The sequence below is a fragment of the Pseudarthrobacter phenanthrenivorans Sphe3 genome (assembly GCF_000189535.1).
In the GTDB taxonomy this organism is placed as follows: domain Bacteria; phylum Actinomycetota; class Actinomycetes; order Actinomycetales; family Micrococcaceae; genus Arthrobacter; species Arthrobacter phenanthrenivorans.
The window spans coordinates 2,664,504-2,895,189 of sequence record NC_015145.1 but is presented as its reverse complement, the minus strand read 5'-3'; the positions used below and the strand labels follow the sequence as shown (position 1 = coordinate 2,895,189).

The window sequence follows — 230,686 nt, the reverse complement described above, 5'->3', positions numbered from 1 at the left end:
CCCTCTTCAAGGACGAGGTCCGTGCCGTCGGTGCCCAGCTTGGTCTCCCGCAGGAGATTGTGGGCCGCCAGCCGTTCCCCGGCCCCGGCCTGGGCATCCGGATCGTCGGCGAGGTCACCAAGGAGCGGCTGGACCTGCTGCGGAAGGCGGACGCCATCGCGCGCGCCGAACTGACCGCCGCCGGCCTGGACAACGAGGTCTGGCAGATGCCGGTAGTCCTGTTGGCAGACGTCCGCAGCGTCGGCGTCATGGGTGACGGCCGTACTTACGGCCACCCCATCGTGCTCCGCCCGGTCTCCTCCGAGGACGCGATGACGGCTGACTGGTCGCGGCTTCCCTACGACCTGCTGGCCCGGATCTCGAACCGCATCACCAACGAGGTGGAAGGCGTCAACCGGGTGGTGCTGGACGTCACCAGCAAGCCGCCGGGAACCATCGAGTGGGAATAGCATCCTGAGTGGCCGGCCTCCGTTGCGGGGGCCGGCCACTGCTGTTCCCGGGCGAAATCCTCCGCAAATTAGGGCACCGCAGTGTTGCGGTCTCTCAAGTCGGGCGCCGGAGCGGCTACGCTCGAATCTATGCCGGTATGGTCCAGGTCGTCACGTGCAAGCGCAGAAAAGAAGGCAGTAGTGTCAGTTGGTCAAGGCCACCCGGAGGGCTCCGAGGAGCTCCGCAAATGGCTGTCCGGGCTCAAACCCGTCACCGGGGCGGACACGATGCTGCGCTTCACCAAGACCCCCGAAGGTTCCATCGACCTGACCCACGCCCACCCGTCCGGCCTGGCCCAGCTGATGGCCGGGCGGAAGACCCGGCTCTCCACCCTGATCCGGGACCGCCAGCAGTACGTGGTGGCGGCCAGGGCCTCCCGGAACATCCGGTCCAAGATCTTTGAACTCGCCAATGACCGCGGCATCGACGCCGGCTACCTCTCAGCCGGCACCGTGGTGTGGACGTCCGCCGTCGGGGGCAAGCCCCAGCGCATCTCGGCACCGGTCATGCTCACCGCGATCTCCCTGACCGTTCGGCCGGGGGAGGACGACTACGAACTCCAGCTGACAGAGCAGGCTCACATCAACCCTGCCCTGGTGCGGCACCTGAAAAACATCCACGGCATCGTCTTTGACGTCAACGCCGTCACCCGGCTTGCCTACAGCACGGCCCGTTTCGACCCGCAGCCCGTCCTGGACCGGCTGGGGACGCTGATCCGGCCCATCCATGGCGCGGAAGCCCAGCACAACCTGCTGGTGTCCACTTTCGCGGACCTTTCCGGAAACCTGGATGACCCGTGGATCAACGATTCAAACCCGCTCATCTCCGCCCTGGCCACGGCAGCGGGCGGCGAGGTGGTGGATGTCGAGCAGCCTGATCCGGCCCGCTTCCCGTCCCTGGACAGCCGGCACCCCAAGGACGAACTGCTTCTCCTGGACGCGGACACAGACCAGCAGTACGTCATTGACGCTGCCCGGGCCGGCGATTCCCTGGTGGTCAGCAGCCCTCCCGGCACCGGCCAGACCCAGACCGCCATCAATACCATCGGTGCCCTTGTGGACGCCGGTAAGACCGTCCTGGTGGTGGGCGACCGCCGGGCGAGCCTGAACGAAGTATCAGGCCAACTGGAGGGCCTGGGCCTGGAGTCCATCCTGTTCCAGCTCTCCGGTAACGTCACCGCGCAGCAGCTGAAGGCCCAGCTGGTCCGCGCCATTGTCCGCAACGAAAAATCGCTTGAACCCCAGCTGGGGAACCTCCACAGCACCCTCACCGAGCACCGCCACGCCCTGATGGACCATGTGGCGTCCCTCCACAACGTCCGCCAGCGCTGGGGATGCTCCCCGTACCAGGCAATGCAGTCGTTGGCGGAGCTGACTTCCATCCACCCTGCCCCGTCCACCACCGTGCGCTTGAAGCGGAGCGTCCTGGACAGTATCCGGGACCGCGACGAGCTCGCGGGCAGGCTGCGCCGGGCGGCGGAACTGGGCAGTTTCAGCAAGGCGTCCACCACCAGCCCCTGGCACGGCGCCCGGCTGCTCACACGCAAGGAAACCGAGGAAGCCCAGGAGCTGGTCCGCTCCGTGGAGAAGAGCCTGCCCCTGCTCCGCGACCGCATGAAGGCAGTGGCGGAGCATGCGGAAATCCGGCTCGGCGCGTCCTTTGCCGAGTGGGGCGAACAGCTTGAGCTTCTGGTGGCAGTGCGCGGAAGCCTGGACAAATTCACCCCGGACATCTTCGACCGGCCGGTCACGGACCTCATCTCGGCCACTGCGCCCTCTGCGTGGCGCAAGGAACGCGGCATCGAGATGACCTCCATGCAGCGCTCCCGGCTGCGCAGGGTCGCCAAGGAATACGTCCGGCCCGGTGTCCATATCGCGGATCTTCACACGTCCCTGCTGCTGGTCCAGGAGCAGCGCGCCCTCTGGGCGGGCTATGCCACCACGCAGCGGCACCCGGCCGTCCCGTCGGGCCTGGCCGAGATGAACGCGATGTACCGGTCGCTGGACGGCGACCTGGCCAGGCTGGGCGAGGCCCTGAGGCATACGGAAGCCGGCGGGTCCCTCTCCACAGCCCGGTATGAAGAGCTGATGGAGCGCCTGGAGCGGCTGGTCGCGGACACGGACACGCTCAAGACCCTGCCCGAGCGCACCCTCCTGGTGGAGAACATGCGCGAACACGGGCTCGGGGAGCTCCTGGCCGACCTCGCGGAGCGCGAAGTTCCGGCCGCCTCCGTGGCCGCCGAACTTGAGCTGGCCTGGTGGCAGTCCGCACTCGAGGCGATGATCAGCGGCGATGACTACCTCGCCATGTCGGACGGCGACGCGCTGCGGAAGCTGGAAGCCGAGTACCGGCTTGCCGACAACGCCCATATCGCCAGCGGCGCCGCCCGGCTTCGCTGGGACCTGGCGGAGCGGTGGCGCAGCGCCATCGCCGCCCATCCCCGACAGGCCGACCTGCTGCGCAGCCTGCTCAAGGATGGCAGGGTGTCCCTGCCGTCGCTCACCGCGCAGGCACCCGAACTGATCGGCACCCTCGTTCCGGTCTGGTCCGTGAGCCCCTACCTCATGACCGGTCTGCTGCCGGCGGAACAGCACTTTGATGCGGTGGTCATCCTGGACGCGGAAGCAACGTCCCTGCAGGCCGTCCTGCCGTCGATCGCCCGTGCCGGCCAGGTCATCGCTTTCGGTGATGCAAGGATTGCCAGCCCGCGTACCTTTACCGTGGGCGTGGAACGGCTCGCCCCGGGGGAATCGGCGCACCAGCGGGTGGAGAGTGCCTTCAACGCCCTGTCGCAGGTCCTGCCCGTGTGGCGGCTCAACTTCGTCTACCGTGCCGTGGATGAGGACCTTGTCCTGCAGTTGAGCAAGAACTTTTACGACGGCGGGCTCCGCCGGCTCCCGGAGGGGCAGTCCGCTACGGGCCTGGACCGGGCGCTGCTGGTGGAATACCTTCCGGACGGTACCGGGCTGCCCAGCGCCGATCATGAAGGCGTGGAGTCCGTGGTGGCGGAAGTCAACCGCGTGGTCCAGCTCGTCTTCGACCATGCACGCCTGCGCCCCCGCACGTCCCTGGCTGTGGTGACCGCGAGCCTTCGCCACGCGGCCCGGATCGGGGAGTCCATCCGGCTGCAGCTGCCCAACTACCCTGGGCTTGCGGGCTTCTTCGGTGCTGGCCCCGAGTCCTTCCGCGTTGTTGATCTTGAACGGGCCCAGGGGCTGGTGCGCGACCATGTCATCTTCTCGCCGGGCTTTGGCCGCACGCCGCACGGACGCGCCCTGCACAACTTCGGGCCCCTCTCTGCCGAGGGTGGCCGGGAGAAGTTCGCCCTGGCCATGACCCGTGCCCGCAGGTCCATGCACGTTCTTACGTGCTTCCGGCCCGAGGACCTTGACCAGACCAGGCTGACGCACGGCGCCGTGGACCTGTACACGCTCCTTGACCGTGAAATCGCAGGAAACACGGACCTCGGAACTCCGGCTTCGAGGGCCGCAGCCAGCGAGCAGGCACTGGGCGCCGATCCCTTGGTGGCTGACCTCGGGGACCGGCTGCGCGCCCGGGGTGCGCGGGTGTGGCACCAGTATGACGGCGCCATCGATGTGGTGGCCGCCGCTGATCCGCTCAGCACCATGGGCCAGGAGGACACCGACCTCCCGTGGCCCGTAGCCATTGAATCGGACGGCACCGAGCAGTACCGCACCATGAGTGTCCGGGAGCGGAGCAGGCTCCGCCCGCAGCTGCTGGAACGCCTGGGCTGGCGCTACATGCCGCTGTGGACCATCGAGGTGTTTACCGACCCCTCAGCCTGCGCCGACCGGATTGCCGGCTACCTGGGCCTTGAAAAAATGGCCCTCACAGGGCGGACTTCAACCTCCGTTGCCTTCCTGGACGACGATGTTGACCAGGCGCTCAACGGCATCGACGCCGCGAGCCGGGCATCGATGGAGCGGACGTCAGCGGCTCCGCGCGAAGGGCGCCGCGCGGCACCCAGGGACGAACCAGCACCGGCCGGACGTACGGACAGCAAGGAGGCGGGCGTGATGACCGCGGAGCACGACAACAACAACCCTTCGGACACCGGGTCCTCCGGTGAATCCACCCCGGAGACGGCCCTGGGGGATAAAGAAGCGCTGACTGACAAGCCGGCCGTGGGGGACAAGGGCGTACTGCGTGATGGGGCAGCCCTGCCCAACAAAGCGGCTGAAGACGAACCCCGGGCCTGGGGGGAGCGCGAGGACGATGACCACGACGCCTGGCTGAAGGAGCAGAAGCCCCCGCACTGGGGCTAAGCCCGGTCGTCTCCGGGGCGGCGTCCTGCTCCTCAGGTCCCGGCGGCGGGGCATTGAGCGGCTGGGGCATGGAGCGGCGCTGGGGCGTGCGCGGACGGGGCACACCTAAGGTCCCACCAGGACGAAGAACAGCTTGCCTTGGGTGGACGCGCCCGCTAGCCGCGCGGCCTGATCCCCGTTCGCAGCCACGACTATGAGTCCTTCCGTCTCCGATGTCCCCAGCCACTGCCCGCTTTGCCCGCCCTGGGTGGAGGTCCACAGGACCGGTACGCCTTCGGCCAGGACTTCCGGCGGCTCCTGCTGGTCGAAGCCGTTCCCGGCCGTGAGAACCACGTTGACCAGCTGCCCCGGCGAGACGAGCTGGATGGAGGACGGATCTGCCATCCGAAGGGGAACGGCGGCCGACCCCGGGGGAGTTCCGGCCAGGAGACCTGGCCCGAGGAGCTGGGCATCGGTCAGCAGCTGCCCTTTGCGCAGGGGCGCAGCGAGTTGTTTCCCTGCGGCGTCGCCTGCATTCTGGAGGAATCCGTCGGCCATCATGCCGGGCGGTACACGGACAGCGGATACGTCAGCCGGAGAGATTGCAGCGCCTGCGGACAAATCCCGGGCAGCGGCGAGGGCGGTCACGGTGGAAACAGGTGCCGGGGTGAGTTGGTGGACCGTGATGGCCGCTGCGGCACAGAGCAGCAAGGCGACCGCAAGCCGTCGGTTGCGGTTGAGCCAGCCTGCGAACCGGGCGCGGGGGCGCTTGCTTGAGCCTCGGCCGGTTCCGCGGTTGGTGCCGCCAGGGGTTCTTCCCCGCCTCGGGGGCGCCGGGAACAACACGTGCTGGTCTGGAGCGTTTTTCGAGGTCCGGCCGAGGCGGCGGTTTACAGGCATGTGCCCACGCTAGGGCAGCCGCCTCAGCGGGGGCAGCACGGCGCCCTTCTATGTGGATAACGTCCGCAGTAACAGCCTGGGGCTGGGGAGATGCCGGATCAGCTGGCGGCGGGAGCCGAAGCAGCTGGTGCAGGGGCAGGCGCTGCGGCAGCAGGTGCCGCGGGGGCGGCCGAGACCGTGCTGCCCTTCGAATCCCGGGAGTCCGTGCGGTAGAAGCCGGAGCCCTTGAAAACCACGCCCACGCTGTTGAACTTCTTGCGCAGGGCACCCTGGCATTCCGGGCAGGACGTCAGGGAGCTGTCCGAAAACGACTGGACGATGTCGAAGGCATGGCCGCAATCCTTGCAGGCGTAAGCATATGTAGGCACTGGTGCTCCTCCTCTTGGGCAAACGAGAGGTCCCGGACTGCCGGGTGTTATCCCTTAGCAGTCACAGGGCCTGAGTGCTAATTCTAGCATCCTCCTGCACGCGGGGTGCCCGCCCCGGGTCAGGCGCCGACCGCCAGCTTCCGGAACCCCGAGGGGAGGACCACGCCCGGAACGGGGCGGTCAAACTCCTCGACCGGAATGCTGCCGGCGGGCAGCAGTTCTTCGTCGTAGATAACGGCGGCCAGGGGGATATTCTTCCCGGCGGAGGCGAGGTGGCCCAGGAACTTGTCGTAGTACCCGCCGCCCTGGCCCACCCGGCTGCCCGCAAGGTCAACTGCAGTGGCAGGGATGAAGAGGGCGCCCGCCTGCCCGGCCACCTCGATTTCCTGGCGTGTTCCCACCGGCTCCAAAATGGGCGCGAACCTGCTGGTCACGAGGTCCGTCCCGGGAGCCCAGAAGACCCATTTCAGTTCCCGTCCCGGCTCGCAGACGGGAAGCAGGGCCCTGCGCCCGCCGTCGTACAGCGCCCTGATGAGCGGCAGCGTGGGCGGCTCAGCGCCGACACCCAGGTAGACGCATACTGTTGCGGCACTTCCGTCCATGACGGAGTCCGCCCATGCCAACCCGTGGCTGGCCAGTGCTGCGCCCGCCTCCTCCCGTTCCTTCGCCGACAGCGAGGCCCGGCGGTGGCGGTGGGCAGCGCGGATGCGGTCCTTCACTGCCTTCGTTTCCTCGAACGTCATATCTTCCCTTCGTCGTCAGCCGCCTGCGTGGGCGGCCCGCCGTCGTCTGCTCTTCCCAGGGCGGCAGGCGAGGCCGTCCGGTCATTCCGATGATTACGGAATGCTTGACGCTGACGTTAGATTAGTCCGGTGAGTACCAGTAACCCGAGAGTTCGCAAAGCCGTCATTCCAGCAGCCGGACTCGGCACCAGGTTCCTGCCTGCAACCAAGGCGATGCCCAAGGAAATGCTTCCCGTCGTGGACAAGCCTGCCATCCAGTACGTGGTTGAGGAAGCGGTAAACGTCGGCCTTAATGATGTCCTGATGATCACCGGGCGGAACAAGCGGGCGCTGGAAGACCACTTCGACCGCGTGCCCTCCCTTGAATCCACCCTTCAGGGCAAAGGCGACACGGAGAAACTCGCATCCATCCAGGCGGCCAGCAACCTGGGAGACATCCACTACGTCCGGCAGGGAGACCCGCACGGACTGGGCCACGCCGTGCTGCGGGCAAAGCAGCACGTCGGCGATGAAGCCTTTGCCGTGCTGCTGGGGGATGACCTCATCGACGCGCGAGATGAGCTCCTCAGCACCATGATTGAGGTGCAGGCCAAGACGGGCGGCTCGGTGATTGCGCTGATTGAAGTGGAACCTTCCCAGATCAGCGCCTACGGCTGCGCGGACATTGAGCAGGTCGACGGCGAATCGTACGTTCGCGTCAAGAGGCTGGTGGAGAAGCCGAATGTTGAGGAAGCCCCCTCCAACCTGGCCGTCATTGGCAGGTACGTCCTCCACCCCGCCGTGTTTGATGTCCTGGAGCGCACCGGTCCCGGGCGGGGCGGGGAAATCCAGCTGACCGATGCCCTGCAGGAACTGGCCTCCGCAGACGGCGAGGGAAGCGGGGTCTACGGCGTTGTTTTCCGTGGCCGCCGGTACGACACCGGAGACAAGCTCAGCTACCTTAAGGCCTGCGTCCAGCTGGCAATCGACAGCGAGGACCTTGGGCCCGGCCTGCGGGAATGGCTGCCCGGCTTCACAGCCGGCCTGTCCAAGTAGCGCAATGCGCCCTGGTCCCATCTGGCCCGTGACACTGGAGTGCGGGAATCTGGTCCTGCGGCCCATCCGGTACCGGGACAAAAAGGAATGGACGGAAGTCCGGTCCCGAAACAGCCAATGGCTGGCGCCGTGGGAGGCGTCCAACCCGGACCCTGCCGGCGGCCTGCCGGACTACCGGCAGATGGTCCGGTCCCTGAAAGCCCAGGCGGCCCAGGCAACGGCGTTGCCTTTTGTCATAACCGAACGGCTTCCCGGGGGCGGTAACCCTGCCATTGTGGGGCAGTTAACTGTGTCGTCGATCGTCTGGGGATCGGCAATGATGGCAACCCTGGGGTATTGGGTGGACCAGGCCCGCGCGGGGCACGGCATTGCACCCACTGCCGTGGCCATGGTGACCGACCATTGCTTCGGGGCCCTCGGCCTGCACCGGATGGAAATCAACATCAGGCCCGAGAATGGACCGAGCCTCCGTGTGGTGGAGAAGCTGGGATTCCGGGACGAGGGCTACCGGCCGCGCTACCTGCACATCAACGGTGCCTGGGCCGACCATCGCTCGTTCGCGTTGACGTCCGAAGAGGTCCCGGAAGGCCTGCTCAAGCCCTGGCTCGCTTCGCGGCCGTCATAAATCCACTGATTTGCCGGCTGTGCCACGACACACCGCAGCCAATGCTGCCGCAGCGGACAGGATGCTCATACGGTTTTGAGTGTGGACTTCCCCCTTAGCAGCTCAGTGATCCTTGTGGTTGCCGTTGTGCTCTGGATTGTATGGGTTGCCCCTTACGTCCTCAGGAACGGCAGGCACCAGTTCCAGCCCGCCGGTGACTTCCTGTCGGACGTCGCAGCAGATGAAACACCTGAACCGCCAGCCGGTTTGGTATTGAACGTCGCCGCCCAGCAGGAGAAAGCCATGGACACCAGGAAGAGTGCCGGACCTTCGACCGCCGCTGCCGGTTCCCCGGCTGCAGGTGCATTCCGCATCCGATACGGCCGGACCGCCATCGCACTGGTTGGGTTGGTTTCCCTGGTAACGGCCTTCGTTTCCGCGGTACTGCTGCTCTTCGGGCTGGGTGCTCCGTTCCTGCCGCTGGTATCTTTGGCGGTTACCTTTGGATCCGTAGTCCTCCTTCGCTGGTTGGCCGTGCGGGACCGGCGGGCCAAAGTGAACGCAGCCTTTCGCTCAGCCATGACTGCGCCGGCCCGTAAGCCGGACTATTCGGCCAGCATCCCGCCGAAACCTGAAGCGGCTCCGGCCAAGCGCGAGAGCCCCCTTTTCGATGCAGAAGCACACGAACAGAAGATTAAGCCGCTGACAGCTATGGAACTGCGCGAGGCGGCCCTGGCGGTCGCTGTTGCCGCCGGTGATCCAAGTGCCGCGGCCGCCAGCGCGTCGGCTTCCGCCACCTGGGAACCCGTGGAGGTTCCCAAGCCCGTTTATGTTGAAGCTGCGAAGGCCGAACGTCCGGCACCGGAGCCGCTGGAGCTGCCCGAGGCGCCGAAGGCTGTAGGCAAGCCGTCCCTCAAGCAGGGTGTTGCCGCTGCTCCTCCGGCTGCACCTGCCGAAGGTGTTCAGCTTTCCAAGGCGCAGAGCGCCCTCAGCAATCTCGACGACGTCCTGCAGCGCCGCCGCGCCTGACAGCTTTGGTGCCGCTCCTGGCTGTCCGCGCGGACATGTTGCACCTCTCGATGACCCGGGCTTCCGGGGGAGCGGGCCGCGTCCATCCCCGCGGTTTGGATTCCACCCGGAAAATTTGTAGCCTAGGGTCACCGGTGCCGCACTCGCCAGGGCGGATGGTTCCGGGGCTATAGCTCAGTTGGTAGAGCGCTTCGTTCGCATCGAAGAGGTCAGGGGTTCGAATCCCCTTAGCTCCACACAATGAAGCGTACTGACCTGCCGCCCCGGCAGCGGGCAGCAGTGGGTGAGGACGGCCCAGACGCCTGGTTACCGTTACGCACCAGTGACCACCCGCATTCCATCTCCACCACCGTCAGCCACGTCCATCGACCCACCGTCCGGGCAGTCCAGTGGGGCGCCAGCAGGAGTCCGTCACGGTTACTGACATCGAGCGGAAGGAAGACGTCCTGGTGGAAATCTTCGGACTGACTGGCGACATGGCTGTCGGACTCCGCGCCGGGCCCACAGTTCCGGCGGCGAAGTAGGCCGATGGCGCAGTGGCCGGGCCGCCGGCTGAACTTCCTGCCTGACTCCTCCGGTCCTGGTGCGATGCCCTATAGCCAGTCCTTTTTCTTGAAGATTCCGTACATCAGGCATGCCATTGCGAGCATGAGGCCAAGGGACATGGGATAGCCCAGTTCCCACTGGAGTTCGGGCATGTGTTCGAAGTTCATCCCGTAAACCCCTGCGACGAATGACGGAGCGAAGAAGATTGCCGCCCAGGAGGAGATTTTCTTGACCTGTTCGTTTTGCTCTGCGCTGGCCTCGTTCTGGCGGTTGGCCGTCAGGGTGCCGTCCAGTGTCAGGGCGTTCTGGAGCAGGTCGCGGAAGGAGTCGGCACGGGAAATAACACGTTCCACGTGGTCCTCCACGTCGCGCAGGTTGTGGCGCAGGTCGGTTTCCACGCCGTACTTTTCGAATCCCCGCTTCAGCTGGTGCATCATGTCCGGAAGCGGATGGATGGCGCGCTGGAACTGGATCACTTCCCGGGCAAGCTCGTAAATCCGGCGGGACACCGTGGTGTCTCCGCTGAAGAGCTGGTCCTCGATCTCGTCAATGTCGTTCTCAAGGCCCGCCACCACGGGGGCGTAGTCATCCACCACCCGGTCCAGCAGGGCGTAGAGAACTGCTTCCGGCCCGTGGCGCAGGAGATCGGGCCGGGCTTCCATCCTCCGGCGTACGCGGGCAACCCCGGCCATCTCGGCATGGCGTACCGTGACCACGTAGTTCTTCCCCGTAAAGATGTGCAGTTCGCCGAACTCCACGCTCTCTGTCTCGTCCAGGTACCTGGCAGGCCGGAGGACTGTGAAGAGGCTGTCCTCGTAGCGTTCCAGCTTGGGCCGCTGGTGGGCGGAGATCGCGTCCTCCACGGCCAGCGAATGCAGCCCGAACTCGCTGGCCACTGCGGCCATCTCCTCAGCTGTGGGACGGTACAGGCCGATCCACGCCATTCCGCCGTGCTGCGCCAGGGTTTCGAACGTCTGCTCCAGGCTTTCCGGCTCGATATGGCGTACGCCGTTCACGTAGACGGCATTGTCGATGATTGTCACGCCGGGCAACCTTCCGTGACAAGGGCTGCCGGCATCAGGACATCCCGCCGATGATTGCGCCTGCCACGGTCATGGCCACCAGGTCATGGCCCGAGTCGATCAGCGTAACGGCGGCGGGGCGTCCGGCAAAACCGTTGTGGATGACGTGGCCACCGGCCCGGAAGACCAGCCCCACAACGAAGGCAAACACGGCACCTGCCAGCGCGCTGCCCAACCCAAGCCTGCCGATCAGGACGGCCAGCAGGATGGCCGTCAGTGCCGCCGCCATCATCATGGGAAGCCATATGCCGGCTCCGCCGCTGATGTCCTTGAGGTCGTCCTCCGTCTTCCCGATAGCGGCCATCCACCGGTTGCCCAGCACCGCCGGCATGTACCAGACAAATCCGATGGCCATGCTTGCCACGAAGGCCAGCAGTACGGCGAGCCAGTTGATCTGTGAAACGTAAGAGAGCCAGTCCATTCTGGAAATCCTAGTCGCCTGCCGCCTCCCTCAAGCGCCCGACGCTTTGGCGAGGCCGCTGATGAGCGGCTCGGTCCGGTAGGGGATGTGGGTGTGCAGGGCCAGCACTGTTTCGGTGCGTATAACACCCTTGATCCTCAGGACCTGCCGGAGTGAGGACTGGAGGTTGTGCGTGTCCGTGGCAACCACCCGGCACCAGACGTCCCCGCGCCCCGAAATCTCATGGACCTCCAGCACCTGGGGTATCAGCCTCAGTGCGGCTATTACCCCATCCAGTTCCCGGTGCGAGACCTCGATGGTCACGAAGGCCACCACGTCATATCCCACCGCGTCCAGATCCACTTCCCGGCCCCCGGGCCGCAGCACTCCGGCCCGGATCAGCCGCCGGACCCTGGTCTGCGCCGTGTTCCGGGCGATGCCAAGGGCCTCGCTGAGCTCGCCGATCTGGCTCCTGGGGTCCCGGATGAGTTCCAGCAGGATCTTCAGGTCGGTGGCATCCAAGGTCTTCATATGGTCATTCTCCACCACACCCAGAGCGCAGAGTTGATGATTTTGCTCAAATTCAGTGGCGTTTACACACCATAGGAGCAGAAGTGCCGCACTCTTGTGCCATCGGATATCCACCCCGCGAAGGCCTCCCACAAGGATCAGCTGCCGCGGTAGAACCAAAGGCGGCACCTTATGACGGTCTTCAGCGAGCTTCGCATGCGCCCTGCGCCGGCAGCTGCACGCGCAGGCTGGGATGCTTCCACCACCGCACGGCTGGTGATGGCGGGCGCGGTCATCTTCGTGCTGCTGGTTGGCGCCAACCTGGCAACACCGCTGTATCCCCTGCTGCAGGCGGAGCTCGGGTTGTCCACGCTGGGAGTAACGGCCGCATTCGCCAGCTACGTTCTGTCGCTGGTGGCCACGCTCATGCTCGCCGGGCACTGGTCGGACCACATCGGCCGCCGGGCAGCCCTCATCCTCGCTGTCGCCATCGGCCTGGCAGGCGGCTGGCTCTTTGCCGAGGCAAGGACCCTTGTTGAATTGTGCGCCGGACGGGCCCTGCAGGGCGCAGCCGTGGCGATGGCCACCGGTGCCAGCGCCGCAGCACTGCGCGAGCTCCTCCCGTCCCGCCCCGAGTGGGCGTCCCGGTTCACCCTGTTGGCATCCTCCGGGGGTGTGGCGGCCGGACCCGTCATTGGCGGGCTGCTGTCCCTCCTGCCGGACGCCACCGCGGCTCCGTACTACATCCACTCACTGGTCCTGGCCAGCCTTCTGGTGCCGCTGTACCTCCTGCGCGCCCGGCCTGCTATCACGCCGCCTGCCCCGTCACGGCCGCTGCTGGCACTCGCACCCCGCCGTCCCTCCGTGTCACGGGAAGCGAGGGGTGCATTCTGGCTTGCTGCCGGCGTCGGATTCCTTAGCTTCGCGGTCTTTGGCTTCTGCCTCTCGCTGGCCCCGGGCTACTTTGCGCAGGTCCTGCAGACGGACTCCCGTCCCCTTGTGGGGGTGCTTGCAGGCCTGGCACTCGGTTCCTCGGCGCTGAGCCAGCTCCTGACCCTGCGGGGGCGCTTCGTCGTCCCCGCAGGGCTGGCGGTGCTCGGCGGGTCCGTCCTGCTCCTCGGGGCAGCCGGAACCTGGCAGAATCCGCTGTTGCTGGTGGCAGCCGCCACCGCCGCCGGGGTGGGCCAGGGCATCGCCTTCCGCACGGTCTTCAACCAGGTGGCCACCAGGGTGGAGGCATCCCGGCACGCCCAGATCGTCAGCACCGTCTACGTCATCACCTACCTCGGCAGCGCAGTTCCCGTCCTTGGGTTGGGCTGGGCGGCGGGAATCTTCGGCGTGCCGGCAGCGGTCATGGGCTTCGTGGTGGCCTGCGGGGCGGCAGCCCTGGTCCTTTCGGCAGTGACGCTACGTCTCGCGATAATCGATGGCCGGGTGGCTGCCGGCCCGGCCGGCTGTGGCCGCTAGTCGGGCAGGGGCCCGTGGTTGCCTTGGATGTGCTCAAACACCAGGGTGGTCTCGGTGTGGCCCACCACGGGGTCCGTGGCGAGGTTGTCCAGCACCCAGTCCCTGAGGTCCTCGGTGGTGGCGACGGCGATGTGCAGCAGGTAGTCCACCGAGCCTGAAGTGTGGAACGTGGAGAGCACCGCCGGCAGGTGCGGCACGCGGGCAGTGAAACGGTCAATCTGGTCGCGGTCATGGGCGCGCAGGCGCACCGCCACCAGGGCCTGTACGGAGCGTCCGATCGCCGAGAGGTTGAGCTTTGCCTCGTAGCCTTTGACGATTCCCCGCTCGGACAGGGCGCGGGTCCTCATCAGGGCAGTGGAAGGGGCGATTCCCACCAGTTCGGCGAGCTGTTTGTTGGAGATCCGGGCGTCCGCCACCAGGGCCGCCAGCAGACGTTCGTCAATCGCATCCAGCGGTTCCGGGTGCGCACCCGGCCTGGGATTCGTGCTCACTGCAGCTCCTCAAAATCGTCCTGGCTTCATCCTAGACCTGCAAATGCGCGCGATCATGTCCCCTCATTGCCACTCTTCCGAATTTTCGGGCTGCGTGTTCCGCTTGCGGGCCAGATAATTTCGTGCGGGGTTGCCGGGGATGCGGCGGTCTATGCCGCCGTGCGTTCCGTCCGGGGATGGACGACGGCGACGGCGGCCGCGGTGAGGCAGGCCAGGATCATCACTGCCGCAGCAAGGGCATTCCAGCCGAGGGACTGGAATGCCAGGCCGCCTGCCCAGCCGATAATGCTGGACCCCAGGTAGTAGGCCAGGTTGTACAGCGACGCGGCCTGCGCCCGACCGGTGCTGGCCAGTGCGCCCGTCCAGCCCGCCCCGATGCTATGGGCAGCGAAGAAGCCGCCCGTGAACACCACCAGCCCCGCCAGGATGAGGGCGAGTGACTGTGTCAGCGTCAAGGCAAGGCCCGCCGTCGAAAGCGCCAGTCCGGCAAGCAGGACGGCGCGCCGGCCGAAGCGGAGCGTGAGCCCTGCAGACCAGCGCGAGGTGACCGTTCCGGACAGGTACGCAAGGAAGATGAGGCTGATGAGCGTTGCTGCCAGGCCAAAGGGCTCGGCTGAGAGCCGGAAGCCCAGGTAGTTGTACACCGCCACGAACCCGCCCATCATCAGGAACGCCTGGCCGTACAGGACCAGCAGGCGGACATTCCGCAGGTGGCCGGCGAGTGTGCGGAGTGCACCGCGGATGCCGGCGGCCGGAGCGGCCACGAAGCCGCGGGCACGCGGCACCAAGAGCAGGAAAGCCACGGCGGCAACCGTGGCGAGGACGGATACAGCCAGCGCTGCCGCCCGCCAGCCCCAGAGTTCGCCTGCCGGTCCGGCCACGAGGCGGCCCGCAAGGCCGCCCAGCGTGGTGCCGGCAACGTAGCTTCCGGCCGCGAGTGCTGCATGCGCCTTGCTGACTTCCTCATTGAGGTACGCAATGGCGATCGCGGGGATGCCGCCCAGCGCCATGCCTTCCAGTAACCGCAGGGCCAGCAGCATGCCGAAGCTGGTGGACAGCGGCACCAGCAGGCCCAGGACGGTAGCCACGGAAATCCCCCAGGCCATCGCCCTCACCCGGCCGATCCTGTCTGCCAGGAAGGACCAGGGGATAACCGTCAGTGCAAGGCCAACGGTGGCAAGGGAAATGGTGAGCGCTGCCTCGGCCGCACTCACTTGCAGGTCCCTGGCAAGGATCGGCAGCACGGCCTGGGTGGAGTAGAGCTGCGCAAAGGTGGCCACGCCCGCAAATGAGAGGCCGGCGAGGATCCTGGCGTACGCCGTCGAGCCCTTGGCGTGCCCGGCCCAACCGGGGGAGGGGCTGGTGCCGGCGGAACGAACGGGGTGTGCCATTCCGCCAGACTAGCTCCCATCGGATAGATGCCTCCAATGCATGTTTCGTGTAAAACTGATAGCCATTCCGCATGCTTCAGGCAAGGCAATAGAAGTAGGAGACCAGGGTGGAACCGGACCAGAAGCAGCTGGCGCAGCTGCTTCCGCTCCTGCCCGTACTCGCAGAGTTGGGCAGGACGGAGCACGTGACGGAAACCGCGGAACTACTGGGCGTGCCGCAGTCGACGGTCAGCCGCGCGCTGGCCCGCGCGAGCGCTGTTGTAGGTACCGAACTCCTGGTCCGGGAGGGCAGGGGAGTGCGGCTCACTCCTGCCGCCCGCACCCTTCTGCCTTACATTGAGCAGGCACTGGCCGCGTTCCAGACGGGGCTCGACGTGGTCCGTGACGAGTCGGACGTGGTGCGCGGCAGGATCTCACTTTCGTTCCAGCACACCTTCGGCGAGGCGGCCCTTCCGCTCCTGATCAGCGCCTTCCGCAGCCGCCACCCCGGCGCCGCCTTTACCTTGAGCCAGGGCGCACGCAGTACCTGCCTCGAGGAACTGGCCTCCGGTGAGTCCGACATGGCGCTGACGGCACCGGTCGCGCCGCCTGGCCGCAACCTGTCCTCGGCACCGCTGTACCGCGAACCGCTGCGGCTGGTGGTGCATCACAGCCACCCCCTGGCGGGCAGGAGCACGGCCGCGCTGGCCGATATCAGGTCCGAACCTTTCGTTGCCCTCGGGCCCGGCTACGGGATGCGCTCCCTGACGGATGCACTTTTCCGCGAGGCCGGCTACCGGCCACGCATCGCCTTCGAAAGCCAGGACTCGCACACAGTCCGAGGCCTGGTATCCGCAGGCCTCGGCGTGAGTATCCTGCCCCCGGGCGGCGATGCTCCGGGCCGCACCGTAAGCCCCGGCACCGGGAACCTGGGCTGGGTTGAAGTTCCCCTGGAGTCCGCCCTGGCCTTCCGCGAGGTAGGCCTTTCCTGGCGGCGGCGGAAGCCGGGCTCCGAGCCCGTGCCCGTCAGGTTGTTCCGGGACATGGTGGTCACGGAGGGGCCGGGGCTGTTGGCCGGCATGGTCCGGCAGCGGTCCCACTGAAAGGCATCCGAGCCCACTGGAAGGCATCCAGGCCCACTGACAGGCGCCCAGTACAGCGTGGCAGGTGGGTCAGATGTTGCTCCAGCACCATTACCCTTGTGACGTGACTAATGCTGAAAACTCCTCCACAACCGCGCCGCTACCGGGCGGTCCGGCCTCTAGTCCGCTCCGCGGCGTGATCATCGGGCTCGATATCGGCGGGACCAAGACGCACGGGGTCCGTTTCGAGGACGGGGTTCCGGTAGCGGACGAGTCAGCAGGCAGCTCGAACGTGCAGAACGTGAGCCGGGATGAGGCAGCAGCCAACCTCGCCGACCTCTTTGCGCGCATTGGCGGCGGGCAGGTTTCCCAGGCTTACGCCGGCTCCGGCGGGATCGACACAGCAGACGACGCTGCCGCCCTGGCGTCACTGATCCAGCCGCATGTGCCCGGCGCCCGGGTGACCGTGGTCCATGACTCGCGCCTGCTGCTGGCGGCGGGCCATGCCAGCACCGGGGTGGCGGTGATTGCGGGAACGGGTTCGGCCGCCTGGGGCAGGAATGCCGACGGCGGTGAAGCCAGGGCAGGCGGCTGGGGCTACCTTCTCGGGGATGAAGGCAGCGGTTACTGGCTGGGGCGCGAAGCTGTCCGCCACAGCCTTCGGCAGATGAACCGGGGACTGCCGGCCGATGAGCTCACCATCGCCCTCCTGCGGTCCTGTGGAGTGGACGATCCCAACCGCCTGATTGCACTCTTCCATTCGCCCGGCACGGGCCGCCGCTTCTGGGCGCAGCAGGCCCGGCTGGTGGTGGAGGCGGCAGCCGCCGGCCACCCGGAGAGCCAGGCCCTGCTGGACCAGGCCGGGGAGGATCTCGCCGCACTGGCGTTGCAGGTTCTGGGTCAGCTGCACATCAAGGGGCCGGTGATCCTGGGCGGCGGCCTGGGCATGCACGTGGCACCTCTCCAGGAGTCCTTCCGCCGCAACCTCATGGATGCGGGTGTGGCGGACATCCGGGTGCTGGACCAGGAACCCGTGTTCGGCGTGCTCCAGCTGGTGGCAGAGCAGGCCTGACAGGGAGGCAAGCCGGCGGAGTCTTATTCCTGTGCCGTCCGCTTCCGGGGCGTGAGCCGCACACCGGGCAGCGGGGGAGCAGGAATCCGCCCGGCCTCCGGTCCGGCGCCGGGGCCGTGACCCGGTACCAGGCCGTACCGCGCTGCGGCCGCCGCCGTTTCCGGCAGGTCGCCCTGCGCTTCCCAGTCGCTCCGGGCCTGTTCCACTTCCTCGTGGGTGCGGCCAACGAAATTCCACCACATCAGCAGCTCCTCCTGGAACGGCTCGCCGCCGATCAGGAGGAAGCGCGTTCCGGGAAGTGCCTGCAGCTGCAGCTGGTCCCGTCCCCGGCCCAGGTAGCCCAGCGGACCGGGAGGAAGGTCCTGGCCGTCCACCGCCAGGCCGCCGTCGAGTACCAGGATGCCGTGCTCAAAGTCCCCGTTCAGCGGCAGAACTGCGGCACCGTCGCACAACACATCGGCTCCGATGATCGGCGAGTACATGGTTGCCGGTGATGCGACGCCCGCGAGTTCACCCACCATGACGGTGGCCGTGAAGCCCTGTCCGCTGGCCTTGGGCAGTTCCCGGTGCTGTTCGAAGGCCGGCTGCCGGTGCCTCTCATGGTCAGGCAGTGCCACCCAAAGCTGCAGTCCGCGCTGTACCGGGAGATCCTCCCCGGCAGGCGGCGGGACAGCGAATTCCGAGTGGGACACGCCGTATCCTGCCGTCATGATGTTCAGTTCCCCCGGCCGGACCACCACGTCGCTGCCCACGCTGTCCCGGTGCCGGATATGCCCGGCAAGTGGCCACGTCACCGTCTGCAGGCCGATATGGGGGTGCGGGAGCACGGACATTGCGGTCCGGTCAGGGCCGAAGCTGTCCAGGAAACACCACGCCCCGATGGTGGGAAGGCCGCGCTGCGGCAGCGTCCGCTGGACGTTCATTGCCCTGACTCCGCCGAGCGGCACCTCGCGCTGCGGCCACAGCTGCAGGCAGGGTCCTGAGCTGCCCCCCTCAGCCGCCGGCGGACAGACTTCCTGCTGGGGCGCTAACTCCAAGTTGGTCACATCTCCACTGTAGGCCTGCCGGGACCGCCCGTGGAGTGGATCCCATCCGCGGCCTTCGCGGCTCCGAATGGTTACGGAAAGGATTCCTTTGCCCGGATTTGGCTGCGCTGCAGGTGTTGCCGGCCCAGGTTTGGGTTACCGTAACTAACAGCGTGCTGATGACAATGTCGCGGTGCTGCCAACAGCCCGTCCCAGAGAACAGGTAAGTCCGCACTATGGACCAGGCGATGATCGAGTTCCAGAACGTTACCAAGCAGTACCAGGGCGGGCAGCCGGCTGTGGACCAGCTCTCCATGTCCATCAGCAAGGGCTCCATCACCGTCCTCGTCGGTCCCTCGGGCTGCGGCAAGACAACCACGCTGCGCATGATCAACAGGATGGTGGAGCCAACATCCGGCGTCATCACTGTGGACGGCAAGGACGTCACCTCAGTGCCGGCGCCCGAGCTGCGCCGCTCCATGGGGTACGTGATGCAGTCGGCAGGGCTGCTGCCCCACCGGTCCGTGCTGGACAACATAGCCACCGTGCCACGGCTGAACGGCGTGTCCAAGGCCGAGGCCCGCCGCCGCGCCGGGGAACTGCTGGACGTGGTGGGCCTGGCGCATTCACTGGGCAAGCGCTACCCGTCCCAGCTGTCGGGCGGCCAGCAGCAGCGCGTGGGGGTTGCCCGCGCGCTCGCGGCCGATCCTCCCGTCCTCCTCATGGACGAACCCTTCAGCGCCGTCGACCCCGTGGTCCGCGACGAACTCCAGCAGGAACTGCTGCGGCTCCAGAAGGACCTGGCCAAGACCATCGTGTTCGTCACCCACGACATCGACGAAGCCACTGTCCTGGGCGACAAGGTTGCGGTCTTCGCGGTGGGCGGAAAGCTTGCCCAGTACGCCACCCCCGAGGAGATCCTGCGCGCGCCGGCCAACGACTTCGTAGCCTCCTTCGTGGGCCGGGACCGCGGGTTCCGGCACCTGGGTTTCACCCCGTCCGACGGCGTCACCCTCCATCCGGTGCCCACGATCGTCCGCGGCCGCGCCGGGAGCGCTGCTGATCCAGAGTCGACAGGCGGCTGGCAGCTGGTGGTGGACGAGGAGATGCGCCCGCTGGGTTGGTCCACTCCCGGCGCTGACGGCGGCCTAATTCCCGGCGGTTCCCTGTTCCGTCCAGGCGAAAGCCTGCGCCGGGCGCTGGACGCTGCCCTTTCCTCACCCTCAGGCCTGGGCGTGGCGGTGGACAGCGAGGGCAAGGTGCAGGGCGTGATCCGGGGCGGTGAAGTACTGGCCCTCATCGAAGAGGCGCGCCAGATCCGGCAGGCAGCACTCTAATGGAATGGTTCCTCGCCAACAGCGGCATGGTCCTGGAGCGGGCCGGCCAGCACCTGCTCCTGGCGTTGGTCCCCATGGTCCTTGGACTGGCCATCTCCATCCCGCTGGCGCAGCTGGCACGGCAGAACCGGCCGCTCCGCTCCGTGGTGCTGACAGCTTCCTCGCTCCTTTACACCATCCCCTCGCTGGCCCTGTTTATCATCCTGCCCACCATCCTGGGCACCAGGATCCTTGACCCGCTCAACGTGGTGGTGGCCCTGACCATCTACGCCGTGGCGCTGCTGGTCCGCGCAGCCCTGGATGCCTTCGACTCGGTCAGCGGGGACGTCAGCCAGGCCGCCGTTGCCATGGGCTACAAACCGTTGGCCCGGTTCCTGCACGTGGATCTGCCGTTGTCCCTGCCCGTCCTTTTCGCCGGGCTCCGGGTGGTCTCGGTCAGCAACATCTCCCTGGTCAGCGTGGCAGCACTGCTGGGCATCGGAAACCTGGGGATGCTGTTTACGTCGGGGCTGCAGCGGGGCTTCATTACCGAAATTGTGGTGGGCATCATCGCCATCCTCATCCTTGCATTGCTCATGGACGCCTTCCTCGTCCTGCTGGAACGGCTCGTTACGCCCTGGGAACGGGCCGGGAGACGGGAAAACCGGGAGCAGGAGGCGGCTTCCGTCGATGAGGCAGCGGGAGCCGCCCTGCGCCTTGCGGAGCCGAAGACCGGCGGAGGAAACCCATGAGCGTCTTCTCCGACACCTTCGCCTGGCTTGCCGATCCGGAGAACTGGACCGGCAGCGCCGGGATACCGGCCCGGCTGGCCGAGCACCTGCAGTACACCGGCCTGGTGATGCTCATCGCCGCCGCCATCGCGGTACCCGTCGGGCTCTATGTGGGCCACACGGGCCGGGGAAGGGTAGCGGTGGTGGCCCTCGCCGGGGCCCTGCGCGCCCTGCCGACACTTGGTTTGCTGACGCTCTTTGTGCTGGTCGCCGGGATCGGACTGATGCCGCCCATCTGGGCGCTGGTCATCCTCACCGTTCCGCCGCTGCTCGCCGGCACCTACGCCGGAATCTCCAGCGTGGACCGCACTGTGGTGGACGCTGCCCGGGCCATGGGCATGACCGAACTGCAGGTCCTGTTCCGTGCCGAGCTGCCCAACGCACTCACGGTGATGTTCGGCGGTTTCCGCACCGGCGTGCTCCAGGTGATCGCCACCGTTTCCGTGGTGGCCTACATCAACCTCGGCGGCCTCGGCCGGTACCTTTTCGACGGACTGGTGCTCAGCGACTTCCCGCAGATGCTCGGAGGTTCCCTGCTCATCGCGGCGCTGGCAATCGCCGTCGACCTCGTCCTGTCCCTTTTCCAGAGGCTGTTCCTGGCAACAGGCGCCTCGAGGCAGTCCCGCCGCAGCCAGCAGGCTACGGCCGATCTCACAGACCCCGTCCTCACGGAGGCTGTAGTACAAGGAGGTAAACCATGAAAGAACGCCATCCACAACGCCTCGGCAGGCGCGGATTCGGCGGGCTCGCCGCCGGGCTGGGCCTGGCTGTGGCCCTGTCCGCCTGCGGAGGATCCTCCGATCCCCTCAGCGAGGCGCCGGCCACCAGCGGTCCAGCTTCCGGGGAAGCCACTTCCCTGGTGGTGGGCTCGGCTGATTTTCCCGAAAGCCAGATCGTGGCCGAACTGTACGCCGGAGCCCTGAACGCCTCCGGCGTCACCGCCACCACCAAACCGAACATCGGCTCCCGCGAGGTGTACTTCAAGGCAGTCCAGGACGGCTCGGTGGATGTGGTGCCGGATTACACCGGAAACCTGCTCCTGCACGTGGACAAGGCAGCCACCGAAGAATCCGCAGAGGACATCGCCAAGGCGCTGCCCGAGAAGCTGCCGGATGGCCTGGCGGTACTGGAACCGTCCAAGGCGGAAAACAAGGACGCCATGGTGGTTACCAAGGCAACCGCCGAGAAGTACCAGCTCAAGTCCATTGAAGACCTGGCAAAGGTCTGCAGCGAAATCGTGGTGGGTGCCCCCGCCACCTTCGCTGAGCGCGCTTACGGCCTGCCCGGCCTGAAGGAGAACTACAACTGCGAGCCCAGGAAACTGGAGCCCTTCAGTGACGGCGGCGGCCCGGTGACGCTCAAGGCGCTGCTGGAGGACCAGGTGCAGGTGGCGGACATCTACACCACCACGCCGTCCATCGCGGACAACGACCTCGTGGTGCTGGAGGACCCCAAGAACAACTTCATCGCCCAGCAGGTGGTTCCGCTGTACAACGAGGCGAAAATGACCGACAAGGCAAAAGAAGCTCTCAACTCTGTTTCCCGCATCCTCACCACGGAGGACCTGATCAACCTGAACAGGGCCGTCAGCGGCAGCCAGAAGCAGGGCGCCAAGGAAGCCGCGGATGCCTGGCTCAAGGAAAAGGGCATCGTCAAGTAGCAGCCGCCGTCGTCCGTCCCGGCGGGCGTGAAGCCCGCCCCCCATCCTTGTGGCCGACGTCTCAACGGCCGCCCATCCTTCCTGTGGCATATTTGAGGGATGGCAGAATTCAGGCAGTCCACAAAGCTCAATAACGTCCTTTATGACATCCGTGGACCGATCCTCCAGGCCGCACAGCAGATGGAAGCGGAGGGTCACCGGATCCTCAAACTGAACATCGGAAACCCCGCTCCGTTCGGATTCGAAGCGCCGGACGCCATCCTGGTGGACATGATCCGGCACCTGCCGCATGCCCAGGGCTACAGTGATTCCCGCGGCATCTTTTCTGCCCGGACCGCCGTTTCGCAGTACTACCAGACCCGCGGGATCCAAAACATCCATGTGGACGACATCTACCTGGGCAACGGCGTCAGTGAACTCATCACCATGTCCCTGATGGCACTCCTTGACGACGGCGATGAAGTCCTGATCCCCACCCCGGACTACCCGCTGTGGACCGCTTCCGTGGCGCTGGCCGGGGGCAGGCCCGTCCACTACCTCTGCGATGAGGAGACGGGCTGGCAGCCGGACCTGGAGGACATGGAAGCCAAGATCACGCCGCGCACCAAGGGCATCGTGGTGATCAACCCCAACAATCCCACCGGAGCGGTGTATCCCGAAGAGACGCTGCGGAAGATTGTGGCGCTGGCGGAGAAGCACGGCCTGGTGGTCTTCGCCGACGAGATCTACGAGAAGATCCTGTACGAGGACGCCGTTCACATCAACCTGGCCGGACTCACCGGCGACGACGTCCTGTGCCTGACCTTCAGCGGACTGTCCAAGGCGTACCGGGTGTGCGGCTACCGCGCCGGCTGGATGGCCATCTCCGGCCCCAAAAAGGACGCGGCGGACTACCTTGAAGGGATCAGCCTGCTGGCCAACATGCGCCTGTGCGCGAATGTCCCGGCCCAGCATGCCATCCAGACCGCCCTTGGCGGATACCAGAGCATCAACGACCTGATCCTGCCCGGCGGACGCCTGCTGGAACAGCGCAACAAGGCCTACGACATGCTCAACGCGATCCCGGGCGTCAGTACGCAGCAGGCCAGGGGAGCCCTGTATCTCTTCCCCAAGCTGGACCCGGAGGTCTACCACATCCGCGATGACGAGAAGTTCGTCCTGGACCTGCTTCGGGAGCAAAAGATCCTGGTCTCGCACGGCCGGGCGTTCAACTGGGTCCGCCCGGACCACTTCCGGATGGTGACCCTGCCCAACGTCAAGGACATTGAAGAGGCAGTGGGCCGGATGGGGGACTTCCTCAGCAGGTACCAGGGGAACTAGCCTGTGCTCACGGGCGCTTTGCTCCCGTGCAACTTCAGGGAAAGGGACACCCCATGGCTGGCGACATTGGCTTTGATCAGCACGCATCCGAGACCCTGCGGGCGGGAAAGGACTTCTCGCTGGCAGCCCTCGATCCTGATTCCACTCCGGGGTACAGCGGCACCAAGGAGGACGGCCAGGCCCTGCTGGCGGAAATGGACGACGCGCTGGCGGAGCTCCAGGAGAAATTGTTTGCCGAATCGCGGTTTGGCGGCCGCAAACGCATCCTGCTGATCCTCCAGGCCATGGACACGGCGGGCAAGGGCGGCATCGTCAACCATGTGATGGCCGCCATGAACCCCCAGGGCGTCCAGTTCAAGGCCTTCAAGGCACCCACGGAGGAGGAGAAGTCCTACGATTTCCTTTGGCGGATCGAGAAGGAAGTGCCGGCCGCCGGAATGGTGGGCGTATTCGACCGGTCCCACTACGAGGACGTCCTGATCCACCGCGTCCACCGCTGGGCCAGCCCCGCAGAGATCAAGCGGCGCTATGTAGCCATTAATGAATTCGAGGCGCGGCTCACTGAATCCGGCACCAAAGTGGTCAAGGTGATGCTCCACATCAGTGGCCAGGAACAGAAGGAGCGGCTGCTGGCCCGGCTGGACAACCCGGCCAAGCACTGGAAATACAGCCGGGGCGACCTGGACGAACGTGCCTTCTGGGACGACTACATGAGCGCATACCAGGCGGCGATCGACGAGACCAACACCGCGGACGCCCCCTGGCATGTCATCCCCGCCAACAAGAAGTGGTACGCCCGGATCGCCGTACAGCAGCTGCTGCTGTCCACCATGGAGGGCCTGGACCTCCAATGGCCCAAGGCGGAGTTCGAGGTCGCGCTGGAACGGGAGCTGGTGGCGCGGTCCTAGGGACCTGCTGTTAGAGCGGCTGGTCGCGGGCGGCGGCCAGCCGTTTCCTGGCACCTTCCAGCCACTCCTCGCAGCGGGCTGCAAGGGCTTCGCCGCGTTCCCACAAGGCAAGCGACTCCTCAAGGCTGGCGCCGCCGGCCTCAAGTCTTCCCACCACGGCGATGAGCTGTTCGCGGGCTTCTTCGTAGCTCAGGGCCTGGACGTCTTTTCCTGGTTGCTGCTCAGTCATTGGGTTCTCCGGTTTCCGTGGCGTGTTGTTCGAGTGTTCCGGTGGAGGTTGCGCCGAACCGGCCCTCAGCCACCCGGATGGAAAGGGGCGCTCCGGCCGGGGCTTCGGCCGGCCGGCGGACCACGGCGTGGCCCGATGTACCCGATTGTCCGGCCCGTTTTCCGGCGAGTTCCACGACGGCGTACCCCCGGTCCAGGGTCTTCTGCGGCGACAGCGCCCGCACCTGCGCCTTCAGGTGCTCCAGCTGGTCGGCGGCCCGGACCACGGTTGAACTCACCGCCGCCGAGGACCTCCTGAGCAGCCGCTCGATTTCCTCGGCGCGGACAGTGACGAGTCCTTCGGGCGCTGCCAGCACCGGCCGTGAATGCAGGGAGGCCAGGCGGTCCGATTCCCTGTCCACCAGCCGCTCCATGCACCGCCGCAGCTGGACACGGGCCTGCCGGACACCGGCAAGTTCCTCGGAAACTTCGGGCACGATCCGTTTGGCAGCGTCAGTGGGGGTGGAAGCCCGCAGGTCTGCGACGTCGTCCAGCAGCGGCCTGTCCGCCTCGTGCCCGATGGCGCTGACCACGGGCGTGACCGCGGCCGCCACTGCCCGGATCAGTTCCTCGCTGTTGAACGGCAGGAGGTCCTCCAGGGCCCCGCCGCCCCGGGCAATGACGATGACGTCCACTTCAGGCGCGGCATCGAGGTCACGGAGGGCGCGGACCACCTGCGCCACGGCGGTGTTCCCCTGGACCGCCACCTCACGGATCTCGAACTCCACGGCCGGCCAGCGGAGGGCCGCATTGCGCTGGATGTCCTTCTTGGCGTCCGAGTCCCGCCCGGTGATGAGTCCGATGCGGTGCGGCAGGAGGGGCAGGGGTTTCTTGCGGGAGTCAGCGAAAAGGCCTTCCGCGGACAGTGCCTGGCGCAGGCGTTCGATCCTGGCAAGGAGGTCTCCCAGCCCCACGGGGCGGATATCGCGCACCAGCATGTTCAGCCGGCCCGTCTTGAGCCAGAACTCCGGTTTCAGCAGGGCCACCACCCGGGACCCGCGTTCCAGCGGAAGGTTCTGGCGTTCCAGGACCTTGGTCCAGACAGAGGCAGGGAGGGACACTTCGGCGTCAACATCGCGCAGGGTCAGGTAAGCGTTGCTTCCGCGCCGGTTCAACTCAATGACCTGGCCCTCAACCCAGGCGGACGGCGTACGGTCAATATGCGCCTTGAGCTTCTGGGACAGCAGCTGGAGCGGCCACGGGTTGTCCGGGCTGGTCTCGGCAGCCGTGGCCGGCAACGTGGTGGGCGCGGTGAGCTGCTGGCCGGGGGCCGAAGGCAACGCCTGTTCAGACATGCGAACGCCTTCGAGGGGCAGGAACTGCGGGCATGGGGTCCTTCGTCCGTTTTTCGGCTGTCTTTCAACCTTATCCATAAGCTGTACCACCAGGGACTGACAGGATCCGGTCAGGCGGTCCGCCTAGGATGGGTTGACCGCCATCAACTGAAGGATCCGCTGTGCGTACTTTTGTTTCTGCTGCCGCCACCGTGCTGGCAGTCCTGCTGGCCGCGGTGGCAGTTCCGGCCATCTGGCTGGACCGCAACATCGTCCAGGAGCAGGGCTTCGTGGAATTGGCGGCTCCGCTCGGGAAAAACTCGGAGTTCCAGCAGCAGCTGGCCGTGGCCGCCGTGGGAACCATCGACACCAGCGCTGTCCCTGGCTTCCTCTCGGATCTGGTCCAGCCGGTGCTGGAGGACGCCGCGTCGTCCCTGACAGGGCTGCCGGAATATCCCGCCGCATGGGAGGAAACGCTGCTGAAGAGCCACCGGCTCAGCTTCGCCGCCCCGGGAACGGACGACGGCGGAGCCTCCTCCGCTTCATCGCTCACCCTTGACGTCGCTCCGCTGGTGGCGCTGGGCGCCGGGGAGATTTCACGTACCACCCGCCTCCCGCTGGATCCGCCGGAGCAGACCCTGATCAACGTGGGCCAGCCGGAGCACAAGGAATGGACTGAAAGGCTGTCCACTTACGCACCCGGCGGCTACCTGCTCGCCGGGGGATCCGCCGTTGCCCTGCTCCTGGCCCTGGTGGCCGCCCGCCGCCGCTGGACGGTTCTTGCCGGTGCGGGAGCCGGTGCGCTGTTGCTGGCGGCCGGCTGGGCATTCGGTTCCCAGGTTGCCTCCAGCGCCGTCGTGTCCGCGGACAGCGGAAATGAGGTTGCCAACATGTTCAGGAATGAGTTCGTGGCGGCCTCGGCTGCGGATTTCCAGGCCTGGACTGTGGCGGCGGCACTTGCCGGCGCTGTGCTGTTGCTGCTCGGCCTTGCGGCGGGGCTGTTCTCGCGGAAGCGGGCACGGGCCACCCGGTAGCATGGAGTCATGACCCCCTCAGCTGTTTCCCTTTCGATGCCAACCGTCCCGCGTAGGCGCCGCTCGCCTGAGGAAGTAGCTGCCGCAGCTCCCGTATCCGGAACCAAGAAGGTGCTGCTCGCTGCTCCGCGCGGCTACTGCGCCGGCGTTGACCGGGCTGTCATCGCCGTTGAGAAAGCCCTGGAACACTACGGTCCTCCGGTCTACGTACGGAAGCAGATCGTGCACAACGTCCACGTGGTCAGCTCCCTTGAGGAACAGGGCGCCATCTTCGTCGATGAAACTGATGAGGTCCCCGAAGGCGCCCTGGTGATCTTCTCTGCCCACGGCGTATCACCGGCTGTGGTCCAGTCGGCAGAGGACCGGGGCCTGCGCACCATCGATGCCACCTGCCCGCTGGTCACAAAGGTCCACAAAGAGGCCGTCCGCTTCGCCAAGGACGATTTCGACATCCTTCTGATCGGCCACGACGGCCATGAGGAAGTCGAGGGCACCGCCGGTGAAGCGCCTGAACACATCCAGATCATCAACGGCCCGCACGAAGTGGACAAGGTCACGGTGCGGGACCCGGAAAAGGTCATCTGGCTCTCGCAGACCACGCTCAGCGTGGACGAAACCATGGAGACCGTGAGGCTGCTCAAGGAGCGGTTCCCCACGCTGCAGGATCCCCCCAGCGACGACATCTGCTACGCCACCACCAACCGGCAGGTGGCCATCAAGAAGATCTCGCCGCAGGCGGACCTGGTTATCGTGGTGGGCTCGGCCAACTCCTCGAACTCCGTCCGTCTCGTAGAAGTGGCCCTCGAATACGGGGCCAAGGCCTCCTACCGCGTTGACTTCGCCAACGAGGTGGACGAGGCCTGGTTCGAAGGGGTGGCCACCGTTGGCGTGACATCGGGTGCGTCCGTCCCGGAAGTCCTGGTCAAGGACGTGCTGCGACTGCTGGCCGATTACGGTTACGGCACCGTGGAGGAAGTGGTCACCGCGGAGGAGGACCTTTTGTTCTCGCTGCCCAAAGAACTCCGCGCCACCCTCAAGCAGGCCGGCGACGTCAGCCGGGCGCTGGGCGGGCGCCGGGCGCGCAGCTGACTCTCCGCTCGGATTTTTCCCGTGCAGCTGACTCTTCGCGTCCGCGGATGATTCTCACGGAAGTGGGCCTGGCAGTCTGCCAGGCCCACTCTTGGTTGTACCGCCGCCTGTTCAGGCGGCTTCGTCGTCGCTTTGCAGTTCCGGCGCGGCCAGTGCCCGCGGGGTGACCTCGACGACCGGCGGCGCCGCAAGCCCGGACTCCTCCAGCGAGTTCAGTTTCCGGGCAGTGGGCAGGACACGGGCTTCCAGGGTCCCCACCATGGCGTTGTAGCGGTCCACCGATGACTTCAGCGACGCGCCCAGTTTGGTGACGTTCTCGCCCAGGGTGCCCATGCGGTCGTACAGCTGCCGTGCAAGCTCGAACAACTCGCGGGCACTGTCCGTCAGGACGTCCTGGCGCCAGGTGAACGCCACGGACTTGAGGACGGCGAGCAGCGTGCTGGGGGATGCAAGCACCACGTTCTTGGACAGGGCGTAATCAAGCAGGCCGGCGTCGGCGGTGAGGGCAGCGGCAAGGATGGATTCGGCGGGGATGAAGCAGACCACCAGCTCAGGGGAGTTCCCGGGAATGTCCCAGTATTTCTTGTTGCCCAAGGAGTCCACATGTGCGCGCAGGGCTTTGGCATGGGCGGCCAGCAGCGCCTGCTGGTTGCGGCGTTCCTGCCCCGTTCCCAGGTCCTGGGCTTCCAGGTAGGACGACAGCGGGACTTTGGCATCAACCACCAGCTGTTTTTCGCCCGGCAGCTGGACCACCAGGTCGGGCCGGACGCCGGACTCGCCTCCAGTGCTGTGCACCTGCTCCACGAAGTCGACGTGACGCAGCATGCCGGAAGCTTCCACCACGCGCCGCAGCTGGACTTCTCCCCACTGCCCGCGCGCGCTGTTGGACCGCAGGGCGGACTCCAGTGCGTGGGTGGAACGGATCAGCTGCTCATCCGAGAGCCGGGCCTCCTGGAGCTGCTGCGCGAGCTGGCCGTATTGTTCCACCCGGTCGCGCTCCAGCAGCGCCACCTGCTGCTGGACAGCGGTGAGCTTCTCCGCCACGGGCGCAAGCGCCCGCAGCACGCTGCCGTCCTGGGACCGTGCCTCGCCCAGCTCACGGTTCTGTGCCGACAAAAGCCGCCGCTCGGCGTCGGCCGCGGCAAACTGTGCGGTGACCTCCGACAGCCGGGACGACACGGCGTCGAAATCCTCCTCCAGGCCGCGCGTGTTTTTCCGCAGCACAAAGAACGTGGCCCCGGCACCGGCGAAGGCGCCCAGCAGCAGCATGAACAAAGCAAGAATCAACGCGAAAGCATCCATGCCCTCACTGTTGCACGGGGCTGTGACATTTTGCCGAAGCGACATTTGCGCCCGCGGACGCCGGAGCGCTTGACCGCCCGCTGCGGGTAGAATCAATGCTCGTGGCTCTTACTATTGGCATCGTCGGACTGCCCAACGTCGGCAAATCAACTCTCTTCAACGCGCTCACCCGCAACCAGGTCCTGGCCGCGAACTATCCGTTCGCCACCATCGAACCGAATGTCGGCGTCGTGAACCTGCCCGACCCGCGGCTTGAGAAGCTCGCCGCCATCTTCGGCTCACAGCGGGTACTGCCTGCGGCCGTCTCGTTCGTGGACATTGCCGGCATCGTCAAGGGCGCTTCCGAAGGGGAAGGCCTGGGCAACCAGTTCCTGGCGAACATCCGCGAGGCAGAAGCCATTGCCGAAGTAGTGCGGGTCTTTGACGATCCCGACGTCATCCACGTGGACGGCAAGGTGGATCCGCGTTCCGATATGGAGACCATCAACACCGAACTGATCCTCGCCGACCTGCAGACCATCGAGAAGGCCATTCCCCGGATCGAAAAAGAGGTCAAGATCAAGAAGCGCGAGGCTGCCGAGCTCGCCGCGATCAAGGCCGCGCAGGCAGTGCTGGAGCGCGGTGACACCATCTTCTCCTCCATCAAGAGCGACAAACTGGAGATGGAGCACCTCAAGGAGCTCAGCCTCCTGACCGCCAAGCCCTTCATTTACGTCTTCAACGTGGACGAAGGCATCCTGGGCAGTCCTGAAAAGCAGGAGGAACTGCGGGCCATGGTGGCACCGGCGGACTGCATCTTCCTGGACGCGAAGCTCGAAGCGGACCTCGTGGAACTCGACGAGGAGGAAGCCCGGGAAATGCTCGAAATGAACGGCCAGGACGAGTCGGGCCTGGACCAGCTCGCGCGCGTCGGCTTCCACACGCTGGGGCTGCAGACCTACCTCACGGCCGGCCCCAAGGAAACCCGCGCCTGGACCATCCGCCAGGGTGATACGGCACCACAGGCAGCCGGGGTGATCCACACCGACTTCCAGCGCGGCTTCATCAAGGCCGAGGTTGTGGCGTTTGACGACCTGATTGCGGCCGGTTCCATGGCCGAGGCCAAGTCGCGGGGTAAGGTCAGGATCGAGGGCAAGGAATACGTCATGGCCGACGGCGATGTGGTGGAGTTCCGCTTCAACGTCTAACCCGTTTCAGGCGGCTTTCGCGCGGGTAGGTAAGTAAAGTTCCGCGTCAGAAGGAGGGGGACATGCCGGTCAGGCGACTGATGCAGTGCATCGCCGCTGCGGTGGCGGCTGTACTGGTCCTGTCCGGCTGCTCCGGAAACGGCGGCAGCGCACCCGTTGTGGTGGGGGAGGCCAAACGCGGAGGCAGCGTGACTGTCGCCGAGGTCAACGTCTTCTCCTCCTTCAACCCGTACAGCGCCGGCGGGAACACGGACATCAATTCGAAGATCGGCTACATCACCCATTCGGGTTTCTACTATCTCGATGATGCTGCCAAGGTGGTGCGGAACGAGAAGTTCGGGCGCTACGAGAAGGTCTCGGACCAGCCGTTGAAGGTGCGCTACACCGTCAACGAAGGCGTCAAGTGGTCCGACGGCGAAGCGATCGACGCCGGTGACCTCCTCCTGAGCTGGGCGGCCGGTTCAGGATACTTCAACGACGCGGACCCGGCGGCAGGGACGGGCACCACATATTTCTCGGTCGCCTCCGACACCAGCGGCCTGGCCAGCACCGTCCTCCCCGAAATCGGTGACGATGGACGGTCCATGACCCTTGAATACGCTGCGCCCTACGCGGACTGGGAAGTGGCGTTCGACGTCGGGTTGCCGGCGCACGTGGTAGCGGCCAAGGGCGGGCTCAACGATGAAGAGGACCTCATCGACCTGATCAGGGACTCGCCCCGCGGCGACGTGGAAGCACCCGCCGTCAATGCGCCGCTCAAGCGGGTTGCCGACTTCTGGAACTCCGGATTCGACTCAAAGGGCCTTCCCCAGGACCCCTCGGTGTACCTCTCCAGCGGCCCGTACATCGTGCGCGACATCGTCCCCGAGGTTTCCATGAAACTGGTGCGGAACCGCGACTACGTCTGGGGGTCGGAACCCTGGCTGGACGAGATCAATGTCCGCTTCACCGGTGCAGTAACCGCGGCAGTCGACGCCCTGCGGGGCGGCCAGGTTGACATCATCTCACCGCAGCCTGCAGCCGGTACGGAGGAACTCTTCGCGGGACTCGCAAACCAAGGCAACACCGTTGAACGCTACAACCAGTCCGGCTACGACCACCTCGACCTCAAATTCTCCGGGCCGTTTGCCGAGGAGGCAGTGCGTGAGGCGTTCCTGAAGACTGTTCCCCGCCAGGCGATCGTGGACGCGGTGGTGGGGGACCTGCTCCCGGAGGCCAAGCCGCTTGACTCGCACGTCTTCCTGCCGGGGCAGCCCAAGTACGAGGACACCGCCAGGAATAACGGCTCCTCGGAGTACGCGGAGGTGGACATTGCTGGCGCCAAGGCCCTACTGGACGGCGGGACGCCTACCGTCAGGATCCTCTACAACCGGGACAACCCCAACCGGGCCGCGGCGTTTGCCCTGATCCGTGAATCCGCCGCCCTTGCCGGCTTCACGGTGGTAGACGCAGGACAGGGGAGCGCCGACTGGGCGCGGTCGCTCGGCGGCGATGGCTACGATGCCTCACTGCTGGGATGGATCGGCAGCGGCGCTGGCGTGAGCCGGGTTCCCCAAATTTTCCGCACCGGCGCGGGCAGCAACTTCAACGGCTTTTCCGACGGCGACGCGGACAAAGTGATGGAGCAGCTCGCGGGCACTACCGATTTGGGCAAACAGGACGAGCTCCTGGCTGAAATCGACAAGCAGATCTGGGAGAGCGCCTACGGCCTCCCGCTGTACCAGACGGTGGGCACGACCGCCTTCAGCCCCCGCGTGGCGGGAATCAAAACGAGTTCGGGTCCACTGGGCGTCTGGTGGAACGTGTGGGACTGGCGCCTCGCCTCCTAGCCTTCAGTGCTTTGCCCGTGATGGCCTTCACACTTTCGATTCGCCGTTAGCCCTACTCGCGAGTAGCATGTGACTTGCACAACTTCCGTTGACCGACTAAGCGTTCAGTTCAAGCCCGGTCACGGTTTGGCAACGGAGTACCAGTATCTGGACTTCGTGCGGTTAGGCTACTCACATATGTAGGTTGCGTCACAGCAGTAACAGCTGCGTCTGGCCTGCGGGGAAGCACAAGATTCCCCTCGTTATCTCCCACAACTCATAGGAGGCGGAATGCGTTTTACGCGCACTTCCAAAGCACTGGGCATCGTGGCAATCGCCGCGCTCGCCCTGACCGGCTGCGGCGCTGGAGGCGGCAGCACTGACGGAGCCAGCGACGCCGCCGGCGACCCGAACAAGGTCATCACCGCCTACAGCAACGAGCCACAGAACCCGTTGCTGCCGGCCAACACCAACGAAGTCTATGGCGGCCGCGTTGTCGAGCTGCTGTTCGAAGGCCTGACCAGCTACAGCCCCAGCGGCGAGTCGGTCAACGCCCTCGCCGAGTCCATTGAGTCGCCGGACGGACAGAACTACACCATCAAGGTCAAGAGCGGCACCAAGTTCACCAACGGTGAGGAAGTCACCGCCAAGAGCTTCGTCGACGCCTGGAACTTTGCGGCCCTGAGCACCAACGCCCAGGCCAACAGCAGCTTCTTTGAGTCCATCGAGGGCTATGACGCAGTCAGCGCCACCAAGAAGGAAGGCGACACAGAGGTCCCTGCCCCCACGGCGCAGACCCTGTCCGGCCTGGTCCTGAAGGACGACACCACCATTGAGGTCAAGCTGGCCCAGCCGGAAGCCGACTGGCCGCTGCGCCTCGGCTACACCGCCTTCATGCCGCTTCCGTCCCAGGCCATTGCCGATCCCAAGGCCTACGGCGAAAACCCGGTGGGCAACGGCCCTTACAAGATGGCCAAGGAAGGCGCCTGGCAGCACGACAGCCAGATTGAACTCGTCAAGAACGAGGACTACTCCGGCACCCGCGAAGCCAAGAACGGCGGCGTGACCTTCAAGTTCTACACCGATCCGGCTCCGGCCTACACCGACATCCAGGCCAACAACCTGGACGTGACGGACGTTCTTCCCACCAACGCCTTGAAGACCTACACCACGGACTTCCCGGAGAACCACCTGAACAAGCCGTACGCAGGCAACTCCACGCTGAACATCCCGGGCTACCTGCCCGAGTTCCAGGGTGAGGCCGGCAAGCTGCGCCGCCAGGCCATCTCCATGGCAATCAACCGCGACGAGATCACCAAGGTCATCTTCAGCGGCACCCGCATCCCGGCCAAGGACTTCACCTCCCCGGCTGTGGACGGCTACAACGAAAACGTCGAAGGTTCCGAGGTCCTGAAGTTCGACGCCGCCAAGGCCAAGGAAACCTGGGAGAAGGCCAACGCCATCACCCCGTGGCCCGCCGACAAGACGCTGCAGCTCGCCTACAACACTGACGGTGGCAACAAGGAATGGATCGACGCCGTTGCCAACAACCTGAAGAACAACCTGGGCATCCAGGCCGAGGGCCAGCCCTTCGCCAAGTTCGCCGAGCTCCTGGACCTGCGTAAGTCCAAGACCCTCCCCGGCGCCGCCCGCGCCGGATGGCAGGCTGACTACCCGTCGCTGTACAACTTCCTCGGCCCGCTCCTGAGGACCGGTGCCAGCGCCAACTACGAGGGCTACTCCAACCCTGAGTTCGACAAGCTCCTCGACGAAGGCCTGGGCTCGAAGTCCACGGACGACGCCAACGCGAAGTTCACCGAGGCGCAGGAACTCCTGTTCCAGGACCTGCCCAACCTCCCGCTGTGGTACTCCGCACGCCAGGTCGTGTGGAGCCAGAACGTCACCAACGTGGACAGCGGCTGGAACGGCGTCATTCAGTACTACAACATCACCGCAAAGTAGTCCTGAGACCGTCCAACTCAACTAGCTAGTGGGGGTCCGGCAACAGCCGGGCCCCCATAGCCTTGATACCGGCAGGAAGCTGTCCCACATGAATTTCCCCCATACTTCAACCCTGGAGGGTGCGCTGTGATCCGGTTCATCCTCCGGCGGCTGCTCCAAGTCATCCCCGTTTTCCTGGGCACCACGCTGTTGGTCTACTTCATGGTGTTCGCCCTTCCCGGAGATCCCATCAGGGCTCTCTTCGGCGACCGTCCCCCCAGCGAGGCCGTGATTGCGGCCCTGCGCCGGCAGTACAACCTGGACCAGCCCTTCTGGGTCCAGTACGGACTGTTCCTCAAGAACCTCTTCACCTTCAACCTGGGTGTCGACTTCACGGGCCAGCCCATCGCCGCCACGTTGGGCAGGGTCTTCCCCGTCACGGTGATGCTCGCCCTCGAAGCATTGGTCATTCAGGCCGTTTTCGGCATCGGGTTCGGCCTCATCGCCGGCCTCCGCAAAGGCAAAATCTTCGACTCAACGGTACTGCTGGCCTCACTCGTCGTCATCGCCATCCCGATCTTCGTGCTGGGCTTCGTCCTGCAGCTGGTCTTCGGCGTGTACCTCGGCTGGGCCAAACCAACGGTGGGCACCGACGTCAGCTGGGGCACCCTGCTGCTTCCGGCATTCGCGCTGGCCCTGGTCTCCTTCGCTTATGTACTCCGGCTCACCCGCGCCTCGGTCATCGAGAATTCCACCGCCGACTACGTCCGGACTGCCACCGCCAAGGGCCTTTCGCGCCCCCGCGTGGTGATGGCGCACATCCTCCGCAACTCCATGATTCCCGTGGTGACCTACCTGGGTGCCAGCCTGGGCGGCCTGATGGGCGGCGCCATCGTCACTGAAGGCATCTTCAACGTCCCCGGCGTCGGGCAGAAGCTCTACCAGGCGATTCTCCGGAGCGAGGGACCCACCGTCGTTGCCATCGTCAGTGTCCTGGTGCTGGTGTTTGTTGTCGCCAACCTGCTGGTGGATTTGCTGTACGCCTGGCTTGATCCGAGGATTCGCTATGAAAAGTAACCAAGACACCACCCACTTCGTTGCCCCGCTGGAGGAGACCCCTCTGCTGGCAACGGATGCCGTCAAAACGGACCAGGCCCCGCTGAGCCTGTGGGCAGATGCGTGGAAGAAGCTCCGCCGTCGTCCTCTGTTCATTGTGTCCGCAGTGATGATCCTGGTCATCCTGATCGTGGCGTTCTTCCCCGGCCTGTTCACGCAGACAGCTCCCAACGACAACTGCCAGCTGGCCAATTCGGATGGGGCACCCTCAGCGGGACACCCGTTCGGCTTCACCTTCCAGGGCTGCGACGTGTACGCCCGCGTCATCTACGGCACGCAGGCATCCGTCATGGTTGGAGTCTTTGCCGTCATCGGCGTGCTCCTCGTGGGTGTGACCCTCGGTGCGCTTGCAGGCTTCTACGGCGGCTGGATCGACGCCGTCATCGCCCGTCTCGGCGATATCTTCTTTGCACTGCCGCTGGTGCTCGGCGCACTGGTGGTCACCCAGTTGCCGTTCTTCCGCGAAAACAAGAGCGTATGGACGGTCATCATGATCATCGTGCTGCTCGCGTGGCCGCAAATGGCAAGGCTGACGCGTGGTGCCGTGATCGAAGTCCGGAACGCGGACTTCATTACTGCAGCCCGCTCACTGGGCGTCTCCAGGATCCAGACCCTGATCCGCCACGTCCTGCCCAACGCGCTGGCCCCCATCATCGTCCTGGCCACGATGGAGCTTGGCGTGTTCATCGTGCTGGAGGCAACCCTGTCATTCCTTGGCATCGGCCTGCCCGGCAGCATCATGTCCTGGGGCAATGACATCTCGGCGGCGCAGTCCTCGATCCGCACCAACCCGGCGGTGCTGCTGTACCCGGCCGCCGCCCTGTCCATCACTGTCCTGAGCTTCATCATGCTGGGTGACGCCCTGCGCGACGCCCTGGATCCGAAGAGCCGCCAGCGATGAAGGAGGCACAGATGACAACACCCGACGTCACTATCAATGAAGCCGGCACCCCGGCCAACCGGCCGCTGCTGGAAATCCGCGACCTTGCCATTACGTTCAACACCAGCAACGGTGAAGTCAACGCCGTCCGGAACGCGCACCTGACCATCATGCCCGGTGAAACCGTCGCGATCGTGGGAGAGTCAGGCTCGGGCAAATCCACCACGGCCCTGGCCGCCATCGGGTTGCTTCCATCCAACGGCCGCGTTTCGGGCGGGCAGATCCTGCTCGATGGCGAGGACATTTCGCATGCGCCGGAAAAGCGCATGATCGAACTCCGCGGAAACACCATCGGCATGGTGCCCCAGGACCCGATGTCCAACCTCAACCCGGTCTGGAAGATCGGCTACCAGGTCAAGGAAACCCTGCGGGCGAATGGCCGGCCGAGCGGCCCGGATGACATTGCCAAGGTCCTCTCCGAAGCCGGCCTGCCTGACGCACACCGGCGGGCCAAGCAATACCCGCACGAGTTCTCCGGCGGCATGCGTCAGCGCGCCCTGATCGCCATCGGACTGTCCTGCCAGCCGCGGCTGCTGATCGCGGACGAACCCACGTCGGCCCTCGACGTCACGGTGCAGCGGCAGATCCTGGACCACCTCGAAGGCATGACGGCCGAGTTGGGGACCGCTGTCCTGCTCATCACCCACGACCTCGGCCTTGCAGCAGAGCGCGCGGACAAGGTGGTAGTGATGTACCGCGGCCAGGTGGTGGAGTCGGGGCCGTCGCTGGAACTGCTGCAGAACCCGCAGCACCCGTACACTAAGCGGCTCGTGGAGTCTGCGCCGTCGCTCGCCAGCCGAAGGATCCAGGTGGCGAAGGAACAGGGGCTCGAAGCGGCTGACCTGTTGGCTCCTGCCGTGGAGGAGGTGGCAGCGGACAACGTCCTGCAGATCAAGGATCTCCGCAAGGTGTACAAGCTCCGCCAGGGCCTGGGGAAATCATCCGACTTTGCAGCCGTTGACGGAGTGAGCTTCGACGTCAAGAGGGGAACCACGACGGCGATCGTGGGGGAGTCGGGCTCCGGCAAATCCACCGTGGCCAAAATGGTCCTGCAGCTTGAGGTGCCCACCGAGGGCAAGATCCTGTTCGACGGCGTGGACACCTCGATCCTGAAACCCTCGGAGCTTTTCAAGTTCCGGCGGCGGGTGCAGCCGATTTTCCAGGACCCTTACGGCTCGCTCGATCCGATGTACAACATCTTCCGGACCATCGAGGAACCGCTGCGCACCCACAAAGTGGGCAACAAGGTGACCCGGGAGAAAAAGGTCCGGGAGCTGCTGGACCAAGTGGCGCTGCCGCAGTCCACCATGCAGCGGTACCCGAACGAGCTCTCGGGCGGCCAGCGGCAGCGTGTTGCCATTGCCCGCGCCCTGGCGTTGGATCCGGAAGTCATCATCTGTGATGAAGCGGTCTCTGCCCTGGATGTGCTTGTCCAGGCACAGGTGTTGAACCTGCTGGCTGACCTGCAGTCGAACCTGGGCCTGACCTACCTCTTCATTACGCACGACCTTGCGGTGGTGCGGCAGATCGCAGACCATGTCTGCGTCATGGAAAAGGGACGCCTGGTGGAGACCGGCACCACGGACGAGGTGTTCGAAGCGCCGCAACAGGAGTACACCAAGGCGCTGCTGAACGCCATTCCCGGTGCCAAGCTGATGCTTCCGCCGGAAGTGGCGTAAGCCGCCGCTCGACTAAACCGGCTGGAGCCGGGGTCCTTTAAGGCCCCGGCTCCAGCCGTTTGTGTTTCAGTCCTGGCTCAAGCTGGCTGCCTCGGTGCCGGCAGCCAGTACTGGGGACTGGTCCGCCGTCGGCTTTCGCTCGAGTCCCAATTCGCGGAGACGGCCCTCAAGCAGTGTTCCCAACTTTTGGCGGCCGGCAGGGTTCATATGCACGCTGTCTGCCAGGTCCTTGACCAACCCGAACCTGGTGAGCCAATCGCCGACTGACACGAAGGGCAGGTTGTGGGCCTGCGCCACTGAGCCGAGCAGGACGTCCACTTCACTCCGGCGGCCGCCGCCTTGGGACTCCCCGCGGGCGAGGGTTCCGATCATCGCAATGCGCGTGCCCGGGTACCTCTCCCGGAGCTCCGCAATCAGGCGTTCGGCGTTATGCACAATCTGGCTGTCGCTGGCTCCCTTGGCGGCGTCGTTGCCGCCTCCCTGGATGACGATGAGCGCCGGGGTTCCCGACGGGAGCAGCCAGTCGCCCCGAAGGAGGGCCTCAATGTAGTTGCCCGTGGAACCGTTGGAGGAGACAAAACCGGTGCCGCCCCGGCCGCAGAAGTACACCTTGTATCCGGCTGCCGCCAGACCCAGGCGGGGCCAGCCATCGGCAGGCTCAGACTGTGAATCGCCGATCAGGAGGACGGTTTTGCCAATGTCGGGGACCGCAGCTTCGAGCCGGCCATTAACCGGATTGAGCACACGCGGGCCAGTGGCGAGCGTATCCGTTTGTCCTCCGGCAGTTCCCGCCTGGGCTGGGCGCCCCGCCGCGGGGGAGCCGAGGGCCGATTGTGCCGGGAGGCTGCAACCCGAGAGGGCAGCGGCACCGGACATTGCCAGAACCACGGCGACTGCGCCCGCGGCGTAACGGGTGCGGGCCAAGGCGGCAATGGGTTGTGGCATGGGGTGTCTTTCGGCAAGCGCGGACTATCAGAGCAATCATGTGGCATGCCCGAGTGAATGGCCAGTGATATTGCCCACATTTCTTGGCTGTGCCGCAGCGGATGCGCGGGCTTTGGAGTGCGCCGGCAGCAGAAAATTTAGGCCAATAAATGGCACTGCGGCTAGACTTGGGGAAGGTGCCCTGTGCTAAGGGCCTGATCCGTCGTGCGTTCCAGTTGGAAATGTCGCGATACAACAGCTGACTTTCACCACTGAATCGAGCCATTACGCATGTCTGAAACCACCACCAACACCGCGGTAGCCACTGCATCGCGCAGTGACCTGCGCAACGTCGCGATTGTGGCCCACGTTGACCACGGCAAGACCACCTTGGTCGACGCCATGCTCAAGCAGACCAACTCCTTTGCCGAGCACAACCACCTCGAGGACCGCGTGATGGACTCCGGTGACCTGGAGCGCGAAAAGGGCATCACCATCCTGGCCAAGAACACCACCGTGGCCTACAACGGTCCGTCCTCCAACGGCGAGACCATCACCATCAACGTGATCGACACCCCCGGCCACGCCGACTTCGGCGGCGAGGTGGAGCGCGGCCTGTCCATGGTTGACGGCGTTGTGCTGCTCGTTGATGCTTCTGAGGGCCCGCTGCCGCAGACCCGCTTTGTGCTGCGCAAGGCCCTTGCCGCGCACCTTCCCGTGATCCTGCTGGTCAACAAGACCGACCGTCCCGACGCCCGCATCGACGAAGTGGTCCACGAGTCCATGGACCTGCTCCTGGGCCTGGCCTCCGACCTTGCCGACGAGGTTCCGGACCTGGACCTGGACAAGGTTCTTGAGGTTCCGGTTGTCTACGCTGCCGCCAAGGTTGGCCGCGCGTCGCTCGAGCAGCCCGCCAACGGTGCCGCCCCGGACAACGAGGACCTTGAGCCGCTGTTCAAGACCATCATCGAGCACATCCCGGCTCCCACCTACAATCCCGAAGGTGTCCTGCAGGCGCACGTCACCAACCTGGACGCCTCCCCGTTCCTGGGCCGCCTGGCGCTCCTGCGCATCTACAACGGCACCCTGCGCAAGGGCCAGACGGTTGCCTGGGCCCGCGCCAACGGTGAGCTCAAAAACGTCAAGATCACCGAGCTCCTGGCCACCAAGGCGCTGGACCGCGTTCCGGCAGAATCCGCCGGACCGGGCGAGATTGTCGCCGTTGCCGGCATCGAGGAAATCACCATCGGTGAGACCCTGACCGACGCAGAGAACCCGCAGCCGCTGCCGCTGATCACCGTGGACGATCCCGCGATCTCCATGACCATCGGTATCAACACCTCGCCGCTGGCCGGCAAGGTCAAGGGCGCCAAGGTTACCGCCCGCCAGGTGAAGGACCGCCTGGACAAGGAACTGATTGGTAACGTCTCCATCAAGGTTCTGCCCACCGAGCGTCCCGACGCCTGGGAAGTCCAGGGCCGTGGCGAGCTGGCCCTGGCCATCCTGGTGGAGCAGATGCGCCGCGAAGGCTTCGAACTGACCGTGGGCAAGCCGCAGGTGGTCACCAAGACCATCGACGGCAAGGTCCACGAGCCGATGGAGCACATGACCATCGACGTGCCGGAAGAGTACCTCGGTGCCGTCACTCAGCTGATGGCGGCGCGCAAGGGCCGCATGACCAACATGGCCAACCACGGCACCGGCTGGTGCCGCATGGAGTTCATCGTTCCGGCCCGTGGCCTGATCGGTTTCCGCACCAAGTTCCTCACGGACACCCGTGGCGCCGGCATCGCAGCCTCCATTTCCGAGGGCTACGAGCCGTGGGCCGGCCCCATCGAATACCGTACCAACGGCTCGATGATCGCCGACCGCGCCGGCGTTGTGACGCCGTTCGCCATGATCAACCTGCAGGAACGCGGTTCCTTCTTCGTCAAGCCCACGTCCGAGGTCTACGAGGGCATGATCGTGGGCGAGAACTCCCGCGCCGACGACATGGACGTCAACATCACCAAGGAAAAGAAGCTCACCAACATGCGTGCCGCTTCCTCTGACACCTTCGAGAACCTGACGCCGCCGCGCGACCTCACCCTCGAAGAGTCCCTCGAATTCGCCCGCGAGGACGAGTGCGTGGAGGTTACCCCGGAAGCCATCCGCATCCGCAAGGTCATCCTGGACACCAACGAGCGCGCCAAGGCCAACCGCGCCCGCGCCAAGGTCTAACTACCTAAGCGTCAACTGAAACTGCCGGTACGGCGGCGCGGAACTCCCGCCGTCGTACCGGCTTTTTCTGTATCCCAGCACATCCACCCCCGCAGTCAGTTCGCCGGGACGCCCCCTGCGCACCGACCCCCGCTATCACTGCGCCGAAACGTTCCCACCTAGCCGTCCCGGCTGCTGTGCGAAAGCTTGCGCAGCCCGACGTCGACCCGTTGCTCGTCCACGCCGGCCGCCACCACGCGGTACAGGTCTGCGTCACGGCCGCCTTGGCAGCGGGCCTGTGGGTAGTCCGGTGCCTCAGGCGCGCGGCCGGCGCCGTTCCGGAGCGGGCGGGACTTCCTTGGCCGCCACCACCTGCGTAAGGGGAATCACGACGTCGGCCTGCCGGGTGCGGATGGTGCAGGCGCCTGCGTCGCAACTCACCAAGTGTCCCAGGGCATCGGTCAGTCCGTCCTCGATCCGGTACCTGACAACAACCCGGGTCCCGGGCGCTGCGGCGGAGAGAAACCCGGCAGGGGCAGGTGTAGGCTGACTCACCAGTTCATACTAGGGCGCCCGGCTAGGTTCGCGGGAACAGGCTGGGAGATAATAGGCTCAGATGTCAAGAGTCCGGCCGCAGTTGCCGGATGCAAGAACCGGCGGTCGCCGGAACCAACGTGGAGAGGCCAGGGACGTGACGTACGTAATCGCGCAGCCGTGTGTAGATGTCAAGGACAAGGCATGTATTGAAGAGTGCCCCGTCGACTGCATCTACGAGGGTGAGCGTTCGCTGTACATCCATCCGGACGAGTGCGTGGACTGCGGTGCCTGTGAACCGGTGTGCCCGGTCGAAGCCATCTACTACGAGGACGACACCCCGGAAGAGTGGGCCGACTACTACAAGGCCAACGTGGAGTTCTTCGACGACCTCGGTTCACCGGGCGGCGCGGCGAAGATCGGCAACACCGGCAAGGACCACCCGATGATCGCAGCACTGCCCCCGCAGAACCAAGACCACTGACCCGGGCCATACTGTGACCGCTGCAGCAAAAACCTTTGGCCTGGCCCTGCCCGATTACCCGTGGGAAGCCATGGCGCCGTACCTTGCCAAGGCCTCGGAGCATGCGGGCGGAGCGGTCAATCTTTCGATCGGCACCCCCGTTGATCCCACGCCTGCCCTGATCCAGGATGCGCTGAAGGCAGCTGCGGACGCCCCGGGTTACCCCACCGTCCATGGCACCCCGGCGCTCCGGGACGCCATCGCAGGATGGTTTGAACGTCGCCGCGGAGTTGCCGGCCTCGATCCCCGCAACGTCATGCCCACGGTGGGATCCAAGGAACTCGTGGCGTGGCTGCCGCTCCTGCTGGGGCTTAGGCCCGGAGACGTCGTCGTACGTCCCAAGGTGGCCTACCCCACGTACGATATCGGCGCCACCCTCGCCGGCGTCACCTCCGTAGCCACAGACAATCTCGACGAACTCGACGACGCCACGCGGGAACGCGTCCGGCTCATCTGGGTGAACTCCCCGGGAAACCCGACCGGAAGCGTCCGCGACGCCGAATCGCTCCGTGCCCTGGTTGTCCAGGCGCGGGAACTGGGTGCCGTGGTGGCCTCGGACGAGTGCTACGCGGAGCTTGGCTGGGGCGCCTGGGACGTCCAGCGCGGCGGCCAGGCAGTCCCCAGCATCCTGGATCCCAAGGTTGCCGGCGGGTCCCACCAGGGTTTGCTCGCCGTCTACTCGCTGAGCAAGCAGTCCAACCTGGCAGGCTACCGGGCAGCGTTCGTGGCGGGGGACCCGGACCTGATGCCCAACCTGGTCAACAGCCGCAAGCATGCCGGCATGATCGTGCCGTATCCCGTGCAGGAGGCCATGCGGGTGGCCTTGGGCGATGACGTCCACGTGGAAGCCCAGAAGGACCTCTACCGGAGTCGTCGGGACCGACTGGTCCCCGCACTGCTGGACTTCGGGCTGGAGATCAAGGATTCCGACGCCGGACTGTACCTGTGGTCCACCGCGGGGGAGGACACCTGGGACACAGTGGCCCGGCTGGCAGAGCGCGGCATCGTGGTGGGCCCCGGCGTCTTCTACGGTGAGGCCGGCAACGGCTACATCCGCGTGGCCTTGACGGGTACGGACGAGCGCATTGACGCGGCGGTGGCCCGGATGGCCGCGGCGCGGTAACAAACACAGCCCTGTAACAATGGTGTGACTCGCGCCACAAGTGCCCTATTTTAGGGGCTCCGGCAGCGTCTTGGATTAGTGACACCCGCCAAGGAGCGGGTACTTTTTAAGTGACTATCAATGGTGGCCCTCTACAAGAAGGCAGCCCGGGTGTTGGAACCTGTGTTCTCAGGGTCAGTGCGCGGCTCACCTGATGTTGGATCAAGCTTTCGACAGAGGCCCAGAAGCCTCATGAAGGGGACTCCATGACTGAGACCAACAACGCAGCGACCCTGCTCCACGCGGGAGGCGAGCTGAAGCTCCCGCGCATCCAGGTTATTGAAGGGAACGAAGGCTACGACGTTTCCAAGCTGCTGAAGCAGACGGGCGCAGTCACCTTTGACCCCGGCTTCATGAACACCGCAGCCACCACCTCGGCTATCACCTACATCGATGGCGATGCGGGCATCCTGCGGTACCGCGGATACCCCATCGAGCAGCTGGCGCAGCACTCCAGCTTCCTCGAGGTGTCCTACCTGCTGATCTACGGCAACCTGCCCACGCCCACGGAACTGGACGAGTTCGACCAGAAGATCCGGCGCCACACCCTGCTCCATGAGGAGCTCAAGGGCTTCTTCGGCGGCTTCCCACGCGACGCGCACCCCATGCCTGTCCTGTCCTCAGCCGTTTCCGCGCTGTCCACCTTCTACCAGGACTCGCTTGACCCGTTCAACGCAGAACAGGTGGAAGTCTCCACTATCCGCCTCATGGCCAAGCTCCCGGTCATTGCGGCGTACGCGCACAAGAAGTCCATCGGCCAGCCCATGCTGTACCCGGACAACTCCCACAACCTCGTGGAGAACTTCCTGCGCCTCAGCTTCGGGCTTCCGGCAGAGCAGTACGAAGTGGACCCGGTCGTCGCGAAGGCGCTGGACCTGCTGCTGATCCTGCACGCGGACCACGAGCAGAACTGCTCCACCTCCACCGTCCGCCTGGTGGGCTCCTCCAACGCGAACCTCTTCGCCTCCGTGTCCGCAGGCATCAACGCCCTCTTCGGCCCCGCCCACGGCGGCGCCAACGAGGCTGTGCTCAAGATGCTCCGCCAGATCCAGGCTGACGGCACCAAGCCCGAGGACTACATGGAGAAGGTCAAGAACAAGGAAGACGGCGTCCGCCTCATGGGCTTTGGACACCGCGTCTACAAGAACTACGATCCGCGCGCCAAGATCGTCAAGGCCACGGCGCACGAGATCCTCAGCAAGCTCGGCGGCCACGACGAACTGCTGGACATCGCCCTGCGCCTGGAAGAGAAGGCGCTTAACGATGACTACTTCATCCAGCGCAAGCTCTACCCGAACGTGGACTTCTACACCGGCCTGATCTACAAGGCCATGGGCTTCCCCGAGAAGATGTTCACGGTGCTCTTCGCCATCGGCCGCCTGCCCGGCTGGATCGCCCAGTGGCGCGAGATGATCAGCGACCCGAACACCAAGATCGGCCGTCCCCGCCAGCTGTACATCGGCGAGCCGGAGCGGGACTACCCCGTCCGCTGACCAGCATTTAGAAGTACGACGCCGGCCGCCCACCTTCCAAAGGTGGGCGGCCGGCGTCGTTAATCACCAGTCTCTAGGAGCTGTAGCCCTGGGGGTTGTTCTTCTGCCAGCGCCAGTGGTCCTCGCACATTTCGTCCACGGTTTTGGTGGTGGACCAGCTGAGGTCGGCGAGGGCTGAGGTGGCGTCGGCCCAGAAGGCGGGGAGGTCGCCGGCGCGGCGGCCGGTGATTTCGTAGGGGATGGGCTTGCCCACGGCTTTTTCGAAGGAGCGGAGGACTTCCAGGACGGAGGAGCCTTTGCCGGAGCCGAGGTTCCAGCGGAAGACGCCGGTGCGGTCCGCCACGTGGTTCAGTGCGGCCACGTGGCCTTCGGCGAGGTCGACGACGTGGATGTAGTCGCGCAGGCAGGTGCCGTCGGGGGTGTCGTAGTCGCCGCCGAAGACCATGAGTTTCTCGCGCCGGCCCACGGCGACCTGGGCGATGAAGGGGACCAGGTTGTTGGGGATGCCCTGGGGGTCTTCGCCGATCCGGCCGGAGGGGTGGGCACCGACGGGGTTGAAGTAGCGCAGTAGGGCGATGTGCCAGCGGGGGTCGGCGTTACCGAGGTCGGAGAGGATGTCCTCGATTTGTTCCTTGGTGCGGCCGTAGGGGTTGTTGGCGCCGATTTCCATTTTTTCGACGTAGGGGATGGGGTTGTGCTCGCCGTAGACGGTGGCTGAGGAGCTGAAGACGATGGACCGGACGTTGTGGCGGTCCATCACCCGGATGAGGTTCAGGGTCCCCACCAGGTTGTTGTAGTAGTACTTCAGCGGCTCGCGGACGGATTCGCCGACTGCCTTCAGGCCGGCGAAGTGGATGACCGCGTCAATGGGGCTGTCGGCGAAGACATGCTCGACGGCGGCCTCGTCCACGAGGTCGACGTTGTGGAACTGTGCGGTCTTGCCGCTGAGTTCGGCAACCCGCCGGAGGGACTCCTCACTGGAGTTGACCAGGTTGTCGATCACCACCACGTCATGGCCGGCTTCCTGCAGGGACAAAACAGTGTGGGAACCGATGTAGCCGGTGCCCCCGGTGACCAGAATTTTCATGCCTCAACGCTATCCCACGAACGCCTGCTGCCGCCCCCGCGTCCCGGATGCCGGGCAGCAAAAGCGGCGGCCACCGGGGTGTCCGGCACGGCACCCGGGTAGGGAAGCACATTCGTGCTAAATAGGAGGGTGCCCAAAATCGTAGATGCCGAAGCCCGGCGCCAGGACGTAGTGGATGCGGTCCTCCGGATCATCGCGGTTGACGGGTTGGAAAGGGCCTCCCTCAGGGAGGTAGCAGATGAGGCTGGCCTCGCCGTCGGCTCTGTCCGGCACTACTTTGCAGGCAGCGAGGAGTTGCTCGCCTACTCTTTCTCCTCGGTCATCAACCGGATCGTCGCCCGCCTTGAGGCCACCCTGCCGGAAGTCGAGGCCGCTGCCCCGGGCACGGCGGATCACCGGTCCGCCGTGTTAACCCTGCTGTGCGGGATACTGCCTTTGGACGAGACGCGCGCCATGGAAGCCTGCGCCTGGATGGCTTTCAAGAATGCAGCAAGGGTCCGGCCCTTCCTGGCCGCGGAATCAGACCGCAGCCACCGCGAGGTGGCTGTCATTGTTGGCAGGGTGGTCAGCGCGCTCTTGCCGGAGGACGAACCACGGGAGGCCCTGGTGGTGGAGGCCGAGCGGCTCCTGGCCACACTGGACGGGCTGTGCATGCATGCGCTTCTGCAGCCGGCCTGGATGACTCCGGAGATGTGTACTGATGTTCTGGAGCGCCACCTCGACGGTATGGGATGACTGCCGTTAACGTGGGAAACGTGGGGGAATAGACTGATAGCCGGGGCTCAGGCTGATCGCAGGGGCCGCGGTAAGAGCACGCCACGGAAGGACGTCGGATGCATCAGACAAGCGGTACCAGGTGGCAAATCACTACGGACACCTCGGGGCCCATGATGATAGCCCTGTACGTCCGCGATACTGCAGGGCTTGACGGCGCCGGCCACCCCGCATTGTCACATGCAGCCCCAAAAGTGCGCCGCGTGGACCACTCGCACCTGACGGCCGACGTCGGGGGCCTCAGCGCCCTTAAGACGGAGTGGGAAGCGTGGTGGGAACAGCTGCTCAAGGCCTATCCCCAGACGTCGCCCGAGCTGTCCCCGCCGGACTTCGGGGCTTTTGGCAACTCTCCAGCCCTGCAGCGGGTACTGCAGGCACACTTCGGCAGCGCCCTCACATGGGCCCGGGAGCGCAGGAGCGAATACGCCGAACTGGAAGCGGAGCGGGCCGCGACCGGGGCAGACCAGTTGCTGGAGGACATGGTGGATGACCGGCTGATGGAAGTGGGCCGGGACTCACGGGACTTCAGGTTGACCATCATTGAGCTTCCGCTGAACGAACCTCGGGCGTGGTACCTGGAGCCGGACAAGATCATCATGAGCAACCAGCTGATGGGCGAACCCGAGCTTTTCCGCAGCTACGTGCAGCCGGTAGTGGAAATCCTGGTATAGCGGCAAAGGTCCTGGCCGGACGGCACGGCCGGGAGCTGGCAGCCTCAGCTGCCGGTCCCGCCCCCGGCCACGGTAATCCGCACTTGGCCCTCCGGGGCGGATGACTCCTGCCAGCCGTTCCGTAAGGCCCGGGTCCAGCTCCTGCCCGCGACCTCAACCTGCATGACTTCGAAGCCCTTCGCGTTGGCCACCGCCCACTGCGCCACGGACCAGCCCTCGCTGCCAGCCGCGTCGACCACCAGGGTAGACCCCTCCACGGCGTGGCCCAGCGGCCCGTAAGCCTGGGCAAGCTCGGCAGACAATGCATCGGTGGTCCCGCCGGTGCCCGCGGAGCGAAGGGTGCACTGGACCGCCTCGGGTGTCTGGCCGGACAGGCCTGAGGCAAAGGTCCTGCCCATTTCCTCGTGCTGTGCGTACGCCGTGGGGTAGGCCGAGCGCTGCACCCGCTGGGCCGCATCGGTAATGTCCAGGGACTCATAGTCCGGGATCTTCACCAGGGCGTCATAAAAGGCATTCGCAGCGTAGTACGGGTCCATGATCTGTGCCTCGGTTCCCCACCCCTGCGAGGGGCGCTGCTGGAACAATCCCCGGGAATCCGGGCCGGCCTGGTCCCCGTGGTCAATGTTCCGCAACTTGGACTCCTGCATGGCAGTGGCCAGCGCGATGCTGGCGGCCCGCGGCGGGAGCCCGCGCTGAACTGCCACTGCAGTGATCAGCGAGGCGTAGACGGCCTGGTCCGGGGCCAGCTCAGCGGTCCGGTCATCAATAACGGCCCTGCAGCGTTCCGAAACAAGGGTTTCAGAACGCTGCAGGAAGAACACGGCTGAGTAGGTCCCGCCGGCCACCAGTGCGAGCGTGAGCACCAGTACAGCGAGGCGGCGCAGGCCGCGTCTCCGTGCCATGAAAGGGCTAGTTGGCGTGCAGGGCGTCGTTCAGTTCCACGGTCTGCCCTGCGCGCGGGAGTACCTCCACGGCCCCCGTAGTGGAGTTGCGGCGGAACAGCAGGTTGGGCACGCCGGAGAGCTCAGCGGCCTTGACGATCTTGACGGTGTCCTCGCCCACCTCGTCCTTGGGTCCGGGGACACGGACGCGTGTTCCCGCGGTGACGTACAGGCCGGCCTCCACCACGGAGTCGTCGCCGATGCTGATGCCAACACCCGAGTTGGCGCCCAGCAGTACCCGCTCACCGATGGTGATCTTTTCCTTGCCGCCGCCGGAAAGCGTGCCCATGATGGAGGCGCCGCCGCCTACGTCGCTGCCGTTCCCGGTGACTACGCCGGCCGAAATGCGGCCCTCCACCATGGAGGTGCCAAGCGTGCCCGCGTTGAAGTTCACGAATCCTTCGTGCATCACGGTGGTGCCCTCGGCAAGGTGGGCACCCAGGCGCACGCGGTCGGCGTCGGCGATCCTCACGCCGGTGGGCACAACGTAGTCCACCATGCGCGGGAACTTGTCGATGCCGTAGACGGTCACGGCGCCGCGGCGGCGCAGCCGGGCGCGGGTGAGCTCGAAGCCCTCCACGGCGGCGGGGCCGAAGTTGGTCCAGACGACGTTGGGCAGCTTCCCGAAGATGCCGTCCAGATTGATGGTGTTGGGCTTGGCGAGGCGGTGCGAGAGGAGGTGCAGTCGCAGGTAGGCGTCCGCCGTGTCGGCCGGGGCTTCATCGAGGTTGATCTGGACAAAGACCACCTTCTGCTCGATGCCGCGGTCCTCATCCGCGCCGTTTTCGGCGATCCGGGTCAGCGACTCATCAGCATCCTCGACCGAGCGCAGGTTCGCGGCAGCAACACCGAGGGCCGGAGCGGGAAACCAGACATCCAGGACTGTGGCATCACCGGTGGAAACGGTGCCCACACCGAAGCCGTAGGCGGAGCGTTCGTCAGTGGTTGCGTTGGAGGTTTCGGGCACGGCGGAAGAAGCAGTCTCAGTCATGGCCCCAGTCTATCGACGGGCAGCCACAGGGTCCGAACTAGACTGGCTTCGTGACTGCTGAAACCGCCCCGGAACCTTCAACACAGATACTCGACCTCCGCCAGGACGTGGCGCTCCTTACCGCTGCCATCATGGACATCAACAGTGTGTCCGGAAATGAAACGGAACTTGCGGACGCCGTGGAGGCGGCGTTGCTGGCCATTCCACAGCTGAACGTGGTCCGGGATGGCGATTCGATCATCGCGCGCACTGAGCTTGGCCGTCCTGAGCGGGTCATCCTCGCCGGGCACCTGGATACGGTGCCCCTGCCGCTGGCCGAGGAGGCCAAGGGGACCGTTCCCTCTTCCTGGGAGTCCGGTGTTCCCGGACAGGGAATCCTCTACGGCCGGGGGGCCACCGACATGAAGGGCGGGGTGGCCGTGCAGCTGGCACTTGCCGCCGCAATGTTCGACGGCGGGGCCTCGCCCAAGCGGGACGTCACCTTTGTCTTTTACGACCACGAGGAAGTGGAAGCCGTGAAGAGCGGCCTGGGGCGCCTGGTCCGGAATCATGGCCACCTGCTTGACGGCGATTTCGCGATCCTCCTGGAACCCACCGACGGTACAGTCGAGGGCGGCTGCAACGGTACAAGCAGGTTTGAGGTCACCACAGTGGGGGAGGCTGCCCACTCCGCCCGCGCGTGGATGGGCAGCAACGCCATCCATGCTGCTGCCCCGGTCCTCGCGAGACTTGCAGCCTACGAGCCGCTGACCATCAACGTGGACGGGCTAGATTACCGCGAGAGCCTCAACGCCGTGCGGATCAATGGCGGCACCGCAGGAAACGTCATCCCGGACCGGTGCGTGGTGGAGATCAACTACCGCTTTGCCCCCGACAAGACGCCGGACCAGGCCGAAGCAGTGGTGCGGGAACTCCTGGAAGGCTTTGACGTGGTCCGCACCGACGCTGCCGCGGGTGCCCGGCCCGGGCTTCACCACCCCGCCGCCGCTTCCTTCATTGCCGCGGTGGGGGCCGAGCCGAAGCCAAAATACGGCTGGACCGACGTCGCGCGTTTCAGTGAGCTGGGGATTCCGGCCGTGAACTTCGGGCCGGGTGACGCCCTGTTGGCGCACAAGGACAACGAGCATGTCCATGCCGACGCGATCCGCAAATGCCTGCGGGCGCTCAAGGAGTGGCTGGCCGCCTGAACTTAAGGCAGCCCGATGTTAAAGAGGATGGCCCGGACCAGCAGGTCCGGGCCATCCTCTTCATCACATAACCTGCAGGGGGTTAGGGAACCGGGGCATTGGCCTTTTCCGGTTCAGCCTTGGCCACACCGCCGGCAGCCTTCCTGGATCCGCGGCGCTCAATCCACACAGCGATCCTTGAAACGAGGATGTTGATGGCAATGTAGATCGCGGCCGCCACGAAGAAGATGGGGAACAGGAACTGGGTACCCAGGAAGTCGGCCATGACCTGTACGGCACGCAGCAGCTCGCCGTACGCCACGATGTAACCGAGCGAGGTGTCCTTCAGGAGCACCACCATCTGCGCCACCAGGGACGGCATCATGCGCCGGATCGCCTGCGGCAGCTCGATCAGCATCCGGGACTTGAAGCTGGTCAGGCCGATCGCCAGCCCGGCTTCCCGCTGCCCCTTGGGCAGCGACTGGATACCGGCCCGGATAATCTCTGCGAACACTGCTGAGTTGTAGAGCACCAGGCCTGTGACTACGGCAACAAAGGGTGACGTGCCGAAACCCAGCAGGACGAACAGCATCATCAGGACCACGGGCATGCCGCGGAGGAACTCCAGCACCACACGGGTGGGAATGCGGATGAAGGCAGCGTCAGAGATGCGCAGCAGGCAGAGCAGCAGTCCCAGCGGGAAGGCAATGACGGCTGCGATGGCTGCGGCACTCAGGGTTGCCCCCAGGCCGTTGCCCAGGAGCGTCCAGACATCCGCACGGGTGAAGATCTGCCAGCGGCGGCCTTCGAAGATGCCCTGCTGGCCCAGGGTCATGATGATCCAGGCCAGCAGGCCCAGGATCAGGAGGGACCCAACTATCGAGCCGATCAGGGATATCCGCCGTGCCTTGGGGCCGGGGACGTCGTAAAGGACTGAACTCATCGGGCAATCGCCACCTTTCGTTCCACCGTGCTGGCAAGGATGCCCAGCGGAACGGTGAGGAGCAGATAGAAGAATGCGGTGCCCAGCAGCACGGCGATGACGGCGTCACCGTTGGCATTCGCGAGCTGGCGGCCGTAGCCGAACAGTTCGAGGACGAAGAAGGCGCCGGCCACAGAAGAATTCTTGACCAGGGCGATCAGGATGTTGATCAGCGGCGGGACCACCGTCCGGAGGGCCTGCGGCAGGATGATCAGGTTCAGGACCTGCCCGAAGTTCATGCCGATGCTCCGGGCGGCCTCGGCCTGGCCCACTGGGACGCTGTTGACACCTGAGCGGACAGCTTCGGCGATGAACGCTGCGGTGTAGGTGCTGAGGGCAATGATGGCGGCCACTTCGAACTGCTCGAATTTCACTCCGAGCCGGGGAAGGACGATGGCCGCGAAGAAGAACGCGATGGTCAGGGGGGTGTTCCGGAGCACCTCTACATAGACCATGCTGAAGCCGCGGAGCGCTGCCACCGGGGAGACCCTTGCGGCCGCGAGCAGGGTTCCGAGTACCAGCGCGATGACGCCGGAAACGGCGGACAGGAAAAGGGTACGGAGAAAACCTTCCCAATACAGAGGGAGGTTTTCAAGGATGACGTCCATAGGATCCTTCGGCTTTGGGCGTGGACGGGATCGGAGACGGTGGTTGCCGGGACCGCTGGGCGGCCCCGGCAACCACTGCAGTTACTTAGTAACGGTCGATCTCGGGCAGCTTGGGTGCAGTCTTGATGACTGAGCCTGCAGTCGCTTCCCAGGCCTTTTCGTAGGACCCGTTCTCCTCGAACTTTTCCAGCTGGTCGTTGATCCAGTTGCGGAACTCCGTGTCACCCTTCTTCAGGCCGATGCCGTAGGGCTCCTTGGTGAACGTCTCGTCGGAGGCCAGCTTGAAGGCATCCGGTTCCTTGTCAACGAAACCGGCAAGGATCACGTTGTCAGTGGTTACTGCCTCAACCTGCTTGTTGCGCAGCGGTTCCAGGCAGGCAGAGTAGGTTGCAGCCGGGACCAGTTCGGCGCCGTACTTGTCCACGATGGTGGCAGCAGGAGTAGAGCCGGTGACGGAGCAGACCTTCTTGCCCTTGACGTCCTCAGGCTTCTTGATGGTGTCGTTGTCCTTGTTCACCATGAGAGCCTGGCCGGCTTCGTAGTAAGGACCGGCGAAATCGACGACCTGCTTGCGCTTGTCATTGATGGTGTAGGTGGCGATCACCAGGTCAACCTTGCCCTGCTCAATGAAGGGCTCGCGGTTGGCCGAAACAGTCTCGGACCATTCGATCTTGTCAGCAGGAATGCCCAGTTCAGCAGCAATGAGCTTGCCGATCTCGACGTCGAAGCCGACAGGCTTACCGTCCAGGCCCACCTGGCCGAACAAGGGCTGGTCGAACTTGGTGCCGATCTTGATGGAGCCGGCCGAGGAGAGCTTCTCCATGGTGGTGCCGGCAGCGAAGGTGGGCTTCTCCGCAACGGTCGGGTCGCTGCCGCCGCCGGTGCCGGCGTCGCCACCGCAGGCGCTCAGGGACAGGGCGAGGGCAGCTGTAGCCGCCACGAAGAATGACTTCCGCCGGGTCATAAATGCCTTCATGACATTCCTTTCATTGATGGCCGTGGGTCACGGCCTGGATGCGAACTGGGAGTGTTTGTTCGAGGGTGAATCAGTGGGTGAGGAGCTTGGAAAGGAAATCCTTGGCCCGGTCGCTCTTCGGGTTGGTAAAGAACTCCTCCGGGGTGGCATCTTCGACAATCTGGCCGTCAGCCATGAAAACGACCCGGTCGGCGGCCTTGCGGGCGAAGCCCATTTCGTGCGTGACCACAATCATGGTCATGCCTTCCTTGGCCAGCTGGATCATCACGTCCAGGACCTCATTGATCATTTCGGGGTCCAGTGCGGATGTGGGCTCATCAAACAGCATGACCTTCGGCTTCATCGCCAAAGCCCGTGCAATGGCCACGCGCTGCTGCTGTCCGCCCGAGAGCTGCGCCGGGAGTTTGGGGGCCTGGTGGCCCACACCGACGCGCTCCAGCAGGGCCATGGCGTCCTTTTCCGCGGTGGCCTTCGCAACGCCCTTGACCTTGATGGGGCCAAGGGTCACGTTTTCCAGGATGGTCTTGTGCGCGAAGAGGTTGAAGGACTGGAAGACCATTCCGACATCGGCACGGAGCTGGGCGAGTTCCTTGCCTTCTTCCGGGAGCACCTTCCCGTCGATGCTGATTGTTCCGCCCTCGATGGTCTCCAGGCGGTTGATGGCGCGGCAGAGGGTGGACTTACCGGAACCAGAGGGTCCGATGACCACAACAACCTCGCCCTTGCGGACCTGCAGGTTGATGTCCTTCAAAACATGCAGTTGGCCGTAATGCTTATTTACGCCGTTCAGGGAGACAAGGGAATCTCCGGGCACATGAGTAGTCATAAGAAAGAATCTAGCGAACAACAGCTGGTTATGATGCGAATCACCCCAACTTCCTGCGGATCGTGATTCAAGAGATACCTCCTGCGGGAGGTTAGCCTTGGGGAATGAGCATCAACGCAGATCCGGCCAGAAATTCCCAGCCGCGCCGTAAGGGGCCCCTTGAACTCCGCCGCAAACAGGCGGCAGTGGAAATGTCTGACCAGCATCTGCTCGACACCAAGGGCCCGGGACAGTTCGTCCACACCGATCCATGGCGTGTCCTGCGGATCCAGAGCGAGTTCGTGGAAGGTTTCGGCGCCCTGGCGGACATCGGCAAAGCCGTAAGCGTCTTCGGTTCGGCCCGCACCAAGCCCGGCAGCCCCTACTACGAAATGGGCGTGGAGGTGGGGCGGAAACTGGCTGAGGCCGGCGTCGCCGTCATCACCGGCGGCGGTCCCGGCTCCATGGAGGCAGCCAACCGCGGCACCGTTGAAGGCAACGGGGTGTCCGTTGGCCTGGGCATCGAACTGCCGTTTGAACAGGGTCTGAACCAGTGGGTGGACCTGGGCATCAACTTCCGGTACTTCTTTGCGCGCAAGACCATGTTCGTCAAGTACGCGCAGGGCTTCATCGTCCTTCCTGGCGGCCTTGGCACGCTCGACGAACTGTTCGAAGCCATGGTGCTGGTGCAGACGCGAAAGGTGACCTCGTTCCCCATCGTGCTCCTCGGCGTCGACTTCTGGGGGCCGATGATCGACTGGATCCGGGGAACGCTGGTGGCCGAGGGCATGGTCTCCGAGAAAGACCTGGACCTGATCCAGCTGGTGGACGATCCTGCGGAGGCCGTGGACCGGGTCCTCCACGTTGCCATTACCCCGTCCCTTAATGGAGAGCAGCGGCCCGAGTAGCAGGGGTGCCTGGTCCCCACCACGGCCCCCGCACGCCTGGCCTGCCCGTAGGGTCTGGCACGATGGAACCGTGAGCTTCTTTCTGGTTTTCCTGGCTGTGGTGCTGGTCGGGGCAGTGTTTTGGGCCGGCCTCGGATGGCGTGCGAGGCAGACGGATGCCCGGGCTTTGCCGCGGCTGCTCGACGGCGGTTTCGAGCAGCCGCCCGCCAACCTTCCCCCCGTCCTGCTGCCCGCCAGGGCCGCGCCGGAGGATGTGGACCGCGTGCGCTTCTCGCTGGGCCTGCGGGGCTACCGGATGGACCAGGTGGACCAGGTCCTTGATGACCTGCGGGACCAGCTGGCCGCCAAACAAAGGGAAATCGACGAACTTCGGGCGGCCTTGGCCGCGGCTCAAACCCCGGTTCAGGGCGGTCGTGGGGCGAGTACTGCGGCCGGCAAGGACGAGCTGTGAGCACAACGGCGCGCCGGCGGTCCGTCCTGGTGCCGCCCGTGCGGGAATGGGCCGTGCGGGCCCGGGATGCCGCCCGCGCCTGGCCATGGTGGGTGCAGGTAACAGCCCTGTACTTCGCGGCAAGACTGGTCAGTGCTTTCATTTTCATGGCCGCCGCCCTCCACCAGGGCCCCAATCCGTGGTTCCCGGCAAAGCCTGACTACTGGAACTTCATCAACATCTGGGACGCCCGCTGGTACGGCAGGATCATAACCAGCGGTTATCCCTCCGTCCTGCCCACCGATGCTGCCGGAAACGTGCAGGAGAACGCCTGGGCGTTCTACCCCTTGTTTCCGGCCCTGGCGGGAGGGCTCAGCGGAGTGACCGGCCTGCCGCCTGCCGCCGCCCTCACCTTGATTGCCATGCTTGCCGGCTGGGGAGCCGCGCTCCTGGTCTACCTCCTGTTCCGGCAGAAGGTCCCGCACGGGCCGGCGCTGTGGGGAGTCGCCTTCTTCGCCACCTTCCCGGTATCGGCCATCCTCCAGGTGCCGTACGCCGAATCCCTGTCCCTGCTGCTGCTCGCCGCTGCATTGCTGCTGGTGGTGCGCAGGCAGTACCTGTGGGCCATACCGGTGGTGGTGCTCCTGTGCCTTTCCCGTCCTGTGGGCGTCCCGTTCGCCGCCATGCTTGGTCTCATCCTCTTAAGTCGTCTCCGTGACCGGTTCGCAGGCAGGAAAGCCGTTGGAAGGCAACAGCACGGGAAGGGTGACCTCGCGGGACTCACTGCGCTGACCGCCGTCGGGGGAGCCATGGCCCTTGCCTGGCCGGCAGCGGCATGGGCGGCCACCGGCGACATCCAGGCGTACACCAAGACGGAGACCGTGTGGCGGGGCCAGGACCTGGTGCCGTTCAAGCCCTGGTTCGACACCGGCGTCGAGCTCTTTGGCCCGGTGCTGGGCCTGCTGGCGCCGTTTGTTTTCGTGGCCGCGTTCGGTGCCGCGCTCTTCCTGGCGCCTGTCAGGCAGCTCGGCGCAGAACTCCGCCTCTGGTGCGCCTGCTACATGGGCTACCTCGTGGTGTTCCTGCACCCCCAGACCAGCACGTTCCGGATGCTGCTGCCACTGTTTCCCCTGGCACTGGGGGCGGTTTTGGTGTCGCGCTCCCGGGCCTACCGGTGGGCGGTGGTGGTGATGTTCCTGCTGCTGCAGATCGTATGGATCGTGTGGCTGTGGGCCTGGGCGCAGCTGCCCGGCGGCGGTGATTATCCCCCCTAGGTTTCTGGACTTCAGCGCAGGTCAGGCCGTAAATAGCACCACACCGCAAATGTCCATCGATTAGCTACGTACGGGTAATTCCCTGATAATAGTAAGTAAGCAAGGACAAAAAGCATTCAGAATACGCTCAGCCTTGGCGGTGTCCAACCCACCCCGCCATAGCGGCTTGATCGATGCGGACACAGCCCGCCCGGGCTGATCAGTCCTGGGACAAAATGGAGGGGAATTCCTCATGGCGGCTATGAAACCACGCACCGGCGACGGCCCAATGGAAGTCACCAAGGAGGGCCGCAGCCTGATCATGCGCGTCCCGCTCGAAGGCGGCGGGCGCCTGGTGGTCGAGCTGAACGCTGCCGAGGCAGCAAACCTCAAGGAATGCCTGGTCGGCGTTACCGAATAATCGTGCCGAACGGGGCCCGCAGCCAACAGCTGTGGGCCCCGCCTGTTTCTTGGGGCCTACTTCTTGACGGCTACCAGCAGGCCATCGCCCGTGGGAAGCATGGCCGAGGCCAGCCTCTCGTCGTCGCGGATCGCCTTGCCCACCTGGCGCAGGATCACGGTGGTGGCTTCACGGCCTGCCGGGTTGGCGACCTTGTCCTTGTCCAGTGCGTCGTTGATGACCAGCAGCCCCGCGGGTTTAAGAAGGCGGATTGCCTGTTCCACGTATCCCGGAAGTCCGGGCTTGTCCGCGTCGATGAACACCAGGTCGTAGGCGCGGTCGGTGAGCCGCGGCAGGACGTCGCCTGCCCGGCCGGAGATCGTCCGGGTGCGGTTGGCGGGGCTGCCGGCCTCCGAAAAAGCCTCGCGTGCGGCGCGGAGGTGTTCAACATCCACGTCAATGGTGGTCAGGACTGACTGGGGACCAAGTCCACGCAGCAGGCACACTCCGGAGACTCCGGCGCCGGTGCCGATCTCGACGGCGGTCTGTGCCTTCGATGATGCGGCCAGCACAGTGAGGACCGCTCCAACCCCCGGTCCGATAGGGGTTACGCCAAGTTCGAAGGAGCGCTCACGGGCGCGAAGCATGACTTCATCCTCAGCGGGCAGATCTTCTGCATAGGACCAGCTGGTGGACTTGTCGGCGCTCATGGTTTTCGCTTTCTGGGCGGCAGGGGGATGTCCCCTAAAGCCTACTGTGTCCGGTGGCAACAGCAGCGGAGGCAGGCAGTTGCGCCTACGGCTGAACTTTGGCGCAGTCAGGAAATTCCCAGACAAGTTTGAAATGATTATTATCCGCTCATCCGTAAGGTGACCGGCGCCGAATCAGAGATGTCAACAGTATCCGGGCGTTAGTATTCCACGAGGGGAGTGGACGATGTCATCATCAGTTGTGGCACCTGTCCCTGCAACAAACCATCCTGAAGCCGAGTGGGTCCGTCCCACCTGGGAAGAAGTGGTCACCAACCACTCCGCGAAGGTCTACCGGCTGGCCTACCGCCTGACCGGAAACAAGTTCGACGCCGAAGACCTCACCCAGGAGGTATTTGTCCGCGTCTTCCGCTCGCTGGAGAACTTCAAGCCCGGCACGCTGGACGGCTGGCTGCACCGGATCACCACGAACCTTTTCCTGGACCAGGCGCGGCGGAAGACCCGGATCAGGTTCGATGCCCTGGCTGAGGACGCCGAGTCGCGGCTGCCGGGACGGGAACCGGGGCCGGAGCAGAGCTTCGAACTGAACAACCTGGACGTTGACGTCCAGGCAGCGCTGGAGGAACTTCCGCCGGACTTCCGCGCCGCGGTTGTCCTGTGCGATCTTGAAGGCCTGTCCTATGACGAGGTTGCTGAGGCGCTCGGCGTGAAGCTGGGTACCGTCCGGTCACGGATCCACCGCGGACGGACCATGCTGCGGGAGAAGCTTGCCCACCGTGACCCCCGGCCGCAGCAGTCCCGCCGCAAACTGTCCATGCCGCGCATCGCCGGCATCCTTTGATCGGCGCATGAGGTCCCCGTTTCCATTCGGACGCAGGCATCAGCGCACCAGCAGCCATCTTCAGTCCTGCCATGAATGTTCTGCTGCCGTGCGGCGGGAACGCCAGTACCTGGAACGGCTCCGGGATGCCCCTGTTCCTCCTGCCAGCGATGACCTGACTGCCCGGCTGCTGGCCAGGACCCAGGAACTGGCGGCACAACAGCCGAGTGCTCCCCACCGTCAGCCCGCGCCCGGGAGGGTTGCGCGGGTCCTCGCCATGACGGCCGGGGGCAGCGTGGCAGCAGCCGGCGTGCTGGCCGCGGGTGCCTTTGCAGCAGCGGGCGACCCCCTGCCCGGGACCGGGAGTCCGGCCGCGCTCTCCCAGGTCTCTTCCCAAACGCCTGCCGATGGCAGGGCACTGGACGGAGAGCAGCTCGACCGCTTGCGCAGCGAGGGCTGGGCCTGTCCGGGACTCGAAGCCATGGGTTTCCGCCTGGAGTCGGCAAAGGCCACCATGCTCGCCGGCAGGCCGGCGGTTGAACTCAGGTTCACGGACGGCAACCATTACGCAACGGTGACCGAACAGCGTGTTCCGGAGCAGGATGGTGCCGGCCAGGTCGCTGCCGGCGGAAGCGGTGCGCTGCAGGTTCAGCGGTCCTCGCCATGGTCCGCGACATACCTGGCTCCCGGCCACTCCTTCACCTATGAATCCGACCTGCCTGCTGAGCAGGCCGATGATGCCGTGCCCATCCTGTACCACCTGGCGGCCCGGGCCGAGGAAGGCGTGGCGGCCGGAATCCCTCCTTCCTCCCGGGAAGCGGCCGGAGAATCAATCGGCAGCCGCCTGCAGCGCGGGGCCAACCGGATCGTGGCGTTTTTGACCCCCTAGAACAGGCAGTCTCACCGGCCTCCGGGCGGGAATCGTCACTCACAGCCCGGAGAGGGTAATCTTCCTAAAGTGTTTGGAATCAACGGCCCGGAGTTCTTTCTTCTGCTGATCATTGGTGTTCTGGTGATCGGCCCCCAGAGGCTGCCCGAATACACCCAGAAGCTGGCGAACCTGGTGAAGGAAGTCCGGCGCATGGCGTCCGGTGCCCGCGAGCAGATCAAGGAAGAAGTGGGCATCGACATCGACGATGTCGACTGGAAGAAGTACGATCCCCGCCAGTATGACCCGCGGCGCATCATCAAAGAGGCACTCCTGGACGACGACACCAAGCCCGTCAGCGCCGGTGCGCCGGCTGCCGTGGCCGCGGTCTCCGGAGCTGCAGCCGTGGCGGATACGGCGCCGAAACGGCCGGAGCGGGTTCTCCAGTCACTGCCGCCGGGCGAAGCGGCGCCCTTCGACACAGAGGCCACCTAGCCTCTCCGGCATCTGCAGCAGGTCTTCAGCCGGCGATGGTGCCTAGCGGGGCTGCAGCCCCAGTTTCATCCCGGCCAGCCCGCGTGGTTTTGCCGCCAGCCTGCCGGCAATGCCGGACAGCGCCGCAGCTGCGGGCGTGCCTGACTGGCCCAAAACTATGGGCATGCCGGTGTCCCCGCCCTCGCGCAGCTGGATATCGAGGGGAATCTGCCCCAGCAGCGGCACGTCAGAACCTACTGTGGCACTGAGCCTCTCGGCGAGTACCGCACCGCCGCCGCTGCCGAACAATTCCATCCTGCCGCCGTCGGGCATTTCCAGGTAGGACATGTTCTCGATGACGCCTGCCACTTTCTGTCCCGTCTGGGTGGCTATCGCTCCTGCCCGCTCGGCGACATCGGCGGCGGCTGCCTGCGGCGTGGTGACCACCAGGATCTCCGCCTTGGGCAGCAGCTGGGCCACGGAAATGGCGATGTCCCCGGTGCCCGGCGGCAGGTCCAGGAACAACGCGTCCAGGTCGCCGAAGTAGACGTCCGTGAGGAACTGCTCCAGGGCGCGGTGCAGCATGGGCCCGCGCCAGGCCACCGGCTGGTTGCCACTGACGAACATGCCGATGGAGATGACCTTCACGCCGTACGCAACCGGCGGCAGGATCATGTCATCCACGCGGGTGGGCGCCTGCGTGATGCCCATCAGCGCAGGCACCGAGAAGCCGTAGACGTCAGCGTCCACAATCCCCACCCGCAGCCCCTGTGCGGCAAGTGCGCAGGCAAGGTTCACGGTCACCGAAGACTTTCCCACGCCGCCCTTGCCGCTGGCCACCGCATATACCCTGGTCAGGGAGTCCGGCTCGTTGAACGGAATGCCGCGTTTGCCCCCGGCGCCGCGGAGCATCTCCTTGAGCGCATCGCGCTGTTCCTGGCTCATCACCTTCAGCTGAACATCGACTCCGGCCACGCCAGGAACTGCCAGCAGCGCCCTGGTGGCATCGCCGGTAATGGTGTCCCGCAAGGGGCAGCCGGCAATGGTCAGCAGGACAACCAGGCTGACCTTGCCGTCCCCGGAAACGCTGAGCGAATCCACCATGCCCAATTCGGTGATGGGCCGGCGGAGTTCGGGGTCAATGACGGTGGCCAGGGCAGCGGTGACTGCCTCGGCCAACGCAGGGTTGGCGGTGGGTTCACTCATTAACGGTCCTGGGTTGAATGGCCGGGCTTGACCCGGGGAATCTGCTGGGTGCGGGGGTTACGCTGCCGCTCACGCTGTTCCTTGAGCTTTTCCCTCACCTTGTCGCGCGGGGACTCGTGCTGGCCCGGCCCGTCCGGTTCGTGGGCGCGGAGCTCCTCCTGGGCTTCCAGCATGTCCTCAAGCAGCGAACGAAGCTCGGCACGGACGTAGTCACGCGTGGCAACTTCGCGCAGCGCAATCCGCAGGGACGCGAGTTCGCGCGTCAGGTACTCGGTGTCCGAGAGATTGCGCTCGGCCCGCTGGCGGTCCTGCTGGAGCGAGACCCGGTCACGGTCGTCCTGCCGGTTCTGGGCCAGCAGCAACAGCGGTGCGGCGTAGGAGGCCTGGAGTGACAGCATCAGGGTGAGGAGGGTGAACCCGAGGTCGCGGGAGTCGAACTGCCAGGCCAGCGGCGCCCACGTGTTCCAGGCCAGCCAGACGACCACGAAGACCGTCATATAGACCAGGAACTGCGGGGTGCCCATGAAGCGGGCGAAGCCCTCGGTGGCATGGCCGAAGGCGTCCGGATCGGGGGAGAGCTTGGGCAGGATCCGTTGGCGCCCGCTCAGGGGCGTGTCCAGGCTGCCTTTCGCCGCTGCCTTGGCGGGCATCCGCTGGTTGGGGTTCTTCGGAGCGCTGCTGTCAGCCAATACGGCCACCAAGCCTTCTTATCGGGGCTTCGCCATCGTGGGCGCGCCAATCATCCGGCAACAGATGATCCAAAACGTCATCAACAGTCACCGCCCCCACAAGCCGGCCGGCGTCGTTGACTACCGGAAGGGAGTTCAGGTTGTACGTGGCCAGGGTCCGTGCCACTTCGCTGATATGGGCCTGGTCCGAGAGCGGCTCCAGGTTCTTGTCCACCAGGTTTCCCAGCGGCTCATAGGGCGGGAACCGGAGGAGCTGCTGGATGTGCACCACGCCCAGGAACCGGCCGGTTGGCGTCTCCAGCGGAGGCCGGGCGATGAAGATCGACGAGGCCAGTGCCGGGGAAAGCTCTTCCCGCCGGACATGGGCCAGTGCTTCGGCCACGGTGGCTTCGGGCGGCAGGATGACCGGGACAGGTGTCATCAGGCCGCCGGCAGTGTCCTCGTCGTATTCCAGCAGGCGGCGGACGTCCTCGGCGCCCTCGGGTTCCATCAGCTGGAGCAGCTCTTCCGCCTGGGCGGAAGGCAACTCGCCAAGGAGGTCGGCGGCGTCGTCCGGATCCATCTCCTCCAGGACATCCGCGGCGCGCTGCACGTCCAGGGCGGAGAGGATCTCCACCTGGTCGTCCTCCGGAAGTTCCTGGAGGACGTCGGCCAGGCGCTCATCCTGCAGCTCGCTCGCCACCTCGAAACGCCGTTTGTCGCTCATCTCCTGGAGGGCCTCGGCGAAGTCCGCAGGCTTGAGGTCTTCGTGGTTCGCCACGAACTGGGTGGCAGCCTGCGGTTCGGTACGCGGACCCTGCAGGGCGTCGGCCCAGTCGATGATCAGGGTTTCGTTGCGGCGCAGCCGGCTCAGCGGCGACAATGAGTGGCCCCGCCGGACAAAGAGCTTGCTGACGAACCAGTCTCCGGAACGGGTCTGGTCCATGGCGATATCTTCAATGGTGGCGTCGCCGCTGCCGTCCCTGAGTGTGACGCGGCGGTCGAACATTTCCGCCACCACCAGCGTTTCGGCCCCGCGCTGTTCGAAGCGGCGAAGGTTCACCAGCCCGGTGCAGATGATCTGCGTCTGGTCGATGGAAGTAATGCGCGTCATCGGCACGAACACGCGCTTTTTCCCGGGAACTTCGACGACGATACCCACCACGTGCGGCGGCCCCTGGGTACCGCGGGACAGCACAACAACATCGCGCAGCCGGCCCAGCCGGTCGCCCAGCGGGTCGAAGACATCGAGCCCCAGGAGGCGGGCCACGAAGACGCGGGTAGGAGTTGTGCTCACTCCTACAGGCTACCGAGTCTGCTCTCTTTTAGCTGAATTTACAGGCGGCACACATCCTCATGGGCAAGAATGGGGGTATGGCAAACATATTTGGTGCTCCCAAGGCTGGCGGGCCCGGCGGGATGGACGAGGCCCGTGCCGTTCCCACCGGCGATACCGTGGGTTCCTACACCTCCTACCTGGATGCCCAGAAGGCCGTGGATTACCTTGCGGACCAGCAGTTCCCTGTCCACATGGTATCCATCGTGGGCAACGAGCTGAAGATGGTGGAGCGGGTAACCGGGCGCCTGAGCTACCCCAGGGTTGCCCTGTCCGGGGCACTGAGCGGCATGTGGTTCGGCCTCTTCGTGGGTGTCCTGCTGTCCTTCTTCGCGCCGTCACCGGGGTACTTTTCCATCCTGACCTCGGTGCTCATGGGCGCCGCGTTCTTCATGCTGTTCGGCATTGTCACCTACGCCATGCAACGGGGCAAGCGCGATTTCACCTCAACCAGCCAGGTTGTAGCCACCAGCTACGACGTGGTGGTGTCCCCTGAAGCCGCGCATGAAGCGCGCCGGCTGCTTCAGCAGCTGCCGATGACCCGCTCGGACGCGGCGGCCGGCGGCGGCCCCTATACGCAGCGGGACTACCACAACCAACAGAACCCGCCCTACCAGCAGCAGGGGCAGGGACCGGCGCGTCCGTCGGGCTGGAACGACCCCTACGGGCAGCAGTCCGCCGCCCAGGGCCAGCCCGGGCCCTCCCCCCAGGGCCAGGAAGCCGCCGCGGAACAGCAGAACGCGCCGGCTTCCCAGCCTGTGCGCACCGTCCGGTACCCGGACCTTCCGGACGGCCGGCCCCAGTACGGTGTCCGCCTGCCGCAGGGACCCGCCGCCGGCCCCGGCCCCACGCAGGACGGCCCAGGGCAGGACGGTCCAGTGCAGGGCGGCAGCCACGGCTCGCACGAACAGCCAGCCGGCGACCAGCAAAGCGGTGACCAGCAGCATCCGGGTGACGCGCGGCAGTAGCCGCAGCCGCGTTTGGCGCAGGCAGGAATCTGACGCCCGTAAGGATCCGACACAGACAGAAGCGGGGCCGCCGGAAGTAAACTCCGGCGGCCCCGCTTTTGCGTGCGTGGGCGAGTCAGTTCCTGGCGGCGCCGTTGGCCTCGCGGTAGATGCCGGCCATCCAGTCCTCCACGTCTGCCGCCTTGCGGGGCAGGGCGGCGCTCAGGTTAACCGGACCGTCGGACGTCATGAGGACATCGTCCTCGATCCTGACGCCGATCCCGCGGTATTCCTCGGGGATGGCAAGGTCCTCATTCTTGAAGTACAGGCCGGGTTCGATGGTGAACACCATTCCTTCGGTGAGGATGCCGTCCAGGTACAGCTCGCGCTTGGCCTGTGCGCAGTCGTGGACGTCGAGTCCCAGGTGGTGGCTGGTGCCGTGCGGCATCCACCGGCGGTGCTGTTGGCCCTCGGGGCTGATGGCTTCCTCCACGGTGACGGGGAGGAAGCCCCAGTCCGCAAGCCGTTCAGCCAGGACGGTGGTGGCGGCGGTGTGGATATCGCGGAACTTTGCCCCGGGCCGGGCGGCGGCGAAACCGGCGTCGGCAGCGTCCAGCACTGCCTCATACACCTTGCGCTGGATGTCGCTGAACACCCCGCTGGCCGGAATGGTGCGGGTAATGTCCGCTGTGTACAGGGAATCCGCCTCCACACCGGCGTCCAGCAGGAGGAGGTCGCCTGCGTGGATCTTGCCCGTGTTGCGGGTCCAGTGCAGCACGGTGGCGTTGTTGCCGGAGGCTGCGATGGTGTCGTAGCCCAGTTCGTTGCCCACTTCGCGGGCCCTGGCGAAGAAGGCGCCTTCCACCACGCGCTCCCCGCGGGCATGGGTGAGGGCGCGCGGCAGCGCCTTCACCACTTCCTCGAATCCTTCAACCGTGGCGGCCACGGCCAGCTTCATCTGCTCGATCTCCCAGCTGTCCTTGAGCAGGCGCAGTTCGGAGAGGGCTTCGCTCAGTTTCCCGTCGAGGGCGTCCAGGACTTCCATGTCCAGGTTCTCGGGATCCTTGGCGGTGTTGTAGCGGGCGGTGTCCACCAGCGCGTCGATGTTCTCGTCCACCTTGCGGACAAGCCGGATGGAGATGCCGCCGATCTCCGGTGCTCCAACGTCCTTGGTGATGGCTGTTTCCAGCTGGTCGATGTGCGCCGTCGCCAGGCCCAGGCGTGCCTCGAACTCGGCCAGGGTGGGGCGTGCCCCGATCCAGAATTCACCTGCCCGGGAGTCGGCGTAGAACTGCTCGGTATCCCGCCCGGCAAGCGGCCGGAAGTAGAGCGTGGCACGGTGGTGGCCGCCGTCGTCGCCCGTTCCTTCCCCAACAGGCTCAAGGATCAGGACGGCATCAGGTTCGTGGTCAAGGCCGAGGCCGGTCAGGTGGGCAAAGGCGGAGTGGGGGCGGAAGCGGTAGTCGCAGTCGTTGGAGCGCACCTTCAACGGGCCGGCCGGGATGACCAGGCGTTCGCCTTTGAACTTGCTGGAGATGGCCTTGCGGCGCCGCGCGGCATGTCCGGCCACGGCGTCCCGCGCAGGGAGTTCCTGGCTGGATGGCGCCCAGTTGCTGGCCATGAAAGCCTTGAACGCATCGGAACTGGGCCGCTGGGAGCGGTTGTTGACGCGCTCCTCCAGGGGCTGGGAAGCAGAATTTCGGGTGTTATCGGCATCGTTCACGGCACCATCGTCTCACCGGCACCGCGGCTACGCGAACAGCGGCATACGCAGGGTGAACAGAAGGTCAACTACTCTGGACAGGTGAGGATCGACCTGCATGCCCACTCCAATGTCTCCGACGGCACGGAAAAACCCGCTGACGTGATGGCTTCTGCCGCCCGCGCGGGTCTGGACGTGGTGGCGCTGACGGACCACGACTCCACTGCCGGGTGGGATGAGGCCGCCGCCGCAGCGCTTGAGCAGGGGATTGCCCTGGTGCCGGGAATGGAGGTGTCGTGCCGCACCGAGGAGGGCATCAGCGTGCACCTCCTGAGCTACCTCCACGATCCCAACCATGCGGGCCTCCTTGAGGAAATCACCAAGGCCAAGGATGCGCGGCAGACGCGCGCCGAGCGGATGGTCACCCTCCTGGCCGAGGACTACCCCCTCACGTGGGACGACGTCATCCACCACGTGGCTCCCGGCGCCACCCTGGGACGCCCGCACATCGCCGACGCCCTGGTGGCAGCCGGCGTAGTGGAGGACCGCTCCGAAGCCTTTGCCTCCATCCTCACCTCCCGGTCGCGCTATTTCATCCAGCACTACGCACCTGCCCCGGCAGCCGCCGTCGCACTGGTCCGTGCCGCCGGCGGCGTCCCGGTCTTCGCGCACCCCGTCGCGTCGTCACGGGGACGGATCGTGGGGGAGCGCGTCTACCAGGAGATGATCGACGCCGGCCTGGCCGGCCTGGAGATCGACCACCGGGACAACCCCGAGGAGGGGCGGGAGTTCCTTCGCCGGCTGGCGGCGAAGCACGACCTTCTGGTCACCGGGTCCTCGGACTACCACGGCACCGGCAAAGTCAACCTGCTCGGCGAGAACCTCACAGCGCCGGAGGTGCTGGCGAGGATCGAGGACATGGGGACCGGGACCGCCGTCGTCCGCCCCTGAACACGGCAAGTAGGTAGCGCCAAGTGTCGTTCTGGAAGCTCAAAACGACACTTAGCGCTACCTAGTTGGGTGGGTAAGCGATGAACTCGGCGTGCGCGCCCAGGCGCTTGGCCATGACGTCGATCGCCGGCTGGTTCTGGTCCACGCACACGAACTTCCGGTCCATCCTGGCGGCCACGGCACCGAGCGTGCCGGAACCGGCGAAGAAGTCCAGGCACCAGTCACCGGGCCGGCTTGAGGCTGCCACCACCCGCCGCACCAGGCCCTCGGGCTTCTGCGTGGGGTAGCCGGTCTTTTCCTTGCCCGTCGGGGAGACGATGGTGTGCCACCAGACATCCGTGGGCAGCTTGCCCAGCTCGCGTTTCTCGGGCGTGACCAGGCCCGGCGCCATGTAGGGCTCGCGGTCCACCTCGGCGCTGTCGAAGTGGTACTTCGCCGGGTTCTTGACATACACCAGGATGTTGTCGTGCTTGGTGGGCCAGCGGTTCTTGGCCCGGGCACCGTAGTCGTAAGCCCAGATAATCTCGTTCAGGAAGCACTCGCGCCCGAAGATGGCGTCCAGCATCACTTTGGCATAGTGCACTTCGCGGTAGTCGAGGTGCAGATACAGCGTGCCGTCGTCCGCGAGCAGCCGCCAGGCCTCAACGAGCCGCGGTTCCAGGAAGGACCAGTAATCGCTGAAGGCATCGTCATAGCGGTGCAGGGCACCTTTGATGGTGTCGTAGGAGCGGCCCTTGAAGCCCACCCGGTCTCCGGTGCCGTCCGCATTAACCACCATGGTGGTCTGCTGGCGCGTCTGGGTCCGGCCCGTATTGAACGGCGGATCCACGTAAATCAGTGTGAAGGCGCCGTCCGGCAGCGAGGGGAGGAAGTCCGCGTTGTCCGCATGGACCACCAGGCTGCTGCCGTCCGGCGCCCAGACAGTGTCAGTCATGAAGGGCGTTAGGCCTCGGTGTTGCCGGGCTGTGCACCTTGGTCGCCGGCTCCAACTACCTCACCGTTGCGGCGGCGGGTGCGGGTGCGCGGCCGGCGGGTGCGCGACGGCTGCTCAGTGTCCGAAGCAGTGGCGTTGGCATCACCGGCCGCAGCAGGGGCTGCAGCAGGCTCGGACGTACGACGGCGGCGCTCGCCTGAGCGGGCACCGGAGTCACCGCTGCGTCCGCCCTCACGCTTGGCACCGCGGTCACGGCTGCCGCGGTCACGGCCGTCGCGGTCGCGGGAACTGCCGGCGTCGCGGCCACCGCGGGCGTTCTTCTTGCCCGTTTCGCCCAGGTCCTCCAGCACCTCGGCGTCAACACCGGCCAGGGTGCGCTTGTCGCGGGGCAGCCGGCCCTTGGTGCCTTCGGGAATGTCCAGGTCCTCGTAAAGGTGCGGGGAGGAGGAATAGGTTTCGATGGGCTCCGGCACGCTCAGGCCCAGGGCCTTGTTGATCAGTCCCCAGCGCGGCATGTCGTCCCAGTCCACGAAGGTCACGGCGGTGCCCTTGTTGCCGGCGCGGCCGGTGCGGCCCACCCTGTGCAGGTAGATCTTTTCGTCTTCCACGCACTGGTAGTTGATGACATGCGTGACGTCGTCCACGTCGATGCCGCGGGCGGCCACATCGGTTGCCACCAGGACGTCCACCTTGTTGTTGCGGAAAGCCCGGAGCGCCTGCTCGCGTGCGCCCTGCCCGAGGTCGCCGTGGATGGCGGCCGCCGCGAACCCGCGGTCCACCAGTTCCTCGGCAACCTTGGCCGCGGTGCGCTTGGTCTTGGTGAAGATAATGGTCCGGCCGCGGCCCTTGGCCTGGAGGATGCGTGCCACCACTTCGATCTTGTCCATGCTGTGCGCGCGGTAGATCAGCTGCCGGATGTCCCGCTTGGTAAGGCCTTCGTCATCCGGATCAGCAGCACGGATGTGGGTGGGCTGGGTCATGTACCGGCGGGCCATGGCGATGACCGGGCCCGGCATGGTGGCGGAGAACAGCAGGGTCTGCCGGACCGCCGGCGTGGCCGCGATCAGGGTCTCGACGTCCGGCAGGAAGCCGAGGTCAAGCATTTCGTCGGCCTCGTCGAGGATGACGACTTTGACGTTCTTCAGGCTCAGGTGCTTCTGCTTGTAGAGGTCGATGAGGCGCCCGGGGGTTCCCACCACAACCTCCACGCCATTCTTCAGGGCTTCCACCTGGGGCTCGTAGGCCCGGCCGCCGTAGATGGTGGCGATGCGTGCGTTCCTCTTGCGGGAGGCCGTCTGCAGGTCGTTGGCCACCTGTACCGCGAGTTCACGGGTGGGGACGATGACCAGGGCCTGCGGCGCGCCGGGAACTGCGAGTTTCTCGTAGCCCGCGTCGTCACGGCCCACCACCCGCTGCAGGGCGGGGATGCCGAAGCCCAGGGTCTTGCCGGTGCCGGTCTTGGCCTGGCCGATGATGTCGTGGCCGGAAAGGGCCACGGGCAGGGTCATGGCCTGGATGGGGAAGGGGTGGGTGATCCCGGCGTCGGCCAGGGATTCCACGATGTCCGCGCGGACGTTGAAGTCCGCGAAGGATTTCTCCTCGATCTCGTGCGGCTTCTCGTCCGAGATGATTGTTTCTTCGGGCTCGATGGTTTCGGTGCCGGAGTCATCGGTCAAGAGCTGGTGGGTATGCAATTCACTCACGGGGGAGTTTCCTTATTCATTTGGGCAATGGCGCTGCCTGCTCAACGGGCCGGCCAGGGGCCGCTCCGGAGCACGCTCGGGCGCGCACGCAATTCCAGTGGAAGCCGATCGCGGGCTATCTAAAATGCTGGCACTGGTGACCAGCGGGTGTATCTCAAGATCGCGTAGGGGCGGGCTTGTTGGTTTCAAATCAAGGAAATCAACGACCGGGCATCCGTTTCTACTTCTTCAGTCTAGCCGCAAGGGGGCGGAATCCCGGCTTTGGCCGCTTGTGCCCGCGGGAGAAGTGGCAAAACCGGCCTGGTTCAGGACGCCGGAGGGCTCAGTTCGAAATGCACTTCCCGGGTGGCGATGTCAGAGGAAATGAGGCGGACCCGGACTTTGGTGCCGGCTTCCAGGTCACCCGCGCACCGGGCAGTGACAGCGGGTTCAGCAATCTGGATGATCCCGGAACCGCCGTTGCCGTTGCCGTTGCGCCCGTTGCCGCCCTTCCCGTTGCCGTTCCTGCCGTTGCCGCCGTTTCCGTTTTCCTTCTGCGGCTTGGACCCGGAGATCACGATCGCGTCGAATTCCTGTCCGATGTGGTTGATCAGCAGCGCCGCTTCCACGGTGTCCAGGGCCATGCGCTCCATGCGGGAGGCCAGCTGGTCGGAACCGGCCATGATCTCGGGTAAGGACGGCAACGCGTCCCGTACCCAGCCCGGTACGTCGCCGCCGTTGCTCAGTGCCTCGCAGGTCACCAGCACGAAGCGGTCCACCAGCCGGCGCAGCGGTGCCGTCGTGTGCGCGTAGGCCGCGCCGATCGCGGACTGGACCGCATCTTCCGGAACTGTCCCGTCGAAGGCGGTGTAAGCGGCGCCGCGGAACAGCATGCCTGCCGAATGCATGATGGCCAGCTGGCGCGGGTCGGTAGGATCCAGGCTCCGCAGGTATTCGCCGTAGCTCATTTCGCCGTTCCAGGGCCGCCCCAGCGCCTCCGTCTGCAGCCGGAAATGGTTCAGGGAGCGTTCATCCGGCGAGGGCATGGTCCGCAGTATGCCCACTTTCCCGGCCAGCATCATCTGCGCTGCGGCCATGCCGGTCATGAGCGAGATCTGGGCGTTCCAGTCCTCCACCGGCAGCTGCGGGGCAGCGGCAATCCGGTAGCCGCCGTCGGGAAGCTGCACTATCTCCTGGTCCGGCATGTTCAGGCTGGCGCCCTCCCTTGCGCGCTCCAGCTCCACTCGCTTGAGCCCCACTTCCCTCAGGAGGTGCAGCACGTCGGAGGGGCTGCCGCCGTCGAGCTCCGCCTGGGCCCCCTTGTAGCTGAGCTTGGCCCGGCTCCGCATCCGCGCCCGCCTGACGGCAACCTCGGCCACCTCGGCCCCCTCGTCAAGGCGGAAGTCCCACACGAACGCGGAGCAGTCCTGGCCGGGCAGGAGGCTTCCCGCCCCCTCGCTGATGACTTCCGGATGCAGCGGGATGCGGCCGTCCGGCGTGTAGAACGTCTGTCCCCGGCGCCGTGTCTCGGCGTCCAGCGGTCCGCCGGGTGCAACAAAGGAGGGAACGTCAGCGATGGCATACAGCACCCGGTAGCCCCCGCCGTCGCGTTCGATAAAAAGCGCCTGGTCCAGGTCGGTGGACGACGCCGGATCGATCGTGATGAACTCCACCGCCGTCAGGTCATAGGCCGGAAGCCGCAAAGCCGAGACTGCGGCTTCCGCGTCCTCCACTGCCTCGGCAGGGTACGGGCCGGGCAGCTCAAGCTCGGTCCGCAGCGCGCTCAGGGCCGCCTCAAGGGCGTTCGTGTGCTCGTGGACATTGGGGGCCAGCCGATGATGTGACACGAAAATCAGCGTAGCCCCAATTGTGCGGATCGTGCATGAAACGGCGCGGAGGACGGGCTGGTTTTCGGCTGCAGCCTCACGGACGGGCGGCGTCCAGCGCAGCCAGGAGTGAAGCTGCCGCCGCTGCGGGCTCGTCGGCTTCGGTGATGGCGCGGACCACCACGATCCGGCTGGCGCCGGCCTCCACCACCTGTTCCACGTTGCCGTGGTCAATCCCGCCGATCGCGAACCAGGGGACGCCGCCGTCGGACTCTTCCTGCCGGCCCGCTGCGGCGGCAGCGTACTTCACCAGGTCCAGTCCGACGGCGGCGCGGCCCGGCTTGGTGGGTGTTGCCCAGAGGGGTCCCACGCAGAAGTAGTCCAGCGCTGCGGGCCCCGCAGCAGCTGCCAGGGCCGCGTCCACCTGCTCCGGGCTGTGGCTGGACAGGCCAATAGCGGCGTTCCCGTTGAGCAGCGTTCTGGCCGCGTTGAGGGGGAGGTCCTTCTGTCCAATGTGGAACACCGGCGCACCGGAAAGGACGGCGATGTCCGCACGGTCGTTCACGGCCCACAAGCGGCCGTGGCGGACGGCCGCTTCCTTCAGCAACGCCAGCAGTTCCAGTTCCTCTGCCGCCTCAATCGACTTGTCCCGCAACTGGATGATGTCCACCCCGCCCGCGAACGCGGCATCGACGAACTGTTCGAAGTCGCCGCGGTCCCGCCGCGCATCCGTGCAGAGGTACAACCGTGCTGCCTGCAGGCCTGCGCTGCCTTCGGCATTGATAAAGGCGTCGGTTCCGGGGACATGGGAAGCGGCGGGGGAGGGGGACACATTCATGGGAGCCAGCCTAGTTCCTCTACACTGGCCTCGTACTGCGGGAGCCGCGGCAGCTGTCATAAAGCGCCGGGCTGAGAGGGCGTCAGAGCCGACCGCTTGACCTGATCCGGCTAATACCGGCGTAGGGAAGGAGACACATGAGCGAACCGCCGCACCCTGGTGCTTTCGATGAACCAGCCGGGCCAGGGGCCGTGATCCGTGCCGATGTTGCCGTTATCGGCGGAGGAGTCATCGGGCATTCCATCGCCTGGGAGGTGAGGCGGTCCGGGCGGTCAGTGGTGGTCATCGATGATGCCCCCGGCTCCGGGGCCAGCTGGGCTGCTGCAGGAATGCTTGCTCCCGTCAGCGAACTGCACTACCAGGAGGAAGACCTCCTGGAGCTCATGCTCGACGCTGCCGCCCGCTGGCCCGCTTTTGCCGCTGACCTCGCCGCGGCTGCCGGGTCGGATCCCGGATACCTTACGACGCCGACGCTCGCCGTGGGTGCCGACTCCGCCGACCGGCAGGCGCTGCTGGACCTGCGGGCCGTGCAGCAGGCCAACGGACTCACGGTGGAGCCCCTCACCATCCGTGAAGCCCGGCGGCGGGAGCCCCTGCTGAGCCCTGCCATTGCCTGCGCGCTGGATACCCCTGCTGACCATCAGGTGGATCCGCGGCAACTGCTGGCCTGCCTGCGCCGTACCCTGGCCCGGCACGAGGGCGGAGCCGGGAGCGGCGGAAGCTTCGTGGCCGGAGCCGTGGACGGCTATGCCGTGCCGGACAGGGCAGCGGGCCTGTTCTGGCAGGACGGTGCAGTTTCGGGCGCGCGGCTGGCCGGCGGCGGGACTGTCCTTGCCGGGGAGACAGTGGTGGCCAATGGCCTGGACGCGGCGGCACTCGCCGGCCTGCCGGAGGACCTGCGCCTGCCCTTGCGGCCCGTGCACGGTGACATCCTGCGCCTGGCAGTGCCCGCACACCTCCGGCCCCTGCTTACCTCCACCGTCAGGGGACTTGTCCGTGGTGTCCCCGTGTACATCGTGCCGCGCCGGGATGGCACTGTGGTGGTCGGGGCCACGCAGCGGGAGGATGCCCTCGGGCAGGGCAACGGGTCCAACACCGGGGCGGTCTCCGCCGGGGGTGTTTACCAGCTGCTCCGCGACGCCCAGGTTTTGGTGCCCGCGGTGGCGGAGCTCGAGCTGCTGGAATGCACAGCACGTCCCAGGTCCGGCACTCCGGACAACGCCCCGCTGCTGGGGCGGGTGCCGCTGGCGGTCCGCCCTGCAGGGCACGAAGAACAGAAGTACGTGGAAGGCCTCATCATCGCCACCGGCTTTTTCCGCCATGGCGTACTGCTGGCCCCCGCCGCGGCCGCAATCTGCCGGGAGTTGCTGGACGGCAGGGGAGACCCGCGCTGGGTCCCTTTTGATCCCGCACGTTTTTCGGACGGCCTTTCGCGCAGCGCAGTCCGCCCGGGTGGCGTTGCCGCCACCGGACCTGACATCAAGGAGAAAGTATGAATATCACCCTGAACGGAACCGGGCATACCGTGCCTGAGGGCGCATCCATCACCATGCTCGTCAGCGAGGTCACGGGGCGTGACCTGGCTGCTGACGGCCAGGCTGTTGACGGCCGCCGGCTGGGCGTGGCGGTGGCACGCAACGCCACTGTGGTGCCGCGGAGCATGTGGTTCGCCACCGCGCTCGCGGAGGGCGACGACGTCGAACTCGTAACCGCAGTCCAAGGAGGCTGACCATGACCGAAACCAGCACCCTCCATGCCGGCGCCGGGCAGGACCCGCAGGACGCCCTGGTGATTGACGGCGTCGCCCTGGGGTCACGGCTGATTATGGGGACGGGTGGCGCCCCCAGCCTGGACGGCCTGGGCGCCGCGCTCCTGGCCTCCGGAACCTCTCTCACCACGGTGGCGATGCGCCGCTATTCACCCGCCGAGACGGGCTCGCTCTTCCAGCTGCTGCTGGACCACGGCATCCGGGTCCTTCCCAACACCGCGGGGTGTTTCACCGCCCGGGATGCCGTCCTCACCGCCGAGCTTGCCCGGGAGGCGCTGGAAACAGACTGGGTGAAGCTTGAGGTCATCGCCGACGAGCACACCCTCCTGCCGGACGCCGTCGAGCTCGTGGACGCCACCGAACAGCTGGTCAACAGGGGGTTCAAGGTGTTTGCGTACACCAATGACGATCCCGTCCTCGCGCTTCGGCTCGAGAACCTGGGCGCCACCGCCGTGATGCCGCTCGGTTCTCCCATCGGTACCGGCCTGGGCATCCTCAATCCGCACAACATCGAGCTCATCGTGTCCCGCGCCTCGGTTCCGGTGGTGCTGGACGCCGGCATCGGCACCGCGTCCGACGCCGCCCTCGCCATGGAGCTGGGGTGCGACGCCGTGCTGCTCGCGACGGCGGTGACCCGCGCGCAGGACCCGGCGATGATGGGGGAGGCCTTCAAACACGCCGTTATCGCGGGTAGGCTGGCGAGAGCGGCCGGTCGTATACCCCGCCGTGAACACGCGCTGGCGTCGTCGGCGATGGAGGGCAGGGCAGAGTTCCTGTAGTTGCCCGTTTTCCGCCGCCGGCGCCCTCACCCTAGGAGCAGCAGTGGCGGGCAAGGAAGCAGTTCCCCCGGAACGCATCGACGAAGCCCTGGCTGCACTGCCGGACTGGAGGTTGGACGACGGCGGTCTGGTCACCGTCTTCAAGACGCCGACGGCGGCCGCCGCGCTCGAGCTGATTGCCGCCGTCGGACGCCTGGCCGAGGACCTGAACCACCACCCGGACCTCGACTGGCGCTACAACCGGGTCTTTATCCGCTACACCTCCCACGACGCCGGAGGACAGGTGACCGAGCGGGATCTCGCGGCAGCCGCCGGCTCCAGTGAAGCGGCGGCAGCGGCGGGGGCCGTGGCGGAACCGGCGAAGTACGCGCCGGGGCGCTGATTACCGGCCACGTCAAGCGGCCCTGTCATTGGAGCGCTGCAACATTGTCCTTAAGCAAAGGGGCCGCCACCCCAGGGGGTGGCGGCCACTTTGGCTTGCGCAGGAACCCGTAACTAGGCCCGAAGGATAGCCGTCAGCCGTTCTATATCCTGGCGGGCACGCCTGCGGCCAAGATACAGGGCTGCCGCAGTTGCGGCGGCGGCGCCCAGCACGATGGGCAGGACCCACGGCAGCCAGGTCAGCCCGGGCCGGTACCCAAAGCCGGCGGCCATGAGGGTGATCCACGTCAGGGCCGCCGCTGCCACGGCTACCCCGGCGGGCAGGCCCGCCCCGTACTTGGCGTGCCGCTTGTCATTCGCCCAGACAATAAAGCCTGCTGCGGCGGCAGCCAGTACAACGATGGTCAGTGAAAGCATGGATCTCCTTGGGCTACGGTCGGCTTCTCCGGCGGGCGCTAGAACTGGCCGAAACCTACGCGCCGTGCTTCTTCTGCACCAATCTCCACATAGCCCAGGGCGTTTCCGGGAACAATGATCAGGCGTCCCTTTTCATCCTTCAGGCGAAGTTCGCTGCCCGTGGTGATGGCTTCCCCCACAACCTTGGCTACCGAATCCGCATCCTCGGTTGATTCGAGCACAATTTCGCGGGCAACATTCTGAACGCCGATCTTTATTTCCACAAGGGCCTCCCAGCCAATCAAAGTTCTCGGGTGATGTCTTATTTGTAGTCTAGGACTCTTTGGGGAAGCGACTGATTCCGCGCCAAGCTAAACGGTAGATCAGGTCGCTGGCCACATCGAGGTCCAGGTCGCCGTCCGTTTCGAGCCAGTACCGGGCGCTGACCTGCGCCATTCCGGCAAGTCCGCGGCCCAGGAGCTGGGCCTCCAGGTGGGGAAGCTTGGTATCTTCGGCGATGACACGGGCAATAGCGTCGGCAAAGGTCCTGTTGAAGGTCTCCAACCGGCCGCTGACGTCCGGGTCATTGATCAGGTCCGACTCGAACACCAGGCGGTGGGCCTGGTCGTCGCTGGCGATGAAGCGGAAGTAGGCACGCATGACGGCCTGCACGCGTTCCTTGTTGTCCGTGGTGGAGTTCAAGGCACCCAGCATCAGCTCGGTAAGGGAGGCCAGGTGGCTTTCCAGCAACGCAAGGTAAAGCTCCCGCTTCGAGGGGAAGTGCTGGTACAGGACGGGTTTGCTGACATGTGCCGTTTCGGCGATCTCGTCCATGGCCGCACCGTGGTAACCGTTCGCCACGAAGACTTCCTGGGCGGCGTTCAGGAGCTGGGCCCTGCGCTCATCACGAGGGAGCCGGGCGGACCGTTGGCCTGCGGAACGCGAGGGAGTTTGCGGTTCGGTGGCGGGCGGGCGGTCAGCCCGTGCTTCATGGACCACAGTTGTCCTTCTTTCCGTTGCAGTTACTCCCACTTTACTGCGGGGTAATATGACCGGGCGGTATCCCGGGGCATACATTGAAGTATGGCTTCGACATTCACCGCAAATGTTTCACCTGTGTCCCTGGATCCCCTGGTGGAGCCGGCAGCCGGCCTCACCCCGGCCGAGGTGGAACGCTACTCGCGGCACCTCATCATTCCGGAGATCGGTGCACTGGGCCAGCGCAGGCTCAAGAATGCCAAAGTGCTGGTCATCGGCGCCGGCGGCCTCGGATCTCCCGCGCTCCTGTACCTTGCCGCTGCGGGCGTGGGAACGCTCGGGATCATCGACGACGACGCCGTGGACCTCAGCAACCTCCAGCGCCAGGTCATCCACGGCGTAGCGGACTTGGGCCGGCCCAAGATTGAGTCGGCACGGGACGCGATCGCTGCCCTGAACCCGCTGGTGGACGTCCGGCTGCATGATGCCCGGCTGGATGCCTCCAACGCCCTGGAGCTGTTCGCCGGCTATGACCTGATTCTGGACGGGGCCGACAACTTCGCCACCCGCTACCTGGTCAACGATGCCGCTGCCATCCTCGGCAAGCCCTATGTGTGGGGTTCCATCTTCCGGTTCGACGGCCAGGTGAGCGTCTTTTGGGAGAAGCACGGCCCCACCTACCGCGACCTCTACCCGGAGGCGCCTCCGGCCGGTTCTGTCCCCTCCTGCGGCGAGGGCGGCGTGTTCGGCATGCTGTGCGCGGCCGTGGGGTCGTTGATGGTGACGGAGGCAGTCAAGCTGATTACCGGCGTCGGACGTTCCCTGCTGGGGCGCGTGGCGCTCTATGACGCCCTGGGCGGGAGCTGGCGGGAGATCCGCGTTTCCAAGGATCCGGCGGCCGAACCGATCACAGAGCTGACGGACTATGAAGCCTTCTGCGGCATCACAACTGAGGCGCCTGCAGGCACCGAACACACCGTGACTGCAACACAACTGGCCACCATGCTCGCCTCGCGCAATGCCGGCCTCAAGGATTTTGAGCTGATCGATGTGCGCGAGGCCGGCGAATACGACATCGTCCGCATCGACGGCGCCAGGCTCATTCCGCAGGGCCGGATCCTTGCGGGGGAGGCCTGGGATGAACTCCCGCAGGACCGCGACATCGTGTTCCACTGCAAGGCGGGGACCCGCTCGGCCAATGTGCTCGCGGCGGCGCAGAAGGCCGGCTACCAGCGGGTGAGCCATCTCGACGGCGGCATCCTCGCCTGGGTGCGCGAGGTGGAACCCCACAAGCCCGTGTACTAACCCCCGACGCTCTCTCACTTGATGTGCCTTTTTGTGGGACGCTCTCTCACTTTCCTGCGGCAAGTGAGAGAGCGTTGCCGGCAAACCTGCGTTGAGTGAGAGAGCGTTGCCGGAAAGCCCTCGTTAAGTGAGAGACCGTCGGTGGGGAAGGCGCAGGATGTGAAAGAAGCCCTGCGTGAGGAAGGAACGAACGTCAGGCGGTTTCGCGGCCCTGGTGGTCCACGGGGCACTCGGCCTGCCGAGCGGCGGTTGCCGGCTGTTCCACCGTGATGCCGTACAGGGCTTCAAGGGCGGCCACGTACTCGTCCTGCTGCCCATTGGCGGCCAGTTCCCGGGCGCGCACGGTGGGAACGTGGAGAAGCTGCTTGACCATGCGGCGGAGTGCGAACTCCACTTCCTCGGCGGCTGCCGTGCAGCCGTGCCGTGCCCGGACCTTCTCCATCTCGGAATCCAGGACGCTCATGGTGTGCCGGCGCAGGGCGACGATGGCGGAATCCACGGAACGCGCCTCACGCTCCTGCTCGAACGCTTTGGCCGCACCAGTGACGATACCGCTGGCCTGGGCCAGCGACTCGGCCTGTTCCTGGGGAGCGGCCAGGCGCACTGATTCCAGCGTCAGCAGTTCCACGCCGTCAAGTTCGCCCACCGCGGGGTCGAAGTCGTGGGTGAGGGCCAGGTCGATGGCGATCAGCGGCTGTGGGGATTCTGCGCGGACCTCGGCCAGTTCATCGGCCTCCACCCGGGTGTCGGAACCGCTGCAGCCGATCATGACGTCTGCTGCGGCCACGGCCGGCCGGAGCGAGTCCGCGTCGAGGGCGGTGCCGCCGCGGGTGGCCACAAATCCTTCGGCCCGGCCGGACGACGAGAAGACCGAGATGTCCGTGCAGCCCCGTTCACGCAGCAGTGCCATGGTGGCCCCAGCGTAGGCGCCAGTACCGAAGACCACTACTTTCTTGGCGGACCAATCCGGATTTTCGGACAGGTCGGTCGCAAGGTCCAGGGCGACGGAAACAATGGAAAGGCCGCGGGAGCCGAGGGCGGTCTGGGCACCCACATCCTTGGCAGTCTTGGAGGCGGCCTGGAACAGCCTGACCAGTCCGGAGCTGGCCGTACCTTCATGCTGGGCGGTGATCAGCGCGCGGCGGACCTGGCCGGCGATCTCGCGTTCCCCGACGACGGCCGAGTCGAGGCCGGCACTGACGGCGAAAAGGTGCTGGCTGACCTCGGGGCCGGTACGGGTGCTGAAAGAGCGTGAGACGAGCGGTTCGGTCAGCCCGCTTGCCTGGCTGATCTGGGCCACCAGTGCGGCGCGGGCCGCCTCAACGTCATCCGGGTGCGCGGCCTCGCCGTAGATTTCGTAGCGGTTGCAGGTGGCAAGGACTACCGCACCCGTCACTGCCGGCGATCCGGAGAGGGCGGATGTGGCGATCTCCGAAGAACCGTTGCTCAACTGAGCAACGGTCTCGAGATCGATGTCGGCGTGTGTAGCCACCAATGAAAAAAGAACCACAGCAGGACAATCATAGCTTTTTCGTTAGTCGGTAGAACAACTACCCGGACCGGCAGGCGCAGGCTAGGGGCTGTGATTCCTGCCACGGCGCCGTTCCGGCCCCTTCCCATGACACTTCGTCGTTATCTTTTGCCGCTGTTTTTCGGCACAATCAGAGGCATGACTTCCAGCCCTGCCACGTCCGCTGCCGGCGCCCTCGCTGCAGACCACCCGCTGATGGATGGCCGCACCGCAGATTCCCCGCTGATCACGGCCTACCGCGGAGGCAAGCCTTCCCGCCGTCCCGTCTGGTTCATGCGGCAGGCCGGACGCTCGCTCCCCGAGTACTTGGAGGTACGGAAGGGCGTGGCCATGCTGGACTCCTGCCTGCGCCCCGAACTCGCCTCGGAAATCACGCTCCAGCCCGTCCGCCGCCACGATGTTGACGCAGGCATCTTCTTCTCCGACATCGTCATTCCGCTGAAGCTCGCCGGCGTAGGCGTGGACATTGTCCCCGGCGTCGGACCCGTCCTTGACACTCCGGTACGCACTGCCGCCGACGTCGCGGCACTGCCGCAGCTCACCTGGGAGTCGCTGGAACCCATCCGGGAAGCGGTGCGCCTCACCGTGGCCGAACTGGGCAACACGCCGCTGATCGGCTTCGCCGGAGCGCCGTTCACGCTCGCCGCCTACATGGTGGAGGGCAAGCCGTCCCGTGACCACCTGGGCCCCCGCACCATGATGCACGCGGACCCGGAAACCTGGAGTGCCCTGGCCAACTGGGCCGCCGATGCCTCCGGCATGTTCCTGCAGGCGCAGCTCGAAGCCGGCGCCTCCGCGGCGCAGCTCTTCGACTCCTGGGCAGGATCCCTGGGCCTGGCGGACTACACCAAGTACGTGGCGCCGGCGTCAACGCGGGCCCTTGACCACGTGCGGCATCTCGGCGCCCCGCTGATCCACTTCGGTACCGGCACGTCCGAGCTCCTGGTGGCCATGCGGGACGTGGGCGTGGATGTGGTGGGCGTGGACTATCGGCTTCCGCTGGATGAGGCAAACCGCCGGCTCGGCGGCACCGTGCCGCTGCAGGGAAACATCGATCCCGCCCTGCTCCCCGCCCCCTGGGAAATCCTTGAAGCCCACGTGCGCGAGGTCATCGCGGCCGGGGCAGCGGCTCCGGGGCACGTGGTCAACCTCGGGCACGGTGTTCCGCCCGAGACGGATCCCGCCGTCCTCACCCGCGTTGTTGAACTCATCCACTCCATCTCCCCGGAGTAGGCGCGTGGGCAGTTCGGCGGAAACCTCCGGAACAGCGCTGGTTGTGGGCGGCGGCATCTCCGGACTGCTGTCCGCCCGGGGGCTCGCCGCCGCCGGTTACCAGGTCACCGTCCTCGAAGCCGGGACCGAATGGGGCGGCTGCGTGGGCAGCCACACCCTTGCCGGCCTGACACTGGACAGCGGTGCGGAATCGTTCGCCATCCGGTCCGATGCCGTGGCGGGCCTGGCCGCCGAGCTTGGCCTGTCCGGCAGGATCGTCCCGCCGCGGGCCGGGGGAGCCTGGGTCCAGTTGCCGGACGGCCCCCGCGAATTGCCCAAGACGGGTGTGCTGGGAATTCCGGCCAACCCCTGGGACCCGGAGGTCCGCCGGTCGCTCGGAATCCCGGGCACGCTGCGGGCCTCGCTGGACAGAATCCTGCCTGCTTCGGTAGGGACCAGGGCCGAGGTCATCAGCGTGTCCGCACTGGTCCGGGCGCGCATGGGCAAGCGCGTCCTGGAGCGCCTGGTTGCTCCGGTGGTGGGTGGCGTGCATTCGGCTGATCCGGGACTGCTGGATGTCGACATGGTGGCCCCCGGCCTGCGCGCCGGACTGCGGCAGCATGGCTCCCTGGCGGAAGCCGTCTCGGCCCAGCGGCGCCTGCGGCGCGTGCCGTCTGCGGACTCAGGGGATACCCCGGCAAGCACAGGGCCCGCCAAGGCAGGCTCTGCCGTTGCGGGCCTGGAAGGCGGGATGCACACGCTCATCACAGCCCTGGTGGCCGACCTCCGCCGCCGGGGAGTGAAACTCCTTTCCGGCACCCCCGCCACATCGGTGTCGCGCATGGGCGGGGGATGGCGCGTCGGTACAGCAGGAGCAACGTTCGACGGCGGCCTGCTGGTGGTCGCTGTGGAAGGTCCCGCCGCCGTCGAGCTGCTGGAAGGCCAGGTTCCCGCCTTTGCCGGACAACGCCCGCCGGCCGGCCCTGACGTCAAACTGGTCACGCTGGTGCTGGACAACCCTGACCTGGACCGGAGGCCCCGGGGCACCGGTGTCCTGGTGGCACCGCAGACCCCGGGCATTGAGGCCAAGGCGCTCACGCATGCCACCGGCAAATGGGACTGGCTGGCCGCGGCGGCCGGGCCCGGGCGGCACGTGGTCCGGCTCTCTTACGGACGCGTGGACGGTGCCGGTGGCCAGGCCGGCGGCCCCGACACGGACGAAGAGCTCCTTGCTGCGGCACTGCGCGACACCGAAACCCTCCTGCAAGCCGGCATCTCCCGCGGGCAGCTGGTGGATTGGGACGTGGTCCGGTGGCGTGGTTCCCTGCCCTTCGCTGCTGTTGGACACCGCGCCCGCGTAGCCGGAATCAGGGAAGCCTGCACTGCCGCGGGCAACCTTGCCGTGGTGGGGGGCTGGGTGGCCGGCAATGGCCTGGCCGCCGTGGTGTCCGACACGGATGAACAAATCCGAAACCTGGTGCACTGAGAATCGTCGCTGGTCAGGGCAGCAACACGCCTTGGACCTGCCTGCGTGGCGCCGCCTGCGGGGTGGCCGCCAGCTTTTATTTCCTCCGCTGATGTGGCTAGGGTCGATGACTATGGCTCAACACAGGTCCGAACTTTCCACGTCCCGGACCGGTATCCATGGGGGAGTCCGGCGCGGCACTGCAGCTGCTGCCGTCGGAGCGGTACTGGTCCTTACAACAGGCGTCCCGGCGTCCCTGGCCGATGACGGGAGCTCCCAGTCCGGGGGAAATTCCGCCGCCGCAAAGCGGGACGCGCCCGGCCAGAACCGGGAGGGCAAGGAAGCCAAGGACAAGGCTGCCAAGCAGGAGGCCGCACCCTCGCCGGTGCCCCGCCAGACCCAGTCGGCGGCCCCGTCCGCGATGTCGGTTCCGTCTGCGCTGCTTCCGGCGGTCAATGCCACCCTGGCTCCCACCGACACGGCCACGACCTCCACCGCGCCTTCGGTTCCCCTCCCGGCGCCGTCAGACGTGCCGCTGGTTCCACAGGCCACACTCCCCGCAGTCACTGTTCCCGGCCTGACTCCGCCGGATGCAACTGTTCAGCCCACATCCGGAAGCGCTGCCGCGCCAACGCCCGGAAGCGCTGCCGCGCCGGCGCCACAAATGGCGGCCGAAGGCGCACCCTCGGCGACAGTGCCGACGCTGGAGCCCGGGGCCAACGGCGGCACCAGCGACGCTTCCGGCCAGAATGGAGGCCAGGCGGGGGCCGCCTCAGAGGAGCCTGGGCAGGCCGGCAGCGAAGGGCAGCAGGCAGGCTCGGCCACAGTGGCCCCGCTGGCGCCGCTGGATGCGACGCAGACGTCCGCGGCGGCGCCTGCAAGCGGCCGCACCCCACAGGCAGCAGGCGTGCCGCGCAGCGCTGGACAGAACGTCGGCTCTTTCCTTACCGCGCAGCCTGAGGTGCAGAGCGCCATGGTCGGCGTCGGCGTGGGTCTGGTGGGCCTGGCCGCAGCCGCGGGAGCGGTTTACCTCAGGATGCGGAGGCCGTAGCAGGGCTGCGCTGCGGGGCGGGGGCGCACGCCTTTGATGTGACCTTGCCCACTTCTACGTTTTGTAGAAGTTGCTGGTTTCCACTTGGCGGGCAGTAGGGGGCAAACTGGTAACCATGAGCCACACTTCTGCCGAATCTGTCACTAAAACCGAAGAATCAGCCGAGCAGTTTTTCACCCTCTGGACGGTTTTCAAGCGCTCCGAAACCCTGATCCGCAGCGCCGATGCTGCTTCTGATTTCGAGCGGCTGCTGGAGCGGCTGGCCCAATCCGGCGTGACCCACCGCGGAAGCTACGACGTCTCCGCCATGCGGGCTGACGCTGACGTGATGGTGTGGCTGCACGGCCCCAAGCCTGAAGCCCTCCAGCAGGCCATCCGGGACATCCGCCGGAGCTCCCTTTTCGCCGGCACGGAAATCGTGTGGTCGGCCATGGGCGTGCACCGCGAGGCTGAGTTCGCCAAGAACCACACCCCCGCCTACTCCCGCGGCGTGGCGCCGGCCGAATGGCTGTGCGTCTACCCCTTCGTCCGCTCCTACGAGTGGTACATCCTCCCGGAGGAAGAGCGGGGCGCAATGCTTCGCGAGCATGGCCTCCTGGGCCGGGAGTTCCCGCAGGTCATCTCCAACACCGTATCTTCGTTTGCGCTGGGCGACTGGGAATGGATCCTGGGCCTCGAGGCTCCGGAGCTCGTGGACCTGGTGGACCTGATGCGCCACCTGCGCAACACGGAGGCCCGCAACCACGTCCGTGAGGAAGTCCCGTTCTACACCGGCCGCCGGATTTCCCCGGCAGAAGTAGCGGAGGTGCTCGCATGAGCTCCAGCATTGGTGCCAGCACCGCCGTCAACCCCGTCACCGAAGCAGGACGGATGGCTCCGAAGAATTACGACGCCGTCCTCCTCGCCTCTTTCGGCGGGCCGGAAGGCCAGGAGGACGTCATCCCGTTCCTCCGCAACGTCACGCGCGGGCGCGGCATCCCGGACGAGCGGCTTGAAGAAGTCTCGCACCACTACCGGGCCAACGGCGGCATCAGTCCCATCAACCAGCAGAACCGCGAGCTCAAGGCTGCCCTGGAAGCGGAACTCGCTGCGCGCGGCATCGACCTGCCCGTGCTCTGGGGCAACCGCAACTGGGCGCCATACATCCCGCAGACCCTGCAGGATGCGTACGACGCCGGCCACCGCCGCCTGCTGATGATCACTACGAGTGCCTACTCCTGTTACTCCAGCTGCCGCCAGTACCGCGAGGACATCGGCATGGCCCTCACGGAGACCGGCCTTGACGGCCGCCTCGAGGTGGACAAGGTGCGCCAGTACTTCGACCACCCCGGCTTCGTGGAGCCCTTCATCGAAGGCACAGCTGCCGGCCTCAAGGAAGTCCGGGAGAAACTTGCGGCAGCCGGAACCCCCGACGCTCCCGTGCAGATCCTGTTCGCCACCCACTCCATCCCCACCCGGGATGCGGAGGCAGCCGGCCGCTCCGAGGGCGAGCCGCGCGAGTTCGAGGAAGGCTCGGCGTACGTTGCCCAGCACCTGGCCACCGCAACTGCAGTGATGCAGCGGGTGGAAGAGGAATCCGGCCTGACCGCCCCTTGGTCGCTGGTGTACCAGTCACGCTCGGGTGCACCGCACGTGCCGTGGCTCGAACCGGACATCAACGATGCCATCGAGGAACTGGCTAACCAGGGTGTCAAGGGCATCGTCATTGTGCCCCTGGGCTTCGTCAGCGACCACATGGAAGTTGTCTGGGACCTGGACACCGAGGCGCTGGAGACCTGCGCCAACCTTGGGCTCGCCGCCACGCGAGTTCCCACCCCCGGGACGCACCGCAGCTTCGTGAACGGAATGGTTGACCTGATTTGTGAGCGCACCGCGGCCAACACCATCAGTGACCGTCCGGCCATGACCGCGCTCGGTCCCTGGTATGACGTCTGCCGGCCGGGCTGCTGCGCCAACTTCCGGGGCGAAAAGCCCACCATCGCAGGGGCCGACACCACCGTGGGCACAGGTCACGACCCGTATCCCGGGGAAACCGCGGCTGGGGAGCCTGCTGCTGCCGGGGGAGCGCCGCAGCAGTGACGGTCCGCATCGGTACCCGTGCCAGCAAGCTTGCGCTCACCCAGACGCAGCAGACCGCTGATCAGCTCGCCGCCGTCGGAGGTTTCCCGGTGGAACTGGTCCACATCCGGACCGACGGGGACGTGCTCACCGGACCGCTCTCCCAGATGGGCGGCACCGGCGTGTTCGTTGCCGCCCTGCGCGACGCGCTGCTGCGGAATGAATGCGACGTCGCGGTCCACTCGCTCAAGGACCTGCCCACGGGGCCCGCGGTGGGACTGAGCCTGGCAGCCACACCTCGCCGGGTGGACGTCCGCGACGTCTTGTGCGCCCGGGACGGGCTGAAGCTGGCAGATCTCCCGGCAGGGGCAAAAGTGGGTACGGGTTCGCCGCGACGGGCCGCCCAGCTCCGGGCCGCCCGTCCGGACCTCCAGATCATGGATATCCGCGGCAACGTTGACACCCGCCTTGGCCGGGTCCCCGGACTGCCGGGCAATTCCGTCAACGACGTTGTGCCGGGCAAGTCGTGTGACCTTGACGCCGTGGTTCTCGCGGCGGCAGGCCTTGAGCGGATCAGCAGGCTCGACGCCGTGAGCGAGTTCCTTGAAACGGACGTCATGCTTCCCGCGGCTGGCCAGGGATCCTTGGCCATTGAATGCCGCACGGCGGATGCCCCGCCAAGGGCGGGCTCGGACGAGGGCTCGAAGGACGTCCTGGCGCAGGCCCTCGCGGCACTTGACGATCCGGACACCCGGCTTGCCGTCACTGCCGAACGGGCCCTGCTGGCCCGCCTTGAGGCCGGCTGCGCGGCGCCCGTTGGTGCGTACGCGTACCGCAAGGGCAGCCTGCTGCACCTTGAAGCCGTGGTGTGCGCCGTGGATGGCACAGCGTCGGTCCGGGACAAGCGCGCCACCGACGGCCTGACGGACGTCGGGGCCACCCTGCTGGGCATCGAGCTCGCAGAAGTGCTCCTGGCAGCCGGCGCCGCCGACATCGCAGACCTGCAGGCTTCCTGAGCCAGGCCGTGATGCAGCCTACTTTGTGCCTCCGGCGCTCCTGGCCGGGGCAGGACTAGCATGCGGGACAGGGCTCCCTCGCCGGAGCAGCCACTGGCCGGCGCCCGGGTGCTGGTGACGCGCAGCCCGGAGCGCTCGACCGCGCTGGTGGCCGGGTTGCGGAAGGCAGGCGCTGACCCGCTGGTCCTGCCGTTGATCGACTTTGAGCGTGCCACGGACCAGCATTCCCTCGATGTGGCCTGCGATGCGCTCGCAGCAGGAGCATTCGACTGGCTGGTGGCCAGCAGCGCCACCACCGTCCACGTGCTGGCGGACAAAGCCGCAGAGCGGGGCCTGACCCTGGCTCGTCTGGTCCATCCGGCCACGCGGATCGCTGCCGTGGGGGCGGCCACGCGCCGGCTCCTGCAGGCACACGGGCTCCCGGTGGCCCTCGTACCCGCCGATGACCAGTCCGCCGCGGGCCTGCTTTCCGCCTGGCCCGGCGGGAACGGCAAGGTCCTGCTGCCCCAGGCGGATATCGCCTCCCCCCGGCTTGCGGAGGGGTTAACCGCGGCGGGCGGCCGCGTCACCGCCGTGGTTGCCTACTGCACTGTCGACTACCCGGCGGCAGCAGAGCGAAGGCTCGCCGTTCCGCTGGAAGACGCCGCAGCGGGGGAGGCGCCGCCGTCGTACGTCCTCCTGACGCCGGACATAGCCGCCGCTGAACTCGCCGCCGGACGCATCGATGCCGTGATCGCCGCTTCCCCCAGCGCCGCACGGCGCATCGCTGAACTCTCCCCGCTGCCCCGCTGCAGCTTTGTTGCGATTGGACGTTCGACGGCGGAGCAGGCGTCAGCCCTCGGCATTCCGGTGGCCGCCACGGCGGCTGAGCCCTCGCCGGAAGGGCTTGTTGCCGCCGTTGCGGCGGCGCTCGCTGCCCGCCAGGGGACGCGCGGGGAGCACGGACCCCTGCCGCCCTGACTGCCGGCCAGCCACCCGCCCGCCGCTTGATCGAGATCCCAAGGACAGGACCATGACTTTTCCCAGCCACCGCCCCCGCCGCCTCCGCACCACACCTGCCATGCGCCGGCTGACCGCCGAAACCCGCCTGGCGCCGGCTGAACTCATCCTTCCGGCGTTCATCCGGGAAGGCCTGCAGGAGCCGAATCCCATTACCTCCATGCCCGGCGTTGTGCAGCACACCACGGAGACCCTGAAGCGGGCTGCGGCCGAAGCCGTGGAGCTGGGCCTCGGCGGCATCATGCTGTTCGGCATCCCGGAAAACCGGGACGCCGAGGGTTCTGCCTCCCTCGACCCTGACGGCGTCCTCAACAAGGCCATCAGGGATGTGCGGGCAGAGGTGGGCGATGACCTGGTGATCATGAGTGATGTCTGCCTGGACGAGTTTACGGACCACGGGCACTGCGGCGTGCTGGATGCCGACGGTTATGTGGACAACGACCGGACGGTGGAGATCTACGCCCGGATGGCAGTGGCACAGGCGGAGGCGGGAGCCCACATGCTGGGCCCGTCCGGCATGATGGACGGCCAGGTTGCCGCGATCCGTTCCGCCCTCGATGGGGCCGGGCACACCAACACCTCCGTCATCGCCTACGCCGCCAAGTACGCGTCCGCCTTCTACGGCCCGTTCCGCGAGGCCGTGGACTCCCAGCTCAAGGGCGACCGCCGTACCTACCAAATGGACGCCGGCAACCGCACTGAAGCCCTGCGCGAGGTGGAGCTCGACCTCTCCGAGGGAGCCGACGTGGTGATGGTCAAGCCCGCCATGAGCTACCTGGACATCCTTGCCGACGTCGCCGCCATGAGTCCCGTTCCTGTCGCGGCCTACCAGATCTCCGGCGAGTACGCGATGATCGAGGCAGCGGCCGCCAACGGCTGGATCGACCGGCGCGCCGCGATCACCGAATCTGTGCTGGGCATCCGCCGCGCCGGCGCGCATATGGTGCTGACCTACTGGGCCGCCGAACTGGCCGGCTGGCTGAAGGAGTCAAAATGACGGAGGCGCATCCCGCTGACCCTGAAGGCCCCACGGCGCCGGTCGGCGACGGCCGGATCCTGCTGGGGCTCAATACCTTCGGCGACGTCGGAGAGAACCCGGACGGCAGCCCCCAGCCCCACGCCCAGGTGCTGCGGCAGTTGCTGGAACAGGCTGAGCTGGCGGACGCCGTCGGACTTCACGCCTTCGGTGTGGGGGAGCACCACCGCAAGGACTACGCGGTGTCCGCGCCCGAAGTCTTCCTTGCCGCGGCAGCGGCGCGCACGTCCAGGATCCGGCTGGGGTCGGCGGTTACCGTCCTGAGCTCGGACGACCCCATCCGGGTGTTCCAGCGCTTCTCCACCGTGGATGCCATCTCCAATGGCCGGGCCGAGGTCATGCTGGGCCGCGGCTCCTTCATTGAGTCCTTTCCGCTGTTTGGGCTTGACCTCGCGGACTACGAGGTCCTCTTCGAAGAGAAGCTTGAGCTGTTCGACAAGGTGCGGGCCCAGAAGCCGGTGCACTGGGAAGGCCGCACCCGTCCGCCCCTCGCCGGACTCAGCGTGTATCCGCCGCTTGAACACCATCTGCTGCCCACCTGGATCGGCGTCGGCGGCACACCTGAGTCCGTCCTCCGCTGCGCCCAGTACGGCTACCCCATTATCTTTGCCATCATCGGCGGACAGCCCCGGGCTTTCGGCCCGCTTGCGGACCTGTACCGGGAAGCGATGTCAAAGTACGGACACCCCATGCAGCAGGTCGCCACGCACTCACCGGGCCATGTGGCGGACACTGACGAGCAGGCCCGCGAGGAGCTGTTCCCGCACTGGCTGAAGCTGCGGAACAAGCTTGGTGCGGAACGGGGCTGGGGACCGGCCGGCAGGGGCGAGTTTGAGGCCCTGTGTGCGCCCGAAGGTGCCCTGTATGTGGGATCGCCGGAAACCGTAGCCCGAAAAATTGTGATGCTCAAGCGGAACCTGGGCGTGGACCGCTTCGATTTCAAGTACAGCAACGGCCCCCTCCCGCACTCCGCCATGATGCGCTCCATTGAGCTTCTGGGCACGGCCGTGGCGCCGCGCGTGGCTGAGCTGCTCGGCAACTGAGGCCCTGCCCCAACTGAGAGAATAGGAACCATGACTTCCAGCAACCCTCGCAATGAGGAACTTTTCGACCGCGCGCGCCAGCTGATGCCGGGCGGGGTCAACTCGCCGGTGCGTGCTTTCGGCTCCGTGGGCGGCACCCCCCGTTTCATGGTGTCGGCCAAGGGGCCCTACCTGACTGACGCCGACGGCAAGGAATACGTGGACCTGGTCTGCTCCTGGGGCCCGGCGCTGCTGGGCCATGCGCACCCGGCTGTCCTCGATGCGGTCCATGCCGCCGTGGACCGCGGCCTGTCCTTCGGCGCCTCCACGCCGGACGAAGCCAACCTGGCCGAGATTGTCAAGGAACGCGTCGGTGCCGTGGAACGGCTCCGCATGGTGTCCACCGGCACCGAGGCCACCATGACGGCCGTCCGGCTCGCCCGTGGCTTTACCGGCCGCAACCTGATCATCAAGTTCGCCGGCTGCTACCACGGCCACCTTGACAGCCTGCTGGCGTCAGCCGGCTCCGGGGTCGCCACCCTTGCGCTGCCCGGTTCCGCCGGTGTCACCGAGGCCACGGCCGCCGAAACACTGGTGCTGCCGTACAACGACCTCACCGCCGTCAAGGAGGCGTTCGCCACCCACGGGCCGAACATCGCCGCCGTGATCACCGAAGCAGCGCCCGCCAACATGGGGGTAGTGACGCCGGAAGAGGGCTTCAACCTCGGACTGTCCCGGATCACCCGTGAATACGGGGCATTGCTTATCGTGGACGAGGTCCTGACCGGTTTCCGTACCGGCTACTCCGGATACTGGGGCCTCACCGGCGGTGCACCGGACGCGACCGAGCCCTGGACGCCGGACCTGCTCACCTTCGGCAAGGTGATCGGAGGCGGCATGCCGACGGCGGCCCTCGGCGGGCGTGCCGACGTCATGGATTACCTGGCCCCCACCGGCCCCGTGTACCAGGCCGGCACGCTGTCCGGGAACCCGGTAGCCATGGCAGCGGGCGTGGCCACCCTGACCCACGCCACCCGGGATGTCTACTCCTTCATCGACGTCCGCTCGCTGGAGCTCTCCTCGGCGCTGTCCAACGCCCTGGATGCCGCCGGTGTTGACCACTCGATCCAGTTCGCGGGGAACCTGTTCTCGGTGGCCTTCGGCACCTCGGCCCGCGGAGTGCACAACTACGCGGATGCACAGGCGCAGGAGGCCTTCCGCTACGCACCGTTCTTCCACTCCATGCTGGAATCCGGCGTCTACCTCCCGCCCTCGGTCTTCGAGGCGTGGTTCCTCTCCGCCGCGCACGACGACGCTGCCATGAACCGGATCTTCGACGCCCTCCCGGCAGCTGCCCAAGCCGCAGCCGCTGCCCAAGGCTAGGGACCCAGGCTAGTCCCGCCGTCGTCCTTCCTCGCGAAAGGCAAAAGAAATCCCCGGCTGCGGGCTGCAGCCGGGGATCTCTTTATGTGCTTCGGGAGCTACAGGACGTCCGAGAGGAAGCCCTTGAGCCGGTCCGTGCGTGGGGCCGTGAAGAGCTGCTCCGGCGGGCCGGATTCCACCACAACACCGGCGTCCATGAAGGTCACGGTGTCCGAGACGTTGCGGGAGAAGCCCATCTCGTGGGTCACGACGACCATGGTCATGCCGCCCTTCGCGAGATCCGTCATCAGCGCCAGGACGCCCTTGACGAGCTCCGGGTCCAGTGCCGAGGTGGCCTCATCGAAGAACATGACTTCCGGTTTCATGGCCAGGGCCCGGGCGATGGCAACACGCTGCTGCTGGCCGCCCGAGAGGTTGGCCGGGCGGGCATCAGCCTTGTGCTTCAGGCCCACCAGGTCCAACTGCTCCAGCGCTTCCGCTCGTGCCTGGTCCTTGGAGAGCTTGCGCAGCTTCCGCAGGGCCAGGGACACGTTGTCCACCACCGTCTTGTGCGGGAACAGGTTGAACTGCTGGAACACCATGCCGATCCGCTGCCGGAGCTCGTCAGGATTGTCCTTCAGGACGGAGCGGCCGTCCAGCAGGATGTCACCCTGGTCGGGTTCGATCAGCCGGTTCATCACCCGCAGCAGCGTTGACTTGCCGGACCCCGAAGGGCCGATCACGGAGGCGGTGGTGCCCTTCTCCACGTGCAGGTCAATGCCGCGGAGAACGTGGTTGTGGCCGAACGAGAGGTGCAGGTTCTTGCCGGTCAGGGTCCCGGAAGCGAATTCCGTCATGCCTGTGCTCCCTTGCCGATAGGTGCTGCCAGCTCATCCGGTTCCTTCTTTTCCGGCTTGCCGGTGCGCAGCCGGTGGTCGATGAAGTTCACGAAGTGCGTCAGCGGAACCGTCAGGATCAGGTACAGCACTCCGGCGGCCACCAGCGGTGAAAGGTTCCCGGTGTTGGCCATGGCGTCGTTTCCGATCCGGAAGATCTCCCGGTCCGAGGCGGCGAGCCCCAGCATGAACACCAGCGAGGAATCCTTCAGCAGCGAGATGAACTGGTTCACCAGCGCTGGAAGGACCCTGCGGATGCCCTGCGGCACAACCACAAGGCGCATGGAACTCCCGTAGCTGAAGCCCAGCGCACGCGAGGCCTCGAGCTGTCCCTTTTCAACACTCTGGATGCCTGAGCGGAAGATCTCGCCGATGTAGGCGGCAGCGATCAGGGTCAGGGCCAGGATGCCCAGGGGGTACGGGTTGCGGGAGCCCGTGATTTCCCGGGCAATGGGGCTAAGCCCGATACCAATGACCAGGATCACCAAAATGGCGGGCAGGCCACGGAAAATATCCGTGTAAATGCGGGCCACCCAGCGGGCGCCGGCATTCCTGGAGATTCCCATCATGGCCAGGGCAAGCCCCAGCACGGAGCCCAGGATTCCTGAGGCTACCGCCAATATCAGCGTATTGGGCAGGCCAACCATGAGAAGGGCGGGAATGACCTTGGCCATTTCCTCCCAGTTGAAGAAGGTGTCAGCAAGCTGGTCCAGGAGATCCATGAACGTCCCGGCTCAATCAGCTCTGGGGAACCGTGGCGGCCTTGCTGCCCGGCTTCCAGTCACTCGGCATCTCGCGGTCCGGGTACCACTCCTTGGTCAGCTTGGACCAGGTCCCGTCCTCGATAACTGCGTCAAGGCCGGAGTTCAGTGCGTCGATCAGCGGCTGGTTGTCCTTGGCCACGGCATATGCGGTGAAGTTCTCGGTGTTGACCTTGGACTCGACGATGGCGGTGCCGTCGCCTTCCTTGACCTGGCCCTCGGCCTGCTGGGACGGGGCCACCCAGGCGTCAACCTGGCCGTTGCGCACATTCGCGTACACGGTGGCGTAGTCCGGGAACCGGATCGGTTCCATGCCCAGGGTGTTGGTGACGTAATCGTCCTGGACGGTGCCCTGGACAACGCCGATCCGCAGATCCGAGGTCAGGTCATCGAAACCCTTGATGTCGCCGTCGGACTTGGCAACGACAGCCATGAAACCGAAGTCATAGCCGTTGGTGAAGCCGACATTCTGGCGGCGGGCCTCCGTGGTGGAGATGGAGGAGGAGCCGACGTCGAACTGCTTGGTGGAGACCTGGGACAGCAGTGCCGAGAAGTCGGTGGCAACGAATTCGACCTCGAGTCCGAGCTTGCCGGCGATGGCACGCAGCAGCTCGTTGTCGTAGCCGGTGAACTTGCCCGAGGGATCGATGAAGATGTTCGGCGGGGCATCCGAGAGGGTGCCCACCTCGAGCTTGCCTTCAGTGTTGAGGCCGAGCTTGGTCTTGTCGATCTGGTCGATCGGCGTGACGTCAGCGGTGGTGTACTTGTCCAGCGTCTGCTGGTCGCTGCCTGCTAGGGCATCCGTGGGGGAGCCGCTGGGCTGCGAGGATCCTGAGCCGCATGCCGCCAGGGAAGCGGCGAGGGCAAGTGCAACGGGAGCGGTAGTCAGCCACTTCATCGCTTTGATTTTCATCAGGTTGTCACTTTCATAGAGTCATACGTCAACCGGGCCGCAAGGCTGCGCTGGTGGCGCCTGGCACCTGCCTGGCGCTGTTCAAGCATCACGAGGCAGGGGTGACCGCAAAACTTTATTGTCTCACTTCCGCTCAACCGGGTCGGTGGCCGAATCAACGGATAGTGTAAAGCACCTGGAACCAGCTAAAATTCGGCATGAAGCCTAGCCGGGCAGCTCGTGCGCTCCCGCGGGCACTGCTTTGCCGAATGCGTGGCTCCTGTCATTGGCTCTTTTGTGAAGACCTGTGACTGTGACTTGCCTCGCACAAGCCCCATGTTTCCTTGGCCGGTGCTAGAAGCCGCCCGTGCTGGCGTCCTGTGGGGGAAGCACAGGCCAGTCCCCTTCGATGACGGCAGCGGGCTTGGTCTTGCGAAGGTAGCCCTGGAAGTCGGCGGCCTGGCTCACCGCCCAGTCCACCTGGAGCTGGTGAAGCTGGCTGGCCGGCATGCTCAGTTTAGGGAACTTCCCGGCCATAGCGTCCAGGACCCGCAGGGTAGCCAGCGCATCAGCGGCGGAGGTATGGGCGTTGTCCAGCACCACACCGTACTCCTCGCACAGAGCCGTCAGAGTGCGCTTGCCTTTCCGGTAGCGGTCCACCTGCTTGTTCATGATGTAGGGGTCCAGAACCGGGAACCGGGTGAGCTGGGGAATGCCGTAGCGCGCGGACTCGGCAGCCAGGACCGTGAAGTCGTAACTCGCGTTGAAGGCAATGACCGGGATGTTCGAGTCGAACAGCTCCTGCAGGGCTGCGGCCACCTCCCGGGTTACCTCGTGGGCGGGCCTGCCTTCCCGCCTGGCCTGCTCAGTGGTGATGCCATGCACGTCACTTGCTTCCGTAGGTATCTCCACCCCAGGATCGGCCAGCCACTCATGCTCCCGCATGACCTCGGCCTGATGGTCCACAACCGTGACGGAGGCTGTGACAATCCGGGCAGCACGGGAGTTGCGGCCGGTGGTTTCCAGGTCAAAGGCGGCGCGGGGGAGGGTGTTCCAGGTACTCATACGTCAACGCTAAAGGGAGCCTCCGACAATTCGGGGGAACGCCACTGCGGCTAGATTGGATCAATGCGGATTGAGTACGTGGAGGCGGTCCTGGCCATTGTGGACCTCGTTCCGGCCGGAACCGCCGTAGCGTACGGGGACGTTGCCGAGCTGCTGGGTGCAGGTGGTCCCCGGCAGGTTGGCACCGTGATGAGCCGCTACGGAAGCAGTGTTCCCTGGTGGCGGATCCTCAAGGCAGACGGCCACGCGCCTGAAGGGCATGAAACCGAAGCCCTCCGCCAATACCTCCTGGAGGGCACCCCTTTGCTGGGTGCGTACCTCGACTTCCAGCGGACCGGAGAAGGGCGGTGGAGGGTGGACCTCCAGGCCGCACGCTGGGCGCCGACGGAAGCGGAATTCGACCTGATTGACGCGGTTGCCGGGAAGCTGGAGCGGCGGCTGCACAGATTGTCGGCCTCTGATGATGGAATGTCCGTGTGACAGTAACAATCCCGCTTACCGGCCCGCATGACGAGTACCAGGATGATCCGGCAGGAACAGACCCTGACGTTGATGCTGCAGCCCTGGGTGAAATTCGTCCGTCCCGCCGCTCGGGTGAACCGGCGGAAACAGGGCTTCGGCTGCTGCCGCCGCGCCGGATGCTTGCGGCGCAGCCGCAGCTGTCACCCGACCAGCAGGCCGCCGTTGATGTGTCCCAGGGAACCGGACCGGTCCTGGTGCCCGGTGCGCCGGGAACTGGCAAGACCACCGTCCTCGTCGAGGCCGCCGTCAGCCGGGTGTTCCGGGACGGTGTGGATCCTGAGCGGATGCTGATCCTGGCCCCCAGCAGGCTCTCCGCCGATGCGCTGCGGGACCGCTTCACCGCACGGCTGGACAGGAGCCTAAGCACCACCCCGGCGCGGACCTGGGCTTCGTACGCGTTCGACGTCATCCGGCGCGCCAAGGCTGAAGGCATTCTTCCGTTGTCCAGTGCCCCCCGGCTCCTCTCCGGACCCGAGCAGGACCTGATCATCAAGGAACTCCTCGAAGGCCATCGACTGCCCGGCCTTGAGCTGCCATGGCCTGAGGATGTGGAAGGAGCGCTGGAAACCAGGGGTTTCCGCCAGGAAGTCCGCCAGTTGTTCGACCGCATTATCGAGTCGGGCCGGACTCCCGAGGACCTGGTGCGGCTCGGACACCAGTGCGGCAGGCCTGACTGGATTGCCGCTGCCGCCCTGTATGCCGAGTACCGGGACGTCCTTGACCTGCGGATGCCCGAGGCCTTCGATCCGGCCGGAATCATCACGGCCGCACGGCAGATCTTCCAAGACGCCCCCGGTTTCCTGGCTGCCGAGCGGGACCGGCTCCAGGTGATCCTGGTGGATGACATCCAGGAAGCCAATCCGGCCGTCTTTGAGCTGCTCGCGGACGTTGCCGGCGGTAAGGACTGCTATGTGGCATTCTCCCCGGACACCGTGGTCCAGGGGTTCCGCGGCGCCCGTCCCGACCTCGTGGCAGAGCTGCCACGGCTGCTGTCACCGAATAGCCCGGTGGTGGAACGACCTCTGCGGTACGCCCACCGGCACGCACCGGAACTCGCCGAAGCCTGGCTGGGCCTCGCGGGCCGGATCTCGCAGCGTGCGGGCGGGCAGTTGGCAAGGCGCCTGGACAAGCTCGACGGCGAGCAGCCTTCGGGCGCAGTGGAGGCGCACCTGGTTCAGTCCGCCGTGCACGAACTGCGTTACGTGGCCCAGCGCATCCTGGACCAGCACATCAACCACGGCCGTGACCTCGCCCAGCTCGCGGTGATTGTGCGCAATGGATCACAAGTCAGCGAGTTCCAGCGTTACCTTTCAGGCCAAGGCATCGCCGTGCGGGTCCCGGTCGCCGAGTCCGCCGTCCGGGATGAGGTGGCCGTGCGTCCCCTGCTCGACGCCTTTGCCATCGCACTGGACCCTGATCTGTTGACGCCGGAAGCGGCAGTATCCCTGCTGACGTCCCGGATCGGCGGCGCCACCTCCATCGAACTCCGCCGGCTCCGGCAGTCCTTGAGGCGGGAGGAACTCCTGGGCGGCGGCGGCCGGACCAGTGATGCGCTGCTGGTCGAAGCGCTGCTGGAACCTGGTGCACTGTCCACGCTCGGCATCGAGGGCCGGGCAGCCCGCCGGACCGCCCGGATGATCCAGGCGGGCCGCACGGCCGCCGCGGAACCGGGTGCCAATGCCGAGTCGGTGCTCTGGGCACTGTGGAATTCCACGGGACTCGACAGGGCCTGGACAGAAACTGCGCTCGCCGGCGGTCCGCACGGCGCCCGCGCGGACCGCGACCTGGACGCGATGATGGCACTCTTCCACACAGCCGAGCGGTACGTGGACCAGATGCCGGGCGCAGGCCCGGAACAGTTCCTTGAGTACCTCCTCAACCAGGAACTCCCCATGGACACTCTGGCTGCCCGGGCTCAGGTGGACGATGCCGTCGAGCTCCTGACCCCGGCCAGCGCTGCCGGGAGGGAGTGGCCAGTGGTGATCATTCCCGGACTGCAGGAAGGCGTCTGGCCCAATACAAGGCTCCGCGGCGAGCTGCTGGGAAGCACTCTCTACAGTGACGCGGTGGAGCACGGGGCGGCATACGCCCTGCAGCGCGATCCGCTCAGCAGGCTCCGCGACATCCGCTATGACGAACTCCGGAGCTTCTCCACGGCAGTTTCGCGTGCCCGGGAACTGCTGGTCTGCACCGCGGTTTCGTCGGACGATGATCAGCCCTCCTCCTTCCTGGACTATGTCGCGCCGCTGCCACCGGATCAGGACGGCCGGCCCTTCACCGCGGTGGAGCGTCCCATGACCCTGCGTGCCCTCGTGGCAGAACTCCGGCAGCACGCCCAGCTGGACGGAAAGGAGACCCCCCAGGCCGAGGAGGCAGCAAGGGTGCTCGCCCACCTCGCCGCTGCGGAGCCACCGGTGGCAGGCGCCCACCCGCAGAGCTGGTGGGGGCTTCTGCCCCTAACCTCGTCAGAAGCAGTGGTTCCGCCCGCCGGCACCGTCTTCGTGTCGCCCTCCAAAGTGGAGACCGTACAGAAATCTCCGCTCGACTGGTTCGTCCAGGCGGCGGGAGGCGAGGCAGCCACCGACTTTGCCCGAAGCCTGGGCACCCTTGTCCACGCCATCGCCCAGGAGTTGCCCGAGGCATCCGGGCCCGAGTACGTGGCAGAACTTGTCCGCCGCTGGCCAGCACTGGGCATGAAGGACAACTGGGAGGGCAGGCTCGATTTCCAGCGCGCAGAGGCCATGGTCCGCAAGCTCGCCCAGTACGTGCTCCTGATGCGGAGCGAGGGGCGGAGCCTGGTGGGGGTGGAACAGGACTTCGAGGTGGCGCTTGGAAGAATTCCGGTGGACGGCGCGGGGGACCGGGAAGCGGTCCTGCGCGGACAGGTGGACCGGCTTGAGCTGGACAGCGAGGGCAGGCTCGTTATCGTCGACCTCAAGACAGGGAAACGCCAGCCCTCCAAGGGGGAACTCTCGCGCCATCCCCAGCTGGGCGCCTACCAGGCAGCGGTGCTGGCAGGAGGATTCGGGAGCGGCATGGACCTTCCAGCGGCGCCACTTCCCGGCGGTGCAGTCCTTGCACAGCTCGGAACCGGAGCAAAGAACCCTGCGATCCAACAGCAGGACCCAATCGACCCGCAGGAGAACTGGGCCATGGACATGGTGAAGGAGGCGGCAGCCGTCATGGGAGGCAGTGCCTTTGAAGCACGCCACGACCCCTCGAAAAGCAGCCATGGAGGACACGGCTGCCGGCTCCCGGAAGTGTGCCCGCTGTGCGTACGGGGAAGGCAGGTGACCGAATGAGGCAGGAGCTGCATGCCCCTGCAGCTGCTCCGGGGGAGGTCCGCCCCAGCGCACGGCCGGCCGGGTCCGCTGTTGTCCTTCCGGAACCACGCTTCAGCCCGGAGGACCTTTCCGGGCTGCTCGGCGAGAAGAATGTGCCTACCCCGGAGCAGTCCGCCATTATTTCGTCCCCACTGGCGCCGCGGCTGGTGATCGCGGGTGCAGGTTCGGGCAAGACAGCAACCATGGCGGACCGCGTGGTGTGGCTCGTGGCCAACGGCTGGGTCAAGCCTGAGGAAGTCCTGGGTGTGACGTTCACCCGCAAAGCGGCTGGTGAACTTGCGTCCAGAATTCGGGCGAAGCTGGCGGCCCTGCAGCGGCTGGCCGGCCAGGACACCGTTTCCCAGGACCAGGAAAACCGGTTGTTCCCTGACGGGCTGCCCGGCAGCGATGCGCTGGAGCCGAAGGTGTCAACGTACCACTCGTTCGCCAGCGGCATCGTGTCCGACTATGGACTCCGCCTGGGCGTTGAGCGGGATGTGGTCCTGCTGGGCGGCGCGCAGGCCTGGCAGCTGGCCAGCGAAGTCGTAGAGGCGTACGACGGCGAGTATGGCCACTTCCGGGCCGCCAAGTCCACGCTGGTCAAGGCAGTCATCCAGCTGGCCGGCGAATGCGCCGAGCACCTGCAGGAACCTGAGGATGTGGAAGCGTGGCTGATGGCGCGGCTGTCGGACTTCGAGGCGCTTCCCTACCTGGCGGACAAGAAGAAAAACCCGCCACAGGCAGCCGCTGAGCTCGCGGGGATGTTGAGGACACGGGCCAGCGTAGCGGACATGGTTGGCCGGTATGCCTCGGCCAAGCGCTCCCGGGGGGCCCTTGACTTCGGCGATCTTGTTGCCCTCGCGGCCCGCGTGGCGCAGGAAGTCCCGTTGGCCGCCCAGATGGAACGGCAGCGCTATAAAGTGGTCCTCCTGGACGAATTCCAGGACACGTCCCACGCCCAGCTGGTCCTCTTCTCGCGGCTCTTCGGCGGCGGACACGCAGTCACGGCGGTGGGGGATCCCAACCAGTCCATCTACGGTTTCCGCGGCGCATCCGCCGGCCAGCTCTTCCATTTCGTGAGGGAGTTTCCTGTGTGGAACGGGTCCGCGGGCAAAAGCGACCCGTCGCAGGGGCCGGAAGTCGACTCCGGCAGCTGGAGTCCCGCACCTACGTCCTACCTCACCACGGCGTGGCGGAACGGCCGGTCCATTTTGGCCGCTGCCAACGTCATGTCTGAGGCCCTGGGCCGGGCCGCTGCGCAGCGCGGTCCCGCCGGCGGGGGAGGACCTGCAGCCCCGGAGGTGCCGCCGCTGCAACCGAGCCCCCATGCGGCGGCGGGATCGGTGGTGCTTGGCCGGTTCGGAAGCGACGTGGATGAGGCCGGAGCCATCGCCGAGGACGTCCTCAAATACCGCATGACGGATTTCGAACTGAAACCGGATGGTTCACGTGTTCCGCCTGCGATCGCCGTCCTCTGCCGCCGCCGGGCGCAGATGGAACCCATCCGCCGGCAATTGGAAGCGCGGGGCATTGCCTACGAGATCGTCGGGCTTGGCGGGCTCCTTGACACCCCGGAAATAGTGGATCTGGTGGCCACCCTCCGCGTCCTGGCGGATCCGGGCCGTTCCGATGCGCTGATGCGACTTCTTGCGGGCGCGCGCTGGCGGATAGGTCCGGCGGACCTGATGGCCCTCCGTGACTGGTCCAGTCAGCTTGCCCGGCGCCGGGGCGTTTCCGGGCCGGCCGGCGGCCACCTCACCGAGGATGGGCCAACCGTCCTCGAAGGTGACTTAACGGACGGTGCCAGCCTCGTGGAAGCACTGGACTGGCTGCCCCGGGAAGGCTGGATCTCAGCCAATGGCAGGTCCCTTACCCCCGCCGCCCGGGAACGGATGCTCCGGTTATCCGCCGAACTGCGGCAGCTCCGCGGCTACCTGGGTGACGACCTCACCACTTTGCTCGGGGAAGTGGAAAGGGCCATGCTGCTGGACATTGAAGTGGCCGCCAGGCCCGGGATCAGCATCCACCAGGCACGCCGCAACCTTGATGCCTTCCAGGATGCGGCGGCCGGTTTCCTGAGGACCTCCCAGCGCGTGGATATCCTCGCTTTCCTGTCATGGCTGGAGGCAGCGGCAGCCGAAGAAAACGGACTGGAGGCGCCGCCAAGCGAGGTCAGCCGGGAGGCCGTGCAGCTTCTCACGGTCCATGCCTCCAAGGGGCTTGAATGGGATGTTGTTTTTGTTCCCGGGCTTAACGCCAAGGACTTTCCCAGTGACCGTGACTCGCGCTGGAGCAGCGGGTCGGCAGCCTTGCCCTGGCCCCTGCGGGGGGACCGGGCCGACCTGCCGCAGTGGGACCTCGACCAGCCCGACCAAAAGGGCTGGCTGGATGCGGAAAAGGATTTTAAGGCCGATGCCCTTGCGCATGGGGAGCTGGAGGAACGCCGGCTCGCTTACGTGGCCTACACACGCGCGAAGTACGTCCTGTGGGCGTCCAGCGCCGCCTGGGTGGGATCGCGGTCAGGGCGGGCTGAAATGTCCCCTTTCCTGGCGGAGCTTGAGGTCCTGGCCGGCCCACTCCAAGGCGAGGCACCCCGGGCGACCATCCACCCACGTTCGGTGGAGGAGGCTTCGCTGCCGGAGACGAGTCCGCTGACGCTTGACGCCGAGGTAGCCGGCTGGCCGTATGATCCGCTGGAAGGGCCAGTGGACCCGCGCACCGGGGAGCGCCTGCGGCTGGCGGCCGGGCGCAGGAATGCCATGGAAACTGCATCAGCCCGTGTCCTGGCCGCCCTGGCCGCGCCACAGCACGGAGAGGCCCGTGACCTTCGGGGCGTCGGGCCAGCCGGAGGGACACAGCCTGGAGCACGCAATGTTCCAGCCCCGGACGCCGGGCTCCCCGGGGTGTCTTCAGGGTGGGCGCGCGAGGCAGCACTGCTGCTCGAGCGCCGGGCACGGAGGTCATCGGCCCAGGATGTGCACCTTCCCACCCACATTTCCGCCTCCACCCTTGTGGAGTTGGACGAAGACCCGTCGGCAGTGCTTTGGCGGCTCCGCAGGCCGGTGCCGCGGGAGCCCGGCATGTCCGCAAGGAAGGGGACGGCGTTCCATGCCTGGGTGGAGGAATATTTCGGTACGGCCGGCATGCTGGACCTCGGCGACGCACCTGGCTCAGATGACCACATTGATGCAGCGTACGACCTCGACGCCATGGTGGCCACCTTCAAGGCGTCCCCTTGGGCCCACCGCTCGCCCGCCTTCATTGAGGTGCCAGTGGAAACCCGTGTAGGGGATGTGGTGGTCCGGGGCCGGATCGATGCCGTCTTCCAGGACGCTGACGGCCGTTGGGACCTGGTGGACTGGAAGACCGGCAGGCGGCCCTCCGGTGAACGGCTTCGAACCCGGGCAGTCCAGCTTGCGGCCTACCGGCTGGCCTGGTCGCGGCTGAAAGGGGTGCCCCTGGAAGACGTGCGGGCAGCGTTCTTCTATGTGGCGGACAACGAGGTGGTGCGGCCCCACGACCTCGGGTCCGCTGCCCAGTTGGAGGGGATTGTGGCTGCGGCCTTCACCGCCCCGGCCTAGGGCTTCTTGAAGTCCACGATGGTGAGGGCTGCGGTGGAGGTATCGTCCGCGCCTGCCGATGAACCTGCACCGTCAGTCTCCGTATTGCCGGCGTTGTCGCTTTCGGTGGTGCCGGCGCCCGTTGCAGGTGCGGCAAGGGCCGGCACTGCATCAGCAGGGGCTGCGGGTGCGGGGTCGGAGTCCACTGGAACGGCGGCTAGGGGGATCGGCGTCACATGGACGGCGGGCTGCGCCGGCACGGGCAGGACCGTTACCGGGGGCACGGCCGCCTGCCCGTCGTCGTCGGCAGCCCTGATACCCGGCACACCGCCCGGGGCCGCGGGGGCGGGTGATGCCGGCAGGGGCTCCACGCTGATGGGTTGCCCGCCGTGCTCGGCAATGTCGCTGGCGAGGGTGGACAGCATGTCTTCCGCCTCCGCAACCATGGCGGAATCTCCTGCGGCGATACCTTTGACCAGATACTGGGCAAGGGCGAACTCCGCCGATAGCGCCGCCCGCCGCAGCAGGTGCTTGTCGGGAGTATCCCGGCGTCCTGTGGTGTAGGCCTCGAGGACGGCATCTACAAAATCCTGCTCATTGGATGCCACCAGCCACGCGAAATCGTCGGCCGGGTCTCCAATCCGGAGGTCTGTCCAGCCTGTCACTGCAGTAACCCGCTGCCCTTCCACGAGCAGGTTGTCCTCATGCAGGTCGCCATGGACCACGCAGGGGTTGAAGCGCCACAGCGAGACGTCCTCGAGTGCATGTTCCCACCGGAGCAGCAGGGCAGGGGGTATCTTCCCGGTGGTGGCAGCCTGGTCCAGCTCGTTCAGCCTGCGCTGCCGGAATTCGTTCGGGGTGTAGCTGGGCAGGTCGGCGTTGCTGACAAGGGCCCTTGGAAGATCGTGCACAGCCGCCAGCGCCACACCGATTTCGCGCGCCAACGCATCCGGGCCGGCGGTGAGTTCTTCCACGCTGCGGGTACTGCCGGCCAGGTGGGAGTATACGAACGTGCTCAGGCTGCCGATCCGGACACTGCCGGCAATCGTAGGCATCAGGAAGGGCAGTTCGGCACGGATGGCCGGGGCAAAAGCCCGCAGTACCAGGAATTCCGTTTCCAGCCGGGCACTGGCCTCGGCATGCCGGGGAGACCTGACGCGCCAGCGCTTGCCCTCCGAGTCAAGCAGCAGGGCAGAGTCGAAGTCCGCAGGGTCGTCCGGGGCAGAGCTAACGGCCGTTGGGGTCAGTCCGGGGACTGCCGCAGTTGCAACGGCTGCCAGTTCAATCGGTTTTCTTCTCACCTTTCCACGGTAGATTGCCCGCAGTCCCTGAGGCCGGTCCGGCGGCGGCGAGTCTCCAGATAGCTGCAAAACAACGGAAGCGGCGCCGGCGGGCACCGCCGAAATGTCAATTGTCAGCCCCAGTCAGTACGGTTGACCTATGAGCCACGCGGAGTCTGATACACCGGTCTACCAGGAGCAGCCCGCGATGCTGCCAGCGAACCACCTCATGGACACCCTGCTCCCTGTGAAGCCGGCGCTGGTGGACCGCGGATCCGCCGAAAGGACGGCGCCCGGGATTGTGGACGAGCAGTTGGCCAGCTCCGAAACCCTGGCTGTGGTCCTGGCCGGGCGGCAGGGGCTGGTGCATGGCGGCGGCCTATTGGCAGCCAAGGCGGGGCAGCTGCTCGCTGACCTCACTGCCGCAGGTTCGGGGCCTGAACTGGTTATTTACTTGGGATCTGCGCTTCCGGACTCGGACTTCCCGGCCGGAACAGGGCTCCTGCTGTTCGTCCTTCCGGAGCCGGTGGCTCCAGGCACAGCCGGGATTCCCTCCGATGCCCGGTGGGCAGGGTTCAGGGACGTTGCCGGCGGGTTGACCCCTACTCATACTGCGCTTTTCGTCGAAGCCAGTGCCATTGCAAACTGGCACGCCGGCCATACCCACTGTCCCCGCTGCGGAACGCCCACCAATGTGGAATCCGGCGGCTGGATGCGCAGGTGCCCTGCTGACTCGTCGGAGCACTATCCCCGCACTGATCCGGCGATCATCGTCACCGTGGTGGGCCCCGACGGAAGGCTGCTGCTGGGCGGCGGGGGCCCGAAGGACGCCACGAACTATTCCACGCTGGCCGGGTTCGTGGAACCGGGGGAATCCCTTGAACAGGCCGTGGTCCGGGAGATCTACGAAGAGGTGGGGGTCAGGGTCACGGCATGCCAGTACCTGGGATCGCAGTCCTGGCCGTTCCCGGCCTCCCTTATGCTTGGATTTACCGCCGTCACCAATGACGCCGAGGCACGGCCCGACGGCGTTGAGGTCACCAGGGCGCGCTGGTTCAACCGGGAGGAACTCCAGGAAGCCGTACTGAACGGGGACATCACCATCTCCAGCAGGCTTTCCATCGCCCGCTCCCTGATAGAGCACTGGTTCGGCGGACGGATCCAGGACCGGGCAGCGGCCTGAGTCCTTGACATATCCACCAGACTCCAGCACGCGGTAGTCGAGACAAAGAGCAGCAGAAGTGACTACAGAACATTTTGACGGGACGGCATCCCTGGAGGACCGTATCCTTGGCGGCCTGGATGCGGAACAGCGGGAGGTTGCCAGCACCCTGAACGGTCCGTTGTGCGTCCTGGCCGGTGCGGGCACGGGTAAAACCCGGGCCATCACCCACCGCATCGCCTACGGCGTCCACTCCGGCGTCTACACGCCGCAGCGCCTGCTGGCGGTAACCTTTACGGCCCGTGCCGCCGCCGAAATGCGCAGCCGGCTGCGTGACCTGGGAGCGGGCAACGTGCAGGCGCGCACGTTCCACGCGGCCGCCCTGCGCCAGCTCCAGTTCTTCTGGCCGCAGGCGGTTGGCGGAACCCTGCCTCAGTTGTTGGACCACAAGGCGCAACTGCTCGCCGAGGCTGCACGCCGGCTTCGGCTCAGCACGGACCGTGCTTCCATCCGGGACCTCGCTTCGGAGATCGAATGGGCCAAGGTGTCCATGCTGACGCCGGCCAACTATCTGGAAAACGCCCAGGGGAGGGGCGCCCCGGGCGGGTTTGACCTGACAGCTGTGGCGCGCGTTTTCCAGTCCTACGAGGACGTGAAGACGGACCGCAACGTCATTGACTTTGAGGACGTGCTGCTGATCACCGTGGGCATCCTCCAGGAGGACGAGAAAGTTGCTGCCACCGTCCGGGAGCAGTACCGGCATTTCGTGGTGGACGAGTACCAGGACGTGTCCCCGCTGCAGCAGCGGCTCCTGGAACTGTGGCTCGGCGGCCGGGACGAGCTTTGCGTGGTGGGCGATGCCAGCCAGACCATCTATTCGTTTACGGGGGCTTCGCCGAAGCACCTCCTCGAATTCAAGGCCCGCTACCCCCAGGCCAACGTGGTCAAGCTCATCCGCGACTACCGTTCAACACCCCAGGTGGTGAAGCTCGCCAACGACCTGCTCGGCGCCCGGCGCAGCGGCGGTCCGGCAGCTGATGCCGCCTGGGCTGCCCCCCTGCAGCTCGTGGCCCAGCGGCCGGCGGGTCCCGCGCCGCAGTTCACCGAGTGCGCGGACGACGAAGCCGAAGCCGCCACGGTGGCGCAGAAGATCAAGGCACTGCTCGACGCCGGCACGCCCGCAAGCGAGGTGGCTGTGCTGTTCCGGACCAACGGGCAGTCCGAAGCCTACGAACAGGCGCTCGCCGCGGCGGGAATCGGGTACCAGTTGCGGGGCGGCGAGCGGTTCTTCGCCCGCAAGGAGGTCCGCGACGCCATTCTGCAGCTCCGGGCAGCCACCCGGGCAGTGGCTGAAACGGATGCCCCGGAACCTCTCGGGCAGCTGGTCCGGGACATTGTCTCCTCCCTCGGCTACACGGACTCGGCGCCACACAGCGGCGGCGCCCTGCGGGAACGCTGGGAGTCCCTGGCAGCGTTGGTGGCCCTCGCCGATGAGCTGGTTAAGACCCGAGGCTCCGGTTTCGGGCTGGCCGACTTTGTCAACGAACTGCAGGAACGCTCCCTCGCCCAGCACGCCCCCACCGTCCAGGGCGTCACCCTCGCCTCACTCCATGCGGCCAAGGGCCTGGAATGGGACGCCGTGTTCCTCGTAGGACTGAGCGAGGGCCTGATGCCCATTTCGTTTGCCGACTCGCCCGAATCGGTGGATGAGGAACGAAGGCTCCTGTATGTGGGAATCACCCGGGCACGTGAACACCTGCACCTGTCCTGGTCCACGGCCAGGACGCCGGGCGGCCGGGCAAACAGGAAGCCGTCACGGTTCCTCGACGGACTGCGGCCGGATTCGGTGGCAAGTTCAAGCGCCCGGGGAAAGGTCACAGTGTCCCGGCGGAAAGCTGCCGCTCCGGCAATGTGCAGGGTCTGTGGCAGCATGCTCGCCACCGGCGCGGAGCGCAAGGTGGGCCGCTGCAACTCCTGCCCGCCCGGCTATGAGGAACAAACCTTTGACGCCCTCCGGAACTGGCGGCGGGAAGTCGCACTCGGCGCGGAGGTTCCGGCGTTCGTGGTGTTCACTGATGCAACCCTGACGGCCATTGCCGAGGCCCGGCCCACATCGCTTGAAGAGCTGGCGTCGCTGGCCGGGGTTGGACCGTCCAAGCTGGAACGCTACGGCGAAGACGTGCTGCGCGTCCTGGCGGAAAGCACAGCCCTGTGAGGGACGCCCGTTCCGGCCGGACGGCCAAGGCCGAGCCCGGTGGTGTGCCCAGAACCACGGACGGCGGTGCGCCCGTTGTGGTCCGGCGTTCCGCCCGGCGCACGCGCACGGTGGCCGCCTTTTGGGAAAACGGCGCAGCCGTTGTTGCCATTCCTGCCCGGTTTACGGCTGCGCAGGAGGCCGAATGGGTCCACAAGATGGTGGCCAAGCTTCAGCGGCAGGGGGAGCGGCGGGCAGCTTCGGGCAGGAGGCGCCCGGCGACGGACGCTGCCTTGGCGCAACACGCCGCCCTCCTGTCCGCAAAGTACCTGGGGGGACGGGCAGTGCCGACGTCGGTGCGCTGGGTCAGCAACCAGAACTCCCGGTGGGGTTCAGCCACTCCCGCGGAGGGCACCATCCGGCTTTCGGACAAGCTGCGCCCGATGCCCCAGTGGGTGATCGACTATGTCCTGCTGCACGAGCTCGCCCACCTGCTGGTGGCCGCCCACAACTCCGCATTCTGGAAGCTGCTCGAAGCCTATCCGGAGACCGAGCGGGCCAAAGCGTTCCTGGAAGGCGTTTCCTTCGCCACCGGCCGCGGCATGGACGGGACAGGCGCGGACGCCGACTGAATCGGCGCCCGCAACTGTCCTAACCCTTCGGCTGGCCTTCCGGCCCCTCGTCCGGGAGTCCGCCGTCGTCCTTGGCCTCCCCGTCTCCGCCCTGCCCGTCGGCAGCGCGGCCCCCTTCCTGGTCCGGCGCGCCATCGAACCCGCCGCTGAGGAGTTTCTGCAGGGCGTCGTCCACTTCACTGTCGCTTGCTTCGGCGAGCTTGCGCCGCCCGCTGAAGCCCTTGGGGTCATCCAGGTCTTCGGCCGTGGGCAGCAGGTCGGGATGGTGCCAGATGGCGTCCCGGCCTTCGATGCCGCGCTCGGCCTTCAAGGTGGCCCAGAGCGTTGCCGCGTCACGCAGCCTGCGGGGCCGGAGCTCCAGGCCCACCAGGGAGGCGAAGGCGTGCTCGGCCGGACCGCCCGTTGCCCGGCGGCGGCGCACGGTTTCCCGCAGGGCGCCGGCAGAGGGCAGCAGTTTCTCGGTGGCGGCCGCGGTGAGCTCGTCCACCCACCCCTCCACCAGGGCGAGTGCCGTCTCAAGCTTCTCCAGGGCCTGCTCCTGGGCCGGTGTCCGCTGCGGCATGAACACACCCTGTGAGAGGGCCTCCTGGATGCCCTCCGGGTTGCTCGGGTCAAGGTCCCGCGCAAGTTCCTCGATGCGTGATGTGTCGATGTGGATACCGCGGGCGTAGGCCTCGATGGCGCCCAGCAGGTGGCCCCGCAACCAGGGGACCTGGACGAAGAGCCGGGCGTGGGCGGCTTCGCGCACCGCCAGGAAAAGCCGGATATCGTTCTCCGGCAGGGACAGCCCTTCTCCGAACTTGGCAACGTTGGCCGGCAGCAGCGCCATCTCGAGGTCCACGAGGGGGACGCCGATATCAGTGGAACTGACAACGTCAGCGGAGAGGGCGCCGATGGCCTGGCCCAGCTGCATGCCGAAGATGGCGCCGCCCATGTTCTGCAGCATGGAGGATGCCCCGCCCATCATGGACTTCATCTCTTCGGGCATCTGCTCTGTCATGGCGGAGGACAGCGCATTGGCGATGCTGTTCGCAACAGGTTCGGTGAGCCGCTTCCAGGTGCCCAGGGTGGCTTCCACCCATTCCGCCCGGGACCATGCCTTGCCGATCAGCCCGGTGGACGGAAGATCAGTGACGGGGTCCAGCCAGAGTTCTGCGAGCCGGAGCGCCTCATCAACCTCTCGCGACTGCTGGGACGTCACGGAGGGGTCACTGCTGCTCGCAGCGACGCGCCGGGCGTTGTCGTGGGCCAGCTGCCAGTTGACGGGACCCTCGGAAGGAGCGCTCATCATGGCCTGCACCTGGGAGAACATCTGCGCCAGCAGGTTGGGATCGTTCGGCAGCCCGGCAGCCTTGGCGAGTTCGGCGGGGTCGAAATTTTCCATCCCCTTGCCGCCCATCAGGTTCTGCAGCATCTCGGTCAACGGATCCTTGGGGGTGTCGTCCCCGTTGGATGGATTGAGTGGATTGGAGGTCATGATCCCGCCGATCGTCGGTGTGACTGTCAACCTTCACGGTACCCCGGGCATGGTCGGCTGTCTGCCGGACGGTGTTGCCGTTCGCTCTAGGCAAAGAGCTGCGATGCAGTGGCACCGCGTAGTCTTGGTTGAGTGACTACAACCCGTGGCGGCCACCCCTCCGAGGACCACGCCCCCGAGCTTATTTCCCGCAGCCTGCCTGAGCAGACGGACGAGCGGCAGGCAGGTGCGGGGCAAGGGGCAGGAGTGTCCGACGACGGTCCGGGCGGCGAAGCGGTGGCGGCAGCTGCGCCCCGGGACAGGAAGGTTTCGGCGATGCTGCTTGCCGGCATGGCCTCGCTGGGACTGGGGATTGCGGTGGGAACCCTCCCGGTGCCCTACGTTGTGGAATCGCCCGGCCCCACCTATAACACCCTGGGCGAAAGCCAGGGGAGCCCGGTCATCAACATCACCGGGCGCGAGACCTACCCGGCCAAGGGAAACCTCGACCTCACCACGGTGTACGTGGATGGAGGCCCGAACGGACCCGTCAGCATCCTGGACGCCTTTTCCGCCTGGGTTGACCCTGCAAGGGCCGTGCATCCTGTGGAACTGCTTTATCCCACGGGCACCACAAAGGAAGAAGCAGAGGAACAGAGCTCCGTGGCCATGGCCACGTCGCAGGAAAACGCAGTTGCGTCTGCGCTCAAGGAACTCGAAATTCCCTTCGGCCAGCAGCTCCAGGCAGCGGACTTTTCGGAGGGATCAGCGTCGGCCGGGAAAATCCAGGCCGGGGACATCCTGAAGACCATCAACGGCAAGGACATCACATCACTTTCCGTGATCCAGGAGGAACTGGCAGCGGGCAAGGGCGCTCCGGTGTCCGTAGTGGTGGACCGGGACGGGCAGCCGGTCACCGAGACCATCACTCCCAAAGACAACGGCGAGGGCCGGTTCATCCTCGGCATCATGCTCAAGTACCTCTTTACGTTCCCCTTCCAGGTTGAAATCTCGCTGGAGAAAGTGGGCGGACCCAGCGCTGGATTGATGTTCTCCCTGGGAATCATCGACACCGTCACCCCCGGTGACCTGACGGGCGGCAAACACATCGCTGGAACCGGAACCATCTCGCCTGACGGCGCGGTGGGCCCCATCGGCGGCATCGAACAGAAGCTGCAGGGTGCACGGGCAGGCGGGGCAACGCTCTTCCTCGCACCCGCCGCGAATTGCCAGGAAGTAGTGGGAAACATCCCCGACGGTCTGCAGGTGGTCAAGGTGGAGAACCTGTCCCAGGCGCGTGACGCCGTCGAACGTGCCGGCAGCGGCCAGGACACGTCCGGACTGCCGGCATGTACAAGCAACTAGACTGGGCGCAACTAGACTCGACAGGAACTAAGCTTTACCGCCACTCGTGGCATTTATGACGGACGAAACCAGCCGTTTGACCGGTGCCGGACGTCGCTCGCATACGCTTCGAATTATCTGACGACCAGCTATGAGGTACCCAGTTTGTCCCGTCCCGCCAGCACCATGTCCACCGGCAGGCCCCCTTCACGACGCGGGGCGTTGACGCCCACGCTGATCGTTGTCGCCCTGGTGGTAGTGGGCTTCATTTTCTTCGCCAACGTCTGGACCGATGTCCTCTGGTACCGGCAGCTGGGCTTCATCGAGGTCTTCCTCACCGAGAACCTGGCCAGGATCGGAATCTTCGCCGCCGGCTTCGCGATCATGTTCGCAGCCGTCTTCTTCGCGATCCGCATTGCCTACCACGCACGGCCGGTCTATGCCCCCGACTCGGAAATCCGGGACAACCTCAACCGCTACCAGGCGCAGCTGGAACCCGTCCGCCGGGTGGTGATGATCGGGCTGCCCGTCCTTTTCGGGCTCTTTGCCGGCAGCGCCGCCGCAAGCCAGTGGCAGAAGGTCCTCCTGTTCTTCAACCAGGAGCCTTTCGGTAAAACGGATCCCCAGTTCAACATGGACATCAGTTTCTACCTGATGACCCTTCCGTTCTTCGGCTTCGTGACCGGGTTCCTGATCAGCGTGGTGGTCATCGCCGGAATCGCAGGCATCCTCACCCACTACCTGTACGGCAGCATCCGGCTCATGGAGCGCGGCGTGTTCACCAGCCGTGCCGCCCAGATCCACATCGCCGTGACCGGTGCCACCTTCCTGGTGCTCCTGGGGATCAACTTCTGGCTTGACCGTTACACCTCGGTGCAAAGCAACAGCGGCCGCTGGGCCGGTGCCCTCTACACCGACGTGAACGCCGTGATCCCCACCAAGGCCATCCTCGCGGTGGCGGCGGTACTCGTGGCCGTCCTGTTCGTGGTTGCCGCGGTCATCGGCAAGTGGCGCCTTCCCGTCATCGGAACCGCGATGCTGGTCATCACTTCGATTTTGGCCGGCGGCGTGTACCCCTGGGTGATCCAGCAGTTCCAGGTCCGTCCTTCGGAAGAGACCCTGGAGAAGGAATTCATCCAGCGCAATATCGACAACACGCGTGCAGCGTACGGCCTGGACAAGATCCAGGTGGACCGCTACGACGCCACGAACACGGCCACGAGCGGAGCCCTGGCCCCTGACGCCCAGACCACCGCGAACATCCGGCTCCTGGACCCGAACCTCATCTCGGATGCGTTTTCGCAGCTGGAGCAGTACCGGCCGTACTACCGGTTCCCGGATTCCCTCAACGTGGACCGGTACGAAGTTGACGGAAAAGTCCAGGACACTGTCATCGCGGTCCGTGAACTCAACCCGACCAACGTGGCCACCAACCAGCAGGGCTGGCTTAACCAGCATGTGGTGTACACCCACGGCTACGGCGTGGTGGCCGCCAAGGGCAACAAGTTCACGGTGGACGGCAAGCCGGAGTTCCTTCAGTCAGGTATTCCGTCAACCGGCGTCCTGGGCGATGATTCGAGCTATGAGCCGCGGATCTACTTTGGCGAATACTCCCCGGACTACTCGATCGTAGGCGCGCCGGACGGAGCACCTGCCCGCGAGCAGGACAGGCCCTCGGGCGAAGGGGAGACCCAGTACACGTTCGAAGGCAACGGCGGACCGAACGTGGGCACCTTCTTCAACCGCGTGCTCTATTCGATCAAGTTCCAGTCCTCGGACCTGCTGCTTTCGGACGGCGTCAACCCGGAATCCCAGATCCTGTATGACCGCAACCCGCGTGAGCGCGTGGAGAAGGTCGCCCCCTACCTGACCGTGGACGGCAATGCCTACCCGGCCGTGGTGGACGGCCGCGTGAAGTGGATCGTGGATGGGTACACCACCAGCCAGTACTACCCCTACTCGCAGCAGGAACAGCTCTCCGATGCCACGGCGGACACGCAGACCACGTCCGGCCGCGCGGTGGCGCTGCCCAACAGCACCGTGAACTACATCCGGAACTCCGTGAAGGCCACGGTGGATGCGTACGACGGCTCGGTGACCCTGTACGCGTGGGACGACCAGGACCCGCTCCTGAAGTCCTGGCAGAAGGTATTCCCCACTTCCCTCAAGCCGTTCTCGGAAATGACGGGCGACGTCATGAGCCACGTGCGCTACCCCGAAGACCTGTTCAAGGTGCAGCGCCAGCTCCTGGGTGAGTACCACGTGACCGATCCGTCCACGTTCTACCAGACCAAGGATGTGTGGAGCGTCCCTGCCGATCCCACGGTGGACTCCACCAGCGGCGTCAAACAGCCTCCTTTCTACATGTCATTGCAGATGCCGGACCAGGAGAAGCCGGCCTTCCAGCTGACGTCCTCGTTCATTCCGCAGATCGTCAACGGCAACGCGCGCAACGTGCTGTATGGCTTCCTGGCTGCCGACTCGGATGCCGGTGACCAGGCGGGCGTGAAGGCCGAGAGCTACGGAAAGCTGCGGCTCCTCCAGATCCCGCCGGAGATCCAGGTTCCCGGCCCCGGCCAGGCGCAAAACAAGTTCAACTCGGACCCCACGGTGTCGCAGGCCCTGAACCTTCTGCGCCAGGGTGCCTCAGAGGTGCTCAACGGCAACCTGCTCACGCTGCCAGTGGGCGGCGGTATCCTCTACGTCCAGCCGGTCTACCTCAAGTCGACGGGTGAAACCTCGTACCCCACCCTGCAGCGCGTGCTGGTGGCCTTCGGCGACAAGGTGGGCTTTGCGCCGACCCTGGATGAGGCCCTGAAGCAGCTCTTCGGCGGAGATTCCGGGGCTGCTGCCGGCGACTCGGATAACAACGGGCAGACACCCACCGATCCGGCCGCGCCCGCCACGCCGGCCGGGGCGGATGCCAAGGCAGAGCTGAAGGCGGCACTGGACGAAGCCAACGCGGCCATCCAGGCCGGACAGGCAGCCCTGGCCGCCGGCGACTTCGCTGCCTATGGAGAGGCGCAGAACCGCCTCTCCGCGGCTCTCAAGAGGGCCACGGAAGCGGAGGGCCGGATCCCGGTCGCGGCGCCGGAGGCTACACCGGCACCGGCGGCCACCGGTTCTCCGGCGGCCACCCCGTCCCCGTCACCCTCAGCCACCAGCTGATAACGACGGCGTGGAACGGCACCTGATCCCCTCGGGGAGCGGGTGCCGTTCCAGTTGGGAGACGGAGATCACGCCGCCTCGATTTGGCCTGGTGTTCACGTCCCGGTAAAGTAGTTCTTGCGACGCGGGGTGGAGCAGTTCGGTAGCTCGCTGGGCTCATAACCCAGAGGTCACAGGTTCAAATCCTGTCCCCGCAACTGATGGAAAGGTCCGGATACTGGAAACGGTATCCGGACTTTTTTGTGTAGTCCGGGAGTGGAAAAACCCGCCGGGAAAATAGGGTAGTGTTGATTCAGCGACGCGGGGTGGAGCAGTTCGGTAGCTCGCTGGGCTCATAACCCAGAGGTCACAGGTTCAAATCCTGTCCCCGCAACTATGTGAAGGCCCCGACCGGCATCAAGCCGGGCGGGGTCTTCTTTTTCCTTGGATACGGGTAGTTCCTAGTATTCTCTTTCGCAGAGCCTCACGCGCTGTGAGTACTTGGCCTGTCATTCTCGAGAGGAATGTTGTTCGATGTCCACACCCACGAAGAAGCCCCGTGCCGCTGCGGGTAAGCGGTCACGACTCTACTGGGGAGTGCCTGCAGTCCTGGGCGGGCTGGTCCTGGTTGTGCTGGTCGCCAGGCTGCTGATGGGGCTTCCTGCCGTTGCTTCCTTCGTGGCGGACTATCCGGGCCATTCCGAGCTTCCGGAGAATGCTCCGGCCGGCTTTCCTGCCTGGCTTGCCTGGCAGCACTTCCTCAACGCGTTCTTCCTGCTGCTGATCATCCGTACCGGGTGGCAGGTGCGGACCACCACCCGTCCCAGCGGGCACTGGATCCGGAACAACAAAGGCCTGATCAAAACAAAGAACCCGCCCACCAAGATCACCCTCGAATTGTGGTTCCACCTGACCCTGGATGCGCTGTGGATCCTGAACGGCCTGGTCTTCGCGGTCCTGCTGTTTGCCACCGGCCAGTGGATGCGCATCGTTCCCACCAGCTGGGACGTCTTCCCCAACGCCTTGTCCGCTGCCCTGCAGTACGCCTCCCTGGACTGGCCCACCGAGAACGGCTGGGTGAACTACAACGCCCTCCAGCTGCTGTCGTATTTCGTGACGGTCTTTGTGGCGGCCCCGCTCGCGTTCATCACCGGCCTGCGCATGTCGGGGGCTTGGCCCAAGAAGGCCGCCGGCTTGAACAAGGCTTTCCCCATCGAATGGGCGCGCGCTGTCCACTTCCCGGTCATGATCTACTTCGTGGCATTCATCGCCGTCCACGTGTTCCTGGTGCTGGCAACGGGAGCCCTCCGGAACCTCAACCACATGTACGCAGTGCGTGACGACGACGGCTGGCTTGGATTCTGGATCTTCCTCGCCTCCGTCGTGGTCATGGCGGCGGCGTGGTTCCTGGCGCGGCCGCTCTTCCTGCGGCCCATCGCCTCCCTCATGGGTAAAGTCAGCCGCTGAGTCCTCTGCAGGGGCGGTGTCAGCTGTCCTTGAGTTTCTGGTAGGCGGCAAGGGCGCGTTCACGGGATCCCGGCAGGTCCACCAGCGGGCGGGGGTAACCGTGCAGGCCGTCGGCGGCTTTCCACGGTTCGTGGATTGCTTTTGCCTCGAGGCCTGCCAGTTCCGGGATGTATTGTCGCAGGTAGTTCCCGGCGGCATCGAACTTCTTGCTCTGCGTCACCGGGTTGAAGATCCGGTAGTACGGGGAAGCGTCGGCTCCTGACCCCGCCACCCACTGCCAGTTGGCCGGGTTGCTGGCGGCGTCGGCATCCACAAGGGTGTCCCAGAACCAGGCCTCGCCGGTCCGCCAGTCTGCCAGGAGATTCTTAACCAGGAAGGAAGCAGCGGCCATCCTCACGCGGTTATGCATCCAGCCTGTCTGCCAGAGCTGCCGCATGCCCGCATCCACGAAGGGGTAGCCGGTCCGGCCCTGCTGCCAGGCCGCCAGCTCATCCTTGCCGGGTTTCTCCCACTCAAACCGGTCAAACTCGGGCCGGAAGTTGCGGGTGGCCAGGTCAGGGTTGGTGTAGAGGAGGTGCCAGCAGAATTCACGCCAGCCCAGTTCAGAGCGGAAGATGCCGACGTCGGCGGGCACCTCACGCGGAAAGCGGCCGCGGATTTCCCGCCAGACGCGGAACGGGCTGACTTCGCCGAACCGCAGGTGCGGCGAGAGGCGGCTGGTTCCTTCAACACCCGGAATGTTCCTGCCAGTGCCGTAATCCTGTGCGGAACCTTCCAGGAAATCTTCCAGCCGTTGGCGGGCCCCTTCTTCTCCAGGCTCCCAGGTTTTGGCCAGGCCGCCGCTCCAGTCGGGGGAGGAAGGGAAGAGCCGCCAGGTTTCCAGGGCATCTCCTGCCGGCCCGGAGCCGGTCTTGCCGGCGGGCGGCGGCGGCAGTTGTGGTGGGGCGCTGAGGGGGTCACGGACGTCGCCACTTGCCAGGCATGCCCGCCAGAAGGGCGTGAAGACCTTGTAGGGCCCGCCAGCGCCGGTCCGGATGGTCCAGGGCTCAAACAGGAGGTTCGCCTGATAGCTCAGGGCTTCGATGCCGTTTTCTCCGGCCCATGCCTTGACGGCTGCATCCACCGTCCGCTCCGGAAGGCCGTAGCGGCGGTTCCAGAACAGGTGCCCGGCGTTCGTTGCCGCCGCCAGGTCCTTGAGGATCGGCTCCGCAGGGCCGCGTTGCAGGAGCAGCCGTGAGCCGCTGGCCTCGAGCGATGACGCCAGGGATGCGAGTGAGTGATGAAGCCACCAGCGCGAGGCGCTGCCCAAGGGCCTGACCCCCTCCGAGTCTTCGTCGAGGATGTAGACCACAGTCAGGGGCAGTCCCAGGTCCACGGCTGCGGCCAGGGCAGGATTATCATCCAGCCGCAGGTCGTCACGGAGCCAGACGATCGAGGTCAGATCAGAGGAAGCCATGGCACCACGCTACACAGGGACAGAACAGACAGGGCCGGGACCGTCCGGCCCCAGCCCTGCCTGATGTCAACACTGCGGGTCTCCCGCTGCCACTTAGAGCTTGTCGAAGTCGGCCTCTTCGACGGTTGAGGCCGAGGCTGCAGAGCCGGAAGCGCCGAGTGCAGGCTTGGATGAATTGCCTGACTTGAGCGCAGCGAGCCGCGCTTCGATTTCCACCTGTTCCCCGAGGTCTTCAAGCTGGTTGAATTGCGCGTCGAGGCTTGAGGCGGCGAGTTCCTGCTGGCCCCGGACCTTGGCCTCCTCGCGGCGGATCTTTTCCTCGAAGCGGCCCACCTCGCTGGTGGGATCCATGATGTCGATGCTCTTGATGGCATCGTGGACCTGCGACTGTGCCGCGGCGGTCTTGGAACGCGCCACCAGTTCATTGCGCTTGCTGGTCAGCTGGTTCAGCTTGCCCTTCATCTGGTCCAGCCCGGTCTTGAGCTTCTCCACTACTTCGCGCTGGGAAGCGATGGCGGGCTCGGCGCCCTTGGCCTCATTCTCGGCTGCCATCTGGCGCTGAAGGGCCACCTTGGCCAGGTTGTCGAATTTCTCGGCGTCCACAGTGTCGCCGCTGGCCCTGAATTCGTCAGCCTTGCGGGAAGCTGCGAGGGCCTTGTTGCCCCAGTCGCGGGCGTTCTTGACGTCCTCGTTGTAGTCGTCCTCGAGCATCCGGAGATTGCCGATGGTCTGCGCAACGGCAGATTCGGCCTCTGCGATGTTGTTGGTGTAGTCCCGGACCATCTGGTCCAGCATCTTCTGCGGATCCTCAGCGTTGTCCAGCAACGAGTTGACGTTAGCCTTCGCCAGCTGCGCGATGCGGCCGAAAATGGACTGCTTAACCATGGTGTTACCCTTTCGTCCTGCTCTGTGATGACCACTGAAATCAGTGAACAGTTGTGGTGTCCTTACCCGTCCGCCGGGGCAAATCCCGGTCGGCTGCGCGTTCCTGCGCGTCTAGAAACTTCCGGAGTCGCCGCCGCCGAAGTCACCACCGCCGAAATCGCCGCCGCCGAAGTCACCACCCCAGCCGCCGCCGTCGCTGTGGCCGCCGCCCCAGCCCCCACCGCCGCCTCCGTGGAGGATGGAGTTGATGAGGATGCCGCCCAGGATGGCACCGCCGAGCCCGCCGCCACCGCCACCGCCGAACATGCCGCCACGTCCATAGCCCTGGTTGGCGTAGCCGCCGAAGTGGTCCACGTCCGCCTGCGCCAGTTGGGCTGCCTGAGCGGCAAGGGCATGTGCCTGCTGGGCGTAGGTAAGGGCGGTCACCGGATCAGTCCGCGAGATGGACAGGGCGTAGTCGAGGTTGCGCTGGGACTCCGCAAGCCGGGTTCGGGCTTCGGTTCCCACTCCGCCGCGGCGGGCAGTGATGTAGTCCGAGGTGGCACTGATCTGGGCCTGGGCGGACATGATGGTCTGCTGCAGCGAGGCTTGGGCCCGGCGGGCCTGTTCCTGTTGGTCCCGGATGCCGGTCAGCGCCTGGTCCAGCGACTGGTGGGCGGTTTCAACCCGCTGGAGGGTGGCAATCGGATCGATCTTGCCGCCTTGGATCTCGGCCTTGACCTGCGCGAGGGCGCTTTCGACTCCGGCTACCGGGCCGGCCAGCTCAGGGTGGGCGCCGGACTGGATCATGGCGCGTGCCTGGGCAAGGTCCTGGGAGGTGTCCACGACGGCGTTCTCAAGGTTGCCCCTGGCCTCATCGAGGTTGGCGGCCACTTTGGTGATCGCATCCAGGAGGACGTTCGTCTGGTGCAGGCTCTCTTCGGCTGCGCGGACGGCAACCGCGGCCAGGCTGCTTTCGCCCTCGTCCAGTTTCTGCTGGGCTGTGGCTCTTGCATTCTGGACGAACGCCAGGCGTTCCTTCGCCTGCAGGATGTTGTCCGATACCTGGGTCAGGGCGCTTTCAGCGTATTTCGACCGGAGTTCGGTGAGGGTCTGCTCAGCATTGGCGATCTTAGCGTCCGCGTCCCGGGCCCCCGCACTGACTGTTGCCAGCGCCTGGGGAGCATTCTTTTCGAGCTCACGCAGGGAGTCGAAGTCCGCCTTCTGTTCCTGAAGGGAGGCCAGGGCTGCTTCGGACCGGCGGATGATTTCACCAAGCCACGCCCGCTGCTGCTCTTCGGTGTCGGGAATGTGGTCATCCAGCTGCTGCTGCAGCTTGAAGGATTCGCTCAGGTGGGCTTTGGCTTCCTGCAGCGCCTTGGTGAAGTTTCCGACGGCGGAATCACCGTATTGCGCCTGGGCGAACCCAAGCTCCTGCTCGCTGGACTTGATCGCATCGTCCGCTTCAATCAGCAGCGAGCCGCTCTTGCGGCGCAGCTCCTCAACGCTGAGCGAGGCCAGTGGATCGGCATGGCCGGCCTGCTGGCCATAACCTGCGGTGCCGGCCTGGCCAGCCGCCTTCCTGCGCTTGTTCCGGAAGTACAGGTATGCGCCTGCTCCACCAGCAGCCACGACGCCGGTACCGACGAGGACGGCAGCGCCCGCCCCGTTGTCCGATGGTACGTTTCCACTGCCCCCACCGGCTGCGTCACCGACTGCCAAGGCAGTGTCGATGGCAGCCTGGGCGAAGTCGCGCTTTCCACCAGCGAGATTGGCCACGATCGCGTTCTGGCTGATGTTGCTGGTCTTCGAATAAATCGGGCTCGCCGAATTGGGGGAGAAGTAGTACTTTCCGTCATCGGACATCGCCAGGATTACGTCGGCACGGCCCATGCCCTTGGTGGTCGCTACTTGCTGGGACCAAGCCTTCGGGTCGGCAGGGTTTTCGAAGGTATCGACCGTTACAACGTAGAGGTTGTACTTGTGGTCCTTCAGCAGCTTCTGAATTGCTTCCTGGACTTCACCCGAACGGCCGCCGAGGACTCCGGCTTTGTCCACTACGTTCTGGCCGGAGGGAATGGTGACCGGGTCTTCAGCCCAGGCCGCACCGGCAGGTATGGCCAGGAAAGCGGTAAGGCCGATCACGGCGAGGATACGTTTGAACTTTGACCGCATGTGCAACCCTTCAGCACGCCTGACACCGATTCGGGACGAATCAGTCGTCTCAGAATCCAGCAGCGCCCCCACGCCAGGTGTTAAGCCGCAGGTCGCTGTGGCATTCATCTTGATTCTATGGTGCACCCCACAGCCCGTCCATCGGCCCGAATATGCCACCAGCGAAACCCCAAGGACGCTCCAGCCGGAGCGGATGGAAAGTGTTCAGGAAGCTCTCAGCAAACATCCGAGCTTGTTCCAGCCGGGGAGTACATAGTTAATGCAGACAAGAATGAAAGGAAGTCCCATGACTGAGAACCAGACGCCCGGGCCGGCCCACCGGAACGGCGGCCAGGACAGGCAGGATCCCTGGGGGCAGCCCTCCGGCCAGTCCGGTGAGCCCGCGGCTGGGGGACAGGACGCCGGCACCAGCAGTCCTGGTGACCTGGACGCCCAGCGGCAGTACCCCACCGAGCGGCTGGACCAGCAAGGGGCCAATCCCACCCAGGAGATCCCGGGAGCGTCCCGCCCCGAGTATCCGCAGCGGCAGCCGTTCTACGGCCAGTCAAGCCAGGCCCACCAGAACCAGGCCCACCAGAACCAGGCCCACCAGAACCAGGGCCACCAGAACCAGGCCCACCACCCCGGCTACGGTTATTACGGCCAGGCCCGCCCGGAGGGCGGCAGCCTTCCCCCGAATCCCAAGGACGCACCCCGCCGGAAGGCCACGTTCGGCGTCGGAACCCTGGTGGCCAGCATCCTGGCCGCCGGACTGGTCGGCGGAAGCGTGGCTACGGTCGGCTCCGCTGAACTGTTCGGGAACGCAGGCGCAGGCACCACGGTCACCGGCAACAGCCAGCCCGGAACAGTCATCGTCAACAACCAGGACGAGGTCAATGCCATAACAGCGGCCGCGGTAAAGGCCTCGCCCAGCGTGGTGACCATCAGCGCAGCAACCGGCAGCGCGGGCGGCACCGGCTCCGGGATCATCCTGGATGACCAGGGGCACATCCTGACCAACACCCACGTGGTGACCCTGGACGGGCAGACGGCCAACGCCGCCCTTGAAGTGCGCACCAGCGAAGGGCGGGTTCTGTCCGCCAAGCTGGTGGGCACGGACCCGCTGTCCGACCTCGCCGTCATAAAGGTGGACAACGCCTCGGGCCTCACCCCGGCCACGCTGGGCGATTCCGGGAAACTGAATGTGGGGGACACCGCCATAGCCATTGGGTCGCCCCTGGGCCTCACCGGAACCGTTACTGACGGCATTGTCTCCACCCTGAACCGGACCATCAGCGTCGCGTCGGCGGCTGCCCCCGAAGAGGGGGACAACGCCGAGGGCGATGACGAAGGAGGGTTCCAGTTCGCACCTCCGGGCGGGGGCGAGAGCCAGCAGACGGCGGGACAGGGACAGATCTCCATCAACGTCATCCAGACCGACGCCGCCATCAACCCCGGCAACTCCGGTGGCGCCCTGGTGAACAGTGATGGTGAGGTGGTGGGCGTCAACGTGGCCATCGCGTCCGCGGGATCAAGTGCATCCTCCACCAGCGGAAACATCGGCGTTGGCTTCAGCATCCCGATCAACCATGCCAAGCGCGTGGCCAACGAGATCATCGAGACGGGCAAGGCATCCCACGGCCAGTTGGGCGTGAGCGTCCGGCCCAAGGCGGCATCCAGTACCTCGTCCGAGTTTTCGATAGGAGCGGATGTGGCCACGGTGGAAGCGGATTCTGCTGCGGCCAAGGCCGGCATCAAGGTGGGGGACGTCATTACGAAGTTCAACGACCTCCCCATCGGAGAACCCGAGCAGCTCACGGCCGCGGTGCGCGAACAGCCAGCCGGCACCACCGTCAAGATCACCGTCCTGCGCTCCGGAAAGGAACAGACGCTGGACGTCACCCTCGGCGCCGCTGCCAGCTAGAACACTCCCCGCACACGCTGCCGGCCGGCTCACTGCCGGCCCTGCATGCCGCATGAACCACGACGGCGACGTCCCCCACCCGGGTGGGCGCCGCCGTCGTTGTTTTACGCGGCGTTTCTGCCCGTCCGGGGCGCCCCTGACACAGGCGTTAACGGAAGAGGGCGCCGGAGTGCGCCTATATGGTTAGCTAGGAGCTACCCGTATGCCGGGGCATTCCGCGGCCATGACCTCACCCGGCTGGCTGTCCACAAGCATGGAAGGCTGCTGTAAATACAGTGGAAGATACATTGAAGATCATCGTCCTGGTCAAGCATGTACCGGACGCCCAGTTTGACCGCCACCTCAACGGTGAGGGCTACACGACTGACCGCGACGAGAGCATCCTGTCCGAGCTTGACGAATACGCACTCGAGGCAGCGCTGCAGCTTGCCGAAGCGCGCGGCGGAGCCAAAGCAGGAAACCAGGTCATCGCCCTCAGCATGGGCCCCTCGGGCGCGGTCAATGCCATCAAGAAGGCGTTGCAGATCGGCGCAACCGAGGGTGTGCACCTCACCGATGACGCCCTTGCCGGTTCGGACGCCGCGGCCACGTCCCTGGCGCTCGCAGCAGCCATTCGGACAGTGGGCAGCGACGGCCCCGTGGACCTGGTCATCACCGGCATGGCCTCCACGGACGGGGAAACGTCACTGGTTCCCGCCCAGCTCGCGGAACGGCTTAACCTGCCCCAGGTCACCTTCGCCTCTTCCCTGGAGGTCGACGGCGGCCGCCTCACCGCCCGCCGCGACGCCGACACGTCCTCCGAGACAGTGGAAGCTCCCCTCCCGGCTGTCGTGTCCGTGACGGACCAGATCAACGAACCGCGGTACCCCAACTTCAAGGGCATCATCGCCGCCAAGCGCAAGAGCATCACCACGCTGTCCCTGGCCGATATCGGCGTCGATCCGGCTCAGGTGGGTCACGCCGGTTCGTGGACCCGCGTGCTCAATGCAGAAGAACGTCCGCCGCGCACGGCCGGCACCATCATCACCGACGAAGGCGACGCCGGCATCAAGCTCGTTGACTTCCTGGCCGCCCAGAAGCTGCTCTGAGAGGGACCACAACCATGGCAAAAGTTCTTGTATTCATTGACAACCCCGGCGCAGCCCTCAAGAAGAGCAGCCTGGAGCTGCTGACCTTGGGCCGCTCCCTCGGGGAAACGGCCGTTGCCCTGAACGGCAAGCTGCATGACGACGTCGCGGCCGCCTTCGCCGAATACGGTGTCAGCACGGTGCTGCTCCCCTCGGCCGAGGACCTCGACGACTTCCTCGTCGCACCCAAGGCGGCCTACCTGGCTGCTGCCGCCGGGCAGGCAGGCGCCGACATTGTCCTGCTCGACAATTCCCCTGAGGGCAAGGAGATCGCCGCCCGCACCGGCATCCGGCTGAACGCGGGCGTCATCACCGACGTGGTGGGCGTGGACGCCGACGGCACAGCGCACAAGTCCGTCCTGGCGGGCTCCTACAACACGGCCTGCAAGGCCACCACCGCCATCAGCGTGCTGACGCTGAAGGCCAACAACGTGACCCCGGAACCCGCCCCAGCTGCCACCTCGCCCCAGACGGTCACTGTCGAGGTCCCGGCAGGCGGCGCTGCGGCGGCACGCATCACCGCCCGGGAACAGAAGGTTGCCAGCGGACGGCCGGACCTGACCGACGCCCGCATCGTGGTGGCCGGCGGCCGCGGCCTTGACGGCGACTTCACGCCGGTGGAGGAACTGGCCGATGCCCTGGGGGCAGCCGTGGGTGCATCGCGGGCAGCAACGGACGCCGGCTGGATCAGCCACGACGCCCAGGTTGGACAGACAGGCAAGACGGTTTCCCCGCAGCTCTACATTTCGGCCGGTATCTCCGGAGCCATCCAGCAGAAGGCCGGCATGCAGACTGCAAAGGTCATCGTTGCCGTGAACAAGGATGCCGAGTCGCCCGTCTTCGAGATCGCGGACTTCGGCATTGTCGGTGACCTCTTCGACGTCCTCCCGCAGGCCACCGCAGAGATCAAGAAACGCAAAGGCTGATTCTTTGACCGCCTCTCCTGAGCAGGCACAGAGCCCGTTCAACCCGGACATCCACCGGGTTGGGCGGGTGCTCTGTTTCGCGGCACATCCTGACGACATCGACTTTGGCGCCGCCGGCACCATCGCGGCCTGGACGGCGGCAGGGGTCCAGGTCAGCTATTGCATCATGACCGACGGCGATGCCGGTGGCTTCGACCCGGCCCACCGGGCCAATATCATCGCCCTGCGGGACGCGGAGCAGCGCCGTGCCGCTGAACTCGTGGGTGTCACTGACATCCGCTACCTGCACCAGCGCGACGGCTACCTCGAACCGTCGCACGAGGTGATGAAGGACGTGGTGCGGCTGATCCGGGACATCCGTCCCGACGTCGTGCTTTCCATGCATCCGGAACGCAACTGGAAAAGGATCCAGAAGAGCCACCCGGACCATCTGGCAGTGGGGGAGGCCGTGACCCGAGCCGTGTACCCGGCGCTGGAGAATCCGTTCGCCTATCCGGAACTGGCCGAAGCCGGGCTGGTGGCCTACAAGCTTCCCTGGCTGTGGCTCTATGCAGGGCCCGAGGAACGCGAGAACCATTTCGTGGACGTCACGGAGTATGTGGAGTCCAAGCTGCAGGCAATCCACGTGCATGTCAGCCAGCACCCGGACGTGGAAGCGATGGAGGCAACGGTGCGGCGGGGGATGCGCGCGAACGCGGCCCGCGCCGGTCTTCCCGCGGGCAGCAGCGCCGAAGCCTTCCACGTGGTGGCCATCAACGGGCCGGGAACCATCGCAGGTTTCTAGGCTCGGCCTTCAACGCCAAAGCGCCCCTGGCCAGCCCAATACGGGCAGGCAGGGGCGCTTTGTTGTTCGGCGGGAACCGTTGCTTCTACGCGCCCAGGGGAGCGGCGGCCACGGTGGGCAGGGTGGGGGATTCTGATCCACCCGCAGGCTCGACCGTGATTCCCAGGGCCGCGGCTGACGAAATCCCTTCCACCACTGCAGGTTTGGACAGGGCTTCTTCATCCATCAGCCCCTGGGACACGGGCGCGGAGCCGTCCTTGGGAATCAGCCACATCTGATAGACCTTCCCGGCAGGAGGTGCCGGAACGCCGCTCATCTTGACCACGGCCGCATCCTCCGAAGGCGAAATCAGGAGGGTGGCGGTACCGCCGCCTGCCACGTCCACCGACGCCTGCCTCAGGTCGCCCGCGCGTACCACCTGGTTCACCGGATCGTTCTGGTCGGCCAGGTAGGACCCCACACCCACACCGCCCAGGGCGATGGCCGCCGCAGCAGCAACCCCGGCAAGCCACCGGCGGGTGCTGCCGGGCGCGCGCCGTTCTTCCCGGCGCTGCCGGGCCCGGGCAAGCTCATCCCCGACGCTTGGCACCTGGTCTGCCTGGCCCTGTTTCACGTCACCTGCGGGGAGTGCGGCTGGAGGGGGAGTCCCGGCGTCGGGACGGCGCCCCTGGTCCGGCAGCTGCGCCACGATGCGTTCGAAAAGGTCAGCCGGCGGCTCCTCCTCGGCACGGAAGGTCCGCGCCAGAGTTTCCCTGGCTTGGCGCACCCGTTCGAAAAAGGCCGTCCGCTCAGCAGCCGGGGCGGCCGAGATGTACTCCTCGATGGCACGGCGTTCCCCTTCCGTGACCGCATCGAGGGCATAAAGCTCGGCCAGGTCCACGGCCCGGCCGGAAGCCAGGTCCATGGCAACTGTGTCGCCGAATGAGCCGGAGCGGCCGTTGCGGCTGTTGTTCATCTCAGTCATCTCAACTCACCCCCAAACAAGTCTTCAGTCGGATCAAGCCGTCGCGGATACGTGACTTGATGGTGGGCACAGCGGCGTTCAGGCGTTCTGCGACCTCCCGGTACGTCAGGCCGCCGTAGTAGGCCAGCCGCACCGATTCCTGCTGTGTCTCCGTCAGGGTTTCCAGGCAGCGCACTACGGCCTCGGCTTCAAGCCGGCTGCCCACCTCATCGGCCACGGTGTCGTGGTCAATGTCCTGGGTGCTGGCGCCGTACTTGGCTTCCCGGTCGGTGGACGATTGCGAGGACCGGACCCGGTCCACGGCGCGGCGGTGCGCAATGGTCATCAGCCAGGAGAGCGGACTTCCCGCCTTGGGATCGAACTTCGCCGCATTCTGCCACACCTGCAGGAAGACCTCCTGGGTGGTGTCCTCGCTGAGTTCGGCGTCGATCAGCACGCGCCGCGCCATGCCGAACACCCTGCGGGACGTCAGCTGGTAGAACTCCGCAAAGGCGGCCTGGTCCCCCCGGCCTATCCCTTCCAGCAGGACTGCGAGTCGGTGGCTGAGGTCTGAGGGCGCGTCTGTCACCGCAGCCGGGGCCTCGGAACGTGGCGCGTTGGGGGTATCCATCACTACCAAGCATAAGACGCCGGGCTGTGAATCCGGGGCAGTGCCGTCCCGGCTGCTGCGGGCGGTCCTGGAACCTGACTCCAGCAAGGTCACCTGCAGCTCCTCGAACACGTGGGGATGTTGTCGGCTGTAATTCGGTGCGGGTGCCGGGGCGGATGGGCCGGGCGCCGGAAAAAGTTGCGGGACGACTGCCGGCTAGATCTTGGCGCCGGCGAAACCCTGCTGGCGCCAGGCCTCATACACCGCGATGGACGCGGCGTTGGCCAGGTTAAGGGAACGCAGGGCGGGCAGCATGGGCAGGCGTACGGTAGCGGTCACGTGGGGGTCCGTTTTCAGCTCGGCGGGCAGGCCCACCGATTCCCGGCCGAACATCAGCACGTCGCCGGGCTGGTAGGAGATGTCCGTGTAGCTGGCTGTTCCATCGGAAGTGAAGGCATAGACCCGCTCAGGCTGGAGGTGCTGCCAGGCTTCCTCGATGCCCGGATGCACCGTGACCACGGCGAGGTCATGGTAATCAAGGCCGGCGCGGCGGAGCTTCGCGTCCGAAAAGTCGAAGCCCAGTGGTTCCACGAGGTGCAGTTCTGCGCCGGTGATGGCAGCCAGCCGGATGGCATTTCCGGTATTGCCGGGGATTTCGGGGGCGTGGAAGAGGATGCGGAACACCCTCCCATCCTAGCCACCGTTCTCAATTCATAACGCGTTCAGTGCATACCGCGCAGCAGCCGGGCCAGCACCGGCACGTTCACGGTGTTGGGAGCGGGGCCGGACGCCAGGAATTCCTTAAGGCCGCGTACCAACCCCGCTGCGTTGACGATCTGTACAGGCTCCAGTGCTCCTGCGGACCGGCGGTGGTTGTCGATCACCGGCTCGTGCAGGTTGCCGCCAGGGCTGAGCACCACGGTCCAGCCCGTGACGTTCAGTTCCGGAAAGATGTCCTGCATTGCCCGCACGACATGGGCGAGTTGCGGCGGGGCGATGGCGCGGCCGCCGTGGTTCAGCGTCCTGCCGTCCCAGGCGTAGGCTCCTTTCGGCAGGAGCATGGAACCAATCAGCGCCAGCCGGTAGCCGGACAGGACGGCGTGGTCGATGTGGGTGTTGTCCGCCGGTGACTGCAGCCCGTTGATCAGCCTGGCCGCCGGAATGGCGGGAAGCACCTGCCGGGTCAGGAGCTGCACCGTACGCATTTCGCGCTGGATGCGTGCCTCCGCCCCGAAGATTCCGCGCTTGCGGGGCATGCCGTGGACCTGCTGGCTGGCCAGCGCCAGGGGGATGAGTGGAACCTCCCCGGACGCCGTTGATCCGTAGGGCGGGACATAGACGGGAGGATCGCCGGCAGTGTTGCGGGCGTTGCCCGTCCTGTGCACGGTGGCGGAGGCGCGGCTGCCGGCCGGCGGAGCATCGAAATGCGGTTCGGTGCCGGCGTCCTCACCGCGGAAAGTTCCCGCCGCGTAGGAACGGTCGTAAGCCTTTCGCCGGACAGGGTCGATGAGCGTCTCGTAGGCCCGGGTGACGCGGCGGAATTGTGCGGCATCGCCGCCGTGATCGGGGTGCGCCGTGCGGGCAGCCCGCCGGTAGGCTACCTTGATCTCCTTTTCCGTGGCTGTGACTGCCACGCGGAGCACCTGGTAATAGGAGCTGCTGCTCTCGGTCAAGCACCCATCCTTCTCTTGGTTCGGCCAGTCTTCACAGGTAGCCGGCCTGCACAGTTTAACGGCCTGCCCTGAACAACGACGCTCCCGCCCCTCCGGGTTCCCCGCCAGGCCATGCCCCGGTGCATAGCTCCTGCAAGGTCCATCTAGACTCGTGCATGCGGCCGTGGGGCTGCGGCAGGGAGTCTGGGGGTAGGAGTGGAAATGCCGACGACGGCGGGACTGGCCGCGGGGGCACGGCTGCGGCTGGTGCCGGCCCTGGCTGCTGCAGCGGGAGCTGTGCTGCTGGCTGGTTGCACCGTGGACGTCCGCGACCCCGCGGCCTCCGGGCCGGTACCCGGCACCCCTGCCTTGGCTACTCCCACCATCACTCCGGGATACGACGCCGAAGCAGTGGCCGGCCAGGATCTTCCGTTCTCCGCCGGCGGCATCCTGGCGCCCGGCGTTCCCGTGGGGATCTCTGACGGGTTGAAGGATGCGCCGGGCTGGAAGGCGGTCAGCCACAATGTGGCAGGAGAAAGCCAGTACGTGAAAACTGACGGCTGCGTGGTCGCAGCCAGGGTGCACGCCAACCAGGGCGCGCTGGCACAGGGCGACGACCGTGAGTCGACCGTTGCCCTCTTCCAGTACCTCGATCCCACCATCCAGCCCGGATACCTGAAGGCCGGGACCCTGCGGTGGGGCGGGGATGAGTCCGCTCCTGCACGCGCGGTCGAAGTACTGGTCCTGGACCAGGTGCAGGGTCCGGGCGGAAGGGCAACCACCATCCACGCCCGGGTTTTCGCCACCGCTGAATCGTCTGTCTACGTTTCTGCCTCCTGCCCGGACGCCGCTTCCCTGGCCGCTGCCCGGGACGACGTAGCCCGCTACCTGCCGGTCCTGCCGCCCTCAGCCTGATACCCCACGCGAGTTCCGGGCGTCGCCGGTAGAATTGCAGGGTGCCCGTTTACCTCGACCATGCTGCCACCACGCCCCTTGCCCCCGAGGCGCTGGCTGCCCTGACCCGCGAGCTGTCCCGGACGGGAAACCCCTCCTCCCTCCATGGATCAGGCCGCAGGGCACGCCGCGCCGTGGAAGATGCGCGCGAAGCCATTGCCGCGGCCGCAGGGGCGCACCCGTCCGAGGTCATTTTCACTTCGGGCGGCACCGAAGCGGACAACCTTGCGGTCAAGGGCCTGTACTGGTCCCGCTCGGGCCAGGACCCGGCGCGGACCCGCATCCTCTGCTCCGCCGTCGAACACCATGCGGTGCTGGACACCGTGGAATGGCTGGAGCGGCATGAGGGCGCTGAGGTGACCTGGCTTCCGGTGGATGGCGACGGCGTGGTGGACCTGGCGTTCCTGGAAGCCGAGCTTTCCCGGAGCCCGGAAACCATCGCCCTGGTGACGGTGATGTGGGCGAACAATGAGGTGGGGACAATCCAGCCCATCACCCGGATAGTGGAACTGGCCCACTCGGCTGGTGTGCCGGTCCACTCCGACGCCGTCCAGGCCTTCGGCGCCGTGCCCGTGGACTTCAAGGCCTCCGGCCTGGATGCCATGGCCGTTTCCGGCCACAAAATCGGCGGGCCCGTGGGGGTGGGCGCCCTGCTGCTGGGAAGGGCAGTGAAGCTTACCCCCGTCCAGCACGGCGGGGGGCAGGAACGCGACGTCCGCTCCGGGACCCTGGACACAGCCTCGATCGCAGCGTTCGCCGCCGCTGCCCAAAGCGCCGCAGCGAACCTCGGCCAGGAATCGGCGCGCCTTGCCGCCCTCCGCGACCGGCTGATCGACGGCGTCCGCGAGCGTGTGCCGGAGGCCGTCCTGCGGGGCGCTCCCGGCAGCGGCCGGCTGCCCGGCAACGCACACTTCACCTTTCCCGGCTGCGAAGGGGACTCCCTGCTGTTCCTCCTGGACCTGGCCGGGGTGGAATCGTCCACCGGCTCAGCCTGCACAGCCGGCGTTCCCAGGCCCTCGCACGTCCTGCTGGCCATGGGGCTGGACGAGGAAACGGCGCGCGGGGCCCAGCGTTTCACCCTGGGGCACTCCTCCACGGACAACGACGTCGACGCCTTGCTGGCCGCGCTGCCCGATGCCTACGCCCGGGCACGGCAGGCAGGAATGGCCGGCCATGAGTCCTCCATCCAGACGGCGGGCACCTTGTCCCGCCAGGGTTCGGCCGGGTCCCGCCAGGGTTTTGCGGGCCGCTGATCCTGTTTCCGGGAAGGCCGTAGAATAGATAGGCGAAGATCGTTTCCCTGAAGCCAGCCTGGCCGGTCCGCCCCTACCGCCTCGAGCCGGAAACACCCCAACAGAAAGCCACTATGCGAGTTCTAGCAGCCATGAGCGGCGGAGTGGATTCCGCTGTCGCCGCCGCCCGCGCCGTTGAGGCCGGACACGACGTCGTCGGTGTCCACCTCGCGTTGTCCCGCATGCCCGGAACCCTGCGCACAGGAAGCCGGGGCTGCTGCACCATCGAGGACTCCCGGGATGCCTGGCGGGCGTGTGACGTCCTGGGCATTCCCTACTACGTCTGGGACTTCTCCGAGCGCTTCAAGGAAGACGTCGTCCAGGACTTCATCGACGAATATGCCGCCGGGCGGACGCCGAATCCCTGCATGCGCTGCAATGAGCGGATCAAGTTCGCGGCGCTGCTGGAAAAGGCAATCGCCCTGGGCTTCGACGCCGTCTGCACCGGGCACTACGCCAAGGTCATCGAAGACGCCGACGGCAACCGTGAACTCCACCGCGCCGCAGACTGGGCGAAGGACCAGAGCTACGTCCTGGGCGTCCTGACCCACGAGCAGCTCAAGCATTCCATGTTCCCGCTGGCCGACACGCCGTCCAAGGCTGAAGTGCGTGCGGAAGCTGAACGCAGGGGGCTCTCGGTTGCGAACAAGCCGGACAGCCACGACATCTGCTTCATCCCCGACGGCGACACCGCCGGCTGGCTGGCTGAGAAGATCGAGATGACCACCGGCGACATCGTGGACGAAACGGGCACCAAGGTGGGCGAGCACCCGGGCGCCAACGCCTTCACAGTGGGCCAGCGCCGCGGCCTGAAACTGGGCACGCCGGCTGCGGACGGCAAGCCCCGGTTTGTGCTGGAGATCCGCCCCAAGGAAAACAAGGTGGTGGTGGGCCCGGAAGCGCTGCTGGCCATTGACGAAATCCGCGGCATCAAGGTGTCCTGGGCGGGCCTGCCCATCGCCGAAGTGGGTACGGGCGCGGAATTCGACTGCCACGCGCAGGTGCGGGCGCACGGCGATCCGGTTCCCGCTACGGCCCGCATGGAGCCTGCCGGAGCGGGCGAGGACCCCGCCGGCAGCCAGCTTGTTGTCAGGCTCACCACTCCGCTTCGGGGAGTGGCCCCCGGCCAAACGGTGGTCCTCTACCAGGGAAGCCGCGTACTGGGCCAGGCAACCATCGATGCCGCCCGCTCCCTCCAGCGCGCCGAACTCTAAAGCCAGCAGTACCAAGAACACCGTCCCGGTTCCGCCGGGACGGTGTTCTTCGTTGTGCTCCGGATAAATCAGGGCAATGGACCGATCAGGTAAATTTTGTGTCTCAACTCACAAAATGGCCCGCGCCGAGTGTGGACTCTCTGATTGAATCTAGGCATCAGCACCGCGCGCTTCCTGCCTGAGCAAATGCACCCATCAGCGGTCGGCGGGCGCGCCCTCATCGAACAGAAAGTTCACAGATGACGAAGAGTACTAAAGCACTGCACGGCGCCATCGCGCTGGCAGGCATCTCCGCCCTTGCCCTGACTGCCTGCACGGGCCCCTCAGGCGGCGGCGGAACCTCAACCGGCGAGGCAGGAGGCGGTGCCATCACCTACGGCACCACGGACAAAGTCGTCACCCTCGACCCCGCCGGTTCCTACGACGGCGGATCCTTCATGGTCATGAACCAGATCTATCCGTTCCTGCTCAACTACAAACCTGGCACTGCCGATGCCACCCCTGACATCGCGGAATCTGCTTCCTTCACCAGCCCCACCGAATACACGGTCAAGCTGAAGCCCGGCCTTAAATTCGCCAACGGCAACACCCTGGACTCCTCCGACGTCGTGTTTTCCTTCAACCGCGTCAAGTCGATCGACGATCCCAACGGGCCCGCCTCCCTGCTCTCCAACATGGAAAAGATCGAGGCAACGGACCCCAACACCGTGGTGTTCACCCTGGCAGCCGGAAACGACCAGGTGTTCCCCGGCGTCCTGGCCTCCAACCCCGGGCCGATCGTGGATGAGGAAGTGTTCCCGGCGGACAAGATCATGGATGACGATGCGATCGTTGCCGCAAAGCCCTTCGCCGGCCAGTACACGATTGAAAGCTACAAGAAGAACGAACTGGTCAGCTTCAAACCCAACCCGGACTACCAGGGGCTGCTGGGCCCGGCCGCCAATGACGGCGCCACCCTCAAGCACTATGCAGACCCGAACAACCTGAAGCTCGACGTCCAGCAGGGCAACATCGACGTGGCCGGCCGCATCCTCACCGCCACCGACGTTGCAGACCTTGAAAACGACGACAAGGTCAAGGTCCACAAGGGCCCGGGCGGGGAGCTGCGCTACATGGTGTTCAACTTCGACACCATGCCGTTCGGGGCCAAGACGCCCGAAGCCGATCCCGCGAAGGCCCTCGCTGTTCGCCAGGCCGTGGCCCACCTGGTGGACCGTGACGTCATTGCATCCCAGGTCTTCAAGAACACCTACACCCCGGTCTATTCCTACGTTCCCAAGGAATTCGAAGGAGCTGCTGAGCCCCTGAAGAGCCTGTATGGCGACGGCAGTGGCAAACCCAGCCTGGACAAGGCCAAGAAGGTCCTGGCCGACGCCGGCATCACCTCAGTGGTGGACCTGAAGCTGCAGTACACCGACCGGTACGGCACGTCCGCCGCTGATGAGTACGCCCTGGTCAAGGAACAGCTGGAGAAATCAGGGCTCTTCACCGTGGACCTCAAGTCCACGGAATGGACCACCTACACCAAGGAGCGCCGGGCTGACGCCTACCCGGTGTACCAGCTCGGCTGGTTCCCGGACTACTCGGACGCGGACAACTACCTGACGCCGTTCTTCATCCCGGGCAACTTCCTTGGCAACCACTACGAGAACCCCGCAGTGACGGAGATCGTGAAGAAGCAGCTGGTCACCACGGACAAGGCTGAGCGGAGCGAACTCCTGGGCCAGGCGCAGGAAGCCATCGCCAAGGATCTCTCAACGCTGCCGCTGCTGCAGGGCGCCCAGGTCATGGTGGCCGGAACGGACGTCCAGGGCGTTGAAAAGACACTTGACCCGTCCTTCAAGACGCGCCTTGGCGTGATGTCCAAGTAGCAGGTCCCACCCACCATCCGGCTCTGAAACACACGGGGCGGGACGCCCGCCAGGCGTCCCGCCCCGCGTGCTGGCCGTGACACGGTGCAGCTGACCGCATGCACCGTGCAGACACCCTGAGGCACCCATGACCACATTGATCGACGCGCCACCCACGGACGCGGACGGCCTGCTCCCGGCCGCCAAAAAATCCTCCGGCGGGGGATTGGGACAGTACATCCTGATCCGTTTCCTGCTGATCTTCCCCACCATCTTCATCCTGGTAACCATGGTCTTCTTCCTGATGCGGATCACCGGTGATCCCATCACCGCGGCCATGGGCGGACGCCTGCCCGAGGACCAGCTCCAGGAGCGGATCCAGGCTGCAGGCTACGACCGGCCCCTCCTGGTCCAGTACTTCGAATATCTCGGCCAGCTGGCCACCGGCAACTTCGGCCGCACGCTCACGGACAACCGTGCCGTCGTCGAAATGCTCACCACCTATGGCTCGGCCACCCTGGAACTGAGCATCAACGCCCTGCTCGTTGCCCTCCTGGTGGGCATCCCGCTGGGCATGGTGGCCGCCCACCGCAGGGACAAGGCGCCGGACGCCGTCCTGCGCGTCTTCGCCATCCTTTGCTACGCAACCCCGGTGTTCTTCGCCGGCATGCTGCTGAAGCTGACCTTCTCCGTCTGGCTCGGCTGGCTGCCGGTGGCAGGAAGGGCCAAAACGTCCAGCGAACTCGCCCTGACTTCCCTCCAGGCCCCCACCGGAATCTACTGGCTGGACGCTCTCCGCAGCGGCAACATGGCTGCCCTCGGCGATGTGCTGGCGCACGCTGTCCTTCCGGCGGTGGCACTGGGACTGCTGACGGCGGGGATCTTCCTCCGCCTGGTGAGGACCAACGTGATCGGCACCCTGGGCAGGGATTACATCGAAGCCGGCAGGTCCCGCGGCGTGAGCGAATACCGCCTGGTCACCAAGCACGCCTACAAGCCCGCGCTGATCCCCATCATCACGGTCATGGGACTGCAGATCGCGGTGATGCTCGGCGGAGCCGTGCTCACCGAGAAAACGTTCGAATGGAAGGGCCTGGGCTTCCAGCTCGCCAACTACCTGACAGCACGCGACTTCGTGGCTGTCCAGGGCATCGTGGTGCTGCTGGCCATCATCGTGGCCATGACCAACTTCATCGTGGACATCATCGCCGCGCTGATCGATCCCCGCGTGAGGTACTGAAGATGAGCATCCCCGCAGTTCCCGTCCCGATGGAAAGTCCCCGGGCCCCCTGGTACCGGCGCCTGCCGGTCGTTTCACACTTCAACAAGAGCGTGGGCCTGCAGCGCGGCATGCTGGTGGCGGGCCTGGTGCTCACCGGCCTCTTTGTCCTGACGGCGCTGTTCGCCCCGCTGCTGGCGCCATACGGTTTTTCCCAGCTTTCCGACGCCGACGGCAACTTCCCCACGCAGCAGGCCCCCGGCGGCAAACACCTCCTGGGCACGACAGTGGGCGGCTATGACGTCCTCTCCCGGGTCATCTGGGGTGCGCAAACGGCAATCCTGGTGATCGTTGTCGCCGTCGCCATGTCCATCGTCGTCGGCGTGGTCCTTGGTTTGGTGAGCGGCTACATTGGCGGGTGGCTGGACCGGATCCTGGTGGTCATTGCCGACGCCGTCTACGCCTTTCCCTCGCTGCTCGTGGCCATTGTGATGGCAATCGTCATCAGCGGCGGACAGTCCAGCCTCATTGGCGGCATCTTCGCTGCCGGCACGGCCATCACGCTGGTCTTTATTCCGCAGTATTTCCGGGTCATCCGGGCCGAGACCGTCAGGCTGAAGGCTGAGCCCTTCGTGGAGTCCGCCAAAGTGGTGGGAGCATCCAACATCCGCATCATGACCCGCCACATCTACCGCAACGCCACCCGGACCCTGCCGCTGATCTTTACCCTGAACGCCTCCGAAGCCATCCTCACCCTGGCCGGGCTCGGCTTCCTCGGCTTCGGCATCGAGCCCAGCTCGGCCGCGGAGTGGGGCTTCGACCTCAACAAGGCGCTCGCCGACACCACGTCTGGCATCTGGTGGACCGGGCTGTTTCCCGGCCTCGCCATTGTGCTGACCGTGGTGGGCCTGACCCTGGTGGGCGAGAGCATCAACGACCTGAACGATCCACGCCTCCGCGGCCGCAAGAGCACGGGCGGCAGTTCCCCGGCGCCGGTGGACAACGCCGCCATGGCAACCGAAGTGAGGGCATCATGACCGTCAATATCGATCCATTGTCCGGGCGGAACGCCGACGGGGAGCCCGACGGCGGCCGTCCTGTTCTCGACATTGACCACCTCCAGGTCACGTTCGCTACCGACGGCGGGCCAGTGTACGCAGTCAAGGACGTCAGCCTGGAAGTCAGGAAGGGCGAAGTCCTGGCTATCGTGGGTGAGTCCGGCTCCGGCAAGACGGTCACAGCCAAGACCATCCTCGGGCTGCTGCCGGAGACGGCCAGCAGTTCCGGTGCTGTGGTGATCAACGGGACCGACGTGATCAGCGTGAGCGCGGCACGCCTCCGCCAGATCCGTGGCCGTGACGTGGCCATGGTTTTCCAGGAACCGTCCACCGCGCTGAACCCGGTGTTTACTGTCGGCTGGCAGATCGCCGAAGGCATCCGCGCCCATGCAGGCAGCGGCGGAAAACGGGTGTCAGCCAGGGAGGCGAAGTCCCGCGCTGTTGACGCCTTGCGCAAGGTGGGTATCCCCGATCCTGAACATCGGGTCAACTACTACCCCCACCAGTTCTCCGGAGGGCAGAAGCAGCGGGTGGTCATCGCCGCGGCCCTGGCGTTGAACCCCGGGCTGATCGTCGCGGACGAGCCCACCACCGCCCTGGACGTCACCGTCCAGGCGGAGATCCTGGAACTCCTGCGGGACCTGCGGGACAAGTACGGCACGTCGATCGTGCTGATCACGCACAATATGGGGGTGGTGGCGGACTTGGCCGACCGGGTGGTGGTCATGTACCAGGGCGACGTGGTGGAGGAGGCGCCATCAAGGACACTGTTCGCCGAGCCGCGGCAGGACTACACCCGGAAGCTGCTCGCCGCGGTGCCGCACCTGGGCCACAACTCCGCGTCGGAAGGACTCACCAGCCGGGCACACCAGGATGAGGAAGTCCTGGTGGAGGCGAACAACCTCACCATCGAATACCCGGGCAGGCTGGGAACGCCGGCATTCAAGGCCGTGGACCGGGTCAGCTTCACCCTGTCCCGGGGCGAAGTGTTCGGGCTGGTAGGGGAATCAGGTTCGGGGAAGACCACCATCGGACGCGCCATCGCTGGGCTGAACCGCACCACGGGCGGCAGCCTTCGCGTGCTGGGGTACGAAATGCTGAACCTCCGGGAGCGCACCTTCAAACCGCTCCGGAAGGACATCGGCTTCGTGTTCCAGGACCCGGCGGCCTCCTTCAATCCGCAGCTGACCATCGGGGACTGCATTGCCGAACCCATGCTCATCCACACGAAGCCAAGCCCGGCGCAGGCGCGCAAACGCGTGGGCGAGCTCCTCGAATCAGTGCAGCTGCCGGCGTCGTACGCGGGGCGGTACCCGCACGAGCTGTCCGGCGGCCAGCGGCAGCGGGCATCGCTGGCGCGGGCCCTCAGCCTCAATCCCCGGCTGCTGATAGCAGACGAGCCGACGTCGGCCCTGGACGTTTCCGTGCAGGCGAAAGTCCTGGAGCTGTTCAGGGACATCCAGCAGGAGTTCGGCTTCGCCTGCCTCTTCATAAGCCACGACCTTGCCGTGGTGGACACGCTGTCCTCCTGGGTGGGCGTGCTGTACAAGGGCAGGCTGGTGGAGCAGGGAATCGGCAGCCAGGTGATGGGAAACCCGCAGCATGACTACACCCGGCGGCTCATCGCCTCGCTGCCGGTGCCGGACCCCCAGGAACAGGCGCGGCGCAGGGAAGAGCACCGCGCGCTGCTGGCCACCTGAGCGCAGCCCTGACAGTGAGCACCGGTGCCGGTTCCCGGCCGGCACCGGTGCTTAACACCCGGGTGATTCCGGTGGCTGCCCATAGACTTGAAGCATGACGCAGCACAACCCTCACGCACCTGACTCCGATGACTACGACCCCTCCGCCAGTTCCCTGGCCGGCCAGGTGGACAACTCGGTGATGGCTGAACTGCTGTCCATCCGTTCCAGCATCGACAACATCGACGCCACCTTGGTGTACCTCCTCGCCGAGCGGTTCAAAGCCACCCAGAAGGTGGGATTCCTCAAAGCCACCCACCGGCTTCCTGCCGGCGACCCGGGACGGGAAGCCGCGCAGATTGCCAGGCTCCGGCGGCTCGCTGAAGACGCGCACCTGGACCCCGCCTTCGCGGAGAAGTTCCTGAATTTCATCATTGGCGAGGTCATCCGGCATCACGAAGCCATTGCCGAGGACCACGAGGCCGCCTCCGGACAGCAGCCGCAGGCGTCAAGCCTCGCGTGAGCATGCACCAGCGGCACGAACCAGCCCGCGGCACTGCCCCGGGCACTGCCCCCTTCCCACACGGCGCCTCCGCTCCGCAGAGCCACGCGCAGGACGTCCGGCCGAAGGAAGTCACAGCCACCGCACTGGGCCCATGGCCGGGTGATGACCCGCTGGAAGCTGCCCGGATTATCCGGGGTGAACTGGGGAACCCCCACCTTCCGTTCCTCGCGGAACTGCCGGACAGGGGTGTCGGTTCCGACGCACTGGGACGCACGGCCTCGTTGCTGGAAGAGCTCGCCGTGGACGTCCAGCCCTACGGCTGGCGGCTGGTGGACCGCCCCGGCAAGGACTTCCGCCGTGCCGCGTCCGCCCTGGCTACCGACATCAATATCCTGGCCGATGTCGCCGGGGCGGAGGAAGCACCGGCGGAGGAGATCAAAGTCCAGCTGGTGGGTCCGCTCAGCCTGGCCGCCGGCCTTCACCTGCACAACGGGGAGCGGGCCTTGATCGACTACGGCGCCCGGCGGGACCTTGCCGCGTCACTCGCGGCCGGCGTGGGAAGCTACCTGTCCCGGGTGGCTGCTGCGGTCCCCGGAGCGCGGCTGGTGGTGCAGGTGGACGAACCGGACATTGCAGCGGTGCTGGCCGGCACTATTCCCACCTCCAGCGGCTACCGGACGCTGCGTGCGGTGGCTGGTTCCGAAGCCCGGGAAGCCTGGCGGCTGGTCTTGGACGCCGTGCGCACAGCCGGTGCGGCCGAGGCTGTCATCGCGGTGCCGGAGATCGAAGCACCGTTCGAGCAGATCCTTGCGGCCGGAGCCGACGGCATCGCCGTCCCAACGAAGGCCCTGACGTCCCGGCAGTGGGAGCAGCTGGCCGGAGCGGTGGAAGCGGACAAGCGCGTCTGGCTCGGGGCATTTGACGTTGCAAACCAAACCCTGCCGAAGGTAGCTGACTGTGTTGAGGCTGTCTGGCGTCCGTGGCGCCAGCTGGGCCTCCCCGCAGCGTCGCTTGCCACCGTCCGGATTACCCCGTCCCACGGGCTCGCCGGCCACACCCCGGCAGAGGCCACCGCAGTCCTGGGCCGCATCACCCAGGTGGCCGACGGGCTCAACCAGCGGGCGCTGGGATGATGACCTCACACCCGGTTTTCCCAGCGGTCCGGCTGCGCGTACCGCGGCAGGAAACTCTGGGCTGAACTGCCGCCGGTGTAGGGGCGCAGCCGGTAGTCGAAAGCTCCGGCGTACACCAGCACCAGGCCGATTTGCGGCTGGATGACCTTCACCTGGATCCTGTGCCTGCCACTGCTGCCCTCGGCCGGATCCCACCACTGCTCTGCATAGGCTTTGGCGTCCAGGGCGGCGGGCAGCGGAACGCGGAGGGGGCCGAGGAAGAGCCGCGATGCTTCCGAAACGCCCCGCAGCCGCCCCTCCGGGGTCACGCTGAGGTTCAGGTCGGTGACCAGCCGCCGGTACCTGCCCACGTAGTCCACGAGCTGGGGGCTGCCGTTGCGGCGGGTCATGCTGGTGGTGTCCTGGAAGATCCGGATGCGGCCAGGGAACCTGATCTCGCGCCGCGCGGTCAGGCTTGAGCGGCCGAAGGGATCCTGGTGGGCATGGTTCTCAATGCGGAACGGGATGTTCGCGCCGTATTCCGGAAAGAACGCTTCCTCGCCGCTGGTGAGCCGCAGCAAAGGACGAAGCCATTCCTGGCGGCAGCCCGCGACGTCGAACGTCCCCTCTCCAACTCCGTAATGTCCCGAACCCGGCACCAGGGAGAAATACTCCTGCAGTTCCGGCTGCAGCCGGGAGAAGTCCGCGCCGAGGGCCTGCTGGTAGATGGGAGCGTTCAAGGGAGGGCCTCCTGGGGAAAAGCGGGAACAAAGTGCTGTGACCTCACAATGTACCGGCAGCCTTGAGCCTGATGTACATGTCGGCAAGCCGCGGGGGCAGCTGGTGCGGTTCCGCGTCCACCACTTCAACACCGTGTTGGCGGAGTTCCGCGCTGAGCGCGGCGCGCTGGAGCAGGGCCCGTTCCGCGGCGGCTGCCCGGAAGACGCCGGCGGCATCGTCGCGCTCACGGAGCATGGTGCCAAGTTGCGGGTCCAGGACGGCCGCCACCACTACCACGTGCTGGCGGGCCAGCTGGGCTGCCACGGGCAGGAGGCCTTCCTCAGGGGCCCCGCTGTCCAGCGAGGTCAGGAGCACCACCAGCGACCGGTGCGCGGAAAGGGCACGGACCTGCGCGGGAACCGCGGGCCAGTCCATCTCAATCAGTTCGGCGTCGAGCGGTGCCATTGCCTGGACCAGCTGGCCCAGGAGGTTTCCCTGCCCGGCTGAACCCGCCCTGGCCCGCGTGCGCCGGTCGAACGCCAGGAAGTCCACGCGGTCGCCGCCCCGCTCGGCGAGGACTCCCAGCAGGAGGGCGGCTTCCATGCCGGTGTCCAGGCGGGTTTCGTCGTCGATCCTCGCTGCCGACGTGCGGGACGTGTCCAGTACCATCACCACACGGCGGTCGCGTTCGGGCCGCCAGGTGCGCACCACCACGGAGGAGCGCCGCGCCGTTGCCCGCCAGTCAATGGACCGCACGTCATCGCCCCGGACGTAGTCGCGGAGGGAATCGAACTCGGTGCCTGCGCCGCGGATCTGGACTGCTGCCTTGCCGTCCAGCTCGCGCAGTTTCCGCAGCTTGGACGGCAGGTGGCGCCGCGAATGGAATGGCGGCAGGACCCGGAGGGAACCGGGACACGCCACAGTCCGCTGCCGTGCCGCGAGCTGCAGCGGACCGAAGGAACGAAGGGTGACGTGGGATGCCTTGAGGTCGCCCCGCCTGGAGGGCAGGAGCCTGACCGTGACGCGCCTGCCCTCACCTGCCGGCACGTCGATGTCCTGCACCGCGTTCCGGGCTCCTGCGGAGGGCTGCCAGCCGTCGCGGAGGATTCCACGGAGCCGACGCCGGCCCTCGTTCCGCACCGTCAGCACGGCGTCCACTCCGGCGTGCAGCGTCACGTTTCCCGGGTCGGAACGCAGCACATGGACCGGGCGAAGGGACGCCGCCAGCAGCAGGTCGACGGCGGCACATGCGGCGAGCGCGGCCGCTACCAGGAGGAACGTGCCCCACCCGGGGAACAGCAGGACCGGCACCAGGCCCAGCAGGACCAGCAGCACGAACCGCCCGGAGACGGCCATCAGCGGGGAACGGGAACGGACGCCAGGATGCTGCCCAGCACGTCATCCACCCGGACGCCGTCCATCTGGGCTTCGGGCTGCAGTGCCACCCGGTGCCGCAGGCAGGGGAGGGCCAGGGCCTTGACGTCGTCCGGTGTGACAAAGGTCCTGCCCGAGAGCCAGGCCCAGGACCGGGAGGTGTTCAGCAGTGCCGTGGCGCCACGGGGTGAAACACCCAGCAGGAACGACGGGGCAGACCGGGTGGCACGCACCACGTCCACAATGTAGGCGATGATCTCCGGCTCCACCGCTACGGACGCCACCGCCTGCCGCGCCCGAGCAAGGTCTCCGGCGCCTGCCACCGCCCGGACGCCGGCTGCGCCGAGGTCGCGCGGATCGAAGCCGGCGGCATGGCGCCGGATGACCTCCATCTCGTCCTGGCGCCCGGGCAGGGGCATGGTCAGCTTGAGCAGGAACCTGTCCAGCTGGGCCTCGGGCAGGGGATAGGTGCCCTCGTACTCCACCGGGTTCTGGGTCGCGGCAACCAGGAACGGGGCCGGCAGGGGCCGGGACTCGCCGTCCACGGACACCTGGCGTTCCTCCATTGCCTCCAGCAGGGAGGCCTGGGTCTTTGGCGGCGTCCGGTTGATTTCGTCCGCCAAGAGGATGTTGGTGAAGACCGGCCCCTCGCGGAAAGTGAACTCGGACGTGTGCGAGTCATAAACCAGCGAACCGGTGACGTCACCGGGCATCAGGTCCGGGGTGAACTGCACCCGTTTGGTGTCCAGGCTCAGCGCCGCGGACAACGCGCGGACCAGGAGAGTCTTGGCCACACCCGGGACACCCTCGAGCAGCACGTGCCCCTGCGAGAGCAGGGCGATCAGGAGCCCGCTGACGGTGGCGTCCTGCCCCACCACGGCCTTCGCCACTTCCCGGCGCACGTCCAGGAGGGCCTGGCGGGCGGAATCGTGATCCATGTGGTCCAGGACCCGGGGGCCGCTGCTGTGCTCGCTCATCGGCTTTTGACTTCTTTCTCTAGGGTTTCCAACTCCCGCGACCAGGCCACGAGCCTCGCCTCGGTGAGGGGATGTTCATTGACGAGTTCGCGTACCTCCCGGGCGGGTTCACCGAGGAACTGTGCGGCCGCCTCGATGACCTGGTCAGAGGTTGCCCCGGGCCCAAGCCTGAAATGCCTGGAGAGCCGGACCAACGTACCGGCCCGCAGGTTGTCCCGGGCCTGGTCCACGGCCCGGGAATCGTGATAGAGCCTGGCCCTGCCCTCGGCCGTCTCCACTGCCTTGACCACAACGGGGAGGGGTTCGAACACGAGCGGACCGAGGCGCCTGCCGCGCCAGGCGATTGCAGCAAGGGCCACCAGGACGAGCCACGGCCCCAGGAAGCGCGCCCACCCGGGCGCCAGGTCGTCGAGCGTGGCCTGGGAACCGCCGGGCTCCAGGTCCGCCAGCGTGGGGAGGTACCAGACCAGGTCAGGTGAGGCTCCAAGGGTCCGGATAGCGAGTGCGGCGTTCCCGAGGTCATCCAACCGGCCGTTGCTGAGGACTGCGGTGCTGCCCAGGACGGTGAGCCGCCCGTCCTCGCTCACGGCAAGAAGTCCGGCGGCGGTCCCGGCGGGCCGGTAGCAGGAGGTCCCGCCGTCGTACAGGAAGCCGGACTCTCCTGTGATGGGCCCGGCAGCCGTGGCGTCCGGAAGGCCGCATCCGGGTTCCAGCACCGGGCTGGTATTCGGCACTACGCCTGCCTGCCGGATGCTGCCGCTGACCGCGGCGAGCGTCGGCAGCCTTGGCGAGACCACCACGACGCGCTCCGCGGCGGACGCCAGGGCCATCAGCCGGGGCTCATCCAGAAAGCCGTTGCGGTCGTAGAGCAGCAGTGTAGGGGAGGAGCTTTCATCCAGTTTCGCGATGGCGGCCTCAAAGTCTCCGACGGCGTGGACGTCGACGCCGTGCCTGCCGAGGATTTGGGTGACAGCCCTGGCGCCGTCGGGGCCGGCATTGGTCACGGACAACGGAATGGCGTCCCCTTTCGGGGCAAGCTGGGTCCAGAGAACCAGGGCCAGGGCAGCAGCCACTACGGCGGCAAGGGCTGCACGGTGCCGCCTGCGCCGGCGTCCCACGCCCGCTGTGCTGCCTGCCGCTGGCGCCGACTCTGTCTCCGCGCTTTCCAGCGCTGCGGGCATGGTGCCGGTCACGGCAGCACCGCCGGGCTTCCTGCCGGAGCGTCCTGCTGCAACTCTTCCCCTTGCTGGCTGCGGGCGGGTTTGAGGGAGTCGAGGGCATTGTCCAGGCTGGCCATCTCCTGGTAGTCGCCGGCGCCGGCCGCCCAGTTCCCGTAGCGGATGGCATCGAAAGTCGCTGCCGCGTGTCCCAGGCGCTGCGCCTCCGCACGGAAGGGCACGGCGAGGTCACGGCTTACCTCGTCGGCCGTGCGGCCCGGTTGCGGGTCCAGGACGGTGCGTTCCTCCGCCGAGCGGACCAGGGCCCGGAAACGGTCCACGACGGCGTCGCCCCAGTTTCCGGCTGCTGCTGAAGCCTCCGCGCGCTGGCGGTAGGCGGCCGGGGTCAGCACCAGGTCAGGCTCGAATACCTCGTGCCCCTGCTTCGCCTTGGCGTTCAAACGGGGCTTCGCAACGATGACGGCCGCCGCGATGATCACCGCAATGACCACTGCAATGGCGATGCCTGGCACCGAGGTGTCCGGAGTGCCAGTGGGGTCCAGGGACGGCAGCCAGTCCAGGAAGTCGTCCCACAGCGTCTGGAGCCAGCCCGGGGCCGCTTCGCGGTACTCCGGCTGGGCGAGTTCCTCGGCCGCCCAGCGCCTGGCCTCTTCCGCCCCGGGGAGAACCGGCGGTTCAGCGGCCATGCGGCCAGGCCCCTGCCGCCGGTCCCGGGCCGGGACCGGGGCCCTGGTTCCAGCCGCCGGTGTCCCGGCCTGCCCGGGCTGCTGCATGCCCGCGCCCGGGGATGCCGTCCGGGTCGGCGCCGGATTCCAGCATGCGCAGCAGGGAGATGTCGAGTCCGTCCTTACGCATCCGCAGATCCATGTAGATCAGGGCCATCACGGAGGTCTGGAAGGCGTAACCAACGGCTCCGGCCAGCGCGCCCAGTACAGCAGTGATGATGCCGACGGCGACCGCGAGGGCAACAGCCTGCTCACTGCCGCCATGGGGAGAAACGACACCGGCCAGCAGCGGCGGCAGCAGGGTCACCGGGATCATGACCACCTGGCTGACGACACCCACCATGATGCCCACCACCAGTGTGATTCCCAGGATCCGCCACCAGTTTGCGCGCGTGAGCTGCCAGGACCGGCGCAGGCCATCCAGGGCGCCCAGTTCCTCAATGACGACGGCGGCGGGGGCCACCATGAGCTTGATGTAGATCCAGACGTAGAGGGCAATGAATCCCAGGACCATGGGAATCAGCAGCAGGACGCCTATTCCTTCCATGCTGGCGATCAACGCGACGGCCACAGCGGCGGGGAGGACCATGGCCAGCAGCGCTGCAGCCATCAGCAGGGCGGCTAGCCGGACCAGTGCTCCTGCACGCGGCCGTGCCAGGGTCCACATCTGCCGGAAGCTGGTGGGCCTGTTGAGGATGGACCGGGCCACCGGCACCACCATGGCGCCCTGCAGCACGGAGGCAATGAACAGGGTCAGGACTGCAACCAGCAAAATGGCGGCCAGGAATGCCACGCCGAATGAGGAAATATCTGCCGGACTGGCGCTTTCCGCCCAGGCCTCCAGGGAGCCCGCCGAGGTGGCGGTGGCAGCCGTGACGACAGCCGTCAGGATGGCGGCAAAGGACTGGGCCAGCAGGGAAGCGCCCAGCATGGCCTTCGCATTGCGCCGGATGGTCTGGAAGGAACCGTCCATGATTTCCCCGAACATCAGGGGCCGCAGCGGGATGATTCCCGGTTTCGGCGGAGCCATGTAACGCTGCTGGCCGTAGGGGGAGCCCTGCCCCGGATAATTCCGGAAGGGCTGGCCCCAGGCCTGTTGCTGCCAGGGGGGTGGACCCCACGGCTGCCCTGCCGCGGGCTGGCCCGGCGATTGCGGCGCGTCACTGCGCCAGTCCCTGGGCTCCCGGCCGTCCGAATCCTGTGCTGACACCATGTTCCTTCCCCCGTGGCAATCCGCCGCCCGGCCCGCACGCCGTCCGCGCATTGCGGGTGCGGCGCTGGAACGTCCGGCGTGGCTCCAGCCTATAGTTCCGGCGTCGGACGGCCTAGCATCCCGCCATGCCGGAGGGCGCTGAACAGGACAAAGCCAACCTGATAAGGGAATATATAACTATGAAGGCACGCATTCTGGTGGTAGACGATGACGAAGCGCTGGCCGAAATGATTGGAATTGTTCTCCGCAATGACGGCTTTGAGCCCGTCTTCTGCGCTGACGGCGCCCAGGCGCTCGACGTCTTCCGGTCATCGAGGCCGGACCTGGTTTTGCTGGACCTCATGCTTCCCGGCATGGACGGCATTGAGGTCTGCCGCCAGGTCCGCGCGGAGTCCGACGTGCCCATCGTCATGCTCACCGCCAAGTCGGACACGTCGGACGTCGTCCGCGGCCTTGAATCGGGTGCAGATGATTACGTGCCCAAGCCCTTCAAACCGGCAGAACTGGTAGCCCGCGTACGGGCCCGGCTCCGCCCCGGCGACCAGAAGGCCCCCGAAACGCTCAGGATTGCGGACATCACCATCGACGTCGCCGGCCACACGGTGAGCCGCGGCAATGAACGCATTTCGCTGACGCCCCTGGAATTCGATCTCCTGGTGGCCCTGGCCCGGAAGCCGTGGCAGGTTTTCACCCGCGAGTTGCTGCTCGAGCAGGTTTGGGGCTACCGGCATGCTGCTGACACGCGCCTGGTGAACGTCCATGTCCAGCGCCTCCGTTCCAAGATCGAGCAGGATCCGGAAGCTCCGGAAGTCGTATTGACGGTGCGTGGTGTCGGCTATAAAGCAGGGGCCTGACCCCGCGGCGCATGACGGTGAACCCGGCCGGGACGCACCGCTTTCCGCACGCGATCCTGACACCGGCAGCGCTCCCGTGCCTCACAGCGGTACCGGCCCGACTGCCCCGGAAGATAATGACAGGATCAGCCTGCGCCTCCAGCGGCTGGCATTCCGGGCCCACCTTTGGCAGCGCCGGGCCCTCATCGTCACCCTGCGGGTGGCGCGGCTGGTCAAGACCGGTTTCCTGCGCATCCTGCCGGGCCTGCGGTACGTCGGGCGGTCACTGCACCGGCGGTGGCGGCGCTCCCTGCAGTTCCGGACCGTGCTCACCACCCTCTTCCTGGCGGTCACGTCGTTCGCCGTGGTGGGCGCGTACCTGTCCAACCAGATCGCCAACAATCTCTTCCAGGAACGGCTGACGCAGGCCGAATCGGAGACCCGCTACAACGTCAAGCAGGTGCAGGACACGTTCGACGGCGCGCAGGTCACGGACCAGTCCAGCGTGATCACCCTGGTCTACGACACCCTCAACGCCGTGGAAGGCCGCGGGTCGGTCATCCAGCGCAGGTACGTCTTCGAAGCCATGCCTGAGCAGACCAAGCCACGGAACCGCTGGGTGGAATCGCGCGCGTCGGACCAGCTGACCGTCAGCGTCATCCCGCCCGAACTTCGCAAGGCCGTCCAGGAGTCCGGCAAGGACCAATACTGGGCCTCAACCGTTATCCCGGTGGGCACTGAAGACCACCCGGGCATTGCCGTCGGCAACAAGGTGACCTTCAACGGCACGGTGTATGAGCTGTACCTGATCTATGACCTGAACACCGCGCAGCAGACACTGGACGAGATCCAGAGAGTCCTCTGGGCCGGCGGGGCCGTCCTGGTCCTGCTGATCGGCGCCGTGGCCTGGTACGTCACCCGCAACGTGGTCAGCCCCGTCAGCCACGCAGCCATGGTCTCCGAGAAGCTCGCCGCGGGGCAGCTCCAGGAACGGATGGTGGTGCGGGGCGAGGACGAGGTGGCGCGCCTCGGCGCATCCTTCAACCACATGGCTGCCAGTCTTCAGGAGCAGATCACCCAGCTGGCGACCCTCTCCCAGATGCAGCAGCGTTTCGTTTCCGACGTCTCCCATGAACTGCGGACACCGCTGACCACAGTCCGGATGGCCGCGGAGGTCCTGTATGACGCACGGGACGACTTCGACCCCATCAACAAACGCTCGGCCGAACTCCTGTACAACCAGGTTGAGCGCTTCCAGTCACTCCTGTCGGACCTGCTCGAAATCTCGCGCTTCGACGCCGGGGTAGCCGTGCTCGACGCCGAACCGGAGGACATCCTGCAGGTGGTGGAGCACGTCATCGAAGGGGCAGCCCCGGTGGCTGCCGAATACGGATCGAAGATCGTCCTCCGAGCCCCGGAGGGTGCCATTATCGTGGAAATGGATGCCCGGCGGATCGACAGGATCCTCAGGAACCTGATCCTGAATGCAGTGGAGCACGGCGAAGGGAAACCGGTGACGGTCACCGTGGCAGCGAGCCAGACCGCCGTCGGCATTGCCGTCCGGGACCAGGGCATCGGCATGGCGCCCGCAGAGGCGGCGCGTGTCTTTGACCGGTTCTGGCGCGCGGACCCGGCGCGGGCCCGCACCACTGGCGGCAGCGGGCTGGGACTGTCCATTGCCATGGAAGACACCAAGCTGCACAACGGCTGGCTGCAGGCATGGGGCAAGAAGGGCAGCGGCGCGAACTTCAGGCTGACACTGCCCCTGCGCCAAGGAGAAGAGATCGACAAATCACCTGTACAGCTCGAGCCCGACGACATCACGATTCCGGGGGACCCCGGCAACAGGAGCATGCTGGTCCTGGAAGCCGGCACTGCCCCGCTGGCTCCCGCGTCGGCCCCCAAGGAGGGGCCATGACCGGCCGTACCGGCGGCAGGGCCGGGCTCGCTGCTTCCCTGCTGGTCCTCGTGCTCGTCCTGGTGGCCGGCTGCGCCCGGATTCCCACCTCCGGGCCGGTAGGCAAAAGCAGTGAAGGCAGCGCCGGAAACCTCAGCGCGCCCGTGTTCCTGCCGGCAGCGCCGCAACCCGGCGCCTCACCGGAAACCATCATCGACTACTTCTACCGGGCCGGCAGCGGATACGAGGACGACTATGCCGTGGCACGCCAGTACTTGACGCAAGCCTCTTCCGTCTCCTGGAAACCGGACCAGCGCGCCCTCGTCTACCGCGAGGCCCGGGTGGTGCCCACCGCCACCGAGAACGTGTACAACTACGAGCTCGACGTTGCCTACACGGTGGATGCCGACGGGATAGCCACCCAGTCCCCGAAGGGCACCATCGAAAACATTCCCGTGACCGTCACACAGGTTGACGGTGAATGGCGCATTTCGGCGATCCCGGACGGCACCGCGATCGCGGAGGAAACCTTCAAGGTGATCTACGGCGCCTATCCCATCTACTTCTACGATCCCACCTTCACGTTCGCAGTCCCGGACGTCCGCTGGTTCATCAAGAACAAGACGGTGAAGGCCATGACCAGTGCCCTCCTGGCCGGCCCCGCGCCGTACCTTCGGGGTGCTGTGGCGAGCGCCTTCCCTTCGGGCATCAAGCTCGCGCGTGAATCAGTCCCCGTGGTTTCCGGCGCAGCCCAGGTGGACCTGACCGCCAAAGAACTCATGGAAACCTCTCCCGAGGACCGCCTGCGCATGCAGATGCAACTGACGCTCACGTTCCGCAGCCAGCCCGACGTGGTCAATGTCGAGCTGCGGGCCAACCAGGACCTGGTGCGGGTGGAGGACAACGGGTCCGTGCTTCCGCCTGTCCAGGACAAGAGCGTGCCGTCACGCCAGATCGCGGTCAGCGGCAATGAGCTGGTGCGGTACGAGAACAACAGGGTTTCACCGCTGCCCGACATGCAGCCCGTGTCCGCCCTCAATCCGAGACTCCCCGCCGAATCGCCGGTGTCGCAGACGGCCGCCTTCCTCAATGACAGCCGCACCACGCTCTACAGCATCAGTCCCGGGCAGCCGGCCCGGGCCTTGACCACCCGGAGTACCCTCAGCCGGCCCTCGTTTGGGCTTAACGAATGGGTGTGGTCCGCAGGTCCCGGCGGCGCGGGCGGCACCGAAGTGGTGGCCTTCAAGCCGGCCGGCGTCGCGGAGGGCGCCACTGTCCCCAGCGTGACCCTCTCGCCGGCGTGGCTGGCAGGCCGGACGGTCAAGGAATTCAGGATCTCCAGGGAGGGCGTCCGGGCGCTGGTGATCTCGGAGCAGAACGGCGCCACCAGGGTCCAGGTCACGGGAATCATCCGCGGCGGCGACGGGACCCCGCGTGAGCTGACACCGCCGATCACCCTCGCGACCGACAGCAATCCGGACCAGGGCGCGTGGGTCTCGGACACCACAGTTGCCGTCATGAAGGGGGCAGCAGCAGCGAACGTCACTCCCGAACTCCTGTCCCTTACCTCCGGCCAACCCCAACAGCTGGCACCATGGCCGGGCCTGGTCGCCCTCAGCGCGGGGAATGGGGCCGAGGAAATCTACGCCCAGTCCGCAGAGGGCATCTTCCAGCGCCTGGGCAACGGGTGGTCGCCGCAAATCAAGGGCCCCATCGATCCGTCCTTCCCCGGCTGAAACTTTGCGTGTTCGGGTGTGGCGGGGTGCTTTCCACATAGGGCTCCGCCCTCCTTGCCCGGCAAAGAGGGCGGTCCGACGATGGGGGAGTGAGCACCAGACCTCCCGACCGGAACGACCCCGACCTGAGGCCGCCGGAAAGCTGGCCGGGCAAGCACCGCGGCGAGCACGGCAGTGTGCTGGCCCGCTTCACTGACCAGGCCGTGGGCGCGGCGGCGGATCTCCTTTCGCTTGCCGTTCCCGTGGACTGCGTGTGCTGCGGTGCGGAGGACAGGGCACTGTGCGTTCCGTGCGACCGCCGGATCCGGCGCCTCACTGCGGCACCCTTCAGGGCGGAAAGCGGTGCGCCCGCGCTGATGGACGTCTCGGGAGCGGTGTTGCTCCCGGTGGTCGCTGCCGGCGTCTACCGGGAGGAGCTCGCCCAGGCGCTGCTTTCCTTTAAAAGGCACGGGCAGCACCAACTCAAACGAAGCCTGGGCACCGCCTTGGGCCGGGCAGTAGCGGCAGCGACAGCAGATACCGGCGGCCTCCTCCTGGTCCCTGTTCCCACCACCACCAAGGCCTACCTCGGCCGCGGCTTCAGTCCCGTCCACCTGCTCCTGCACGGGGCGTCCACCCGCCTGCCGGGACTGGCCGTGACGGACGTCCTGCGCAAAGCCGGCAGCTCGGGAGTGCAGTTGCCGGGCGGCCAAAAGGGGCTGGGCCGGGGCGCCCGCGCGCAGCGGGTGCGGGGCTCCATGCAAGTCCGGAAACGGGGGCGCAAAAGGGTGGCCGGACGGCGCTGCATCATCATCGACGACGTCCTGACCACCGGCGCCACGCTGGCTGAAGCAGCCCGGGCACTGCATGGGGCGGGGGCCCAGGTAGCGGGCGCCGTCGTCCTCGCAGCGACACGCCCGCCGGACGCTGACCGGTTCGCCGCGGCACCCGCACAGGCCCGCGCAACACGCCATGACTTAGAAAAAAATAAACCACGAAAGGATGAATAAAGGGTGCCTATGAACTAACGTCGGTGATGGGTACAAAGAACAGAATGTACCTTTCGATGGCGGCTCGGAGAGGGGCTCGACTGTCAGACAGCTCGGCCCAGGGAAGCGCCGCCGTCGTGTCACCGAAGTCATTTGGAGGGCACCATGGAGTTTATGATCAGCGGACGAAATCTGACAGTTTCAGACCGGTTCCGCGAATATGCCGGGGAAAAGATTTCAAAGATCGAATCGCTGGGGGATAAGGTCCAGCGGGTTGATGCGAAAGTCTCCAAGGAGACCAATGCCCGGCAGACCGGCGATCAGCTGACCGTTGAGGTGACAGTACTGGGCCGGGGACCCGTGATCCGCGCCGAAGCCAGCGCCGCTGACAAATTCGCAGCATTCGACCTCGCCTACAACAAGCTGCTTGAAAGGCTCCGCCGCGCCAAGGACCGCAAGAAGGTCCACCATGGGCGGCATACTCCCAAAGCCGTTCGTGAGGCAACCGCCTCCCTCGAACCCGCCAGCACCCACGAACCGCTCTACATGGAAGCCAACCACCGGAACGAGGCCGCGGCGGCCGCCCCTGAAGAGACGTCTCCCTATGATGTTGAGAACGACATCCCGGCCGGAAAGTCTCCGGTCCTGATCCGGCGCAAGGTCTTTCCGGCTGCTTCGCTTTCGCTCGACGACGCCGTGGACAACATGGAACTCGTCGGCCACGACTTCTACCTTTTCGTGGACAAGGAAACCAACACACCCTCGGTGGTGTACCGGCGCCGCGGCTGGACCTACGGGGTCATCACCCTGGACCATGAGTGCGAGCCCGGTGACACGGTAGTCGAGGAAAAGGTTATTGCCTACCGTTCGGATGATGCAGCCGCAAACGCCTAGGGTGGTGAATACCAGCCACAGAGAGGACTGATGTGCCACCGACGCTGAGCCTGGACCAGGCACGGCGGATCGCTTTGGCAGCACAGGGACTCGACAAAGGACGGCCCGCCGGCCCCGTGACTTCACGGACGGTGGGCCGCACCTTTGCCCGGATCCAGCTGGTACAGATCGACTCCGTCAACGTCGTCTCCCGCAGCCACCTCCTGCCCTTCTTCTCCCGCCTGGGAAACTACGACCGCACCATCCTCCAGCGGATGACGGCCGTGCATCCCCGGCGCATGGTGGAGTACTGGGCGCACGAGGCGAGCTACATCCGGCCGGAACACTACCCGGACCTCCTCCTGTGGCAGAAGCGCACCTGGGTGGGTGCATCCCGGATGGATCCCGGCGTCCGTCAAGCTATCTCCGAACAGATCCTCGACACCTTGGCGCGCTCCCGTCCCCTGACTGCCGCAGAATTGACGGCGCGGATCGGCCATGTAGAGGAACGGCAGACGGAGAACTGGGGCTGGAACTGGAACGCCGTGAAGAGGGTCCTGGAGCATCTCTTCGAGGAAGGCCTCGTTTCCGCGGCGTCACGGTCTGAGCAGTTTGAACGCAGATACACATTAACTGCCAAAGTGCTGCCTCAGCTCCCGGCCCAGGGACGGGCCGGGGACCCCGGGGAGGCAATGAACCGGCTGATCGATGCGGCCGCGCAGGCACACGGCATCGGGACAGTGCGCTGCTTCGCGGACTACTTCCGCACGCCCGCGAAAGCCGCAGTGGCCGCCGTCGAGCATTTAGTAGAGCAGGGACGGCTGGAACGTGTGGTGGTGCCCGGCTGGAGCCGCGAAGTCTTCCGGCACGTCGGGGCGAGGCTGCCGCGGCGGGCCACGGGCCGCGCCCTGCTGAGCCCTTTCGACTCGCTGGTTTTTGAGCGCCGGCGGCTGGAGGAGCTTTTCGGTTTCCATTACCGGATTGAGATTTACACCCCGGAGCACAAGAGGCGTTACGGATATTACGTCCTGCCATTCCTCCTCCGCGACAGGATTGTGGCCCGTGTTGACCTGAAGGCAGACCGGCAGGGCGGAAGGCTGCTGGTGAGGTCAGCCTTTGCCGAGCCGGAGGCGCCGGCTGATACCGCCGCCGAACTGGCCGCAGAGCTGCGGCTCATGGCGGAATGGCTGGGGCTGGCCACCGTGGAAGTATTTCCGGTGGGCGACCTTGCCGGCAGCCTCGCCCGTGCTGCCGGGCAGGGAACCGACGGCCAGGCGCAGGGCTCTGCGCTCTGAGGGAACAAACGGGCCTCCCGCCGCTGTCTCTCCCGTAGACTAAAAACGCCAGAATTCGGCGGCATGAGACTGGGAGCATCTTCACGTGGCATCACTTATCGAAAAACTTCTCCGCACGGGTGACAAAAAGACACTCCGGCAACTGCGGAACTATGCCGACTCCATCAATGCCCTGGAAGACTCGTTCAAAACCTTCACGGACGCCGAACTGCGGGAGGAGACCGACCGGCTTCGCCAGCGCCACCAGGACGGCGAAAAACTGGATGACCTGCTTCCGGAAGCCTTCGCCGCCGTCCGGGAAGCCTCCTCGCGAACCCTCGGGATGCGACACTTCGATGTCCAGTTGATGGGCGGCGCCGCCCTGCACCTGGGCAACATCGCGGAAATGAAGACCGGTGAAGGCAAGACCCTGGTGGCGACCGCTCCCGCCTACCTGAACGCGCTGGCCGGAAACGGCGTCCACGTGGTCACCGTGAATGACTACCTCGCCGAATACCAGTCTGACCTGATGGGCCGCGTCTACCGCTTCCTCGGCCTCACCAGCGGGTGCATCCTCTCCAACCAGGATCCTGCCGTCCGCCGCCAGCAGTACGCCGCTGACATCACCTACGGCACCAACAACGAATTCGGTTTCGATTACCTCCGGGACAACATGGCCTGGGACAAGAACGAACTGGTCCAGCGGGGGCATCACTTCGCAATCGTTGACGAGGTGGACTCCATCCTCATCGATGAAGCGCGGACCCCGCTGATCATCTCCGGTCCCGCGCAGGGCGACACGAACCGGTGGTACAGCGAGTTCGCCAAGGTGGTCCTCCGGCTGCAGCCCGAAAAGGACTACGAAGTCGACGAAAAGAAGCGCACCGTGGGCGTGCTGGAGAGCGGCATCGAGAAGGTAGAGGACTACCTCGGCATCCAGAACCTGTATGAATCCGCGAACACCCCGCTCATCGGGTTCCTTAACAACGCCATCAAGGCGAAGGAACTGTTCAAGCGGGACAAGGACTACGTCATCCTGGACGGGGAAGTCCTGATCGTCGACGAACACACGGGCCGCATCCTCGCCGGGCGGCGGTACAACGAGGGCATGCACCAGGCCATCGAGGCCAAGGAAGGCGTCGAGATCAAGGCCGAGAACCAGACCTTGGCCACGGTCACGCTGCAGAACTACTTCCGCATGTACCAGAAGCTTTCCGGCATGACCGGTACCGCCGAAACCGAGGCGGCGGAGTTCATGAGCACGTACAAGCTGGGCGTGGTGGCCATTCCCACGAACCGCGACATGCAGCGGATCGACCAGCCGGACCTGGTCTTCAAGAATGAAACGGTGAAGTTCGACGCCGTGGTGCGGGACATTGCCGAACGGCATGAAAAGGGCCAGCCCGTGCTGGTGGGCACCACCAGCGTGGAAAAGAGTGAATACCTTTCCCGCCTCCTTGCCAAGGAAGGCATCCGCCACGAGGTCCTGAACGCGAAGAACCATGCACGTGAAGCCGCGATCGTCGCCCAGGCCGGCCGGAAGGGTGCCGTGACGGTGGCAACCAACATGGCCGGCCGCGGTACGGACATCATGCTCGGCGGCAACGCTGAGTTCACCGCCGTGGCTGAGCTGGCCAAGCGCGGTCTGGATCCGGAAGAGAACTCCGAGGAATACGAGGCGGAGTGGCCGGCGGCCCTTGAGGCTGCAAAGCAGGCGGTCAAGGACGAGCACGAGGAAGTCCTGAACCTCGGTGGCCTCTACGTCCTTGGCACTGAACGCCACGAATCACGCCGGATCGACAACCAGCTCCGCGGACGTTCCGGGCGCCAGGGCGATCCGGGTGAGTCCCGCTTCTACCTGTCGCTGACCGATGACCTCATGCGGCTCTTCAACTCCGGGGCGGCGGAACGGTTGATGAACAGCTCCGTCCCTGACGACGTCGCGCTGGAATCCAAGCTCGTCTCCCGCGCGATCGCCTCTGCCCAGGGGCAGGTTGAGGGACGCAACGCCGAACAGCGCAAGAACGTGCTGAAGTACGACGACGTCCTCAACCGCCAGCGCGAGGCAATCTACAGCGACCGGCGCCGCATCCTTGAAGGCGACGACCTGCACGAAAAAGTGCAGTTCTTCGTCGAGGACACGATCACTGCCCTCATTGACGCCGCAACGGCGGAGGGCAACGGCGATGACTGGGACTTCAACCTGCTCTGGACGAACCTCAAGACCCTCTACCCCGTCAGCGTGACCGCCGAAGAGATCATCGAGGAAGCCGGCGGAAAGTCCAGGCTCACCGTCGAGTTCCTGAAAGAGGAGCTGCTGTCCGACGCCCGGCTGGTCTACCAGGCGCGGGAGGAGGCCATTGGCTCGGAGAGCATGCGGGAACTCGAACGCCGGGTGGTGCTCTCGGTCATTGGCCGTAAGTGGCAGGAACACCTGTACGAGATGGACTACCTCAAGGAAGGAATCGGCCTGCGTGCCATGGCGCAGCGTGATCCCCTGGTGGAGTACCAGCGTGAAGGGTTCATTCTCTTCCAGAGCATGATGGAAGCCATCCGCGAGGAAAGCGTAGGTTTCCTGTTCAACCTCGAAGTTGAAGTCACTCCGGCGCAGGACGTGCTGGTTGCAGATGCCCAGGGCGGACACACCGAGCATGTGGAACCGCAGGTTCGTGCCGCCGGGCTGGAAGCTCCGGAGAAGCCTGCCCAGCTGCAGTACACCGCCCCCAGCGAGACCGGCGGCGCCCAGACCCGGGTGGAGACGCGTTCCCCCGGCCGTTCCGGCAATCCTGCCAAGGCAGCAGCCCAGGACGCAGCCAAGCGCCCGGCGAAGAAGAAGCGCCGCTGAGCGGGCGGGAAGTGCCGGCCAAAAGGCTGGGGTGCAGGCAGTAAAAGCAGGGCCGGGAGCAGGAGTTTCCGGCCCTGCGGCATTTCGCCTGCGTCCTAGCCGATAACAAGTTCTGTCACCCGCCACACCTGTTTGCTCTGCTCCAGCCTGAGGGCGACAGCACGCGCCCGGACGTCGTCCACCACCACGGCGCTGGCTTCATAAACGCCGTCGGCCACCTCGCAAACCCGTACGGACCGGACCGCTGAGTTGCGGTGGAGGCGGGCGAGCGCCGGATTGCCTGTCCGGTTCAGCTCCCTCCTGATGAGGGCCGCGCGGTGCTGCAGGGCCGCCAGGCAGCGGGGATCAAGCCGGCGGGCCAGCTGATGGATGGGCCGGATGCCTGCCAGAACCTCCATCGCCGCCTGGACGGTGCTGCGGGCGACGGCCCGCACTTCCGCTGCAGGGTCCGCAGGGCGCAACGGAACTGGAAGGGCGGGCCGGGACGTACCGGGGGCGGCTGGCTCCTGGCGCGGCCGACTTCCGCCAAGATGCCGTCCCGGCAGTGTGGTTGGACCTTGACGGGCAGGTGCGCCCTGGAGCGCAGCTGGGCCTTGGAGCGCAGCTGGGCCCGGGAACGTGCTTGCACCCTGGAGTGTGCTCTTGCCTTGGAATGTCCCTGGACCGTGGTCAGCGGTTATCGGAGTTACTGCTCTCATTTTTTTCCCCTTACGTGGTTGGCCGGATAGACCGGGCCGGTCTAGTTGCCGGCAGGAGCTGGCGGCTGGAGTATTTGTCCCGGGAGCAGCACATCGGGATCCGCGCCAATCAGTGCGCGGTTTGCCTCGTACCAGTGGGGCCACTGGCTCGCGATATCCACATCCGATGCGCCCGGCCCGAGATGACGTGCGGCTATGTCCCACAGCGTGTCGCCGGCATGGACCGTGACACCCTCAGCTTCCGGCGCCGCTGGTTCTGCTGGTGCCCGCATTCCAGGTGCCGCGAGCATTCCGGGGCTAACAGCCGGGGCTGCGGGCTGCCACCCCGGCTGAACGGTTGACGTGGGGATTGATGGGATGGTGTCAGTGCCGGGCGGGCCTGCCTGGTCTGTAGCCGGTCCTGGTGTTCCCGGGATGACTGGTGCTGAGGCAACAAGTTCGTGCGTAGGTGCCCATTCCGGACCGGGTGCCGGTGGCGCTGCTTGGGCAGCGGGGCCGGAAAGGACCTGGACGGACAGGATCCCGAGTACAAGCCGTTGCATGAAGGCTGGTGAAAGTCTCCGAGTTGCTGCTGCGGCTCCTGTTCGCCCCCGGCGGTCCAGTAGGACCGTGCCGGCGGCGCATCCCAGCGAGGCAAACCACCAAACCACGGTTCCCGCTCCTGCTGCCGCTGCCACGACGGCGAGGAGAATCTCCACGTCGGGCTCCTGGTGCCTGGCCACGGAGTCCCTCCACTGCTGCATCAGGCTCCACCCGAGGATGCTCAGCAGGATGCCGAGCAGGAGTACACCGGCCGCTGCAAGGACGTCGGAGTTCCTGGCCGGGCCAGTGGCGCTAACCACGCGACAGTCCGTTTGATGCGGTTTGATAGCGTTTGATGCTCATTGACCGAGTTTGCGCTCCGACTCATCTTTTTGTCCATACGGTGGAAAGAATTGCTGTCCTCGTTGACCTGCCGTCGGCGTGGTCCTACGCTGGCGCAATGCGCTGGGATGCACTCTTCAATGACATGGAAAGCCAGTTCGCGGAGGCAGAACGGCTTTCGCTGGACGCCGACATCAATGAGCGGGCAAGGGCGGAATCAGTAGGCACTGAGCTCGGGGACCGGCTCAGGGGCGCACTGGGATGCCGGCTTACGGTGTTCCTTGGGTGCGGGGAGGTTGTCCACGGGTCGCTCAGCCACGCCGGTGCCGACGCACTGGTGCTGGACGAAGAGCACCACCAGGTCTTGGTTCCGTATGCTTCGGTTGTTCGCTACGTGGGCCTGGGCCGGCTCTCAATCCCTGAGACGTCTGCGGTGCGCAGGAAGCTGGGCTTGGCACATGCGTTGCGGGGCTTGGCGAGGGATCGCGCGGAACTTGCGGTTACGGTGGGGCACGGTCCAGGCTCCGTGAGGCTGTCCGGTGTCATTGACAGGGTGGGCAGGGATTACCTGGACCTGGCAACGTTCGCTCCGGGCGAGGCGCGTCGCAGCCAGCAGGTCAGCCAGGTGTCGGTTATTCCGTTCTCGGCCGTGGGAGCCATCAGATCACGGCGGGCAGGAGAACTTTAGGGCTGCGCAGTTTGCGGTGGGAAGCCCCAAGGGGTGAAACCGCGAGCTCATACTGACTTGGATTTGGCTTCCTGGATCATGCGGTTCGCCTCCGCATAGCGTTCCTCGATGTATTGCTCCAGCATCTTTTCTTCCACCCGCCACTGGCCCCTGCCGCCGACCTGAATGGCCTTCAGTTCACCGCTGCGGACAAGTGCATACGCGGCGGGTGAATTGATCTGAAGCTGCTCGGCAACATCCGCGAGCGTGAGGAACCTGGGCATGTATCCATTTTGCCATCGAAGACGGTACTTTGTAGGCGTTATCCACAGATTGGCCCCGTTTGGACGCATGACTTTTGTTCCGGCTGCGCGGCGGTGACAATGAGGTGGTCCGGACACGGCAGCCGGTCCGGCGCTTTTAGGGGGAGATCACTGCATGGTTCCTGATTCATCATCTGCCACGGCGTCACGGCTCAGGCGCCCGTCCTGGAAGGATCCAAGGCTCCTGGCCGGTATTCTGCTGGTCCTCGTTTCTGTCGCAGGCGTTGTCCTGCTTGTGGGCAGTGCTGACCGGACAACGGAAGTGTTTGCCGCGCGCGATGGCATCGCAGTGGGTGAAAAGCTCACCCAGGACAATGTGGTGCGGGCGAAGGTGCGCCTCGGGGATACCGAGGCTCAGTACATCACTGCAGAATCAGGACTCCCTGATGGGGTGGTGGCTGTCCAGCGCATCGGCAAGGACCAGCTCGTTCCGAGGGCCAGCCTTGGTTCCGTTGACGAACTCGACCGGAAGCCGGTGGCTCTCACCATCGAGGAAGCCCTGCCGGCCCAGGCGGTAGCGGGCGCCAGGGTGGACGTTTGGGTTGCGCAACCTGATGACCGCAACGGCTTCAGCGAACCAAAGCTCCTCCTTTCCGGGGCGGAAATCGCAGAGGTGACGGCCGGCTCAACAGCCCTGGGGTCATCGAAGACCACCGTTCTGATGGTGCTGGTGGAGGACGCGCGGATGCCGGCGCTGCTGGGAGCCCAGGCGAATGAGGCCAAGATTTCCGTGGTGTGGAACCCGGGCGGCGGCGCCCAATGAGCATTCCTGTGGTCACCGTGGGCCAGAGCCGGGAGGACGTGGTCGGCGGGCTTGAGCGGCTGCATGGGCCGGTAACAGTGGTGAGGAGATGTGCCGAACTCCCCGAACTCCTGGCTGCCTGCCAAAGCGGCCTGGCCCGGGCTGCGGTCGTTGCCGAAGGGTCTGAAGGATTAACGTCTTCCCTTGTGGACCGGCTCTCGGCGGTCGGGGTGGCAATCATTGCCCTGACCGACAGTCCTGATGAGGCCGCGAGGCTGCGGGGCATAGGTGTGGTGCCGGCGCTCACCGGGGTGGAATCGGCCGCACTTTCCGACAGGATTTCAGAGGCAGTGACGCAACTTGCCGGACCAGGACTTCGAGGGGCGCCCAGAAGTGCTCCTGCAGATCCGGGAGCTGCGCTGAAGCCGGTAAACGCCGAACCGCCACCAGGCCCCGAAGAACCTGGTCCGGGAAGGATCATCGCCGTCTGGGGACCGGCCGGAGCTCCAGGGCGGACCACGCTCGCCGCCAACATGGCGGGCGAACTGGCGGCGGACGGAAAGAAAGTCATCCTGGTCGATGCGGACAGCTACGGCGCCAGCATTGCAGCCGTCCTGGGGCTGCTGGATGAATCGGCGGGCCTGGCACAGGCGTGCCGGCTCGCGGACCAGGGATTGCTGGACAGGGAGGCGTTGGAAAAGGTCGCTGCCCCCGTGGCCACCAAATCCGGCACCTTCCGGGTACTTACCGGTATTACCCGCGCCGACCGCTGGACCGAACTCCGGGCGTCCGCGCTCGCGCTGGTACTGGAACGTGCCCGGCAGATATCCGACGTGGTGGTGGTGGATGCGGGTTTCTGCCTCGAAGCGGACGAGGAGCTGAGCTTTGACACGATGGCTCCGCGGCGGAACGCGGCCACGCTGCGTTCGCTTGAGCTCGCCGACACTGTCTACGCAGTCGGTGCCGCCGATCCTGTTGGCGTGCCGAGGCTGGTGCGCGGCCTTGCCGAACTGGAAGCAGCCGTTCCGCAGGCGGCCCCCGTTGTGGTGATGAACAGGGTGCGGGCTTCCTCTGTGGGCAGGGGGCCGGAACGGCAGTTGCGGGACGCTTGGGAGCGGTATGGTCCGGCGGCCGAACTCAAGGCTTTCCTGCCTTACGACCTGGTTGCAGCGGATGGAGCCCTTCTCGGAGGATCACTGCTGCTTGAAGCGGCACCGGATTCCGAGCTTCGCCACGCAATCCGAAATTTGGTTTGTGCATCCGCCCAGCGAAGTCGTAAATCCTCTGTCTTTTCTTCCACAGCAAGGCGGCGGGTGAAGGACTAGGCTCGCCATAAGAGCTGCAATGGTGCAGCGGAATACTTCTGATGGAGGCGTTTGTCGATGTCGTCTGGATCCAGCGTGGAGGATCAGCCCCTTTCCATTGAAGGCGATGAGGGCTTCATTGGTGATTACTACCAGCACCTTGCCGAAGAGGACGCGCGGACTTATCCGCGGGATGTGCTGGTGGGCAGGGCGGACAGCCACCGCCAGGTAGCCTCCGTGCGCCAGCCGGGCCAGGCGAACATATCCATCCTGGACGAGGAGGACAGCAGCGTCGTCTTTGTCGTCACGGATGACATGCCGTTCCTGGTCGACTCCGTCAATGCAGAGCTGGTCCGGCAGCACGCTGCCATCAAACTTGTCATCCACCCGCTGTTCGTCGCTACCCGCAACAGGGAAAGCGGAGAGCTCGTCAAGGTCAACCGGGTACCGGCGCACCTTGGGATTTCCAGCGGTGACACAGCCGCGATGCCCAACCTGTCCCATCTCATTGCCCAGGGCGAAAACGCCTCGCACATGGAGTCCTGGATCGCCGTCGAGATTAACCGCGTCACGGACCAAGCCAAGGCAGCCCTGCTCGATGGCCTCGACCGGGTACTGAACGATGTGCGCGCCGCCGTCGAGGACTGGCCGAAGATGCGCCAACGGGCCCGGCAGATCGCTGAAAGCCTGGACCAGGTGGCGAACCCGGCCCAGATCGCCGAGCTCCGGCAGGCGCAGGATCTCCTTCACTGGCTTGACGACGGCAACTTCACGTTCCTCGGCTACCGGGAATATGACCTGGTCAACGTCGACGGCGAAGACGTACTGGAGCTGCGCGAGGACAGCGGACTGGGTCTGCTGCGCGCTTCTGCCGATTCGCCGCATATCCAGCACCTGACGGATACGGGCCGGAAGAAGGCCCGGGAAAAACGCGCCCTGGTCATTACCAAGGCAAACTCGCGCTCCACCGTCCACCGCTCGGCATACCTTGACTACATTGGCGTCAAGAGCTTCGACGCCAATGGCAACGTCAACGGCGAGCGCCGCTTCATCGGCCTCTTTGCCACCAGCGCCTACACCGGTTCGGTCCGGGATATCCCCATCGTGCGCGAGAAGGTTGACGCCGTGCTGCGAAGCGCGGGATTCCCGCCGGACTCGCATTCCGGCAAGGACCTGCTGGGGATCCTGGAAACCTACCCCCGCGACGAACTGTTCCAGATCGAAATTCCAGATCTGGCCGCCACGGCACTGGGCATCCAGAAGCTGCAGGAGCGCCGGAGGACCCGGCTTTTCCTCCGCCCCGACATCTACGGGCGGTTCATGTCGGCCGTGGTGTATCTGCCCAGGGACAGGTACACCACCAACGTCCGGCTCCGCATCGAGCAGGAGCTGCGCGAGACGTTCCAGGCCGTCTCCATCGACTACGAGGCCCGTATGACGGAGTCGGCGCTGGCCCGGTTGTTCTTCCGGATCAGGCTGCCCAAGAACGCGGACGTCAGCCACGTCAACTCCGAGGAACTTGAAAAGCGCCTGGTCCGTGCCGCCCGCTCCTGGAGCGAAGGCATCGCCGAGGTCCTGCGCGAGGGACGGGACGTTGCCGAGGCCAAGGAGCTTGCCGCGATTTGGTCGGAGGCGTTCCCCGCAAGTTACCGGGTGGACTACGAGGTCGAAGACGCCCTGGAAGACATCGCACGCTTCGAGAAGTATGGTGCAGCCGCGGAACGGGCTGAAGGTACTGTCCAGGAGCGGCCGGGCGTCCACGTCTACCTTCCGGAAGGTGCCGGGGCAACGCTTGAAGAAGATGCCAGGGTCAAGCTGTACATGCTGGAGCCCAAGAGCCTGAGCCAGATCCTTCCCTACTTCCACAACCTTGGCCTGGAAGTCCTGGACGAGCGGCCCTTCGAGATCGAGACGGCAGACCGCCGTGATTTCTTTCTCTACGATCTTGGGCTGAAATACCCGGCCAAGGTGGATCCGCTTTCCACCGGAGAGCTCCTGGCAGATTCCTTCGGTGCTGCCGTCACGGGCGCGGCCGAATCGGACAGCTTTGACCGGCTGGTCCTCCGCGAAGGACTGCAGTGGCGCCAGATTACCGTCCTGCGGGCCTATGCCCGGTACATGCGGCAGATGGGCAACACCAACTCCTTCGGTTTCATGGCCGACACCCTGCTGGCCAACCCCCAGGTCACCAAGGGGCTCACGGCGCTTTTCGCCGCCCGATTCGACCCTTCGCTCAGCCCGGAGGAACGGGGCGAGAGGCAGGAGTCAGTCCGCCTGGACCTGGATGCCGCCATAGAAAAGGTGGCGACGCTCGACGCCGACCGGGTCCTGCGCACGTTCGTCAACCTGATTGAGGCGACGCTGCGGACCAACTACTACCAGCACAAGCCGCACCTGAGCTTCAAGCTTGATCCCGCACGGATCGAAGGCCTGCCCTTCCCGCGGCCGATGTTCGAGATCTGGGTCTACGCCCCCCGCGTCGAAGGCGTGCACCTTCGTTTCGGCAAGGTTGCGCGCGGCGGGTTGCGCTGGTCTGACCGGCGTGAAGACTTCCGCACCGAAATCCTCGGGCTGGTCAAAGCGCAAACTGTGAAGAATGCCGTAATCGTGCCCACCGGTGCGAAGGGTGGCTTCTTCGCCAAGCAACTGCCCGACCCCACCGCTGACCGCGCCGCCTGGATGGCGGAAGGAATCGAAAGCTACAAGACCTTCATCAGGGGCCTGCTGGACATCACTGACAACCTCTTGACGGAGGGGGACAGCGAAAGGCTGGTGCCGCCGTCGGACGTTGTCAGGCACGATGACGACGATTCCTACCTCGTGGTGGCTGCCGACAAAGGAACCGCTACTTTCTCCGACATCGCCAACGGATTGGCTGCCGAGTACGGATTCTGGCTCGGTGACGCCTTCGCGTCCGGCGGCTCCGTGGGCTACGACCACAAGGCCATGGGCATCACGGCGCGCGGCGCCTGGGAATCGGTCAAGCGGCACTTCAGTGAACTTGACCTCGACACCCAGACCCAGCCGTTCACCGTGGTGGGCGTGGGCGACATGTCCGGAGACGTGTTCGGCAACGGGATGCTGCTGTCCCGGCACATCCGGCTCCTCGCAGCCTTCGACCACCGCCACATCTTCCTGGACCCCAACCCGGACGAGGAAGCCTCGTTCGTGGAGCGGCAGCGTCTGTTCGAGCTGCCCAGGTCCTCGTGGGATGACTACAACAAGTCCCTCATCAGCGAAGGCGGCGGGGTGTACCCGCGGCAGGCCAAGTCGATTCCGGTCTCCGCCCAGGTGCGGACTGCGCTGGGACTGCCCGCCGGCACCACCGAACTCAGCCCGCCCGAACTCCTCCGGTCGATCCTCCTTGCCCCCGCGGACCTGCTCTACAACGGCGGCATCGGGACGTACGTCAAGGCGAGCACCGAGACGAATGCGTCGGTGGGGGACAAGGCCAACGACGCCATCCGCGTCGACGGCCGCGACCTGCGCGTGAAAGTGGTGGGCGAAGGCGGAAACCTGGGCATGACCCAGCGCGGCCGCATCGAAGCGGCGCTGCAGGGCGTCATCCTCAATACGGACGCCATCGACAACTCGGCCGGCGTCGACTGCTCGGACCACGAGGTGAACATCAAGATCTTCGTGGACCGGATGGTGGCTGCGGGAAAGCTGTCGGCGGAGGAACGCGCCGGCTTCCTGGCATCGATGACGGACGAAGTGGGCCGCCTGGTCCTCGAGGACAACATCGACCAGAACATCCTTCTCCTGAATGACCGGACCAGGGTCGCGGAGTGGAGCCCGAGCTATGAACGGCTTATGGACTGGCTGGAAAAGAAAGCCGACCTGAACCGCGACCTCGAGGCCCTTCCCACCACCGAGGCGCTGCGCGAGCGGCTGCAGCAGGGGCAGGGCCTGACATCTCCGGAACTGTCCGTGCTGGCCGCGTACGCCAAGATCGAGCTGACCAATGCCCTGCGGGAAAGCGACCTGGCAGATGACCCATGGTTCCGGCAAACCCTCCGCGCCTACTTCCCAACGCAGCTGCGCGAGCGTTTCGACGCGGAGCTGGACACTCATCCGCTGCGGCGGGAGATCATCGCAACAGTGGTGGCCAACGACATGATCAACCTCGGGGGCATCACCTTTGCCTTCCGCGTCATGGAGGAAACGTCAGCCAGCGAGGTGGCGGTTGCCAAGGCCTTCGTGGCGCTGCGGGAGGTCTACGAACTCGAAGCGATGGTCGGCGAGCTGAACAGCCTGCCGGCGTCCTTCCCCACGGAACATTGGAGCACGGTCCACCTGGACATCCGGCGGCTGCTTGACCGCGCGGTCCGTTGGCTCCTGGGCCAAGGCACTTTGTCGCGGCCGATTGCTGACGTGGTTTCCGAGTTCAAACCGGTGATGGATCCCATGCGGACGCGCCTCCTGGACTTCCTGCGCGGCGATGACCGCGAAAGGGTGGCAGGCTGGCTGGAGCAGGCACGCGAATGGGAGCTGCCGGAGACCCTGGCGCTGCGGTGGGCGGAGCTCTTCGAAAGCTTCGTGCTGCTGGACATCGCCAAGATCTCCCACGTGCGCAAGGACCCGGTGGAGGAAATCGCGGCGGTCTACTACACAGTGTTCAACCGGTTCCACGCTGACTCGCTGCTTGAACGGATCAGCAGCCTGCCGCGGCAGGACAGGTGGCAGGCGCTGGCCAGGGCAGCCCTCCGGGACGACCTTTACTCCACCATCTCGGACATGACGACGGCGGTGCTGGACGCCACCGCTGCCACTGACTCGCCCGAGGCCCGGCTGAAGGACTGGGAGGCCCAGAACGCTGAGCAGTTGAGCAGGGCGAAGAGCATGTTCGATGAGGTCAATTCACTCGAGGCCGACGATATGGCTTCACTGTCGGTAGCATTGAGGCTCTTGAGGTCAATCGTCCGGCGCTAGGATTCCAGCGCCGCAACTGGAGGTGCAGTGGCAATCTTTACGGACCCCATCAGGGAACACGCTGATTTTGGGCCGGGCGATGCCGAATGGCTGCACCTCCTGGTGGGGGACTGGCAAATGGTGGCGGACCTGGCGTTCGCCGACCTTGCGCTGTGGTTCCCCCACCCGGACCTTGGCTACATAGCGCTGGCGCACGTCCGGCCCTCCACCACGCACACCGTGTTCCACGGCGACTTCGTGGGGGAGGGCATCCGGTCGGATCTGCAGCCGCTCGTGGACAAGGCCTGGAACAGCCGCTCCATCGAGCGCTCCAGCGAGACCAACTGGAGCAGCGACATGGCCCTGCGGGTGGAAGCCGTGCCCATGGTCCGGAACGGGCGCACCCTGGCCGTTGTCACAACCCACATGGACCTCTCAAGCTCGCGCATGCCGTCCCGGCTGGAGCTGACCTACCGCCAGTGTGCGTACGACCTGCTGCGGATGGGGACCCTGGGGCTGTGGCCTGATTTTGCCTCTCCCACCGGTTCCCGCCGCGGAGCCCCGCGCGTCGGCGACGGGCTGATTCGGCTCGACGCCGAGGGCATTGTGCAGTATGCCAGCCCCAACGGCGTCTCCGCCTTCCGCCGCTTGGGTGACGGCGAGTCGCTCGAGGGCCGGTCGCTGGCGGAGGTGACGGCCAGCCTGCTCAAGGACCGCCGGATGGTGGACGAGACCCTGCCCCTGGTAGTTACGGGCCGCATGCCATGGCGCAGTGAGATCGAGTCCCGCGGTGTCAGCCTGTCCCTGCGGGCGATTCCCCTCCGGGATGAGACGCAGCGCTTTGGCGCCCTGGTCCTGTGCCGCGATGTCTCCGAGCTGCGCCGCCGGGAAATGGAACTGGTCACCAAGGACGCGACCATCCGCGAAATCCACCACCGGGTGAAGAACAACCTCCAGACGGTCGCGGCCCTGCTGCGCATGCAGTCCCGCCGCATGGTCAGCGATGAAGCGAAGCAGGGACTGGAGCAGGCCATGCGCCGGGTGGCCACCATCGCCCTGGTTCACGAGACCCTGTCCCAGGGACTCACCCAGAGCGTGGACTTCGATGAACTGATCGGGCGCCAGTTCCGGCTCTCGGCCGAAGTGGCCTCGCCGTCCCAGCAGGTGCGTACTGAGCGGTCCGGCACGTTCGGCGAGCTGCCCAGTGACCTGGCCACCCCGCTGGCCCTCGTCATCAATGAATTGGTAACCAATGCCGTGGAGCACGGACTGGAGGGGCGGGCCGGAACGGTATGGCTCATCGCTGACAGGTCCGAGGGGGACGACGGTGAGGAACTCACCGTGACCATTGCTGACGACGGCGTTGGGCTTCCGGATATACCCCACGTTGAGGGGCTGGGGCTTCAGATCGTCCGGACCCTGGTGACCAGCGAACTGGGCGGGACGATCCAGTGGCTGCCGCGCGAGGGTGGCGGCACTGCGGTCCAGATCCGGCTGAGCCTGGCCGGCAAGTAGGGGCCACAGGTTCACGCCGGCGGCGGCATGCGCGCGGGCATCAGTCGCGGGGCGCTTGCTGCCGTGGGGGATGAAGGAAGCCCGTGCAGACAAAAAGAAACCCCGGCTGCGACCTTGAAAGGTTGCGGCCGGGGCTGATTCGTCTATTATGTCCCTGCTGCCAGGAAGCGCTAATTCAGGACGCGCGGCGGGCGCGGGCGGCGCGGCGCTTCAGCGCCCGGCGCTCGTCCTCGCTCATGCCGCCCCAGACGCCGGCGTCCTGGCCGGACTCAAGAGCCCATTGCAGGCACGTATCCACCACAGGGCACCGGCGGCAGACGCTTTTGGCTTCCTCGATCTGCAGGAGGGCAGGTCCCGTGTTCCCGACGGGGAAGAAGAGTTCGGGGTCCTTCTCGAGGCACGCCGCGCGGTTACGCCAATCCATGCTGATCAGTTGCTCCATTTCTGGGAAGAGCTCCTTGTGAAATTATTCACTAGGAGCTACAAAGGAAAAGGGCCCGGCAGGGCCCCCTTGGTCATCTGAATCAAGACTGTCATGTTAACGCTGTGTAAACAAGGGGTAATTAGGCTGGATATCCTTGGAAAGCTGAGCGATACATCACATCGGCGCTGCTGGCCCTCACCACCGTCCGACTATGTCCGGTAAGGTGCCAGTGTGTCAAGACCCCCGGTTAACCCAGCAGGCTCCGCGTCCTCCCCGGACAACCCGGCAGAGGGGCCGGACCCACACTCCGATTTTGCTGGTAGGACGCGCCCTGCAGGCGTGATTATCGTGGCGCTGGTGGTCCTCGCCGAGGCTACCGCCCTTCTTACTGCAGCGGGATGGTACGGCTACCAACTGGTCAGCGGAAGCCCGGTCCTGTCTTTTTGGGGAGCCCTTTTCACCCTGGTGCTGCTGTTGGCTTTCTCGGCTTGGCTGTATGCGGTGGCCCTCTTTCTCTTCCGCGGCTACCGCTGGACCCGGGCCGCTGCACTGGTAGCGCAGCTGTTTGTCCTGACTATCGGTTTTCCCACCCTGACGGGGGGCCTCCTGCTCGCCGGCCTGGCGATGCTGCTCCCGGCGGTCACGGCGATCGTGCTGCTGTTCCAGAACAAGGTCATCAGTTACGCGTCCCGTGCTGGAGGCAGCACGCCGGCCCTTTGACCGGAAGACTTCCTGCAGCCTCCTTAACCGGCTCTTCGCCACGTCAGCTGGTGCCTGCCCACGCCACCTGGATGGGCGAGGACCGTCCCCTGGCGATCACGACACCCCTGCCGGCCGGCGGGTGGGACTCGACATCAAAGCGGACACCGAAGAGGTCGCCCTCCATGGCGGACCGCGGGGACAACAGGATTCCATTCCCCGCGGCCCGCGCTTCCATGACCAGCGGGACGCGCTGGGGGAGCAGGGGGCTGAAATTTGCAGTCAGGATGACTGCGCAGCCCAGCGTGTGGATTTCCGTCAGGTCCCGGAGGGCTTCGGGCGGCAGGAGGTCAGCGTCGTCCGCCAACAAGACCGCTGATTCGGGGAGTTGCCCGGCCGCTGCCCGGGCAAGAGTACGGCTCCAGAAATCCGGAGCGGCACTCGTGCCTTCGGGGCAGACCCAGGGGACGCTCGGGTTCAAGGCCTGCACGGCGCGGAGAGCGCCTGTTTTCCCGGCCGATGCCCCGCCCAGTACAACGAACACACTCCCGGCCCGGATACCGAACGAAACCGGCTCCAACTCATCTCCGCCCACCCCAATCAACACTTCCTCCACGCTGTTTTTGCCAGGGACGTGTAGTGGTCGAGCAGCGTTTCCTTGGGCATGGTCTCCTTGGGCATCGTTTCCTCGGGCATGGTTCCCTCGGGCAGGCGACGCGGAGCCATTAGCTGAATCCAGCAACAACGCCTTCAGCTCGGCGGCTGTGATGAGGGCGGGCAGCGGTTCAACCCTGAAAGGCCGCTCCCGGGAGGATGAAGGCCGCTTCGGGGAGGATGGTGCCCCGCGACCCCCGGGGCTTCGGGACGTCGAGCCGGCGTGCTCCCGGTCGTAGATCTGGCAGACTGCACTGCCGCCGGCAATGGGGCCAAACGCCACGCCCCTGCCTTTGATCGGGGCTATGGAGGGCATCCTGGGCCATGCCATCCTGCTGTCCTCGTTGGAGCCGGTGGGAAAGTAGATGCGGTTCGGAAGCGAACCGCAGAACCTGGCGGTGACGACTTCCCTCCCGCCTTCTACGAGGACTGTGATGCCGGCCCGCCCACCATCGCGGACCAGGTCCTGCACCAGATCTTCTGCCCACGCCAAGGGGCCGGCGCGCAGCGCCGACACCCAGGATCCCCAGCCGGAAATGACGACGGCAAGAGGAACCACACCATCGTCTGGCCGGCCGAGACGGTGCGCCATTTCCTGGACAAGCCGCTCGAGGACGCGGACGCCGCGCCGCAGCTCGTGCAGCCCCACGTGCGCGCCCGTCCGGGTGTCTGCCGCCCAGGGAAGGAATGTCCCGCTGGAATCCAGGAAATAGCAGTGCGACTCAACACGGTGCAGGGCAAGTTCCTGGACGGCAAGTTCGAGGGCTTCCAAGGCTCCCGACCCGGGGCTCCCAATCAACGCAAGATGGCTGTCCCGCGAGGGGCTCCATCGCAAGGGTCTCACCGCTTGCTGCTCGGGCACGTCCATCAGCCCTATGTGAATAACCGCGTCATTCTCATCCGCCGGGATGGGCCTGTCCGTAGGTCGGGACAACTGTTGCGGGAGAGGCGGGGCGACCGGCAACCGCGGGGTTGTTCCGTTCCAGGAACGCCAGAGTCCCCGCACCATCTCAACAAGCGGGGCCGCGGCCTGTGCCGGCGTCTGGGTATCGACGACTGCAGTAGCGGGTGGAACCTTGCTCCGGGCAGACAGGTGTTCCACGGCGAGGAGCACCTCGACATCGTCGGATGTCCCGGCCTTGTCCCTCGTACCGATGGACGCGGCCTGGAATTCCTGGGGCGGCTCAGCGCCCCTGGCGATAAACGCCCTCCCGGGCGCGTTCACGGGAATCCCAGCGGCCGCCGGGCTGTTGATGATGTCCTGGGATTCGATGCCTGACTGCACTCGCAGGGCGATGCTCGACGTGACATTTGCCCGGATATCGGAAGTTAACGCACCCTGTGGCCGCTGGGTGGCCATGACCAGATGCAGGCCCAGCGACCGGCCAATGGCCGCGATGCGCATGAGTTCACGGAGCACCTCGGGGGCATCGTCCACGAGCATACGGAACTCATCGATGATGATGACCAGGTGGGGGAGCGGAAGATTCCCGGACGATGGGGATGACCGGTAAGCGGCCAGATCGGGTACCTCTGCTGCCGCAAGGGCTTCCTCCCGGAACCTGATTTCAGCCCGAAGGGAGCTGAGCGTCCGGTCCAGCTCGTGAACGGACAGGTCTGTCAGGAGGCCAATGCAGTGGGCGAGCCCAACAAGCGGACCGAGCCCCGATCCGCCCTTGAAGTCCACAAACAGGAAGTTGACCCGGTCCGGGGGATGGCTGAGCGCCAGTGCCAGTGTCAGGCTGCGGAGTAGTTCGGATTTTCCGGAGCCGGTGGTTCCGGCTATCAACAGGTGAGGTCCGTCCGTCTGCAAGTCCAGGACGTGCGTCCCTGCTGCTCCCATCCCCACTGGAAAGGCCAGAGAGTCGTTACCGGCATTCTCCTTCCAGCGTCCAGCCGTAGCGGTGGGAGAGAGCGGGAGGAGCTCCGCCAGGCTGCAGACTGTAGGGACGTCTCGCTCCTGACGCCCCGGCAGTACCGGAGACCCTGCGAGCATTCGGCAGAAGTTGCTGAACACATCCGCCGGCACCAAGTCCGGAATGAACCGGGTCTCCCGGTGAGGTCCGCACAGGGTTGATTGCCTCTCAGTGAGCTGGATGTCCGAATGAATGAGGGGGTCGTCAGGTCTTTGAAACTGAAGGACCTGCCAGCCCATCTGCATTGCGGTTTCCACCAAAGCAGCATCAGCGGTGCCCGACGCCGCCGTCAGGAAGAGGACGCCGTGGTGCCGGGTCCCAAAGCCCTCGTGCAGTTCCTGCAGGCACGCCTCCGCTGAGGCGGTGAGCGTAACGCCGGGGAGGAAGCGGGCAGGAAGGGGAAGGCCGTCAGGGTTCCCACAGACGATGACGCGCGTCCGGCGCCCGCTGGGATACCCGGCCAGTTGCATGACGAGAGAACGGATCATCGCGTCTGTTGTTGCCTGGGGTCCACAAAACAGGGTGTGAGGTTGGGCCGGGTTCAACAGCACCGGAACCTCGCCGGCGGAAGGTGCGGCGTGGGGTGCAGTGCCGGACTCGAACTTCAGATTGGCAGGCTGCGAAGCAAGGCCCAGGCGGAGCCACACCTTGCCTTCCCCGGATACCGCGGGTGACTCAGGCCCCAAATGGCCGGAAGCCAGCACCAGGAGCGGGAGGGAAGGGCCGGAACGCTGCCGCCGCTCCCGGTCCTTCTTTACTGCGTCCTTGATCCTTACCGCGAAGTCCCGTTGTCGGCGCCGTCCAGCCGCCAGCGGGAGCACCACGGTAACTGCGGAGACCGCCGCGAAAGCGAGGAACATCCACATCCCGGTGAAGACGGCGAGGCCCACGCCAATCACGAGGGGCAGCACGGCGGTGAGCAAAAGGACCCCTCGGTTGCCGGACTCAGGGAGCCCCGCCACGGCGAGGGGCGCGCTTACTGACGTGCCGGCGTCGGACAGTACTTCCTGCGGGACGTCCAAAAAGACCAAGGACATCCCCGAGTTGCCGCAGCGGATGGAAGACGCCGTCGTTATGACTGCATGGCGGACCCTGCCGCCGTCGACATACGTTCCATTGGCGCTGTCAAGGTCAACAATCATGATGTCCTTTTCGGTGACCACAAGGCGGGCATGCTCGCGGGAGAGCTCAGGATCTTGGATCAGGACTCGGGTGTTGCTTCTGCCAATCGTGTACGTGCCGCGCCGGAGGGGGACCACAATGCCGGATCCCGGGCCGCTGTGGACGGCAAGAGCGATGGGCGCAGCGGGATCAGGTGCAGGGCGTCGCCGGAGCTTCCGGCTTACCGGCTGGCTGCCGGCGTCGACCAGTACTGCGCCGTTGACCAGGGGTTTTGTGCCAAGGCGCAGGGAACGCAGATCTTCGCCTTCAACAGAAACCCTGCCCGCGGAAAACCTCCTCACCAACTGAGCGTGGACAGCCGCGCCTGAAGCACCTGGAGGAGCGTAAATCGTGAGTTCAATGGGGCTTTCCACCAGTTGTGACTGGGGACTGGCCACCAGGGTGCAGTGGAGTGTCATCGGTTCAAATCCTTTGGTGCCTTTAGATCCACGCTAGGCAGAGACTTCGGCCGCCAGCTACCGTGGGTTCTCGTATGTGGATAAACGGCCGCGATGTGGCACCCGGGAAGCTTGCTTCGCAGCCCTCGTTGGCTCGGCTAGGATCGCTAAACAACCGGACCTCGCCGTGTCCGCCACCGTTGAAGGAGCCCGCATGAGCACCATTGCTGCCAGTGCCGACGTTTCCCCCGAATCGGAGATTGGTGATGGAACCAAGGTGTGGCATCTTGCCCAAGTCAGGGAGGGCGCGCGGCTGGGGGAAAACTGCGTCATCGGACGCGGAGCTTACATAGGACCTGGAGCAGTGCTGGGAAACAACTGCAAGGTGCAGAACTACGCCCTGGTCTACGAGCCTGCGGTCCTCGCTGCCGGCGTCTTTATCGGTCCGGCGGTGGTGCTGACGAATGACGTCTTTCCGCGCGCAGTTACTCCCGACGGCGACCTGAAGACGGAGGACGACTGGGACAAAGTCGGGGTCACCATCGGCGAGGGGGCAGCAGTCGGGGCACGCGCGGTCTGCATTGCTCCGGTGGCCATTGGGTCCTGGGCAACGGTTGCCGCAGGCGCTGTCGTTACCAAAGACGTACCCGACTTCGCACTGGTGGCAGGGGTGCCGGCCCGCCGGATCGGTTGGGTGGGCAAGGCCGGACACCCGCTGAAACAGGACGGCGGGGACTGGGTGTGCCCGGAGAGCGGAGCCCGTTACGTTGAACAGAATGGGCTGCTGGCCGAGGCCTAGTTTCTGCACGCCGGCGCATTCGGCAGGCATCCCGATTCGACGCGCGCCACAGTCCCTCGGGTAGGCTAGAGCAGCAGACAATGCGCATCATTGCGCTGCCCGCATTCAAACCAGGAGATTTTGTGACCGCTGACCTTGTCATCGTAGGGTCCGGCTTTTTTGGCCTGACAATCGCAGAACAGGCCGCTACTGAGCTCGGCTTGAGGGTTGTCGTCATCGACCGCCGCCACCACATTGGCGGCAACGCCTACAGCGAAAAAGAAGAGCAGACCGGTATCGAGGTTCACCGTTATGGTGCCCACCTGTTCCACACGTCGAATGAGCGCGTGTGGGAATACGTCAACCGGTTCACTACCTTCACGAACTACGTCCACAAGGTGTACGGCGTGCACAAGGGCGAGGTTTACTCCCTGCCCATCAACCTGGCCACCATCAACCAGTTCTTCCGCGCGAACATGACGCCCGGCCAGGCCCGCGAACTCATTCAGGAGCAGGCCGGCGAGCTTGCGGGAACTGATCCGCAGAGCCTCAACGACAAGGGCATCCAGCTGATCGGCCGGCCGCTGTACGAGGCATTCATCAAGCACTACACGGGCAAGCAGTGGCAGACGGACCCCAAGGACTTGCCCGCCGGCATCATTTCGCGGCTCCCTGTGCGTTACAACTACGACAACCGGTACTTCAACGACAAGTACGAGGGCCTGCCAACCAACGGCTACACGGCGTGGATCGAAAAGATGGCCGAGCACCCGAACATCGAGGTACGGCTGAACACCGACTTCTTTGATGAGTCGCATGAGTACAGCAAGAACAAGGTCGTCGGGAACATACCGGTGGTTTACACCGGTCCCGTGGATCGCTATTTCGACTTCGCTGAAGGCGACCTGTCCTGGCGCACCATTGACTTCGAGGAAGAAGTGCTGGACATGGAGGACTTCCAGGGAACGTCCGTTGTGAACTACAACGACGACGACGTCCCCTACACCCGCGTCATCGAACCGCGCCACTTCCACCCGGAGCGCGACTACCAGACGGAAAAGACCGTCATCATGCGGGAGTTCTCGCGCTTTGCCGAGAAGGGTGACGAGCCGTACTACCCGATCAACACGTCGGCGGACAGGGAACGGCTCCTCAAGTACCGCGACCTTGCGGCGGCCGAAAAGGACGTTCTCTTCGGCGGGCGTCTGGGGACGTACAAGTACCTGGACATGCACATGGCCATCGGGTCGGCGCTCAGTATGTTCGACAACAAGATCCGGCCGCACTTTGAAAGCGGCGTAAAGCTGGAAAGCGGAGGCGTGGACGCATGAGTGTGTCAACCGAAAGCAAAAAGAAGAACACTCCGAAGGCCTCACCGGAGGATGCCCGCAGCGAGTGGCAAACACTGCAGCGTGTGATCCTCCCGAGCGCCAGCCAGATGGACACTGTACCCCTATACATGGACATGGGGACTGCAACAGGGATTCAGCTTCCGACCGTCGGTGACCGCGACGGCAAGCCCACTACTGGCCGTGCTTTCAGCAGCCCGGCGAAAGAAGCCCATGTAGAAGACTTCCTTTCCCGGCATTCGACGTCAGTCCGCTCAGGCGAACGCGTATCCTTCGGCAGCTACTTCAACGCTTTCCCTGCCAGTTACTGGCGGCGGTGGACCACTGTGGACAAGGTGCGCCTGCAGGTCCGGACCCAGGGCACGGGCTCGGTCATCGTGTACAAATCCAACGCCCGGGGCTCCCTGCAGCGCGTGGACACCCGCCGTGTTGAGGGCATTGCAGATAACTACTTTGAGCTCTCACTAGCGCCCTTCGGTGATGGCGGCTGGTACTGGTTTGACCTGCTCGCAGGCTCCGAGCCGCTCATCATGCTCGACGCTGAGTGGCAGGGCCCTGCGACGCACCGCACGCCGGGATCCGTCACTCTTCAGATCACCACTCTGAACAAGACCGATTTCTGTCTTAACAACCTCCGACTTCTCGCCGAGAGCGAGGAGGCGCTCGATCACGTTCAAGAGATCCTCATCGTCGATCAGGGCACCCAGAAGCTTTCAGATGCAGAGGGCTTCGACGAGGTCAAGAAGTCGCTGAACGGGAAACTGCGCATCATTAACCAGTCCAACCTCGGCGGGTCGGGCGGGTTCGCCCGGGGCATGTTCGAAGCCGTCGAAAACGGCAGCGATTACGTGTTGCTCATGGATGATGACGTCGTCGTCGAACCTGAAAGCATCATCCGACTTCTGACGTTTGCTGATCGCTGCAAAACCCCCACGCTCGTGGGCGGACACATGTTTGATCTCTACAATCGAACGGTTCTGCACACCTTCGGCGAGGTAGTGAACCCCTACAGGTTCCAGCCCTCGCTGCCCAGCGAAGAAATGATCCTTGGCCACGACTTCATGTCGTCTAATCTGCGCCAGACGTCGTGGCTGCACCGCCGGTGCGACGTTGACTACAACGGCTGGTGGATGTGCCTGATTCCCACCCAGGTGATCCGGGACATCGGACTTTCGCTGCCTCTGTTCATCAAGTGGGACGACTCTGAATATGGCCTGCGCGCCAAGGCTCACGGTTATCCCACAGTGTCGCTTCCCGGCTCCGCCGTGTGGCATGTTTCCTGGATTGACAAGGATGACCTCGTCGGCTGGCAGGCATACTTCCACGCCCGGAACAGGGTGGTCGCGGCTCTCCTGCATAGCCCGTACGAGTTCGGGGGCCGCGTGATTAAAGAGTCCCAATATGCGGACGTGAAGCATCTGGTTTCCATGCAGTATGCAACAGCAGAGGGACGTCAATGGGCGCTGGAAGACGTGCTTAAGGGCCCCTCGGCTCTGCCGGACTTGCTTGCCACAAAGCTGCCCAAGATCCGCGAAATGATGTCGGGACACTCGGACTCTGTTTTCCGGCCAGACCCGGAGGACTTTCCTTCGCCCAAGATGGACAAGCCGCCCCGCCGAGGTCACGGCCCATCGCAGCCTTCAAGAATCACTCTGTTGCCGTGGGCAGCAAAGACCGTTGTCCGCCAGTTGGCCCGCCCTGTAAAGGGCGCCACCGCCGAGCGGCCTCAGACCACGGTCGCCCACCAGGACAACCGATGGTGGCGCATGGCACAGTATGACAGCGCTGTGGTCTCGAACGCCGAAGGAACTGGTGCCTCTTGGTACCGCCGGGATCCAAAGCAGCTCCGGAAAATGCTCGCGGAAAGCGCCCGGGTCCACGCTGCCCTCCTGAAGGAGTGGCCCGCGCTCAGCAAGAAGTACAAGGCTGCCCTGAACGACCTCACTTCCATCGAGTCCTGGAGGAAGACGTTCGAGCAGCACACCCAGAACGAGATCAAGTGAGTGCAATTTCACCTAACGAACTGATTACCCCGGGACTTGGCAGCGGACTCCGTGACATTCGCCAGTCGAGCTTCCTGCTCAAGTTATTGGTCCGGAAAGAACTGAAAGTCCGCTACAGGGGTTCGATCCTTGGGCTGCTATGGTCCTACGTCAAACCCGGTGTCCAGTTCATCGTTTTCTATGTTGCCTTGGGGGTCTTCCTCGGGCTGGAACGCAGTCCCAGAAACCCCGAGGGGCTGGCGAACTATGCTGTGTACCTTTTCTCTGGCATTGTCCTCATAAACTTCTTTTCGGAAGCCTTGGGAAATGCGGCCAGGTCGATAGTCAACAACGGGAACCTCATCAAGAAGATCTATCTGCCGCGCGAACTGTTTCCGGTTGCTTCCGTATGGGTATCGGCGGTTCATTTCTTTCCGCAGCTCGTAGTGCTGGTCGCCGGCTGCCTTTTCGCTGGCTGGCGCCCCAATCTGATCCAGGTGCTTGCTGCTGTTGCAGGCTTCTTGATCGTGGGCCTCCTTGCCACAGGGCTGGGCCTGTTGTTCGGAGCGGCCAATGTTTACTTCCGGGACTCAGAGAACCTTGTGGATATGCTGCTGATGGTGGCCACGTGGGCGTCACCCGTTATGTATGCATGGACCATGGTGGAAGAGAAGCTGGGTACGACGTGGTACGCCATCTACCAGGCAAACCCGATCACCATAGGCGTGGAATTGTTCCACTACGCGTTCTGGTTCCCCACCACTGATGGAACCGCAGCCATGCCGCCCCACTTGTTCAGCCTCTGGTTGCCGGTGGGAATGGGCGTGGCGCTGGCGGTCCTTGTTCTGGGGCAATACACTTTCCGGCGGCTTGAGGGCCGCTTCGCGCAGGAGCTGTAAGTGGTCAATGCAATAGAAGTTTCCAATATCAGCAAGCAGTTCGTGCTAAGGCACACCAGATCCATCAAGGAAGCAGTTGTGTGGCTTGCGAAAGGCCGCAAGGGAGACCTGTCCGAAAAATTCCACGCCCTGAAAGACGTAACCGTCGAGGTCAAGACCGGAGAAACCGTGGCACTCCTGGGCCTGAACGGATCAGGGAAATCAACGCTGTTGAAGCACATTTCGGGGGTTATGCTCCCGGACACCGGATCGGTCAGGACGAGGGGACGGGTCGCTGGCCTTATAGAAGTGGGCGCCGGTTTCCATCCGGACCTCTCCGGCAGGGATAACGTCTTCCTGAATGGTGCCATTCTGGGGATGACGGAGCAGCAGGTCAGGGAGAGGTTCGATGACATCGTGGCGTTCTCCGAAATCGGGCAATTCATCGACACAGAGGTCAAGTTCTACTCGTCCGGCATGTACCTACGGCTTGCCTTCTCGGTTGCCGTTCACACGGATCCTGAAGTGTTCTTGATCGACGAAATCCTGGCAGTTGGAGATGAGCCGTTCCAGCGAAAGTGCATCGATAAGATTCAGGAGCTGGCACGCGAGGGAAAGACTCTTGTCGTGGTGAGTCATGACCTTGACCTTGTATCCCGTATTTGTGATCGCGGCATCTTGCTGGAGCACGGCAATGTGAAGTTTGACGGACCCATTGAGGCAGCTGTGGCCCTCCTGCGCGCATGATGAGTGTTATGGGGAGTTAGTTGTTCCACCCCATTTGAAGGAACAGCACATTCGTCAAGTTCTTTGCATCAAACTTGGCGTCCGACTCTGCCTGTGCATCGGGAGAGCACCGCCGTCGTCTAGTAGGATTCGGTAGGCGGCTTATGACGAAGATCCGACGGTCTGGTGCACGTCCACTCAAACTACTTGGAGGGTTTTCTTTTGTCGTGGTGGTCAGTAGGTCCGCATCTACTTTTTGCGATCGGCGTTCTATTCGTCCCCGGGGCAATTGTCGTCTCTGCCAGCCGGGTTCGTGGTGTGGCGCTGTTTGCCATAGCTCCACCTATCTCGGTGACCATCGTCGCGGTCTCTGCCCTGATGGCTCCGCTGATTGGCATGGAGTGGTCACTTCTGCCAGTCTTCGTTTTAACTGCCCTGATGGCGGCAGTTGCGTGGGCAGCCGCTAGGTGGTCCGCAGGGCCGTCGGAGGCCGGGAAGTTTTTTCTTGGTCCGGTCGAGTGGCAAATCGGTCTCGGTCATGCGGCCGCGGTGCTGATTGCTGCCTTTCTGATCGGCAGACGGCTTGTTGGCGCCTTCGGCCGTCCTGAGTCGTTTTCGCAGACATTTGACAACGTCTTTCACCTCAATGCTGTGCGCTACATCCTCGAAACAGGACAAGGTTCTTCCATCACCGTTAGTTCGATGACGGGCGGGGATTTCTACCCGGCTGCTTGGCATGATCTAGTCGCTCTGCTCGCGGCCACTACGGGTGCAGATATCACCGTGTCCGTGAACGTCGTAAACCTCGTTGTCGCCTCCGTTTGCTGGCCCCTTGGATGCATCGTCCTGGCCCATCAGCTTCTCGGCAAACGTGTTGCCGTTAGTGTCGCGGCAGGCATTCTGTCCGCAGCGTTCGGAGCCTTTCCGTTGCTGCTTTTGGATTTCGGTGTCCTGTATCCGAATTTCCTTGGAAATGCGCTGCTTCCGGTGGCAGTGGCTTTGGGGGTCCAGGCTTTAGGGCTGACAAGTTCCAAGTCGGGCTCCGCACTGGTCACTTGGTTGCTGTTTGTTTCAGTACTTCCGGGTCTCACCTTGGCGCACCCTAGCAGCACCATGGCGCTGCTAGCGCTGATGATACCTCCGTTCTTGATCCTGTGGACGAGGTTCACAGCAAGAATTACTCGAGGGTCCCGCCGTCCTGCGGTGTCCTTGATGGGAGCCTTTTTCCTGCTTCTCCTCGGACTCGGGATGGCTGCTGCTGCCTGGAAGAAGGTTCGGCCCCCGGAGATAGCAGCGTTCTGGCCTCCGGTGGAAACAACGGGTCGTGCTATCGGCGAGGTGATTACGAGTTCCGCTATTGGACGTTCTGTCTCGTGGGCTGTGATGGCTCTTGCCCTCACAGGACTTATCGTGCTGATCGTTCAACGCAAGCACCTTTGGCTGGTTGGAATGTATGGGGTGATTGCAGGTCTTTTCGTTGTCGTCGCTTCCTTCCCCTTTGGGGAGCTGCGGACCTTCTTAACTGGCGTCTGGTACAACGACCCGCCTCGGCTGGCTTCCCTGCTCCCTCTCGTCACTTTGCCGCTGGCCGTCGTAGGTGCCGTCCACAGCTGGGATAGGTTAGTGGCTCCGCTGGGCACTAGATACCTGTCATCGGAAAAAGTGCCTCTTTCGGCGCACCTCCGGCGAGCGCCGGGCTACGTGAGCTTATTCGTAGCTGGCATGGCTGTCGTCTTGCTTGTTGTCAGCACCCAGCAAGCCAACATCCGCGAGGCGGCAATTTCAGCATCGGGCGGATACCGGCTGGCTGACGATTCCCCACTGATTTCTTCAGACGAAATGGCCCTGCTCAAGAGGCTCCCCGAGAAACTTCCCGAGGACGCGACCCTGGTGGGGAATCCTTGGAACGGGAGTGCGTTGGCCTATGCCTTTACTGGCAGGGACCTTGCTCAGCTCCACATGCTCAGCAAGATGCCGGCAGGCTTAGAGCAGCTTTATACGTCACTGAATAAGGCAAACTCGGACCCATCTGTCTGCCCAATTGTTGAGCGCCTCCAGGTTGGCTACGTCCTGGATTTCGGTCACCGGGAAGTACACGGCGGCGACAACGGGTTCCGGGGTCTGGACAATCTGGAAGCGGCCGGGGTCGCCAAGCTGGTGGACGCTGAGGGCGAGGCAAAGGTTTACGAACTGATTGCCTGCGGAAAATGAGACTTCAAGGGAAGGGAATCCAGGTATGAAGATCGTGTTGACAGGAAGCAACGGCTTCCTTGGGTGGCATACACGTGTGTTGGCTCATAGCCTTGGCAAGGAGACTGAAGCACTTGCGCTGGGTGGCAAGTTCGACGACGCCGCCGCGGTCGCCGCCGTCGAACAGGCAGAGCTCCTCGTCCACGTGGCAGGGGTGAACCGGGGGGACGACGAGGCAGTGCGAAGCGGCAACATCCGTTTCGCCGAACAGCTTGCGGAAACGCTGGGGGCAGCTGGTTCGAAACCGGCGACGGTGGTTTACGCCAACTCCATTCAGGCGGGGAACGGCACCGCCTATGGCAGTGGTAAGGAAGAAGCAGGGAGGATCCTCAAGGCTGCCGCCGAACGGGCGGGCTCCCGCTTCGTCGATGTCAAGCTTCCCAATCTGTTCGGGGAGCACGGTACTCCCTTCTACAACTCCGTTGTGGCTACTTTTTGCCGCCTCGCTGCAGAAGGGAAGCCGCTGCAGGTGCAGGACGACAAGGATTTGCTCCTTTTGCACGTCCAAACTGCTGCTGAGGTGCTCCTGGGCGTTCATGAACCCGAGGACGCTCTCCGTCTTGCAACAAGCCGCCGGGTCAGCGAGGTCGCAAATCTCATTGAGTCAATGGCCGCGACCTACTCAAAGGGAACAATTCCGGACATCTCCCAGGCATTCGATAGGGACATGTTCAACACCTACCGGTCATTCTTGGTTGGCGACCGGCTGCCCATTCCCTTAGACCGTAAGGAAGACGAGCGAGGTGCGTTTTTTGAGGTAGTTCGCAGCAGCGGGGGAGAGGGCCAGTCCTCATTTTCAACCACGATGCCCGGCATCACCAGGGGGCAGCATTACCATCGGCGGAAAATTGAGCGGTTCACTGTACTGTCGGGGACTGCCGAAATCGCCATGCGTAGATTGTTCTCGGAAGAAGTAGTGACCTACAGGGTCGACGGCGAAAACCCTGTTGCCATTGATATGCCCACGATGTGGTCACACAACATCACCAACACTGGAACAGATAACCTTTACACCATGTTTTGGATCAGTGAACTTTTTGATCCAGCATCTCCCGACACTTTCCCGGAGGAAGTATGAGCGACCTAGGCCGCAAGCTAAAAGTATTGACCATTGTGGGCACCAGGCCGGAAATTATACGGTTGGCTGCCACAATCCGCCGGCTTGATCGTAGTACGGACCACGTGCTGGTCCACACGGGCCAGAACTACGACTACGAGTTGAACGAGGTTTTTTTCGAGGATCTGGGCCTGCGACGCCCGGATCACTTCCTGGAGGCGGACACCTCGTCCCTGGGTAGTGTTCTAGGCTCAATCCTGGCAAAGACCGAACAGGTGCTTTTGGTTGAGAAGCCTGACGCGATGCTTGTGTTGGGCGACACCAACAGCTGTATCTCCGCCCTCATGGCCAAGCGCCTTCGGATCCCGGTCTACCACATGGAGGCGGGTAACCGCTGCTTTGATGAGAACGTTCCCGAGGAAACGAACCGACGGTTGGTCGACCATGTTGCTGACTACAACCTCGTATATACAGAGCACGCCCGCAAGAACTTGCTCGCGGAGGGACTGCACCCTTCGCGTATTCTGCTGACGGGATCACCCATGAAAGAGGTCCTGCTAGGCAACGCCGGGGCCATCGAGGCCAGCGACGTTTTGGAAAGGCAGGAGTTGACTCCCGGGGGCTACTTCATGGTCAGCATTCACCGTGAAGAAAACGTTGACAGCCCCGAACGCCTTACGGAGATACTCAAGGCCCTGCAGTGCATTAGCGATAGCCACGAGATTCCTGTTCTCATCTCCACCCATCCGCGAACCCGGAAGCGGTTGGAAGATCAGCCTGAAGAATTGAAGCGCGGCCTGCGATTCCATCCGCCATTTGGTTTCAACGACTATGTGAAGCTCCAGAGGGAGGCCAAACTGGTTCTGTCGGACAGCGGCACGATCAGTGAAGAGTCTTCACTGTTGGGATTCCCAGCAGTGACTTTGAGGGACGCGATAGAACGCCCAGAATCACTGGATACCGCTGCAATCATCACCACTGGGGTGAAGTCGGATGCAATCGTTGATGCCATCGACATAGTTCTGGATCAGTTCGAAACAGACGGCCCACCTGTCATTCCCGCGGACTACCAGATTTCTGACACGTCACGTCGCGCCGTGAACTTCATCCGTTCAACCGCGCATAGCCACCACCAGAGGACCGGAATCTTCGTTAATATCAACCGGTAAACGCTGCTGGCAGGAAGGGTACGGGCGGTGGCAGCCAGAGCCCAGAAGGCATTTGGTCCTAGAAGTTGGTGGGGTCTGCGGAAGATGCGAGTGATTCTGCAGACCCATGGAAGGCATTCAAAACGGTGACTCAGAAACAGCCCTTCGCGGTTCGTCGTGAATGTTTTGCTGTGAGGGCTTTTCATGCCGCCGTTCCGGCGGCACTGAACAACAGGATGCGCTTTTGTAGTTGCGTGCGTTGTTGAATCCCCGACCAGTCCTCTTTATGTGCTGAGTCGTGGTGTTGTTGGCTTCCACTTTCCCGGTTGTCGCACCGGTGACAGTGAGCACTTCGATCTCTTTCCACCATCCGTGTCGGTGACGGTCGAAAACTGAGCCATAGTGACGGCTTGGCGTCTAGTGGTCGTTGCAACACCTGAGCTTTTAGGAGTTGCAATTGGCAGATATGAAACGACCACGAAAGTCACGGGGTGCCCCTCCAAAGAACGCTGCACGGGCTCACTATGATCAGCTGATGAAACAGGGAATGGGCAATTCCGAAGCGTGCCGAATCGTCGGAATCAGCCGTAGTTCCGGCACTCGATGGCGGCACGGCCACTCAGTTGTTCTGAAGTCCGGCGACGTCAAAAAGATCGCTCCTATCTCCCGTCTTAGACCAGCCGCGATTTCTGCCCGATTTCTCTCCGAGTCCGAACGGATCACGATCGCCGACCTCCTGCATGCCGGGCGGAGCATTCGCGCTATCGCAATGGAACTCGGGCGCAGTCCTTCAACTGTGAGCAGAGAGATTCGCCGGAATATTCACGAGCCCTCTGGCAACTACCGTCCGCGGACGGCCCAGCGCAGCGCCGAACGTAGACGGAGCCGCCAGCGGACCGGGAAGATCGCGGCCAACCCGGCGCTGCAGGAGTTCGTGCGTGAACATCTGAAGCAACGCTGGAGTCCCCGCCAGATCAGCAACCGTCTACGCGCTAATTTCCCGGGACAACCCGAGATGCACGTCGTGCCCGAGACTGTTTATCAAGCTCTCTATGGGCGTGGAAGCCTGGATTTGGCCGTGGACCCTGCAGTCTCGCTGCGCAGCGGTCGGACTGGCCGCCGGCCGCGCCGCCGAAAGGAGCACCGGACCAGGCGTTTCCCGGACATGGTGATGATCCGGGACAGGCCCGCGGAAGTCATCGGCAGACTAGTACCGGGGCATTGGGAATCTCAATGTTTCTGTCAAGCCGCCTGAGCGGTGATGCGTGGCATTGGTTCCTGGTAGATGGTGTGGTCACGGAGCATCGCCCAGAGGACGTTGATGCGACGTCTGGCGAGGGCGATGAGGGCCTGTTTATGCGACTTTCCTTCTCCGCGCTTCCGGTCGTAATAGGTTCTTGAGGCCGCGCTGTTCTTCAAGCTGGAGAGGGCGGCGAGGTAACAGGTCCGCAGGAGCCTGCGGTTAAAGCGACGTGGTCGGTGCAGGTTCCCGCTGATTCGTCCGGAATCGCGCGGGACGGGAGCCAGCCCCGCGACGCTGGCGAGCCGGTCGACTGAGTCAAACGCGTCCAGGTTGCCGCCGATGTTCGCGAGAAAAGTAGCTGCGAGTACGGGGCCGAAGCCCGGCATGGTGAGCAAAACATCGGCGCTGTCGTGCTTCCCGAACAGGTCCGTGATCTGGGCATCGATGCCGGCGATCTCCGCATCGAGAGTGCTGATTTGCCCGGCCAGCCGGACGACCAGGGCAGAGCCTGTGGTCTGAGTTGGCAGTACGGTGTGCTGGGAGTTTGCGGCTATCAGTGCCTTCTCTGCCATCTTGGCACTATTGCGGCAGCCGCGTTTCCTCAGCCAACCGGTGAGCCGAGCTAGTCCGATCCGCCGGATGCCCTCGGGTGTCTGGTAGCCGCCCAGGAGGACCAGGGGCGCCTGTTTGGAGTAGTCGAACGCACGCTCGAGAGCCGGGAAATATTCCAGCAAGGTGGCGCGGAGCCTGTTGATCGCCCGGACACGGTCGCAGATCAGATCCGTACGGCGGGCGGTGAGGAGCCGCAGGTCAACGCTGATCTGGTCCGTGCGGCGGACTGGTTGGAGGTCCGTGCGCATCCGTGCCTGGTCAGCGATGATCCTGGCATCTTTCGCGTCGGTCTTGCCATCTCCGCGGTAGGTCTCCGCAGCGTGATGCACGATCCGTCCAGGTATATAGAGCAGTTGCTGGGCGTGCGCGGCCAACAACTCGATCAACAGGGCCGCTCCGCCGGAATTCAGATCCGTGGCCCAGCAGACTTCGCCCCCGGCCGCGATCTCCGCGATCGTGGCTATGAGTTCGAGCACTGCGTTTTCGTCGTTCTCGACCCGTTTCGAGAGCAGCACGGTCCCCGTCTGATCGATCACGACGCAATGATGTGCTCTTTTGCCTGAGTCGATTCCTACCCAGAATGCCGGCATGTTCAGTCTCCTTCGATCAGCTCCAATTTCGGTTGGCCCTGTCGATAACTACGCCGGCACGTCCTTACCCAACGATCAATGTCGTAATTCTCAATCAGCGGTCGAGTCATCGGCGGGCAGCGGGCGGCCATTCCCAGTGAGCCATCCAAGCGGCAGGGCGACCTAGGCCATACCCGCCACCCGAGGGTGATCGAAACACTACGACAGCTCCGAAATCACCCACAACAAAATCGTAAGGAGGGCGATCTAATAATTGGGAAGGGCGGCCGCTCGGCCATCGCCACACTGGTCGAACGAACCACTCGCTTCATCATCCTCGTGCACCTGGCAGGAAACCGTGGTGCTGAGAATCTGCGCGATCGGCTAGCTGATTCGATGAACCCGCTCCCGCCGCACCTGCGCCGTTCTTTGACCTGGGATCAGGGGACTGAAATGGCTTGCCACCAGAGTTTTACGCGGCAGACGCTGATTCCGGTCTATTTCTGTGATCCCGCGAGCCCCTGGCAGCGCGGCTCAAACGAGAACACTAATGGCCTGCTCCGGCAGTACTTCCCGAAAGGAACAGACCTCGGCGTCCACAGCCCCGAACACCTCACGACGGTCGCCGCTGAACTCAACCGCAGACCACGCGAAATCCTGGGTTGGCAGAGTCCCGTAGAGCACCTGGCTAGACTGACTTCACCGGCGACCGAACCATAAATTGTTGCAACGACCGCTGAACTCCGCCGCCCACGAAATGGCTCAGTTTTCGACCGTCGCTGACAATCCGCAGCCCGAGCGCCAGAGCCGGTTCGTCTCCGGCTGCGCGGTACGCTCCACAGGGCCTGCAGCCGGTCTTTCGCACCGGGCGCGTCGGCGAGGGACCTTTTTGTGGCCAGACCACTTGGAAGGCCTGCAGGGGAATGTCATGCAGGCGTGGCGGTAGGCGGGAATGCACGCGGATGCTTATCGCGCTGCAGGACGGGCAGTTGGCCTCGGTCGTGGGAACGACACGTATCCCCCGCTGCCTGAGAACGAGGATCTCCGATCGGTGAACAGTAGTCCGGCAGGTTGAAAGTGGCGGCGACAGCATCGGGGCGCGGCGATGTTGGCTCGATCAAGGCTCGTAGCTCCTGGCTTGATGAATGCGTAGCGAACAGACATCACAGCAGGGCTACGAGCCCTTTAGCTTTCAAGAGACGGAAACCTGTTTCACCATCTGCCAAGAAAAGCGGCTCTTCACGGTTCGTGGTGAACGTTCTGCCGTGAGGGATGTTCATGCCGCTGTTCTGGCGGCACTGCGCAACAGGATACGCGTTTTGTAGTTGCGTGCGTTGGTGAATCCCCGGCCAGTCCTTTTTATGTGTTTGATCGCGGTGTTGTTGGCTTCCACTTTCGCGGTTGTCGCACCGGTGACAATGAGGACTTCGATCTCTTTCCACCACCTGCAGACCGTGCGCCAGAGCCGGTTCGTCTCCGGCTGCGCGGCTCGCTCGACCAGGACCTGCAACCGGTCTTTCGCGGCGGCTGCGTCGGCAAGAGAGCCGGTAGTCAGCAGGGCCCGGAGCTGTTCCTTGACAAGCCACGCTGCCTGCAATTTCCCGGTGGCATCGTCGGTTGCGAACACGGTGCTGAGCCTGTCCCGTGCCCGGTCCGAGAGTGTGTCCCCGGCGCGCAGGAGCAGTCGCCGGTTGGCCCAGACCGGGTCAACGGAGCGCCCCCGCCGACCATGGGTCTGCTGGGTGAGTCGTTGACGGACTTCGGTGAGCATGTCGTTGCCGAGCTTGACCAGGTGGAACGCGTCGACCGAGACAGCGGTGCGTGGCAGCCACATCCGCAGGGCCTTGCGGAACGCCGCCGAGGGGTCGATGGCAACGACCTGCACGCCCAGGCGCCACTGAAGCGGACGGGCGAACAGCCAGTCCCCGACGCCCTCACTGTCGCGGCCATCCACGATGCCAAGGACTTGTCCGGTGTCGAGATCGACAATGGTGGTCATCCAGGGTTCGTAGCGTTTCCAGGCCTTGGTGGCGGGGTCGCGGAAGAACCGCACGGACCGGTAGCGGTGTTCATCGATGCCGAGCATCCGCGGGGCCAGGGCATCTACATCAGGCAGCGTCAGCGCCGCCGAATCCAGAGCCCGCTGGACCAGCCACCACGAGACACCGAACGAAGCGGCGGCCTCCGCGGCGGCCCTGCCGGAGCCGATGACGGCAGCCACCAGGGCCTCACGGAGCCGGCGGGTGGACCGTGCCCGGCGCGGGACCTGGGTGGTCTCTTCAGTGAATGTCCGGCGGGGGCACAGGTACTCATCGCAGAAGAATCTCCGCTTGGCCCAGACTACTTCGACCGGCCCGGCGACAGGAATGTCCCGCAACCGTTGTGGCCGACGGGAATGAGCCCGGGTGCTGATCACGCCACACGACGGGCAACCGGCCTCTGTGGTGGCCACGACCCGGATCCGCCGCTGGCCGAAGGAGAGGACCTCGGTGCCGGTGACTCGGTAGTCGGGCAGGTTGAAAATGGCGGTGGCAGCATCGGGGCGCGGCGAAGTAGGCTCGATCAAGGCTCGTAGCTCCTGACTCTTGATGAATGCGTAGAGAACATCCATCACAGCAGGGCTACGAGCCCTTCAGCTTTCAAGACACGGAACCCGTTTCACCACCAACCGCGAAGAGCCAGAAAAGCCGGCCACCGGAAGCGGCGCGGGCGTCGAACGCAACTTCAACATGGTCAAACGGTCGATGGCCGTGGCCCCGCGCTACGACAAACTCCGGCTCACCTATCGCGGCGTAGCTGTTCTCCGGGCGATCAGTATCTGGCTGGCAGCCTTAGAAGAAACGCCCTAGTGGCGACTAGCTATCGGGCAGCCGAGGCATCAGAAACGGTGGCAAAAAGTGGCGGTCCAAATTTGTCACTTCAGGAGAAAACTCTTCAGACGCTCCAAGACAATGCTACGTTCTAAATTAGCGAAGTGGTAGGCCTTGCCCCGCACTCCGAACTCCCGCCTCTGGTCAGCAGACATCTTGTATACTTTTCGGATATTGTTTGCCAACGCTGTGGAATCGGCAGCTGGGCCGACGAACCCGCATTTCGCCTCGTCTTCTACCAGCCTGCGAACCTCCCCGTCCATTGCAAGGACCACCGGGCGGCCCGAGGCAATGTATGACATCACCTTGGCAGGCACGGTGGCCTCCAATAGTTCGCTCTTGACAAGGCAACCCACTAAAACATCAGCCAGGGTCGTGTACTTGGGAATGTCGTGCACGGGACGGTGCCCTTCAAAGCGGAAACGGTTTCCAAGACCTCGACGCTTGACTTCCATCTCAACGTCCCGGCGACTCATACCATCCCCAACAATGACCCAAGATATGTCTGTAAGCCCCTCTGAATTCAGGATCTCCGCCGCGTCTATTATTGTTTCAAAGGACTGGGCCGGACTAATGTTCCCAGTAAAAACGACCTTAAATTCGTTTCCAAGGGCGTCAGCGATCTCCGGGTCGTAGATCTCACGCTCATAAAGACTTTCGCAAGCCTGCGGAACAACAACAATCTTCTCATCCGCGACACCGGAAATATCCTGGATCTTGGACCGCATCTGGTCAGACAGAACTACCATTTTGTCAGGTTGCCTGTAGTGCCAATGCGATACGCTTTCGGCGAGTCGGCGGAATATGACATTCCGCACTTTCAGCACCGAGAACAAGTTTTCCGGCCAAAGGTCGAGTACGTACATCGTCGATTCTATCCGGCGAAGCTTGGACAAGATTATTCCGGAGATCGACATCATCACGGGGGACAGCTGATATAGCAATATTTTATCGTACTGCCCAAACATAAGACGCGGCAAGTGCAGAAGACTAGCAAGGGGAAACGAGATATAGTTTAAGAAAATCCGCAGGTTCGAATTGTTCCCCCGCGGTATTTCGGGTACCCGGTAAACAAGAACACCATTATGTTCTTCCCTATAGGGGCCCCTCCAGGAGTAGCCGGGGAAGAACTGCCCTTTTGGGTAATTCGGAAGGCCACAAAGAACTTCTACTTCGACACCATTGGAAACCAAGTAGTCACAGATGTCGTTAATGCGAAACGACTCCGGCCAATAGTGTTGACCAACTACCAGAACCCTTGGCTTACGGTTCACGACCACGAAGCCGACCTGATGGAAGACAGGAGATCTTGGATGTACTCAGTCGTCTTAACCTTTTCTATGATTTCATCGACCGTCAGCTGCTGCGTGTTGTGGGACGTGTACTCCTCGAGCGTCTCGCTCACGTTGTCGCCGGAGTCGAAGAACTTCTCGTAATTTAGGTCCCTTGTGTCGGCAGGCACTCGGAAGTAGTCTCCAAGGTCTTCAGATTTTGCTCTCTCCTCCCTCGTAAGGAGGGTTTCGTGAGCCTTTTCACCATGGCGCGTGCCGATGACGTTAATCTCAGAATCAGAGTTGAACAAAATTTTCATGGCCGCAGCCAGATCGCCTACCGTAGACGCATCCGCCTTCTGCACGAACAGATCACCTTGGTTTGCATGCTCGAAGGCAAAAAGCACTAGCTTAACCGCTTCGTCCAGGTTCATCAGAAAGCGAGTCATATGAGGATCCGTCACCGTAAGCGGCTTACCGGCCCGGATCTGGTCAGCAAACAACGGTATGACTGATCCGCGCGAAGCCATCACGTTCCCGTACCGTGTGCAGGCAATTAATGTCTCGCTGGCTTCCACGTTGCGGGACTTGGCAATTACGACCTTCTCCATCATGGCCTTGGAAGTACCCATCGCGTTGATCGGATACGCCGCCTTGTCCGTGGACAGGCAGATCACTTTCTTCACGCCTGCGTCGATCGCGGCTGTAAGTACGTTGTCCGTCCCAAGGACATTAGTCTTGACTGCCTCCATGGGAAAGAACTCACAGGACGGAACCTGCTTGAGGGCTGCTGCATGGAAAACGTAGTCTACTCGGCGCATGGCTTCGCGTACGCTGTCTATGTTACGAACATCACCGATGTAGAACTTGAGCTTGTCGTTGTTGTAGGCCTTACGCATGTCATCCTGCTTCTTCTCGTCACGGGAGAAGATGCGGATTTCGCCTATGTCAGTGTGAAGGAAGTGCTTCAGAACAGTGTTACCAAAGGAGCCAGTTCCTCCAGTAATCAAAAGTGTCTTGCCCTTGAACAACGTTTCTCCTCGGTTGGCGATAGCGGGTGGCTGATGGCTGCGAACGCGCCTGCAACCGTTAAATGGTACCAGCGGCGCCCTCAACGGCGTCGCCGGAGCCACTTGACATGGGCGAGGGCGTGCCACCGGCCAAATTCAGCCCGTGCTCGTTTCCGCGTAGAATCGCAATCATGCTTAGCCCAAAAACCCGACGCGTACTCGTGATCATGCCAGCTTGGAACGAAGGCGAATCAGTGGGACAGACGGTTTCTGAGGTACTCAACATGAATGAAGGGTACGACGTACTGGTGGTTGACGATGGGTCCAAGGATGCCACTGCTTCGATCGCCGAGGCGGCCGGAGCCACCGTTCTCCGGCTTCCGTTCAACATGGGCGTGGGCGGGGCGATGCGGGCTGGCTTCAAATACGCGGACCGATATGGCTATGAGGCGGTCATACAAGTGGATGCTGATGGACAGCACGATCCACGTGAGATAGCTGCGGTACTGGACGGCCTTGAAACAGCAGATATCTCCATTGGGGCCCGCTTTGCCGCCAAGGGCGACTACAAAGTCGCGGGACCTCGGCGGTGGGCAATGGTGTTCCTTGCAGCAGTAATCTCCGCGTTGGCGCACACAAAGCTAACGGACGTAACGTCCGGCTTCCGGGCTGGGAACAAACGAGCCATTGCGCAGTATTTGGACCACTACCCAGCTGAGTACTTAGGAGACACCATCGACTCACTGGTCGTAGCTATCAAGTCTGGTTGCATCGTTACGCAGATACCCGTGGCCATGCGTCCCCGCCAAGGTGGAACGCCCAGCCACAATCCTGCCAAGTCTGCCGTCTACCTCCTGCGCTCGGTCTTTGCCCTGTTGTTTGCCATCACTCGAAAACGGTCCCGAATCGCCGCACAGGAAGGCCCTGCCTGATGGGAAACACCATCGCCCCATTTATCTTCGCTCTGCTAATGGTGGGGATAGTGCTTGAACTTGTTCGGCGCAAAGTTTTTCGCGAAAAGTACGCAGCGCTTTGGCTTATCATCGGAATCGGCGCGCTCGTCTTGGCCGGCTGGCCTGGTCTGCTCTCGGAGGTAAGTAAGTTCCTCGGTGTGCAGGTCGCGTCAAATTTACTGTTTGCTCTTTGTATCGTGCTTCTACTCGGCGTTTGTCTTCATCTGTCGTGGGAGCTATCAGTGGTAGAGGATGAAAACCGGACTTTGGCTGAGGAAGTAGCGATCCTGAGGAGCGCCGTCGAACGGATCGATATGCAATTGAATCGTGTGGCTCCCGCCAGAAAAGCGCTAGATGAGTCCCTGCACACATCCAAGCCGTCGCATGCCGCCGCGAACCCGGATGCCACAACACGGGAAGCGCCTTATAGCAGACACTCCGTCGAGGGCTGATGGAGTACTATACTAGGGTCAACTTTCGTACTTCTTGGAATACTGCTGGCGCAACCCCGGGATTATGCGGGGTGCGAGATATAAGGAATTCCCGGTAGGCGGTCTACCTTAGGGGAATCGGTGAGCAGTCAAATTATTGAGAAATCGAATAGAGCCGGGCCTCGTTCATTCCGAAGGTCATCCACTCCCGCGCAACGTTGTGAGGTCAGACCGACGGTCTTGTGGCCGCTGGTTGCACTAGCGTCAACGGCCACCTTCATTGCAATAGTTACTCTTAGAGCAATGGGTAGTCTCACGGGGTGGCAGTATCTTGTCATCCTCGGCCTTATAATGCTTTTAATACCGATTGGCAAAAACCTTTCCCAGCGGCTTATGCTTTCGGTGGTTTTCTTGGCTGGAACATCACCATTCATGTGGTGGTTCACCGCCGATGTGGCATTTCTGGACCGCGGAACAAGCTTGTTTGCATTGTCAGCCGCTCTCCTAGCAGGCTTTGTTGCCCATTCTGTGCTTCTGCGGCTGCCTTTGCGTCGCTTCCTACCCTCCGTTCACGCGGTCGACGCTTTACCGTTTGCTGCCGCGGGAGCTTCTACATGGCTTGTGCAGAAGTTGCTCCTCCCTGGGTCCTTGGAAGCAACCTTCCTCATACTTAGTCGCTCCTGGGACTTCGCCCCGCATTTCAACATGTTCCGCATGCTGCGAAACCACGGTGTAGTTATCCCATTGCTGCCTCCTGCACCCGATGGAAGCCAGTGGTCCGCTGCTTCCTATCCCCAGGGATATCACGCACTTCTGGCCACGCTGGCCGAAGTCGCGGCGGGGAAAGTAGCCGGGGACGTGGCACATGAGTCCGTCCTTTTCCTCCGTCTTGTCGCAGGCGTTACGATCCTGGGCACGGTGCTTGTCGTCGCGGCCCTCACATCTCTGCCAGCGATGCGCCGCAGCTTTCTGTTAACACTGCCATTTGTGAGCGTTGCCGCCACTGCATGGATTGTGGGCCCTGGCGCCATCCCCGTATTTGGTGCGTTCCCCAACTTCGCTTTAGGCGTCGCCCTTTCCGTAGCCGTCATAGTCGTTGTTCAGTTGCGCCGCGTCCTCCACCCCGTAACAGCTACGTCCGCACTGATCTTCGCCGTCACTGCAGTAGTGCACGGGTGGTTTCTGCTACTTTTCCTCTGCATACCTAGCGTTCTTGTATACATTGCTCACGTCTTCTGGCACCGGCGCGCCATTGGTAGCCGGAGATTGGCTTTACATTTCGCACTTGGGGCGGTCGGGGTGGCAGGCCTTTTCGGCGCCGTATGGCAACTCCGGAAGTTGTCGGCTGCCGATGTCCTAACGACTACTGGAGGTATAGCCCAAGCTGATGCCGGCGTTGCCGTTCTTTGCATCCTCGCGAACGCCTTCGTTGCCCTGACATTCTATTCGCGTCGAAGGCTGGGACAGGCAGAGGACAGACGCGGAACTCTGACATCGCTCCACGTTCTTGCAACACCAATCTTCGCTGGGATTCTGCTCGTAGCCCTGGCTGTTTTTCAGCTTATGAGCCCCTCTGGAATAACGTACTATTTTCACAAGTCCTTCCTGGCCGTCGAGCTGGTGGCGATCATTTGCACTCTCATTGGGGCGGCAGACCTCTGGTCTTCGCGCTGGCTGATTCATACCGGACGAAAGTCTTTTGTGGCAGCTTCGCTTTTAACCTCGTTCGGCGCCACTCATTTCTTCGGTTTGCCTTTCACTGGCCTCGCTGAGAGAGGTTTGAGGCCCACCGCCGAAGGATCTGTGGGGCTTCTACAGCAGGTTGAGACGCTGTCGGAGCCGATGCCGCGTCTTGTCGAAAAGATGGCTAGAATGGCCGCTTTAGATAGGCAGCGGCCCTTTGTCTACGTCGGCTTTAATGACGGCTTCGACCCTCAACTAGCTGCCCAATGGTCTCTGACGCTCCAGGGTAGGTGGACGGAGTCTATGCAAGCTACCATTCCGATGGTCAAGCCTCTGTACGCGGGACCATCCCATGTACCGGAGTCGATTGATGCGATCCTCAAGACAATGCCTGAGGTGGACGTTGTTGTTGATCCGGAACTGATTCCCGAGTTGCGCTCCTGGCGACCGCAATACGCAGCTAGGATAACTACGTACTTATAGCGCATGTCCAAGATACAGCATCCTGTGTTGGCGCTGATATCGAAGTCTCAGCTGCGCCGCCTGCGGAGGCGAAGTGAGTGCAGGCCGCAGCGGGTCCGTTTTGCGGCTGTAAAAGGCACGGTTTCTACCCACCGGCGCGGGCACTTGAAGTGCACGTAGGAGTAAAAATGCCGGTGGTAGACAGCAGAATCTGGCCCTCTAATTGCTTCAGCCCGATTGGGCGTCGGAGGCTCTTGTTAGTTCAGTTGGGAGCCCTTCACGGTAACGGGAAGAGAAAACTCCATCGCTTTCTGGATACCGTTTCGGCTTTGTTGAGACTGCTGTTTGGTATGGCAAGGCAGTAGGAGTCTGTGCCCATCTGATGTTGCAGCCGTTGAACGTGAGCCAGTCCACGATTGCTTATAGCAGTATAGCCGGGGGTAAGCCAACGTCTTTGTCCACCCGGAGAACGACTCGCCCGAACATGAGAGACGGCCGTTAGGACCGGACCCCGCTCCATGTTCGTGCAGGGGCGTCCCTTGATGAAGCTCCTCTCTTCCCTCTAGAGAGCTTCACATAAACGACGGCTGCACAGTTGGGCAGATTGTCCCGCAACAGGAAGAACCTTAGACTGGGCCTGGGGGCACGAGGAGGCTGACAGTCCACGCGGGGCCAGAAATAGCCGTCCTGCCGGGGCAAACAGAGTTCACATACTCAAGCCAAGTCCATGATCATCCCGCTAATCAATAAGGTTCATGTAAAACGACCGTGCCCCTGGGGCGCGGAAGATTAGCCCGTGCTGGCCCGCACCGAACCCGAATGCGCAACGCGTAGCGTGAGCTGGGGCTCCCGGTGAACCAGCGTTGCGGTCCAGCGCGGATCGGGTATCACCTGCACCTGAACATCTGCATGGTCCACCGCGTCTTCACCCTCTACCTTTGCCCGCCGCTGCGGTTCACCGACCCGGCCACGGACATCAGAGTCCGTGGCCGGGACCATGCCCGTCGCTAGGAATATGCAAGCCTGAGCGAAATGATCCACGTCCACAGCAAGGAGCTCGATGAGTCTTGTTAGCATCGCACCTGGTCTGGGACTGGCTTGCAGGATGATATCGGCCGTCGGACTCGTGGATGTGACTCAAAAAACTATGACCATTAGTGTCTTGCGTCCGACTTGTCCTTCCGTCGGGGTGGTCGGCCGGTACCTGGCCGGCCCACTTGATCAGAAGGCTGTCCGCGTCTTTGAGCGTGTCACTCGTCACAGTGGTGTTCCGATGTCATTCCTGCCCGGACCGGTACCGGCCGGCCTATAGCAGCTGGGCCCTGTCCATCGCCGAGGAAAGGCGCTGTACCCTCATGTCCATCGTCACGGATTCCGATCCGCTTGTCGGTGGGGGTGATATCCACACTCGGAATCATGTTTACGTGCTCCTCGCCGTTGGGACCGGCGAGCTGATCGATACTGGGTTCCCAACGACGCCTATCGGCATTAGTAGGGCGGGTCGCCTGGTAGCCCGCCTAACGGGGCAGACGCTGACACGCTCCGGGTCATCGATGAGCCAGAGCATACGGAACAGTCCTGACTGGTACTGTTGCAGCCGAGTGCTTTCCGGTGGCCGAGGCAACACGCATAGATGCGAGAAGCGCCGGGGCGTTGGGAGCTCCGATGGCCTTAGACGCCCCGCCAGATCGCTGCGGCCGGCTGTCGCTGCCACTGGAGAAGCTGCGCCGGCCAAGAGTGAACGCGGAGTTCGTCAAGCCCTGGGGACTCTGATCGCGGCGCGCGGCGCGCGACGCCATGAGCACCGAGCGGATGCGGTCGGTTAACGCGCTCACCGCACTGCTGATACACACGTTTTTGGACTTGAGGCCCGAAAGGCGCTTTTAGGCGAGCAGATCACTGACGTCTCGCGGTGGCGTCGAGCCAGGAGCAGCTCTCCGTTTCCATTGCTCGCCCGGAGGCGGTGCGCTTGGCCAAGTTGTCCTCGAACTGAATGACCAGCTCAGAGCCAATGAGAAGCAACTGATCGAAGTGGTACAGATCAGCGAGGGCGCGCCGCTGCTTCAGGAGACGGGTTTTTGCCTGTCACTGCAGCGACCTGCCTCATCACCTGGTCCCACGACCGGCGGGTTCGAATTGAGGCCGCCTACGCCTCCCTGACCGGCGTAAACGCCATCCCCGCTTCCTCAGGAAATTTTCAAAAAAGCCCCTCGCATCCGTGTCGCCCTCAAACCATCAAGCAGAATTGGACCACCACTGTTATTTGGGATGACGTGTTGCTGGGGCCCGGTCTATGCTACCCGACCGTCAACAGTGGATGTGGGTCGCCTCCGCAGGGCGAGCAGATGAACTAGGATGCCGACCGCTGGGCCAACAGTTAGCGAGAGGATGCATCGGACCTCCACGGAGAGCGGCAGTAGGAGTACCGCCACAGCAACAGCCGTTGCTGTGGCCCAGCCAGAGGAGAATGCCCTGTGATGCCCCGTGGAAAGCGCTGCCGTCCCTGTTAGAGTGAGAAGTGCCATTACAAGTGAAGCGAGTGTTAACAACGCGAGAGTCAGTCCGCTCACTCCATACTCCGCCCCGAACAGCAACATCAGGCTGGGCCCGAAGACGAAGGCCAAGACAGCGCCAAGAGCTCCCGCGACCAGGAGCAGGAGGATAGGGCGATGAAGCGCGCGCCATCCCTCCGATCCTGCTTTGACGACGTGTGTGATAGCTACGCCTTGAAATGCCTGCAAAGGCACCATAATAGGTGCACGGGTCATGGAGATTGCAAGTAGGAGAGGCGCCGACTGCTCGAAGACAGAGGCCGGGGTGGTCAGCTTGAGTAACAGCGGAAATGCGACTACGAGGGCCGCGGACGAGATAGATGAGACCACTGCATGGAAGATCTGTGACAATAGCTTTCTCAGAGGCACGTCAGCGCGAATCTGTAGGGATTGGCGGGCTATCCGGGAGAACGCGAGCATCAGCAACCAAGCGCCCAAGGCACAGAAGCATGCCACTTCTAACCCCAAGAGTCCCAAGGACCACGCGGCTGCGGCGCTAATACAGGCCAGTCTAAGCATCCCATCTAAGATGAGAAAGCGACCGTAGGTCGACCAATGACTGCTCCCTTGCAGGATGCCCGCGAGTGCGCTATGGCCGGAATAGAGAATAGCTGTGAGAATGAGGCCGACTGCGATGATGTGGGGGTGCTGGAACAAGGAAAAGGTCGCTAGGGCGGGCGAAATCACAGCTATCACAAGGGCGCCTACGCCGCCGCTCATGAGGCCAGCTGCCATGAGTCGAGGATGCCGCTTCGTATCTGACAAGTCCCTGACGGCGACTACGGAAGATGCACGGGTGGATTCCGTCTGAATGCCGCCCATCACCCCGTAAACAAAAAAGAGAGCAGCCCAGAAAGACAGGAATTCGGCGTTCTCTTCCTTGGTGAGTGCATGGCTCGCCACAAAGAGGACTGCTATTCCGGAGGCGGCCGAGATTGCGGAGCCAATGCCAACGGCTGAAGCGGGTCGCGCTCCAGGATTTCGCGGCAGGTTTGTGGGAGACTCACTTACTACTGGCATGCTTTTTTGAAGTCTTCCGTTCTTCGGCGCGGTGGATTCCTAGCCTCAAGCTAACATGAATGCATCGCGAACCTGTTTACTTCCGTCATGGGCGCAGCCTCTTCGTCTAAGGCGGTCCTTAGCCTGGTTTGATCCCTTGGCGCCTCGCGGCTCAGACTGTGACCGGCGGTGGTTGAGGGGGCAGAGGTAATTTTTCTCAGCGTATCCTGTTCTTTAAAATTCGCTCTCGGTCCACACTCAGCCACTGGTTGTTGACGCCGGAGCGAAGCGCTCGACAGTCGTTCCCAATTGGGGATGCCATCGAATAATGCCGCCTTGGTAGTCTTGCCTGCAGCCCTCACCTGATGGGTCACAAACGACCTCCTCTGTAGGGTAACCCAGAGGGCCTGTTAAGAAGCCTGTCGAAGCCCAAGCGGACCGGATAGGCTCCGTGGATGCGTGGGCGCCGGTGACCTGGGACCAAATGATAGCGCCGCCCTGGTAGTCCTGGTAGCAGCCTCCGTCCGGCTGGCCGCAGGTGACGTCGCTGGTCGGGTAGCGTAGCGGTCCATCCAAGAAATTCGTAGCAGCCCATCGTTCACGAATGGGCCCCGTGGATGGGTGGGCGCCGGTGGTCGGGGACCAGATGATGGCTCCGCCCTGGTAGTCCTGGTAGCAGCCGGACTGCGGCAGGCCGCAGGTCAGGTCCCCGGTGGGGTAGCCCATTGGGCCGGTGATGAAGCCGGTCTTGCCCCATGCGGTGCGTGTTGGTCCGGAGGTGGGGTGGGCGCCGGTGGTCGGGGACCAGATGATGGCTCCGCCCTGGTAGTCCTGGTAGCAGCCGGACTGCGGCAGGCCGCAGGTCAGGTCCCCGGTGGGGTAGCCCATTGGGCCGGTGATGAAGCCGGTCTTGCCCCATGCGGTGCGTGTTGGTCCGGAGGTGGGGTGGGCGCCGGTGGTCGGGGACCAGATGATGGCTCCGCCCTGGTAGTCCTGGTAGCAGCCGGACTGCGGCAGGCCGCAGGTCAGGTCCCCGGTGGGGTAGCCCATTGGGCCGGTGATGAAGCCGGTCTTGCCCCATGCGGTGCGTGTTGGTCCGGAGGTGGGGTGGGCGCCGGTGGTCGGGGACCAGATGATGGCTCCGCCCTGGTAGTCCTGGTAGCAGCCGGACTGCGGCAGGCCGCAGGTCAGGTCCCCGGTGGGGTAGCCCATTGGGCCGGTGATGAAGCCGGTCTTGCCCCATGCGGTGCGTGTTGGTCCGGAGGTGGGGTGGGCGCCGGTGGTCGGGGACCAGATGATGGCTCCGCCCTGGTAGTCCTGGTAGCAGCCGGACTGCGGCAGGCCGCAGGTCAGGTCCCCGGTGGGGTAGCCCATTGGGCCGGTGATGAAGCCGGTCTTGCCCCATGCGGTGCGTGTTGGTCCGGAGGTGGGGTGGGCGCCGGTGGTCGGGGACCAGATGATGGCTCCGCCCTGGTAGTCCTGGTAGCAGCCGGACTGCGGCAGGCCGCAAACGACGTCCGAGGTCGGGTAGCCCATTGGGCCGGTGACGAAGCCGGTCTTGCCCCATGCGGTGCGTGTTGGTCCGGAGGTGGGGTGGGCGCCGGTGGTCGGGGACCAGATGATGGCTCCGCCCTGGTAGTCCTGGTAGCAGCCGCCGCCAGGCTGGCCGCAAACGACATCCGAGGTCGGGTAGCCCAGCGGGCCGGTCAGGAAGCCAGTCCGCGCCCAGGCCGCCCGTACGTCCCCGGAGGTGGGGTGGGCGCCGGTGGTCGGGGACCAGATGATGGCTCCGCCCTGGTAGTCCTGGTAGCAGCCGCCGCCAGGCTGGCCGCAAACGACATCCGAAGTCGGGTAGCCCAGCGGGCCGGTCAGGAAGCCAGTCCGCGCCCAGGCCGCCCGTACGTCCCCGGAGGTGGGGTGGGCGCCGGTGGTCGGGGACCAGATGATGGCTCCGCCCTGGTAGTCCTGGTAGCAGCCGCCGCCAGGCTGGCCGCAAACGATCGCTGACGTAGCAGCGCCTAGCGAGGGGGCCGCGGAAGCTGCTGCTGATATGGCCTGAGTGGCTGCCCTCGGCACCCCGTTCGTTGCGAAGAGTCTGAGGTCGTCGTAGCTCCCGTTCCAGACGTTGGAGTCGCCAGCAAAAGGACCCGTAGAGCTGTACTGCCAGATGCTGTAGGTTCCCCAGCTGGCGGTAGGCACAGGACCGGCGTTGTTCGTAGGTGAGCTTGGGTACGCGGCGATCCACAGAGGGTAGTCACCGAAGCCGGCTGGATTGCCCAGGCACTGATTCCACCAGCTGGTATTCGTGTAAATAACCGGGAGCCTTCCAGTCATGGAGAGCACGGTGTTGCCGAAGTCGCGAACCCAGGACTGCAGCTGGGCTGGTGACATGTTGTAGCAGGTGTTGCCGAAGTAGAAGCCGTTGATTGTCCGGCCTTCGTAGGGGTTGAACTCGAAGTCCAGGACGGGCGGCATGGTGTAACCATCCGCCGACCAGCCTCCGCCGTTCTGCACAAAGTATCGTGCCTGGTCCGCCCCCGACGACCAGTTCGGGATGGCAAAGTGGTAAGCACCCCGGATCATTCCTAGGTTGCGTGAACCCTGGTACTGCGAATTAAACGACGGATTCTTGTAGTAGTTGCCTTCCGTCGCCTTCACATAGGCGAATCGGGCGCCCATGTTCCACTGCTGCTGCCAGTCAACGCTTGGTTGGTGGCCGCTGACATCAAGTCCCTGGATGCCGAACGTGGGCATCCAGGTACCCTCCGTCGACAGGGACTCCGTGCTGAGCCTCTTGAAAGAATCAGAGGGAGCCGACGAGGTGACACGTGCAGAACGCTGTCCCATTTCGGCCCCGCCGACGCCAACAGCTTCCGCCATGGACTGCGCGGCGTCCGGGGAAGGCTGGGGGGTGGGAGCCGGTGGAACTGTTTCCGTTGGCGAGGCCGGCGAAGTCGGGACTGCTGTGGGTTCAGCAGGCATGGCGGTGGCGGCACCCGCAGGGGAGGGAGTTGCCGGCGCGGGAGCAGGTTCGGTGGCGAAGGCGATGCCTGCCAGGCCTGGGCCAGCCACAAGGGCGGCGGCCAGGAGCGCAGTCCCCAAGGACTTCAACGCGGGGCGACGGGACTGAGACAGGTTCCGTTTCATAATGGCTCCGGAGACAACGAGGCGCTCCACGAGCCCTCATCTGGGTTGCTGTGCCGGATGGTTCCCCAGGAACCAGCCGGACAGAGATTTGACGATTAACGCGCTCACCATAGCATCGTGTTGCTGGTGGAAACAGTGGTGCTGCTGATGCTTCTGGTGATCCTGTGGTTATCTTGCGCTTATCCACAGCTAATCCTTATGACTTGGCAGCATGTTGTATGGTCCCTAGTCTTTATCCCAGTTGCACTGCCTCCGCCGGGGGCGGCAGTTGTATTGGGGAACATATGGACGCGCTGGGAATTGTCGAGGACGAGGTCCGCGAGCTGATCCGTCGTCGGGGGCTGGACCCTCTGCACCAGGCAGGTGAGGTGCGCCGGCTTGTTGAGGCTGCCGTTACGGACTACGACGAGCGGGCGCTGCTTGGGCCTCTTCCTCCCATAGGTCCGTTAGATGCTGCCCGCAGATTCCTCTTTGACGCAGTAGCCGGTTTCGGTGTGCTCCAGCCTTTGCTGGACGATCCCGCCATCGAAGAGGTATGGCTCAACGCCCCCAATGAAATTTTCGTGGCCCGCAACGGCGAATCCGAACTGACCTCCCTCAGCCTGACCGAGCAACAGGTCCGTGACCTGGTGGAGCGGATGCTGAAGAGCTCCGGCCGAAGGCTCGACATGTCTTCGCCTTTCGTTGACGCCGCGCTGCCTGACGGTTCGCGGCTTCACGTTGTCATCCCGGACGTGACCCGGAAGCACTGGGCAGTCAACATCAGGAAGTTCGTGGTCAAGGCAACCCGGCTTGAGCACCTGGTGGAGCTGGGTACCCTGACTCCGCAGTCCGCCCGTTTTCTCGGCGCAGCGGTATCAAGCGGCCTCAATATCCTGGTCTCGGGCGCCACCCAGGCCGGCAAGACCACGATGCTGAACTGCCTCGCCGCGAGCATTGGAAGCCGCGAACGGGTCATTACGGTGGAGGAGATCTTCGAACTGCAGTTTCCCCTGCGCGACGTTGTCGGCCTCCAGTGCCGGCAGCCAAACCTGGAGGGCGAAGGCGAGATCCCGCTTCGCCGTTTGGTCAAGGAAGCCCTCCGTATGCGCCCCGACCGCCTGGTGGTGGGCGAGGTCCGCGAAGCTGAAAGCCTGGACATGCTCATCGCTTTGAACAGTGGCCTTCCAGGCATGTGTACTGTCCACGCAAATTCAGCCCACGACGCCGTCACCAAGATCTGCACCCTGCCACTTCTCGCGGGTGAGAACATTTCAAGCGCCTTTGTTGTCCCGACTGTCGCCTCCTGCATCGACCTCGTGGTCCACTGCAGCAGGCACGCCAATGGACGCAGGGAAGTAACGGAGATCCTGTCACTCGGCCGCCGGGTGGAAAACGGCATCATCGAGTCTTCGCCGGTGTTCACCATGGTGGATGGCACCCTGCAGGCGAGAGCCAACTCGATGCCCGCCGCTGAGAAGTTCCACCGAGCAGGCTACGACGTCGCGGCGTTGCTGGATCCGCGATGACGTCGGCATTGCTGGGGGTAACGGCAGGGACGGGTCTCTTCCTCATCTGGTGGTCCTGCTGGGAGTCGCCGGAACGGGGTCCGCGGGAGCGGAAGACTAGCCGCCTGGCAGACCTTCTCGCCTCTGCAGGGGTGGACAAAGTGTCTCCCGGCGGGCTGATAGGCACGTGCCTGGGCCTCGGGCTCTTCGTGGCATTGGTGTTCTACACCGTCAGCCGTTCCTGGCCGATCGCCGGCTGCTTTGCGCTGTTCGCTGCCTGGCTCCCCATCAGCATCCTGCGCTGGAGGGCGAAAAAGAGAAGCGCCCTGTTGCGACAGCTTTGGCCCGACGTCGTCGACCACCTCCGGTCCGCAATACGCGCCGGCCTGCCACTGCCTGAGGCGCTCATCCAGCTGGGCGATAAAGGCCCCGAAGAGTTGCGCCATGTCTTCCGGGACTTCGGCGCCGACTATCGCGCGGGGGGCCAGTTTGATGCCTCACTCAACAAGCTCAAACACCGGCTCGCGGACCCTGTCGCCGACCGCATTGTCGAGGCCCTGCGCCTGACCCGGGAAGTCGGCGGCTCGGATCTGGGAAAGCTGCTCGGCACATTGGCTGAATTCCTCCGCGAAAGCGCCCGCACCCGCAGCGAACTGGAGGCGAGGCAGTCCTGGACCATCAATGCGGCGCGCCTTGCTGTCGCCGCCCCATGGATCGTCATGATCCTGCTGGCAACGCGGCCGGAAGCTGTACAGGCCTACAACACCGCGGCCGGCGCGGCAGTCCTGGTCGGAGGCCTGGTGGTTTCGCTGGTCTGCTACTCCATCATGCTGAGGATTGGTGCTCTGCCGCAGGATGAGCGGGTGCTCAGATGAGTGACATTTCGCCGGCCGCCGTTATCTCTGGGTTTGTAATGGGCGTCGGCCTGTGGCTCATCGTGTTTAGATCCCCGCTTATGCGTGCAACCACCCTGACAGAACGCATCGAGCCGCAGCTGAAGTCCCAGAACCTCGAATCACGGCTGCTGAACTCTGGGGAGCAAAATCTCACACCCTTCGGACCGCTGGAGAGAATACTCCGCCCTGTCTTCCGCGATGCAATGGCGGCATTGGGAAAACTGAACCCTTCACCCGGCGCAACCACCCGACGGTTGGCACAGGCGGGTATCAATAAGAGCTCCCTTGAATTCCGCGCCGAACAGCTCCTGTGGGCGGCGGCAGGCTTTGCCGCCGCCCTTGGTGTCACAGCCATTGGAGCGGCAGCCGGCAGGGTAAACCCGCTCCTCGCTGCTGTGGCCGTCATGGGTAGCGCCGTCGGCGGCTTCATTCTGCGCGACTACTGGCTGGGAGCTCAGGTCAAACGGCGGGAAACCCGAATGATGGCTGAATTCCCCAGCCTCGCTGAGCTCATGGCGCTCGCGGTCAGCGCAGGGGAGAGTGCAACAGGAGCCCTCGACCGTGTTTGCCGCAGCGCGAAGGGCGAACTGAGCAGGGAGTTTTCCAATATCCTCGCCGAAACCAGGGCCGGCAAGCCCCTGGTGCAGGCATTACAGGAATTCTCTGCCCGGACAGACCTGGCGCCGCTGGTCAGGTTCGTGGACGGAATTGTTGTAGCCGTCGAGAGAGGCACTCCACTGGCGGACGTACTGCGCGCACAGGCCCAGGACGTACGCGACACCGCCAAGCGCGACCTGATGGAGGCCGCCGGCAAAAAGGAGATCGCGATGATGGTTCCGCTCGTTTTTGGCGTGCTCCCGCTGACTGTGGTTTTCGCAGTTTTTCCCGGGCTTGCAGCCATCAACCTCGGGCTCTAGGAGGGCGCTGTATGGCATCCGAAGCAGGAAAGCTTGAACAACCGAATCAGGAAGAGGACCGGAAATGAAGACCATGGGTAACCGCTGCGCCTCGTTGCTGCAGGAGCTGTGCACTGCCTTTCGATCACGAATGCGGGCGGTGAACGACCACCATGAAAGGGGCGATGTGCCGGGCTGGGTCATGATCACCTTGATGTCCGCTGTGCTTGTGGCTGCACTGCTGGCACTCGCCGGTCCGGCACTGGAATCCATGTTCAACCAGGCCATGGACACGGTGGGAAGCTAGCTTCATGGCGCGGCCCCGCCGATCCCGGCGCGCCTCACCTGTGGGCGGCACTCCGGGCAGGCCGGGGGAGCAGGGCTCGGCGGTCGTGGACTTCGTCCTGGTGGGAGGGCTCCTCACGATGTTCTTCCTGGCCATCATCCAACTGACACTGATCCTTCATGTCCGCAACACGCTGATCGATGCAGCAGCGTCAGGCGCCCGTTACGGAACCCTCGCAGACCGGGGCATGACCGACGCCGAAGAGAGGACCCGCAGCCTCATCGGCTCGGCACTCAACTCCGGGTTTGCCCGGGAGGTCAGCACCACTGAAGTTACTTTGCAGGGGCTTCGGACACTGGAGGTGACGGTCCGCGCACCAATGCCCGTGATCGGCCTCATCGGTCCGGCAGGCATGCTGGAGGTGAAGGGGCATGCGGCGGTGCAGCCATGAGCCCGCGGTGGCCTTCCTTAGGACCAGGCTGGCTGAGGCTTTCTGCCTGCCGGTCGCAGCCGGGCCGGAGCAATCTGGACGGGGGCACGAGAAGGGAAGCGCCGTGGTCGAGTTCACGTTCCTCGCCCTCCTGTTGATGGTGCCCGTGGTCTACTTCGTCATCACGGTGGGGCAGATCCAAGGCGGTTCCTTTGCCGTGGTGGGAGCAGCCGACCAGGCGGCCAAGGTCTACGTTGCCCAGCCCGACGGGGCGTCTGCCCAAGCTGCGGCGGAGCAGGCGGTGTCCATCGCCCTTGCCGACTTCGGGCACCGGCCGGAGGAAGCCAGTATCTCGACTACCTGCAACCCGGGCGACTGCCAGGCTGCCGGTACGGCCGTCACCATCACCGTGAAACTGACCGTGCCACTCCCGTTTGTGCCGTTCAGCGACGGCTTCCGTCTTGCGGCAAGCGAAGTGGAGGCATCGGCAACTCAGTTGGTGGGCAGGTATCGATGACCGACAGGAGCGGAAACGAGGACGGCCAGATGATGGTGATGATCCTCGGGTACGTGACACTGGCACTGCTGGTGGCAACGGTGGTGATTGGCATATCGTCCGTCTACCTGGAGCACAAGCGCCTGCTCTCCCTGGCCGACGGCGCCTCCCTGGCCGCCGCCGACAGCTATACCTTGGGGGAGGTGGACACGCAGGGCGGCACTCCGTCGGCAACACTCAATCCCGCCCGCGTCAGGAATGTCGCAGCAGACTTCATCGCAAGGAGCCCCGCTTCCCACCGTTTCGGCGGCCTCGAAGTCACGGGTGCAACCGGCACTCCCGACGGCACCACCGCCGTCGTTGTGTTGTCCGCGGCGGTCCACCCTCCTGTGGTGAATTTCCTGGTGCCCGACGGCATCAGGATAGAAGCCGCATCGACAGCGCGCTCACGGCTGACGCGCTGACCCTGCAGTGGCACCCAGCAAGCCGGGGCGCCGTGCCGGATAGCGTAGGCTTAAACAACCATGGCCAATATTGATTTTTCCGCTGAAATCCGCGCCCTTCGGGCTACCTACGAGTCCATCGAAAGAGTCTCCGACGTAGAGGCACTGAAGGAAGACATCGCTGAACTGAGCGAGCGGGCGGGCGAGCCGGACCTGTGGGACGATCCGTCAGCGGCACAAAAAATCACCTCGCGTCTTTCCCACCGCCAGTCGGAGCTTGAACGGCTCAACAACCTGGCCTCAAGAATTGACGATCTCGAAGTCCTCGTGGAACTGGGACAGGATGAGGACGACGCCGCTTCGATGGGGGAGGCTGCAGCTGAGCTGGAATCCATCAAGAAGGCACTCAAAGAACTTGAAGTCGTCACCCTGCTGTCGGGTGAGTATGACGAACGCGAAGCCGTAGTATCCATTCGCGCCGGAGCGGGCGGTGTTGACGCTGCCGACTTCGCCGAAATGCTGATGCGCATGTACCTCCGCTGGGCCGAACGGCACGGCTACCCCACCACCGTGATGGACACCTCCTATGCCGAAGAAGCCGGCCTCAAGTCGGCAACCTTCGAGGTCAAGGCCCCGTACGCCTACGGCACCCTCAGCGTCGAGGCCGGCACGCACCGGCTAGTCCGCATCAGCCCGTTCGACAACCAGGGCCGGCGCCAGACGTCGTTCGCCGCTGTCGAAGTGATCCCCCTGATCGAACAGACCGACTCCATTGAAATCCCCGACAACGAGATCCGCGTGGACGTCTTCCGTTCCTCCGGCCCCGGCGGCCAGTCAGTCAACACCACCGACTCCGCCGTCCGCCTGACCCACATTCCCACCGGGACGGTGGTTTCCATGCAGAACGAGAAGTCCCAGCTGCAGAACCGTGCCGCCGCCATGCGCGTGCTCCAGTCCAGGCTCCTGCTGCTGAAGAAGGAACAGGAAGACGCCGAAAAGAAGGCGTTGGCCGGCGACGTCAAAGCGTCTTGGGGCGACCAGATGCGGTCCTATGTCCTCAATCCATACCAGATGGTCAAGGACTTGAGGACGGAGCACGAGGTGGGAAACACGTCCGCGGTGTTCGACGGCGAAATCGACGACTTCATCGACGCCGGCATCAGGTGGCGGACAGACAACCGCAACGCGGAGAAGTAGGTTCACCCAGCGGCCGGGCCAGGGTCCTATCCCGCGACACGCCCCCTGAAAGCCGCCTGATTCAAGGGTTTCCCTGCGTATAGTCGAGGGGCCGGGGCCCTACTTCCCCCAAACGAAAACCCGCGCACCGGCTGCAGAACTGGGCTGCAACAGAATCAGCCATGCCCTGCAGGGTACTTAGGGCCATGATTCGATTCGAAAATGTCACCAAGGTCTACGACCAGAAAGCCCGGCCTGCGCTGGACTCTGTCAACCTTGAGATTGACCGCGGCGAATTCGCCTTCCTCGTCGGCGCCTCAGGCTCCGGAAAATCCACGTTCCTCCGGCTCGTCCTGAAGGAAGACCGCGCCACTTCCGGCGCCGTCTATGTCGCCGGCCAAAACGTGGCCAAGATCAGCAGCTGGCGCGTGCCCCGCCTAAGGCGCGGCATCGGCGTCGTCTTCCAGGACTTCCGGCTCCTCCCGCAGAAGAACGTCTTCGCCAACGTCGCGTTCGCCATGCAGGTCATCGGCAAGAGCCGCAGTGTCATCCGGGACACCGTCCCCGAGGTCCTGAAGACCGTGGGCCTGGAGGGCAAGGAACACCGCATGCCGCACGAGCTCTCCGGCGGCGAACAGCAGCGCGTGGCCATCGCCCGCGCCGTGGTCAACCGGCCCGGAATCCTCCTCGCCGACGAGCCGACCGGAAACCTTGACCCCACCACCTCGATGGGCATCATGGGCGTCCTGGACAAGATCAACCAGAACGGCACCACCGTGGTGATGGCCACGCACGACGACGACATCGTTAATGAGATGCGCAAACGCGTGGTGGAGCTGAAGAACGGCGTGGTCATCCGTGACGAGGCAAAGGCGCTGTACACCTCGATGATCCCCGTGGTGGGACAGTCCCGCAGGCTCAAGGATGCGAGCGGCCGTGAAGATCCCGGCGCCGGCCTTCCAGGCGAGGGCGGGGGACAGCGATGAGGCTTGCATTCATCCTCGGCGAGATCGGCAGCGGCCTCCGCCGCAACCTTTCAATGGTGGTCTCAGTCATCCTGGTCACCTTCGTCTCGCTCACCTTCGTGGGCGCAGCCGGCATGCTGCAAATGCAGATCAACCAGATGAAGGGCTACTGGTACGACAAAGTCCAGGTAGCCATTTTCCTCTGCAGTGAAGGGTCGACGGCGGCGGGTTGCGCCAGCGGGCCCGTCACCCCCGAGCAGCAGGAGAGCCTCAACGCCCTCCTCGAATCACCTGCCGTGGCCCAGTATGTGAACGACTTCCAGTTCGAGTCCAAGGACGAGGCCTACAAGCACTTCAAGGACCAGTTTTCGAATTCGCCCATCGTAGACTCGGTGACCCCTGACCAGTTGCCGGCGTCGTTCCGGATCAACATGAAGGACCCGGAGAAATACCAGATCATCAGCGAGACCTTCTCCTCGCAGCCGGGCGTGGAAACTGTCATCGACCAGCGCCAGCTTCTTGAGCGTCTTTTCTCCGTGATGAACGGCGCCTCGCTCGTAGCGGTGGGTATCGCCGGCGTCATGATCGTCTGCGCCATCCTGCTGATCGCCACCACCATCCGGCTCTCCGCCTTCAGCCGGCGCCGTGAGACAGGCATCATGCGCCTGGTGGGCGCCTCCAAGACAGTGATCCAGCTGCCGTTCATCCTGGAAGGCGTCATCGCCGCCGTCATCGGTGCGGCGCTGGCATCTGCCACACTCTGGGCGGTTGCGCACTTCTTCCTTGGCGAATACATGTCCCAGCAGTACCCGGATACCGCCTTCATTTCCTCCGGCCAGACGCTGATCCTGGCGCCTGCGTTGATAATCCTTGGCGGATCCTTGGCCGGAATTTCGTCCCTCTTGACCTTGCGCCGATACCTTCGCGTCTAGGTATGCAAACCGAACAAGGAATGCCCATGAACGAAACGGATCGAAAATCCCCGCAGCACCGGCTGAACGGCCGGCGCAGGGGTGCGCAGCGCACCAGCATTCTCAGCGGTGTGCTGGCAGTCGTCCTCGCCGCAGGGCTGGCTTCCTCCACGCCTGTTGCCTTTGCCGACGAGCTCGAGGACCGGCAGAAGGCACTGGAGGCAGAGGCGGCCCGGGTTCAGCAGTCATTGGAATTCGTCGATTCGCGGATTGCCAAAGCGGCCAGCGACCTGGTCATCTACCAGGGCCAGCTGCCCGGCGCCCAGCAGGCACTCCTCGAGGCGCAGGGCCGGGTGGCCGGAGCCGTTAAAGAAGTGGAAGCACTCTCCGCCCGCGTTGACATGGCCCAGCAGAACAAGGCCAAAATCACGCAGCAGCTTGAAACTGACAAGCAGAAGATCGCCGATACCAAGAAGCTGATCGGGCAGATTGCCACCCAGGCCTACAAGTCCGGCGGCGTCCCGTCCAACCTGTCGCTGTTCTTCGGATCCAACAACGGCGGCAGCCTGACGGAGACCATGGACCTGGCGGACCAGGCCATGCGCAGCCAGAACGCTGCCATGGACAAACTCCAGCAGCAGAGCGCCACCAACGTGAACTCCGAAGCGCGGCTCCAGGCCGTCGAAGCCGAGATCAAGGACCTTAAGGCCAAAGCTGACGCAGCGCTGGAGCGGGAAAAGGCAGCCCGTGACGAAGCGGCAGCGAAAAAGGAAGAGGTGGACCGGCTCATCGCTGACACCACCCGCCTTGATGCAGAACTGCAGGCCGCCAAGCCAGGGATCCAGTCGCAGCTGGCGGGCGTCCAGGCCAGCCAGAACGCGGTGGCAGCCGAGATCCAGGAGCGCGACCGGAAGCTGCGGGAAGCCTGGGAAGCTGAACAGCGCAGGAAAGCAGAGGCTGCGGCTGCAGCAGCTGCCGCAGCCGCGGCTGCCGCAGCTGCGGCGAGGAACCAGCCTGCACCCCCACCGCCGCCGGTGCAGTCATTCATGCCGCCCGTGGGATCGCCGTCGGCCTTTGGCCTCCGGCACCCCTTCAACGGCGGTGTCCCCATCACGTCCGGCTTCGGCTGGCGTGCCACCCCGCCCGGGACCATCGACTTCTATGGCCAGGGCGGATACATGCACACGGGCATCGACTTCGGTGCCGCCTGTGGAACGCCCGTCTACGCCGCAGCAGCCGGAGAAGTGTTCAGCTCCGGCTGGAGCTCGGCGGACGGCGGCGGGTGGCGCGTCAAGATTTCCCACGGCTTGGTCGAAGGCAACACGCTCAATACGATCTATTACCACAACGCCAGCATCGTGGTATCGAACGGCCAGCGGGTGTCGCAAGGTCAGCTGATTGCCTACTCCGGCAACACCGGCAACTCCACGGGCTGCCACTCGCACTTCGAAACCTGGCTGAACGGCAACGCCGTCGATCCGATGGGCCTCCTGTAGCCCGCCGGCTTCCAGTCCGGCCGGCGTGCTGCCGTACACTGGTATGACTCCGCGCCGGCTGGTCCGGAGGCATCCGATTCTTCGAACTGAGGAGCTTTCCCTTGCCTAAAGAAAGTGGCCGTAAAGTGGTGGCCACCAACCGGAAGGCCCGGCACGACTACCACGTGCTGGACACCTACGAGGCTGGAATCGCGCTCATGGGCACCGAAGTGAAGTCCCTGCGCGAGGGCCATGCCTCCATGGTGGACGGGTTCTGCACGTTCTACAACGACGAGCTGTGGATGGAGGCCATCCACATCCCCGAGTACAACCAGGGCAGCTGGACCAACCACGCTGCGCGCCGCCGGCGCAAGCTGCTGCTGCACCGCGAGGAGCTCATCAAGATCTCGCACAAGGTCCGGGAATCCGGGTACACCATCGTTCCGCTGCAGCTGTACTTCGTGGACGGCAAGGCAAAGGTGGAGATCGGCGTCGCCCGCGGTAAGCGCGAGTACGACAAGCGCCAGACCCTCCGGGAGCAGCAGGACAACCGCGAGGCCCAGCGCGAAATGCGCGAACGCAACCGCCGCCGCTAGGGCACTTTAGAACCTGCTTTTGCCACCTCCGGAGAGCAAGTCCAGAAGATACTGGCCGTATCCTCCCTTGGCCAATTTACGGGCCCGCGCTTCAAGCTCGTCATCGGCAAGGAATCCCAGCCTCCAACCGATTTCTTCCGGACACCCGATGGAAAGTCCCTGCCTCCTCTGGACGGTCCGGACGAAGTCGGAGGCATCGTTGAGGTCGGCGAACGTCCCGGTGTCGAGCCAGGCCGTTCCACGGGGAAGTATCTCCACGTGCAGTTTCCCGCGCTCCAGATAAGTGCGGTTTACGTCGGTGATTTCCAATTCACCGCGCGCAGAGGGCTGCAGGTTCCTTGCGATGTCCACTACGTCGTTGTCGTAGAAGTACAAACCGGGAACTGCATAGTGGCTCTTAGGTTCGACAGGCTTTTCCTCAAGGGATATCGCTTTGCCTTGAGTATCAAATTCAACAACGCCATAAGCGGAGGGATCCAGCACGCGGTAGCCAAAGATCGAACCTCCGTCAATATTTTCAAACCGCCGGAGCTGGGTTCCCAGCCCCTGGCCGTAGAAGATATTGTCACCGAGGACCAGGGCGACGGGTCCTTCCCCAATGAACTCCGCGCCAAGAACGAAGGCCTGGGCAAGGCCATCAGGGGAGGGCTGTTGGGTGTAACTGATGTTGATTCCGAACTGGCTGCCATCACCGAGGAGACGCTGAAACTGGTCTGCGTCCTGTGGTGTTGTGATGATCAGGATGTCCTGGATACCAGCCAACATCAACGTGGAGAGCGGATAGTAGATCATCGGTTTGTCGTAAACAGGGACCAGCTGCTTGCTGATTCCCAGAGTTATTGGATGTAAACGTGAACCGGTACCCCCGGCGAGGATAATTCCGCGCATAGGGATAGTTTTATGGGTGGAGCAAATTCAACCAAATCTAAGTCGCCGTGGAACGATGGGAGAGTGCGAAATCTTCTTGTCACCGGCGGTGCCGGCTTCATCGGTTCCAACTTTGTCCACTACGTGCTTGCGAATACGGATGACAACATCACCGTTCTGGACAAGCTGACGTACGCAGGGAATCTGGAATCATTGCGGGGACTTCCGGAGGCCCGCTTTACCTTCGTCCAGGGTGACATCGCAGATGCTGCCGTGGTGGACGGGCTGGTGGCCGGGTCGGACGTTGTGGTCCATTACGCTGCCGAGTCGCATAACGACAACTCCCTTCATGACCCGCGCCCGTTCCTGGACACCAATATCATTGGCACGTACACCCTGATCGAAGCTGCCCGAAAGCACAACAAGCGCTTCCACCATATCTCCACAGACGAGGTGTACGGCGACCTGGAACTCGACGATCCGGAGCGGTTCACGGAGCAGACCCCGTACAACCCGTCCAGTCCATACTCCTCGACCAAAGCAGGCTCGGACCTGCTGGTGCGTGCCTGGGTACGTTCCTTCGGATTGCAGGCGACCATCAGCAACTGCTCGAACAACTACGGCCCTTACCAGCATGTGGAGAAGTTCATTCCCCGCCAGATCACGAACGTGATCGATGGGATCCGTCCAAAGCTTTACGGCAAGGGCGAGAACGTCCGCGACTGGATCCATGCGAACGACCACTCCTCGGCAGTCCTGGCGATCATCGCCAAGGGCAAGATCGGCGAGACATACCTGATCGGTGCAGACGGCGAGAAGAACAACAAGGACGTTGTTGAACTGATCCTCGAGCACATGGGCCAGGCCCCGGACGCCTACGACCATGTGGTGGACCGCCCTGGCCACGACCTGCGCTACGCCATCGACTCCACCAAGCTCCGCAACGAGCTTGGCTGGGAGCCCCGGTTCTCCAACTTCGATGCCGGCATAGAAGACACCATCGCCTGGTACCGGGACAACGAAGACTGGTGGCGCCCGCAAAAGGCGCAGACCGAAGCCAAGTACAAGGAACAGGGCCAGTAGAAGATGCCTCTTGAATTCTCAAAAGCGTTGGCTGCACACAGGACTCCGATCCCGGGCGTGGTGCTCTACGACCTCCCGGTTCATGGCGACAGCCGGGGCTGGTTCAAAGAAAATTGGCAGCGGGAAAAGATGTTGGCATTGGGGCTCCCCGACTTCCGGCCCGTGCAAAACAACGTCTCGTATAACGAAAAAGCCGGGACCACGCGCGGGATCCATGCTGAGCCTTGGGACAAATTCATTTCAGTTGCCACGGGCAAAATCTTTGGTGCATGGGTAGACCTCAGGGAAGGCCCGTCCTTCGGCGCTGTCTTCACTTGTGAACTAGACCCCAGCCAGGCGATCTTCATCCCACGCGGAGTAGGGAACGCCTTCCAGACCCTCGAAGACAATACGGCTTATACCTACCTGGTAAACGATCATTGGAGCGCTGACGCCCAGGGCCAGTACACCTTCCTGAACCTGGCGGATGAGGCGTCAGCCATCGCATGGCCGGTGCCTTTGGATCAAGCCGAGGTATCCGAGAAAGACAGGACTCACCCCCGGCTCAACGATGTGGTGCCCATGCCCCCGAGGAAGACCCTGGTGGTTGGCGCGGACGGGCAGCTGGGAAAGGCTCTGCGGAAGCTGTACGAGGGCGACTCGAGCTTCGAGTTTGCCGGGCGGGGCGATTTCGATCTTGCGAGCGACTCCGCGTTCTCCACCATGAGTTGGAAAAACTATTCAACGATCATCAACGCGGCAGCTTACACAGCTGTGGATGCCGCAGAAACCGATGCGGGTCGAGCGGCAGCTTGGTCCGTCAACGTTGCGGCGGTCGCCAGGCTGGCCCGCGTTGCCGTTGAGTACAACCTGACTCTGGTCCATGTGAGCTCCGACTATGTCTTTGACGGCACCGCCACACGCCATGATGAAGCTGAAATCTTCACGCCCCTGGGCGTTTACGGGCAAACCAAGGCAGCTGGGGACGCTGTGGTTAGCGTGGTTCCGCGCCACTACATCGTCAGAACGAGTTGGGTCATAGGTGAAGGCAACAATTTTGTGCGCACTATGGCAGCACTGGCGGGACGCGGTATCGAACCGTCTGTTGTGAATGACCAGTTCGGACGTCTTAGCTTTACTGAGGACATTGCTTCAGGCATACGGCATCTACTCGAATCTGGTGCAGATTACGGCACCTACAACCTGAGTAATGACGGCCCGCCACAATCATGGGCCGACATTGCCAGTGACGTCTACGAGCTGGTGGGCCGGTCCCGTGCATCTGTCACCGGTGTGAGCACGGAGGAGTACTTTCGGGACAAGGCGGCAGCGCCTCGGCCGCGAAACAGCGTCCTTACCCTGACCAAGCTCAAATCGACAGGCTTCGTTCCGCCTCCGACCTCTGAGAGGCTGGCCGCCTTCTTGCATAAAGACAGGGCCGTTGCGGCCACTGAAGGGTACAGTCCGCGATAGGAACCTGATCCGCGTCCGTGGAAGGCGCCGCACGGTGGCCGCTAGGGCCTGTTCATAAGGCCTGGTGCAGTTGGAATGAATCCTGCGGACCATGCGTTACTATAGATAGTCCGGCGGGGAAACCCACCGGTTTGGTAACAAAATACGGGGATGATCGGTTTCGACGATGTTAGTCGCGACAGGTGAAGCGGGCCGAGGATGCAGAATTATCTCGTAAACGCCTTCTGCAAACCAATAAGTGCCGAATCTAAGCGCACTGACTTCGCTCTTGCTGCCTAAGCAGTAAGACAGTCCGTCAGCCCGGGGTTGCTATCGCCCCGGTTCCTGGCGTCATTTAGATAGCCACTGCTGTTTACCCTCGTCACCGGGGTGAACGGGACTTTTAGATGACTGGGCCCGGATCAGCCAGCTGTTTGCAGCATGGCTGGGGCCGAGAAAATCCGACGCAAACTGCGCCCGGAGAAGCCCTGACAACACGACATCGGACGGGGGTTCAATTCCCCCCATCTCCACATTTGTGGTGAGTCGAGACATCCTTCACGGATGAGTCGAGTCATCGGTAACACCCCGGTCTTCGGACCGGGGTGTTTTTCTTTGCCCTGTTTTTCTGGGTTGGTAGTTCCGGGTGGGGTCGATGGTGAGTTCGCGGATGATCTCGCCGGTGGTTGCGTCGCTGATGGTGACGTCGTTGTCGTGGATGAGCATCAGGACGTGTTTGCGGGCGTAGGCGCGGCCGATGCCGATGTGGCGGAGTTGGCCTGCGTGGCGGAGGGTGAGTTTCCCGAACTGGTCGACGCGGTCGATGCGCCGACGCCAGTGATCTCCTTGTTTGGATCCGGTCGGTGATGCTTTGGGTATCGCGGTGTAGGCCGCGGCCGGGGTGCGGCGGTCCAGGGCCCGGTGGGGGCGTTCGTGGTTGTAGATGTGCCGGAACTTTTCCAGCTGTTCGTTCAGGTCTTGAAGGGTGTGGGCCCGGGGTTGGCCGGTGAGCCAGCGTTTGAGGGTCTGGTGGAAACGTTCGATTTTGCCTTGGGTCTGCGGGTGGTTCGGGGCGCCGTTCTTTTGGGTGATGCCCAGGGCGTGGAGATGGTGTTCGAAGGCGTTCCTGCCGCCTTTCCCGCCCGCGAGGCGGGTGGTGTAGACCATGCCGTTGTCGGTCAGTGTCGAGGCCGGTAGCCCGTGTTCAGCAGCGCAGGCCAGGAACGTGGTGACCACGGCGGTGACGGTGACGGGTTTGAATCCGGTGCAGGCGAGCAGGTAGCGGGAATGGTCATCGAGGAAGTTCAGGATCTCGATGTCGGTTCCGTCGGCCAGGGCCCAGTGGGTGAAGTCGGATTGCCAGGTTTCGTTGGGCTGGTGTGCTTCGAAGCGGTGCAGTGAGGCTTTGGGCCGTTTCTTCGGATCCGGAGTGATCATTCCTTTGGTGTGCAGGAGCCGGCGGATCGCGGACGTTGACGGCGCGGGTACTCCTTCTTGTCCGAGGTGCCAGGCGATCGTCACGGGCCCGGCGTCCAGGCCGGCGGTTTGCAGTTCCTGCCGCAGGGCAAGGATCCGGGCGGCTACCGTTTCGGTGGTGCGGCGCGGGTTGCTGAGGGGGCGTTTGGATCGGGGTTCGACGGCGGCGATACCTCCGGCGGACTCGCGTCGGAGGAGCTCGTGGACCCAGCGGCGGCTGACTCCATACCGGCGGGCAGCTTCCGTAACTGTCAGGCCCTGGTCACGGACGGCGAGGACGATCACTTTCTGCTTCGACATGCATCATGCTGGATCCCTGCCGGTATGAACGATGTCCCGACTCATGTGAGAACTATGTCGTGAAACTAGACACCCCCATCTCCACATTTTGTGGCCGGCACAGCCGTTAGGCTGTGCCGGCCCACCCTCAACACCCCGGTCTTCGGACCGGGGTGTTTTTTGCTCCCGCCATAGACCAGGGCAAGCCCGGTCAGTTCACCGAAGGAGTACCCGTTCACCCAAGGCGTAGCGGCGGCGGGACTAGCAGCCGGACCTGAAAGGTTGTGCCTTTTAGGACCCGGAGGCGGTGCCAGGCCGCGCCGGGAGCGGTACAACCGGGAGGTGCGCCATGGGCCAGGCGCTGGAGCCTGCACCAGATGATGACGACGGCGACGCGCTGGACTCGTATTCACGGACAGTCATGCGCGTGGCCGCTGCCGTGACGCCGCACGTGGCCGCCATTGAAATGTCCGCTGGACGGGGACGCAACGGCCGCATGCGGGTGGGCGCCGGTTCAGCCGTGCTGTTTACCGAGGACGGCTACCTCCTGACCAACTCGCACGTGGTGGCCGGCACCCAGCGGGGCCACGCCGTCTTCGCGGACGGCAGCCGGATGGAACTGGAACTGGTCGGCGCGGACCCCTTGTCCGACCTTGCCGTGGTCCACGGCAGGAGGCCCAGGATTGCCCCGGCCGAATTCGGCGAGGCAGAGTCACTGCGGGTGGGACAACTCGTTGTTGCTGTCGGAAATCCGCTAGGCCTGGCCGGCTCGGTCACGGCGGGGGTGGTCAGCGGCCTGGGCCGCGCCATCCCCGTGTGGGCCGGTGGAAACCGCAGGGTCATCGAGGATGTCATCCAGACCGACGCTGCACTGAACCCGGGCAACTCCGGGGGAGCGCTGGCTGACACCCACAGCCGGATCGTGGGCATCAACACGGCAGTGGCCGGGGCAGGGCTGGGCCTGGCCATCCCCATCAATGCCACCACCCGGAGGATCATTGCCGCCCTGCTCGCCGACGGCCGCGTTAAACGCGCCTACCTGGGCCTGGTCAGTACCCCGGCCCGGCTCAGTCCCAGTGCTGTCATCCGGACCGGACAGCGGGAAGGCCTTCAGGTGGTGGAAGTGCTGGCAGGATCCCCGGCAGCTAAAGCCGGGATAGCCGCCGGAGACATCCTGCTCACTGCCGGCGGCCGCCAGGTCAGCACTGCCGAAAGCCTGCAGCGGCTGCTGTTCGCCGACGCCATCGGACAGCCGCTGGACGTCGTCGTGCTCCGGGACGGGCGCGAAGTCCACCTCATCGCGGTGCCCGAGGAGATGTCCGGCAACGGAAAGTAGGCTGGACGCGCCGGTCCCACAAATCAAAGTGAAGCCAGCCGGCAACAGCAGGAAGAGATCAGGCTTGGCCCGGGACGTCTGCGATGCCTACGAAACGCGTCCCAACGCCGTCGAACTCACTGCGGACGTATCCCGCACGCACGCGGGGAATATCTGCCGGCGGATGGTGCCCGCACACCACATAGGTGAATTCCGGCCACCACTTCTTGGGGCGGGCGGCTTCCTCGTAACCGCAGACGGCGCACTCAAGGTGGACCCACACCGGGCGCTTGCCGGTACGGTTGGCCCGCGACTGGACCAGCCAGGCCGGCGGGTTGTCCAGGATTTCGCCGAGCTCGGCTTCGCTCATCCACTTTGGCAGGCCATGGCGTTGCGCCATCTCCAGGGGTACGTCAAGGGCAATGGCCGCGTCGCGTCTGCTAATCATCACCATCCACGATACGGGAGCCCGCCAAATCCGGACCTGCAGGGATCCGCCACAACAGCAGGCCCGCCCACGCCTCCAACAAACCCAGCAAGCTTAGGACAGCAGGGCCATGCCAGCCACGGCCGCAGCAAACCCCAGAACCAGGTTGGCCGCAACATTCATAGCCGCTGACAGGAACCGCGCTTCGCCCAGCAGCCGCACGGTTGCCGTGGTCCATGAACTGAACGTGGTGAGTCCGCCAGCCAGGCCCGTGGCCAGGGCGCCCTGCCACTCCGGGCCCAAGCCCTGCCGGGCGATAAGGGCGTGAGCCGCCCCGATGATGAAGCAGCCGGCAACGTTGACCACCAGCGTGGCCCACGGCCAGTGCAGCCTTACGGGAATACGAGCACCAGCACCGGCAGCCCGGATACGGCGTGAGCTATGGTGCGCAAACCAGCTGTCGACGCCGAAACGGAGCAGCGCCCCGCCCACACCGAAAACGCCCACCAGCACGGCCGCGATCATGGCCCGCTCCGGACCGGCCGGCCGATCTGCTTCCCAAACCGCCACCCGAGGCCGGCGGCACCAAGCCCCAGCACCAGCGACAACCCAAGGTAGGCAATCCACACGCCGTGCTCTCCGGCCCGCGCCAGCTGGTCCACGGAGAAAACTACGGCAGAGAACGTGGTGAAGGACCCCAGGAGGCCGGGGCCCAACCCGGCCCGCAGCCAGAAAGCCGTTCCGGGGCGGGCGAGCCATGCAGTGGTCAGGGCAGCCAGCACAAAGCTGCCCGCCACGTTGATGCAAAGTGTTGCCCACGGGAACGCACCCGGCACCTCGGGGAAAGCCAGGCCCAGGCCGTACCGCAGTTCGGTGCCCACCAACCCCCCGGCCGCAACGGCCAGCCAGACGGGTAGCCCGGGCGACGCTGCTGATTCCCGCCTGCTCATACCCTGGACGTGCCGGCATCCCCGAGGAGGCAGCCGGGGTGCGGGTGGTCGCTGTGCACCCACAGCGCCGAGGTGACCTCGTCCGCGAGGTCGTAGTCCCGGGTCCGGCCCGAGTTCCTGATCCGGACCACCAGGGCCCCGCCAAAGGGCCTGCGCCCCACCACTTCGACCTCTGCGTCGAGGTCGATCTCCTCGGCTGCAAGGTAGCGAAGCAGGTCGGGGTTGTCGTCACTGATCCGGGTGATCCGGCCTGTGTGGCCTTCATCGAGTTCACCCATGAGGTGGGCGCGGGGCATGAGCACCTGGCCGTCCGCCGTGGGGATGGGATCCCCGTGCGGATCGCGCTGCGGGTTCCCGAGCTTGGCTGCCACCCGTTCAACGAACGTGTCCGAGACGGCGTGCTCCAGCAGTTCGGCCTCATCATGCACCTCGTCCCAGCTGTATCCCAGCTGCTGGACGAGGTACGTTTCGATCAGGCGGTGGCGCCGCACCATGGAAAGCGCCAGCCGCAGGCCCGTGTCCGTCAGCCTGATGGCACTGTACGGCTTGTGGTCAACCAGGCCCTGGTCCTTCAGCTTGCGGACCATCTCCGAGACAGATGAATTGGCCACTCCCAGCCGCTGCGCCAGTTGCGAGGACGTGATGGGCTTGTCCTGCCATTCGGTGAATGAGTAGATGACCTTGACGTAGTCCTCAATGGAGGAGGAGGGCGCACTGGTCTTCACGGATTCAAGCCTACCGGCTCGCCCGACGCCGGGCGGCTGCCGCTCATGCCCTTACCGCCCGCCACGCCAAAGCGAGGTAAGGCAGTTCCAGTTCTTCGTCCGGACCATGCCCCAGATGCTCGTGGAGGTACCAGTCGAGGTTCGCCAGCACCTTGGCCCGGGTGGCCTCGCCCGCACGCAGGTAGTAGCTCCGCGACTTCGTCAGCTCCATCAGGCCATGGGTGGTAACGGCGTCCTGCCAGTGGGTCAGATGGCTTTCCAGCCGCTCAAACTCCGGCCCCACCAGCGGCCGGAAACCAGGCTTGTAGACGTCCCCGGCATGCATGATCCGGGAGAGCCGGTGCACCCAGGGGACGGAAGTGTCCAGCTGGTTCCAGACAAGCCCCAGGGTTCCGCCCGGGCGCAGTACCCGCGCCAGTTCCGTACTTGCCCGCAGCGCATCGCACCAGTGCCATGCCTGCGCAACGGTGACGACGTCGAACGCCGCCTCGGGCAGGCCGGTAGCCTCAGCGGTGCCCAGCGCAGCCGTGGCGCCCGGGCAGTGCTGCACCAGTTGTGCGAGCATGTCCGCCGAAGGATCCACGGCTGTGACGGAGAGTCCCAGGTCGAGCAACAGTTCCGTGAACTTGCCGGTCCCCGCGCCCACATCGAGGGCGTCACGGGCGCCCGGAGGTACTACCCAGCGGGCAGTTTCCGCAGGGTAGCCGGGCCGCACCTGCTGGTAGTGTTCGCCACCGTCCTGGAAGCTTTGGCCGAGCTCCCGGCGGCGGCCGTGATCCAGCCTGGGGCCACCCCGTGCCACGAGCGGCCTCCTTCATCCGGGTACTTTGGTGTCTTCCGAATTTACCGCATCTGGTGCCCGGCCAAGGTCCCAGGGGGGACCAAGCGGGATCAGTCGTCGATGCAGGGCGCCGCGCCGGCGGTGCCGGGGGTGTTAGGTGCCCAGTGCGGGTACGTACGGTTGTCGTTGGCGGGAACCCAGCGGCCGGCGTCAACCACATAGTCCCAGCCAAGGCCCTTGCTGCGCAGGTCCCGGATGCCGGCCAGGAGCCGCTCGGCGTCCTCCAGCCTGGAGCCGACACCGAAGCTGGCCCGCAGGGAACCGGACGGAAGCCCCAGCCGCTTCAGGAGCGGGTGTGCGCAGAAGCGGCCGTCGCGCAGCCCCACGCCATGTTCCGCTGACAGGTAGGCGGCCACCAGGCCGGCGTCGTAGCCCTCCACGGAGAAGTTGACCACGCCGATGGTGTCCGTGTCCGGGTCGGTGTCCTTGAAAATCTGGTGGACCGTAACGCCGTCGATCTCCTGCAGGCCCTCCACGAGGAACGACCGGATGGCGGATTCGTGGGCGTGCCACCGGTCCTGGTCAAGTTCGGCGATGACCTGGGTGGCGCGGGCCAGCGTGGCGGCGCCAAGGACGTTCGGTGATCCGCCCTCATGGCGGGCTGGGCCGGTTGCCCAGCTGACGCCGTCGAGCCTTGCTTCCTTCACGGCCCCACCGCCGGCAAGGTGGGGGGTGCCGGCGTCGAGCCAGTCCGCCCTGCCAACCAGCACGCCCGCGCCGAAGGGCGCGTACAGCTTGTGCCCGGAGAAAGCGATGTAGTCCACGTCGTCGGGGGTGATGTCCACGCGCCGGTGGGGGGCCAGCTGGGCTGCGTCCACCACGATCCGTGCGCCGTGCCCGTGGGCCAGGGCGGCGAGGGCACGGATGGGAAGGATCTCACCGGTGACGTTCGAGGCGCCGGTGATGGCGAGCAGGCTCACTCCGCCCTGTTCCAGTTCGGCCCTGACCGCGTCGATGGTGCCTGCGATCGTGTCTTCCGCGACGATGCTGCGGTGCGGCACGCCCTGCCATGGCAGGAGGTTGGCGTGGTGCTCGATGTCCAGGTAAAGCACGTCGCCGTCCGGTACCCCGCCGGTTGCGGGCAGGCAGCCTGCCAGCAGGTTGAGCGAGTCAGTGGTGTTGCGCGTGAAGATGACGGAGTCATCCGGGCGGCCGCCCACGAATCCGCGGACAATGGCGCGGGCGTTCTCGTACACGGAGGTGCTGATCTGGGACGCGTAGCCTGCGCCGCGGTGGACGCTGGCGTAGTAGGGCAGGATCTCGTTGAGGTACGCGGACACCACAGTCAGAGCCGGGGCGGACGCACCATAGTCGAGGTTCGCGTAGCGGACGTGCCCGCCATGGATCAGCGGGGCCTGGATTTCAGCGCCGGTGACTGCTGCAAGCGGGCGGCCGGCGGCGGCCTGCCACTGGTCAAAGAGGGCAGTGGTTGCAGGCTGGATGGCAGCGCTGGGGGAGACGGTGGCAGTTGTCACAAAGACCTCACTTCACAACAGGACTCCGTGACGGAATCCGCGCTTGCCGCATCCGTTCCGGACCGGCCTGGTCGTCACCCGGGGCACCCCACCGCGAATGGAGGGTTGCCGGCCAGCAAACCGGGGTTTTGCGCTGGCACTCGTGACCTGGTTAAGAGCGTAGGACATGGGCAGGGAAGGTTAAAAGCCGGCGGAAATGTTAAGGGCTTTGTTACGTCCGCTTGGAAAAGGGCCCCTTCACCGAACATTACGACGGCGGCCGCCTCTGTGGGGAGTCAGCCGCCGTCGGAAATTCGATGGATCAGAGGAGGTCGTCGAGGTCCGGGTTCAGCCTGCGCAGCACCTCGGAGTGCAGGATGGAGTTGGTGGCCAAGGCATTCCCGCCGAACGGTCCGTCTTCGCCCTCCAGCGACGTGAAGCGGCCGCCCGCCTCCACCACAATGGGGACCAGGGCAGCCATGTCGTAAAGGTTCAGTTCAGGCTCGCAGGCAATGTCCACCGAGCCTTCCGCAACCATGCAGTAGGACCAGAAGTCGCCGAAGGCCCGGGTCCGCCACACATCCTCGGTGAGGCCCAGGAACTCGTTGAGGTTGCCGCGTTCCTTCCAGCCGCCCAGGCTCGAATAGGACAGCGAGGCATCGGACAGGCTGGAGACGTTGGAGACCCTGAGGCGGGTGGCCGCGGCCAGGGAACGCCCCATGTAGGCGCCCATGCCTTTCGCCGCCCACCAGCGCTTGCCCAGCGCGGGAGCGCTCACCACGCCCACCACCGGTTCGCCCTCATCCACCAGTGCGATCAGGGTGGCCCAGACCGGAACGCCCCGGACGAAGTTCTTGGTCCCGTCAATGGGATCAATGATCCACCGCCGTGATCCGTGCCCGGTGCTGCCGAACTCCTCGCCGAGGACGGCATCGCGCGGACGGGAACGGGAGAGCTGGCCGCGGATGGCTTCTTCGGCCGCCTTGTCCGCGTCGGTGACGGGCGTCAGGTCCGGCTTGGTCTCAACGTGGAGGTCCAGGGCCTTGAAGCGGCTCATGGTCTGGTCATCCACGGAATCAGCCAGGACATGGGCCAGGCGCAGGTCATCGTTATAGCTCGAAGCGGGTTGGATCATGGTTCCAAACTACCGTCTGCGCGCGCTTCTGCCGGGAACCGGCGCCCGTCAGTTGACGCTGCCCAGCTCCTTGGCCTCCTGGGCTTCCATCCTCGGGTCGGTGCCGAGGAGCCGCCGGAGGGAGGCCAGCCGGGCGGCGCCGGTGGGCCCGGCATGGCCTTCCGCCACCCACGCGTCCAGCCCGCAGTCCACGGCAGCCGCGGTGTGCTTGCAGCCCCGCTCGCAGTCATCGGTGCCGGGGGAGAGGTCCGGGAAGGACCTCAGGATCCTGTCCGGATCCACGTGTGCCAGGCCGAAGGAGCGGATGCCCGGGGTATCGATGATCCAGCTGCCGGGGGGTGCGTCCGCGAGGCGGAGGGCAAGGGCCGACGACGACGTGTGCCGGCCGCGGCCCGTCACCGCGTTCACGCCGCCGGTTGCCCGCTCCGCGCCCGTCAAAGCGTTCACCATGGTTGACTTGCCCACGCCCGAGTGCCCCAGCATGACGGTGACCTTCCCGTCGAGGTGGGCGCGGAGTTCCGATACCGCCGCGCTGTCCAGCCGGGCGGACAGGCCGTCGTCGGACCGGGCGTCCACGCCTGACGCCTGTGCATCAGCCGTCCGGCTGATGATCACCGGAAAGTCCAGGTGGGTGTAATTGGAGAGCAGTTCCGCGGGGTCCTTGACGTCCGCTTTGGTGACCAGCAGGATCGGCTCGATGCCGGCGTCGTACGCTGCCACCAGGGCCCGGTCGATGAAGCCCGTGCGCGGCTCCGGGTTGGCGGCCGCCACCACGATCACCAGCTGGTCGGCATTGGCCACCACGGCCCGCTCCACCGGATCGGTGTCGTCCGCGCTGCGCCGCAGGAGCGTCTTGCGGTCCTGGATCTTCACCAGGCGGGCCAAGGTGTCGGGTTCGCCCGAGACGTCGCCCACGAGTGAGACAAAGTCTCCGGCCACCACGGGGTTCCGGCGCAGTTCCCTTGCCCTGGCGGCAATAACCAGGCGTTCGTTGTCCGAGTCCTCGCCCACCACAGCGGTGTACCTGCCACGGTCAACGGTGATGATGCGCCCGGTCACGGCGTCGTCATGGCTGGGGCGGTCCTTGGTCCGGGGCCTCGAGCCCTTCTTGCTCGGCCTGATCCGGACGTCCGATTCATCCCAGGAGTCAGTGCTCCGCGCCACCGCTGGAACCTTCCGCCCCCGTACCGGCCGGACCGTCCTGGGCCAGCATGTCCGCCCAGAGCCGCGGGAAGTCCGGCATGGTCTTGGCGGTGGTGGCAATGTCCTCCACCTGGACCCCCTCCACAGCCAGGCCAAGGATGGCGCCGGCCGTAGCCATGCGGTGGTCCGCATAGCTGTGCACGACGCCGGCGTGCAGCTTGGCGGGGCGGATCACCAGGCCGTCGCTGGTTTCCTCCGCGTCACCGCCGAGGCGGTTGATTTCGGCCACGAGCGCAGCAAGCCGGTCCGTCTCGTGGCCCCGCAGATGGGCGATCCCGCTCAACCGCGAGGGCGCGTCGGCCAGCGCGCACAAGGCTGCCACCGTGGGGGCGAGCTCGCTGGTGTCGGCGAAGTCCGCGCCCTTGATGGTGGGGCCGCCCGTAACAGTCAGGACGCCGTCGCGCAGGGAAACGTCCGCGCCCATCCGGGTGAGGATGCTGCGCCACAGGTCGCCCACCTGCTGCGTCTCTTCGGGCCAGCCCGGGATGCGGACCGTGCCGTGGGACGCCAGCGCTGCCGCGAGGAAAGGCCCGGCGTTGGAGAGGTCCTGCTCGATCCGCTGGTCAAATGCACGGATGGGTCCGGGGCTGACAACCCAGTGGTTGGGGACGGAATCATCGACAGCCACCCCGGCACCCCGGAGGACGGAGACTGTCATGTTGATGTGGTCAAGGCTCGGCACCGGCTTGCCCACATGCTCCAGGTGCAGGCCTTCCGTGAACCGTGCCCCCACCAGGAGCAGGGCGGAGACGAACTGGGAGGACGCGCTGGCGTCCACCACCAGGTGGCCGCCGCGGACTTCCCCGGTGCCCTCCACAAGGAACGGCAGTGACGACGGCGTCCCGCCCTCCTCGCTGGTGACAGCCACTCCCAGCGCCTTGAGCGCCTCAATGATGGTTCCCATGGGCCGCTTGCGGGCGTGGGGGTCGCCGTCGAACACGCTGGCGCCGTTGCGGAGCGCCGCGAGCGGCGGTACGAAGCGCATGACTGTGCCGGCGAGCCCGCAATCGATCCTGGTCACGGACGAGGCCGCCCCGGGGTCCAGCGGAACAACCTCCAGGTCGGGCCCGAAGGCACCGTCCCCGGGTACCTCCGTGATGGTGGCGCCGAGCTGGCGCAGGGCCTGGACCATGAGCGCTGAGTCCCTGGAGTGCAGGGGCGCGCGGAGGCGGGACGGTCCGTCCGCCAGGGCAGCCAGGACCAGGTATCTGTTGGTCAGCGACTTGGAGCCCGGAACTGTAACGGTGGCGTTGACGGGCCGGGACGCGAAGGGCGCGGGCCAGTGGGGGACAGGCGTTCCGGACTCATCCCGGACGGCGGGTGCTGCGGTCATTCGCTGTTATGCCCCCGTGGCCTGTTCCACGGCGCGTCGCACTGCCTTGTCCGCTTTGTGCAGCTTCTTGTTGGTGGTCTTCCGGGCATCGGCAGCGAGGTGGGAGGCACCTTTGCGCGCATCGGCAGCGAGGTGCTCGGCCCGCCAGGCGAGGCCCGGCTTGCCGGCAGTGTCCACGGATGCCAGCAGGGCGCCGCCGCTGAGGGACAGGTTCTTCAGCAGCTGGTTCCGGCGGGTCTCGCGCCCCTCCTTGCTGCTGATGTCCGCACTGCGCCATTCCACAAAGGTGTTCAGCAGTGAAATCACGGTGAGCACAGTGGCGGAAAGCCTGGAGAACTTGCCCAGTCCGAAGAGCACCCCGGCGCCCACCTGGGTTCCGCCAATAACGCGTGCCAAGGTCTTTTCATCCGACTTGAACGGCAGGGAAGCAGCGGCCTTGCGCAGCAGCGGCGAGAGCTGCTGTGCGGTGTCATCTGCGTTCTTGAGCTTATCCATTCCGGCGAGGACAAAGCTGGAGGCCAGCATGGGGCGGGCGAGCGTGCGGATAAAGGACATGGATTTCCTCCTGGATGGACGAACCGCGTCGAAGCGGCGGAGTCCGTTCTAGTCTTGCACTTTTGGGGAATATTTGCCGAAGCCACGGGGTTATGGAAGTCGTATCCGGAGATCTCCGGATTGGACAAGACAGGTACGGAGTTGGGCCCTTGGCGCGCGTATTGGACGGAATTGAAGTTACAGGCCCGGTGGCACTGGACTCGATCGAGGCCGGGCCGCCACGGTACGACACGCCGCCTGCCGGCCGCCTGACAGTAGACTTGAAGGCAATGAGCACCCTGGATCCGGCCGTCTCGGCCATGTATGAGGCTTCCCGTAACGAGCCAACGAGCAGTACTGCCGCCGGACCTGAGGCTGCGGAGTCCGAAACTGTCCCGGTATCCGGAGCCGGGGATGCGGGCGCTGACCAGGTGGACGTTTCCACTGAATCCGCGGAAGAGCGCAGGCTCCGGTTTGAACGCGACGCGATGCAGTATGTGGACCAGCTGTATTCGGCGGCGATGCGGATGGCAAGGAACCCCTCGGACGCCGAGGACCTTGTCCAGGAGGCCTACACCAAGGCTTTCTCCGCGTTCCACCAGTACAAGCCCGGTACCAACCTCAAAGCCTGGCTGTACCGGATCCTGACCAACACTTATATCAATCTGTACCGCAAGCGCCAGCGCGAGCCGCTCCAGTCGAACTCGGACACCATTGAGGACTGGCAGTTGGCGCGGGCTGAGTCACACACCTCGAGCGGACTCCGGTCCGCTGAGGCTGAGGCGTTGGACCACCTTCCGGATTCCGACGTCAAACGGGCACTCCAGGACATTCCAGAAGAATTCCGCCTTGCGGTCTACTTCGCCGATGTTGAGGGGTTCGCCTACAAGGAAATTTCAGACATCATGAATACGCCCATCGGCACGGTGATGTCCCGGCTCCACCGCGGCCGGAGAATGTTGCGGGACATGCTGGGAGAATACGCCGCAGAGCGCGGATTCAAAACGGCCGCCGATTCACAGGACGCGGCAGGAAGCACACAACAGGAGAGCAGGAAATGAGCGACTGCCAGGGATTGGGCGATTGCGATGACACCCGGATGCAACGCATTTACGAGTACCTCGACGGTGCGTTGACGCGCGAGGACATTACCGACATCAAGAACCACCTTGATGACTGCCCGGAATGCACCGAGCAGTATGACCTCGAGTGTGTGATCCGCAACATGGTCAAGCGGTCCTGCACCGAGGCTGCTCCGGAGAACCTGAAGAACGCCATCCTGGACCGGATCCATTCCATCCGTCCGGTCGACGCGTAGGGCAGGAATCGTCCAGCAGGCTGACACAGCAAAGGACCCCCGGAAGCCGCATGGCTTCCGGGGTCCTTCGCTTGAACCGTAGTCCCTGGCATTTGCCTAGGTGTTGGGGCGCTTCCCGTGGTTCGCGCCGCCACGCTTACGGTCACGACGCTTGCGTGCACGCTTGCTCATAGCTGGCCTCCTTACTGTTGGTACTCAAAAGAGCTGCCCTCAAGTCTCCCACATCCGAAGGCGCCCGGCGAACCACGTGCAGCCGCGTGACCTGCGGGTCGACTCAGATGCGGCGGGTAGGACCTAAAGCCTCAGGGAGCTGCGGATGGAGGCTCCGGCCTGTTCCAGCACCGTCCTGAGCGTTTCCAGCGCGACCGGACTGATCGGCTCCCTGCCGACGTGGGTCCGCAATTCGGCCCTCAGTTCGTCCCGGAACGCCTGCAGCATCATCTCGGCTTCCTTCAGGGACCGCTGGTTTTCCGCCGGGAAGCGGCCGGGCATCTTGAAATCGGGGGCCAGGGCCGCAGAACGCGCAGCCTCCGCGGTTGCCGCCAGGTCGGCCCGCAACCCGCGCATGTTGCTGCGGATGTCCTCCCGCAGGTTGTCTGCCAGCCGGCGCACGGACGCCGAGATCTCGCTTTCCACGCCCGCCAGTTCATCCCGGCGCCGGTTAAGCTCGGCGATGCCGGAGGCCGTGATGTGGTAGTTGGTGCGGCGGCCCGCAGACTCGGTTGCCACCAGCCCCTCCTCTTCCAGTTTTCCCAACCGTGGGTAGATGGTTCCCGCACTGGGGGAGTAGGTGCCGCCAAACCGCTCCTTGAGCGCCTTAATGAGTTCGTAGCCGTGCTTCGGGCCCGACTCCAGCAGGGCCAACAGGTAAAGCCGGAGAGCTCCGTGCGCGAAGACCGGTGCCATCAGGAACCTGCTTCTGCATTTCCTGCCACCGTGCTGTGGAAGATGGAGGTCTTGCCGGATATCGAGTTGGTGCGGACAAGCATGAGCTGGCCGTCCGGGCCCGCAATGGTTTCCACCTTGCCGTTGACCACCGCGTACCTCTGGTCCCCAATGACCACCGCGCCGCTGGCCGACTTGGCTACGATGTCCACGCCGACGTCGTGCGGCAGCCGGATGGTGAGGTCTCCGGAGACTGAGTTGGCACCGAAGTCCTTGGTGAAGCCCAGGAGGTCGAAACTCATGTCGCCGCTGACGGTATTCGCCCGGATGTTGCTGAGATGCCCCGACGCGGTCACCTCGCCGGAAACGCTCTTGGCGGTCAGGATCCCGGTGTGGTTTCGGGCGGCCACTTCCCCGCTGACGGTGTTGATGTGCAGTTCCCCGGAGGTGCTGTCCGCCATGACCGAACCCGATACCGTGTTCAGGCGGGTGTGTCCGGTAACCCCGGAAACCATTCCGTCGCCGCTGACCGTGCCGGCTTCCACGTCAATGTTCTCCGGGACGGCGATGCTGATGACCGCTGAATTGTCGCTGGTATGGTTGACGGTTCCCATCAGGTTCTTGAACCAGCCCTGCGGCCCGTGCAGCTGGTGGCGTATTTCCAGCCGCCCGCCGGTGAGGGAGACAGCCACGGGATCGCCGTGGACATCCGTGATCTCTATCCTGGCCACGGGTTCCTGATGGGTCACCACATCAAACCGTCCCTGGACCATCCCCAGCTTCAGGGACGTGACGCCGTCGACGTCGATGGTCTGCGGGCTGGTGACAGTCCATTCTTGATCGGTCACGGGGTCCTCCAAAGACGATATATCGTGTTGACCCTTCCACGGTACGCCCCCTCCAGGTCAGGGTCAAGATATATCGCGAATGGGCCTACTCCGGCACATCCATGCCCAGCCACTGGAACCAGCCGCGGTGCAGTACCAGCCACGCCATCAGGCCGTACCCGGCCTGGCCCGGCGTGCCGCCGTTGGCTGCAAGGTCCTGGCGCCACTGTTCATGGTTCAGCAGGGGTGAAAAGGTGTCCACGTACAGGTGTTTCCTCCGCGTGGTAACGTCCGCGAAAGCCGTGTTCAGTTCGTCGAGGCGCCGGTTCTGGGCTGGGTCCAGCGTGGGCGGGGGGCCCACCACGAAGACCTCAATACGGTTCTGGGATGCCGAGTCGAGGATGTTCGCGAGGTTGAGCCGGCTCCGTGCAGTGGAGAGCCCGAACTCGATGTCCCGCCCGGAGAGCCCGATCACCAGCCGGTTTTCGGCGTGGTCGCTGAAGCGCCGGCCGGCTTCATCCAGCCACCGTGCGGCGAGCCCCTCCGTTCCTTCCTGCGGGCAGGGGAGCGCGTAGCTTTCCAGGAGCATGCTGTCCCGGGGAGTGCGGGCCAGGACGCGTCCCAGCCAGCCGAGTGCCCGGGGGTCGCCCAGTCCGGCCAGCAGCTCATCTCCTACAGCTGCGATGCGCAGCTTCCTGTCTTCCACACGGTCCTCTTTACGTTGGTAACTTGCTGTGCATCCCATTAAACAGAACTGCCCGGCCGGAGTCTGGGATTTCGACGTCCGGCCGGGCAGCCATGGTACCTACTTGCGCGCGAACGCCTGCTTCAGGAGGACATCCTGCTCCGCGGCGTGCCGCTTCATGGAACCGGCAGCAGTGGAGGCCGACGCCGGGCGCGAGACCAGGCGGATCCGCCGGTCGAGGGCGTCGGGCAGGTTCAGGCCGATGAACGGCCACGGGCCCTGGTTGGCCGGTTCATCCTGCGCCCAGACCACCTCGGCGTTCGGGAACTTGGCCAGTTCCTTTGCGATCTCCTCGTGAGGCAGCGGGTAGAGCTGCTCGACGCGGATGATGGCAGTGGTCTTGTCGCCCGTCTTCTGCCGGGTGGACAGGAGGTCGTAGTACAGGCGGCCGGAGACCAGCAGTACGCGTTCCACCTGGTTGGCGGCCAGCTGCTCGTGCTCGCCGATGACGGGCCGGAAGCTGCCGGTGGTGAAGTCCTCCACCGAGGATGCCGCAGCCTTGAGGCGCAGCAACTGCTTGGGGGTGAAGATGATCAGCGGCTTGCGCGGACGGCTGTACGCCTGGCGGCGCAGCAGGTGGAAGTGCGAGGCCGCCGTGGTGGGGTTGGCCACGATCATGTTCTCTTCGGCGCACAGCTGAAGGAACCGCTCGATCCTTGCGGACGAGTGGTCCGGGCCCTGGCCCTCGTAGCCGTGGGGGAGCATCAGGACCAGCGAGGAGCGCTGGCCCCACTTCTGCTCTGCGGATGAGATGAACTCGTCGATGATGGTCTGGGCGCCGTTGACGAAGTCGCCGAACTGGGCTTCCCACAGGACCAGCGCGTCCGGCCGCTCAACGGAGTAGCCGTATTCGAAGCCCATGGCCGCGAATTCGGAGAGCAGGGAATCGTAGATCCACAGCTTGGCCTGGTCATCGGAGAGGTTGCCCAGGGGCAGCCATTCCTTGCCGTTGGCGCGGTCGTGGAAGACGGCGTGGCGCTGCACGAAGGTGCCCCGGCGCGAATCCTGGCCGGCAAGGCGGACGGGCACGCCTTCCATGATCAGCGAGCCGAACGCGGCGATTTCGCCGAAGCCCCAGTCGATCCCGCCTTCACGGGACATCTGCTCACGCTTCTCCAGCAGCTGCTTGAGCTTGGCGTGCACGGTGAAGCCTTCGGGGACTTCAATGTGGGCCTTGCCGATCCGGGCGAGGGTGTCTGCAGAGATGGCGGTGGAAGCAGGCGCGTTGATACCCGAATCCGACTGCTGGGCGATGGGACGCTCGATGTCCGAGACGGCCGCAGTATCTGCCGTCACGATCGGGATCGGCGAGGTTTGGGCCGCGTGGGTTTCAGCGAAGACGCGTTCCAGCCGTTCCTGGTAGTCGCGGAGCAGCTGCTCGGCTTCTTCCTCGGTGATATCGCCACGGCCGATGAGTGATTCCGTGTACAGCTTGCGGACGGAGCGCTTGGCTTCGATCAGGTTGTACATCAGCGGCTGGGTCATCGAGGGGTCGTCGCCCTCGTTGTGTCCGCGGCGGCGGTAGCAGACCATGTCGATGACGACGTCCTTGTGGAACCGCTGGCGGAACTCGTAGGCCAGCTGGCCAATACGGACCACCGCTTCGGGGTCGTCGCCGTTCACGTGGAACACCGGCGCCTGGATCATCTTGGCGACGTCGGTGGAGTACGTGGAGGAGCGCGACGACGAGGGGGCGGTGGTGAAGCCGACCTGGTTGTTGACCACGATGTGGATGGTGCCGCCGGTGCGGTATCCGCGCAGCTGGGACAGGTTCAGCGTCTCGGCCACGACGCCCTGGCCCGCGAAGGCCGCGTCGCCGTGGACCATGATGGGGAGGACGGGGAAGGATTCACCCTGGTCCAGCCGGTCCTGCTTGGCGCGGACGATGCCCTCAAGCACGGGGTCAACTGCTTCGAGGTGTGAAGGGTTGGCAGCCAGGTAGACCTTGGTTTCCTTGCCGTTGTCCGAGGTGAACGTTCCCTCGGTGCCCAGGTGGTACTTCACGTCACCGGAGCCCTGGACGGACCGCGGGTCCTGGGTGCCCTCGAATTCACGGAATACCTGAGCGTAGGTCTTGCCGGCGATGTTGGTCAGCACGTTCAGGCGGCCGCGGTGTGCCATGCCGATGGCGACCTCGTCCAGGCCGTCGTCCGCGGCGTCGGACATGATGGCGTCAAGCAGCGGGATCAGGGACTCGCCGCCTTCCAGCGAGAAGCGCTTCTGGCCCACGAACTTGGTCTGCAGGAAGGTCTCGAAGGCCTCGGCTGCGTTCAGCTTGGAAACGATGCGCAGCTGCTCTTCACGGCTGGGCTTGGAATAGGGGTGTTCCAGCTGGTCCTGGAACCACTTGCGCTCGGCAGGCTCCTGGATGTGCATGTACTCGATGCCGGTGGTGCGGCAGTAGGCGTCACGGAGGACGCCGAGGATGTCGCGGAACTTCAGCATCGACTTGCCGCCGAAGCCGCCGGTGGGCCATTCGCGGTCCAGGTCCCACAGCGTCAGGCCGTAGGTCAGGACGTCCAGGTCCGGGTGCTTGCGCTGGACGTATTCCAGGGGGTCCGTGTCCGCCATCAGGTGTCCGCGGACGCGGTAGGAGTGGATCAGCTGCTGGATCCGGGCCACCTTGTTGATCTCGTCGGCCGGGTCCACCTGCTTGTCCGCGCTCCAGCGCACAGGCTCGTAGGGGATGCGCAGGGACTCGAAGATTTCGTCGTAGAAGTTCTGCGCGCCAAGCAGCAACTGGTGGACCAGCTTCAGGAACTCGCCGCTGCCGGCACCCTGGATCACGCGGTGATCGTAGGTGGAGGTCAGGGTCAGGACCTTGCTGATGGCGTTCTGGGCGATGATCTTCTCGCTGGCGCCCTGGAACTCGGCAGGGTAGTCCAGTGCACCAACGCCGATGATGGCTGCCTGGCCCTTGGACAGGCGGGGGACCGAGTGGACGGTGCCGATGCCGCCGGGGTTGGTCAGCGAGACCGTGGTGCCCTGGTGGTCCTCAGCTGTGAGCTTGCCGTTGCGGGCGCGCTTGATGAGGTCCTCGTAGGTGTGCCAGAACTCGGAGAAATTGAGAGTCTCGGCCTTCTTGATGTTCGGGACCATCAGCAGGCGGGTGCCGTCGGGCTTCGGCATGTCGATGGCGATGCCGAAGTTCACGTGCGCAGGCTGCACTGCGACGGGCTTGCCGTCCACTTCGTCGTAGTACACGTTCATCGAGGGGAACTGCGAAAGCGCCCGGATCACGGCGTAACCGATGAGGTGGGTGAAGGAGACCTTGCCGCCGCGGGCACGGGCCAGGTTCGAGTTGATGACCACGCGGTTGTCGATCAGCAGCTTGGCGGGGATGGCGCGGACGCTGGTGGCGGTAGGCACCTGGAGGCTGGTGACCATGTTGGTGGCAATGGCCTTTGCCGGCCCGCGGAGGACGGAGACGACGTCCTCTTCCGGTGCGGTGGGAGCCTTGACGTTCTTGGGCAGCTGGGCCGGGATGGGCTGTGACCCGGTTCCGGCTTCGGTCTTCTTTCCGCCGTCCCGGGCCACGGTGGCCGGAGCCTTCTTGGCCGGCGCGGGAGCGGAAGCCGGCGGGCCGGCCGGTGCCGGAGGTACAGCAGGGGCGGCAGCCGGCGACGCTGCCGGTGCAGCCGGAGCTGACTTCACTGCGGG

The 230,686-nt window shown here is 64.9% G+C and carries 199 protein-coding genes, 3 tRNA genes, 1 other RNA gene, 3 pseudogenes and 2 riboswitches (2 of these 208 only partly in view); of the genes and pseudogenes, 124 read left to right on the top strand and 82 right to left on the bottom strand.

Features of this window, described 5'->3' with window-relative positions:
* Positions 1-449, top strand: partial view of a glutamine-hydrolyzing GMP synthase gene (gene guaA / locus ASPHE3_RS13380; protein WP_041652190.1) — the 3' end only. Its footprint begins 1,141 nt before the window's first position; only the last 449 of its 1,590 coding nucleotides appear in the window; the start codon falls outside the window, past its left edge; its stop codon occupies positions 447-449.
* A 129-nt stretch (positions 450-578) separates the two neighbouring features.
* Positions 579-4,775 (top strand): DUF4011 domain-containing protein, encoded by a 4,197-nt coding sequence (locus tag ASPHE3_RS13375; RefSeq protein ID WP_013601742.1) that lies wholly within the window; start codon positions 579-581, stop codon positions 4,773-4,775.
* A gap of 105 nt (positions 4,776-4,880) precedes the next feature.
* Here ASPHE3_RS13375 and ASPHE3_RS13370 read toward each other — a convergent pair whose 3' ends face one another.
* The 3 genes from ASPHE3_RS13370 to ASPHE3_RS13360 all read right to left on the bottom strand — a co-directional run bounded on the left by ASPHE3_RS13370 (position 4,881) and on the right by ASPHE3_RS13360 (position 6,765).
* Positions 4,881-5,654 carry an RcpC/CpaB family pilus assembly protein gene (locus tag ASPHE3_RS13370; protein ID WP_013601741.1) on the bottom strand — a complete coding sequence of 258 codons (774 nt, stop codon included), beginning with the start codon at positions 5,652-5,654 and terminating at the stop codon, positions 4,881-4,883.
* Positions 5,655-5,752: 98 nt separating this feature from the next.
* Positions 5,753-6,022, bottom strand: coding sequence for an FmdB family zinc ribbon protein (locus tag ASPHE3_RS13365; protein WP_013601740.1), 270 nt, complete (start codon positions 6,020-6,022; stop codon positions 5,753-5,755).
* A 119-nt stretch (positions 6,023-6,141) separates the two neighbouring features.
* On the bottom strand, positions 6,142-6,765 hold the full coding sequence (locus ASPHE3_RS13360) for a 5-formyltetrahydrofolate cyclo-ligase (protein WP_013601739.1): 624 nt from the start codon (positions 6,763-6,765) through the stop codon (positions 6,142-6,144).
* 129 nt (positions 6,766-6,894) lie between these two features.
* Here ASPHE3_RS13360 and galU point away from each other — a divergent pair, with 129 nt between their 5' ends.
* The 5 genes from galU to ASPHE3_RS22840 all read left to right on the top strand — a co-directional run bounded on the left by galU (position 6,895) and on the right by ASPHE3_RS22840 (position 9,957).
* A complete protein-coding gene (galU, locus tag ASPHE3_RS13355) occupies positions 6,895-7,800 on the top strand; it encodes a UTP--glucose-1-phosphate uridylyltransferase GalU (RefSeq protein ID WP_041652189.1) in 906 nt (301 codons plus the stop codon).
* A 4-nt stretch (positions 7,801-7,804) separates the two neighbouring features.
* On the top strand, positions 7,805-8,425 hold the full coding sequence (locus ASPHE3_RS13350) for a GNAT family N-acetyltransferase (protein ID WP_013601737.1): 621 nt from the start codon (positions 7,805-7,807) through the stop codon (positions 8,423-8,425).
* A gap of 81 nt (positions 8,426-8,506) precedes the next feature.
* Complete coding sequence (locus ASPHE3_RS13345; protein ID WP_013601736.1) at positions 8,507-9,433, top strand: hypothetical protein; 927 nt, start codon at positions 8,507-8,509, stop codon at positions 9,431-9,433.
* A 163-nt stretch (positions 9,434-9,596) separates the two neighbouring features.
* Positions 9,597-9,669 (top strand) — tRNA-Ala (locus ASPHE3_RS13340).
* A gap of 153 nt (positions 9,670-9,822) precedes the next feature.
* Positions 9,823-9,957 carry a hypothetical protein gene (locus ASPHE3_RS22840; RefSeq protein ID WP_013601735.1) on the top strand — a complete coding sequence of 45 codons (135 nt, stop codon included), beginning with the start codon at positions 9,823-9,825 and terminating at the stop codon, positions 9,955-9,957.
* A 69-nt stretch (positions 9,958-10,026) separates the two neighbouring features.
* On the opposite strand, the gene corA is transcribed toward ASPHE3_RS22840, so the two are convergent.
* Genes corA through ASPHE3_RS13325 form a run of 3 tightly spaced genes read right to left on the bottom strand, consistent with a single transcriptional unit; the run spans position 10,027 to position 11,992 of the window.
* Positions 10,027-11,022, bottom strand: coding sequence for a magnesium/cobalt transporter CorA (gene corA, locus ASPHE3_RS13335; protein WP_013601734.1), 996 nt, complete (start codon positions 11,020-11,022; stop codon positions 10,027-10,029).
* Between the two features lie 34 nt (positions 11,023-11,056).
* The gene (locus tag ASPHE3_RS13330) at positions 11,057-11,482 is read right to left on the bottom strand and encodes a DUF1761 domain-containing protein (RefSeq protein WP_013601733.1); all 426 of its coding nucleotides are present in this window, start codon (positions 11,480-11,482) and stop codon (positions 11,057-11,059) included.
* 30 nt (positions 11,483-11,512) lie between these two features.
* Positions 11,513-11,992, bottom strand: coding sequence for an Lrp/AsnC family transcriptional regulator (locus tag ASPHE3_RS13325; protein ID WP_013601732.1), 480 nt, complete (start codon positions 11,990-11,992; stop codon positions 11,513-11,515).
* 171 nt (positions 11,993-12,163) lie between these two features.
* Here ASPHE3_RS13325 and ASPHE3_RS13320 point away from each other — a divergent pair, with 171 nt between their 5' ends.
* Positions 12,164-13,438 (top strand): MFS transporter, encoded by a 1,275-nt coding sequence (locus tag ASPHE3_RS13320; protein WP_013601731.1) that lies wholly within the window; start codon positions 12,164-12,166, stop codon positions 13,436-13,438.
* On the opposite strand, the gene ASPHE3_RS13315 is transcribed toward ASPHE3_RS13320, so the two are convergent.
* Positions 13,435-13,929, bottom strand: a complete 495-nt coding sequence (locus ASPHE3_RS13315) for an Lrp/AsnC family transcriptional regulator (RefSeq protein WP_013601730.1) — start codon at positions 13,927-13,929, stop codon at positions 13,435-13,437. The genes ASPHE3_RS13320 and ASPHE3_RS13315 overlap by 4 nt on opposite strands.
* 149 nt (positions 13,930-14,078) lie before the next feature.
* Complete coding sequence (locus ASPHE3_RS13310) at positions 14,079-15,320, bottom strand: MFS transporter (RefSeq protein ID WP_013601729.1); 1,242 nt, start codon at positions 15,318-15,320, stop codon at positions 14,079-14,081.
* Between the two features lie 107 nt (positions 15,321-15,427).
* On the opposite strand from ASPHE3_RS13310, the gene ASPHE3_RS13305 reads away from it, so the two are divergent.
* Complete coding sequence (locus ASPHE3_RS13305) at positions 15,428-16,402, top strand: LysR family transcriptional regulator (protein WP_013601728.1); 975 nt, start codon at positions 15,428-15,430, stop codon at positions 16,400-16,402.
* Between the two features lie 103 nt (positions 16,403-16,505).
* Complete coding sequence (locus ASPHE3_RS13300) at positions 16,506-17,453, top strand: N-acetylglucosamine kinase (RefSeq protein WP_041652949.1); 948 nt, start codon at positions 16,506-16,508, stop codon at positions 17,451-17,453.
* Positions 17,454-17,476: 23 nt separating this feature from the next.
* Here the strand turns inward: ASPHE3_RS13300 and ASPHE3_RS13295 are convergent, their stop codons facing one another.
* Entirely contained in the window at positions 17,477-18,499 is a 1,023-nt protein-coding gene (locus ASPHE3_RS13295) for a pirin family protein (protein ID WP_013601726.1), read from the bottom strand.
* Between the two features lie 215 nt (positions 18,500-18,714).
* Here ASPHE3_RS13295 and ASPHE3_RS13290 point away from each other — a divergent pair, with 215 nt between their 5' ends.
* The 6 genes from ASPHE3_RS13290 (at position 18,715) to ASPHE3_RS13265 (ending at position 24,473) form a co-directional block, all read left to right on the top strand.
* On the top strand, positions 18,715-19,815 hold the full coding sequence (locus ASPHE3_RS13290; protein ID WP_013601725.1) for an ABC transporter ATP-binding protein: 1,101 nt from the start codon (positions 18,715-18,717) through the stop codon (positions 19,813-19,815).
* Positions 19,815-20,546 carry an ABC transporter permease gene (locus ASPHE3_RS13285; RefSeq protein WP_013601724.1) on the top strand — a complete coding sequence of 244 codons (732 nt, stop codon included), beginning with the start codon at positions 19,815-19,817 and terminating at the stop codon, positions 20,544-20,546. The genes ASPHE3_RS13290 and ASPHE3_RS13285 overlap by 1 nt, the downstream gene beginning before the upstream one ends.
* The gene (locus tag ASPHE3_RS13280; protein WP_013601723.1) at positions 20,543-21,286 is read left to right on the top strand and encodes an ABC transporter permease; all 744 of its coding nucleotides are present in this window, start codon (positions 20,543-20,545) and stop codon (positions 21,284-21,286) included. Before ASPHE3_RS13285 ends, ASPHE3_RS13280 begins: the two co-directional genes overlap by 4 nt.
* A complete protein-coding gene (locus ASPHE3_RS13275) occupies positions 21,283-22,245 on the top strand; it encodes an ABC transporter substrate-binding protein (protein ID WP_013601722.1) in 963 nt (320 codons plus the stop codon). Before ASPHE3_RS13280 ends, ASPHE3_RS13275 begins: the two co-directional genes overlap by 4 nt.
* Before the next feature lie 99 nt (positions 22,246-22,344).
* A complete protein-coding gene (locus ASPHE3_RS13270; protein ID WP_013601721.1) occupies positions 22,345-23,565 on the top strand; it encodes a pyridoxal phosphate-dependent aminotransferase in 1,221 nt (406 codons plus the stop codon).
* Positions 23,566-23,618: 53 nt separating this feature from the next.
* The gene (locus ASPHE3_RS13265) at positions 23,619-24,473 is read left to right on the top strand and encodes a polyphosphate kinase 2 family protein (protein ID WP_013601720.1); all 855 of its coding nucleotides are present in this window, start codon (positions 23,619-23,621) and stop codon (positions 24,471-24,473) included.
* 10 nt (positions 24,474-24,483) lie between these two features.
* On the opposite strand, the gene ASPHE3_RS13260 is transcribed toward ASPHE3_RS13265, so the two are convergent.
* Both ASPHE3_RS13260 and xseA read right to left on the bottom strand, forming a co-directional pair.
* Positions 24,484-24,702, bottom strand: coding sequence for an exodeoxyribonuclease VII small subunit (locus ASPHE3_RS13260; protein ID WP_013601719.1), 219 nt, complete (start codon positions 24,700-24,702; stop codon positions 24,484-24,486).
* Entirely contained in the window at positions 24,695-26,035 is a 1,341-nt protein-coding gene (gene xseA / locus ASPHE3_RS13255) for an exodeoxyribonuclease VII large subunit (protein WP_013601718.1), read from the bottom strand. Before xseA ends, ASPHE3_RS13260 begins: the two co-directional genes overlap by 8 nt.
* 161 nt (positions 26,036-26,196) lie before the next feature.
* Between xseA and ASPHE3_RS13250 the strand changes: the two genes are divergently transcribed.
* Both ASPHE3_RS13250 and ASPHE3_RS13245 read left to right on the top strand, forming a co-directional pair.
* Positions 26,197-27,048, top strand: a complete 852-nt coding sequence (locus ASPHE3_RS13250; protein WP_013601717.1) for a hypothetical protein — start codon at positions 26,197-26,199, stop codon at positions 27,046-27,048.
* A gap of 9 nt (positions 27,049-27,057) precedes the next feature.
* Positions 27,058-28,137 (top strand): 4-hydroxy-3-methylbut-2-enyl diphosphate reductase, encoded by a 1,080-nt coding sequence (locus tag ASPHE3_RS13245; RefSeq protein ID WP_013601716.1) that lies wholly within the window; start codon positions 27,058-27,060, stop codon positions 28,135-28,137.
* 111 nt (positions 28,138-28,248) lie between these two features.
* On the opposite strand, the gene ASPHE3_RS13240 is transcribed toward ASPHE3_RS13245, so the two are convergent.
* A complete protein-coding gene (locus ASPHE3_RS13240; protein WP_013601715.1) occupies positions 28,249-29,439 on the bottom strand; it encodes a DNA recombination protein RmuC in 1,191 nt (396 codons plus the stop codon).
* Positions 29,440-29,540: 101 nt separating this feature from the next.
* On the opposite strand from ASPHE3_RS13240, the gene ychF reads away from it, so the two are divergent.
* The 6 genes from ychF to ASPHE3_RS13210 all read left to right on the top strand — a co-directional run bounded on the left by ychF (position 29,541) and on the right by ASPHE3_RS13210 (position 38,110).
* Positions 29,541-30,626, top strand: coding sequence for a redox-regulated ATPase YchF (gene ychF / locus ASPHE3_RS13235; RefSeq protein ID WP_041652944.1), 1,086 nt, complete (start codon positions 29,541-29,543; stop codon positions 30,624-30,626).
* A gap of 62 nt (positions 30,627-30,688) precedes the next feature.
* Positions 30,689-32,455, top strand: a complete 1,767-nt coding sequence (locus ASPHE3_RS13230; protein ID WP_013601713.1) for an ABC transporter family substrate-binding protein — start codon at positions 30,689-30,691, stop codon at positions 32,453-32,455.
* Positions 32,456-32,725: 270 nt separating this feature from the next.
* Entirely contained in the window at positions 32,726-34,396 is a 1,671-nt protein-coding gene (locus ASPHE3_RS13225) for a peptide ABC transporter substrate-binding protein (RefSeq protein WP_013601712.1), read from the top strand.
* 126 nt (positions 34,397-34,522) lie between these two features.
* The gene (locus ASPHE3_RS13220) at positions 34,523-35,452 is read left to right on the top strand and encodes an ABC transporter permease (RefSeq protein WP_013601711.1); all 930 of its coding nucleotides are present in this window, start codon (positions 34,523-34,525) and stop codon (positions 35,450-35,452) included.
* Positions 35,442-36,392 (top strand): ABC transporter permease, encoded by a 951-nt coding sequence (locus ASPHE3_RS13215; protein ID WP_013601710.1) that lies wholly within the window; start codon positions 35,442-35,444, stop codon positions 36,390-36,392. Before ASPHE3_RS13220 ends, ASPHE3_RS13215 begins: the two co-directional genes overlap by 11 nt.
* Before the next feature lie 11 nt (positions 36,393-36,403).
* Complete coding sequence (locus ASPHE3_RS13210; RefSeq protein WP_013601709.1) at positions 36,404-38,110, top strand: dipeptide ABC transporter ATP-binding protein; 1,707 nt, start codon at positions 36,404-36,406, stop codon at positions 38,108-38,110.
* A gap of 66 nt (positions 38,111-38,176) precedes the next feature.
* Here the strand turns inward: ASPHE3_RS13210 and ASPHE3_RS13205 are convergent, their stop codons facing one another.
* Positions 38,177-39,055 carry an SGNH/GDSL hydrolase family protein gene (locus ASPHE3_RS13205; protein WP_013601708.1) on the bottom strand — a complete coding sequence of 293 codons (879 nt, stop codon included), beginning with the start codon at positions 39,053-39,055 and terminating at the stop codon, positions 38,177-38,179.
* 270 nt (positions 39,056-39,325) lie between these two features.
* Here ASPHE3_RS13205 and typA point away from each other — a divergent pair, with 270 nt between their 5' ends.
* Positions 39,326-41,254, top strand: a complete 1,929-nt coding sequence (gene typA, locus ASPHE3_RS13200; protein WP_013601707.1) for a translational GTPase TypA — start codon at positions 39,326-39,328, stop codon at positions 41,252-41,254.
* A gap of 294 nt (positions 41,255-41,548) precedes the next feature.
* Here the strand turns inward: typA and ASPHE3_RS13195 are convergent, their stop codons facing one another.
* On the bottom strand, positions 41,549-41,788 hold the full coding sequence (locus ASPHE3_RS13195; protein ID WP_013601706.1) for a putative acetyltransferase: 240 nt from the start codon (positions 41,786-41,788) through the stop codon (positions 41,549-41,551).
* A 136-nt stretch (positions 41,789-41,924) separates the two neighbouring features.
* On the opposite strand from ASPHE3_RS13195, the gene fdxA reads away from it, so the two are divergent.
* The 3 genes from fdxA (at position 41,925) to ASPHE3_RS13180 (ending at position 44,945) form a co-directional block, all read left to right on the top strand.
* A complete protein-coding gene (fdxA, locus tag ASPHE3_RS13190) occupies positions 41,925-42,251 on the top strand; it encodes a ferredoxin (protein ID WP_013601705.1) in 327 nt (108 codons plus the stop codon).
* Between the two features lie 13 nt (positions 42,252-42,264).
* Positions 42,265-43,413 carry a succinyldiaminopimelate transaminase gene (dapC, locus tag ASPHE3_RS13185; RefSeq protein ID WP_013601704.1) on the top strand — a complete coding sequence of 383 codons (1,149 nt, stop codon included), beginning with the start codon at positions 42,265-42,267 and terminating at the stop codon, positions 43,411-43,413.
* A gap of 245 nt (positions 43,414-43,658) precedes the next feature.
* The gene (locus ASPHE3_RS13180; protein WP_013601703.1) at positions 43,659-44,945 is read left to right on the top strand and encodes a citrate synthase; all 1,287 of its coding nucleotides are present in this window, start codon (positions 43,659-43,661) and stop codon (positions 44,943-44,945) included.
* Between the two features lie 73 nt (positions 44,946-45,018).
* Here ASPHE3_RS13180 and galE read toward each other — a convergent pair whose 3' ends face one another.
* Entirely contained in the window at positions 45,019-46,032 is a 1,014-nt protein-coding gene (gene galE / locus ASPHE3_RS13175) for a UDP-glucose 4-epimerase GalE (protein ID WP_013601702.1), read from the bottom strand.
* Positions 46,033-46,161: 129 nt separating this feature from the next.
* On the opposite strand from galE, the gene ASPHE3_RS13170 reads away from it, so the two are divergent.
* Positions 46,162-46,767: a TetR/AcrR family transcriptional regulator gene (locus ASPHE3_RS13170; protein ID WP_013601701.1), complete on the top strand. Its 606-nt coding sequence runs from the start codon at positions 46,162-46,164 to the stop codon at positions 46,765-46,767.
* 98 nt (positions 46,768-46,865) lie between these two features.
* Positions 46,866-47,477, top strand: a complete 612-nt coding sequence (locus tag ASPHE3_RS13165; RefSeq protein ID WP_013601700.1) for a hypothetical protein — start codon at positions 46,866-46,868, stop codon at positions 47,475-47,477.
* Between the two features lie 44 nt (positions 47,478-47,521).
* Here ASPHE3_RS13165 and ASPHE3_RS13160 read toward each other — a convergent pair whose 3' ends face one another.
* Both ASPHE3_RS13160 and dapD read right to left on the bottom strand, forming a co-directional pair.
* A complete protein-coding gene (locus tag ASPHE3_RS13160) occupies positions 47,522-48,379 on the bottom strand; it encodes a hypothetical protein (protein ID WP_013601699.1) in 858 nt (285 codons plus the stop codon).
* A 7-nt stretch (positions 48,380-48,386) separates the two neighbouring features.
* Positions 48,387-49,409 (bottom strand): 2,3,4,5-tetrahydropyridine-2,6-dicarboxylate N-succinyltransferase, encoded by a 1,023-nt coding sequence (gene dapD / locus ASPHE3_RS13155; RefSeq protein ID WP_013601698.1) that lies wholly within the window; start codon positions 49,407-49,409, stop codon positions 48,387-48,389.
* Between the two features lie 50 nt (positions 49,410-49,459).
* Here dapD and dapE point away from each other — a divergent pair, with 50 nt between their 5' ends.
* Complete coding sequence (dapE, locus tag ASPHE3_RS13150; protein ID WP_013601697.1) at positions 49,460-50,596, top strand: succinyl-diaminopimelate desuccinylase; 1,137 nt, start codon at positions 49,460-49,462, stop codon at positions 50,594-50,596.
* A gap of 82 nt (positions 50,597-50,678) precedes the next feature.
* On the opposite strand, the gene ASPHE3_RS13145 is transcribed toward dapE, so the two are convergent.
* The 4 genes from ASPHE3_RS13145 to ASPHE3_RS13130 form a co-directional block, all read right to left on the bottom strand.
* Entirely contained in the window at positions 50,679-51,518 is an 840-nt protein-coding gene (locus tag ASPHE3_RS13145; RefSeq protein WP_013601696.1) for an amino acid ABC transporter permease, read from the bottom strand.
* Positions 51,515-52,165 (bottom strand): amino acid ABC transporter permease, encoded by a 651-nt coding sequence (locus tag ASPHE3_RS13140; protein ID WP_013601695.1) that lies wholly within the window; start codon positions 52,163-52,165, stop codon positions 51,515-51,517. Before ASPHE3_RS13140 ends, ASPHE3_RS13145 begins: the two co-directional genes overlap by 4 nt.
* Before the next feature lie 85 nt (positions 52,166-52,250).
* Positions 52,251-53,141 (bottom strand): glutamate ABC transporter substrate-binding protein, encoded by an 891-nt coding sequence (locus ASPHE3_RS13135; RefSeq protein ID WP_013601694.1) that lies wholly within the window; start codon positions 53,139-53,141, stop codon positions 52,251-52,253.
* A gap of 70 nt (positions 53,142-53,211) precedes the next feature.
* Positions 53,212-53,967, bottom strand: a complete 756-nt coding sequence (locus tag ASPHE3_RS13130) for an amino acid ABC transporter ATP-binding protein (RefSeq protein ID WP_041652187.1) — start codon at positions 53,965-53,967, stop codon at positions 53,212-53,214.
* Positions 53,968-54,071: 104 nt separating this feature from the next.
* Here ASPHE3_RS13130 and ASPHE3_RS13125 point away from each other — a divergent pair, with 104 nt between their 5' ends.
* The 4 genes from ASPHE3_RS13125 (at position 54,072) to ASPHE3_RS21550 (ending at position 56,958) form a co-directional block, all read left to right on the top strand.
* A complete protein-coding gene (locus ASPHE3_RS13125; protein ID WP_013601692.1) occupies positions 54,072-54,854 on the top strand; it encodes an LOG family protein in 783 nt (260 codons plus the stop codon).
* A gap of 70 nt (positions 54,855-54,924) precedes the next feature.
* Positions 54,925-55,305: a DivIVA domain-containing protein gene (locus ASPHE3_RS13120; RefSeq protein WP_013601691.1), complete on the top strand. Its 381-nt coding sequence runs from the start codon at positions 54,925-54,927 to the stop codon at positions 55,303-55,305.
* A gap of 26 nt (positions 55,306-55,331) precedes the next feature.
* Positions 55,332-56,558, top strand: coding sequence for a hypothetical protein (locus ASPHE3_RS13115; protein ID WP_041652941.1), 1,227 nt, complete (start codon positions 55,332-55,334; stop codon positions 56,556-56,558).
* 232 nt (positions 56,559-56,790) lie between these two features.
* Positions 56,791-56,958: a DUF3117 domain-containing protein gene (locus ASPHE3_RS21550; RefSeq protein WP_009357720.1), complete on the top strand. Its 168-nt coding sequence runs from the start codon at positions 56,791-56,793 to the stop codon at positions 56,956-56,958.
* Positions 56,959-57,014: 56 nt separating this feature from the next.
* On the opposite strand, the gene ASPHE3_RS13110 is transcribed toward ASPHE3_RS21550, so the two are convergent.
* A complete protein-coding gene (locus ASPHE3_RS13110; protein ID WP_013601688.1) occupies positions 57,015-57,647 on the bottom strand; it encodes an O-methyltransferase in 633 nt (210 codons plus the stop codon).
* Positions 57,648-57,873: 226 nt separating this feature from the next.
* Here ASPHE3_RS13110 and sigE point away from each other — a divergent pair, with 226 nt between their 5' ends.
* From sigE to ASPHE3_RS13095, 3 genes are all read left to right on the top strand, one after another.
* A complete protein-coding gene (gene sigE / locus ASPHE3_RS13105; protein WP_013601687.1) occupies positions 57,874-58,488 on the top strand; it encodes an RNA polymerase sigma factor SigE in 615 nt (204 codons plus the stop codon).
* Positions 58,489-58,576: 88 nt separating this feature from the next.
* On the top strand, positions 58,577-59,356 hold the full coding sequence (locus ASPHE3_RS13100) for a hypothetical protein (RefSeq protein ID WP_013601686.1): 780 nt from the start codon (positions 58,577-58,579) through the stop codon (positions 59,354-59,356).
* Between the two features lie 69 nt (positions 59,357-59,425).
* Positions 59,426-59,830: a Sec-independent protein translocase family protein gene (locus tag ASPHE3_RS13095; RefSeq protein WP_013601685.1), complete on the top strand. Its 405-nt coding sequence runs from the start codon at positions 59,426-59,428 to the stop codon at positions 59,828-59,830.
* Between the two features lie 42 nt (positions 59,831-59,872).
* Here the strand turns inward: ASPHE3_RS13095 and ASPHE3_RS13090 are convergent, their stop codons facing one another.
* From ASPHE3_RS13090 to ASPHE3_RS13080, 3 genes are read right to left on the bottom strand one after another with little or no spacing between them, the layout of a single operon-like run.
* Positions 59,873-61,015, bottom strand: coding sequence for an Mrp/NBP35 family ATP-binding protein (locus ASPHE3_RS13090; protein ID WP_013601684.1), 1,143 nt, complete (start codon positions 61,013-61,015; stop codon positions 59,873-59,875).
* A complete protein-coding gene (locus tag ASPHE3_RS13085; protein WP_013601683.1) occupies positions 61,015-61,665 on the bottom strand; it encodes a DUF1003 domain-containing protein in 651 nt (216 codons plus the stop codon). Before ASPHE3_RS13085 ends, ASPHE3_RS13090 begins: the two co-directional genes overlap by 1 nt.
* A 31-nt stretch (positions 61,666-61,696) precedes the next feature.
* Positions 61,697-62,980, bottom strand: a complete 1,284-nt coding sequence (locus tag ASPHE3_RS13080) for a magnesium transporter MgtE N-terminal domain-containing protein (RefSeq protein ID WP_013601682.1) — start codon at positions 62,978-62,980, stop codon at positions 61,697-61,699.
* Between the two features lie 77 nt (positions 62,981-63,057).
* Here ASPHE3_RS13080 and ASPHE3_RS13075 point away from each other — a divergent pair, with 77 nt between their 5' ends.
* Entirely contained in the window at positions 63,058-63,987 is a 930-nt protein-coding gene (locus ASPHE3_RS13075; protein WP_013601681.1) for a general stress protein, read from the top strand.
* Between the two features lie 115 nt (positions 63,988-64,102).
* On the opposite strand, the gene ASPHE3_RS13070 is transcribed toward ASPHE3_RS13075, so the two are convergent.
* On the bottom strand, positions 64,103-65,689 hold the full coding sequence (locus ASPHE3_RS13070) for an aminopeptidase P family protein (protein WP_013601680.1): 1,587 nt from the start codon (positions 65,687-65,689) through the stop codon (positions 64,103-64,105).
* A gap of 81 nt (positions 65,690-65,770) precedes the next feature.
* Here ASPHE3_RS13070 and ASPHE3_RS13065 point away from each other — a divergent pair, with 81 nt between their 5' ends.
* Positions 65,771-66,619: a PHP domain-containing protein gene (locus ASPHE3_RS13065; RefSeq protein ID WP_013601679.1), complete on the top strand. Its 849-nt coding sequence runs from the start codon at positions 65,771-65,773 to the stop codon at positions 66,617-66,619.
* Positions 66,620-66,680: 61 nt separating this feature from the next.
* Here ASPHE3_RS13065 and ASPHE3_RS13060 read toward each other — a convergent pair whose 3' ends face one another.
* The 4 genes from ASPHE3_RS13060 to thiE form a co-directional block, all read right to left on the bottom strand.
* Positions 66,681-67,553, bottom strand: coding sequence for a DNA-methyltransferase (locus ASPHE3_RS13060; protein ID WP_013601678.1), 873 nt, complete (start codon positions 67,551-67,553; stop codon positions 66,681-66,683).
* An 8-nt stretch (positions 67,554-67,561) separates the two neighbouring features.
* Entirely contained in the window at positions 67,562-69,256 is a 1,695-nt protein-coding gene (locus tag ASPHE3_RS13055; protein WP_013601677.1) for a DEAD/DEAH box helicase, read from the bottom strand.
* Between the two features lie 305 nt (positions 69,257-69,561).
* On the bottom strand, positions 69,562-71,082 hold the full coding sequence (locus ASPHE3_RS13050) for an RNB domain-containing ribonuclease (RefSeq protein ID WP_013601676.1): 1,521 nt from the start codon (positions 71,080-71,082) through the stop codon (positions 69,562-69,564).
* A 76-nt stretch (positions 71,083-71,158) separates the two neighbouring features.
* Positions 71,159-71,899 (bottom strand): thiamine phosphate synthase, encoded by a 741-nt coding sequence (gene thiE / locus ASPHE3_RS13045; protein WP_013601675.1) that lies wholly within the window; start codon positions 71,897-71,899, stop codon positions 71,159-71,161.
* Positions 71,900-71,926: 27 nt separating this feature from the next.
* A riboswitch (TPP riboswitch) is annotated at positions 71,927-72,044 on the top strand.
* Here thiE and ASPHE3_RS13040 point away from each other — a divergent pair.
* From ASPHE3_RS13040 to ASPHE3_RS13025, 4 genes are all read left to right on the top strand, one after another.
* Entirely contained in the window at positions 72,037-73,395 is a 1,359-nt protein-coding gene (locus ASPHE3_RS13040; RefSeq protein ID WP_049786071.1) for an FAD-dependent oxidoreductase, read from the top strand. Its footprint overlaps the riboswitch before it by 8 nt.
* Positions 73,392-73,628: a sulfur carrier protein ThiS gene (gene thiS / locus ASPHE3_RS13035; RefSeq protein ID WP_013601673.1), complete on the top strand. Its 237-nt coding sequence runs from the start codon at positions 73,392-73,394 to the stop codon at positions 73,626-73,628. Before ASPHE3_RS13040 ends, thiS begins: the two co-directional genes overlap by 4 nt.
* 2 nt (positions 73,629-73,630) lie before the next feature.
* Positions 73,631-74,446: a thiazole synthase gene (locus ASPHE3_RS13030; RefSeq protein WP_013601672.1), complete on the top strand. Its 816-nt coding sequence runs from the start codon at positions 73,631-73,633 to the stop codon at positions 74,444-74,446.
* Positions 74,447-74,489: 43 nt separating this feature from the next.
* Positions 74,490-74,828 carry a 4a-hydroxytetrahydrobiopterin dehydratase gene (locus ASPHE3_RS13025; protein ID WP_013601671.1) on the top strand — a complete coding sequence of 113 codons (339 nt, stop codon included), beginning with the start codon at positions 74,490-74,492 and terminating at the stop codon, positions 74,826-74,828.
* 113 nt (positions 74,829-74,941) lie between these two features.
* Here ASPHE3_RS13025 and ASPHE3_RS13020 read toward each other — a convergent pair whose 3' ends face one another.
* Genes ASPHE3_RS13020 through ASPHE3_RS13010 form a run of 3 tightly spaced genes read right to left on the bottom strand, consistent with a single transcriptional unit; the run spans position 74,942 to position 76,222 of the window.
* Positions 74,942-75,244, bottom strand: a complete 303-nt coding sequence (locus ASPHE3_RS13020) for a hypothetical protein (protein WP_013601670.1) — start codon at positions 75,242-75,244, stop codon at positions 74,942-74,944.
* Positions 75,245-75,282: 38 nt separating this feature from the next.
* Entirely contained in the window at positions 75,283-75,507 is a 225-nt protein-coding gene (locus tag ASPHE3_RS13015; RefSeq protein ID WP_041652937.1) for a DUF3107 domain-containing protein, read from the bottom strand.
* A 49-nt stretch (positions 75,508-75,556) separates the two neighbouring features.
* Positions 75,557-76,222: a TetR/AcrR family transcriptional regulator gene (locus ASPHE3_RS13010; protein WP_013601668.1), complete on the bottom strand. Its 666-nt coding sequence runs from the start codon at positions 76,220-76,222 to the stop codon at positions 75,557-75,559.
* 84 nt (positions 76,223-76,306) lie between these two features.
* On the opposite strand from ASPHE3_RS13010, the gene moeB reads away from it, so the two are divergent.
* Positions 76,307-77,506 (top strand): molybdopterin-synthase adenylyltransferase MoeB, encoded by a 1,200-nt coding sequence (gene moeB, locus ASPHE3_RS13005; protein WP_041652180.1) that lies wholly within the window; start codon positions 76,307-76,309, stop codon positions 77,504-77,506.
* 193 nt (positions 77,507-77,699) lie between these two features.
* On the opposite strand, the gene ASPHE3_RS13000 is transcribed toward moeB, so the two are convergent.
* Positions 77,700-79,016, bottom strand: a complete 1,317-nt coding sequence (locus ASPHE3_RS13000) for a glutamyl-tRNA reductase (RefSeq protein ID WP_013601666.1) — start codon at positions 79,014-79,016, stop codon at positions 77,700-77,702.
* Positions 79,017-79,175: 159 nt separating this feature from the next.
* Between ASPHE3_RS13000 and hemE the strand changes: the two genes are divergently transcribed.
* The 10 genes from hemE to hemL all read left to right on the top strand — a co-directional run bounded on the left by hemE (position 79,176) and on the right by hemL (position 90,279).
* Complete coding sequence (gene hemE, locus ASPHE3_RS12995; RefSeq protein ID WP_013601665.1) at positions 79,176-80,270, top strand: uroporphyrinogen decarboxylase; 1,095 nt, start codon at positions 79,176-79,178, stop codon at positions 80,268-80,270.
* Positions 80,271-80,274: 4 nt separating this feature from the next.
* Positions 80,275-81,735 (top strand): protoporphyrinogen oxidase, encoded by a 1,461-nt coding sequence (gene hemG, locus ASPHE3_RS12990; RefSeq protein ID WP_013601664.1) that lies wholly within the window; start codon positions 80,275-80,277, stop codon positions 81,733-81,735.
* Between the two features lie 112 nt (positions 81,736-81,847).
* Positions 81,848-82,765: a hypothetical protein gene (locus ASPHE3_RS22285; protein ID WP_013601663.1), complete on the top strand. Its 918-nt coding sequence runs from the start codon at positions 81,848-81,850 to the stop codon at positions 82,763-82,765.
* 115 nt (positions 82,766-82,880) lie between these two features.
* A complete protein-coding gene (gene hemQ, locus ASPHE3_RS12980; RefSeq protein WP_013601662.1) occupies positions 82,881-83,582 on the top strand; it encodes a hydrogen peroxide-dependent heme synthase in 702 nt (233 codons plus the stop codon).
* A complete protein-coding gene (locus ASPHE3_RS12975; RefSeq protein ID WP_013601661.1) occupies positions 83,579-84,844 on the top strand; it encodes a ferrochelatase in 1,266 nt (421 codons plus the stop codon). The genes hemQ and ASPHE3_RS12975 overlap by 4 nt, the downstream gene beginning before the upstream one ends.
* A complete protein-coding gene (gene hemC, locus ASPHE3_RS12970; RefSeq protein WP_041652177.1) occupies positions 84,841-85,839 on the top strand; it encodes a hydroxymethylbilane synthase in 999 nt (332 codons plus the stop codon). Before ASPHE3_RS12975 ends, hemC begins: the two co-directional genes overlap by 4 nt.
* Positions 85,840-85,899: 60 nt before the next feature.
* On the top strand, positions 85,900-86,799 hold the full coding sequence (locus tag ASPHE3_RS12965; RefSeq protein WP_013601660.1) for a uroporphyrinogen-III synthase: 900 nt from the start codon (positions 85,900-85,902) through the stop codon (positions 86,797-86,799).
* 52 nt (positions 86,800-86,851) lie between these two features.
* Positions 86,852-87,835, top strand: a complete 984-nt coding sequence (gene hemB, locus ASPHE3_RS12960) for a porphobilinogen synthase (protein WP_013601659.1) — start codon at positions 86,852-86,854, stop codon at positions 87,833-87,835.
* Positions 87,832-88,917 carry an LLM class flavin-dependent oxidoreductase gene (locus ASPHE3_RS12955; protein ID WP_013601658.1) on the top strand — a complete coding sequence of 362 codons (1,086 nt, stop codon included), beginning with the start codon at positions 87,832-87,834 and terminating at the stop codon, positions 88,915-88,917. The genes hemB and ASPHE3_RS12955 overlap by 4 nt, the downstream gene beginning before the upstream one ends.
* A gap of 30 nt (positions 88,918-88,947) precedes the next feature.
* Positions 88,948-90,279 carry a glutamate-1-semialdehyde 2,1-aminomutase gene (gene hemL / locus ASPHE3_RS12950; RefSeq protein ID WP_013601657.1) on the top strand — a complete coding sequence of 444 codons (1,332 nt, stop codon included), beginning with the start codon at positions 88,948-88,950 and terminating at the stop codon, positions 90,277-90,279.
* 98 nt (positions 90,280-90,377) lie between these two features.
* Here the strand turns inward: hemL and ASPHE3_RS12945 are convergent, their stop codons facing one another.
* The 4 genes from ASPHE3_RS12945 to ASPHE3_RS12930 all read right to left on the bottom strand — a co-directional run bounded on the left by ASPHE3_RS12945 (position 90,378) and on the right by ASPHE3_RS12930 (position 93,872).
* Positions 90,378-91,115: an amino acid ABC transporter ATP-binding protein gene (locus tag ASPHE3_RS12945; RefSeq protein WP_013601656.1), complete on the bottom strand. Its 738-nt coding sequence runs from the start codon at positions 91,113-91,115 to the stop codon at positions 90,378-90,380.
* The gene (locus ASPHE3_RS12940) at positions 91,112-91,876 is read right to left on the bottom strand and encodes an amino acid ABC transporter permease (RefSeq protein ID WP_013601655.1); all 765 of its coding nucleotides are present in this window, start codon (positions 91,874-91,876) and stop codon (positions 91,112-91,114) included. Before ASPHE3_RS12940 ends, ASPHE3_RS12945 begins: the two co-directional genes overlap by 4 nt.
* A 16-nt stretch (positions 91,877-91,892) precedes the next feature.
* A complete protein-coding gene (locus ASPHE3_RS12935) occupies positions 91,893-92,828 on the bottom strand; it encodes an ABC transporter substrate-binding protein (protein ID WP_013601654.1) in 936 nt (311 codons plus the stop codon).
* Positions 92,829-93,161: 333 nt separating this feature from the next.
* Entirely contained in the window at positions 93,162-93,872 is a 711-nt protein-coding gene (locus ASPHE3_RS12930; RefSeq protein WP_013601653.1) for a 3'-5' exonuclease, read from the bottom strand.
* A 63-nt stretch (positions 93,873-93,935) separates the two neighbouring features.
* Here ASPHE3_RS12930 and ASPHE3_RS12925 point away from each other — a divergent pair, with 63 nt between their 5' ends.
* The 3 genes from ASPHE3_RS12925 to ASPHE3_RS12915 all read left to right on the top strand — a co-directional run bounded on the left by ASPHE3_RS12925 (position 93,936) and on the right by ASPHE3_RS12915 (position 101,298).
* On the top strand, positions 93,936-94,352 hold the full coding sequence (locus ASPHE3_RS12925) for an MGMT family protein (protein ID WP_013601652.1): 417 nt from the start codon (positions 93,936-93,938) through the stop codon (positions 94,350-94,352).
* 158 nt (positions 94,353-94,510) lie between these two features.
* Complete coding sequence (locus ASPHE3_RS12920) at positions 94,511-97,696, top strand: ATP-dependent helicase (RefSeq protein WP_049786137.1); 3,186 nt, start codon at positions 94,511-94,513, stop codon at positions 97,694-97,696.
* A complete protein-coding gene (locus tag ASPHE3_RS12915) occupies positions 97,693-101,298 on the top strand; it encodes an ATP-dependent helicase (protein WP_013601650.1) in 3,606 nt (1,201 codons plus the stop codon). The genes ASPHE3_RS12920 and ASPHE3_RS12915 overlap by 4 nt, the downstream gene beginning before the upstream one ends.
* On the opposite strand, the gene ASPHE3_RS12910 is transcribed toward ASPHE3_RS12915, so the two are convergent.
* Entirely contained in the window at positions 101,295-102,578 is a 1,284-nt protein-coding gene (locus tag ASPHE3_RS12910) for a macrolide 2'-phosphotransferase (RefSeq protein WP_013601649.1), read from the bottom strand. The genes ASPHE3_RS12915 and ASPHE3_RS12910 overlap by 4 nt on opposite strands.
* Before the next feature lie 139 nt (positions 102,579-102,717).
* On the opposite strand from ASPHE3_RS12910, the gene nudC reads away from it, so the two are divergent.
* Genes nudC through ASPHE3_RS12895 form a run of 3 tightly spaced genes read left to right on the top strand, consistent with a single transcriptional unit; the run spans position 102,718 to position 106,545 of the window.
* A complete protein-coding gene (gene nudC / locus ASPHE3_RS12905; protein ID WP_041652175.1) occupies positions 102,718-103,740 on the top strand; it encodes an NAD(+) diphosphatase in 1,023 nt (340 codons plus the stop codon).
* A 58-nt stretch (positions 103,741-103,798) separates the two neighbouring features.
* A complete protein-coding gene (locus tag ASPHE3_RS12900; RefSeq protein WP_013601647.1) occupies positions 103,799-105,934 on the top strand; it encodes an ATP-dependent DNA helicase UvrD2 in 2,136 nt (711 codons plus the stop codon).
* A gap of 44 nt (positions 105,935-105,978) precedes the next feature.
* The gene (locus tag ASPHE3_RS12895; RefSeq protein WP_041652932.1) at positions 105,979-106,545 is read left to right on the top strand and encodes a M48 metallopeptidase family protein; all 567 of its coding nucleotides are present in this window, start codon (positions 105,979-105,981) and stop codon (positions 106,543-106,545) included.
* A gap of 19 nt (positions 106,546-106,564) precedes the next feature.
* On the opposite strand, the gene ASPHE3_RS12890 is transcribed toward ASPHE3_RS12895, so the two are convergent.
* Positions 106,565-108,022 (bottom strand): zinc-dependent metalloprotease, encoded by a 1,458-nt coding sequence (locus ASPHE3_RS12890; RefSeq protein ID WP_013601645.1) that lies wholly within the window; start codon positions 108,020-108,022, stop codon positions 106,565-106,567.
* 246 nt (positions 108,023-108,268) lie between these two features.
* Between ASPHE3_RS12890 and ASPHE3_RS12885 the strand changes: the two genes are divergently transcribed.
* The 5 genes from ASPHE3_RS12885 (at position 108,269) to ASPHE3_RS12865 (ending at position 113,959) form a co-directional block, all read left to right on the top strand.
* The gene (locus ASPHE3_RS12885) at positions 108,269-109,366 is read left to right on the top strand and encodes a YlbL family protein (RefSeq protein WP_013601644.1); all 1,098 of its coding nucleotides are present in this window, start codon (positions 108,269-108,271) and stop codon (positions 109,364-109,366) included.
* Between the two features lie 165 nt (positions 109,367-109,531).
* Positions 109,532-112,513, top strand: a complete 2,982-nt coding sequence (locus ASPHE3_RS12880) for a UPF0182 family membrane protein (RefSeq protein ID WP_013601643.1) — start codon at positions 109,532-109,534, stop codon at positions 112,511-112,513.
* A gap of 123 nt (positions 112,514-112,636) precedes the next feature.
* Positions 112,637-112,710, top strand: a tRNA-Met gene (locus ASPHE3_RS12875).
* A gap of 102 nt (positions 112,711-112,812) precedes the next feature.
* Positions 112,813-112,886: transfer RNA gene (locus ASPHE3_RS12870), tRNA-Met, on the top strand.
* Positions 112,887-113,026: 140 nt separating this feature from the next.
* Positions 113,027-113,959: a cytochrome b/b6 domain-containing protein gene (locus ASPHE3_RS12865; protein ID WP_013601642.1), complete on the top strand. Its 933-nt coding sequence runs from the start codon at positions 113,027-113,029 to the stop codon at positions 113,957-113,959.
* 19 nt (positions 113,960-113,978) lie between these two features.
* Here the strand turns inward: ASPHE3_RS12865 and ASPHE3_RS12860 are convergent, their stop codons facing one another.
* From ASPHE3_RS12860 to ASPHE3_RS12850, 3 genes are all read right to left on the bottom strand, one after another.
* Positions 113,979-115,415 (bottom strand): cryptochrome/photolyase family protein, encoded by a 1,437-nt coding sequence (locus ASPHE3_RS12860; RefSeq protein ID WP_013601641.1) that lies wholly within the window; start codon positions 115,413-115,415, stop codon positions 113,979-113,981.
* Positions 115,416-115,508: 93 nt separating this feature from the next.
* Positions 115,509-116,300: a PspA/IM30 family protein gene (locus tag ASPHE3_RS12855; protein ID WP_013601640.1), complete on the bottom strand. Its 792-nt coding sequence runs from the start codon at positions 116,298-116,300 to the stop codon at positions 115,509-115,511.
* Positions 116,301-116,411: 111 nt separating this feature from the next.
* Positions 116,412-118,454, bottom strand: a complete 2,043-nt coding sequence (locus ASPHE3_RS12850; protein ID WP_013601639.1) for a TPM domain-containing protein — start codon at positions 118,452-118,454, stop codon at positions 116,412-116,414.
* A 286-nt stretch (positions 118,455-118,740) separates the two neighbouring features.
* On the opposite strand from ASPHE3_RS12850, the gene ASPHE3_RS12845 reads away from it, so the two are divergent.
* The 4 genes from ASPHE3_RS12845 (at position 118,741) to ASPHE3_RS12830 (ending at position 123,194) form a co-directional block, all read left to right on the top strand.
* Positions 118,741-120,357, top strand: a complete 1,617-nt coding sequence (locus ASPHE3_RS12845; protein WP_013601638.1) for a trypsin-like peptidase domain-containing protein — start codon at positions 118,741-118,743, stop codon at positions 120,355-120,357.
* Between the two features lie 287 nt (positions 120,358-120,644).
* Positions 120,645-121,445, top strand: coding sequence for an electron transfer flavoprotein subunit beta/FixA family protein (locus ASPHE3_RS12840; protein WP_013601637.1), 801 nt, complete (start codon positions 120,645-120,647; stop codon positions 121,443-121,445).
* A gap of 14 nt (positions 121,446-121,459) precedes the next feature.
* Complete coding sequence (locus ASPHE3_RS12835) at positions 121,460-122,410, top strand: electron transfer flavoprotein subunit alpha/FixB family protein (protein ID WP_013601636.1); 951 nt, start codon at positions 121,460-121,462, stop codon at positions 122,408-122,410.
* A gap of 4 nt (positions 122,411-122,414) precedes the next feature.
* Positions 122,415-123,194, top strand: a complete 780-nt coding sequence (locus tag ASPHE3_RS12830) for a PIG-L deacetylase family protein (RefSeq protein ID WP_013601635.1) — start codon at positions 122,415-122,417, stop codon at positions 123,192-123,194.
* Between the two features lie 85 nt (positions 123,195-123,279).
* On the opposite strand, the gene ASPHE3_RS12825 is transcribed toward ASPHE3_RS12830, so the two are convergent.
* The 4 genes from ASPHE3_RS12825 to ASPHE3_RS12810 all read right to left on the bottom strand — a co-directional run bounded on the left by ASPHE3_RS12825 (position 123,280) and on the right by ASPHE3_RS12810 (position 126,420).
* The gene (locus ASPHE3_RS12825; protein WP_013601634.1) at positions 123,280-124,149 is read right to left on the bottom strand and encodes an anti-sigma factor; all 870 of its coding nucleotides are present in this window, start codon (positions 124,147-124,149) and stop codon (positions 123,280-123,282) included.
* A gap of 10 nt (positions 124,150-124,159) precedes the next feature.
* A complete protein-coding gene (gene sigK / locus ASPHE3_RS12820) occupies positions 124,160-124,768 on the bottom strand; it encodes an ECF RNA polymerase sigma factor SigK (RefSeq protein ID WP_041652930.1) in 609 nt (202 codons plus the stop codon).
* A gap of 195 nt (positions 124,769-124,963) precedes the next feature.
* Complete coding sequence (locus ASPHE3_RS12815; protein ID WP_013601632.1) at positions 124,964-125,431, bottom strand: tRNA (cytidine(34)-2'-O)-methyltransferase; 468 nt, start codon at positions 125,429-125,431, stop codon at positions 124,964-124,966.
* A gap of 38 nt (positions 125,432-125,469) precedes the next feature.
* The gene (locus ASPHE3_RS12810) at positions 125,470-126,420 is read right to left on the bottom strand and encodes a J domain-containing protein (protein WP_013601631.1); all 951 of its coding nucleotides are present in this window, start codon (positions 126,418-126,420) and stop codon (positions 125,470-125,472) included.
* A gap of 201 nt (positions 126,421-126,621) precedes the next feature.
* Here ASPHE3_RS12810 and ASPHE3_RS12805 point away from each other — a divergent pair, with 201 nt between their 5' ends.
* From ASPHE3_RS12805 to ASPHE3_RS12765, 9 genes are all read left to right on the top strand, one after another.
* Positions 126,622-127,314, top strand: a complete 693-nt coding sequence (locus ASPHE3_RS12805; RefSeq protein ID WP_013601630.1) for a hypothetical protein — start codon at positions 126,622-126,624, stop codon at positions 127,312-127,314.
* A 41-nt stretch (positions 127,315-127,355) separates the two neighbouring features.
* Positions 127,356-128,606: a cysteine desulfurase family protein gene (locus ASPHE3_RS12800; RefSeq protein ID WP_013601629.1), complete on the top strand. Its 1,251-nt coding sequence runs from the start codon at positions 127,356-127,358 to the stop codon at positions 128,604-128,606.
* Positions 128,607-128,719: 113 nt separating this feature from the next.
* Positions 128,720-129,859: a tRNA 2-thiouridine(34) synthase MnmA gene (gene mnmA / locus ASPHE3_RS12795; RefSeq protein ID WP_041652170.1), complete on the top strand. Its 1,140-nt coding sequence runs from the start codon at positions 128,720-128,722 to the stop codon at positions 129,857-129,859.
* 239 nt (positions 129,860-130,098) lie between these two features.
* Positions 130,099-131,730 carry an ABC transporter substrate-binding protein gene (locus ASPHE3_RS12790; RefSeq protein WP_013601627.1) on the top strand — a complete coding sequence of 544 codons (1,632 nt, stop codon included), beginning with the start codon at positions 130,099-130,101 and terminating at the stop codon, positions 131,728-131,730.
* Between the two features lie 127 nt (positions 131,731-131,857).
* Positions 131,858-132,949, top strand: coding sequence for an ABC transporter permease (locus ASPHE3_RS12785; protein WP_013601626.1), 1,092 nt, complete (start codon positions 131,858-131,860; stop codon positions 132,947-132,949).
* 2 nt (positions 132,950-132,951) lie between these two features.
* A complete protein-coding gene (locus ASPHE3_RS12780; protein WP_041652168.1) occupies positions 132,952-133,965 on the top strand; it encodes an ABC transporter permease in 1,014 nt (337 codons plus the stop codon).
* Entirely contained in the window at positions 133,962-135,686 is a 1,725-nt protein-coding gene (locus ASPHE3_RS12775) for an ABC transporter ATP-binding protein (protein WP_013601625.1), read from the top strand. The genes ASPHE3_RS12780 and ASPHE3_RS12775 overlap by 4 nt, the downstream gene beginning before the upstream one ends.
* A gap of 94 nt (positions 135,687-135,780) precedes the next feature.
* Complete coding sequence (locus ASPHE3_RS12770; protein ID WP_013601624.1) at positions 135,781-136,188, top strand: chorismate mutase; 408 nt, start codon at positions 135,781-135,783, stop codon at positions 136,186-136,188.
* Positions 136,185-137,303 (top strand): uroporphyrinogen decarboxylase/cobalamine-independent methonine synthase family protein, encoded by a 1,119-nt coding sequence (locus tag ASPHE3_RS12765; protein WP_013601623.1) that lies wholly within the window; start codon positions 136,185-136,187, stop codon positions 137,301-137,303. The genes ASPHE3_RS12770 and ASPHE3_RS12765 overlap by 4 nt, the downstream gene beginning before the upstream one ends.
* 5 nt (positions 137,304-137,308) lie before the next feature.
* Here ASPHE3_RS12765 and ASPHE3_RS12760 read toward each other — a convergent pair whose 3' ends face one another.
* Genes ASPHE3_RS12760 through ASPHE3_RS12735 form a run of 6 tightly spaced genes read right to left on the bottom strand, consistent with a single transcriptional unit; the run spans position 137,309 to position 143,286 of the window.
* The gene (locus ASPHE3_RS12760; protein WP_013601622.1) at positions 137,309-138,022 is read right to left on the bottom strand and encodes a DUF4166 domain-containing protein; all 714 of its coding nucleotides are present in this window, start codon (positions 138,020-138,022) and stop codon (positions 137,309-137,311) included.
* Positions 138,023-138,065: 43 nt separating this feature from the next.
* On the bottom strand, positions 138,066-139,358 hold the full coding sequence (locus tag ASPHE3_RS12755) for a DUF58 domain-containing protein (RefSeq protein WP_013601621.1): 1,293 nt from the start codon (positions 139,356-139,358) through the stop codon (positions 138,066-138,068).
* On the bottom strand, positions 139,358-140,353 hold the full coding sequence (locus ASPHE3_RS12750; protein ID WP_013601620.1) for an AAA family ATPase: 996 nt from the start codon (positions 140,351-140,353) through the stop codon (positions 139,358-139,360). The genes ASPHE3_RS12755 and ASPHE3_RS12750 overlap by 1 nt, the downstream gene beginning before the upstream one ends.
* Positions 140,350-141,546, bottom strand: coding sequence for a DUF4350 domain-containing protein (locus ASPHE3_RS12745; protein WP_013601619.1), 1,197 nt, complete (start codon positions 141,544-141,546; stop codon positions 140,350-140,352). Before ASPHE3_RS12745 ends, ASPHE3_RS12750 begins: the two co-directional genes overlap by 4 nt.
* Positions 141,543-142,217 carry a DUF4129 domain-containing protein gene (locus ASPHE3_RS12740; protein WP_013601618.1) on the bottom strand — a complete coding sequence of 225 codons (675 nt, stop codon included), beginning with the start codon at positions 142,215-142,217 and terminating at the stop codon, positions 141,543-141,545. The genes ASPHE3_RS12745 and ASPHE3_RS12740 overlap by 4 nt, the downstream gene beginning before the upstream one ends.
* Positions 142,207-143,286 carry a DUF7847 domain-containing protein gene (locus tag ASPHE3_RS12735; protein ID WP_254362872.1) on the bottom strand — a complete coding sequence of 360 codons (1,080 nt, stop codon included), beginning with the start codon at positions 143,284-143,286 and terminating at the stop codon, positions 142,207-142,209. The genes ASPHE3_RS12740 and ASPHE3_RS12735 overlap by 11 nt, the downstream gene beginning before the upstream one ends.
* Before the next feature lie 362 nt (positions 143,287-143,648).
* Between ASPHE3_RS12735 and mtrA the strand changes: the two genes are divergently transcribed.
* From mtrA to secA, 7 genes are all read left to right on the top strand, one after another.
* Complete coding sequence (gene mtrA / locus ASPHE3_RS12730) at positions 143,649-144,323, top strand: MtrAB system response regulator MtrA (protein ID WP_013601616.1); 675 nt, start codon at positions 143,649-143,651, stop codon at positions 144,321-144,323.
* Positions 144,295-146,220, top strand: coding sequence for an MtrAB system histidine kinase MtrB (gene mtrB / locus ASPHE3_RS12725; protein ID WP_041652166.1), 1,926 nt, complete (start codon positions 144,295-144,297; stop codon positions 146,218-146,220). The genes mtrA and mtrB overlap by 29 nt, the downstream gene beginning before the upstream one ends.
* The gene (locus ASPHE3_RS12720; RefSeq protein WP_013601614.1) at positions 146,217-147,935 is read left to right on the top strand and encodes an LpqB family beta-propeller domain-containing protein; all 1,719 of its coding nucleotides are present in this window, start codon (positions 146,217-146,219) and stop codon (positions 147,933-147,935) included. The genes mtrB and ASPHE3_RS12720 overlap by 4 nt, the downstream gene beginning before the upstream one ends.
* 89 nt (positions 147,936-148,024) lie before the next feature.
* Entirely contained in the window at positions 148,025-148,924 is a 900-nt protein-coding gene (locus tag ASPHE3_RS12715) for a ComF family protein (protein ID WP_013601613.1), read from the top strand.
* 144 nt (positions 148,925-149,068) lie between these two features.
* Positions 149,069-149,797: a ribosome hibernation-promoting factor, HPF/YfiA family gene (gene hpf / locus ASPHE3_RS12710; RefSeq protein WP_041652164.1), complete on the top strand. Its 729-nt coding sequence runs from the start codon at positions 149,069-149,071 to the stop codon at positions 149,795-149,797.
* Between the two features lie 32 nt (positions 149,798-149,829).
* Positions 149,830-151,071 carry a winged helix-turn-helix domain-containing protein gene (locus tag ASPHE3_RS12705; protein ID WP_013601611.1) on the top strand — a complete coding sequence of 414 codons (1,242 nt, stop codon included), beginning with the start codon at positions 149,830-149,832 and terminating at the stop codon, positions 151,069-151,071.
* Positions 151,072-151,156: 85 nt separating this feature from the next.
* Positions 151,157-153,895 (top strand): preprotein translocase subunit SecA, encoded by a 2,739-nt coding sequence (gene secA, locus ASPHE3_RS12700; RefSeq protein WP_013601610.1) that lies wholly within the window; start codon positions 151,157-151,159, stop codon positions 153,893-153,895.
* A 95-nt stretch (positions 153,896-153,990) separates the two neighbouring features.
* Here secA and ASPHE3_RS22945 read toward each other — a convergent pair whose 3' ends face one another.
* The gene (locus tag ASPHE3_RS22945) at positions 153,991-154,329 is read right to left on the bottom strand and encodes an Rv3235 family protein (RefSeq protein WP_254362870.1); all 339 of its coding nucleotides are present in this window, start codon (positions 154,327-154,329) and stop codon (positions 153,991-153,993) included.
* Positions 154,330-154,634: 305 nt separating this feature from the next.
* Positions 154,635-155,435, bottom strand: coding sequence for a LysM peptidoglycan-binding domain-containing protein (locus tag ASPHE3_RS12690; RefSeq protein ID WP_013601608.1), 801 nt, complete (start codon positions 155,433-155,435; stop codon positions 154,635-154,637).
* A 140-nt stretch (positions 155,436-155,575) separates the two neighbouring features.
* Here ASPHE3_RS12690 and ASPHE3_RS12685 point away from each other — a divergent pair, with 140 nt between their 5' ends.
* On the top strand, positions 155,576-156,145 hold the full coding sequence (locus tag ASPHE3_RS12685; RefSeq protein ID WP_013601607.1) for a hypothetical protein: 570 nt from the start codon (positions 155,576-155,578) through the stop codon (positions 156,143-156,145).
* Positions 156,146-156,192: 47 nt separating this feature from the next.
* Here the strand turns inward: ASPHE3_RS12685 and ASPHE3_RS12680 are convergent, their stop codons facing one another.
* Positions 156,193-156,408, bottom strand: a complete 216-nt coding sequence (locus tag ASPHE3_RS12680) for a helix-turn-helix domain-containing protein (protein WP_013601606.1) — start codon at positions 156,406-156,408, stop codon at positions 156,193-156,195.
* A 154-nt stretch (positions 156,409-156,562) separates the two neighbouring features.
* Between ASPHE3_RS12680 and ASPHE3_RS12675 the strand changes: the two genes are divergently transcribed.
* Genes ASPHE3_RS12675 through ASPHE3_RS12660 form a run of 4 tightly spaced genes read left to right on the top strand, consistent with a single transcriptional unit; the run spans position 156,563 to position 164,919 of the window.
* Positions 156,563-157,210 carry a hypothetical protein gene (locus tag ASPHE3_RS12675; RefSeq protein WP_013601605.1) on the top strand — a complete coding sequence of 216 codons (648 nt, stop codon included), beginning with the start codon at positions 156,563-156,565 and terminating at the stop codon, positions 157,208-157,210.
* On the top strand, positions 157,207-158,514 hold the full coding sequence (locus tag ASPHE3_RS12670) for an AAA family ATPase (protein WP_041652163.1): 1,308 nt from the start codon (positions 157,207-157,209) through the stop codon (positions 158,512-158,514). Before ASPHE3_RS12675 ends, ASPHE3_RS12670 begins: the two co-directional genes overlap by 4 nt.
* A 57-nt stretch (positions 158,515-158,571) precedes the next feature.
* Positions 158,572-163,425 (top strand): NAD-glutamate dehydrogenase, encoded by a 4,854-nt coding sequence (locus ASPHE3_RS12665; RefSeq protein ID WP_013601603.1) that lies wholly within the window; start codon positions 158,572-158,574, stop codon positions 163,423-163,425.
* Positions 163,426-163,452: 27 nt separating this feature from the next.
* Positions 163,453-164,919, top strand: coding sequence for a sensor histidine kinase (locus ASPHE3_RS12660; protein WP_013601602.1), 1,467 nt, complete (start codon positions 163,453-163,455; stop codon positions 164,917-164,919).
* A 175-nt stretch (positions 164,920-165,094) separates the two neighbouring features.
* Here the strand turns inward: ASPHE3_RS12660 and ASPHE3_RS12655 are convergent, their stop codons facing one another.
* Positions 165,095-165,343, bottom strand: a complete 249-nt coding sequence (locus ASPHE3_RS12655) for a WhiB family transcriptional regulator (protein WP_015937605.1) — start codon at positions 165,341-165,343, stop codon at positions 165,095-165,097.
* A gap of 339 nt (positions 165,344-165,682) precedes the next feature.
* On the opposite strand from ASPHE3_RS12655, the gene ASPHE3_RS12650 reads away from it, so the two are divergent.
* Positions 165,683-166,063, top strand: a complete 381-nt coding sequence (locus ASPHE3_RS12650) for a hypothetical protein (protein WP_013601600.1) — start codon at positions 165,683-165,685, stop codon at positions 166,061-166,063.
* Positions 166,064-166,106: 43 nt separating this feature from the next.
* Here the strand turns inward: ASPHE3_RS12650 and ASPHE3_RS12645 are convergent, their stop codons facing one another.
* Positions 166,107-170,192: an FtsK/SpoIIIE domain-containing protein gene (locus tag ASPHE3_RS12645; RefSeq protein WP_013601599.1), complete on the bottom strand. Its 4,086-nt coding sequence runs from the start codon at positions 170,190-170,192 to the stop codon at positions 166,107-166,109.
* A 193-nt stretch (positions 170,193-170,385) separates the two neighbouring features.
* Here ASPHE3_RS12645 and ASPHE3_RS12640 point away from each other — a divergent pair, with 193 nt between their 5' ends.
* The 8 genes from ASPHE3_RS12640 to wecB all read left to right on the top strand — a co-directional run bounded on the left by ASPHE3_RS12640 (position 170,386) and on the right by wecB (position 180,360).
* Complete coding sequence (locus ASPHE3_RS12640) at positions 170,386-170,970, top strand: acyltransferase (protein WP_013601598.1); 585 nt, start codon at positions 170,386-170,388, stop codon at positions 170,968-170,970.
* Positions 170,971-171,092: 122 nt separating this feature from the next.
* Entirely contained in the window at positions 171,093-172,280 is a 1,188-nt protein-coding gene (glf, locus tag ASPHE3_RS12635) for a UDP-galactopyranose mutase (RefSeq protein WP_041652159.1), read from the top strand.
* On the top strand, positions 172,277-174,301 hold the full coding sequence (locus tag ASPHE3_RS12630) for a glycosyltransferase (protein ID WP_013601596.1): 2,025 nt from the start codon (positions 172,277-172,279) through the stop codon (positions 174,299-174,301). The genes glf and ASPHE3_RS12630 overlap by 4 nt, the downstream gene beginning before the upstream one ends.
* Positions 174,298-175,179 (top strand): ABC transporter permease, encoded by an 882-nt coding sequence (locus ASPHE3_RS12625; RefSeq protein WP_013601595.1) that lies wholly within the window; start codon positions 174,298-174,300, stop codon positions 175,177-175,179. The genes ASPHE3_RS12630 and ASPHE3_RS12625 overlap by 4 nt, the downstream gene beginning before the upstream one ends.
* Entirely contained in the window at positions 175,180-175,905 is a 726-nt protein-coding gene (locus tag ASPHE3_RS12620; RefSeq protein ID WP_013601594.1) for an ABC transporter ATP-binding protein, read from the top strand.
* 165 nt (positions 175,906-176,070) lie between these two features.
* Positions 176,071-178,095, top strand: coding sequence for a DUF6541 family protein (locus ASPHE3_RS12615; RefSeq protein ID WP_322786472.1), 2,025 nt, complete (start codon positions 176,071-176,073; stop codon positions 178,093-178,095).
* Between the two features lie 25 nt (positions 178,096-178,120).
* Positions 178,121-179,212, top strand: a complete 1,092-nt coding sequence (locus tag ASPHE3_RS12610; protein WP_013601592.1) for a polysaccharide biosynthesis C-terminal domain-containing protein — start codon at positions 178,121-178,123, stop codon at positions 179,210-179,212.
* Positions 179,209-180,360: a non-hydrolyzing UDP-N-acetylglucosamine 2-epimerase gene (gene wecB, locus ASPHE3_RS12605; protein ID WP_013601591.1), complete on the top strand. Its 1,152-nt coding sequence runs from the start codon at positions 179,209-179,211 to the stop codon at positions 180,358-180,360. The genes ASPHE3_RS12610 and wecB overlap by 4 nt, the downstream gene beginning before the upstream one ends.
* Before the next feature lie 181 nt (positions 180,361-180,541).
* On the opposite strand, the pseudogene ASPHE3_RS22995 reads toward wecB, so the two are convergent.
* Positions 180,542-180,708: pseudogene (locus tag ASPHE3_RS22995) on the bottom strand (transposase); the annotation flags it as partial.
* 166 nt (positions 180,709-180,874) lie between these two features.
* Here ASPHE3_RS22995 and ASPHE3_RS21540 point away from each other — a divergent pair.
* Positions 180,875-181,567, top strand: a pseudogene (locus ASPHE3_RS21540) (IS30 family transposase); the annotation flags it as partial.
* Between the two features lie 14 nt (positions 181,568-181,581).
* On the opposite strand, the gene ASPHE3_RS12600 reads toward ASPHE3_RS21540, so the two are convergent.
* Entirely contained in the window at positions 181,582-182,784 is a 1,203-nt protein-coding gene (locus ASPHE3_RS12600) for an IS110 family RNA-guided transposase (protein WP_013599339.1), read from the bottom strand.
* 237 nt (positions 182,785-183,021) lie between these two features.
* Between ASPHE3_RS12600 and ASPHE3_RS21535 the strand changes: the two are divergent.
* Positions 183,022-183,483, top strand: a pseudogene (locus tag ASPHE3_RS21535) (IS30 family transposase); the annotation flags it as partial.
* 556 nt (positions 183,484-184,039) lie between these two features.
* Here the strand turns inward: ASPHE3_RS21535 and ASPHE3_RS12595 are convergent.
* The 3 genes from ASPHE3_RS12595 to ASPHE3_RS12585 form a co-directional block, all read right to left on the bottom strand.
* Positions 184,040-185,329 carry an ISL3 family transposase gene (locus ASPHE3_RS12595; RefSeq protein ID WP_013601589.1) on the bottom strand — a complete coding sequence of 430 codons (1,290 nt, stop codon included), beginning with the start codon at positions 185,327-185,329 and terminating at the stop codon, positions 184,040-184,042.
* A 348-nt stretch (positions 185,330-185,677) separates the two neighbouring features.
* Complete coding sequence (locus ASPHE3_RS12590) at positions 185,678-186,913, bottom strand: glycosyltransferase family 4 protein (RefSeq protein ID WP_254362866.1); 1,236 nt, start codon at positions 186,911-186,913, stop codon at positions 185,678-185,680.
* Positions 186,904-187,935 carry a polysaccharide biosynthesis protein gene (locus ASPHE3_RS12585; protein ID WP_013601587.1) on the bottom strand — a complete coding sequence of 344 codons (1,032 nt, stop codon included), beginning with the start codon at positions 187,933-187,935 and terminating at the stop codon, positions 186,904-186,906. Before ASPHE3_RS12585 ends, ASPHE3_RS12590 begins: the two co-directional genes overlap by 10 nt.
* A gap of 170 nt (positions 187,936-188,105) precedes the next feature.
* Here ASPHE3_RS12585 and ASPHE3_RS12580 point away from each other — a divergent pair, with 170 nt between their 5' ends.
* The 4 genes from ASPHE3_RS12580 to ASPHE3_RS22935 all read left to right on the top strand — a co-directional run bounded on the left by ASPHE3_RS12580 (position 188,106) and on the right by ASPHE3_RS22935 (position 193,797).
* Positions 188,106-188,846, top strand: a complete 741-nt coding sequence (locus ASPHE3_RS12580) for a glycosyltransferase family 2 protein (protein WP_041652158.1) — start codon at positions 188,106-188,108, stop codon at positions 188,844-188,846.
* Positions 188,846-189,319, top strand: coding sequence for a DUF2304 domain-containing protein (locus tag ASPHE3_RS12575; protein WP_013601585.1), 474 nt, complete (start codon positions 188,846-188,848; stop codon positions 189,317-189,319). The genes ASPHE3_RS12580 and ASPHE3_RS12575 overlap by 1 nt, the downstream gene beginning before the upstream one ends.
* Positions 189,320-189,601: 282 nt before the next feature.
* Positions 189,602-191,464 carry a hypothetical protein gene (locus ASPHE3_RS12570; RefSeq protein ID WP_148258102.1) on the top strand — a complete coding sequence of 621 codons (1,863 nt, stop codon included), beginning with the start codon at positions 189,602-189,604 and terminating at the stop codon, positions 191,462-191,464.
* A gap of 2,057 nt (positions 191,465-193,521) precedes the next feature.
* Entirely contained in the window at positions 193,522-193,797 is a 276-nt protein-coding gene (locus ASPHE3_RS22935) for a transposase (RefSeq protein WP_148258101.1), read from the top strand.
* Here the strand turns inward: ASPHE3_RS22935 and ASPHE3_RS22280 are convergent.
* Together ASPHE3_RS22280 and ASPHE3_RS12555 are read right to left on the bottom strand one after the other, a co-directional pair.
* Positions 193,735-195,015, bottom strand: a complete 1,281-nt coding sequence (locus ASPHE3_RS22280) for a hypothetical protein (RefSeq protein ID WP_167536967.1) — start codon at positions 195,013-195,015, stop codon at positions 193,735-193,737. The genes ASPHE3_RS22935 and ASPHE3_RS22280 overlap by 63 nt on opposite strands.
* A 237-nt stretch (positions 195,016-195,252) precedes the next feature.
* Positions 195,253-198,141 carry a GH25 family lysozyme gene (locus ASPHE3_RS12555; protein ID WP_041652155.1) on the bottom strand — a complete coding sequence of 963 codons (2,889 nt, stop codon included), beginning with the start codon at positions 198,139-198,141 and terminating at the stop codon, positions 195,253-195,255.
* Between the two features lie 284 nt (positions 198,142-198,425).
* On the opposite strand from ASPHE3_RS12555, the gene ASPHE3_RS12550 reads away from it, so the two are divergent.
* The 12 genes from ASPHE3_RS12550 (at position 198,426) to smpB (ending at position 208,198) form a co-directional block, all read left to right on the top strand.
* Entirely contained in the window at positions 198,426-199,649 is a 1,224-nt protein-coding gene (locus ASPHE3_RS12550; RefSeq protein WP_013601581.1) for a CpaF family protein, read from the top strand.
* Positions 199,646-200,503: a type II secretion system F family protein gene (locus tag ASPHE3_RS12545; RefSeq protein ID WP_013601580.1), complete on the top strand. Its 858-nt coding sequence runs from the start codon at positions 199,646-199,648 to the stop codon at positions 200,501-200,503. Before ASPHE3_RS12550 ends, ASPHE3_RS12545 begins: the two co-directional genes overlap by 4 nt.
* Entirely contained in the window at positions 200,500-201,441 is a 942-nt protein-coding gene (locus tag ASPHE3_RS12540) for a type II secretion system F family protein (protein ID WP_013601579.1), read from the top strand. Before ASPHE3_RS12545 ends, ASPHE3_RS12540 begins: the two co-directional genes overlap by 4 nt.
* Positions 201,442-201,505: 64 nt before the next feature.
* Positions 201,506-201,727, top strand: a complete 222-nt coding sequence (locus ASPHE3_RS12535) for a hypothetical protein (protein WP_013601578.1) — start codon at positions 201,506-201,508, stop codon at positions 201,725-201,727.
* Positions 201,728-201,731: 4 nt separating this feature from the next.
* Complete coding sequence (locus ASPHE3_RS12530) at positions 201,732-202,157, top strand: TadE family protein (RefSeq protein WP_013601577.1); 426 nt, start codon at positions 201,732-201,734, stop codon at positions 202,155-202,157.
* Between the two features lie 103 nt (positions 202,158-202,260).
* Positions 202,261-202,653, top strand: coding sequence for a hypothetical protein (locus ASPHE3_RS12525; RefSeq protein ID WP_148258100.1), 393 nt, complete (start codon positions 202,261-202,263; stop codon positions 202,651-202,653).
* Complete coding sequence (locus tag ASPHE3_RS12520) at positions 202,650-203,096, top strand: pilus assembly protein TadG-related protein (RefSeq protein ID WP_013601575.1); 447 nt, start codon at positions 202,650-202,652, stop codon at positions 203,094-203,096. The genes ASPHE3_RS12525 and ASPHE3_RS12520 overlap by 4 nt, the downstream gene beginning before the upstream one ends.
* Before the next feature lie 60 nt (positions 203,097-203,156).
* Entirely contained in the window at positions 203,157-204,272 is a 1,116-nt protein-coding gene (gene prfB, locus ASPHE3_RS12515; RefSeq protein ID WP_013601574.1) for a peptide chain release factor 2, read from the top strand.
* A 185-nt stretch (positions 204,273-204,457) separates the two neighbouring features.
* The gene (gene ftsE, locus ASPHE3_RS12510) at positions 204,458-205,237 is read left to right on the top strand and encodes a cell division ATP-binding protein FtsE (protein ID WP_013601573.1); all 780 of its coding nucleotides are present in this window, start codon (positions 204,458-204,460) and stop codon (positions 205,235-205,237) included.
* Positions 205,234-206,148: a permease-like cell division protein FtsX gene (gene ftsX / locus ASPHE3_RS12505; protein ID WP_013601572.1), complete on the top strand. Its 915-nt coding sequence runs from the start codon at positions 205,234-205,236 to the stop codon at positions 206,146-206,148. The genes ftsE and ftsX overlap by 4 nt, the downstream gene beginning before the upstream one ends.
* A 26-nt stretch (positions 206,149-206,174) precedes the next feature.
* Positions 206,175-207,623: a peptidoglycan DD-metalloendopeptidase family protein gene (locus ASPHE3_RS12500; protein WP_013601571.1), complete on the top strand. Its 1,449-nt coding sequence runs from the start codon at positions 206,175-206,177 to the stop codon at positions 207,621-207,623.
* A gap of 101 nt (positions 207,624-207,724) precedes the next feature.
* Positions 207,725-208,198 carry an SsrA-binding protein SmpB gene (gene smpB, locus ASPHE3_RS12495; protein ID WP_009356865.1) on the top strand — a complete coding sequence of 158 codons (474 nt, stop codon included), beginning with the start codon at positions 207,725-207,727 and terminating at the stop codon, positions 208,196-208,198.
* A 6-nt stretch (positions 208,199-208,204) separates the two neighbouring features.
* Here smpB and rfbA read toward each other — a convergent pair whose 3' ends face one another.
* A complete protein-coding gene (rfbA, locus tag ASPHE3_RS12490) occupies positions 208,205-209,086 on the bottom strand; it encodes a glucose-1-phosphate thymidylyltransferase RfbA (RefSeq protein ID WP_013601569.1) in 882 nt (293 codons plus the stop codon).
* Between the two features lie 63 nt (positions 209,087-209,149).
* Between rfbA and rfbB the strand changes: the two genes are divergently transcribed.
* From rfbB to ssrA, 3 genes are all read left to right on the top strand, one after another.
* Positions 209,150-210,148 (top strand): dTDP-glucose 4,6-dehydratase, encoded by a 999-nt coding sequence (gene rfbB / locus ASPHE3_RS12485; RefSeq protein ID WP_013601568.1) that lies wholly within the window; start codon positions 209,150-209,152, stop codon positions 210,146-210,148.
* A gap of 3 nt (positions 210,149-210,151) precedes the next feature.
* Complete coding sequence (locus tag ASPHE3_RS12480; protein WP_013601567.1) at positions 210,152-211,600, top strand: sugar nucleotide-binding protein; 1,449 nt, start codon at positions 210,152-210,154, stop codon at positions 211,598-211,600.
* Between the two features lie 146 nt (positions 211,601-211,746).
* Positions 211,747-212,115, top strand: a transfer-messenger RNA (tmRNA) gene (gene ssrA / locus ASPHE3_RS21530).
* 22 nt (positions 212,116-212,137) lie between these two features.
* On the opposite strand, the gene ASPHE3_RS12475 is transcribed toward ssrA, so the two are convergent.
* Positions 212,138-213,355, bottom strand: coding sequence for an IS481 family transposase (locus ASPHE3_RS12475; RefSeq protein ID WP_013601566.1), 1,218 nt, complete (start codon positions 213,353-213,355; stop codon positions 212,138-212,140).
* Positions 213,356-213,683: 328 nt separating this feature from the next.
* On the opposite strand from ASPHE3_RS12475, the gene ASPHE3_RS12470 reads away from it, so the two are divergent.
* Complete coding sequence (locus ASPHE3_RS12470; RefSeq protein WP_013601565.1) at positions 213,684-214,670, top strand: S1C family serine protease; 987 nt, start codon at positions 213,684-213,686, stop codon at positions 214,668-214,670.
* Positions 214,671-214,728: 58 nt separating this feature from the next.
* Here the strand turns inward: ASPHE3_RS12470 and ASPHE3_RS12465 are convergent, their stop codons facing one another.
* The 10 genes from ASPHE3_RS12465 to ASPHE3_RS12420 form a co-directional block, all read right to left on the bottom strand.
* Positions 214,729-215,097: a hypothetical protein gene (locus ASPHE3_RS12465; RefSeq protein ID WP_013601564.1), complete on the bottom strand. Its 369-nt coding sequence runs from the start codon at positions 215,095-215,097 to the stop codon at positions 214,729-214,731.
* Positions 215,098-215,190: 93 nt separating this feature from the next.
* Positions 215,191-215,601 (bottom strand): fluoride efflux transporter FluC, encoded by a 411-nt coding sequence (locus tag ASPHE3_RS12460; RefSeq protein WP_013601563.1) that lies wholly within the window; start codon positions 215,599-215,601, stop codon positions 215,191-215,193.
* Complete coding sequence (locus tag ASPHE3_RS12455; protein WP_013601562.1) at positions 215,598-216,026, bottom strand: fluoride efflux transporter FluC; 429 nt, start codon at positions 216,024-216,026, stop codon at positions 215,598-215,600. Before ASPHE3_RS12455 ends, ASPHE3_RS12460 begins: the two co-directional genes overlap by 4 nt.
* Entirely contained in the window at positions 216,023-216,751 is a 729-nt protein-coding gene (locus ASPHE3_RS12450; RefSeq protein ID WP_013601561.1) for a metal-dependent transcriptional regulator, read from the bottom strand. Before ASPHE3_RS12450 ends, ASPHE3_RS12455 begins: the two co-directional genes overlap by 4 nt.
* A gap of 43 nt (positions 216,752-216,794) precedes the next feature.
* Entirely contained in the window at positions 216,795-217,553 is a 759-nt protein-coding gene (locus tag ASPHE3_RS12445) for a class I SAM-dependent methyltransferase (protein ID WP_013601560.1), read from the bottom strand.
* A gap of 89 nt (positions 217,554-217,642) precedes the next feature.
* Positions 217,643-219,067, bottom strand: coding sequence for an aminotransferase class V-fold PLP-dependent enzyme (locus ASPHE3_RS12440; RefSeq protein ID WP_013601559.1), 1,425 nt, complete (start codon positions 219,065-219,067; stop codon positions 217,643-217,645).
* Positions 219,068-219,101: 34 nt separating this feature from the next.
* Positions 219,102-219,215: riboswitch (SAM riboswitch) on the bottom strand.
* Between the two features lie 153 nt (positions 219,216-219,368).
* The gene (gene hisN / locus ASPHE3_RS12435) at positions 219,369-220,181 is read right to left on the bottom strand and encodes a histidinol-phosphatase (protein WP_013601558.1); all 813 of its coding nucleotides are present in this window, start codon (positions 220,179-220,181) and stop codon (positions 219,369-219,371) included.
* 48 nt (positions 220,182-220,229) lie between these two features.
* Positions 220,230-221,345 carry a ribosome small subunit-dependent GTPase A gene (gene rsgA / locus ASPHE3_RS12430; RefSeq protein ID WP_013601557.1) on the bottom strand — a complete coding sequence of 372 codons (1,116 nt, stop codon included), beginning with the start codon at positions 221,343-221,345 and terminating at the stop codon, positions 220,230-220,232.
* Positions 221,329-222,717, bottom strand: coding sequence for a 3-phosphoshikimate 1-carboxyvinyltransferase (gene aroA / locus ASPHE3_RS12425; RefSeq protein WP_013601556.1), 1,389 nt, complete (start codon positions 222,715-222,717; stop codon positions 221,329-221,331). The genes rsgA and aroA overlap by 17 nt, the downstream gene beginning before the upstream one ends.
* Before the next feature lie 6 nt (positions 222,718-222,723).
* A complete protein-coding gene (locus ASPHE3_RS12420; RefSeq protein WP_013601555.1) occupies positions 222,724-223,272 on the bottom strand; it encodes a DoxX family protein in 549 nt (182 codons plus the stop codon).
* 269 nt (positions 223,273-223,541) lie between these two features.
* On the opposite strand from ASPHE3_RS12420, the gene ASPHE3_RS12415 reads away from it, so the two are divergent.
* Both ASPHE3_RS12415 and rsrA read left to right on the top strand, forming a co-directional pair.
* The gene (locus ASPHE3_RS12415; RefSeq protein ID WP_141002013.1) at positions 223,542-224,312 is read left to right on the top strand and encodes a sigma-70 family RNA polymerase sigma factor; all 771 of its coding nucleotides are present in this window, start codon (positions 223,542-223,544) and stop codon (positions 224,310-224,312) included.
* Positions 224,309-224,569: a mycothiol system anti-sigma-R factor gene (gene rsrA / locus ASPHE3_RS12410; RefSeq protein WP_013601553.1), complete on the top strand. Its 261-nt coding sequence runs from the start codon at positions 224,309-224,311 to the stop codon at positions 224,567-224,569. Before ASPHE3_RS12415 ends, rsrA begins: the two co-directional genes overlap by 4 nt.
* Before the next feature lie 96 nt (positions 224,570-224,665).
* Here the strand turns inward: rsrA and ASPHE3_RS22930 are convergent, their stop codons facing one another.
* From ASPHE3_RS22930 to ASPHE3_RS12390, 5 genes are all read right to left on the bottom strand, one after another.
* A complete protein-coding gene (locus ASPHE3_RS22930; protein ID WP_369299106.1) occupies positions 224,666-224,740 on the bottom strand; it encodes a 50S ribosomal protein bL37 in 75 nt (24 codons plus the stop codon).
* Positions 224,741-224,863: 123 nt separating this feature from the next.
* A complete protein-coding gene (locus ASPHE3_RS12405; protein WP_013601552.1) occupies positions 224,864-225,475 on the bottom strand; it encodes a PadR family transcriptional regulator in 612 nt (203 codons plus the stop codon).
* Positions 225,475-226,302, bottom strand: a complete 828-nt coding sequence (locus ASPHE3_RS12400) for a DUF4097 family beta strand repeat-containing protein (protein WP_013601551.1) — start codon at positions 226,300-226,302, stop codon at positions 225,475-225,477. Before ASPHE3_RS12400 ends, ASPHE3_RS12405 begins: the two co-directional genes overlap by 1 nt.
* Positions 226,303-226,387: 85 nt before the next feature.
* Positions 226,388-226,987, bottom strand: coding sequence for a GDSL-type esterase/lipase family protein (locus tag ASPHE3_RS12395; RefSeq protein WP_013601550.1), 600 nt, complete (start codon positions 226,985-226,987; stop codon positions 226,388-226,390).
* A 99-nt stretch (positions 226,988-227,086) separates the two neighbouring features.
* Positions 227,087-230,686 carry the 3' portion of a multifunctional oxoglutarate decarboxylase/oxoglutarate dehydrogenase thiamine pyrophosphate-binding subunit/dihydrolipoyllysine-residue succinyltransferase subunit gene (locus tag ASPHE3_RS12390; protein WP_041652151.1) on the bottom strand. The gene runs 207 nt beyond the window's last position, so 3,600 of the gene's 3,807 nt are visible here — the last part of the coding sequence; the start codon falls outside the window, past its right edge; its stop codon occupies positions 227,087-227,089.

What these genes read in the sequence shown, in the direction of transcription:
- ASPHE3_RS13375 (WP_013601742.1), top strand. Translation starts at nt 579, where the DNA reads ATGCCGGTATGGTCCAGGTCGTCACGTGCAAGCGCAGAAAAGAAGGCA.
- ASPHE3_RS13370 (WP_013601741.1), bottom strand. Translation starts at nt 5,654, where the DNA reads ATGCCTGTAAACCGCCGCCTCGGCCGGACCTCGAAAAACGCTCCAGAC.
- ASPHE3_RS13360 (WP_013601739.1), bottom strand. Translation starts at nt 6,765, where the DNA reads ATGACGTTCGAGGAAACGAAGGCAGTGAAGGACCGCATCCGCGCTGCC.
- ASPHE3_RS13350 (WP_013601737.1), top strand. Translation starts at nt 7,805, where the DNA reads ATGCGCCCTGGTCCCATCTGGCCCGTGACACTGGAGTGCGGGAATCTG.
- ASPHE3_RS13330 (WP_013601733.1), bottom strand. Translation starts at nt 11,482, where the DNA reads ATGGACTGGCTCTCTTACGTTTCACAGATCAACTGGCTCGCCGTACTG.
- ASPHE3_RS13325 (WP_013601732.1), bottom strand. Translation starts at nt 11,992, where the DNA reads ATGAAGACCTTGGATGCCACCGACCTGAAGATCCTGCTGGAACTCATC.
- ASPHE3_RS13320 (WP_013601731.1), top strand. Translation starts at nt 12,164, where the DNA reads ATGACGGTCTTCAGCGAGCTTCGCATGCGCCCTGCGCCGGCAGCTGCA.
- ASPHE3_RS13310 (WP_013601729.1), bottom strand. Translation starts at nt 15,320, where the DNA reads ATGGCACACCCCGTTCGTTCCGCCGGCACCAGCCCCTCCCCCGGTTGG.
- ASPHE3_RS13290 (WP_013601725.1), top strand. Translation starts at nt 18,715, where the DNA reads ATGGACCAGGCGATGATCGAGTTCCAGAACGTTACCAAGCAGTACCAG.
- ASPHE3_RS13285 (WP_013601724.1), top strand. Translation starts at nt 19,815, where the DNA reads ATGGAATGGTTCCTCGCCAACAGCGGCATGGTCCTGGAGCGGGCCGGC.
- ASPHE3_RS13280 (WP_013601723.1), top strand. Translation starts at nt 20,543, where the DNA reads ATGAGCGTCTTCTCCGACACCTTCGCCTGGCTTGCCGATCCGGAGAAC.
- ASPHE3_RS13275 (WP_013601722.1), top strand. Translation starts at nt 21,283, where the DNA reads ATGAAAGAACGCCATCCACAACGCCTCGGCAGGCGCGGATTCGGCGGG.
- ASPHE3_RS13270 (WP_013601721.1), top strand. Translation starts at nt 22,345, where the DNA reads ATGGCAGAATTCAGGCAGTCCACAAAGCTCAATAACGTCCTTTATGAC.
- ASPHE3_RS13265 (WP_013601720.1), top strand. Translation starts at nt 23,619, where the DNA reads ATGGCTGGCGACATTGGCTTTGATCAGCACGCATCCGAGACCCTGCGG.
- ASPHE3_RS13260 (WP_013601719.1), bottom strand. Translation starts at nt 24,702, where the DNA reads ATGACTGAGCAGCAACCAGGAAAAGACGTCCAGGCCCTGAGCTACGAA.
- xseA (WP_013601718.1), bottom strand. Translation starts at nt 26,035, where the DNA reads ATGTCTGAACAGGCGTTGCCTTCGGCCCCCGGCCAGCAGCTCACCGCG.
- ASPHE3_RS13245 (WP_013601716.1), top strand. Translation starts at nt 27,058, where the DNA reads ATGACCCCCTCAGCTGTTTCCCTTTCGATGCCAACCGTCCCGCGTAGG.
- ASPHE3_RS13240 (WP_013601715.1), bottom strand. Translation starts at nt 29,439, where the DNA reads ATGGATGCTTTCGCGTTGATTCTTGCTTTGTTCATGCTGCTGCTGGGC.
- ASPHE3_RS13230 (WP_013601713.1), top strand. Translation starts at nt 30,689, where the DNA reads ATGCCGGTCAGGCGACTGATGCAGTGCATCGCCGCTGCGGTGGCGGCT.
- ASPHE3_RS13225 (WP_013601712.1), top strand. Translation starts at nt 32,726, where the DNA reads ATGCGTTTTACGCGCACTTCCAAAGCACTGGGCATCGTGGCAATCGCC.
- ASPHE3_RS13215 (WP_013601710.1), top strand. Translation starts at nt 35,442, where the DNA reads ATGAAAAGTAACCAAGACACCACCCACTTCGTTGCCCCGCTGGAGGAG.
- ASPHE3_RS13210 (WP_013601709.1), top strand. Translation starts at nt 36,404, where the DNA reads ATGACAACACCCGACGTCACTATCAATGAAGCCGGCACCCCGGCCAAC.
- ASPHE3_RS13205 (WP_013601708.1), bottom strand. Translation starts at nt 39,055, where the DNA reads ATGCCACAACCCATTGCCGCCTTGGCCCGCACCCGTTACGCCGCGGGC.
- typA (WP_013601707.1), top strand. Translation starts at nt 39,326, where the DNA reads ATGTCTGAAACCACCACCAACACCGCGGTAGCCACTGCATCGCGCAGT.
- ASPHE3_RS13180 (WP_013601703.1), top strand. Translation starts at nt 43,659, where the DNA reads ATGACTGAGACCAACAACGCAGCGACCCTGCTCCACGCGGGAGGCGAG.
- galE (WP_013601702.1), bottom strand. Translation starts at nt 46,032, where the DNA reads ATGAAAATTCTGGTCACCGGGGGCACCGGCTACATCGGTTCCCACACT.
- ASPHE3_RS13165 (WP_013601700.1), top strand. Translation starts at nt 46,866, where the DNA reads ATGCATCAGACAAGCGGTACCAGGTGGCAAATCACTACGGACACCTCG.
- ASPHE3_RS13160 (WP_013601699.1), bottom strand. Translation starts at nt 48,379, where the DNA reads ATGGCACGGAGACGCGGCCTGCGCCGCCTCGCTGTACTGGTGCTCACG.
- dapD (WP_013601698.1), bottom strand. Translation starts at nt 49,409, where the DNA reads ATGACTGAGACTGCTTCTTCCGCCGTGCCCGAAACCTCCAACGCAACC.
- ASPHE3_RS13145 (WP_013601696.1), bottom strand. Translation starts at nt 51,518, where the DNA reads ATGAGTTCAGTCCTTTACGACGTCCCCGGCCCCAAGGCACGGCGGATA.
- ASPHE3_RS13140 (WP_013601695.1), bottom strand. Translation starts at nt 52,165, where the DNA reads ATGGACGTCATCCTTGAAAACCTCCCTCTGTATTGGGAAGGTTTTCTC.
- ASPHE3_RS13135 (WP_013601694.1), bottom strand. Translation starts at nt 53,141, where the DNA reads ATGAAGGCATTTATGACCCGGCGGAAGTCATTCTTCGTGGCGGCTACA.
- ASPHE3_RS13130 (WP_041652187.1), bottom strand. Translation starts at nt 53,967, where the DNA reads ATGACTACTCATGTGCCCGGAGATTCCCTTGTCTCCCTGAACGGCGTA.
- ASPHE3_RS13125 (WP_013601692.1), top strand. Translation starts at nt 54,072, where the DNA reads ATGAGCATCAACGCAGATCCGGCCAGAAATTCCCAGCCGCGCCGTAAG.
- ASPHE3_RS21550 (WP_009357720.1), top strand. Translation starts at nt 56,791, where the DNA reads ATGGCGGCTATGAAACCACGCACCGGCGACGGCCCAATGGAAGTCACC.
- ASPHE3_RS13110 (WP_013601688.1), bottom strand. Translation starts at nt 57,647, where the DNA reads ATGAGCGCCGACAAGTCCACCAGCTGGTCCTATGCAGAAGATCTGCCC.
- sigE (WP_013601687.1), top strand. Translation starts at nt 57,874, where the DNA reads ATGTCATCATCAGTTGTGGCACCTGTCCCTGCAACAAACCATCCTGAA.
- ASPHE3_RS13090 (WP_013601684.1), bottom strand. Translation starts at nt 61,015, where the DNA reads ATGAGTGAACCCACCGCCAACCCTGCGTTGGCCGAGGCAGTCACCGCT.
- ASPHE3_RS13085 (WP_013601683.1), bottom strand. Translation starts at nt 61,665, where the DNA reads ATGCCCGCCAAGGCAGCGGCGAAAGGCAGCCTGGACACGCCCCTGAGC.
- ASPHE3_RS13075 (WP_013601681.1), top strand. Translation starts at nt 63,058, where the DNA reads ATGGCAAACATATTTGGTGCTCCCAAGGCTGGCGGGCCCGGCGGGATG.
- ASPHE3_RS13060 (WP_013601678.1), bottom strand. Translation starts at nt 67,553, where the DNA reads ATGACTGACACTGTCTGGGCGCCGGACGGCAGCAGCCTGGTGGTCCAT.
- thiE (WP_013601675.1), bottom strand. Translation starts at nt 71,899, where the DNA reads ATGAATGTGTCCCCCTCCCCCGCCGCTTCCCATGTCCCCGGAACCGAC.
- ASPHE3_RS13040 (WP_049786071.1), top strand. Translation starts at nt 72,037, where the DNA reads ATGAGCGAACCGCCGCACCCTGGTGCTTTCGATGAACCAGCCGGGCCA.
- thiS (WP_013601673.1), top strand. Translation starts at nt 73,392, where the DNA reads ATGAATATCACCCTGAACGGAACCGGGCATACCGTGCCTGAGGGCGCA.
- ASPHE3_RS13030 (WP_013601672.1), top strand. Translation starts at nt 73,631, where the DNA reads ATGACCGAAACCAGCACCCTCCATGCCGGCGCCGGGCAGGACCCGCAG.
- ASPHE3_RS13020 (WP_013601670.1), bottom strand. Translation starts at nt 75,244, where the DNA reads ATGCTTTCACTGACCATCGTTGTACTGGCTGCCGCCGCAGCAGGCTTT.
- moeB (WP_041652180.1), top strand. Translation starts at nt 76,307, where the DNA reads ATGGCTTCGACATTCACCGCAAATGTTTCACCTGTGTCCCTGGATCCC.
- hemE (WP_013601665.1), top strand. Translation starts at nt 79,176, where the DNA reads ATGACTTCCAGCCCTGCCACGTCCGCTGCCGGCGCCCTCGCTGCAGAC.
- ASPHE3_RS22285 (WP_013601663.1), top strand. Translation starts at nt 81,848, where the DNA reads ATGGCTCAACACAGGTCCGAACTTTCCACGTCCCGGACCGGTATCCAT.
- hemQ (WP_013601662.1), top strand. Translation starts at nt 82,881, where the DNA reads ATGAGCCACACTTCTGCCGAATCTGTCACTAAAACCGAAGAATCAGCC.
- ASPHE3_RS12975 (WP_013601661.1), top strand. Translation starts at nt 83,579, where the DNA reads ATGAGCTCCAGCATTGGTGCCAGCACCGCCGTCAACCCCGTCACCGAA.
- ASPHE3_RS12965 (WP_013601660.1), top strand. Translation starts at nt 85,900, where the DNA reads ATGCGGGACAGGGCTCCCTCGCCGGAGCAGCCACTGGCCGGCGCCCGG.
- hemB (WP_013601659.1), top strand. Translation starts at nt 86,852, where the DNA reads ATGACTTTTCCCAGCCACCGCCCCCGCCGCCTCCGCACCACACCTGCC.
- ASPHE3_RS12955 (WP_013601658.1), top strand. Translation starts at nt 87,832, where the DNA reads ATGACGGAGGCGCATCCCGCTGACCCTGAAGGCCCCACGGCGCCGGTC.
- hemL (WP_013601657.1), top strand. Translation starts at nt 88,948, where the DNA reads ATGACTTCCAGCAACCCTCGCAATGAGGAACTTTTCGACCGCGCGCGC.
- ASPHE3_RS12945 (WP_013601656.1), bottom strand. Translation starts at nt 91,115, where the DNA reads ATGACGGAATTCGCTTCCGGGACCCTGACCGGCAAGAACCTGCACCTC.
- ASPHE3_RS12940 (WP_013601655.1), bottom strand. Translation starts at nt 91,876, where the DNA reads ATGGATCTCCTGGACCAGCTTGCTGACACCTTCTTCAACTGGGAGGAA.
- ASPHE3_RS12935 (WP_013601654.1), bottom strand. Translation starts at nt 92,828, where the DNA reads ATGAAAATCAAAGCGATGAAGTGGCTGACTACCGCTCCCGTTGCACTT.
- ASPHE3_RS12930 (WP_013601653.1), bottom strand. Translation starts at nt 93,872, where the DNA reads ATGAGTACCTGGAACACCCTCCCCCGCGCCGCCTTTGACCTGGAAACC.
- ASPHE3_RS12925 (WP_013601652.1), top strand. Translation starts at nt 93,936, where the DNA reads ATGCGGATTGAGTACGTGGAGGCGGTCCTGGCCATTGTGGACCTCGTT.
- ASPHE3_RS12920 (WP_049786137.1), top strand. Translation starts at nt 94,511, where the DNA reads ATGCTTGCGGCGCAGCCGCAGCTGTCACCCGACCAGCAGGCCGCCGTT.
- ASPHE3_RS12915 (WP_013601650.1), top strand. Translation starts at nt 97,693, where the DNA reads ATGAGGCAGGAGCTGCATGCCCCTGCAGCTGCTCCGGGGGAGGTCCGC.
- nudC (WP_041652175.1), top strand. Translation starts at nt 102,718, where the DNA reads ATGAGCCACGCGGAGTCTGATACACCGGTCTACCAGGAGCAGCCCGCG.
- ASPHE3_RS12890 (WP_013601645.1), bottom strand. Translation starts at nt 108,022, where the DNA reads ATGACCTCCAATCCACTCAATCCATCCAACGGGGACGACACCCCCAAG.
- ASPHE3_RS12880 (WP_013601643.1), top strand. Translation starts at nt 109,532, where the DNA reads ATGTCCACCGGCAGGCCCCCTTCACGACGCGGGGCGTTGACGCCCACG.
- ASPHE3_RS12865 (WP_013601642.1), top strand. Translation starts at nt 113,027, where the DNA reads ATGTCCACACCCACGAAGAAGCCCCGTGCCGCTGCGGGTAAGCGGTCA.
- ASPHE3_RS12860 (WP_013601641.1), bottom strand. Translation starts at nt 115,415, where the DNA reads ATGGCTTCCTCTGATCTGACCTCGATCGTCTGGCTCCGTGACGACCTG.
- ASPHE3_RS12855 (WP_013601640.1), bottom strand. Translation starts at nt 116,300, where the DNA reads ATGGTTAAGCAGTCCATTTTCGGCCGCATCGCGCAGCTGGCGAAGGCT.
- ASPHE3_RS12850 (WP_013601639.1), bottom strand. Translation starts at nt 118,454, where the DNA reads ATGCGGTCAAAGTTCAAACGTATCCTCGCCGTGATCGGCCTTACCGCT.
- ASPHE3_RS12845 (WP_013601638.1), top strand. Translation starts at nt 118,741, where the DNA reads ATGACTGAGAACCAGACGCCCGGGCCGGCCCACCGGAACGGCGGCCAG.
- ASPHE3_RS12835 (WP_013601636.1), top strand. Translation starts at nt 121,460, where the DNA reads ATGGCAAAAGTTCTTGTATTCATTGACAACCCCGGCGCAGCCCTCAAG.
- ASPHE3_RS12825 (WP_013601634.1), bottom strand. Translation starts at nt 124,149, where the DNA reads ATGAACAACAGCCGCAACGGCCGCTCCGGCTCATTCGGCGACACAGTT.
- sigK (WP_041652930.1), bottom strand. Translation starts at nt 124,768, where the DNA reads ATGGATACCCCCAACGCGCCACGTTCCGAGGCCCCGGCTGCGGTGACA.
- ASPHE3_RS12805 (WP_013601630.1), top strand. Translation starts at nt 126,622, where the DNA reads ATGCCGACGACGGCGGGACTGGCCGCGGGGGCACGGCTGCGGCTGGTG.
- mnmA (WP_041652170.1), top strand. Translation starts at nt 128,720, where the DNA reads ATGCGAGTTCTAGCAGCCATGAGCGGCGGAGTGGATTCCGCTGTCGCC.
- ASPHE3_RS12790 (WP_013601627.1), top strand. Translation starts at nt 130,099, where the DNA reads ATGACGAAGAGTACTAAAGCACTGCACGGCGCCATCGCGCTGGCAGGC.
- ASPHE3_RS12785 (WP_013601626.1), top strand. Translation starts at nt 131,858, where the DNA reads ATGACCACATTGATCGACGCGCCACCCACGGACGCGGACGGCCTGCTC.
- ASPHE3_RS12780 (WP_041652168.1), top strand. Translation starts at nt 132,952, where the DNA reads ATGAGCATCCCCGCAGTTCCCGTCCCGATGGAAAGTCCCCGGGCCCCC.
- ASPHE3_RS12775 (WP_013601625.1), top strand. Translation starts at nt 133,962, where the DNA reads ATGACCGTCAATATCGATCCATTGTCCGGGCGGAACGCCGACGGGGAG.
- ASPHE3_RS12770 (WP_013601624.1), top strand. Translation starts at nt 135,781, where the DNA reads ATGACGCAGCACAACCCTCACGCACCTGACTCCGATGACTACGACCCC.
- ASPHE3_RS12755 (WP_013601621.1), bottom strand. Translation starts at nt 139,358, where the DNA reads ATGGCCGTCTCCGGGCGGTTCGTGCTGCTGGTCCTGCTGGGCCTGGTG.
- ASPHE3_RS12750 (WP_013601620.1), bottom strand. Translation starts at nt 140,353, where the DNA reads ATGAGCGAGCACAGCAGCGGCCCCCGGGTCCTGGACCACATGGATCAC.
- ASPHE3_RS12740 (WP_013601618.1), bottom strand. Translation starts at nt 142,217, where the DNA reads ATGGCCGCTGAACCGCCGGTTCTCCCCGGGGCGGAAGAGGCCAGGCGC.
- ASPHE3_RS12735 (WP_254362872.1), bottom strand. Translation starts at nt 143,286, where the DNA reads ATGGCTCCGCCGAAACCGGGAATCATCCCGCTGCGGCCCCTGATGTTC.
- mtrA (WP_013601616.1), top strand. Translation starts at nt 143,649, where the DNA reads ATGAAGGCACGCATTCTGGTGGTAGACGATGACGAAGCGCTGGCCGAA.
- ASPHE3_RS12720 (WP_013601614.1), top strand. Translation starts at nt 146,217, where the DNA reads ATGACCGGCCGTACCGGCGGCAGGGCCGGGCTCGCTGCTTCCCTGCTG.
- hpf (WP_041652164.1), top strand. Translation starts at nt 149,069, where the DNA reads ATGGAGTTTATGATCAGCGGACGAAATCTGACAGTTTCAGACCGGTTC.
- ASPHE3_RS12685 (WP_013601607.1), top strand. Translation starts at nt 155,576, where the DNA reads ATGCGCTGGGATGCACTCTTCAATGACATGGAAAGCCAGTTCGCGGAG.
- ASPHE3_RS12680 (WP_013601606.1), bottom strand. Translation starts at nt 156,408, where the DNA reads ATGCCCAGGTTCCTCACGCTCGCGGATGTTGCCGAGCAGCTTCAGATC.
- ASPHE3_RS12675 (WP_013601605.1), top strand. Translation starts at nt 156,563, where the DNA reads ATGGTTCCTGATTCATCATCTGCCACGGCGTCACGGCTCAGGCGCCCG.
- ASPHE3_RS12670 (WP_041652163.1), top strand. Translation starts at nt 157,207, where the DNA reads ATGAGCATTCCTGTGGTCACCGTGGGCCAGAGCCGGGAGGACGTGGTC.
- ASPHE3_RS12665 (WP_013601603.1), top strand. Translation starts at nt 158,572, where the DNA reads ATGTCGTCTGGATCCAGCGTGGAGGATCAGCCCCTTTCCATTGAAGGC.
- ASPHE3_RS12655 (WP_015937605.1), bottom strand. Translation starts at nt 165,343, where the DNA reads ATGGATTGGCGTAACCGCGCGGCGTGCCTCGAGAAGGACCCCGAACTC.
- ASPHE3_RS12645 (WP_013601599.1), bottom strand. Translation starts at nt 170,192, where the DNA reads ATGACACTCCACTGCACCCTGGTGGCCAGTCCCCAGTCACAACTGGTG.
- ASPHE3_RS12640 (WP_013601598.1), top strand. Translation starts at nt 170,386, where the DNA reads ATGAGCACCATTGCTGCCAGTGCCGACGTTTCCCCCGAATCGGAGATT.
- ASPHE3_RS12630 (WP_013601596.1), top strand. Translation starts at nt 172,277, where the DNA reads ATGAGTGTGTCAACCGAAAGCAAAAAGAAGAACACTCCGAAGGCCTCA.
- ASPHE3_RS12610 (WP_013601592.1), top strand. Translation starts at nt 178,121, where the DNA reads ATGAAGATCGTGTTGACAGGAAGCAACGGCTTCCTTGGGTGGCATACA.
- wecB (WP_013601591.1), top strand. Translation starts at nt 179,209, where the DNA reads ATGAGCGACCTAGGCCGCAAGCTAAAAGTATTGACCATTGTGGGCACC.
- ASPHE3_RS12600 (WP_013599339.1), bottom strand. Translation starts at nt 182,784, where the DNA reads ATGCCGGCATTCTGGGTAGGAATCGACTCAGGCAAAAGAGCACATCAT.
- ASPHE3_RS12580 (WP_041652158.1), top strand. Translation starts at nt 188,106, where the DNA reads ATGCTTAGCCCAAAAACCCGACGCGTACTCGTGATCATGCCAGCTTGG.
- ASPHE3_RS12575 (WP_013601585.1), top strand. Translation starts at nt 188,846, where the DNA reads ATGGGAAACACCATCGCCCCATTTATCTTCGCTCTGCTAATGGTGGGG.
- ASPHE3_RS12570 (WP_148258102.1), top strand. Translation starts at nt 189,602, where the DNA reads ATGGGTAGTCTCACGGGGTGGCAGTATCTTGTCATCCTCGGCCTTATA.
- ASPHE3_RS22280 (WP_167536967.1), bottom strand. Translation starts at nt 195,015, where the DNA reads ATGCCAGTAGTAAGTGAGTCTCCCACAAACCTGCCGCGAAATCCTGGA.
- ASPHE3_RS12555 (WP_041652155.1), bottom strand. Translation starts at nt 198,141, where the DNA reads ATGAAACGGAACCTGTCTCAGTCCCGTCGCCCCGCGTTGAAGTCCTTG.
- ASPHE3_RS12550 (WP_013601581.1), top strand. Translation starts at nt 198,426, where the DNA reads ATGGACGCGCTGGGAATTGTCGAGGACGAGGTCCGCGAGCTGATCCGT.
- ASPHE3_RS12545 (WP_013601580.1), top strand. Translation starts at nt 199,646, where the DNA reads ATGACGTCGGCATTGCTGGGGGTAACGGCAGGGACGGGTCTCTTCCTC.
- ASPHE3_RS12540 (WP_013601579.1), top strand. Translation starts at nt 200,500, where the DNA reads ATGAGTGACATTTCGCCGGCCGCCGTTATCTCTGGGTTTGTAATGGGC.
- ASPHE3_RS12535 (WP_013601578.1), top strand. Translation starts at nt 201,506, where the DNA reads ATGAAGACCATGGGTAACCGCTGCGCCTCGTTGCTGCAGGAGCTGTGC.
- ASPHE3_RS12530 (WP_013601577.1), top strand. Translation starts at nt 201,732, where the DNA reads ATGGCGCGGCCCCGCCGATCCCGGCGCGCCTCACCTGTGGGCGGCACT.
- ASPHE3_RS12520 (WP_013601575.1), top strand. Translation starts at nt 202,650, where the DNA reads ATGACCGACAGGAGCGGAAACGAGGACGGCCAGATGATGGTGATGATC.
- prfB (WP_013601574.1), top strand. Translation starts at nt 203,157, where the DNA reads ATGGCCAATATTGATTTTTCCGCTGAAATCCGCGCCCTTCGGGCTACC.
- ftsE (WP_013601573.1), top strand. Translation starts at nt 204,458, where the DNA reads ATGATTCGATTCGAAAATGTCACCAAGGTCTACGACCAGAAAGCCCGG.
- ftsX (WP_013601572.1), top strand. Translation starts at nt 205,234, where the DNA reads ATGAGGCTTGCATTCATCCTCGGCGAGATCGGCAGCGGCCTCCGCCGC.
- ASPHE3_RS12500 (WP_013601571.1), top strand. Translation starts at nt 206,175, where the DNA reads ATGAACGAAACGGATCGAAAATCCCCGCAGCACCGGCTGAACGGCCGG.
- rfbA (WP_013601569.1), bottom strand. Translation starts at nt 209,086, where the DNA reads ATGCGCGGAATTATCCTCGCCGGGGGTACCGGTTCACGTTTACATCCA.
- ASPHE3_RS12480 (WP_013601567.1), top strand. Translation starts at nt 210,152, where the DNA reads ATGCCTCTTGAATTCTCAAAAGCGTTGGCTGCACACAGGACTCCGATC.
- ASPHE3_RS12475 (WP_013601566.1), bottom strand. Translation starts at nt 213,355, where the DNA reads ATGTCGAAGCAGAAAGTGATCGTCCTCGCCGTCCGTGACCAGGGCCTG.
- ASPHE3_RS12470 (WP_013601565.1), top strand. Translation starts at nt 213,684, where the DNA reads ATGGGCCAGGCGCTGGAGCCTGCACCAGATGATGACGACGGCGACGCG.
- ASPHE3_RS12465 (WP_013601564.1), bottom strand. Translation starts at nt 215,097, where the DNA reads ATGATTAGCAGACGCGACGCGGCCATTGCCCTTGACGTACCCCTGGAG.
- ASPHE3_RS12460 (WP_013601563.1), bottom strand. Translation starts at nt 215,601, where the DNA reads ATGATCGCGGCCGTGCTGGTGGGCGTTTTCGGTGTGGGCGGGGCGCTG.
- ASPHE3_RS12455 (WP_013601562.1), bottom strand. Translation starts at nt 216,026, where the DNA reads ATGAGCAGGCGGGAATCAGCAGCGTCGCCCGGGCTACCCGTCTGGCTG.
- hisN (WP_013601558.1), bottom strand. Translation starts at nt 220,181, where the DNA reads ATGATCCAACCCGCTTCGAGCTATAACGATGACCTGCGCCTGGCCCAT.
- aroA (WP_013601556.1), bottom strand. Translation starts at nt 222,717, where the DNA reads ATGACCGCAGCACCCGCCGTCCGGGATGAGTCCGGAACGCCTGTCCCC.
- ASPHE3_RS12420 (WP_013601555.1), bottom strand. Translation starts at nt 223,272, where the DNA reads ATGTCCTTTATCCGCACGCTCGCCCGCCCCATGCTGGCCTCCAGCTTT.
- ASPHE3_RS12415 (WP_141002013.1), top strand. Translation starts at nt 223,542, where the DNA reads ATGAGCACCCTGGATCCGGCCGTCTCGGCCATGTATGAGGCTTCCCGT.
- rsrA (WP_013601553.1), top strand. Translation starts at nt 224,309, where the DNA reads ATGAGCGACTGCCAGGGATTGGGCGATTGCGATGACACCCGGATGCAA.
- ASPHE3_RS12405 (WP_013601552.1), bottom strand. Translation starts at nt 225,475, where the DNA reads ATGGCACCGGTCTTCGCGCACGGAGCTCTCCGGCTTTACCTGTTGGCC.